The 223,647-nt window shown below is 71.2% G+C and carries 209 protein-coding genes, 1 tRNA gene, 1 pseudogene and 1 riboswitch (1 of these 212 running past the window's edge); of the genes and pseudogenes, 117 read left to right on the forward strand and 94 right to left on the reverse strand.

The window, feature by feature from the left end:
* Positions 1–13: 13 nt before the first annotated feature.
* Complete coding sequence (locus tag ACIBU0_RS17550) at positions 14–472, reverse strand: hypothetical protein (protein ID WP_398818614.1); 459 nt, start codon at positions 470–472, stop codon at positions 14–16.
* A gap of 221 nt (positions 473–693) precedes the next feature.
* Positions 694–1,782: an ABC transporter ATP-binding protein gene (locus tag ACIBU0_RS17555; protein WP_398818617.1), complete on the reverse strand. Its 1,089-nt coding sequence runs from the start codon at positions 1,780–1,782 to the stop codon at positions 694–696.
* Between the two features lie 217 nt (positions 1,783–1,999).
* Between ACIBU0_RS17555 and ACIBU0_RS17560 the strand changes: the two genes are divergently transcribed.
* The 5 genes from ACIBU0_RS17560 to ACIBU0_RS17580 all read left to right on the forward strand — a co-directional run bounded on the left by ACIBU0_RS17560 (position 2,000) and on the right by ACIBU0_RS17580 (position 4,594).
* Positions 2,000–2,074, forward strand: a tRNA-Thr gene (locus ACIBU0_RS17560).
* A gap of 221 nt (positions 2,075–2,295) precedes the next feature.
* Complete coding sequence (locus ACIBU0_RS17565) at positions 2,296–2,532, forward strand: hypothetical protein (RefSeq protein WP_398818620.1); 237 nt, start codon at positions 2,296–2,298, stop codon at positions 2,530–2,532.
* Between the two features lie 291 nt (positions 2,533–2,823).
* Entirely contained in the window at positions 2,824–3,207 is a 384-nt protein-coding gene (locus tag ACIBU0_RS17570; RefSeq protein WP_398818623.1) for a hypothetical protein, read from the forward strand.
* Positions 3,208–3,567: 360 nt separating this feature from the next.
* Positions 3,568–3,906 (forward strand): hypothetical protein, encoded by a 339-nt coding sequence (locus ACIBU0_RS17575; protein WP_398818626.1) that lies wholly within the window; start codon positions 3,568–3,570, stop codon positions 3,904–3,906.
* A gap of 334 nt (positions 3,907–4,240) precedes the next feature.
* Positions 4,241–4,594, forward strand: coding sequence for a hypothetical protein (locus tag ACIBU0_RS17580; protein ID WP_398818629.1), 354 nt, complete (start codon positions 4,241–4,243; stop codon positions 4,592–4,594).
* 129 nt (positions 4,595–4,723) lie between these two features.
* Here ACIBU0_RS17580 and ACIBU0_RS17585 read toward each other — a convergent pair whose 3' ends face one another.
* From ACIBU0_RS17585 to ACIBU0_RS17595, 3 genes are all read right to left on the reverse strand, one after another.
* Positions 4,724–5,032, reverse strand: coding sequence for a hypothetical protein (locus tag ACIBU0_RS17585; RefSeq protein WP_398818631.1), 309 nt, complete (start codon positions 5,030–5,032; stop codon positions 4,724–4,726).
* Between the two features lie 254 nt (positions 5,033–5,286).
* Positions 5,287–5,577 (reverse strand): hypothetical protein, encoded by a 291-nt coding sequence (locus tag ACIBU0_RS17590; RefSeq protein ID WP_398818633.1) that lies wholly within the window; start codon positions 5,575–5,577, stop codon positions 5,287–5,289.
* A 229-nt stretch (positions 5,578–5,806) separates the two neighbouring features.
* Entirely contained in the window at positions 5,807–6,289 is a 483-nt protein-coding gene (locus ACIBU0_RS17595; RefSeq protein WP_398818636.1) for a hypothetical protein, read from the reverse strand.
* A 469-nt stretch (positions 6,290–6,758) separates the two neighbouring features.
* Here ACIBU0_RS17595 and ACIBU0_RS17600 point away from each other — a divergent pair, with 469 nt between their 5' ends.
* From ACIBU0_RS17600 to ACIBU0_RS17625, 6 genes are all read left to right on the forward strand, one after another.
* A complete protein-coding gene (locus ACIBU0_RS17600) occupies positions 6,759–7,559 on the forward strand; it encodes a hypothetical protein (RefSeq protein ID WP_398818639.1) in 801 nt (266 codons plus the stop codon).
* Positions 7,560–7,630: 71 nt separating this feature from the next.
* Positions 7,631–7,912, forward strand: a complete 282-nt coding sequence (locus ACIBU0_RS17605; protein WP_398818641.1) for a hypothetical protein — start codon at positions 7,631–7,633, stop codon at positions 7,910–7,912.
* A 143-nt stretch (positions 7,913–8,055) separates the two neighbouring features.
* Positions 8,056–9,333, forward strand: a complete 1,278-nt coding sequence (locus tag ACIBU0_RS17610; RefSeq protein ID WP_398818644.1) for a WS/DGAT domain-containing protein — start codon at positions 8,056–8,058, stop codon at positions 9,331–9,333.
* 36 nt (positions 9,334–9,369) lie between these two features.
* Positions 9,370–9,645 carry an acyl carrier protein gene (locus ACIBU0_RS17615; protein ID WP_398818647.1) on the forward strand — a complete coding sequence of 92 codons (276 nt, stop codon included), beginning with the start codon at positions 9,370–9,372 and terminating at the stop codon, positions 9,643–9,645.
* The gene (locus ACIBU0_RS17620) at positions 9,642–10,850 is read left to right on the forward strand and encodes a beta-ketoacyl-[acyl-carrier-protein] synthase family protein (RefSeq protein ID WP_398818650.1); all 1,209 of its coding nucleotides are present in this window, start codon (positions 9,642–9,644) and stop codon (positions 10,848–10,850) included. The genes ACIBU0_RS17615 and ACIBU0_RS17620 overlap by 4 nt, the downstream gene beginning before the upstream one ends.
* A gap of 22 nt (positions 10,851–10,872) precedes the next feature.
* Positions 10,873–12,117: a wax ester/triacylglycerol synthase domain-containing protein gene (locus ACIBU0_RS17625; RefSeq protein WP_398818653.1), complete on the forward strand. Its 1,245-nt coding sequence runs from the start codon at positions 10,873–10,875 to the stop codon at positions 12,115–12,117.
* Here the strand turns inward: ACIBU0_RS17625 and ACIBU0_RS17630 are convergent.
* From ACIBU0_RS17630 to ACIBU0_RS17640, 3 genes are all read right to left on the reverse strand, one after another.
* A complete protein-coding gene (locus ACIBU0_RS17630) occupies positions 12,029–13,216 on the reverse strand; it encodes a DUF4037 domain-containing protein (RefSeq protein ID WP_398818656.1) in 1,188 nt (395 codons plus the stop codon). The genes ACIBU0_RS17625 and ACIBU0_RS17630 overlap by 89 nt on opposite strands.
* A 70-nt stretch (positions 13,217–13,286) precedes the next feature.
* A complete protein-coding gene (locus tag ACIBU0_RS17635; protein WP_398818658.1) occupies positions 13,287–13,772 on the reverse strand; it encodes a GNAT family N-acetyltransferase in 486 nt (161 codons plus the stop codon).
* A gap of 10 nt (positions 13,773–13,782) precedes the next feature.
* Positions 13,783–14,712, reverse strand: a complete 930-nt coding sequence (locus tag ACIBU0_RS17640) for an aminoglycoside phosphotransferase family protein (RefSeq protein WP_398818660.1) — start codon at positions 14,710–14,712, stop codon at positions 13,783–13,785.
* Between the two features lie 12 nt (positions 14,713–14,724).
* Between ACIBU0_RS17640 and ACIBU0_RS17645 the strand changes: the two genes are divergently transcribed.
* A complete protein-coding gene (locus ACIBU0_RS17645) occupies positions 14,725–16,131 on the forward strand; it encodes an NAD(P)/FAD-dependent oxidoreductase (RefSeq protein WP_398818662.1) in 1,407 nt (468 codons plus the stop codon).
* Between the two features lie 165 nt (positions 16,132–16,296).
* On the opposite strand, the gene ACIBU0_RS17650 is transcribed toward ACIBU0_RS17645, so the two are convergent.
* From ACIBU0_RS17650 to ACIBU0_RS17660, 3 genes are all read right to left on the reverse strand, one after another.
* Entirely contained in the window at positions 16,297–17,793 is a 1,497-nt protein-coding gene (locus ACIBU0_RS17650) for an MFS transporter (RefSeq protein WP_398818664.1), read from the reverse strand.
* 80 nt (positions 17,794–17,873) lie between these two features.
* Positions 17,874–18,854 (reverse strand): zinc-binding dehydrogenase, encoded by a 981-nt coding sequence (locus ACIBU0_RS17655; protein ID WP_398818666.1) that lies wholly within the window; start codon positions 18,852–18,854, stop codon positions 17,874–17,876.
* Positions 18,855–18,952: 98 nt separating this feature from the next.
* Positions 18,953–20,113, reverse strand: a complete 1,161-nt coding sequence (locus ACIBU0_RS17660) for an FAD-dependent oxidoreductase (RefSeq protein WP_398818669.1) — start codon at positions 20,111–20,113, stop codon at positions 18,953–18,955.
* A 161-nt stretch (positions 20,114–20,274) separates the two neighbouring features.
* Here ACIBU0_RS17660 and ACIBU0_RS17665 point away from each other — a divergent pair, with 161 nt between their 5' ends.
* Positions 20,275–20,955 (forward strand): pentapeptide repeat-containing protein, encoded by a 681-nt coding sequence (locus tag ACIBU0_RS17665; RefSeq protein WP_398818672.1) that lies wholly within the window; start codon positions 20,275–20,277, stop codon positions 20,953–20,955.
* Between the two features lie 198 nt (positions 20,956–21,153).
* On the opposite strand, the gene ACIBU0_RS17670 is transcribed toward ACIBU0_RS17665, so the two are convergent.
* The gene (locus ACIBU0_RS17670) at positions 21,154–21,654 is read right to left on the reverse strand and encodes a hypothetical protein (protein ID WP_398819630.1); all 501 of its coding nucleotides are present in this window, start codon (positions 21,652–21,654) and stop codon (positions 21,154–21,156) included.
* Between the two features lie 76 nt (positions 21,655–21,730).
* On the opposite strand from ACIBU0_RS17670, the gene ACIBU0_RS17675 reads away from it, so the two are divergent.
* Complete coding sequence (locus ACIBU0_RS17675) at positions 21,731–23,134, forward strand: M1 family metallopeptidase (protein WP_398818675.1); 1,404 nt, start codon at positions 21,731–21,733, stop codon at positions 23,132–23,134.
* A gap of 33 nt (positions 23,135–23,167) precedes the next feature.
* Here the strand turns inward: ACIBU0_RS17675 and ACIBU0_RS17680 are convergent, their stop codons facing one another.
* The 4 genes from ACIBU0_RS17680 to ACIBU0_RS17695 form a co-directional block, all read right to left on the reverse strand.
* Complete coding sequence (locus ACIBU0_RS17680; protein ID WP_398819632.1) at positions 23,168–24,718, reverse strand: M4 family metallopeptidase; 1,551 nt, start codon at positions 24,716–24,718, stop codon at positions 23,168–23,170.
* 315 nt (positions 24,719–25,033) lie between these two features.
* Positions 25,034–25,507 carry a hypothetical protein gene (locus ACIBU0_RS17685; RefSeq protein WP_398818678.1) on the reverse strand — a complete coding sequence of 158 codons (474 nt, stop codon included), beginning with the start codon at positions 25,505–25,507 and terminating at the stop codon, positions 25,034–25,036.
* A 6-nt stretch (positions 25,508–25,513) separates the two neighbouring features.
* On the reverse strand, positions 25,514–26,035 hold the full coding sequence (locus tag ACIBU0_RS17690) for a GNAT family N-acetyltransferase (RefSeq protein WP_398818680.1): 522 nt from the start codon (positions 26,033–26,035) through the stop codon (positions 25,514–25,516).
* A gap of 86 nt (positions 26,036–26,121) precedes the next feature.
* Positions 26,122–26,697, reverse strand: coding sequence for a TerD family protein (locus ACIBU0_RS17695; protein WP_360334138.1), 576 nt, complete (start codon positions 26,695–26,697; stop codon positions 26,122–26,124).
* Positions 26,698–26,867: 170 nt separating this feature from the next.
* Between ACIBU0_RS17695 and arfB the strand changes: the two genes are divergently transcribed.
* Entirely contained in the window at positions 26,868–27,305 is a 438-nt protein-coding gene (gene arfB / locus ACIBU0_RS17700) for an alternative ribosome rescue aminoacyl-tRNA hydrolase ArfB (RefSeq protein WP_398818683.1), read from the forward strand.
* 101 nt (positions 27,306–27,406) lie between these two features.
* Complete coding sequence (locus ACIBU0_RS17705) at positions 27,407–28,288, forward strand: sigma-70 family RNA polymerase sigma factor (protein ID WP_398818685.1); 882 nt, start codon at positions 27,407–27,409, stop codon at positions 28,286–28,288.
* Here ACIBU0_RS17705 and ACIBU0_RS17710 read toward each other — a convergent pair.
* Complete coding sequence (locus ACIBU0_RS17710) at positions 28,285–28,791, reverse strand: GNAT family N-acetyltransferase (protein WP_398818688.1); 507 nt, start codon at positions 28,789–28,791, stop codon at positions 28,285–28,287. The genes ACIBU0_RS17705 and ACIBU0_RS17710 overlap by 4 nt on opposite strands.
* 126 nt (positions 28,792–28,917) lie before the next feature.
* Positions 28,918–29,520 (reverse strand): flavin reductase family protein, encoded by a 603-nt coding sequence (locus tag ACIBU0_RS17715; protein ID WP_398818691.1) that lies wholly within the window; start codon positions 29,518–29,520, stop codon positions 28,918–28,920.
* 307 nt (positions 29,521–29,827) lie between these two features.
* Between ACIBU0_RS17715 and cdgB the strand changes: the two genes are divergently transcribed.
* Entirely contained in the window at positions 29,828–31,486 is a 1,659-nt protein-coding gene (gene cdgB / locus ACIBU0_RS17720; protein ID WP_398818694.1) for a diguanylate cyclase CdgB, read from the forward strand.
* 118 nt (positions 31,487–31,604) lie between these two features.
* Positions 31,605–32,570, forward strand: coding sequence for a carbohydrate-binding protein (locus ACIBU0_RS17725; protein ID WP_398818697.1), 966 nt, complete (start codon positions 31,605–31,607; stop codon positions 32,568–32,570).
* On the opposite strand, the gene ACIBU0_RS17730 is transcribed toward ACIBU0_RS17725, so the two are convergent.
* The 3 genes from ACIBU0_RS17730 to ACIBU0_RS17740 form a co-directional block, all read right to left on the reverse strand.
* Positions 32,571–33,500, reverse strand: coding sequence for a 1-phosphofructokinase family hexose kinase (locus tag ACIBU0_RS17730; RefSeq protein ID WP_398818700.1), 930 nt, complete (start codon positions 33,498–33,500; stop codon positions 32,571–32,573).
* 157 nt (positions 33,501–33,657) lie between these two features.
* Positions 33,658–34,764 (reverse strand): N-acetylglucosamine-6-phosphate deacetylase, encoded by a 1,107-nt coding sequence (gene nagA, locus ACIBU0_RS17735; RefSeq protein ID WP_398818703.1) that lies wholly within the window; start codon positions 34,762–34,764, stop codon positions 33,658–33,660.
* 104 nt (positions 34,765–34,868) lie between these two features.
* A complete protein-coding gene (locus ACIBU0_RS17740; protein WP_398818706.1) occupies positions 34,869–35,813 on the reverse strand; it encodes an ROK family protein in 945 nt (314 codons plus the stop codon).
* Between the two features lie 98 nt (positions 35,814–35,911).
* Between ACIBU0_RS17740 and ACIBU0_RS17745 the strand changes: the two genes are divergently transcribed.
* The 3 genes from ACIBU0_RS17745 (at position 35,912) to otsB (ending at position 38,566) form a co-directional block, all read left to right on the forward strand.
* Entirely contained in the window at positions 35,912–37,204 is a 1,293-nt protein-coding gene (locus ACIBU0_RS17745; protein ID WP_398818708.1) for an ABC transporter substrate-binding protein, read from the forward strand.
* A 29-nt stretch (positions 37,205–37,233) separates the two neighbouring features.
* On the forward strand, positions 37,234–37,479 hold the full coding sequence (locus ACIBU0_RS17750; RefSeq protein ID WP_398818711.1) for a DUF3263 domain-containing protein: 246 nt from the start codon (positions 37,234–37,236) through the stop codon (positions 37,477–37,479).
* A 214-nt stretch (positions 37,480–37,693) separates the two neighbouring features.
* Positions 37,694–38,566 carry a trehalose-phosphatase gene (gene otsB, locus ACIBU0_RS17755; RefSeq protein WP_398818714.1) on the forward strand — a complete coding sequence of 291 codons (873 nt, stop codon included), beginning with the start codon at positions 37,694–37,696 and terminating at the stop codon, positions 38,564–38,566.
* Here the strand turns inward: otsB and ACIBU0_RS17760 are convergent.
* Together ACIBU0_RS17760 and ACIBU0_RS17765 are read right to left on the reverse strand one after the other, a co-directional pair.
* A complete protein-coding gene (locus ACIBU0_RS17760) occupies positions 38,554–40,056 on the reverse strand; it encodes a trehalose-6-phosphate synthase (protein ID WP_398818717.1) in 1,503 nt (500 codons plus the stop codon). The two genes, otsB and ACIBU0_RS17760, sit on opposite strands and share 13 nt — an antisense overlap.
* A gap of 107 nt (positions 40,057–40,163) precedes the next feature.
* Positions 40,164–41,108 carry a glucosyl-3-phosphoglycerate synthase gene (locus ACIBU0_RS17765; RefSeq protein ID WP_398818718.1) on the reverse strand — a complete coding sequence of 315 codons (945 nt, stop codon included), beginning with the start codon at positions 41,106–41,108 and terminating at the stop codon, positions 40,164–40,166.
* A gap of 160 nt (positions 41,109–41,268) precedes the next feature.
* Positions 41,269–41,435, forward strand: a riboswitch (SAM riboswitch).
* Positions 41,436–41,453: 18 nt separating this feature from the next.
* On the opposite strand from ACIBU0_RS17765, the gene thrC reads away from it, so the two are divergent.
* From thrC to groL, 4 genes are all read left to right on the forward strand, one after another.
* A complete protein-coding gene (gene thrC, locus ACIBU0_RS17770) occupies positions 41,454–42,737 on the forward strand; it encodes a threonine synthase (protein ID WP_398818721.1) in 1,284 nt (427 codons plus the stop codon).
* Positions 42,738–42,845: 108 nt separating this feature from the next.
* Complete coding sequence (locus tag ACIBU0_RS17775) at positions 42,846–43,121, forward strand: MoaD/ThiS family protein (protein ID WP_119103018.1); 276 nt, start codon at positions 42,846–42,848, stop codon at positions 43,119–43,121.
* Between the two features lie 442 nt (positions 43,122–43,563).
* A complete protein-coding gene (locus ACIBU0_RS17780; protein ID WP_019057200.1) occupies positions 43,564–43,770 on the forward strand; it encodes a cold-shock protein in 207 nt (68 codons plus the stop codon).
* A gap of 356 nt (positions 43,771–44,126) precedes the next feature.
* On the forward strand, positions 44,127–45,749 hold the full coding sequence (groL, locus tag ACIBU0_RS17785; RefSeq protein WP_398818725.1) for a chaperonin GroEL: 1,623 nt from the start codon (positions 44,127–44,129) through the stop codon (positions 45,747–45,749).
* A 77-nt stretch (positions 45,750–45,826) separates the two neighbouring features.
* On the opposite strand, the gene ACIBU0_RS17790 is transcribed toward groL, so the two are convergent.
* Complete coding sequence (locus tag ACIBU0_RS17790; protein ID WP_398818728.1) at positions 45,827–46,498, reverse strand: class I SAM-dependent methyltransferase; 672 nt, start codon at positions 46,496–46,498, stop codon at positions 45,827–45,829.
* Positions 46,499–46,686: 188 nt separating this feature from the next.
* Here ACIBU0_RS17790 and ACIBU0_RS17795 point away from each other — a divergent pair, with 188 nt between their 5' ends.
* Together ACIBU0_RS17795 and ACIBU0_RS17800 are read left to right on the forward strand one after the other, a co-directional pair.
* The gene (locus tag ACIBU0_RS17795; RefSeq protein ID WP_398818730.1) at positions 46,687–47,814 is read left to right on the forward strand and encodes an NADH:flavin oxidoreductase; all 1,128 of its coding nucleotides are present in this window, start codon (positions 46,687–46,689) and stop codon (positions 47,812–47,814) included.
* 143 nt (positions 47,815–47,957) lie between these two features.
* Positions 47,958–49,442, forward strand: a complete 1,485-nt coding sequence (locus ACIBU0_RS17800) for an MFS transporter (protein ID WP_398818733.1) — start codon at positions 47,958–47,960, stop codon at positions 49,440–49,442.
* Between the two features lie 40 nt (positions 49,443–49,482).
* Here ACIBU0_RS17800 and ACIBU0_RS17805 read toward each other — a convergent pair whose 3' ends face one another.
* From ACIBU0_RS17805 to ACIBU0_RS17825, 5 genes are all read right to left on the reverse strand, one after another.
* Positions 49,483–50,058, reverse strand: coding sequence for a hypothetical protein (locus ACIBU0_RS17805; RefSeq protein WP_398818735.1), 576 nt, complete (start codon positions 50,056–50,058; stop codon positions 49,483–49,485).
* A gap of 29 nt (positions 50,059–50,087) precedes the next feature.
* Positions 50,088–50,648 (reverse strand): DinB family protein, encoded by a 561-nt coding sequence (locus ACIBU0_RS17810; RefSeq protein ID WP_398818738.1) that lies wholly within the window; start codon positions 50,646–50,648, stop codon positions 50,088–50,090.
* Between the two features lie 82 nt (positions 50,649–50,730).
* A complete protein-coding gene (locus ACIBU0_RS17815; protein ID WP_398818741.1) occupies positions 50,731–51,588 on the reverse strand; it encodes an aldo/keto reductase in 858 nt (285 codons plus the stop codon).
* A gap of 26 nt (positions 51,589–51,614) precedes the next feature.
* Positions 51,615–52,550: an N-acetylmuramic acid 6-phosphate etherase gene (gene murQ, locus ACIBU0_RS17820; RefSeq protein WP_398818744.1), complete on the reverse strand. Its 936-nt coding sequence runs from the start codon at positions 52,548–52,550 to the stop codon at positions 51,615–51,617.
* A 115-nt stretch (positions 52,551–52,665) separates the two neighbouring features.
* Positions 52,666–53,580, reverse strand: coding sequence for a MurR/RpiR family transcriptional regulator (locus tag ACIBU0_RS17825; protein WP_398818746.1), 915 nt, complete (start codon positions 53,578–53,580; stop codon positions 52,666–52,668).
* 55 nt (positions 53,581–53,635) lie between these two features.
* On the opposite strand from ACIBU0_RS17825, the gene ACIBU0_RS17830 reads away from it, so the two are divergent.
* Together ACIBU0_RS17830 and ACIBU0_RS17835 are read left to right on the forward strand one after the other, a co-directional pair.
* Positions 53,636–54,022 (forward strand): hypothetical protein, encoded by a 387-nt coding sequence (locus ACIBU0_RS17830; RefSeq protein WP_398818749.1) that lies wholly within the window; start codon positions 53,636–53,638, stop codon positions 54,020–54,022.
* A gap of 7 nt (positions 54,023–54,029) precedes the next feature.
* Positions 54,030–54,311: a DUF4031 domain-containing protein gene (locus tag ACIBU0_RS17835; protein WP_398818752.1), complete on the forward strand. Its 282-nt coding sequence runs from the start codon at positions 54,030–54,032 to the stop codon at positions 54,309–54,311.
* Here ACIBU0_RS17835 and ACIBU0_RS17840 read toward each other — a convergent pair.
* From ACIBU0_RS17840 to ACIBU0_RS17865, 6 genes are all read right to left on the reverse strand, one after another.
* The gene (locus ACIBU0_RS17840; protein WP_398818755.1) at positions 54,226–59,037 is read right to left on the reverse strand and encodes a caspase family protein; all 4,812 of its coding nucleotides are present in this window, start codon (positions 59,035–59,037) and stop codon (positions 54,226–54,228) included. The genes ACIBU0_RS17835 and ACIBU0_RS17840 overlap by 86 nt on opposite strands.
* A gap of 13 nt (positions 59,038–59,050) precedes the next feature.
* Positions 59,051–59,458 (reverse strand): hypothetical protein, encoded by a 408-nt coding sequence (locus ACIBU0_RS17845; RefSeq protein ID WP_398818758.1) that lies wholly within the window; start codon positions 59,456–59,458, stop codon positions 59,051–59,053.
* 191 nt (positions 59,459–59,649) lie between these two features.
* Entirely contained in the window at positions 59,650–60,123 is a 474-nt protein-coding gene (locus ACIBU0_RS17850; protein WP_398818761.1) for a carboxymuconolactone decarboxylase family protein, read from the reverse strand.
* Positions 60,124–60,208: 85 nt separating this feature from the next.
* Positions 60,209–60,646 (reverse strand): PPOX class F420-dependent oxidoreductase, encoded by a 438-nt coding sequence (locus ACIBU0_RS17855; RefSeq protein WP_398818763.1) that lies wholly within the window; start codon positions 60,644–60,646, stop codon positions 60,209–60,211.
* 189 nt (positions 60,647–60,835) lie between these two features.
* On the reverse strand, positions 60,836–61,954 hold the full coding sequence (locus ACIBU0_RS17860; protein WP_398818766.1) for a GNAT family N-acetyltransferase: 1,119 nt from the start codon (positions 61,952–61,954) through the stop codon (positions 60,836–60,838).
* A gap of 26 nt (positions 61,955–61,980) precedes the next feature.
* Complete coding sequence (locus tag ACIBU0_RS17865) at positions 61,981–62,634, reverse strand: HD domain-containing protein (protein ID WP_398818769.1); 654 nt, start codon at positions 62,632–62,634, stop codon at positions 61,981–61,983.
* A gap of 83 nt (positions 62,635–62,717) precedes the next feature.
* Between ACIBU0_RS17865 and ACIBU0_RS17870 the strand changes: the two genes are divergently transcribed.
* Positions 62,718–63,392, forward strand: a complete 675-nt coding sequence (locus ACIBU0_RS17870) for a maleylpyruvate isomerase family mycothiol-dependent enzyme (RefSeq protein WP_398818771.1) — start codon at positions 62,718–62,720, stop codon at positions 63,390–63,392.
* Positions 63,393–63,514: 122 nt separating this feature from the next.
* Positions 63,515–64,210 carry a copper homeostasis protein CutC gene (locus tag ACIBU0_RS17875; RefSeq protein ID WP_398818773.1) on the forward strand — a complete coding sequence of 232 codons (696 nt, stop codon included), beginning with the start codon at positions 63,515–63,517 and terminating at the stop codon, positions 64,208–64,210.
* A 358-nt stretch (positions 64,211–64,568) separates the two neighbouring features.
* On the opposite strand, the gene ACIBU0_RS17880 is transcribed toward ACIBU0_RS17875, so the two are convergent.
* A complete protein-coding gene (locus tag ACIBU0_RS17880) occupies positions 64,569–66,641 on the reverse strand; it encodes a HelD family protein (RefSeq protein ID WP_398818776.1) in 2,073 nt (690 codons plus the stop codon).
* Between the two features lie 271 nt (positions 66,642–66,912).
* On the opposite strand from ACIBU0_RS17880, the gene ACIBU0_RS17885 reads away from it, so the two are divergent.
* Positions 66,913–67,092 (forward strand): hypothetical protein, encoded by a 180-nt coding sequence (locus tag ACIBU0_RS17885; RefSeq protein WP_398818779.1) that lies wholly within the window; start codon positions 66,913–66,915, stop codon positions 67,090–67,092.
* 25 nt (positions 67,093–67,117) lie between these two features.
* Here ACIBU0_RS17885 and ACIBU0_RS17890 read toward each other — a convergent pair whose 3' ends face one another.
* Positions 67,118–68,761 (reverse strand): DNA repair helicase XPB, encoded by a 1,644-nt coding sequence (locus tag ACIBU0_RS17890; protein WP_398818782.1) that lies wholly within the window; start codon positions 68,759–68,761, stop codon positions 67,118–67,120.
* 199 nt (positions 68,762–68,960) lie between these two features.
* On the opposite strand from ACIBU0_RS17890, the gene ACIBU0_RS17895 reads away from it, so the two are divergent.
* Complete coding sequence (locus tag ACIBU0_RS17895) at positions 68,961–69,350, forward strand: hypothetical protein (protein ID WP_398818785.1); 390 nt, start codon at positions 68,961–68,963, stop codon at positions 69,348–69,350.
* Positions 69,351–69,461: 111 nt separating this feature from the next.
* Positions 69,462–70,697, forward strand: a complete 1,236-nt coding sequence (istB, locus tag ACIBU0_RS17900) for an IS21-like element helper ATPase IstB (protein WP_398818788.1) — start codon at positions 69,462–69,464, stop codon at positions 70,695–70,697.
* Here istB and ACIBU0_RS17905 read toward each other — a convergent pair.
* The 3 genes from ACIBU0_RS17905 to ACIBU0_RS17915 all read right to left on the reverse strand — a co-directional run bounded on the left by ACIBU0_RS17905 (position 70,666) and on the right by ACIBU0_RS17915 (position 73,799).
* Positions 70,666–70,881: a hypothetical protein gene (locus ACIBU0_RS17905; protein WP_398818791.1), complete on the reverse strand. Its 216-nt coding sequence runs from the start codon at positions 70,879–70,881 to the stop codon at positions 70,666–70,668. The two genes, istB and ACIBU0_RS17905, sit on opposite strands and share 32 nt — an antisense overlap.
* An 83-nt stretch (positions 70,882–70,964) precedes the next feature.
* A complete protein-coding gene (locus ACIBU0_RS17910; RefSeq protein WP_398818794.1) occupies positions 70,965–71,093 on the reverse strand; it encodes a hypothetical protein in 129 nt (42 codons plus the stop codon).
* Between the two features lie 174 nt (positions 71,094–71,267).
* Positions 71,268–73,799, reverse strand: coding sequence for a helicase-associated domain-containing protein (locus tag ACIBU0_RS17915; RefSeq protein WP_398818796.1), 2,532 nt, complete (start codon positions 73,797–73,799; stop codon positions 71,268–71,270).
* A gap of 195 nt (positions 73,800–73,994) precedes the next feature.
* Between ACIBU0_RS17915 and ACIBU0_RS17920 the strand changes: the two genes are divergently transcribed.
* Both ACIBU0_RS17920 and ACIBU0_RS17925 read left to right on the forward strand, forming a co-directional pair.
* A complete protein-coding gene (locus tag ACIBU0_RS17920) occupies positions 73,995–75,011 on the forward strand; it encodes a hypothetical protein (protein ID WP_398818798.1) in 1,017 nt (338 codons plus the stop codon).
* A gap of 109 nt (positions 75,012–75,120) precedes the next feature.
* Complete coding sequence (locus ACIBU0_RS17925; protein WP_398818801.1) at positions 75,121–75,747, forward strand: HAD family hydrolase; 627 nt, start codon at positions 75,121–75,123, stop codon at positions 75,745–75,747.
* Here ACIBU0_RS17925 and ACIBU0_RS17930 read toward each other — a convergent pair.
* On the reverse strand, positions 75,723–75,974 hold the full coding sequence (locus tag ACIBU0_RS17930) for a hypothetical protein (protein ID WP_398818804.1): 252 nt from the start codon (positions 75,972–75,974) through the stop codon (positions 75,723–75,725). The genes ACIBU0_RS17925 and ACIBU0_RS17930 overlap by 25 nt on opposite strands.
* 165 nt (positions 75,975–76,139) lie before the next feature.
* Here ACIBU0_RS17930 and ACIBU0_RS17935 point away from each other — a divergent pair, with 165 nt between their 5' ends.
* Positions 76,140–76,523 (forward strand): cold-shock protein, encoded by a 384-nt coding sequence (locus tag ACIBU0_RS17935; RefSeq protein ID WP_398818806.1) that lies wholly within the window; start codon positions 76,140–76,142, stop codon positions 76,521–76,523.
* 24 nt (positions 76,524–76,547) lie between these two features.
* Here the strand turns inward: ACIBU0_RS17935 and ACIBU0_RS17940 are convergent, their stop codons facing one another.
* The 4 genes from ACIBU0_RS17940 to ACIBU0_RS17955 all read right to left on the reverse strand — a co-directional run bounded on the left by ACIBU0_RS17940 (position 76,548) and on the right by ACIBU0_RS17955 (position 80,290).
* Positions 76,548–77,396, reverse strand: a complete 849-nt coding sequence (locus ACIBU0_RS17940) for a 1,4-dihydroxy-6-naphthoate synthase (protein WP_398818809.1) — start codon at positions 77,394–77,396, stop codon at positions 76,548–76,550.
* Positions 77,386–78,165: a futalosine hydrolase gene (locus ACIBU0_RS17945; RefSeq protein ID WP_398818812.1), complete on the reverse strand. Its 780-nt coding sequence runs from the start codon at positions 78,163–78,165 to the stop codon at positions 77,386–77,388. The genes ACIBU0_RS17940 and ACIBU0_RS17945 overlap by 11 nt, the downstream gene beginning before the upstream one ends.
* Before the next feature lie 26 nt (positions 78,166–78,191).
* Entirely contained in the window at positions 78,192–78,665 is a 474-nt protein-coding gene (locus ACIBU0_RS17950; RefSeq protein ID WP_398818815.1) for a DUF2771 domain-containing protein, read from the reverse strand.
* A 197-nt stretch (positions 78,666–78,862) separates the two neighbouring features.
* The gene (locus ACIBU0_RS17955; RefSeq protein ID WP_398818818.1) at positions 78,863–80,290 is read right to left on the reverse strand and encodes an MFS transporter; all 1,428 of its coding nucleotides are present in this window, start codon (positions 80,288–80,290) and stop codon (positions 78,863–78,865) included.
* 343 nt (positions 80,291–80,633) lie between these two features.
* Here ACIBU0_RS17955 and ACIBU0_RS17960 point away from each other — a divergent pair, with 343 nt between their 5' ends.
* The gene (locus ACIBU0_RS17960) at positions 80,634–81,560 is read left to right on the forward strand and encodes a DUF3027 domain-containing protein (protein ID WP_398818821.1); all 927 of its coding nucleotides are present in this window, start codon (positions 80,634–80,636) and stop codon (positions 81,558–81,560) included.
* Between the two features lie 16 nt (positions 81,561–81,576).
* Here ACIBU0_RS17960 and ACIBU0_RS17965 read toward each other — a convergent pair whose 3' ends face one another.
* The 3 genes from ACIBU0_RS17965 to ACIBU0_RS17975 all read right to left on the reverse strand — a co-directional run bounded on the left by ACIBU0_RS17965 (position 81,577) and on the right by ACIBU0_RS17975 (position 83,818).
* Complete coding sequence (locus ACIBU0_RS17965) at positions 81,577–82,206, reverse strand: Uma2 family endonuclease (protein ID WP_398818824.1); 630 nt, start codon at positions 82,204–82,206, stop codon at positions 81,577–81,579.
* A gap of 52 nt (positions 82,207–82,258) precedes the next feature.
* Complete coding sequence (locus tag ACIBU0_RS17970; RefSeq protein ID WP_398818827.1) at positions 82,259–83,122, reverse strand: helix-turn-helix domain-containing protein; 864 nt, start codon at positions 83,120–83,122, stop codon at positions 82,259–82,261.
* A gap of 210 nt (positions 83,123–83,332) precedes the next feature.
* Positions 83,333–83,818: an ATP-binding protein gene (locus tag ACIBU0_RS17975; RefSeq protein ID WP_398818830.1), complete on the reverse strand. Its 486-nt coding sequence runs from the start codon at positions 83,816–83,818 to the stop codon at positions 83,333–83,335.
* A 155-nt stretch (positions 83,819–83,973) separates the two neighbouring features.
* Between ACIBU0_RS17975 and ACIBU0_RS17980 the strand changes: the two genes are divergently transcribed.
* Positions 83,974–84,849: a helix-turn-helix domain-containing protein gene (locus tag ACIBU0_RS17980; protein WP_398818833.1), complete on the forward strand. Its 876-nt coding sequence runs from the start codon at positions 83,974–83,976 to the stop codon at positions 84,847–84,849.
* Positions 84,846–85,052 carry a DUF397 domain-containing protein gene (locus ACIBU0_RS17985; protein WP_398818836.1) on the forward strand — a complete coding sequence of 69 codons (207 nt, stop codon included), beginning with the start codon at positions 84,846–84,848 and terminating at the stop codon, positions 85,050–85,052. Before ACIBU0_RS17980 ends, ACIBU0_RS17985 begins: the two co-directional genes overlap by 4 nt.
* On the opposite strand, the gene ACIBU0_RS17990 is transcribed toward ACIBU0_RS17985, so the two are convergent.
* Entirely contained in the window at positions 85,049–85,390 is a 342-nt protein-coding gene (locus ACIBU0_RS17990; RefSeq protein WP_398818838.1) for a winged helix-turn-helix transcriptional regulator, read from the reverse strand. The two genes, ACIBU0_RS17985 and ACIBU0_RS17990, sit on opposite strands and share 4 nt — an antisense overlap.
* A gap of 96 nt (positions 85,391–85,486) precedes the next feature.
* On the opposite strand from ACIBU0_RS17990, the gene ACIBU0_RS17995 reads away from it, so the two are divergent.
* Positions 85,487–86,392: an NAD(P)-dependent oxidoreductase gene (locus tag ACIBU0_RS17995; protein ID WP_398818840.1), complete on the forward strand. Its 906-nt coding sequence runs from the start codon at positions 85,487–85,489 to the stop codon at positions 86,390–86,392.
* Here ACIBU0_RS17995 and ACIBU0_RS18000 read toward each other — a convergent pair.
* Positions 86,361–87,260: an LLM class flavin-dependent oxidoreductase gene (locus tag ACIBU0_RS18000; protein ID WP_398818843.1), complete on the reverse strand. Its 900-nt coding sequence runs from the start codon at positions 87,258–87,260 to the stop codon at positions 86,361–86,363. The two genes, ACIBU0_RS17995 and ACIBU0_RS18000, sit on opposite strands and share 32 nt — an antisense overlap.
* Before the next feature lie 15 nt (positions 87,261–87,275).
* The gene (locus ACIBU0_RS18005) at positions 87,276–88,295 is read right to left on the reverse strand and encodes an aldo/keto reductase (RefSeq protein ID WP_398818846.1); all 1,020 of its coding nucleotides are present in this window, start codon (positions 88,293–88,295) and stop codon (positions 87,276–87,278) included.
* A 137-nt stretch (positions 88,296–88,432) separates the two neighbouring features.
* On the opposite strand from ACIBU0_RS18005, the gene ACIBU0_RS18010 reads away from it, so the two are divergent.
* From ACIBU0_RS18010 to ACIBU0_RS18030, 5 genes are all read left to right on the forward strand, one after another.
* Entirely contained in the window at positions 88,433–89,023 is a 591-nt protein-coding gene (locus ACIBU0_RS18010; RefSeq protein ID WP_398818849.1) for a TetR/AcrR family transcriptional regulator, read from the forward strand.
* A gap of 163 nt (positions 89,024–89,186) precedes the next feature.
* The gene (locus tag ACIBU0_RS18015) at positions 89,187–92,339 is read left to right on the forward strand and encodes a sacsin N-terminal ATP-binding-like domain-containing protein (protein WP_398818852.1); all 3,153 of its coding nucleotides are present in this window, start codon (positions 89,187–89,189) and stop codon (positions 92,337–92,339) included.
* Positions 92,340–92,508: 169 nt separating this feature from the next.
* The gene (locus ACIBU0_RS18020) at positions 92,509–93,288 is read left to right on the forward strand and encodes a calcium-binding protein (protein ID WP_398818855.1); all 780 of its coding nucleotides are present in this window, start codon (positions 92,509–92,511) and stop codon (positions 93,286–93,288) included.
* Between the two features lie 124 nt (positions 93,289–93,412).
* Positions 93,413–94,342, forward strand: coding sequence for a hypothetical protein (locus ACIBU0_RS18025; RefSeq protein WP_398818858.1), 930 nt, complete (start codon positions 93,413–93,415; stop codon positions 94,340–94,342).
* A gap of 211 nt (positions 94,343–94,553) precedes the next feature.
* Positions 94,554–95,474 carry a hypothetical protein gene (locus ACIBU0_RS18030; protein ID WP_398818861.1) on the forward strand — a complete coding sequence of 307 codons (921 nt, stop codon included), beginning with the start codon at positions 94,554–94,556 and terminating at the stop codon, positions 95,472–95,474.
* A 121-nt stretch (positions 95,475–95,595) separates the two neighbouring features.
* Here ACIBU0_RS18030 and ACIBU0_RS18035 read toward each other — a convergent pair whose 3' ends face one another.
* Both ACIBU0_RS18035 and ACIBU0_RS18040 read right to left on the reverse strand, forming a co-directional pair.
* Complete coding sequence (locus ACIBU0_RS18035) at positions 95,596–97,992, reverse strand: cation-translocating P-type ATPase (protein WP_398818864.1); 2,397 nt, start codon at positions 97,990–97,992, stop codon at positions 95,596–95,598.
* Between the two features lie 132 nt (positions 97,993–98,124).
* Entirely contained in the window at positions 98,125–98,409 is a 285-nt protein-coding gene (locus ACIBU0_RS18040) for a DUF2530 domain-containing protein (RefSeq protein ID WP_398818867.1), read from the reverse strand.
* A 117-nt stretch (positions 98,410–98,526) separates the two neighbouring features.
* On the opposite strand from ACIBU0_RS18040, the gene ACIBU0_RS18045 reads away from it, so the two are divergent.
* Positions 98,527–99,978: an NCS2 family permease gene (locus ACIBU0_RS18045; protein WP_398818870.1), complete on the forward strand. Its 1,452-nt coding sequence runs from the start codon at positions 98,527–98,529 to the stop codon at positions 99,976–99,978.
* A gap of 18 nt (positions 99,979–99,996) precedes the next feature.
* On the opposite strand, the gene ACIBU0_RS18050 is transcribed toward ACIBU0_RS18045, so the two are convergent.
* Positions 99,997–100,179 (reverse strand): ribbon-helix-helix protein, CopG family, encoded by a 183-nt coding sequence (locus tag ACIBU0_RS18050; RefSeq protein WP_048581217.1) that lies wholly within the window; start codon positions 100,177–100,179, stop codon positions 99,997–99,999.
* Between the two features lie 119 nt (positions 100,180–100,298).
* On the opposite strand from ACIBU0_RS18050, the gene ACIBU0_RS18055 reads away from it, so the two are divergent.
* Both ACIBU0_RS18055 and ACIBU0_RS18060 read left to right on the forward strand, forming a co-directional pair.
* Entirely contained in the window at positions 100,299–100,736 is a 438-nt protein-coding gene (locus tag ACIBU0_RS18055; protein WP_398818874.1) for a MarR family winged helix-turn-helix transcriptional regulator, read from the forward strand.
* 27 nt (positions 100,737–100,763) lie between these two features.
* Complete coding sequence (locus tag ACIBU0_RS18060; protein WP_398818877.1) at positions 100,764–102,113, forward strand: MFS transporter; 1,350 nt, start codon at positions 100,764–100,766, stop codon at positions 102,111–102,113.
* 121 nt (positions 102,114–102,234) lie between these two features.
* Here the strand turns inward: ACIBU0_RS18060 and ACIBU0_RS18065 are convergent, their stop codons facing one another.
* Positions 102,235–102,753 carry a GNAT family N-acetyltransferase gene (locus tag ACIBU0_RS18065; RefSeq protein ID WP_398818880.1) on the reverse strand — a complete coding sequence of 173 codons (519 nt, stop codon included), beginning with the start codon at positions 102,751–102,753 and terminating at the stop codon, positions 102,235–102,237.
* Between the two features lie 26 nt (positions 102,754–102,779).
* On the opposite strand from ACIBU0_RS18065, the gene thpR reads away from it, so the two are divergent.
* A complete protein-coding gene (gene thpR, locus ACIBU0_RS18070) occupies positions 102,780–103,352 on the forward strand; it encodes an RNA 2',3'-cyclic phosphodiesterase (protein ID WP_398818883.1) in 573 nt (190 codons plus the stop codon).
* A gap of 175 nt (positions 103,353–103,527) precedes the next feature.
* On the opposite strand, the gene ACIBU0_RS18075 is transcribed toward thpR, so the two are convergent.
* Positions 103,528–104,520 (reverse strand): aldo/keto reductase, encoded by a 993-nt coding sequence (locus tag ACIBU0_RS18075; protein WP_398818886.1) that lies wholly within the window; start codon positions 104,518–104,520, stop codon positions 103,528–103,530.
* A 127-nt stretch (positions 104,521–104,647) separates the two neighbouring features.
* On the opposite strand from ACIBU0_RS18075, the gene ACIBU0_RS18080 reads away from it, so the two are divergent.
* Complete coding sequence (locus ACIBU0_RS18080; RefSeq protein ID WP_398818889.1) at positions 104,648–105,598, forward strand: nuclear transport factor 2 family protein; 951 nt, start codon at positions 104,648–104,650, stop codon at positions 105,596–105,598.
* A 79-nt stretch (positions 105,599–105,677) separates the two neighbouring features.
* On the opposite strand, the gene ACIBU0_RS18085 is transcribed toward ACIBU0_RS18080, so the two are convergent.
* A complete protein-coding gene (locus ACIBU0_RS18085) occupies positions 105,678–106,409 on the reverse strand; it encodes a dienelactone hydrolase family protein (protein WP_398818890.1) in 732 nt (243 codons plus the stop codon).
* Between the two features lie 240 nt (positions 106,410–106,649).
* On the opposite strand from ACIBU0_RS18085, the pseudogene ACIBU0_RS18090 reads away from it, so the two are divergent.
* Positions 106,650–107,105 (forward strand): annotated as a pseudogene (locus ACIBU0_RS18090) (DUF4111 domain-containing protein); the annotation flags it as partial.
* Here the strand turns inward: ACIBU0_RS18090 and ACIBU0_RS18095 are convergent.
* The gene (locus tag ACIBU0_RS18095) at positions 107,090–107,773 is read right to left on the reverse strand and encodes an SGNH/GDSL hydrolase family protein (protein ID WP_398818893.1); all 684 of its coding nucleotides are present in this window, start codon (positions 107,771–107,773) and stop codon (positions 107,090–107,092) included. The pseudogene ACIBU0_RS18090 and the gene ACIBU0_RS18095 overlap by 16 nt on opposite strands.
* A gap of 152 nt (positions 107,774–107,925) precedes the next feature.
* On the opposite strand from ACIBU0_RS18095, the gene ACIBU0_RS18100 reads away from it, so the two are divergent.
* The 3 genes from ACIBU0_RS18100 to ACIBU0_RS18110 all read left to right on the forward strand — a co-directional run bounded on the left by ACIBU0_RS18100 (position 107,926) and on the right by ACIBU0_RS18110 (position 110,200).
* The gene (locus ACIBU0_RS18100; RefSeq protein WP_398818895.1) at positions 107,926–108,900 is read left to right on the forward strand and encodes a WD40 repeat domain-containing protein; all 975 of its coding nucleotides are present in this window, start codon (positions 107,926–107,928) and stop codon (positions 108,898–108,900) included.
* A gap of 122 nt (positions 108,901–109,022) precedes the next feature.
* A complete protein-coding gene (locus ACIBU0_RS18105) occupies positions 109,023–109,649 on the forward strand; it encodes a hypothetical protein (protein WP_398818897.1) in 627 nt (208 codons plus the stop codon).
* Positions 109,646–110,200, forward strand: coding sequence for a hypothetical protein (locus ACIBU0_RS18110; protein ID WP_398818899.1), 555 nt, complete (start codon positions 109,646–109,648; stop codon positions 110,198–110,200). The genes ACIBU0_RS18105 and ACIBU0_RS18110 overlap by 4 nt, the downstream gene beginning before the upstream one ends.
* Positions 110,201–110,222: 22 nt before the next feature.
* Here ACIBU0_RS18110 and ACIBU0_RS18115 read toward each other — a convergent pair whose 3' ends face one another.
* Together ACIBU0_RS18115 and ACIBU0_RS18120 are read right to left on the reverse strand one after the other, a co-directional pair.
* Positions 110,223–110,645, reverse strand: a complete 423-nt coding sequence (locus ACIBU0_RS18115; protein ID WP_398818902.1) for a PPOX class F420-dependent oxidoreductase — start codon at positions 110,643–110,645, stop codon at positions 110,223–110,225.
* On the reverse strand, positions 110,642–111,505 hold the full coding sequence (locus ACIBU0_RS18120; RefSeq protein WP_398818905.1) for a TetR/AcrR family transcriptional regulator: 864 nt from the start codon (positions 111,503–111,505) through the stop codon (positions 110,642–110,644). Before ACIBU0_RS18120 ends, ACIBU0_RS18115 begins: the two co-directional genes overlap by 4 nt.
* Before the next feature lie 89 nt (positions 111,506–111,594).
* On the opposite strand from ACIBU0_RS18120, the gene ACIBU0_RS18125 reads away from it, so the two are divergent.
* The 4 genes from ACIBU0_RS18125 to ACIBU0_RS18140 all read left to right on the forward strand — a co-directional run bounded on the left by ACIBU0_RS18125 (position 111,595) and on the right by ACIBU0_RS18140 (position 116,856).
* Positions 111,595–112,578: an ATP-binding cassette domain-containing protein gene (locus tag ACIBU0_RS18125; protein WP_398818907.1), complete on the forward strand. Its 984-nt coding sequence runs from the start codon at positions 111,595–111,597 to the stop codon at positions 112,576–112,578.
* On the forward strand, positions 112,575–113,396 hold the full coding sequence (locus ACIBU0_RS18130) for an ABC transporter permease (RefSeq protein WP_398818910.1): 822 nt from the start codon (positions 112,575–112,577) through the stop codon (positions 113,394–113,396). The genes ACIBU0_RS18125 and ACIBU0_RS18130 overlap by 4 nt, the downstream gene beginning before the upstream one ends.
* 132 nt (positions 113,397–113,528) lie before the next feature.
* Complete coding sequence (locus ACIBU0_RS18135; protein WP_398818913.1) at positions 113,529–115,040, forward strand: cellulase family glycosylhydrolase; 1,512 nt, start codon at positions 113,529–113,531, stop codon at positions 115,038–115,040.
* A gap of 235 nt (positions 115,041–115,275) precedes the next feature.
* Positions 115,276–116,856 (forward strand): alpha/beta hydrolase, encoded by a 1,581-nt coding sequence (locus ACIBU0_RS18140; protein WP_398818916.1) that lies wholly within the window; start codon positions 115,276–115,278, stop codon positions 116,854–116,856.
* Positions 116,857–116,919: 63 nt separating this feature from the next.
* Here ACIBU0_RS18140 and serC read toward each other — a convergent pair whose 3' ends face one another.
* Positions 116,920–118,038 carry a phosphoserine transaminase gene (serC, locus tag ACIBU0_RS18145; protein WP_398818919.1) on the reverse strand — a complete coding sequence of 373 codons (1,119 nt, stop codon included), beginning with the start codon at positions 118,036–118,038 and terminating at the stop codon, positions 116,920–116,922.
* 63 nt (positions 118,039–118,101) lie between these two features.
* Positions 118,102–120,189 (reverse strand): transcriptional regulator, encoded by a 2,088-nt coding sequence (locus ACIBU0_RS18150; protein WP_398818922.1) that lies wholly within the window; start codon positions 120,187–120,189, stop codon positions 118,102–118,104.
* A gap of 97 nt (positions 120,190–120,286) precedes the next feature.
* Between ACIBU0_RS18150 and ACIBU0_RS18155 the strand changes: the two genes are divergently transcribed.
* The 16 genes from ACIBU0_RS18155 to ACIBU0_RS18230 all read left to right on the forward strand — a co-directional run bounded on the left by ACIBU0_RS18155 (position 120,287) and on the right by ACIBU0_RS18230 (position 142,994).
* Complete coding sequence (locus ACIBU0_RS18155; RefSeq protein WP_398818925.1) at positions 120,287–121,138, forward strand: alpha/beta fold hydrolase; 852 nt, start codon at positions 120,287–120,289, stop codon at positions 121,136–121,138.
* Positions 121,135–124,002 carry an FAD-binding and (Fe-S)-binding domain-containing protein gene (locus ACIBU0_RS18160; RefSeq protein WP_398818929.1) on the forward strand — a complete coding sequence of 956 codons (2,868 nt, stop codon included), beginning with the start codon at positions 121,135–121,137 and terminating at the stop codon, positions 124,000–124,002. Before ACIBU0_RS18155 ends, ACIBU0_RS18160 begins: the two co-directional genes overlap by 4 nt.
* Before the next feature lie 272 nt (positions 124,003–124,274).
* On the forward strand, positions 124,275–125,075 hold the full coding sequence (locus ACIBU0_RS18165) for a metallophosphoesterase family protein (RefSeq protein WP_398818932.1): 801 nt from the start codon (positions 124,275–124,277) through the stop codon (positions 125,073–125,075).
* 137 nt (positions 125,076–125,212) lie between these two features.
* Positions 125,213–126,337, forward strand: coding sequence for a lipid II:glycine glycyltransferase FemX (locus ACIBU0_RS18170; RefSeq protein WP_398819635.1), 1,125 nt, complete (start codon positions 125,213–125,215; stop codon positions 126,335–126,337).
* 114 nt (positions 126,338–126,451) lie between these two features.
* Positions 126,452–127,402, forward strand: coding sequence for an EamA family transporter (locus tag ACIBU0_RS18175; protein ID WP_398818935.1), 951 nt, complete (start codon positions 126,452–126,454; stop codon positions 127,400–127,402).
* Between the two features lie 487 nt (positions 127,403–127,889).
* Complete coding sequence (locus tag ACIBU0_RS18180) at positions 127,890–131,888, forward strand: hypothetical protein (protein ID WP_398818937.1); 3,999 nt, start codon at positions 127,890–127,892, stop codon at positions 131,886–131,888.
* Between the two features lie 114 nt (positions 131,889–132,002).
* Positions 132,003–132,134, forward strand: coding sequence for a hypothetical protein (locus ACIBU0_RS18185; protein WP_398818940.1), 132 nt, complete (start codon positions 132,003–132,005; stop codon positions 132,132–132,134).
* Between the two features lie 117 nt (positions 132,135–132,251).
* On the forward strand, positions 132,252–133,046 hold the full coding sequence (locus tag ACIBU0_RS18190) for a TIGR03084 family metal-binding protein (protein WP_398818943.1): 795 nt from the start codon (positions 132,252–132,254) through the stop codon (positions 133,044–133,046).
* A gap of 104 nt (positions 133,047–133,150) precedes the next feature.
* Complete coding sequence (locus ACIBU0_RS18195; RefSeq protein ID WP_398819637.1) at positions 133,151–134,800, forward strand: acyclic terpene utilization AtuA family protein; 1,650 nt, start codon at positions 133,151–133,153, stop codon at positions 134,798–134,800.
* On the forward strand, positions 134,797–136,395 hold the full coding sequence (locus ACIBU0_RS18200; RefSeq protein WP_398818945.1) for an acyl-CoA carboxylase subunit beta: 1,599 nt from the start codon (positions 134,797–134,799) through the stop codon (positions 136,393–136,395). Before ACIBU0_RS18195 ends, ACIBU0_RS18200 begins: the two co-directional genes overlap by 4 nt.
* Positions 136,396–136,400: 5 nt before the next feature.
* Positions 136,401–138,245 (forward strand): biotin carboxylase N-terminal domain-containing protein, encoded by a 1,845-nt coding sequence (locus ACIBU0_RS18205; RefSeq protein ID WP_398818948.1) that lies wholly within the window; start codon positions 136,401–136,403, stop codon positions 138,243–138,245.
* Complete coding sequence (locus tag ACIBU0_RS18210) at positions 138,242–139,408, forward strand: acyl-CoA dehydrogenase family protein (RefSeq protein ID WP_398818950.1); 1,167 nt, start codon at positions 138,242–138,244, stop codon at positions 139,406–139,408. The genes ACIBU0_RS18205 and ACIBU0_RS18210 overlap by 4 nt, the downstream gene beginning before the upstream one ends.
* Before the next feature lie 35 nt (positions 139,409–139,443).
* Complete coding sequence (locus ACIBU0_RS18215; RefSeq protein ID WP_398818953.1) at positions 139,444–141,036, forward strand: 4-coumarate--CoA ligase family protein; 1,593 nt, start codon at positions 139,444–139,446, stop codon at positions 141,034–141,036.
* Positions 141,033–141,767, forward strand: coding sequence for an enoyl-CoA hydratase family protein (locus tag ACIBU0_RS18220; protein WP_398818956.1), 735 nt, complete (start codon positions 141,033–141,035; stop codon positions 141,765–141,767). The genes ACIBU0_RS18215 and ACIBU0_RS18220 overlap by 4 nt, the downstream gene beginning before the upstream one ends.
* Positions 141,755–142,378: a TetR/AcrR family transcriptional regulator gene (locus ACIBU0_RS18225; RefSeq protein ID WP_398818959.1), complete on the forward strand. Its 624-nt coding sequence runs from the start codon at positions 141,755–141,757 to the stop codon at positions 142,376–142,378. The genes ACIBU0_RS18220 and ACIBU0_RS18225 overlap by 13 nt, the downstream gene beginning before the upstream one ends.
* A gap of 34 nt (positions 142,379–142,412) precedes the next feature.
* On the forward strand, positions 142,413–142,994 hold the full coding sequence (locus tag ACIBU0_RS18230) for a hypothetical protein (protein ID WP_398818962.1): 582 nt from the start codon (positions 142,413–142,415) through the stop codon (positions 142,992–142,994).
* 12 nt (positions 142,995–143,006) lie between these two features.
* Here the strand turns inward: ACIBU0_RS18230 and pdxH are convergent, their stop codons facing one another.
* On the reverse strand, positions 143,007–143,696 hold the full coding sequence (gene pdxH, locus ACIBU0_RS18235) for a pyridoxamine 5'-phosphate oxidase (RefSeq protein ID WP_398818964.1): 690 nt from the start codon (positions 143,694–143,696) through the stop codon (positions 143,007–143,009).
* Positions 143,697–144,072: 376 nt separating this feature from the next.
* Here pdxH and ACIBU0_RS18240 point away from each other — a divergent pair, with 376 nt between their 5' ends.
* From ACIBU0_RS18240 to ACIBU0_RS18260, 5 genes are all read left to right on the forward strand, one after another.
* On the forward strand, positions 144,073–145,173 hold the full coding sequence (locus ACIBU0_RS18240) for a citrate synthase 2 (RefSeq protein ID WP_398818967.1): 1,101 nt from the start codon (positions 144,073–144,075) through the stop codon (positions 145,171–145,173).
* Between the two features lie 289 nt (positions 145,174–145,462).
* Positions 145,463–146,665: a serine/threonine-protein kinase gene (locus tag ACIBU0_RS18245; protein ID WP_398818970.1), complete on the forward strand. Its 1,203-nt coding sequence runs from the start codon at positions 145,463–145,465 to the stop codon at positions 146,663–146,665.
* Between the two features lie 319 nt (positions 146,666–146,984).
* Positions 146,985–147,398, forward strand: coding sequence for a RidA family protein (locus tag ACIBU0_RS18250; RefSeq protein WP_398818973.1), 414 nt, complete (start codon positions 146,985–146,987; stop codon positions 147,396–147,398).
* Positions 147,391–147,840, forward strand: coding sequence for a GNAT family N-acetyltransferase (locus ACIBU0_RS18255; RefSeq protein ID WP_398818976.1), 450 nt, complete (start codon positions 147,391–147,393; stop codon positions 147,838–147,840). The genes ACIBU0_RS18250 and ACIBU0_RS18255 overlap by 8 nt, the downstream gene beginning before the upstream one ends.
* A gap of 135 nt (positions 147,841–147,975) precedes the next feature.
* Complete coding sequence (locus ACIBU0_RS18260) at positions 147,976–149,421, forward strand: PAS domain-containing protein (protein ID WP_398818979.1); 1,446 nt, start codon at positions 147,976–147,978, stop codon at positions 149,419–149,421.
* A 57-nt stretch (positions 149,422–149,478) separates the two neighbouring features.
* On the opposite strand, the gene ACIBU0_RS18265 is transcribed toward ACIBU0_RS18260, so the two are convergent.
* Positions 149,479–150,234, reverse strand: a complete 756-nt coding sequence (locus tag ACIBU0_RS18265; protein WP_398818982.1) for an SIS domain-containing protein — start codon at positions 150,232–150,234, stop codon at positions 149,479–149,481.
* Positions 150,235–150,507: 273 nt separating this feature from the next.
* On the opposite strand from ACIBU0_RS18265, the gene ACIBU0_RS18270 reads away from it, so the two are divergent.
* Both ACIBU0_RS18270 and ACIBU0_RS18275 read left to right on the forward strand, forming a co-directional pair.
* Positions 150,508–151,200, forward strand: a complete 693-nt coding sequence (locus ACIBU0_RS18270) for a metal-dependent transcriptional regulator (protein ID WP_004000347.1) — start codon at positions 150,508–150,510, stop codon at positions 151,198–151,200.
* 694 nt (positions 151,201–151,894) lie between these two features.
* A complete protein-coding gene (locus ACIBU0_RS18275) occupies positions 151,895–152,776 on the forward strand; it encodes an alpha/beta fold hydrolase (protein WP_398818985.1) in 882 nt (293 codons plus the stop codon).
* A gap of 106 nt (positions 152,777–152,882) precedes the next feature.
* Here ACIBU0_RS18275 and ACIBU0_RS18280 read toward each other — a convergent pair whose 3' ends face one another.
* The 3 genes from ACIBU0_RS18280 to ACIBU0_RS18290 all read right to left on the reverse strand — a co-directional run bounded on the left by ACIBU0_RS18280 (position 152,883) and on the right by ACIBU0_RS18290 (position 155,998).
* Entirely contained in the window at positions 152,883–154,475 is a 1,593-nt protein-coding gene (locus ACIBU0_RS18280) for a transporter (RefSeq protein ID WP_398818988.1), read from the reverse strand.
* Complete coding sequence (locus ACIBU0_RS18285; protein ID WP_398818991.1) at positions 154,472–155,242, reverse strand: ABC transporter ATP-binding protein; 771 nt, start codon at positions 155,240–155,242, stop codon at positions 154,472–154,474. The genes ACIBU0_RS18280 and ACIBU0_RS18285 overlap by 4 nt, the downstream gene beginning before the upstream one ends.
* A gap of 93 nt (positions 155,243–155,335) precedes the next feature.
* A complete protein-coding gene (locus ACIBU0_RS18290) occupies positions 155,336–155,998 on the reverse strand; it encodes a bifunctional DNA primase/polymerase (protein WP_398818993.1) in 663 nt (220 codons plus the stop codon).
* Between the two features lie 319 nt (positions 155,999–156,317).
* Here ACIBU0_RS18290 and ACIBU0_RS18295 point away from each other — a divergent pair, with 319 nt between their 5' ends.
* Positions 156,318–157,703, forward strand: a complete 1,386-nt coding sequence (locus ACIBU0_RS18295) for a transcriptional regulator (protein ID WP_398818996.1) — start codon at positions 156,318–156,320, stop codon at positions 157,701–157,703.
* Positions 157,704–157,903: 200 nt separating this feature from the next.
* The gene (locus ACIBU0_RS18300; protein WP_398818999.1) at positions 157,904–159,739 is read left to right on the forward strand and encodes a hypothetical protein; all 1,836 of its coding nucleotides are present in this window, start codon (positions 157,904–157,906) and stop codon (positions 159,737–159,739) included.
* Between the two features lie 14 nt (positions 159,740–159,753).
* Here the strand turns inward: ACIBU0_RS18300 and ACIBU0_RS18305 are convergent, their stop codons facing one another.
* Entirely contained in the window at positions 159,754–161,073 is a 1,320-nt protein-coding gene (locus ACIBU0_RS18305; protein WP_398819002.1) for an ABC transporter substrate-binding protein, read from the reverse strand.
* A gap of 117 nt (positions 161,074–161,190) precedes the next feature.
* On the opposite strand from ACIBU0_RS18305, the gene ACIBU0_RS18310 reads away from it, so the two are divergent.
* Positions 161,191–161,691 carry a hypothetical protein gene (locus ACIBU0_RS18310; protein ID WP_398819005.1) on the forward strand — a complete coding sequence of 167 codons (501 nt, stop codon included), beginning with the start codon at positions 161,191–161,193 and terminating at the stop codon, positions 161,689–161,691.
* 60 nt (positions 161,692–161,751) lie between these two features.
* On the forward strand, positions 161,752–162,633 hold the full coding sequence (gene purU, locus ACIBU0_RS18315) for a formyltetrahydrofolate deformylase (RefSeq protein ID WP_398819008.1): 882 nt from the start codon (positions 161,752–161,754) through the stop codon (positions 162,631–162,633).
* 165 nt (positions 162,634–162,798) lie between these two features.
* Here purU and ACIBU0_RS18320 read toward each other — a convergent pair whose 3' ends face one another.
* The gene (locus ACIBU0_RS18320) at positions 162,799–164,241 is read right to left on the reverse strand and encodes a zf-HC2 domain-containing protein (RefSeq protein WP_398819011.1); all 1,443 of its coding nucleotides are present in this window, start codon (positions 164,239–164,241) and stop codon (positions 162,799–162,801) included.
* Complete coding sequence (locus ACIBU0_RS18325) at positions 164,238–164,822, reverse strand: sigma-70 family RNA polymerase sigma factor (RefSeq protein ID WP_398819014.1); 585 nt, start codon at positions 164,820–164,822, stop codon at positions 164,238–164,240. Before ACIBU0_RS18325 ends, ACIBU0_RS18320 begins: the two co-directional genes overlap by 4 nt.
* Positions 164,823–165,222: 400 nt before the next feature.
* On the opposite strand from ACIBU0_RS18325, the gene ACIBU0_RS18330 reads away from it, so the two are divergent.
* The gene (locus ACIBU0_RS18330; RefSeq protein WP_398819016.1) at positions 165,223–165,603 is read left to right on the forward strand and encodes an STAS domain-containing protein; all 381 of its coding nucleotides are present in this window, start codon (positions 165,223–165,225) and stop codon (positions 165,601–165,603) included.
* Between the two features lie 151 nt (positions 165,604–165,754).
* Entirely contained in the window at positions 165,755–166,267 is a 513-nt protein-coding gene (locus ACIBU0_RS18335; protein WP_398819019.1) for an EF-hand domain-containing protein, read from the forward strand.
* Positions 166,268–166,287: 20 nt separating this feature from the next.
* On the opposite strand, the gene ACIBU0_RS18340 is transcribed toward ACIBU0_RS18335, so the two are convergent.
* Positions 166,288–167,796 (reverse strand): class I adenylate-forming enzyme family protein, encoded by a 1,509-nt coding sequence (locus ACIBU0_RS18340; RefSeq protein WP_398819022.1) that lies wholly within the window; start codon positions 167,794–167,796, stop codon positions 166,288–166,290.
* A 123-nt stretch (positions 167,797–167,919) separates the two neighbouring features.
* Between ACIBU0_RS18340 and ACIBU0_RS18345 the strand changes: the two genes are divergently transcribed.
* The 3 genes from ACIBU0_RS18345 to ACIBU0_RS18355 all read left to right on the forward strand — a co-directional run bounded on the left by ACIBU0_RS18345 (position 167,920) and on the right by ACIBU0_RS18355 (position 170,902).
* Positions 167,920–169,053, forward strand: a complete 1,134-nt coding sequence (locus tag ACIBU0_RS18345; protein ID WP_398819024.1) for an acyl-CoA dehydrogenase family protein — start codon at positions 167,920–167,922, stop codon at positions 169,051–169,053.
* Positions 169,054–169,056: 3 nt separating this feature from the next.
* Positions 169,057–169,932 carry an acyl-CoA dehydrogenase family protein gene (locus ACIBU0_RS18350; RefSeq protein ID WP_398819027.1) on the forward strand — a complete coding sequence of 292 codons (876 nt, stop codon included), beginning with the start codon at positions 169,057–169,059 and terminating at the stop codon, positions 169,930–169,932.
* Positions 169,933–170,425: 493 nt separating this feature from the next.
* Positions 170,426–170,902, forward strand: coding sequence for an ATP-binding protein (locus tag ACIBU0_RS18355; RefSeq protein ID WP_398819030.1), 477 nt, complete (start codon positions 170,426–170,428; stop codon positions 170,900–170,902).
* A gap of 393 nt (positions 170,903–171,295) precedes the next feature.
* Here the strand turns inward: ACIBU0_RS18355 and ACIBU0_RS18360 are convergent, their stop codons facing one another.
* Positions 171,296–172,222, reverse strand: coding sequence for a cyclase family protein (locus ACIBU0_RS18360; RefSeq protein ID WP_398819033.1), 927 nt, complete (start codon positions 172,220–172,222; stop codon positions 171,296–171,298).
* A gap of 96 nt (positions 172,223–172,318) precedes the next feature.
* On the opposite strand from ACIBU0_RS18360, the gene ACIBU0_RS18365 reads away from it, so the two are divergent.
* The 3 genes from ACIBU0_RS18365 (at position 172,319) to ACIBU0_RS18375 (ending at position 175,538) form a co-directional block, all read left to right on the forward strand.
* On the forward strand, positions 172,319–173,230 hold the full coding sequence (locus ACIBU0_RS18365) for an SDR family oxidoreductase (RefSeq protein WP_398819037.1): 912 nt from the start codon (positions 172,319–172,321) through the stop codon (positions 173,228–173,230).
* Positions 173,231–173,337: 107 nt separating this feature from the next.
* The gene (locus tag ACIBU0_RS18370; RefSeq protein ID WP_398819040.1) at positions 173,338–174,489 is read left to right on the forward strand and encodes an acyl-CoA dehydrogenase family protein; all 1,152 of its coding nucleotides are present in this window, start codon (positions 173,338–173,340) and stop codon (positions 174,487–174,489) included.
* Complete coding sequence (locus ACIBU0_RS18375) at positions 174,489–175,538, forward strand: alcohol dehydrogenase catalytic domain-containing protein (RefSeq protein ID WP_398819043.1); 1,050 nt, start codon at positions 174,489–174,491, stop codon at positions 175,536–175,538. Before ACIBU0_RS18370 ends, ACIBU0_RS18375 begins: the two co-directional genes overlap by 1 nt.
* A 36-nt stretch (positions 175,539–175,574) precedes the next feature.
* Here ACIBU0_RS18375 and ACIBU0_RS18380 read toward each other — a convergent pair whose 3' ends face one another.
* The gene (locus ACIBU0_RS18380; protein WP_398819640.1) at positions 175,575–176,621 is read right to left on the reverse strand and encodes a GlxA family transcriptional regulator; all 1,047 of its coding nucleotides are present in this window, start codon (positions 176,619–176,621) and stop codon (positions 175,575–175,577) included.
* 143 nt (positions 176,622–176,764) lie between these two features.
* On the opposite strand from ACIBU0_RS18380, the gene ACIBU0_RS18385 reads away from it, so the two are divergent.
* The gene (locus ACIBU0_RS18385; protein WP_398819046.1) at positions 176,765–178,096 is read left to right on the forward strand and encodes an MFS transporter; all 1,332 of its coding nucleotides are present in this window, start codon (positions 176,765–176,767) and stop codon (positions 178,094–178,096) included.
* Positions 178,097–178,190: 94 nt separating this feature from the next.
* Here the strand turns inward: ACIBU0_RS18385 and ACIBU0_RS18390 are convergent, their stop codons facing one another.
* The 6 genes from ACIBU0_RS18390 to ACIBU0_RS18415 form a co-directional block, all read right to left on the reverse strand.
* Positions 178,191–179,324, reverse strand: coding sequence for a TRM11 family SAM-dependent methyltransferase (locus tag ACIBU0_RS18390; protein WP_398819049.1), 1,134 nt, complete (start codon positions 179,322–179,324; stop codon positions 178,191–178,193).
* A gap of 301 nt (positions 179,325–179,625) precedes the next feature.
* The gene (locus ACIBU0_RS18395; RefSeq protein WP_398819052.1) at positions 179,626–180,231 is read right to left on the reverse strand and encodes a flavin reductase family protein; all 606 of its coding nucleotides are present in this window, start codon (positions 180,229–180,231) and stop codon (positions 179,626–179,628) included.
* 136 nt (positions 180,232–180,367) lie between these two features.
* Positions 180,368–181,192 carry an enoyl-CoA hydratase/isomerase family protein gene (locus ACIBU0_RS18400; RefSeq protein WP_398819054.1) on the reverse strand — a complete coding sequence of 275 codons (825 nt, stop codon included), beginning with the start codon at positions 181,190–181,192 and terminating at the stop codon, positions 180,368–180,370.
* 37 nt (positions 181,193–181,229) lie between these two features.
* On the reverse strand, positions 181,230–183,455 hold the full coding sequence (locus ACIBU0_RS18405; RefSeq protein WP_398819057.1) for an acetate--CoA ligase family protein: 2,226 nt from the start codon (positions 183,453–183,455) through the stop codon (positions 181,230–181,232).
* Positions 183,456–183,654: 199 nt separating this feature from the next.
* The gene (locus tag ACIBU0_RS18410) at positions 183,655–185,112 is read right to left on the reverse strand and encodes a flavin monoamine oxidase family protein (protein ID WP_398819060.1); all 1,458 of its coding nucleotides are present in this window, start codon (positions 185,110–185,112) and stop codon (positions 183,655–183,657) included.
* 224 nt (positions 185,113–185,336) lie between these two features.
* Positions 185,337–186,548 (reverse strand): flavin-containing monooxygenase, encoded by a 1,212-nt coding sequence (locus ACIBU0_RS18415; RefSeq protein WP_398819062.1) that lies wholly within the window; start codon positions 186,546–186,548, stop codon positions 185,337–185,339.
* 380 nt (positions 186,549–186,928) lie between these two features.
* Here ACIBU0_RS18415 and ACIBU0_RS18420 point away from each other — a divergent pair, with 380 nt between their 5' ends.
* The 4 genes from ACIBU0_RS18420 to ACIBU0_RS18435 are packed head-to-tail and all read left to right on the forward strand — an operon-like array spanning position 186,929 to position 190,036.
* Positions 186,929–187,357, forward strand: coding sequence for a hypothetical protein (locus tag ACIBU0_RS18420; RefSeq protein WP_398819065.1), 429 nt, complete (start codon positions 186,929–186,931; stop codon positions 187,355–187,357).
* A 59-nt stretch (positions 187,358–187,416) separates the two neighbouring features.
* Complete coding sequence (locus ACIBU0_RS18425; RefSeq protein ID WP_398819068.1) at positions 187,417–188,706, forward strand: magnesium transporter; 1,290 nt, start codon at positions 187,417–187,419, stop codon at positions 188,704–188,706.
* Complete coding sequence (locus ACIBU0_RS18430) at positions 188,703–189,290, forward strand: hypothetical protein (protein ID WP_398819071.1); 588 nt, start codon at positions 188,703–188,705, stop codon at positions 189,288–189,290. Before ACIBU0_RS18425 ends, ACIBU0_RS18430 begins: the two co-directional genes overlap by 4 nt.
* The gene (locus ACIBU0_RS18435) at positions 189,287–190,036 is read left to right on the forward strand and encodes an ATP-binding cassette domain-containing protein (RefSeq protein WP_398819074.1); all 750 of its coding nucleotides are present in this window, start codon (positions 189,287–189,289) and stop codon (positions 190,034–190,036) included. Before ACIBU0_RS18430 ends, ACIBU0_RS18435 begins: the two co-directional genes overlap by 4 nt.
* Before the next feature lie 40 nt (positions 190,037–190,076).
* Here ACIBU0_RS18435 and ACIBU0_RS18440 read toward each other — a convergent pair whose 3' ends face one another.
* Complete coding sequence (locus tag ACIBU0_RS18440) at positions 190,077–190,337, reverse strand: hypothetical protein (RefSeq protein ID WP_398819077.1); 261 nt, start codon at positions 190,335–190,337, stop codon at positions 190,077–190,079.
* A gap of 114 nt (positions 190,338–190,451) precedes the next feature.
* Between ACIBU0_RS18440 and ACIBU0_RS18445 the strand changes: the two genes are divergently transcribed.
* The 6 genes from ACIBU0_RS18445 (at position 190,452) to ACIBU0_RS18470 (ending at position 194,205) form a co-directional block, all read left to right on the forward strand.
* Complete coding sequence (locus tag ACIBU0_RS18445; RefSeq protein WP_398819080.1) at positions 190,452–190,841, forward strand: hypothetical protein; 390 nt, start codon at positions 190,452–190,454, stop codon at positions 190,839–190,841.
* Between the two features lie 125 nt (positions 190,842–190,966).
* The gene (locus ACIBU0_RS18450; protein ID WP_398819083.1) at positions 190,967–191,416 is read left to right on the forward strand and encodes a DoxX family protein; all 450 of its coding nucleotides are present in this window, start codon (positions 190,967–190,969) and stop codon (positions 191,414–191,416) included.
* Positions 191,413–191,859, forward strand: coding sequence for a Zn-ribbon domain-containing OB-fold protein (locus ACIBU0_RS18455; protein ID WP_398819086.1), 447 nt, complete (start codon positions 191,413–191,415; stop codon positions 191,857–191,859). Before ACIBU0_RS18450 ends, ACIBU0_RS18455 begins: the two co-directional genes overlap by 4 nt.
* Before the next feature lie 15 nt (positions 191,860–191,874).
* Positions 191,875–192,585, forward strand: coding sequence for an MOSC domain-containing protein (locus tag ACIBU0_RS18460; RefSeq protein WP_398819642.1), 711 nt, complete (start codon positions 191,875–191,877; stop codon positions 192,583–192,585).
* A 46-nt stretch (positions 192,586–192,631) separates the two neighbouring features.
* Positions 192,632–193,255, forward strand: a complete 624-nt coding sequence (locus ACIBU0_RS18465; protein WP_398819088.1) for a GNAT family N-acetyltransferase — start codon at positions 192,632–192,634, stop codon at positions 193,253–193,255.
* A 74-nt stretch (positions 193,256–193,329) separates the two neighbouring features.
* Entirely contained in the window at positions 193,330–194,205 is an 876-nt protein-coding gene (locus ACIBU0_RS18470) for a GNAT family N-acetyltransferase (protein WP_398819091.1), read from the forward strand.
* A gap of 141 nt (positions 194,206–194,346) precedes the next feature.
* Here ACIBU0_RS18470 and ACIBU0_RS18475 read toward each other — a convergent pair whose 3' ends face one another.
* Genes ACIBU0_RS18475 through ACIBU0_RS18485 form a run of 3 tightly spaced genes read right to left on the reverse strand, consistent with a single transcriptional unit; the run spans position 194,347 to position 196,670 of the window.
* The gene (locus ACIBU0_RS18475; RefSeq protein WP_398819094.1) at positions 194,347–195,012 is read right to left on the reverse strand and encodes a pyridoxal 5'-phosphate synthase; all 666 of its coding nucleotides are present in this window, start codon (positions 195,010–195,012) and stop codon (positions 194,347–194,349) included.
* Between the two features lie 27 nt (positions 195,013–195,039).
* The gene (locus tag ACIBU0_RS18480) at positions 195,040–195,465 is read right to left on the reverse strand and encodes a pyridoxamine 5'-phosphate oxidase family protein (protein WP_398819097.1); all 426 of its coding nucleotides are present in this window, start codon (positions 195,463–195,465) and stop codon (positions 195,040–195,042) included.
* A gap of 32 nt (positions 195,466–195,497) precedes the next feature.
* On the reverse strand, positions 195,498–196,670 hold the full coding sequence (locus ACIBU0_RS18485) for a thiolase C-terminal domain-containing protein (protein WP_398819100.1): 1,173 nt from the start codon (positions 196,668–196,670) through the stop codon (positions 195,498–195,500).
* 76 nt (positions 196,671–196,746) lie between these two features.
* Here ACIBU0_RS18485 and ACIBU0_RS18490 point away from each other — a divergent pair, with 76 nt between their 5' ends.
* Complete coding sequence (locus tag ACIBU0_RS18490) at positions 196,747–198,009, forward strand: acyl-CoA dehydrogenase family protein (protein WP_398819102.1); 1,263 nt, start codon at positions 196,747–196,749, stop codon at positions 198,007–198,009.
* A complete protein-coding gene (locus ACIBU0_RS18495; protein ID WP_398819104.1) occupies positions 198,006–198,479 on the forward strand; it encodes a nitroreductase family deazaflavin-dependent oxidoreductase in 474 nt (157 codons plus the stop codon). Before ACIBU0_RS18490 ends, ACIBU0_RS18495 begins: the two co-directional genes overlap by 4 nt.
* Here the strand turns inward: ACIBU0_RS18495 and ACIBU0_RS18500 are convergent.
* On the reverse strand, positions 198,474–199,097 hold the full coding sequence (locus ACIBU0_RS18500) for a LysE family translocator (protein WP_398819107.1): 624 nt from the start codon (positions 199,095–199,097) through the stop codon (positions 198,474–198,476). The two genes, ACIBU0_RS18495 and ACIBU0_RS18500, sit on opposite strands and share 6 nt — an antisense overlap.
* A gap of 82 nt (positions 199,098–199,179) precedes the next feature.
* Here ACIBU0_RS18500 and ACIBU0_RS18505 point away from each other — a divergent pair, with 82 nt between their 5' ends.
* Positions 199,180–199,632 (forward strand): Lrp/AsnC family transcriptional regulator, encoded by a 453-nt coding sequence (locus ACIBU0_RS18505; protein WP_398819110.1) that lies wholly within the window; start codon positions 199,180–199,182, stop codon positions 199,630–199,632.
* Between the two features lie 86 nt (positions 199,633–199,718).
* On the opposite strand, the gene ACIBU0_RS18510 is transcribed toward ACIBU0_RS18505, so the two are convergent.
* The gene (locus tag ACIBU0_RS18510; RefSeq protein ID WP_398819645.1) at positions 199,719–200,354 is read right to left on the reverse strand and encodes a TetR family transcriptional regulator; all 636 of its coding nucleotides are present in this window, start codon (positions 200,352–200,354) and stop codon (positions 199,719–199,721) included.
* A 134-nt stretch (positions 200,355–200,488) separates the two neighbouring features.
* On the opposite strand from ACIBU0_RS18510, the gene ACIBU0_RS18515 reads away from it, so the two are divergent.
* The 3 genes from ACIBU0_RS18515 to ACIBU0_RS18525 all read left to right on the forward strand — a co-directional run bounded on the left by ACIBU0_RS18515 (position 200,489) and on the right by ACIBU0_RS18525 (position 204,553).
* Positions 200,489–201,244: a VOC family protein gene (locus ACIBU0_RS18515; protein WP_398819113.1), complete on the forward strand. Its 756-nt coding sequence runs from the start codon at positions 200,489–200,491 to the stop codon at positions 201,242–201,244.
* Between the two features lie 224 nt (positions 201,245–201,468).
* A complete protein-coding gene (locus ACIBU0_RS18520) occupies positions 201,469–203,856 on the forward strand; it encodes a PQQ-binding-like beta-propeller repeat protein (protein ID WP_398819116.1) in 2,388 nt (795 codons plus the stop codon).
* Positions 203,857–204,064: 208 nt separating this feature from the next.
* Complete coding sequence (locus ACIBU0_RS18525) at positions 204,065–204,553, forward strand: hypothetical protein (RefSeq protein ID WP_398819119.1); 489 nt, start codon at positions 204,065–204,067, stop codon at positions 204,551–204,553.
* Between the two features lie 22 nt (positions 204,554–204,575).
* Here ACIBU0_RS18525 and ACIBU0_RS18530 read toward each other — a convergent pair whose 3' ends face one another.
* From ACIBU0_RS18530 to ACIBU0_RS18540, 3 genes are read right to left on the reverse strand one after another with little or no spacing between them, the layout of a single operon-like run.
* Positions 204,576–205,346, reverse strand: a complete 771-nt coding sequence (locus ACIBU0_RS18530; RefSeq protein ID WP_398819121.1) for an enoyl-CoA hydratase/isomerase family protein — start codon at positions 205,344–205,346, stop codon at positions 204,576–204,578.
* The gene (locus ACIBU0_RS18535) at positions 205,343–205,759 is read right to left on the reverse strand and encodes a Zn-ribbon domain-containing OB-fold protein (protein WP_398819124.1); all 417 of its coding nucleotides are present in this window, start codon (positions 205,757–205,759) and stop codon (positions 205,343–205,345) included. The genes ACIBU0_RS18530 and ACIBU0_RS18535 overlap by 4 nt, the downstream gene beginning before the upstream one ends.
* A gap of 5 nt (positions 205,760–205,764) precedes the next feature.
* The gene (locus tag ACIBU0_RS18540) at positions 205,765–206,910 is read right to left on the reverse strand and encodes a lipid-transfer protein (protein ID WP_398819648.1); all 1,146 of its coding nucleotides are present in this window, start codon (positions 206,908–206,910) and stop codon (positions 205,765–205,767) included.
* Positions 206,911–207,016: 106 nt separating this feature from the next.
* Between ACIBU0_RS18540 and ACIBU0_RS18545 the strand changes: the two genes are divergently transcribed.
* The gene (locus tag ACIBU0_RS18545) at positions 207,017–208,585 is read left to right on the forward strand and encodes a FadD3 family acyl-CoA ligase (RefSeq protein ID WP_398819127.1); all 1,569 of its coding nucleotides are present in this window, start codon (positions 207,017–207,019) and stop codon (positions 208,583–208,585) included.
* Between the two features lie 77 nt (positions 208,586–208,662).
* Here ACIBU0_RS18545 and ACIBU0_RS18550 read toward each other — a convergent pair whose 3' ends face one another.
* Both ACIBU0_RS18550 and ACIBU0_RS18555 read right to left on the reverse strand, forming a co-directional pair.
* On the reverse strand, positions 208,663–208,830 hold the full coding sequence (locus tag ACIBU0_RS18550) for a hypothetical protein (RefSeq protein ID WP_398819130.1): 168 nt from the start codon (positions 208,828–208,830) through the stop codon (positions 208,663–208,665).
* A 194-nt stretch (positions 208,831–209,024) separates the two neighbouring features.
* On the reverse strand, positions 209,025–211,973 hold the full coding sequence (locus ACIBU0_RS18555; RefSeq protein ID WP_398819133.1) for a BTAD domain-containing putative transcriptional regulator: 2,949 nt from the start codon (positions 211,971–211,973) through the stop codon (positions 209,025–209,027).
* Positions 211,974–212,202: 229 nt separating this feature from the next.
* On the opposite strand from ACIBU0_RS18555, the gene ACIBU0_RS18560 reads away from it, so the two are divergent.
* The 3 genes from ACIBU0_RS18560 (at position 212,203) to galE (ending at position 216,206) form a co-directional block, all read left to right on the forward strand.
* Positions 212,203–213,438 carry an amidohydrolase family protein gene (locus ACIBU0_RS18560; protein ID WP_398819136.1) on the forward strand — a complete coding sequence of 412 codons (1,236 nt, stop codon included), beginning with the start codon at positions 212,203–212,205 and terminating at the stop codon, positions 213,436–213,438.
* Positions 213,439–213,578: 140 nt separating this feature from the next.
* The gene (locus ACIBU0_RS18565) at positions 213,579–215,171 is read left to right on the forward strand and encodes a glycosyltransferase family 2 protein (protein ID WP_398819139.1); all 1,593 of its coding nucleotides are present in this window, start codon (positions 213,579–213,581) and stop codon (positions 215,169–215,171) included.
* Between the two features lie 66 nt (positions 215,172–215,237).
* Positions 215,238–216,206 carry a UDP-glucose 4-epimerase GalE gene (gene galE, locus ACIBU0_RS18570; RefSeq protein WP_398819142.1) on the forward strand — a complete coding sequence of 323 codons (969 nt, stop codon included), beginning with the start codon at positions 215,238–215,240 and terminating at the stop codon, positions 216,204–216,206.
* A gap of 58 nt (positions 216,207–216,264) precedes the next feature.
* Here galE and ACIBU0_RS18575 read toward each other — a convergent pair whose 3' ends face one another.
* Positions 216,265–217,383 carry a glycosyltransferase gene (locus ACIBU0_RS18575; protein WP_398819145.1) on the reverse strand — a complete coding sequence of 373 codons (1,119 nt, stop codon included), beginning with the start codon at positions 217,381–217,383 and terminating at the stop codon, positions 216,265–216,267.
* A complete protein-coding gene (locus tag ACIBU0_RS18580) occupies positions 217,368–220,208 on the reverse strand; it encodes a CDP-glycerol glycerophosphotransferase family protein (RefSeq protein WP_398819148.1) in 2,841 nt (946 codons plus the stop codon). The genes ACIBU0_RS18575 and ACIBU0_RS18580 overlap by 16 nt, the downstream gene beginning before the upstream one ends.
* Positions 220,209–220,458: 250 nt before the next feature.
* Between ACIBU0_RS18580 and ACIBU0_RS18585 the strand changes: the two genes are divergently transcribed.
* Positions 220,459–221,418, forward strand: coding sequence for a TIGR03619 family F420-dependent LLM class oxidoreductase (locus ACIBU0_RS18585; RefSeq protein WP_398819151.1), 960 nt, complete (start codon positions 220,459–220,461; stop codon positions 221,416–221,418).
* A gap of 98 nt (positions 221,419–221,516) precedes the next feature.
* Entirely contained in the window at positions 221,517–222,149 is a 633-nt protein-coding gene (locus ACIBU0_RS18590; RefSeq protein WP_398819154.1) for a response regulator transcription factor, read from the forward strand.
* 16 nt (positions 222,150–222,165) lie between these two features.
* Here the strand turns inward: ACIBU0_RS18590 and ACIBU0_RS18595 are convergent, their stop codons facing one another.
* A complete protein-coding gene (locus ACIBU0_RS18595) occupies positions 222,166–222,957 on the reverse strand; it encodes a hypothetical protein (protein ID WP_398819156.1) in 792 nt (263 codons plus the stop codon).
* Between the two features lie 27 nt (positions 222,958–222,984).
* Positions 222,985–223,647, reverse strand: partial view of a hypothetical protein gene (locus ACIBU0_RS18600; RefSeq protein WP_398819158.1) — the 3' portion only. It continues 81 nt past the right edge of the window; 663 of the gene's 744 nt are visible here — the last part of the coding sequence; the start codon falls outside the window, past its right edge; its stop codon occupies positions 222,985–222,987.

A 223,647-nucleotide genomic window follows, 5' to 3' on the forward strand; every position in this document is an offset into this window, starting at 1 on the left:
GTAAAAGGAGTGTTCAGCGGTGTGCGGCCGCCACGCCCGAGGCGAAGGCGGTGTCGCAGACGGGACGGGAGTACGACTGGGCCCGCGTCGGACCGTACACCCGCACCGCGGCCCGCCCGAGCGCCCGGGCGATCGAGGCGCAGTGCCGGGCCAGCGAGGGACGTTCGTGGACGGCCTGCTGGAGGTGGGTCAGGGCGGCGCCCGGGTTCCGCTCCTGCAGCTCGGTCAGCAGCTGGTCGCGCAGCACGTCCTGCGGGGCGCGCGGGGCCGCGTTCTTCGCGTCACCCGCGCTTGTGACGTCGGTCGCGGCGAGTACCGAGTCCGAGGAGTTCCCCGACCAGTTGACCCGGGTGACCGCGAGGGTCCCGGAGAGCACCAGGACGACGGGCAGGACGAGGGCGAGAGTGCGGCCGAGCTGGCGGGCGGGGCCCCGGTGGCCGCGTCGTGTCTGTGGGTTGGTGGAGTGCTTCACGCGAGTGAGGGTAGCGTTCAGTACTGATATGGCGACATTTGGTCACCGTTTCGGGGGACGAAGTGGTGCTCTTTCCCGAACGGAGCGTTGACGCACAGCCCTCGAAATGAACCGATTTGCCGGGGTATTTGTCGACACAGAAGAGGGCCCAGCAGCGGTCTGCGGGGCCCTCTTCGTCAACCTGGGTGAATTACCCGGAGTTGTACTGCCTGGGACTGCTCTCAGTCGGAGAGCCGCTCGCCCGTGGAGGTCGAGAACACGTGGGTCTCGCCGGAGCGAGGGACGATGTGCAGCGTGCTGCCCTTCTCCGGGACGTCACGGCCGCTGACGCGGACGACGAGGTCCTTGGAGTCGGCGCCGACCTTGGCGGTGCCGTAGACGTACGCGTCGGCGCCGAGCTCCTCGACGACGTTGACGGTGACCGCGAGGCCCTGGTCCGAGTCGGAGCCGGCCACGTCGAAGTGCTCGGGGCGGACACCCACGGTGACGGTCTTGTCGGGGGCGGCGGCGAGCGCGTCACGGTCCACCGGCACGACCGAGTTGCCGAACTTCACGCCGCCGTCGGTGATCGGGACCTCGACCAGGTTCATGGCCGGGGAGCCGATGAAGCCGGCGACGAAGAGGTTGGCCGGGCGGTCGTACATGTTGCGCGGGGTGTCGACCTGCTGGAGCAGACCGTCCTTGAGGACCGCCACACGGTCGCCCATCGTCATGGCCTCGACCTGGTCGTGGGTGACGTAGACGGTGGTGATGCCGAGACGGCGCTGCAGCGACGCGATCTGCGTACGGGTCGACACACGGAGCTTGGCGTCCAGGTTGGACAGCGGCTCGTCCATGAGGAAGACCTGCGGCTCACGCACGATGGCGCGGCCCATGGCGACACGCTGGCGCTGACCGCCGGAGAGGGCCTTCGGCTTGCGGTCCAGGTACTCGGTCAGGTCGAGGATCTTCGCGGCCTCTTCGACCTTCTTGCGGATCTCCGCCTTGTTGACGCCGGCGATCTTGAGCGCGAAGCCCATGTTGTCGGCGACGGTCATGTGCGGGTACAGCGCGTAGTTCTGGAACACCATGGCGATGTCCCGGTCCTTCGGCGGCAGGTGCGTGACGTCGCGGTCACCGATGCGGATGGCGCCGGCGTTGACGTCCTCGAGCCCCGCCAGCATGCGGAGCGAGGTGGACTTGCCGCAGCCGGACGGGCCGACCAGAACGAGGAACTCTCCGTCCTCGATGTGGATGTCGAGCGCGTCCACGGCGGGCTTCTCGGTGCCCGGGTAGATCCGGGTCGCCTTGTCGAACGAGACAGTGGCCATGGTGAATGGGCCCCCTTCTACCGGCAGGAACGTGCCGGACGATCCGTTGTAGGAAGGTGGTTGGTTTAGTCCACATGTGCGGACTGGCTCTGGACGCTACCTGGGGTTCGCCCGGTCTGTCAGTACCCGGAGGCATGTGAACTTCGCGGAAATTTTCGACAGGGCCCGCTCGGAACCTGGGTACACTGCACGGGCGCGTGCGTGACAGTGCGTGCAGGCCTCCTTAGCTCAGCTGGTCCAGAGCGGCTGTCTTGTAAACAGCAGGTCGTCGGTTCGAATCCGACAGGGGGCTCCGACATCCCCGGCAACCCGCCGCAGAGCCTGGCGTGACGCTTCGCACTCCGACCGTCACGTCAGGCATTTTTTATGCCCGCCTTTCGTGCGCGCCCTGTCCCATCTCCCGTTTCGGACACGGGATATGGACCGACATGGAACCTCGTCGCTACTGCTAGTGTTCGTTCAGTCACAGTAGGCAATCAGCCTCATCTATAGGTAATGAAAACCGAGGGTTCCATGCGCAAGCTTCACCAGGTCATGATCGTCGCGGCGGCGGCCGGCAGCCTGTCCGCCATCGGTGCCGGCACCGGTGTCGCCTACGACGTCAGGCCGACCTCAACCGACCTCTACCGCCCCTACCAGGAGTGCAGCCCGCAGACGGTGGCCGAGGGTGACCTCCCGATCGCCGTGCTCGGTCTCTCCGAGACCTTCGACACCACCTGCGGTCAGTTCAACAACGCGTTCACTGGCTGAGGTCGGCGGCGTAGTCGTGCGCGACGCCTTCCGCGGGCCCCTTCGGGGTCAGTCCCCGAGGGGGCCCGTTCCTGTACGGCCGCCAGGAGCGAAGGTCGGCTCCCGTGGACCGTCGCGGCGCACGACCTGAACCTCGAAGCCCAGGTCACTCCTTCCCTTCGTAAGCGAAACGGCCCCGAAGATTCCCGGACATGGCTGGATGCCGGGGCCCGTATCTCCGACATCCCGGGCCCGGCGCGGCGGTTCACCGCGCACGGCGTCCGGGCACCCCTCACAAAGGAGACGCATCACATGTTCAACGGAAAGAAGATCGCGGCCATCTCGGGGCTTCTTGGCGGCCTCGCCATGACCTGTATCGGCGTCACCCAGGCCAACGCCGCGGCGGACCCGCCCGCCTGCACGACCGACAGCCAGGGCAACACCCACTGCACCCAGCGGATCGTGGGCCAGACGCCCGAGGGTGACAACTTCATCGTCCGTCGGTCGGTGAACTGCCAGCCGACCAAGCCCGTGTCCGTGCCCGCTCCGGGACTCTTCTCCAACGGGCAGACGCGGATCGGTCCGCACATCACCTGCAGCGACCTGCCCGCGACGGGGCCGGCGGCGGACAGCAACGAGATCGACCCGGGGGCCGTCGGCAGTGCTCTGCAGCACCTGTTCGGCGGCGGCGCGTAGCCTGCTACGCCTTCCCCGTCTCTCAAGCAGCGGATGGCCGGACCGGGTTGACCTGGTCCGGCCTCCGCTGCTTTTGCGTCTTCGAGTGTCGGCAAACGGGTGACCGTCCCTCGCGGCCCGTGACTCGCCCTCGGGGAAACGTCGTTCCTTTCAAGGGAGAACGGTGGGCCCGTGAGGGTCGTGACAGCCGCTTTCCCAACTCCCTTCACGGCCATGGCGAGGCGGACGAAAGGGCTCCTTGCCATGGGTCGACACGCCACAGAGAAAGACCATAGATCCCAAATTGCTACGGATTACGTGTATATGCTCACACTAAGTAGTCAAGCCAGGGCTTCGTGCCCGGGAAGAAAGGGTCTAACTATGCGCAGGTTTCAGCGCGTTGCGGTCGTAGCTGCAGCGGTCGCAGGACTGTCCGCTTTCGGTGCCGCCGGCTCCGCGTTCGCCCACGAGAACGACGACTGGGATGCCCAGAACGTGACTGCGGTGGCCACTTCGACGGCCAACGCCGCGGGCACGTGGGGTGCTCCGTACGGTGACAAGGCGTCCGCCGCCCCGACGGCCACGCAGGCTGCTCCGGCTGCCGCGCCGGCCGCTGCTCCGGCTGCCGCGCCGGAGGCTGCTCCGGCCGCCGCTCCGGCCGCTGCGCCCGAGGCCGGTTACGGGGAGTACACCGCCGCCGCTCCTACCGCCGCTCAGTAACAAACCACCGAGAGATCGATGCGCGAGTTTCAGGGCACTGTGGACGTCGTCGTGACGGCCGCGGGGCGGATGGCTTCGCACTCCGAGCCATGGTCGGCCCCGTAGGGCGTTTCTCACGACAGGCGCATCGATATCCGTCGGACCCTCAGCACCTGCAGCCCGGACGCGCGGCAGACCCTTCGGGGTGCGCGGCCGGGCTGCATCCATTCCGTCGTCGGGCGAAATCGAGAACGCGCCGGGCGACGGGTTCCGTATATCGACGTTCTCCAAGGTTCGGGCAGGCGCCGGTCGTCGGCGCGGTCGCCCGGGCCTCGATGGCAAAGGAACGCAGCACATGATCGGTCGACAGAAGATCGCAACCGTCTCGGGACTCCTCGGGGCGCTCGCCGTGATCTACGCCGGTGCCGCGCCGGCGTACGCCGATGACGAACCCAAGGGCGCGTGCACCATCACCGCCCAGGGGGACATCGTCTGCGTCAAGAAGAGCGAGAAGGTCCGCAAGGACAAGCGCGGGTATGTCATCAAGCAGAAGCAGGACTGCCAGATCACCGAGCGGCCGCGCTTCACGTTTCCCGAGGAGAGCCTGCTGAACGGTGGGTCCACTGAGTCCGGTCCGGTCGTGGAATGCTCGAACAGGGCCAAGCTGCCCAAGGGATTCAAGGTTCCCAAGTTCAAGTTCAAGTTCTGAGGCGTGAGCGGAGAATGCCGGACCGGGGCTGACGCCCGGTCCGGCATTTCTGCTTCCCGCCGGCGGGGGCCGGCCGGGAAATGGCCGGTGCCCCGGCCGCAGGCCGGGGCACCGGGGGAAGGGTGTGGCTTACTTGCCGAAGGCGCTGTTGTTGCAGCCCATCGTCGAGCCCAGGCCGGTCTCCTGCGTGCCGGCGGCGCCCTCGCCGTTCAGCAGGTTGCCGCCCAGACCGTTGGCGATGCCGACCTGGCCGAGGACGTCGACGTTGGCGTCGTGCGACTTGCAGCTGGTGCTCTGCAGGACGCTGACGCTCGAGCCGCCGTGGCCCCGACCGTTCTTGCCCCATCCGCCCTGGTCGGCGTGAGCAGCGCCGGCGCCCAGGAGTCCTACGCTCCCGAGGGCGGCGACCAGGACGGCGGCCTTGCGGAGCTTGTGCATGTTCTTCTCCGGTGGAGTGAAGAGGATTGCGATCCGTAAGGGATCGACTTCGAACAGTTACAGAGGCTAATAGGAAATATTCGGGTTTAATCGGAGGCACGCCGAATTCGAGGAAGTCTCACCGCCTTGGCCGATTGCCGGGAAATGCCTCCCGCCGTGGCGAATCACGGCACAAAAAGGAGTCCCGGTACCTGGCTCTGGGCTCGGTACCGGGACTTTTCCCGCCGTCGGCCGGCTATGCGGCCGTCACGTGCTTAGAAGGCGCTGTTGTTGCAGCCCATCGTCGAGCCGAGGTGGGTGTCCTGGCCGCCGGCGTTGCCCTCGCCGTTGAGCGCGTTGCCCAGCAGGCCGTTGAGGATGCCGACCTGGCCGAGGACGTCGACGTTGAGGTCGTGCGACTTGCAGGAGGAGCTCTGCAGGACGCTGAACTTGCCTCCGTCCTTGCCGCCGTGGCCACCCTGGTCGGCGACGGCGGTGCCGGCGCCGAGCAGCCCGACGCTGCCGAGGGCGACGACCAGGACGGCAGCCTTGCGAAGCTTGTGCATGTCATCTCCGGTGGAGTGAGGTGGGTGCGATCTGTGAGAGATCGACTTCGTACAGTTACGGGAGAATAATAAGAAATATCCGATATGTCGTAGCGACGCGCCGGGATGTGCGCTCACGTGTCGAAAGCACCCGGAAGTCGCAGCGCGCAACGAGAAAGTGCTGGTCACAGCCGCTCGTTGAAGGCTGTGACCAGCACTGGGTTCCTGACAGGCGGCGCCGAGGTGCGCCCTAGCTGGTCGCGCGGGCGTGGGCGGCGGCGTTCGCCTGGCTGTTGGCCTGGTCGCAGTCGACGCCGCGGGCGTCTGCGGCGGCGAGGGCGGCGATCGGGACGTTCGCGTTGAGCAGGGACTGCGGGCTGCACTCCTGGGACGGACGGAACAGGTTGGCCTGGCCGAGCGGCTCGGACTGAGGGGCCGACTGGGGCGAGATCTGCGGGTTGATCTGCGGGCTCAGCTGGGGGCTGACCTGCGGGCTGACCTCGGCACCGCGCTGGGGGGCGGCCGGTCGCTGCGGTGCGGTCTGATTGCCCGAGGTCTGGACGCTGGCCTGCGAGCGGGTCCAGGTGTGGGCCTGGGCGTCCTGCTGCCCGACCGGGGGCGGAGTGGTGCCCCTGTATGCCACGGGAGCGTCGGCGACGCTGGGGCCGGCGCCGATGGCTGACAGACCACTGGCTGCTGCGACGACGAGCGCGACGTGCTGAAGCTTGCGCATGGAACCTCGGCCCTTCATTGACCTGTTCATGGAACGTATGGAAGTGCTGTGAGCCATTGCTCTGACCCTGTGGGAAACGAGGCGGGTGCGGGCCCGGTCACGTGTGCCGGGATGTGGTCACCCATTTGCCGTGGGTGTAAATCATCAACGATGAGAAGTGCGGGCCCGGTTCTTGCCATTGACGGCGTAACAAATCCGTAGAGCCGCTTATCTGATCGATGGCAATTGAGTGACGGACTTTCTCATCCCGTGACCCGGCTCGGTAATTGTCGTTGCCAGCTGGGAGAGGGCAGCGATCAGGACTTGGAGAGGGGCAATGGGATCCGCTGCCGGCTCCAGCGTGAAGTCCACATGACAGCTCAGGCATTACCCCTGTAAGGGCGCAGTACGAATATCACACTGAGCGCACGCAAGACCGCACTGAATACATACGGATTCCCTGCACAGGTAATGAAGGGCCGAGGGTTCCATGCGCAAGCTTCACAAGGCCGCGCTCGTCGTAGCGGCGGCCGGCGGACTGTCCGCCATCGGCGCCGGCGTCAGCGAGGCCGCCGAATATCCTCCCTACGGGTACGGCGCTCCGGCGCCCGCCCCCGAATACCCGGCACCTCAGTACGCGGCCCCGGCGCCGGCTCCCCAGTACGCGCCACCTCAGTACGCGGCCCCGGCGCCCGCTCCCCAGTACGCGCCGCCCCCGTATGCGGCTCCCGCGCCCGCTCCGCAGTACCCGGCGCCCTACCAGGCCGTCGCGGAGGCCCGTTCGACGGGCGTCGCGCAGACCTCCGCCCCGCGGCCGGCGCCCCAGTACGCGGCTCCGGCGCCCGCTCCGGCTCCGGCCCCGGTGTACGCGCCTCCGGCCCCGGCTCCGGCTCCGGCCCCCGCGCCCGCCCCCCAGCCGCAGAGCGGGCACGCCTCCGCCTCGGCCTCGTCGGGCGGCGTCGCGGAGGCGTCCAACGGGTCGCACGCCGCGCCGCAGTCCGCTCCCCAGCAGTCGCCCGTGTCGCAGGTCGTGCCGCAGGTCACCCCGCAGACGGCGCCGCAGGTCATGCCGCAGGTGGCCCCCCAGGTCAACGCGCCGCAGGTCTTCAACCCGGAGCCGCCGCCGCGGGTCGCGCCGCAGGTGAGCCCGCAGGTGAACCCTCAGGTGAACCCGCTCATCAACCCGCTGATCGACCCCACCCCGGCCGGTCCGCCGCAGGTTCCCGGGCTCGGCCTCGGGCAGGTCCAGGCGCCTCCGGTGGGCCAGTTGGGTCTGCCGCGGCTCGGCTGATCCCTCTGTAGTTGTCCACCGTCCCAACTCGGTCTGCTGCACAGCACATCCGCTCGACCAACGGAGAAGAAATGCGCAAGCTTCAGAAGGTCGCCCTCGTGGGCGCGGTCCTCGGCAGTGTCGGCTCCTTCGGTGTGGGCACCGCCCTCGCCCACGGTGAGGGGGGAGCCCACGACCTCGACATCACGCAGGGCATCGAGTGCCGCTCGCACGACATGAACGTCGACGTCCTCGGCAGCGTCGGCCTCATCAACGGCCTGGCGGGCAACCTGCTGAACGGCGAGGGCAACGCCGGTGGGCAGGACACCCACCTCGGTTCCGACATGGGCTGCAACAGCGCGGCGCTCAAGTAGAGCGTGCGAAGCGTTCGGTCCGACGCCCGCTCCACCACGGGGCGGGCGTCGGACTGTTGGGCGCGCCATATGCGCTGAGTGATACTCCGTAACCCTGCGTGTAGGGTGATCTCGTTGACCAGGAAGGGTGGGCGACCTGTCGCATGAGACTGTCCTGTGCCGACGAGATGCTGTTGCTCAACGGGTGCCCGGGCGTCATCGGCCTGGCGGCGGTCTTCTCCGGTGAGCGGCCCGACGTGGAGCGGGTGCGGGCGTGCGTCGCCGAGCGGTGGACCGGCCTGGAGCGGATGAACTGCGTCCTCGACCGCACGCCGGACGCCGGCGGGACGGCACGGCGGGGGCCGTTCGGGAGGCGCGGGCGCGTGCGATGGGTCGTGCCGGGGCCGTTCGATCCGGCCGTCCATGTCTCCGTCGCCGGGGAGAAGTTGGACGATCTGTGGGCGCAGAGCGTGCACCGGCCGCTCACCGGCAGCGTGCCGCCCTGGCGGCTCTTCGTGGTCCCGGACGCGTCGTACCGCGGCGGGTTCGCCCTGGCACTGGTGGCCCAGCACACGCTGCTGGACGGGCGTTCCCTGGCGACGTTGATGCGCTCGCTGACGGACGGCCCGGTGGCGGCGAGGGACTCGGCGCGGTCGGGGCCGCTCACACGTACCGGGCTGCGTGCGGCGGGCCGGGAGCTCCGGGCGATGGCGGCCGCGGGGCAGGCCCTTCCGACGCGGGCGCCGGGGGAGACGTACCCCTCGGTCGCGGTGCGCGAACTGTCCCCGCAGACGGTGCGGTCCGCCCGCCGGCAGCCCGCCGACGGCCGGGGTGCGACGCTGAACGAACTGCTGGTGGGCGCGGTGGCCGGGGCGCTGCGGGCCCAGTACGGTCCGGTGCGGCGGTGGCGGCAGCGGGAGGAGCCCGCGTACACGGCCGTACCGTGCGACCTGCGCACCCGGGCGAATCCGGGGGAACTGGGGAACACGCTCACGGTCGTGCGGGTTCCGCTGCCCGTCGACGTGGACGGGCCCGTGGCGCGGCTGCGGGCGTGCCAGGCCGCCTTGGCCTCGGTGCCCGAGCGGGCCGCCGTCCACGCAGGTGTGCTGTTTCCCGCTGCGGAAGCGGTTCGGCGGACCGGCCCGTGGGTGACCGGGCTGCTGGCCGACCGCGGTCGCCGCTCCTGCTTCGCGGCGACGGCGACCACCGCCATGAAGTGGCCCGGTGGGCCGAGCACCTTCGAGGGGCGCCGGCTGGTGCGCACCGTCGGTCTGCCGCCCCTGCAGCACCCGGGCACCGCCAGCTTCGCCCTGGCACAGGCGGGGGACACGTTCACGCTCACCGTGGTGTGCAACCTGCGCCCGGACGACGCGAGACGGCTCGCCGACGCGGTCGTCACGGAGTTCGAGGCATGGGCCCGGATGGCGACGCCGTCGGTGTGAGTCAGCCCTGACGGCACCAGGAATGGAGGCAGTTGCATGGATGTGGAACACGGCGACGTATGGGAAGCGCTGCGCCCGCTCTGCGCGCGGGTGATGTCGGTGCCGACGGAGGCGGTGGTGCCGCAGGCCCGGCTGGTCGCCGACCTGGGGGCCGACAGCCTGGACATCACCGAACTGGAAGCGGCGTCGGAGGAGTTGTTCGGCGTGTCCCTGCGGGGCACCGACAAGACCGGCGTGTCCACGGTGGGTGACGTCGCCGACCTCATCGTGAGGATGCGCGCCCACGCCGCCCACGGTCCCCTCGCCCGATGAGCCGCCGACATGCCGTCGCCGTCACCGGCCTGGGCGTGCGCTGTGCCGCCGGAGCGACTCCGCAGGCGCTGTGGGAGAGCCTCGTGCAGTGCCGTCCGGCGACCTCGCTGCACGCGTTCGACGACGAGGGCACCGTCGTATACCCGGCGTGTGCGATGACCGGCTTCGATCCGGCCGGTTACCTGGCGCCCAAGGAGGTCCGGCGGGCCGACCGGTCGGTGCAGATGGCGGTGTGCGCGGCCGTGGACGCGGTGGAGGACGCCGGAGGGCTGCACGTCGCGCCGGGCCGGCGGGCGGTGGTCACCGGCACCGGGTACGGCGGGGTGATCAGCCAGGAGAACGGCATCGGACATCCCGACGTGCTCTACGCGCCCCGGCTGATGCACAACGCGGGGGCGTACTGGATCAGCGCCAGGCTCGGTATCACCGGGCCCAGCCTGACGGTCTCCACCGCGTGTGCGTCCGGCACGCATGCGGTGGGCGAGGCGATGCAGATGATCCGGACCGGGTGCGCGGACGTGGTGGTGGCGGGCGGCCATGACAGCCCGCTGACGCCCACGACCGCGCTGGCCTTCGGGCGGGCCGGTGCGATGGTCACCGAGTGCGCGGATACCACGGCCGCGTCACGGCCGTTCGACGTGGAGCGGCGCGGGTTCGTCCTCGCCGAAGGGGCGGCGTTCCTGGTGCTGGAGCGGCTGGACCTCGCCCATGCGCGGGGCGCCCGGATCCACGCCACGCTCACCGGATACGGCCGTACCTCCGACGCCCACCACCTCACCGCACCGCATCCCGACGGCGCCGGGGCGCGGGCGTGCATGGAGCAGGCGCTCGCCGACGCCGGCACGACGGCGGACGCCGTCACGCACGTCAACGCGCACGGCACCGGCACCGAGCTGAACGACATCGCGGAAGCGCAGGCGATCAGCGACCTGTTCGGCCCGCGTGCGGTGCCCGTGACCGCGCCCAAGTCGGTCACCGGGCACGGGCTGGGGCTGGCGGGAGCACTGGAAGCGGTGATCACGGCCTGGTCGGTGCGGGAAGGGCTCGCGCCGCCGACCGCGTCCCTCACGCGGCTGGACCCCCGATGCGCACTGGACGTGGTCACCGGCGAACCGCGCAAGATCCCGAACGGCCCGGTGATCAGCAACAGTTTCGCCTTCGGCGGCCACAACGCCAGTGTCGTGTTCGATTCACCCCACGGCTGAACACCGAAGGAGGCTGCGGACCATGAGGCTGACGGCCATCGAGGAAGGGCACCTGCGCAACGGGCTGCCGGGGACGATCGGCATCGCCGGGGTGTTCGCCGGAGAGCCGTGCGATCCGGAGCAGGTGCGCTCCCGGGTCCGTGAACGATGGGGCGTACTGGATCGGATGGGCATGGTCCTGGAGCCTCCCGCCGGGCCGGCGGCGCTGTCGGGCCATCGATGGGCGGCGGCCCGGTCCTTCGATCCCGGCGCGCACGTCACCGCCACGGACCAGGACCTGGAATCCCTGCTCACCGACGGCGTCCGTCACCCGCTGCCACCCGAACGACCGCTGTGGCGGCTGTTGGTCGCGCAGCAGACCGTCGTTCTGTTCGCCCATCACGCCCTGCTGGACGGCAGATCCCTGGAGACGCTCTTCCGGCTGCTCATGGACGACGCCGCAGCGCCGCCCCCGCTCGCACCGGCTGCGACGCATGTGCTCGCGGCGGCGCAGCGGCGTCCGCCCGTGCGTCCCGCCACGCTGGCCAGGGAGCTGCGCCGCATCAGGGCCCTCGGCCGGCCCGTCCCTGCGGTCGGCCCGGGCGAACCGCGGCCGTCGGTGGCCGTGGTCGACCTCGACCCGCAGGTGATGCGGACAGCGCGCCGCCAACCCGCCGACGGACGGGGAGCCACGCTCAACGAGCTGCTGCTGAGCGCGTACGCCGGCGCCCTGCACGCCTGTTACGGCCCCCTGCACTGCTGGCCCGGGGGACCGGCCCCCTTCTACGCCACCGTGCCCGTCGACCTGCGCACCCGGCACCACGCACAGCAGCTCGGCAACGGCGTCACCGCGCTGCGCATCCCGTTGCCCGTCGACGGCGCGTCCCCGGTGGCCCGGCTGCAGATGTGCCAGGACCTGGTCGCGGCCTTCCCGCACCGTTGCCACACCCACCGCGCGATTCTTCCCACGCTGCAGGCGGTCGCCCGTTCCCAGCCGTGGCTGGCCGGGTCGATGGCCAGGAGCCTGGCGCGGCCCGAGGTCACCACGAGCCTGTGCACCGCCTTCAAGTGGCGGGACAACCCCAGCCGCTTGCACGGCCGCGCCCTGTCCCGCGTCGTTCCCCTGCCGCAGCTCTCCCCGCCGGGCACGGCGAACCTCTGCCTCGTCCACAGCGCCGACACCTACACGCTGACCGTCGTCAGCCATGCGCGTGCGGGTGACGCGGAGATGATCGGTGCTGCCGTGGCCCAGGAACTGAAGGCGGTCGCGGCGTCCGAGACGCCGTGATCAGGTCCCTGGTCAGGGCGGGGCACATCAGCACGTCCGTACTGTCGGTGAACTGGTCCACCGCCCCGATCGGCGGCAGCTCCTTGAGGGCCGGGTCGGTGATGCGGGCCGTCAGGGCCTCGGTGAAGCGGTCGGCGCGCAGCACCTGGAAGGGACGGGAGTGGTACGGGCGCGTGGCGGTGTCGACGCGGTCGGTCAGGCGGAGCTGGTTGTGCTGGTGCGCGACGATCTCGTAGGCGTGACCGAGGTGCCGCTCGCGCGTGCGCCAGTCCGTGGCGGCGAGGGCGGCCGTCAGGATCGGGGTCAGGCGGGGGGCGGCGGCGGTACGGGCGAAAGTGCTGCCGAGCCATTTGCCGTACGGCGGGTAGCGGCGGTCCATCAGCAGGCACAGCCGCATCAGGTCGCGGACCAGGCGGGCGGCGGTGACGGCGGAGCCCAGTTCGTCGCCGACCTCGCCGCAGCGGCCCACGAAGGCCTCCTCCTGTGCGACGCGCTGCCACTGGCAGGCCAGGACGTACAGCCAGACGTCGTGGGGGTACCAGCGCAGCGCGCGGCGTAACGGGGTGAGGGTGTGCAGACCGTCGTGGAAGACGGCGCCCGCGGTGACCTCGGCGAGGAGCTGGGTGGGGGTGGCGAGCCAGTCGGCCTGGGTGATGCCCTGCGCCGGGTCGAAGCCGAGGGTGTCGGTGAACCAGATGGAAGTGCCGGTCACTTCGACGCGATGGTGGACGGGGCCGTCGGTCGCGCGCATGACGCGGATGTCCCGGTCTTCTCCGGTGGGGGTGAAGTTGGTCGGGTGGCCGAGGAACGTCTTCGGCAGGTGCTCGGAGAGTACGTGTCTGATGCGGGCGGCGTGCCTTGGGACGTCGTGCCGGTGGAGGAAGAGCTGCAGGCGCGGGCCCCACTCGTGGTCGGCCGAGCGTGGGGTGTCGTAGCCGAGGACCTCGGAGCCGCTGCCGATGCGGGCGGCGGAGTGGGGGATGCCGGGGGCGGCCTCCTCCAGCAAGGGGCGTACGGCGTCGGTGTAGAAGCGGCGGGAGAGTTCGAGACCGGGGACGAAGGCGGCCGCGTCATCGGCGTGCATATGCGTGTCGCTCATGCCGGGAAGCCGTGCCCATTCGGTGAGGGGTCATGCGAACTTCGTTCACGTCGTTGCCCGTTGGGGACAGTCAGGCCGCCTGGCCGCCGCCCAGCGCCGTGAGCGCCTCGTCCGTCAGCCGGTACACCGTCCACTCGTCCTGGGGGCGGGCGCCGAGGGCCTCGTAGAAGGCGATGGAGGGCGCGTTCCAGTTCAGCACGGACCACTCCAGGCGCTGGTAGCCGCGCTCCACGCAGAGGCGGGCCAGCTCGGTGAGGAGGGCCTTGCCGTGGCCGGCACCGCGGGCGGTGGGGCGGACGTAGAGGTCCTCCAGGTAGATGCCGTGGACGCCGCGCCAGGTGGAGAAGTTCAGGAACCAGATCGCGTAGCCGACGGTCTCGCCGGTCGTGTCGTCGGCCGCGATGTGCGCGTAGGCGGCCGGGTGGTCGCCGAAGAGGGCCGTGTGGAGCTGCTCCTCGGTGGCCCTCGCCTCCTCCAAGGCCTTCTCGTACTCGGCGAGTTCGCGGATGAGGGTGTGGATGGCGGGGACATCGGCAGGCGTCGCGGTGCGAATCATGGTCGGGAGGCTAGCCGGGATGGTTCCTCAGACGCCTCGCGATTTCCAGGTGCGCGGTGAGCGGGGCGCGGTCCTCCTCGAGCTGCCACAGCGAGTTCTGGAGGACTCGGCCGAGGGTCCAGGCGCGGGCTCGGGCCCGGTCGAGGCCAAGGACCTCCGTCATGGCGTCGAAGCGCCACGTGACCTCGTCCGCGTCGAATCGGTTCCACAGCGCCGGGAAGAGGTCGAACCCCGGGTCGCCCGTGAGGGGTTTGGGGTCGATGGCGAGCCAGGGTGCCCGGTCGGAGGCGAGAACGTTCTCGAAGTGCAGGTCCCAGTGGAGCAGCCGGTCGCCGGGTTCGGCAGCCACCTCGCGCACGGCCGCCGCGCAGTCAGCGATGAGCCGGCGGGCGTCCGAGTCCGGGATGTGCTCCAGGGCCGCGGGCGTCCGGTCCAGCATGGCCGCGGCGATGTCGCCGAGCCGCCGCAGGCCCGGTGGGGCCGGGGTGGCGGTGAGGTGGGCCAGCAGCCGGGCAACCACCAGCGTGGCCTCGCGGGAGTCCGGCAGGTCGTCCAGCAGCCGGTCCGAGTCGAGCCGCTCCAGCAGCAGCGTGCCGGTGTCGTCGTCGCACCGCAGCAGCCGGACGGCCCCGTCGCCCTGCCACGCGCGCAGCGCGGCCGGCTCGCCCACGGTCTCCTCGTCGACGTCCTGGAGTTTGAGCACGACCCCTGTCCCGTCGGCTTGGAGCACGGGCAGGACCAGCGCGACTCGGCCGTACATCGTCGACCCGTCCGGCCGCAGCCGCCAGTGGTCCAGGAATCGCGCGGCCCGCTCCGCGAGCGCGGCGACGTAGGCCCGGCCCGCCTCTCCGTCGTAGCGCACGTGCTGGGCGATGAGCTCGTCCGGAATGTCGATCACCTTGGGGACCCTACGGGGCTCCCGCAATCGGCTCACGCCCATTAACGTCCTCGCATGAGCAGCTCGGTGAGCGGTGCCGTGAACGGCGGCATCTCCTTCTGGTACGCGGACGACGGCCTCCCCGAGGTGCGCGAGCCGCTCGCGGGGGACGCCTCCGCGGACGTGGTGATCGTGGGCGGCGGGTACACGGGACTGTGGACCGCGTACTACCTGAAGAAGGCGGTCCCCTTCCTCCGTATCACCGTCCTGGAACAGAAGTTCTGCGGGTACGGGGCGTCGGGGCGCAATGGCGGCTGGCTGTACAACGGCATCGCGGGGCGTGACCGGTACGCGAAGCTGCACGGTCACGACGCGGCCGTACGGCTGCAGCAGGCCATGAACGACACGGTGGACGAAGTCGTCCGGGTCGCGCGGGACGAGGACATCGACGCCGGCGTCCACAAGGGTGGCGTACTGGAAGTCGCCCGTACGCCCGCCCAGTTGGCCCGGCTGAAGGCCTTCCACGAGCACGAGCTGTCGTACGGCGAGAAGGACCGCGTGCTGTACGGCGCCCGGGAGACCGCCGAGCGGATCAAGATCGCGGACGCGGTCGGCTCGACGTGGACGCCGCACGGGGCCCGGGTCCACCCGGTGAAGCTGGTGAAGGGCCTCGCGGCGGCCGTGGAGGCGCTCGGCGTCACCATCCACGAGCTGACGCCGGTGACGGAGATCCGGCCCAAGCACGCCGTCACGCCGTACGGCACCGTGCGCGCGCCCTACGTGCTGCGCTGCACCGAGGGCTTCACCGCCGCCCTGAAGGGCCAGAAGCGGACCTGGCTGCCGATGAACTCCTCCATGATCGCCACCGAGCCGCTGACTCAGGAGCAGTGGGCGGCGGTCGGCTGGGACGGCCGCGAGACGCTCGGCGACATGGCGCATGCCTACATGTACGCCCAGCGCACCGCCGACGGGCGGATCGCGCTGGGCGGGCGCGGGGTGCCCTATCGGTTCGGGTCGCGGACCGACAACGACGGGCGGACGCAGGCGGCGACGATCGAGGCGCTGCGGGAGATCCTCGTCGGGTTCTTTCCCTCGCTGGCCGGGGTGCGCATCGAGCACGCCTGGTCCGGCGTGCTGGGCGTGCCGCGCGACTGGTGCGCCACGGTCACGCTGGACCGCTCGACAGGGCTCGGCTGGGCGGGCGGTTACGTCGGCTCGGGCGTCGCCACCGCCAACCTCGCGGCGCGGACCCTGCGGGACCTGGTGCAGCAGGACTCCGGGCAGGGCGGGCGGACCGAGCTGACCGAACTGCCGTGGGTCGGGCACAAGGTGCGCAGGTGGGAGCCGGAGCCGCTGCGCTGGCTCGGCGTGCACGGCCTGTACGCCGCCTACCGGGCGGCGGACCGGCGGGAGCGCAGCACGAACGGTGCGGAGTCGGCGCGGCTGGCACGGGTCGCCGACCGGGTGGCCGGGCGGCACTGAGGAGACAACCGGCCGGTGACCGCGACCCTCGACCTGACAAGGCCACCGCCGCGCCTCGGCAGCTGGTCGGCGACCCGGGCAAGAAGATCGACGGAGGGTGGGGGAGGGGCTCCGCGGTCCGGTGGGGCCCCTCCCCCCGTTTGCGGAGGCCGGGCGGGGGCGGGCTCAGGCCACCTTCTCCGGGACCGGCTCCTCCTGCGGCGCGCCCTGCTTCGGGGGCTTCGCCGTCACCATCAGGGCCGCGACCAGGCCGGCCAGGAGCATGATGCCGGCGGCCCACCAGATGGCGACCGTGTAGCCGTGCACCACGCCTTCCTTGGTGACCAGGGCCCGCTGGGCCGGGTCCGTGAGGTGGGCGGTGATGTAGGCGGCGCTGCTGGTGGTGGCGATGGTGTTGAGCAGGGCCGTACCGATCGAGCCGCCCACCTGCTGCGAGGTGTTGATGGTCGCGGAGGTCACGCCGGAGTCCTGCGGGGCCACGCCCGCCGTCGCCGTGGCGAACACCGGCATGAAGATCAGGCCCATGCCGAGGCCCATGAGGAGCAGGGCCGGGAGGATGTCGGACGCGTAGGAGGAGTCCACCGTCAGCTGCGTCAGGAGCACCATGCCGACCGCAGCCAGCAGGGCGCCGGGGGCCATGAGGAGGCGGGGCGCCACACGGCCGAGCAGCCGGGCGGCGATCTGGGTGGAGCCGGTGATGATCGCGGCCGTGAGGGGGAGGAAGGCGAGGCCGGTCATCACCGGCGAGTAGTCGAGGATGACCTGGAGGTAGTAGGTCATGAACAGGAACAGGCCGAACATGCCGATCACGGCCAGGGCCATGGTCAGGAAGCAGCCGGCGCGGGTGCGGTCCTTGATGATGTGCAGCGGCAGCAGGGGCATCGGCGCCCGCGTCTGCCACCACACAAAAGCCGTGAGGAGGACGGTCGCCACCGCGAAGAGGGTGAGCACCAGCGGGTCGGTCCAGCCGCGCGGCTGCGCCTCGCTGAAGCCGTAGACGAGGGCGACCAGGCCGCCGCAGCCGAGGAGCACGCCGGGCACGTCGAGGCGGGCGCCCGCGTGGCCGGGGCGGTCGTGCAGCAGGGCGAGGGCGCCGAAGACGGCGATCACGGCGATGGGCACGTTGACGTACAGGCACCAGCGCCAGTCCAGGTACTCGGTGAGCAGGCCGCCGACGATGAACCCGATCGCGCTGCCGCTGCCGGCCAGGGCGCCGTAGATGCCGAAGGCCTTGCCGCGTTCCTTGGGGTCGGTGAAGGTCGTGGTCAGCAACGACAGGGCCGACGGGGCGAGTACGGCGGCGAAGGCGCCCTGCAGGGCGCGGGCGCCGAAGAGCATGCCGGCCGTGGTGGCGGCACCGCCCAGCGCGGAGGCCGCGGCGAAGCCGACGAGGCCGATGACGAAGGTGCGTTTGCGGCCCACCAGGTCGGCGATGCGCCCGCCGAGCAGGAGCAGCCCGCCGAAGGCCAGGGTGTAGGCGGTGATCACCCACTGGCGGTTGCCGTCGGAGATGCCCAGGTCGGCCTGTGCGGACGGGAGCGCGATGTTCACGATGGTCGCGTCGAGGACGACCATGAGCTGCGCGAGGGCGATGATCACCAGGCCCCACCAGCGGCGGGGGTCGGCGTCCACGGCGGGTTCACCTGTTCGGGTGAAACTCACCTCGTCAGAAGACCACGATTCGGGAGGCGCCGCATCCGGGGAGGGGCGGGATATCCCGTGTGCGGAGTGCTTACGGCTGGTCACGGCTCCAATACCACCTTTCCGGAGGTGCCGCGGGTTTCGAGGGCCCGGTGGGCGGCCGCCGCCTCGGCGAGCGGGAAGCGCTGTACGGCCGGGGTGAGGCGGCCCGCGGCGGCCTCGGTGAGGGCGCGCAGTTCGAGGGTGCGGACGGGGTCGGGGCCACCGGTCTTCTGCAGCATCGCGGGGCCCAGGACGTTCTCGGAGACGCCGTCGACGAGGTAGGGCTCGCCGTCGTGCGGCCCGGCGCCGGACCAGCCGAAGACGAGGTGCCTGCCGCCGGGCCCGAGCAGGGCGACGGACTCACGGGCGACGTCGCCGCCGACGCCGTCGAGGACGACGGTGGCCGGCCGCCCGCCGAGGAAGGCGCGGACCTTCTCCGGCCAACCCGGGTCCCGGTAGTCCACGGCGAGATCGGCGCCGTTCTCCTGCACGCGGGCGGTCTTCTCCGGGCCTCCCGCGAGGCCGACGACGACCGCGCCGGCGTTCTTGGCGTACTGCACGAGCAGGGTGCCGATCCCGCCGGCCGCCGCCGGGATCACGGCGACCGAGTCCGGGCCGAGCTCGGCGAACTGCAGGATCCCCATGGTCGTACGGCCCGTGCCGATCATGGCGACGGCCTGGGCGAAGTCGAGGTTCGCCGGGATCTCGTGGACGCGGTCGACGTCGGTGACGGCGAGCTCGGCGTAGCCGCCCGGCGCGAAACCGAGGTGGGCGACGACGCGCTTGCCGAGCCAGAGCGCGGCGACGCCCTCGCCGAGGGACTCGACGACTCCGGCGACCTCGCGGCCGGGGACGGTGGGCAGCGTGGGCGGCCTCGGCGCCGGGCCCTGTATGCCCTCGCGCAGGGCCGTGTCGAGGAGGTGGACGCCGGCCGCTTCCACGGCTATGCGGACCTGGCCGGGGCCCGGTGCGGGGTCGTCGGTCTCTTCGTAGCTGAGGTTTTCGGCCGGGCCGAAGGTGTGCAGGCGGATGGCGTGCATAGGAGGTCCCCCATCGGATGTGCCGGTGCCGGAAGGTGTCAGGTACCCACCCGTCGCCGGGGGCGACTGATGAACGGCTGCTGACCGATGCTCCAACCTCAAGCTCGCTTGAGGTCAAGGGCGTGCCGGCCGAGGGCCAGGGACACGGCCGTGAGCGCGCTGTTGAAGGAGACCTCGGACAGCACGCCGGGGGCCGCGACCTGGTCCCCCGCCAGGTAGACGCCGTCGCCCCGGTCGACGGCCGGACGGTCGCGCCAGCTGGTGCCGGGCAGGTCGACGGCGCCGGTACGGCCGCTCGCGACGGACTCGCGCCGCCAGGTGACGCGCTCGCGCCAGCCGGGGAAGCCGAGGTCGAGGAGCTGCTCGGCACGGGCGACGCCGTCCGCCTTGGACTCGTGCGGCGCGATCGGGATCTGCCCCTGGATCAGCTGCTCACCCGCCGGTGCCAGGGAGCGGTCCTGCGCGGTGAACCGCTCCAGCCACCCCGTCTCGTCGAGATCGGAGACGATGAAGGCGTCCCCGCGCCGGGTGCGCACCGCCAGGTCGACGAGTGCCGTACGGCCGCCGGTCCAGATCAGGGAGTCGTCCCTGAGGAGGCGGCGGGCGGCGTCGAGGGAGGTGGCGACGACGACGGGCGTGTCGGTCGGCAGCTCTTCGACGCGGGACAGGGTCTCCATCCGCACGCCGAGGTTCCACGCCCGGGCCGCCATCCGGTCGATGAGGTTCGCCCAGCCGCCCCGTGGATAGTGCGCCTCCGGCGGCAGCTTGGTGGCCCGCCGCAGCCGCTCCTGCACGAACGCGGCGGAGAGCGCTCCGGGGTCGTGGTGGAACAGGGCGACGGCGGAGTAGTGGGCGGCGGCACGGGCGCCCTCCTCCCCGGCGATGCCGGTCGCCCAGGTCATGAAGTCCACGTCGACGGGCGCCTGCGGCAGGGCGGGCCGCAGCAGCTTGAGCATGGCGAAGGGCGGGGTGCGGCGCAGGACGCCCCGGTGCCGCAGCCGCAGCCGGGCCGCCTCCAGGGGCGGGATCGGCGCGAGCGGCCCGATCAGGTCGCGCTGCTTGAGCCAGGCCCAGTGCGGGCCGCCGTTGTACAGGGCGTGCGGTCCGTCGTTCGTCCGGTACGGCCCCTCGGCGGTGCGTGCCCGCCCGCCGAGGGTGTGATGGGCCTCGTACACGGTGACCTTGGCGCCCGCCTCGGCGGCCGTGATGGCGGCGGTGAGTCCGGCGAAGCCGCCGCCGATGACGGTGATGCGGTGCATGGCTGGGGGTCTCCCTTGTGCTCGGTTCGCCTTGTCTGTCTGCTCGTCTGTCTGTGACGTGTTCGTCTGTGACTACGACGGTCCGAGGCACCCCGAATGTGACATGGCCGCTGTCTGTGCAGGTCAGGGCGATTGTCAGTGGCGGGGTGCAGCATGGGGGCATGGCGAGGAGAGCGATGGGTGAGGGCGTCGTGAAGGGCGCGCGGCGGCCCGAGGTGCGGCTGCCGGTGCTGGAGCCGTATCGGGACGGGCAGTTGGAGCCGGACGGGGACTACGACAGCCTGGAGTTCCGGGAGGAGGACCTCTCCGGACAGGACGGCGCGGGTGCCCGCTTCATGGACTGCGCGTTGAAGGGCTGCACGCTGGACGAGACCGGACTTCATCACGCCCGGATCCTCGACTCGGTGCTCACCGCACTGCGGGGGGTCGGCACCGATCTCGCCGAGTCGACCCTGCGTGATGTGGAGCTGGTGGACCCCCGGCTGGGCGGAGTGCAGCTGCACGGCGCGGTCCTGGAGCGGGTGGTGATCCGAGGCGGCAAGATCGACTACCTGAACCTGCGCAAGGCCAGGCTCAGAGATGTCGTCTTCGAGGGCTGCGTCCTGGTCGAGCCGGACTTCGGGGGAGCCCGGCTGGAGAGGGTCGAGTTCGTGGACTGCGCGGTCAAGGGGGCGGATCTCACCGCGGTGACTCTGACGGACGTGGACTTGCGGAAGGCGGCCGAGCTGGACATCGCACGGGGGGTGGACCGGCTCGCGGGGGCGGTGATCAGTCCCTCGCAGCTGCTGGATCTGGCGCCGGTGCTGGCGGCGGAGATGGGGGTGCGGGTGGAGGGGGAGTAGGGCAGGGGAGGGGACGTGTATGATTGATCTTGAGCTGCTCGCCGGAACTCCCGGCGGCCGGTGCTGCGTTGGTGGTCCAAGGAAAGACGCCCCGCTTCCTGCGGGGAAATGCAGGTGCAAGGCCTGCCCGGCGCTCTGACAAGGAGCCCCTCCCGTCGCGTACGGGAGGGGCTCCTTCGTTGTCGTGGCGGACAGTCCCTAGGCCACGCGCGGGAAGCGGGCCTGCAGCGTCCAGATCGCCGGGTTCTCGCCCAGGCCCTCGTGCAGATCGATCAGGTCGGCGATCAGGTCGTGCAGGAAGTCGCGGGCCTCGCGGCGCAGTTCGGAGTGGGAGAAGGTCAGCGGGGGCTCCTCGGCGGGCATCCAGTCCGCCTCGATGTCCACCCAGCCGAAGCGGCGCTCGAAGAGCATGCGGTCCGTGGACTCGGTGAAGTCCAGCTCCGCGTGCTGGGGGCGGGAGGCGCGGGAGCCGGCCGGGTCCCGGTCCAGCTGCTCGACGATGTCGCACAGGGCCCAGGCGAAGTCGAGCACCGGCACCCATCCCCAGGCTGTGGACAACTCCCGGTCCGCCTTGGTGTCGGCGAGGTAGACGTCGCCGCAGAACAGGTCGTGGCGCAGGGCACGGACGTCCGCGCGACGGTAGTCCGTCTGCGGGGGGTCCGGGAAGCGGGTGGAGAGGGCGTAGCCGATGTCGAGCACGTAGGTGATGGTGTCACGCCTCACCTGGAGCGTATCTGCTGGTGTCGAGCCGCCCCTGGCCCCATAGGATCACCGGGTGTCCCGTTTGACGCCTGTTGCCCTGACCGTCACCTCCGCCCTGCTCGTCCTCACCGCGTGCAGCGGTGGCGTCCAGGGCACCCCCGGCGGCTCCGGCCTGCGTGACCCGTACTTCCCGAAGGCCGGCAACGGCGGCTACGACGTCACGCACTACGCCCTCGACCTCGCCTACGACCCCGAGGACCGCCACCTCGGCGGCACCGCCGAGATCACCGCGCGGGCCACCCAGGACCTCACCGCCTTCGACCTCGATCTGACGGGCATGAAGGTCGAGCAGGTCACCGTGGAGGGCGAGCGCGCCCGCTGGAGCCGCAACGGCCGGGAACTCGTCGTCCGTCCCCACGGCGACCTCGACGACGGCGAGACCTTCCGGGTCACCGTCCGCTACTCCGGCACCCCTGAGACCGTCACCGACGCCGACGGCTCGGAGGAAGGGTGGCTGCCCACCGACGACGGGGCGCTCGCGCTGGGTGAGCCCGTGGGGTCCATGGCGTGGTTCCCCGGCAATCACCACCCGTCCGACAAGGCGTCGTACGACATCACGGTCACCGTGCCCGAGGAGCTGGAGGTCGTCTCCAACGGGGAGTTGGCCAACCGGACCACCACCGACGGCCGTACGACGTTCCGCTGGCGGACCGCCGAGCCCATGGCCAGTTACGTGGCCGCCCTCGCCATCGGGGACTACGACATCAGCCGCTCCACGGTCACCAGCGAGACGGGCGGGGAGCTGCCCGTCTACACCGCTGTCGCCCCCTCCCAGGCCGACGCCGGCCGCGAAGTCCTCGCCGATCTCCCCGACATCCTGGAGTGGGCCGAGACCAACTTCGGTCCGTACCCCTTCTCCTCCACCGGCGCGATCGTCGCCCCGAAGAAGGCCGCCGGCTACGCCCTGGAGACCCAGAACCGGCCCGTCTTCCCCGGCGCCCCGGACACCACGACGCTCGTGCACGAGATCGCCCACCAGTGGTACGGCAACTCCGTCACACCGAAGAGCTGGCGGGACATGTGGCTCAACGAGGGCTTCGCGACGTACGCCGAGTGGCTGTGGGACGAGGACAACGGCGGCGACAGCGTCCAGGAGACCTTCGAGGCGATGTACGACCACGGCGAGGACGACCACGAGGGCCTGTGGGACTTCCCGCCCGCCGAGCCGACGAGCGCCGCGCGCATCTCCGACAGCCCGGTCTACCAGCGCGGCGCGATGGTCCTGCACAAGATCCGGCAGACCGTCGGCGACGGCACCTTCTACGACATCGTCCAGGGCTGGGCGGCCGCCCACCGTCACGGCACCGCGGACACCGACGACTTCACGGCGTTCGTCGAGAAGCACGCGCCGAAGAAGGACTTCAGCGGGATCTGGGCGGACTGGCTGTACGGCGACGGAAAGCCGGACCGCCCGTGACGGACGGCCCGGCAGGTCCGCAGCAGGTGCGGGTCAGTTGACGTTGACCGCCTTCCACGCCGCCGCCACCGCGTTGTACTCCGCGCTGCCGGAGCCGTACAGGTCCGCCGCGGCCTGGAGGGTGCCGGTGCGGGCGCCCGCGTAGTCGGTCGACGAGGTGAAGTACGTGCTCAGGGCCTTGAACCAGATCTGGTAGGCCTTGGTGCGGCCGATCCCGGTGACCGTCGAGCCGTCGTACGTCGGCGAGTTGTAGGAGACGCCGTTCACGGTCTTGGCGCCGCTGCCCTCGCTGAGCAGGTAGAAGAAGTGGTTGGCGACGCCCGAGGAGTAGTGGACGTTCAGCCGGCCCACGTTGCGGGACCAGTAGTCGGCCGAGCTGCCGTCCTTGCTGGGCTTGTCCATGTAGCGCAGCGGGGTGCCGTCGCCGTTGATGTCGATCTTCTCGCCGATGAGGTAGTCACCGACGTCCTGGGAGTTCGCCGCGTAGAACTCGACCGAGGTGCCGAAGATATCGGAGGTGGCCTCGTTCAGGCCGCCCGACTCACGGCTGTACTTCAGCCCGGCCGTCGCGGCGGTGAGGCCGTGGCTCATCTCGTGGCCGGCGACGTCGAGCGAGGTGAGCGGGTGGAGGTTGCTCACGCCGTCGCCGTACGTCATGCAGAAGCAGCTGTCGTTCCAGAAGGCGTTGACGTACGCGTTGCCGTAGTGGACGCGGGAGTAGGCGGCCTTGCCGTCGCCGCGGATGCCGTTGCGGCCCAGCTCGTTCTTGTAGAAGTCCCAGGTGACGGCAGCGCCGTACTGGGCGTCGACGGCGGCGGTCTGGCGGTTGCCGGCGGTGCCGTCGCCCCAGGCGTCGTCGGCGTCGTGGAAGAGGGTGCCGGTGCCGTTCGTGCCGCCGTTCAGGTCGTACGTCTTGTGGCCGCCGCGGCCGGCGTCGTTGAGGTCGTAGCCGCTGGAGGCGGTGCCGGTGGTGCCGAGCGGGACCGTGCCGCTGTACTGGCTGGTGCCGGTACCGGTGTCGATGGCCTCGTAGGAGTAGATCTTCTTGCCGGTGGCGGCGTCGGTGATGACGTGCAGCTCGCTCGGGGTGCCGTCGTGCTGCAGGCCCTTGACGACGGACTCGTAGGCGAGGACGGGCTTCGCGCCGGCCGCCCAGACGACCTTGCGAGCGGTGGCCTGCGAGGAACCGGTGCCCGCGAGCGCCGACTTCCTCGCGGTGGCGGCGGATATCGCGGCGTCCGTCGACGCCACGGCTATGCGGGCCTTCGTGGCCTTGCTGACGCCCTTGAGGGAGCCGCTCTTCGTCACGTGCGTGACCAGGTCACCGCCGAGGACGGGGAGTCCGGCGTACGTCCGCTCGTAGCGGGTGTGGACCGTGCCGTTCGCGTCCTTGACGACGTCCCGGACGACGAGCTTCTCCTGCGCGCCGAGCCGCAGCTCACGGGCGGTGGAACCGGCGGCCTCCTGGGCCGACTCGATGGCGGCGGCGCGGGCGGACGTGCTGAGGGGGAGCGCGGCGGCGCCCGACGGCGTGGGCTCGGGGGCCGCGGTCGCGGGGCCGTTCTGGAACGCGAGCACGACCATCGCTGCCGAGCCGATCAGGGCGGTGGCACGCACGGTGGCCTTGCGGGTGGAGCGGGTCGCGCTGGTGGCGCGGGACTGCTGTCTCACTCGGTCTCCTTCGGACTGGCCTCATGGGGGAGGCACAGGTGGGGCACAGAGTTGCGGCGAGCGGGAGAGAGAGTGACACCTGAAGTGGCTTGTTTGACAGGGCGCCGTCAAGACTTTACGTGTTTGTATCCGAAAGTCGTTACCTGAGAACCGGTATACGGACGGGCGAGGAGAGGTGGCGCGATCGCCCAACTCCCTTTTCGAAAAGCGCGGTTGGGGCGGGTTATGTCACACCCGGTGGCCGAGGTCGCGGCGCATCGCGGCGCGGGCCGCCCAGACGGCCTCGGCGTGCTTCAGCCGCCGCGCCTGCAACTCCGGTGAGTCGAGCGGCGGATCACCGGCGGCGAAGGCGTCCTGGAGGTCCCGCAGGGTCGCGTAGACGTTCTCAAGGACGTCCGACATCTCCTGCGGGGCGCAGATCAGTGCGGTCTCCCGGGCCTCGTCGCAGCCCGACGAGCGGAACGCCTCCCGTACCGACGTCTCGCGCGCCCCGTCGTCCTGACCGCGGCCGGCGACGGCGGCCGCGTGCATGGCCTCGTAGGCCAGCCGGTACTTCGTGAGGACGGTCACATAGATCTGTTTGCGTTCCTGGCGGGTCCGGTCGGCCATGTCGCGGCGCCACCGGGCGCGGTCCGCGAGCAGTGTCGAGCCGACGCCGACCAGGGCGCCGAGGGCCGTGGCGGCCAGGGTCGTCCAGTCCATGCCGGTTCAGGCTTCGGCGAGTGGCTTGCGCAGGACGGCGCAGGGGCGGCCGAGCCGGCGGTCCTTGCGGTGGGCGACGACCTCGTAGCCGAGGGCGGTCCAGAAGGCGAGGCCCTTGGGGTTGTTGTCGAGGACGGCGAGGCGTACGGCGCTGCGGCCCGCCGCGCGGAAACGGTCCTCGACGAGGGCGGCCACCTGCCTGCCGTACCCCTGGCGGTGGGCCGTGGCGTCCACCATCAGCAGGCCGATCCACGGGTCCGGGTCGGCCGGGTCCGGGTGACGGGCGAGCGTGATCACGATCCCGGCCAGCCGTCCGGAGCTGCGGGCGAGCAGGACCTCGACGTCCGGGTGCGTCAACTCGTCCGCCAGTGCGGCCGCCACCTGCTCGGGCCGGATGTCGTCCGGGTCCGGGAAGTCACCGCTGAGCGCGTGGAAGTCGCGGTTGGAGGCGTAGAGGGCGGTGAGTTCGGTGAGGAGCGGGGCCGGGATGTCTCGGTCGGGGGCGAGGCGGAGGGGGTCGAGGATCACGTGGGCAACTTATCGGGCCCCACAGAGCCGGAAGCCCCCGGCCACGGCGTACCGCAGCAAGGGGCTTCAGCTCAGCGCAGCGTTCGTCAGACGTTCACGCCGAAGTCCTGCGCGATGCCCACCAGGCCCGAGGCGTAGCCCTGGCCGACCGCGCGGAACTTCCACTCGGCGCCGTTGCGGTAGAGCTCGCCGAAGACCATGGCGGTCTCGGTGGCCGCGTCCTCCGACAGGTCGTAGCGGGCGATCTCGGCGCCGCCGGCCTGGTTGATGATGCGGATGTAGGCGTTGCGGACCTGGCCGAAGTTCTGCGAGCGGTTCTCCGCGTCGTAGATGGAGACCGGGAAGACGATCTTGTCGATGTCGGCCGGGAGGGCCGCCAGGTTGACGTTGATCGCCTCGTCGTCGCCGGCGCCCTCGCCCGTGCGGTTGTCGCCGGTGTGGACGATCGAGTTGTCCGGGGTCTGCTTGTTGTTGAAGAAGACGAAGTGGGCGTCCGAGTAGACCTTGCCCTGCTGGTTGACCGCGATCGCGGAGGCGTCGAGGTCGAAGTCCGTGCCGGTGGTGGTGCGGACGTCCCAGCCGAGGCCCACGGTGACGGCGGTCAGGCCCGGAGCCTCCTTGGTGAGCGAGACGTTGCCACCCTTGGACAGGCTTACAGCCATTGTTGGGAGTCCCTTCCCTCGTTGCGGTACGGCTAGAAGCTACAGCTACCCCTATGAACGCGAAGAGGGGTGCCTCAAGTTCCATGTGTCTTTACTTTCTTTGCCAAAGAGCACTCTCGCGGGACCTTCAGGGGATATTCGCGTGACGTGGACCGGACAGGACGGGGAACATGGACGGCATGTCTGGTCCTTACGTCATCCGTGGCTCCGTCTCGCTTCCCGAGGCCGAGCTCATGTGGCGTTTCTCGCGGTCGAGCGGCCCGGGCGGCCAGCACGTCAACACCACTGACTCCCAGGTCGAGCTGCGGTTCGACCTCGCCCGGACGGAGGCGCTGCCCGAGGTCTGGAAGCAGCGGGCGCTCGAGCGGCTGGCCGGAAGGCTCGTCGACGGTGTCGTCACCGTCCGCGCCTCCGAGCACCGCTCCCAGTGGCGCAACCGCGAGACCGCCGCCGTACGCCTCGCCGCGCTCCTCGCCGAGGCGACGGCGCCGCCGCCCAAGCCGCGCAGGCCCACCCGGATTCCCCGTGGGATCAACGAGCGGCGGCTGAGGGAGAAGAAGCAGCGCTCGGACACCAAGCGGGGGCGGTCGGGCCGGGACTGGGGGTAACCCCGGACCGGGTGCGACCCCGGAGGGGAGCCGGCTGTCACATCCGCGTCGCGCGGTCCGTCAAGCCACTGATGACGGACCGCGACGAGAGGCTGCGACAGATGAGCGCCGACGACACCGACTTCCTCGCCCAGCGTTTCGAGGCGCACCGCGGACACCTGCGCGCTGTCGCCCACCGCATGCTCGGCTCGACCGCCGAGGCGGAGGACGCGGTGCAGGAGGCCTGGTTCCGGGTGAGCCGCTCCGACACCACCCGGGTCGACAACCTCGGCGGCTGGCTGACGACCGTCGTCGGCCGGGTCTGCCTGGACATGCTGCGCTCGCGCAAGTCCCGCGCGGAGGAGCCCCTCGACACCGCGGCGCCCCCGTCCTCCGCTCCGGCCGCCTTCGCCTCGGCAAGCACGGCCGGCCCCGAGCAGGACGCCGTCCTCGCCGACACGGTCGGCGTCGCCCTGCTCGTCGTCCTGGACACCCTGACGCCCGCGGAGCGGCTGGCGTTCGTGCTGCACGACCTGTTCGGGGTGCCGTACGACGAGGTGGGCGCGGTGGTGGACCGTACGCCGGCCGCCGCGCGGCAACTCGCCAGCCGTGCCCGGCGACGGGTGCAGGGCGCCGAACCGCCCGAGGCCGACCGCGCCAGGCAGCGCAGGCAGCGGGAGATCGTCGACGCCTTCCTCGCCGCCGCGCGGGACGGCGACTTCGACGGGCTGCTCGACGTCCTGGACCCGGACGTCATCGCGCGCACCGAGGCCGGGGTGGCCACGGGTGCGGCGGCGGTGGCGCGCGGCGCGGCGATGTTCGGCGGGTCCTTCGCCGGTGCCGCGCGGGCCGCGCTGGTCGACGGTGCCGCGGGGTTCGTGGTCCTCGCCGGGGGGCGGGTGGAGCGGGCCCTGAAGTTTGCGTTCGTACGGGATCGGATCGCCGTGATCGACATCGTGACGGACCCCGGGCGGGTGTCCCGGCTCGACGTCAGGCCGGTCTAGCCCGCCTGGTCCTGCTCCGCCCGGTCCAGGTCCAGCACGCCCACCGTCTGGTCCCCGGACGTCTCGCCGGTGGTGCGGAAACCGAGCCCGAGGTAGAAGCCCTCAGGGCCGTCGGGTCCCGGGTGCCAGGTGACGTACAGCCGTGTGCCGCCCCGGCGGCGGATCTCCGCGGCGACGGACTCGACCGCGAACCGGCCGTATCCGCGGCCCTGTTCACCGGCGGCGATGTTCAGACGCCACAGTCCGGAGCGCCTCGGCGTGCCGTCGCCGGGCCAGTCGATGTCGAAGAAGGCCATCAGGAAGCCGACCGGGCGGTCGCCGTCGACGATCAGGCGCGGCCAGGCGACGCCGGCAGGGTGGACGTACGCCTCGGCGAGGGACTGCATGACCGGGGAAACGGCGTGTTCCTGGTCGGGGCGGACGCGTATCGCGGTGGCGGCCTCGAAATTCGAGGGGGTGATCTTTTCGAGGCGGGGCGCGAGCCCTGAAGTGGTCGACGTCACTCCGGAACGGTAAGTCGGGTGATCGGCGGTCGCCACCTAATTGCGTGCCGCTCTCGGTCGCGGGATTCACCCCAACTGCCGATACCCGCTTTGCAATTCGAGCGGTTGCGCTCTCGGTCGGGCGATTCAACCCAGGTGCCGATACCGGCCCCGGAAATACGTCAGCGGCCCCCCGTCCGCGCTCGGCAGCGAGGCCGCCAGGACGCGGCCGATGACCAGGGTGTGGTCGCCGGCCGTCACCCGCTGCTCGGTGCGGCATTCCAGGGTGGCCAGGGCGCCGCCGACCAGGGGAGCGCCGGTCTCCTTGCCGCGGACGTACGGGATGTCGGCGAACAGCAGGCGGTCGCTGACGCGGCCCTTCATGGCGAAGCGGCCGGCGATGTGGCGCTGGCTCTCGGAGAGCACCGAGACCGCCCACAGGTGCTGTTCGGCGAGGAGGTCGTCCATGCGGGAGCCCTCGCGCAGGCTGACCAGGACCAGCGGCGGGTCCAGGGACACCGACATGAACGCCGTCGCCGTCATGCCGACGTCCTCGCCGGCCGGAGCGTGCGGGTCGTCCGGGTCCAGCGGCGGCTCCAGTGCGGTCACCAGGACCACACCGGCGGCCAGCCGCGACATGGCGGCACGGAACTCGTCGTTGCTCACTCCCTCAGCATGCCCGGAGGCGCTCCGGGAGGCGGGGAGGAGGGCGGTCAGGTGCGGCGCGGGGGGAGGAAGAGTGTTCGGCACACCGGAAACGCTAATGTCAGCCCCGCGTCCCCCACATCGGGCCTGCGCACGAGAACGGACCTAGGACCGCGGACCGACTGCGTGGGAGCGCCCACAAAGCTTGCGTTCAGTAAACGCACAGGAAAAACGCAGAAACACCACTCAATTGTTCACGTTTACCTGTGACTTGAGTCACAAGGGCCATTAATTGTTGACCCTGTGTACCGAGTGGGCAGCGCGCTGTGATTCAGTGGCGGGGAACCAGCAAGGGACGTTACGCCGGAGTAGAACCCTTGATTCGCTGCGAGGTCTCGGGGGGAGGGCGAGCATGGAGACCGAGTCGGAGCCGTATGTCCGTCTTGCGACCCTGCGACAACTGCACCAGGTCATGGCTGACATGAACACGGCCCGTAGCCTGGCGGACACACTACAGACCGTCGCCGACGGCGTCGTCACCGGCCTCGGTTACGAGCTCGCGTGCGTCAACCTCGTACGCCCCGACGGCGACCTCGTCGTCGCCGCCTTCTCCGGCAACCCCGCCGCCGAGGCCCTCATCACCGGCCGCGTCGGCTCCCGCGAGTCCTGGGAGCGCCGGCTGAGCATGGGCGAGCACTGGGGCGACCTGGTGTTCATCCCGCACACCGAGGGCTGGATCCTCGACGACGACGACGTCCCGCAGTGGTACACCGACGGCCCGGCGCCCCGCTTCGAGGACGAGTGGCACCCGAGCGACAGGCTCTTCGCGCCGATGTACACGCCCGGCGTGCAGGGCGGCGCGTGCGGCGAGCTGATCGGTGTCCTGTCCGTGGACCGGCCGCGCAACGGCCGGCTGCCGGGCGCGTGGGGGCGCGAGGCGCTCCAGATGTACGCGTTCCAGGCGGCCATCGCCATCAGCAACGCACGTCTACGCGCGAATATGCAGCGGGCACTGGTCAGGCTGGAGCGCGAGCAGCAGGCGCTGCGCGCCAGCGAGGAAAGCTTCCGGCAGGCCTTCGAGTACGCCCCCTCCGGCATGGCCATCGCCGAGATGGGCGGCGACCAGCACGGCCGGATCCTGCGCACCAATGACGCCCTGTGCCGTCTCCTCGGCCGCCCCGCCTCCGCGATGCGCCGCTACTCCTTCTCGGACCTGGTGCACCCCGAGGACATCGGGACGCTGCTGCGTACGTCGGCGGAGGGCGGCCGCGCGGAGCTCCGTCTGGGCCGCCGCGACGGCACGTACGTCTGGGTGTCGCTGCGCAACAGCGTCGTCGCCGACGCCGCCGACGGCCCCCGCTTCCTGCTCACCCACGTCGAGGACATCGAGGAGCGCAAGCGCCGCGAGCTCCAGCTCGCCCACCGCGCCTCCCACGACTCCCTCACCGGCCTGCCCAACTCCGCCGAGCTGCGCGCCCGCCTCTCCGCCCGGCTGTGCAAGCGTCCCGCCCACGCGGGCGCGCTGGAGTCCACGGACGCGGCCTACGGCCATCCGGCCGTGTACGACGCCAACGGGCACGGGTTCGACTTCCGGCCGGTCGCGGCGGCGTACGAGGGCTTCGACCACCACGTCCACACGGTCGCCCCGGCCGAGGGCGAGCGCGACGACGGCACCAAGGGGCTCGCGGTCCTCTTCTGCGACCTCGACGGCTTCAAGTCGATCAACGACCGGTTCGGGCACAACGCGGGTGACGCGGTGCTCATCGAGGTGGCCAGGCGGCTGTCCCGCGGCGTGCGCGACGGCGACACCGTCGCCCGGCTCGGCGGCGACGAGTTCGTGATCCTCGCCGACGGGCTCGGCCGGGCCGACGCCCAGGACCTCGCCGTACGCCTGCGCAACGAGATCATCCAGCCGATCCGGGCCGAGGGCCGGGCGGTCCGTGTCGGGGCCAGCTTCGGCATCGGGTGGGCACACTGTGGCATGACTGCGGACGAAGTGTTGAAGTCTGCCGACGAGCGGATGTACGTAGAGAAACGATCTCGTCCCAAACAGCACAGACGCGCTGGGTAACCCCCAGGTCAGCGGGTTGATGCGATCCGAGTCACCCGTTTGGGTCCGCGGGAGCGGGTAGGCTCGCCATTCATCAGACGTATCGCATCAGCCCGCACCCGGTGAGGAGTATCCAGGGATGACGTCCGGCAACAACGGCGCCAGCACGCCCGAGGACGACGACCCGTTCGGCTACCTCTACGCCGACGGGCAGGCCAACGGAGCCCAGCCGCCGTCCGGTGGCGGGGGCTACGGCTACCCGGGCTCGGTCAACCGAGTGCGCGCGGTCGGCCAGCGCCAGTACGCCCAGCAGGCGCCCGCGCCGCAGGGCCAGGTCCCGCAGCAGCAGGGCGCGTACGGCCAGCCGAACGCCCACTACGCGGCACCGGAGACGTTCCCCGGCGGTGCCACGACGACTCCCCAGCAGCCGGCGTACAGCGGCGGCAGCGGGTCCGGTGCCGGCCGCGGCCGGGGGCCCAACACCAAGGGGCTGCTGATCGGCGCCATCGCGGTCGTCGCGGCGGTCGTCATCGGCATCAGCGTGGCCATGCTGGGCGGGGACGACGACCCGGGCGACAAGAAGAACGACGCCCGGTCGACGCCGACGCAGTCCCAGCAGAGCACCGCCCCGAGCCCGTCGAACAGCAACAGCCAGGCCGCCGAGGAGAACCTGCCGACGATCGACGCCAAGGCCCTCGCCCTCGGCGGCACCGCCGCCACCGCGTCCGACGTCAAGGGCGCCAAGGCGGACGGCGGCATCTACGTCCAGGGCTTCAACCAGGTCGGCTCCTCGGTCACCTGGACGGTCAGCGACATCCCGAAGTCCGGCAAGTACACGGTGTTCACGGGCTACAGCGTCCCCGGCAAGGACCAGAACGCCACCCTCACGGTCAACGACACCCCCGCCGACAGGCCGGTCGACCTGAAGAACTGGGCCGGCGGTCCCGAGGGCGACTACGAGAAGGGCTGGACAAAGACCTACAACTGGATCCAGCTCAACAAGGGCACGAACACGATCAAGCTCTCGTGCGAGCAGGGCAATCAGTGCGATGCCCTCATCGACCAGCTGTGGCTGGTCAAGGGCTGGTACAAGTCGAAGTCCTAGTCAGGCGGCGGTGACCTGCCCGGTCACCGCAACCCGCCCCAGCAGTTCCTCGTACCCTTCCCGGTCGAACTCCCCGGCCGCCGGTGCCAAGACGCTCGCCGCGCCGAGCGCCACCGCGCGGGCCAGCCGGTCCGGCCAGGGCAGCCGTGCCACCAACCCCGACAGCAGCCCCGCGACCGCCGCGTCGCCGGCGCCCGTCGGGTTGCCGTGGAGGCGGGTGGGCGGGGTGGCTCGCCAGCGGCCCTCGGGGGTCAGGGCGAGCAGGCCGCCCTCGCCGAGGGAGGCCACGACGGCCCGCGCACCGCGCCTGCGCGCGTCCTGCGTGGCGCGCGAGGGCTCATGGGAGCCGGTGAGCTCAGCGAGCTCGTCGGCGTTCGGCTTGATGATGTCCGGGCGGGCGGCGACGCCCCGGCGCAGTGCCTCGCCGCTGGTGTCCAGCAGGACGGGCACGTCGGCGGCCTTCGCGGACCTGACCAGACCGGCGTACGCCCCGACCGGCACCCCCGGCGGCAGGCTGCCGCACAGGGCCACCGCGGAGGCCGAGGTGAGGAGATCCTCGTAGGCCTCCTGGAAGGCGGACCACTCGGCCGGCGCGATCGTCGGGCCGGGTTCGTTGAGCTGGGTCGTGTCGCCGGTGTGGTCGTCGACCACGGCGATCGTGCGTCGGGTCGCTCCGGTCACCGGGACCAGGGCATCCACCACGCCGGGGGTCTGCGTCAGCCGCTCCTGCACGACCCGTCCTGTCGCACCGCCCGCGAAGCCCGTGACCGTCACCTCGTGACCGAGGGCCGCCAGCACCCGGGCCACGTTCAGTCCCTTGCCGCCGGGGCGTTCGGTCACCTCGGAGACCCGGTGGGACGCGTGGGGCCGCAGCTCCCGTACGCGATAGGTGATGTCGAGAGCGGTGTTCAGCGTGACCGTGAGGATCACCTGGGCCGACCTCCCCCGGAAGTTCTGAGTGCGAAGAAGTTCAGAACACGTTTGCCGTCTGTCTGCCGAACGATCCGCCCGGAGAGCTGATCATGCCAAACGGGCGGCGGCCGTCCCAGTCTCCCAGGACAACCGCCGCCCTCAACAGCGGGACACATCAGCCCAGTTGGGGCTCAACCACCCATTCGCCCCGGCGCATCACGCCCTTGAGGTCGAACTCGGCGTCCAGCAGGACCAGGTCCGCGTCCTTGCCGGGTTCCAGGGAGCCGATGCGGTCGTAGCGGCCGAGGAGGCGGGCCGGGTTGGCCGACAGGGCGGTCACCACGTCCTCGACCGGCAGCCGGTCGATCGTCACCGCCCGCTTGAAGGCGCGGTCCAGGGTGAGGGTCGACCCCGCGATCGAGCCGCCTTCGACGAGGCGGGCCACCCCGTCGGCCACCTCCACCTCCAGCGGGCCGAGCATGTAGCGGCCGTCGCCGAAGCCGGCCGCGTCCATCGCGTCCGTGATGAACGCGACCCGGCCCGCGCCCGCGTGACGGAACGCCAGCTGGAGCGCCGCCGGGTGCAGATGCGTGCCGTCGTTGATCAGCTCGACGGTCACCCGCTCGTCCTCCAGCAGGGCCGCGATCGGGCCCGGCTCACGGTGGCCGAGCGGCGGCATCGCGTTGAACAGGTGCGTCGCGACCGTCGCGCCCGCCTCGATCGCCTCCACCGTCTGCTCGTACGTCGCGTCCGTGTGCCCGATCGCCGCGATGACGCCGTGATCGGCCAGGAGGCGTACGGAGTCGATGCCGCCGGGCAGTTCGGCGGCGAGGGTGACCATCGTCGCGTGGCCGCGCGCCGCGTCGATCAGCTTGCGGACCTCCGCCGGGTCCGGGTCGCGCAGCAGTTCCTCGGAGTGCGCGCCCTTGCGGCACGGGGAGATGAACGGGCCCTCGAAGTGGATGCCCGCGATGTCGCCCTGCTCGGCGAGCTCGGAGAGGAGGCCGGCCCGCTGGGTCAGGAAGTCCATGTCGCCGGTCACCGTGGAGGCGACGAGGGTGGTGGTGCCGTGCAGGCGGTGGGTGTGGATGCCCTTGACTACGTCGTCCGGCGTGCCCGACGTGAACGAGGCTCCGCCGCCGCCGTGGTTGTGGATGTCCACGAAACCCGGTACCAGCCAATGGTCGGTGAGGTCCATGCGGTGGGCGTTCTCCGGGGCTGTGCCGGTGATCCGGGTGCCGTCGACGATCACTTGCGCGTCTTTGGCGGTTCCTGTGGGCATGACCACGTTGGCGCCGGAGAGAATCAGGGGCGCTTTGCCCGTCGCGGGGTGCGGGTTCGTCGTGGCTGGTCGCGCAGTTCCCCGCGCCCCTAGGTCCGCTGCCATCAGGGAGATACCTCCGTACGGTCGGTGTGGTCGAGGAGATCCCAGGCCAGGAGGCCGGCACCGAGGCAGCCGGCCGTGTCCCCAAGGGCCGCAGGAACGATCTCCGGCAGCTTCTGGAACGTGACCCGCCGCCGGACTGCCTCCCGCAGCGGTGTGAACAAGGTTTCCCCCGCCTCGGCAAGGCCGCCACCGATGATCAATATCCGTGGGTCCAGCAGGGTGAGCGCGGTGACCAGGCCGTCGGCTAGGGCGTCGACGGACTCCTGCCAGACCCGTACGGCGTTCGGGTCGCCGGACGCGACGGCCTTCGCGCAGTCCGTGGCGTCCGCCTCCGGGTCCCCGCAGGCGGCGGCCCACGCCTCGCTGACCGCCGCCGCGGACGCGAACCGCTCCAGACAGCCGCGCTGCCCGCAGGGGCAGGGGGCCCCGCCGGGGCGTACGACGATGTGGCCGATCTCGCCCGCGAAGCCGTGCGCCCCCGCCTCCACCCGGCCGTCGACGCCGAGCGCGCCCGCGATGCCGGTGCCGAGGGCCACGAACAGGTAGCGGTCGGCGCCCTTGCCCGCGCCGACCCGGCCTTCCGCCAGGCCTCCGGTGCGTACGTCGTGGCCGAGGGCGACGGGAGTGCCGGCAAGGCGTTCGGTGAGCAGTTCGCGCAGAGGCACGTCCCGCCAGCCCAGGTTGGCGGCATAGGCGGCGATGCCGCGCTCCGCGTCGACGATGCCGGGCACGGCGACGCCGACGGCGGACGCGGGCTCGCCGAAGCGCTGTTCGCCGTACGCGCGCAGCTCGGCGGCGAAGTCGAGGATGCCCTCGACGACCGCGTCCGGTCCGCGCTCGCGTCCGGTCGGGCGGCGGGCCTGGTGGAGCAGCTCGGTGTCCGCCCCCGCCAGGGCGGCCTTCATCCCGGTGCCGCCCACATCGAGGGCGATGACGTGTCTCACAGGGGACAGTGTGGCTTGCGCACCCGCGAGAGGTCTAGTCCACTTACGTGGTGTAGACCTTAGGGGGCAATATGTATGACGTTTCGAAAGTTTCGAACATGGGTGTGGGGCGGTTTTGCGTGCAGCGGCGTAGGCGTACGGGAACGATCGCAGGGGTGGCCGTGCTGGGCCTCACGGCGGTTCTGGGCGGGTGCGGGGTGACCGGCGGTTCGGACGAGGTGACCCTGAAGCTGGTGGCCGCCGACTACGGCGACAGCGCCGCGAACAGCTCCGAGAAGTACTGGGGCAAGCTCGTCAAGGCGTACGAGTCCGAGCACCCCGGCGTACACATCGATGTCACCGTGTACTCCTGGAACGACGTCGACGCCAAGGTCAAGGAGATGGTCGACGCCGGGAACGCGCCGGACATGGCCCAGATCGGCGCGTACGCCGACTACGCCGCGAAGGACCTCCTCTACCCGGCGGACGACCTGCTCTCCATCCCCGTCCAGGCGGACTTCCTCCTGCAGCTCGCGGAGGCGGGGCAGGTCAGCGGGGAGCAGTACGGCATTCCGTTCGCCTCCTCCACACGCCTGCTCTTCTACAACAAGAGCCTCTTCGAGAAGGCCGGCATCACCCCGCCGACCACCTGGAAGGAGCTGGCCGCCGCCGCCGCGGCGCTCAAGGCGGAGGGCGTGAAGTACCCGTACGCGCTGCCGCTCGGTCCCGAGGAGGCGCAGGCCGAGACGATGCAGTGGCTGCTCAGCGGCGGGGGCGGCTACACCGACGCCGACCTCGGCACGTACAGCATCGACTCCACGGACAATGTCGCCACCTTCAGCTGGCTCAAGGACAACCTGGTCGGCAAGCGGCTCACCGGGCCGGTGGCGCCGGGTGAGCTCAACCGGGCCGACGCGTTCTCCGCCTTCGCGGCCGGGGACGTCGGCATGCTCAACGGGCATCCCTCCCTGATGCGGATCGCGCAGCAGAAGGGCGTGAAGTTCGGCATGGTGCCGATGCCCGGGCTGCAGGGGCCCACCAAGGTGTCCATGGGTGTGGCCGACTGGATGATGGCCTTCAAGCAGAACGAGCATGCCGAGCAGGTGGGCGAGTTCCTCGACTTCGTCTACGACAAGGAGAACGTCCTGGACTTCTCCCGGGAGTACGACCTGCTTCCCGTCACGACCTCCGCGTCCGAGGTGATGACCGCGGCCAAGGAGGACGCCGACCTCAAGCCCTTCCTGGAGGAGCTGCCGGGCTCCGAGCTCTACCCGGTCGGCCGGACCTCCTGGGCTGCGGTCAGCGCGGACATCAAGAAGCGGATCGGCAGGACGGTCGCGGCCGGGGGCAGTCCGTCGGTGATCCTGGGGGAGCTGCAGTCGACGGCTACGCGGGTGGAGAGCGCCGAGTAGTGTCGGTGGCCGGGGTTACGGTTCGACTCATGGACCACGACCAGCACCCGTCCGGCCTCGCCGAGCGCGAGCGAGCCGTCCTTGCCCTGGAACGCCGGGGTTTTGCGGGGCCCGGTGCGAAGGAGCGAGCGATACGTGAGGAACTGGGGCTGGCCCCCGTCCGCTACTACCAGCTCCTGAACGCCCTGCTGGACGATCCGCGGGCGCTGGCCCACGACCCGGTGACGGTGAACCGGTTGCGGCGGGTACGGGAGGCACGACGGTCGGAGCGCTGACGACCGGCTACGGGCCGAGCATTTCCTCGCCCCCGCCGCCCCTACCCGTCCCATCCCTGGGGGCTGCGCCCCCAGACCCCCGCTTCGGCCCTGAAGGGGCCTCGTCCTCAAACGCCGGACGGGCTGGTGAGTCAGCCCCTCCGGCGTTTGAGGAGCGGGGGTCCAGGGGGCGGAGCCCCTTCGGGATGGGAATGGGGATGGATAGGGTCGGCGTATGGGCAGTCACAAGGATCTGACCGACTCGGACTCGACCGACTCCATGGACCCCCTGCCGACCCCCGCCACCCGGCCCGGCCGCGACGGACTGGCCGCCATCCTCGCGCGGCCCGCCCGGGCGCTGGTCGCGCTCGACTTCGACGGAACCCTCGCACCGATCGTGCCGGACCCCGAGCAGGCCCGGGCCCACCCCGACGCGCTGCCGGCGCTGGCCGCGCTCGCCCCGAAGGTGGCCGCCGTGGCGGTGATCACCGGGCGGCCGGCCGACGTGGCCGTACGGTACGGCGGATTCGCGGGCGTACCGGGGCTGGAGCATCTCGTCGTGCTCGGGCACTACGGCGCCGAGCGCTGGGACGCCGTCAGCGGCGAGGTCTCCGCACCCGACCCGCACCCCGGCGTCGCGGCCGTCCGCGCCGAACTGCCGGGGCTGCTCGCGAGCATCACGCAGGGCACCTGGATCGAGGACAAGGGCCATGCCGTCGCCGTGCACACGCGCCGCGCGGCCGATCCGCAGGGCACCTTCGACACCCTCCGCGCCCCGCTCACCGACCTCGCCACCCGCAACGGCCTCATCGTCGAACCGGGCCGCATGGTCCTCGAACTCCGCCCACCCGGCATGGACAAGGGCGTGGCGCTGAGCGAATACGTCCGCGAACTCGGCGCCGAGTCCGTCCTCTACGCCGGCGACGACCTCGGCGACCTCCCCGCCTACGCCGCCGTCGGCGAACTCCGCTCCGACGGCACCCCCGGCCTCCTGGTCTGCAGCGGCAGCGAGGAGGTCACCGAGCTGTCCGAGCAGGCGGATCTCGTGGTCGACGGCCCGGAGGGGGTCGTACGGCTGTTGCGGACGATCGCCGCTCACTCGGACTGATCGGGGTCCTCGTCCAGCGCGTGCAGCTGGTCCAGGAACCACTGGGCCGGCGGCAGCGCGGTCGCGGCCGCGGCCAGCCGCTTCGACCGCTCCGCCCGTTCCTCCGGCCGCATCGACAACGCCTCGTGCAGGGCCCGCGCCGTGTCCATCACGTCGTACGGGTTCACGGTGATCGCGTCCTCACCCAGCTCCGCGAAGGCCCCGGCCTCCCGCGACAGCACCAGCGCGCACCCCTGGTCGGAGACGACCGGCACCTCCTTCGCGACGAGGTTCATGCCGTCCCGGACGGGGTTCACCAGGGCCACGTCCGCCAGCCGGTACGCGGCCAGGGAGCGCGCGAAATCGTCCTTGACGTGGAGGACGACGGGTGTCCAGCCCGGCGTCCCGTACTGCGAGTTGATCTCCTCCGCCAGGCGCTGCACTTCTGCCGTGTAGTCGCGGTAGACCGCCAGGTCCTGCCGTGACGGGTACGCGAAGGCCACATGCACCACCCGCTCGCGCCACTCGGGGTGGTCGTCGAGCAGCTGCCGGTAGGCCAGCAGGCCGCGCACGATGTTCTTGGACAGCTCGGTCCGGTCCACCCGCACGATCGTCTTGCGGGCACTCCCGTCCGGCGCCTCGCCGATCTCCCGCCGCAGCGCCACCATCCGCTCCTCGACGTCCGGGCGGCGGGAGCGGTCGCGCAGGAACTCGGCGTCGGCACCCAGCCCGTGCACCCCGATCCAGGTGGTGCTCAGGGGCGGCCCGCCGGTCGGGGTGTGCTCGATGTGCTGCGGCCGGCTCGGCACGGGGGAGTACACGAAGATCCGCTCGCCATCGATCTCGTTCGCACAGGCCATGAAGCCGAACGCCCACCGCCAGGTCAGGAACCCCAGCCGGTCGGCGCCCAGCATGCCCCACACCAGTTGCGCCCGGATGTCGTCGGGCAGCATCCGGAAGTACTCCGCCGGCGCCCACGGCGTGTGCGAGAAGTGGCCGATCCGCAGGTCGGGGCGGAGTTCCCGCAGCATCCCCGGCACCAGGCACAGGTGATAGTCCTGCACCAGCACCGCCGCCCCCGGCGCCGCCTGCCCGGCCAGCGCCTCGGCGAAGGCGCGGTTGTACGTCTCGTACGACGCCCACTGGCGCCGGAACTCCGCGTCGAAGACCGGCTCCAGCGGCGTCTGGTAGAGCATGTGGTGGACGAACCAGAGGACCGAGTTGGCGATGCCGTTGTAGGCGTCGGCGTGCACGTCGGCCGGGATGTCCAGCATCAGCACGCCGTCCTCGCCGACCCCGCGCCGCACCGCCTCGCGGTCACCGTCGGACAGTGCCGAGCACACCCATAGGGCGCCGGCGTCCGGCCCGATCGCCGACAGCCCGGAGACGACTCCGCCGCCTCCTCTTCTGGAGTGCAGCGAGCCGTCGTCGCGCACTTCGTACGAGACCGGGCCTCGGTTCGACGCGACCAGCACCTTGGCAGCACCCTGCGCATCCTGCGTGGTAGCCATACGCCTCAACCTAGCCCGGCCCCGAAACGCTCAAACGTGCGGTTCCGCTCAGTGGCGGGTTCCGCATACGGCCGGATCATGACCGGAATACAGCCCGTACCGGGACGTCACGCGACCTTCCGCGTCGCGTACTCCGCGATCTCCACCATCGGCGGCCGTTCCTCCGTGTCCACGGAGTACGTGCGCGGCTCGAACCCGTCCTCGCCCCGCTCGAACTGGGTGAGGGAGGGCCGGATCAGATGCCCGCGAGCCAGTCGCAGCTGGGCCGTGCGGTAGATCGCGGCGGACATCCGGCCGAGGGCCTGCCCGTCCTGGTGGCGGTGTTTGCGGACGCCCACGTCCACCTGGGCCAGGGCGTCCAGGCCCACCAGGTGCAGGGCGTCGACCAGCATGCCCAGCTCGACGCCGTACCCGACGGGGAACGGGAGCTGTTCCAGCAGGGAGCGGCGGGCCGCGTACTCGCCGCCGAGCGGCTGCACGAAACCGGCCAGCTGCGGCCAGTGCATGTTCAGCAGCGGGCGGGCCATGAGCTCCGTCACCCGGCCGCCCTGGCCGGCCGCCCCGCCGAGCGGACGGTCGTACATGCCCTTGACCAGGTCCACGTCGGGGTCGGTGAGCAGCGGGCCGACGATGCCGGAGACGAAGTCGGAGGAGAACTCCTTCAGGTCGGCGTCGATGAAACAGACGATGTCCCCGGTCGTGGCGAGCAGGGAGCGCCACAGGACCTCGCCTTTGCCGGGCACGGCCGGGATGCGCGGGAGGATCTCGTCCCGGTGCACCACGGTCGCGCCCGCGGCGGCGGCCACCTCGGAGGTGCGGTCGGTGGACCCCGAGTCGACGACGACGATCTCGTCGACCAGCGGAACCTGCTGCATGAGGTCGTGACGGATGACCGCGACGATGTCGCCGACCGTCTCCTCCTCGTTGAGCGCGGGCAGGACGACGGAGACCGACTGACCCGTACGCTGCTTGGCGGCCAGGATCTGGTGCAGCGGGCGATCGGTCACGGACCAGGAGCGGGTGCTCAGCCAGCGCTCGACTTCTTCCAGCACAGTCTGTGGCTCCTCACTGTTCGTGATCACATCTGCTAACCGTGTGATCCATCTCGCGGTTCGGACGACTATCTCAACTGTCCTGGCCTTCGGTTACAGTCTTGAACAACGCGGATGACCATCGCATGTCCGGGGTCAACCGTTGTTAACAACCACATACAGCTCATCCAGAGGGGCAGAGGGAAACGGCCCGATGAAGCCCCGGCAACCCTCCAGTCGGCTCTCGTAGCGATCGCCGCATCACCGTCGATCGGCTCCGCGAGGCTCCCGGCTAGGGAAGGTGCCAAATCCGTCTCACGGCGAGATGCGTCGTGAGGAAGATGAGGAGAAAGGGCCTCGCCTCACATGGCTGTGCAGACTGTTGCAAGCACCACCGATTCCACCGTAGACCTCGGTCCCGCCGCGGCGCTGTCCTGCCGCGAGTGCGGTCACCGCGTCCCGCTCGGCCCGGTCTTCGCGTGCGAGGAGTGTTTCGGCCCGCTGGAGATCGCGTACGACTTCTCGGCCTACGACACCGAGGAGCTCCGCAAGCAGATCGAGGCGGGACCCGCGAACATCTGGCGTTACGCCCCCCTGCTGCCCGTCCCCGCCGACGTGGCCGACAAGCCGAACCTCAACCCCGGCTGGACCAAGCTCGTCAAGGCCGACAACCTCGCGCGCGAGCTCGGCGTCACCGGCGGTTTGTATGTGAAGGACGACTCCGGTAACCCGACGCACTCCTTCAAGGACCGGGTGGTGGCCCAGGCGCTGGAGGCGGCGCGCGCCTTCGGCTTCACGACCCTCTCGTGCTCCTCGACCGGCAACCTCGCCGGCGCGGTGGGTGCCGCGGCGGCCCGCGCCGGCTTCCGGTCCTGCGTGTTCATCCCGCACGACCTGGAGCAGGGCAAGGTCGTCATGGCCGCGGTGTACGGCGGCGAGCTCGTCGGCATCGAGGGCAACTACGACGACGTGAACCGCTTCTGCTCCGAGCTGATCGGCGACCCGGCCGGCGAGGGCTGGGGCTTCGTCAACGTCAATCTGCGGCCGTACTACGCCGAGGGCTCCAAGACCCTGGCGTACGAGATCTGCGAGCAGCTCGGCTGGCAGCTCCCCGACCAGCTGGTCGTCCCGATCGCCTCCGGCTCCCAGCTCACGAAGATCGACAAGGGTCTGCAGGAGCTGATCAAGCTCGGGCTCGTCGAGGACAAGCCGTACAAGATCTTCGGCGCGCAGGCCGAGGGCTGCTCGCCGGTGTCCACCGCCTTCAAGGCCGGCCACGACGTGGTCCGCCCGCAGAAGCCGAACACCATCGCCAAGTCGCTGGCCATCGGCAACCCGGCCGACGGGCCGTACGTCCTGGACATCGCGCGCCGTACGGGCGGGTTCGTGGAGGACGTGACGGACGAGCAGGTCGTCGACGCGATCAAGGTTCTCGCCAGGACCGAGGGCATCTTCGCGGAGACCGCCGGTGGGGTGACCGTGGGTGTGACGCGCAAGCTGATCGAGAACGGTGTGCTCGACCCGACGAAGACGACGGTTGTGCTGAACACCGGCGATGGGCTCAAGACGCTGGACGCGGTGGCCGGTACGGGGCTTACTGCGACCATTCGTCCCAACCTGGACTCGTTCCGCGAGGCCGGACTCGCATAGTCGTTCGTCTGCGGGCCGGTGGGGGCTGGTCGCGCCCACGCGGCGAAGCCACAAATTGAACACAGCCCCGCGCCCCTTAGGCCTGTTCACCTGACCGGAGGTTCCATCGTGAGCGTCAACGTCCGCATCCCCACCATCCTGCGCACCTACACGGGTGGCCAGGCCGAGGTCGCCGCCGAGGGCGCGACCCTCGCCGAGGTCATCGCCGACCTGGAGAAGAACCACACGGGTATCGCGGCCCGCGTTCTCGACGACCAGGGCAAGCTGCGTCGGTTCGTCAACGTGTACGTCAATGACGACGACGTCCGTTTCGAGCAGGGGCTGGAGACGGCGACGCCTGACGGTGCCGGTGTCTCCATCATTCCGGCCGTCGCCGGCGGCTGACCGAATGACCGATCATTACCATCGGTAACACGAGTTACTGAGAGTTCATCGAATTGCCCCCTCCGTGAGAGAAGCGGAGGGGGCAATTCTGTGTGGTTGAGCGAGGTACAGTTGGGGAACGTGCCGCCGATCCGCAGGTCGGCAGCCCTTCATTTCTGCCGTATGCCCGACAAGAAGTAGCCAAAGTGTGCGGGTTTTTTGCGGCTTTTGTTCCCTTTGCCGGGTCCGACTTGACCTGAAGTCAGGGGAATTGTCCCCACATTCCCGACCGGTCGTGCCCGGATTTCTCGTCCGATTGACCTGTTGCAGACGGCAGTTGGGCAGATACATTCAGCCGCGGTCGACGCGTTCCGGCGCACGCCCCCGACCGATGGGGGGTGAGGTCTGACCCGGATCCGCGAAGTGTGGATCTGTGCAAGGGCCAGTAATAGGGGAGTTAGGCATGGCTCAGGGCACCGTCAAGTGGTTCAACGCGGAGAAGGGGTACGGCTTCATCGCGGTCGACGGTGGTGCGGATGTTTTCGTCCACTACAGCGCGATCCAGATGGACGGCTACCGCACCCTGGAGGAAGGTCAGCGGGTCGATTTTGAGATCTCGCAGGGCCAGAAGGGGCCGCAGGCGGACATGGTCCGTCTGGCGACCAGCTGAAGCACGCGTCGACTCAACTCAGCGACGTTCTTCTTCGAAGGGCTCGCACCTCCCGGGGTGCGGGCCCTTCGCCATGCCCGGGGCCGGCGGCCGTTCGGGATCCGTTCGGGACCTGCTCCGGGCCTGTTCGCGGGAGGCTGACGACCCCGCCCGATCCCCGAGAGCCGCTTGCACTCGCAGGGGGCGAGTGCTAATCATTGCGTTAGCACTCTGAAGGTGAGAGTGACAAAGAAGGACCGGGTCGGTGAGGCCCGCAGGCCAGGTGGGGCAAGGAACCACGAGGCATGCGTGCCGTCCGTCGCGGGCGCGGGCGCGGTCCGAAGGAATCACCCCCAGTCCTGGAGGGACCACTTCACATGGCCAAGATCATCGCGTTCGACGAGGAGGCGCGGCGCGGCCTCGAGCGCGGCATGAACCAGCTCGCGGACGCCGTCAAGGTGACGCTCGGCCCCAAGGGTCGCAACGTCGTCCTCGAGAAGAAGTGGGGCGCCCCCACGATCACCAACGACGGTGTCTCCATCGCCAAGGAGATCGAGCTCGAGGACCCGTACGAGAAGATCGGCGCCGAGCTGGTCAAGGAAGTCGCCAAGAAGACGGACGACGTCGCCGGTGACGGTACGACCACCGCGACCGTTCTCGCCCAGGCCCTGGTCAAGGAGGGTCTGCGCAACGTAGCCGCCGGCGCCAACCCGATGGCCCTCAAGCGCGGCATCGAGCGTGCCGTCGAGGCCGTCTCCGCCGCCCTGCTGGAGCAGGCGAAGGACGTCGAGACCAAGGAGCAGATCGCTTCCACGGCCTCCATCTCTGCCGCCGACACCCAGATCGGCGAGCTCATCGCCGAGGCGATGGACAAGGTCGGCAAGGAAGGCGTCATCACCGTCGAGGAGTCCCAGACCTTCGGTCTGGAGCTGGAGCTCACCGAGGGTATGCGCTTCGACAAGGGCTACATCTCGGCGTACTTCGCCACCGACATGGAGCGTATGGAGGCCGTCCTCGACGACCCGTACATCCTGATCGCCAACTCCAAGATCTCCTCGGTCAAGGACCTGCTCCCGCTGCTTGAGAAGGTCATGCAGTCGGGCAAGCCGCTGCTGATCATCGCCGAGGACGTCGAGGGCGAGGCCCTGTCGACCCTGGTCGTCAACAAGATCCGCGGCACCTTCAAGTCCGTCGCCGTCAAGGCCCCGGGCTTCGGTGACCGCCGCAAGGCCATGCTCGGCGACATCGCCATCCTCACGGGCGGCGAGGTCATCTCCGAGGAGGTCGGCCTCAAGCTGGAGAACGCCACCCTCGACCTCCTGGGCAAGGCCCGCAAGGTCGTCATCACCAAGGACGAGACCACCATCGTCGACGGTGCCGGCGCCAGCGAGCAGGTCGCGGGCCGCGTGAACCAGATCCGCGCCGAGATCGAGAACAGCGACTCGGACTACGACCGCGAGAAGCTGCAGGAGCGCCTGGCGAAGCTCGCCGGCGGTGTCGCGGTCATCAAGGCCGGTGCCGCCACCGAGGTGGAGCTCAAGGAGCGCAAGCACCGCATCGAGGACGCCGTGCGCAACGCCAAGGCGGCCGTCGAGGAGGGCATCGTCGCCGGTGGTGGCGTGGCCCTGCTGCAGGCTTCCGGTGTCTTCGAGAAGCTGGAGCTGGAGGGTGACGAGGCGACCGGCGCTGCCGCCGTCAAGCTCGCTCTTGAGGCCCCGCTGAAGCAGATCGCCGTCAACGCCGGCCTCGAGGGCGGCGTCGTGGTGGAGAAGGTCCGCAACCTCACCCCGGGTCACGGCCTCAACGCCGCGACCGGCGAGTACGTCGACCTGGTCGCCGAGGGCATCATCGACCCGGCGAAGGTGACGCGTTCCGCGCTGCAGAACGCCGCGTCGATCGCCGCGCTGTTCCTCACCACCGAGGCCGTCATCGCCGACAAGCCGGAGAAGGCCGCCGCGCCCGCCGGTGGCGGTATGCCGGGCGGTGACATGGACTTCTGATCGGCCTGACGGTTGATCAACGTCCTTACCGAGGGCGGCACTTCCTGCGCGGGCAGGGGGTGCCGCCCTCGGGCGTTTCAGCAGGGGTCGTAGTACGAGCCGACGGCGGACTGGCCCGTGTAGTTCGGCCCGGCGGCGGGGTCGGCACCGAGATACCGGAACGGGAGCGTCACTTCGCGCCCGCCGTCGAGGGTGAGCCGGTGATGCCGGGCGCTGTACCGGAACCCGGCCGCGCGCAGGGCCGCGATCGCCGCCCGCCCCGCCGCCGCCCCGTCGGCCCACCGGACCGACTCCGGGTCGAAGTGCGCGGCCAGCAGTCCGCCGGGGGCGAGCCAGGAGGCGGCGCGGGCGAGGAGACCGAGCTGGTCGCCGATGTAGTGCAAACCATGCACACAGGTGATCAGGTCGTACGGCCGAGTCGGCGCCCAGGAGGAGACGGAGGCCACTACCTCCTCCACGGAGGGCGGGGCCGGGGTCGGGGCGAGCGGGCCCACCAGGTCGACGCCGGTGAGCACCGCGTCATCGGGGAGGGCCGAGGCGGCCTCGCGCAGGGCACGCCCCTCTCCGCTGCACAGGTCCAGCCAGGACGGGGCGGTGGGGCGGTCGGCCAGCCGGGCGAGGGGATCGAAGCCCAGCTCACGGGCGTAACTGTTCACTCCAGCGAGACCGCGCTCGCGGTTCATCGTGTTGTTGGCGACCACGGAGGATCGCTCCAGCTTGCTCGCGGAGACCAGCGGGGGCTTCGGCATGGGGACATTCTCGGGGCGGACGAGGTGTGCCGGGGCGTGGGGTGGCCCGGCTCACAGCCGGACGCGGCGGGACGCGGAATGTGGGGCAGCGCATAGGCAGTTGATTAAGTAGCTGCAACAATGCGTGCGCACATACCAGCCGGTTTCCAGTCGCCGGCCGACCCCGCCACTCCCGAGGAGCCCTCCACGTGACCGTCACCGAGACCTCCGCCTCCCGTGCGGCCCAGATTCTGTCCCGGCCGACCGTGATCAACGGTCTGACCGTCCCCAACCGCATCGTGATGGCGCCGATGACGCGCATGTTCTCCCCGGGTGGCGTCCCCGGCGAGGACGTGGTGTCGTACTACGCCCGCCGTGCCGCCGCGGGCGTGGGCCTGATCGTCACCGAGGGCACCTACGTCGGCCACGATTCCGCCGGGCAGAGCAGCCGGGTCCCGCGGTTCCACGGTGAGGAGCAGCTGGCGGGCTGGGCGCAGGTCGCCGAGGCGGTGCACGCGGCGGGCGGCACGATCGTGCCGCAGCTGTGGCACATCGGCATGGTCCGCAAGGAGGGCCAGTCGCCGTACCCCGAGGCCCCCGCCGTCGGCCCCTCCGGCCTCCGGATCGGCGAGGACGAGGTCACCGGCAGGGCGATGACCCAGAGCGACCTGGACGACGTCATCGCCGCCTTCGCCGACGCCGCCGCGGACGCCGAGCGCATCGGCTTCGACGGCGTCGAACTGCACGGCGCCCACGGCTACCTCATCGACCAGTTCCTGTGGGCGGGCACCAACCGCCGCACCGACGCCTACGGCGGTGACCCCGTCGCCCGTACGAAGTTCGCGGCGGAGATCGTGGCCGCCGTACGCGAGAAGGTCTCGCCGGACTTCCCCGTCATCTTCCGCTACTCGCAGTGGAAGCAGGAGGCCTACGACGCCCGCCTCGCCGAGACCCCGGAGGAGCTGGAGGCCATCCTGACCCCGCTCGCCGCGGCCGGCGTCGACGCCTTCCACGCCTCCACCCGCCGCTACTGGCTCCCGGAGTTCGACGGCTCCGACCTCAACCTGGCCGGCTGGACGAAGAAGCTCACCGGCAAGCCCACCATCACCGTCGGCTCGGTCGGCCTCGACGGCGACTTCATCGGCGCGTTCATGGGCGAGGGGTCCACGGTCAAGGGCATCGACGATCTCCTGGACCGCCTGGAGGCCGAGGAGTTCGACTTCGTCGCCGTCGGCCGCGCGCTGCTCCAGGACCCGCAGTGGGCGGCGAAGGTCCTGAGCGGCCGCTTCGAGGAGCTGGCGCCGTACGACGCGGCTTCGCTCAAGACCCTGAGCTGAACCGGGCGCTCCGCGGTCGCGCAGTTCCCTGGCGCGGCCGCGGAGCGCCGTCGCTTGCTGCTTGAGTAAGTCAATCAGCTGACTTAAAGTTGCCTCGGTCAATCGGGTGTCATTCACGCACGTATGCCGACGGAGGCCGATCCATGTCCGACGCACCGACCCGTACCGCCGAGCCGGCCGGGGGCTCCGCCCCACCGAGCTCGAACGCCGTGGTGGCGGTGCTGGCCTTCGCCGGGATCGTCGTCTCGCTGATGCAGACCCTGGTCATCCCGATCGTGCCGGAGCTGCCCCGGCTGCTCGACGCCCCGGCGTCGGACACCGCCTGGGCGGTCACGGCGACGCTGCTCGCGGCGGCCGTGGCCACGCCGGTGATGGGACGGCTCGGCGACATGTCCGGCAAGCGGCGGATGCTGCTGGTCAGCGTCGTACTGCTGGTGAGCGGCTCGGTGGTGTGCGCGCTCAGCGAGTCGCTGGTGCCGATGATCGCCGGGCGGGTGCTCCAGGGGCTGGCCTCGGGTGTGATCCCGCTCGGCATCAGCATCATGCGCGACGAACTCCCCGCCGAGCGCCTCGGCTCCGCCACCGCCCTGATGAGCGCCTCCCTCGGCATCGGCGGCGCGCTCGGTCTGCCCGCCGCCGCGCTCATCGCGGACAACTTCGACTGGCACGTGCTGTTCTGGACGTCGGCCGGAATGGGCGTCGTGGCGCTGGTGTGCGTCCTGCTGTTCGTGCCCGAGTCGACGGTGCGCACGGGCGGGCGCTTCGACCTGGTCGGCGGAGTCGGCATGGCGGCCGGTCTGGTCTGTCTGCTCCTTGCCGTTTCCAAGGGCGCCGACTGGGGCTGGGGCAGCGGGACGACGCTCGGGCTGTTCGCGGCGGCCGTGGTCGTCCTGGCGGCGTGGGGCTGGTGGGAGCTGCGGACCGAGCAGCCGCTGGTCGACCTCCGTACGACGGCCCGGTGTCAGGTGCTGGTCACCAATCTGGCCTCGATCGCGGTGGGCTTCGCGATGTTCGCGATGAGCCTGGTCATCCCGCAGATCCTCCAGCTCCCCGCGCAGACGGGCTACGGCCTCGGCAAGTCGATGCTGGTGGCCGGCCTGTGCATGGCGCCGTCGGGCCTGGTGATGATGGCGACGGCCCCGGTCTCGGCCGCCCTCTCCCGGTCCAAGGGCCCCAAGGTCACCCTCATGGTCGGTGTCCTCGTCGTGGCCGCCGGCTACAGCCTCAACATCGTCCTGATGTCCGAGGTCTGGCACTTCATCCTGGTGGCCTGCGTCATCGGCGCCGGCGTCGGCTTCGGGTACGGCTCGATGCCCGCGCTCATCATGAGCGCCGTGCCCGCGTCGGAGACGGCTGCCGCGAACAGCCTCAACACGCTGATGCGGTCCCTCGGCACGTCCACGGCGAGTGCGGTCGCGGGCGTGATCCTCGCCCAGATGACGACGAACCTCGGCGGGTACGCCCTCCCGTCCGAGAACGCCTTCAAGGTGGTCCTCGCGGTGGGCGCCGGGGCGGCGCTGCTGGCCTTCGTGGTGGCGTCGTTCATTCCGCGGCAGGGGGTGGCTGCCGCCGGGGAGCCGGTGGCGGAAGGGGCGGCTGAGCAGGTGGGGGCGACGGTGAAGTCGTAGCCCTCGGAGCGGCCGTACGGCTGGGAAGGCCGTACGGCCGCTACAGGTTCCCCATCGGCTCGATGTCGACCTTCACCGGCGTGCCCCACACGCGCAGCACCTCGTAGTCGGTGAACTCGTGCACCAGCCGGTAGGCCATCGCGGGGCGCGGGCCGCGGCGCTGGGCGGCGAGATACAGCTCGGCCTCGCGGCGGTCGCGGCGCGGGGTGCCGCAGAGCTGCCACTCCTGGCCGTTCCACAGCTCCGGCAGCCAGCGCTGCTGGGGCTGGGGGCGGTCGCCGCGGACGCCGTAGCGGGAGGGCGCGGGGTGCTCGGGGGAGCGGGGGACCGCGGGGCCGGTGCCGTTGAACTCGGAGCGGCGCGCGGCTCGGCGACGGGTCTCGCAGAGCAGGCAGAGGTCGGGGGCGGCGGGGTCGACCGGGCCGGCGGGGTGTTCCGGGCAGCGGGTGGTGCGGGTGGCGGTGCTGACGCTCTCGTCGAGGAGGTCGAGGGCGCGGCGCAGGTCCGCCTTGACCTCGTGCAGCCTGGCATCCGGGGTGTCGGCGGTGAGGGCCTCGCCGTGCTCGCCGATGAGGCGGAGGGCTCGGCCCAGAGCCGTCAGGTGGGCGTGGTTCATGGATGCCAGTCTGCCGGGTCGGCGGACGGTCAGCCCATGCTCTTGGCGCCGTCCAGGGACTCGCGGATGATGTCGGCGTGGCCGGCGTGCTGCGCGGTCTCGGCGATCATGTGCAGCAGGACCCTGCGGGCCGACCAGCGGGCGCCGGGTTCGTTCCACGGGGCCTTGGGCAGCGGGTGCGACGCGTTGAGGTCGGGCAGGGTGGTGACCAACTCGTCGGTGCGGCGGGCCACGTCGGCGTAGTCGGCCAGGACGCCTTCCAGCGTCTCGCCGGGCAGCATCCGGAACTCCTCGGCCCGCTTGGCGAAGTCGGCCTCGGTCATGGCGGTGAAGTCGGGCATGGCCGACGGGCCCTGCAGGATGAAGTCCGCCCAGTGCCGCTCCACCGACGCGACGTGCTTGACCAGGCCGCCCAGACACAGCTCGCTGACGGTGGTCCGCTGCCCGGCCTGCTCGTCGGTGAGGTCGCGGGTGGTGAAGCGCAGGAAGTGCCGCTGCTTGGCGAGCGCTTCGAGCAGGTCGGCGCGCTCGTCGGTGGCGGTGGCAGTGGCAGCGGCGGCGGTGGTGGCGGCGTTCGTGGTGTCCTGCATGGTCTCGTCCCTCCAGGGATGTCCGGGGTTCCAGGGGTTCCAGGCGTTCCGGGGATTCCCGCTCCGTCGGTCGAGACCAACGTTAGGAGCCATTGAGGTCAGATTCTGACCTCAATGACCTCAGGCGGTCGTACTGATCCCGGTCGAGGTGTACGGCATCCGCCGCGACGTTCTCCTCCAGGTGCGGGATGCTCGTCGTGCCCGGGATGGGGAGGATCACCGGGGAGTGGGCGAGGAGCCAGGCGAGGACCACCTGGGTCGGTGTGGCGTCGGCTTCCTTGGCCACGGCGGCGATCTCGGCCCTGGCTCCCGAGGTCCCCGCCGCCACGGGCCGCCACGGCAGGAACGCGATGCCCGCCGCCTCGCAGGCCTTCAGGACGGCTTCGTGCTCGCGGTCGAGGAGGTTGTAGCGGTTCTGGACGCTCGCGATGTCCACGACGGCGCGGGCTTCGGAGAGTTCGGCGACCGTGACCTCCGACAGTCCGATCCGGCCCACCTTGCCCTCGTCGCGCAGCTCGCGGAGGGCTCCGAGCTGGTCGGCGAGCGGTACGCCCGGGTCGAGGCGGTGGAGTTGGAGCAGTTCGATGCGGTCGAGGCGGAGGCGGAGCAGGGCCTCGTCGACCTGGGCGCGCAGATCGGCCGGCTCGCCCGCGTGCCGCCAGCCCTCACCGGACGAGGTGCGGCGGATGCCGGCCTTGGTGGCGATCACCAGCCCGTCCGGATACGGGTGCAGGGCCTCCGCCAGCAGATCCTCGTTCGCGCCCCAGCCGTACATGTGCGCCGTGTCGATCAGAGTGACACCCAGTTCCACGGCACGCCGGGCGACCGCGAGGCAGGCCGCGCGAGCCTCGGCGGAATCGGGCCGCAGGTGCATCGCCCCGAACCCGAGCCGTCGTACCTCCAGATCGCCGCCGATACGAAACGTCGTCGTAGCCGTCATACGGCCACGCTAACAACGGAGTTGGCTCAGCTCCCCGCTGTTTTCAGCGCCGCCCGCAGATGGCCGTCCGCCCGCGACAGCAGCCCCGTGGCGGAGGGCCCGTCCACGCCCGCCAGCAGAATCAGGATCGCCGTCTTCACCTCGCCGCCCGCCTCGGTCAGCGCCCGCTCGATGTCCGCGTCGGCCGCACCCGTGGCGAGGGCGACGATACGGCGGGAGCGGGCCCGCAGCTTGTCGTTGGAGGCGCGTACGTCGACCATCAGGTTCCCGTACGTCTTCCCGAGCCGGATCATCGTGATCGTCGACAGCATGTTGAGGACCAGCTTCTGGGCCGTGCCGGCCTTGAGGCGGGTGGAGCCGGTCAGCAGCTCCGGACCCACGACGATCTCGATGCCGTGCTCGGCCGCCGCGGCGAGGGCGCTGCCCGGGTTGCAGGACAGCCCGATCGTCAACGCACCCTGCCCGCGCGCATGCTCGACCGCACCGATCGCGTACGGCGTGCGCCCGGAGGCGGAGATGCCGACGACCGTGTCGGCCGGGGTCAGCTCCAGGGCGTCGAGGTCGGCCCGGGCCAGTTCCGCGGAGTCCTCGGCGCCCTCGACCGAGGTGACCATCGCTTCCGGGCCGCCCGCGACGAGCCCGACGACCTGGCCCGGCTCGGTGCTGAAGGTGGGCGGACACTCGGAGGCGTCGAGCACGCCCAGGCGGCCGGCGGTGCCTGCACCGGCGTAGACGAGACGCCCGCCGCGGGCCATCCGCTCCGCGATGGCGTCGATGGCGGCGGAAATCTCGGGGAGGCGCGAGGCCACGGCGGCCGGGACGGAGGCGTCCTCGCTGTTCATCAGCCGGGCGATGTCGAGGGTGGGGAGCTGATCGATCTCGGCGAGTTCGGGCCGGAACGCCTCGGTGGTCAGGCTCTCCAACTCGGCGCGGAGATCACGGGGGTTGGATGTCGAGGTCATGAGGGAGACGGCTCTTTCCAGTTTCCGGTGTGCTGACGTACCTGAACGGGCGCGGGGAACTGCGCGACAAGCCCCCCACAAGCCCGCAGATCTCCACAACGGTCGGGCCTACGGTCTATCGACGATGCCGATGTGCCAGTGCCTCGTAAGACGCGGCAAGCGCAGGCGCCGCCGTCTCATAAGTCTTCTGCGCCACCCCCACGAACAAGCAGTCCACGACCAGCAGCTGACTCGTCCGGGACGACATCGCCGCCGGCCGCAACTCGCTCTCCCGCGCGGTGGACGTGGTCAGCACATGGTCGGCGTATTGAGCGACCGCACCGTCAGGCCGCCCCGTGATCGCGACGGTGGTCGCCCCGTGCTCGAACGCCACCCGCAACGGCTCGATGACATCCCCCGTCGACCCGGAGTGGGTGATCGCGATGGCCACGTCACCGGCCCGCAGCTGAACGGCGTTGGTCACGGCGAGATGCGGGTCGCTGTGTGCATGGGCTATCAGCCCTATCCGCAGCAGCTTCTGGGTGAGGTCCTGCGCGACCAGCCCGCTCGCACCGACGCCGTACACGTCGATACGGCGAGCGGCGGCGGCAGCCGACACGGCCGCTCCCAGCTGGACCGTGTCGAGTCCGGCGGCGGTGTCGGCGAGGGTCTGCTGTTCGTCGTAGGCGAGCTTCGCGACCACGTCGGCGATCGGGTCGTCCACCGCGATGTCGGTCGTTATGGCGGGGGCGCGGCCCGACTGCTGCTGGGCGGCGAGGCCGGCGAGGGCGAGGCGCAGGTCGCGGTAGCCGGGGTAGCCGAGGAGGCGGGCGGTGCGCACGACCGTCGCCTCGCTGGTGCCGGTGAGTTCGGCGAGGCCGGTGACCGTGAGGGCCGAGCAGCCCGCCGGGTCGTTCGCGACCGCTTCGGCGACGCGCTGCATGGAGCGGGTCATCGACGGGGCGAGCGTGCGCACCTTGGCCGCGAGGGCGGCGGGGGCGGGCGCGGGTCCACGAGGGCTGCCGAAACTTTCCTTCACGTCCTGGGTCACATGTGAAAGATATTTTCGGCTCGGCGTCGCGGTCAAGAGTGCGCACAATAGGACCATGGAAGCCATCACTCCGCTGGAGCAGGCGCTGCACCGTGCCCGCGCTCTCGTGCTCGCCGACCTGGTCGCGGGCGAGGTCGCCGAGGCGGACGTCGTCTCGCTGGTCGAGGAGTCCGTCGTGCAGCGGCGCTGGTGGGTGGAGCAATGGCCGGACGGCGTCGAGTACGTGGCCGGGCTGGTCGCCCAGGACGTGCAGGACGCCCTCCTCGACCGGTACGGCCGCTGGCCGCTGTGCCCGGTGTGCAGCTCGGGTGACCCGCACGCGCTGGACATCGAGCCGGAACTGGGGCCCGATCCGCACTGGGTGTGTCACGAGGCCGGGGTGAAGGTCGCCGCGGTGGGCGGGCTCGCGTCCGCCGTCACCCGCGGCGGGCCGTCCTCATGAGGCAGGCGTGACGGTCTACATCGACCCGCCGACCTGGCCGGGGCACGGGCGGATGTGGTCGCACCTGGTGAGCGACGTGTCGTACGACGAACTGCACGCGTTCGCCGAACAGTTGGGCGTGCCGCGGCGGGCCTTCGAGCGGGACCACTACGACATCCCGTCCCATCGGTACGCCGACGCGGTGCGCGCGGGCGCCGTGGAGGTCAGCAGCCGTGAGGTGGTGCGGCTGTTGCAGGGGGCGGGGTTGCGCAGGCCGAAGGGGCGGGAGGCTCCGCCGCAGCGAGGGTGAACCACGTTTCGGCTTCGTGGCGGGTGCCCCACTCGGTGGCCCTCATGGCCACTTCGCGGAGGGACTTGCCGGCTCGCATCGCCACGACCGCCAAGGTGACCAGGGAGACGGAGCGCTCGGGGAACTTCTCGAACCTCTGGTCGGAATTCCTGAGGTTGATGAACTTGGACAGGACGGCTTCCCGAGCGCGTTCTGCGGCCCAGTCCTCGGTTTCCGGGACGACGTCGAAGCCCAGAGCCTTGAGGGAGGCGGCGACGACGCTGTGATCCTTGCCGATGTGGGCGGCGGCGGCGTGGAGAGCGCCGAGGGAGACCGGACCGGATTCTTCCGGGCTCAGCCACTGTCCGAAGTCGCGGCCGCGCGAGAGGACTTCGACGTCCTGCTTCCTGAAGTGCGCGAAGGCGGCGGGATCGAAGCGGAATCGGTAACCCAGAGACGCGAGCCGGTTGGCCGCCTCCGTCAGGGAGCTCCCGGCACGGCTCGCGACGGTCACCAAATTGCGCACAGTGACCGGGCGCCCGGTGTCGGCCAGTGCGAGGCCGATGCCGAGGAGGGTGATCTCTTCGGGCGTGGGCAGCTGATCGCCATCCGGCACTTCAGGCACCGCATATCCGAGTTCGCGCAGTCTCACGGCTACCTCATGGACGGGGCGGCCCAAGCGGCGGGCGGCGTCCACCATGTAACGCAGCGGGACCTCCCGATCCGCGCGGACCGCGGCACTGTCGATCAGGACCCGGTCGTCGTCGGTCAGCTCCGGGAGCGCTGACGCATCCGGGGGCAACAGGAACCCGAGGTGCGAGAGGAGCTCTGAGACGAAGCGAAGGGGAAGGTCCGTCTGGTAGGTGACCTCCCTCAGCTGGACCGCAGAGACGCGCACGGCTTCCCGGGGTGAGGGCGGTGTGGCGTACGACGTCCACAGCTCCTTGACGACGCTGCGCTCCTCCTTGGTCCAGTGTTCCTTGACCGGGTATTCAGCCGGGGCCGCGAAGCCCAGCTCTGCCAGCCGCCGAGCGGCCTGGGAGGTGGAGCAGGCGGCCTGCGCCGCACTGACCGAGATCTGTGCGGCCGTCAGCGTGGCCCCCGGGGACAGCCAGCCGGACAGATCGCCCAGCGGGCGCAGGAGCGGCAGGTCTTCGCACCGGGCCGCGGAGCAGCCCGACAAGGGATCGACGCGGAACCCCAGGGCCGTGAGGCGCTCCGCGATGTCGGCCGGCGCTCGTTGGACCGCCGAGCTGAGCCGGAAGACCTCGGCGGTGCTCACGGTGATCGCGGGATCCCGCCAGGGGAACATCAGGCCGAGGCTGCCCCAGCCGGTGTCCGCGAGCGGTTGCGAAGGCGCGGATCCGGTAATGAAGAACGAGGATCGCGGGCCTTTCAGCCACCCTTCGTGCCAGGTGCTCCAGCCGAGGAAACCGGTGCGGTCGGCGGCGCACAGCAGCACGAGGTCCGACGGGCGGGCGCAGAGCGAGTCCGTCTCCTCCGGCTCCGGCAGCGAGACCGGGCCGCCGAATCCGGCACGGTACAGCGTCCGCAGGCGCCAACGCAGCACCGGCAGCGGAAAGTTGGCGAGGAACGAGGCGGAAAGCGCCGGGTCGGTTTCCTTGTAGTCGCCTGTGACCAGGGGCAGCAGGTCGATGTCCGGCGGGAAGAAACCGAGGCGGTTGAAGGGGGCCGAGCAGCCGTCCGTCAGCTGCCAGGGCATATCCGTGCGCCGTATGTGCTCGGCGACGGCATCGGCGACGGGCACGGACCAGCTACTGCATTCCTCCAGCCACGACGCGGTGGGCAGTCCGCTGGCTGATGCGGTAAGACTGGGAACGGCCGCGATCACGCGTGCTTTCACGTGTTCGAGGTCAAAGGACCGCAGGGTCTTCCGGTCCACCGTCAGCTCCGGCGACTTCTCGCCACTGAGGTTGACGACGGCGCCGTAGGGCGTTGTGTCGCTTTCCGCGAACACGCCGTCCACCAGCAGGGCGCCGAGGCTCTCGACCCACCAGAGATCCGGGTCTTCGGAGTCGATGCACACGGTGTGGCCCCTGCGCGCGTACCGGTAGGGGTGGTACGTCGCGAGAGCGGTCCGCGAGAGCTCCCCCGGCCGCCACTCCAGGCTCCGCGCCCCATGAGTGGCGACTGTCCGGTAGGGCGCCACCCACAGCACCTTCCCCAGCGCCTCCACACAGGAGACCGATCTGTGTTCCTTCCCCAGGAGCAACGTGACGGTCGTACCGATGTCCTCCGGCCTGCCCTCCCCCTTGTCCTCCACCCGGAAGAAATTCCCCGGCCCCGCGATCGTCACCTGCAACAGCCGCCTCGGCCGCCCGTCCTCGCGCCCCATCCGGCAGGTCCGTACGACGATCTCGTCGGCCAGCATGAAGTAGCTCAGCACGCCGATGCCGAAGCGGGAATTGGGGTGAAGCCGCAGCTTCGGCCCCGGCAGTTCCGCCCAGGCGGCCTGCTCCTCGATGTACTCGGGAAGATCGACGAAGCGGGCGCCGCCCTGGGAGAAGACGGTGCTCAGTTCGGTGATGCCCATGCCGATGCCGTTGTCACGGCATTCGAGGTAGCGGCGGCCGTCGGGACGGACGCCCTGGGTGAAAGTGATGCGGCCCTCCCAGTCGTCCACTGGGCGGTCGGTGCGCCGCAGGTACTCCGTGCGGCGGTCCCGGTAGCGGACGGCGTCCAGCGCGTTCTGGTACAGCTCGCGGACGGCCAGCTCACTGTCGCCGTACAGCTCCTCGCCCATGAGGAGCTCCTGGACGCGGTCCTCGGCGAGCTGGAAGCGGATGCCGTCGGAGAGCTCGTCGGGAGTGTTGCCGGCGGGGCGTACGCGGCTGCCGTCGGCGTAGGGCGGGAGCCCTTCGAGCGGGTCGAGGGCGGGATCCTCGCCGCGGTTGATGTCGCGCAGCAGTACGTCGACCCGGGCCGCGTGCTCGCGCAGCGCCACCTGGACGGCGGGGTGCGTGCACACCGCGTTGAGGGAGCGGCCCAGGCCGGAGACCTGCCAGTCGGAGTGGCGGACGGTGGTCAGCAACTGGTCCAGATCGACGCTGTCGTGGATGCCGACGTGCTCGACGACGATCTCCGGCAGGTCCAGTGGATCCACGGCCATGGCCTGCGCCGCCTTGACGAGGGCTGTGACCAGGGGGGTGCGCACCACCTGCTCGACGAGGGTGCTGGCCGCGATGACCACCCGGTCCTCCCGGGGCGGCCGGAGCCCGCGTGGCGGCGGGTCGGTGGCGGACCGGCGCATGCTGAACGGGGCGGCCCGGTGCTCCCTCAACAACTCCGTCAGGCGCTCGGGCGAGAGAGCGTCGGTGACCCACTGAGGATGCGCGCCGCCGGACGTCAGGTCGCCGAGGAGCTCCTTCAGCCGCTCGGCCGAGTACAGCTCGGGCTGCTGGATCAGCCAGCGGTGGAAGAGCCACCAGCGGATCCGCTCCATGGAGGCGCGGGCGGCTTCCTTCTGCTCGGCGGAGCCGGCTGCGGCCCTCTGGTGTTCCAGAGCGGTCAGCCGCCGTTTGAGCCTGGGGAAGCCCTGCTCGAACTTGTGGAAGCGGCCGAGGTCGGGCCCGGGGGCCGTGGGATCGGCGGTGAGGACACCGACGCGCTGGGCCGCCTCCTGGGCCCAGAAGGTCTGGGCGATCAGGGGGAACAGGTAGGTGAGCGCGGACTCGGTCGGCGACAGTCGCACGCCGTCGGTGAGCCGGCTGACGAGGAAGCCGAGCCGCTTGTGGGTGCGCGCGGCCAGGTCGCCGTCGCGCCAGGGATCGCCGCTCAAGGCCCGTACCGCCGCGTCGTGCGTCTGCGCCAGCCGCTCCGCCAGGGCCCGGCAGATGTCCCGCAGGGTCTCCCGGGAAGGGCCCTCAGGGGTGCGGTGCCAGGGGTACTCGTCGACGCCGCGCACCCAGGGATGGACCTCGGTGCGCCGTTCCGCCCCGGGCAGAAACGGGAAGTCTCCGCCGTCGGCGTCCGTCTCGCAGGTCACCTTCACTTGTTGCGGGGGGCTCGGCTTGCCGTAGGCGCGGTAGTACTCGTCGACCCGCTCCTGCACCTGCACGGCGAACTCCCGCAGCCTCAAGGCATGCGGATCGGCCGTGATCACGTCGGCGACGGCACGCGAGAAGATGCTGAACGACTCGCCCGTTTGCGCCCCCATGTCGTAGCCGGGCCGCAGGGTGTCCGTCTCCCTGACGAACAGGGCGAACCGGGGTGCCGCACAGGCATGGACGTAGGCGACCTTGCGGCGCAGCGCTCCAATGATCTCGGGGGGTTTCCAGCCCCGGGTACCTGGGATCGACTTGGTGTCCGGCATCCTGCCCTCGCGGCAGGCGTCGATGAGGAAGATGACGCGCTGCGCCCGAGACCGCTCCACCTCCTTGTGCCAGCCGATCTCGATGCAGCCCTCGGTGAACGGCTCGGCGTCCGGGGCATCCTCGGGTACGAGGTAGTCCTTGCCGTCGATGTGGATCCCGTGCCCGCTCAGCACGATGACCAAGGTGTCGCCGGTCCGGGCGTCGCCCAGGAAACGGTGGACGGCGCCGCGCACGGTGTTCAGCGTGATGCCGCGTCGGTTCTCGAGAATGTCGGCTGTCTCGAAACCGCGGGCGATGAGGACTTCGCGCAGCCGCTGGAGGTCATCGCGGACGAAGGGCAGGTCTCCGAAGCTGGGGCTGTCGGAGTAGTCGCTCGCCCCGACAAGCAGCGCCCTGTGCTTGGGCTGTGCCATGGACCCCGCCCGCTCAGGCAGGCCGCTTGAACGTCAGCGTCAGGCTCCGGGAGCCCTGCATCTGGCCAGAGCCGACGAACTGGATGCCCCCGCTCGCGGTGACCTGGAAGGAGAGCTGGGCCTCGGCCAGCGGGAGCGGGCCGCCGCGGTCGGCGACGTCCTGGAAGATCCGCTGTAGCGCGTCGACGGCGTCGGCCAGGTTCTTGCGGAGCGGGCCGAGGGGTACCGCGCGCAGCACGGCGTCGCCGTCGCGGCTGAACAGACTGCCCATGGTGTCGCTGTCCTGGGCGGCGAGCGCGATGTCCTCCTCCGTCGCCATCACCCAGAACGGCAGGGTCTGTCCGTCGACCGACGCCCGGACCGTCGTGCCCTCCTTGGCGTCCTCGGCTCCCCCGACCCGGTCCAAGGCCTGCTCGCTCATGCCGTCCCCGTCTCCCTCAGCCCTGACACGCCGTCGTCGTGGCGCGGAAGGACAACTGTAGTTCCACCAGGGGGCCTTGGGATCGGCGTTGCAGGTTTGATGTGCACACTCGGGCATGCGGGCCAGGGCTCCAGGAGGCCGGAGCCGCTGCCAGTGCGGAGGGTTCCGGCCTTGAGGATCGGCGCTGTCGGCTAGGCGAACTGCCCCGGCTGGTAGTCCCCCGCCGGCTGCTGGATGATGACGTTCATCCGGTTGAAGGCGTTGATGAGGGCGATCAGCGACACCAGTGCGGCCAACTGCTCCTCGTCGTAGTGCTTGGCGGCGTTCTGCCAGACCTCGTCCGGCACCCCGCCGGCCGCGTCCGCGATGCGGGTGGCCTCCTCCGTCAGCTCCAGGGCGGCGCGCTCGGCCTCGGTGAAGCAGGTGGCCTCGCGCCAGGCCGCGACCATGTTGAGGCGCAGCCAGTCCTCGCCGGCGGCGACGGCGTCCTTGCTGTGCATGTCGGTGCAGTAGCCGCAGCCGTTGATCTGGCTGGCGCGGAGCGTCACCAGGTGTCCGACCGAGGCGGGCAGCGACGAGTCGTGGATCACCTTGGACGCCGAGACCAGGTGCTTGACGAACTTGCCGAAGGTGGGGATCTGGAAGGCGTTCAGACGGGCGCTCATGGCGAACTCCTTGGCCGTTGTCGGTGATTACACAGCTATGACGGAACGGCTCGGCGGAATGTGACACGGGCGGAAGTGACGTGAGTCACCCGCTGTCGGTGCCGTGGGAGTGCTCGGCCCGCCGCATGGGGTACCAGGTGTCGCCGGCCGGACGCGGCGGGTCCGTCAGGTTCCAGCTCCACGAGAGGGTCGGCGTGATGCGCAGGTAGTGCCCCGGGCCCACCATGCCGACGCGCTCCACGGGGCCGTCCGCGACGCCGTACACGCGGACGCCGCGGGCGATGAACGGCTCGATGGAGACCAGGTCGTCCACGACGAAGGCCACCTTGTCGCGGCCGTGCCCGACATTGCGGAACTTACGGGTACCGAGCACCTCCGGGCGCGGCCCGCCCACCCAGAAGTGGGTCCCGTCGAACTCCAGGGCCACCGGCACCACATCGGGTTGCTCGTGCGCGCAGAGGCTGGCGAGCCGGGCGAGCGGGTGGGAGGACAGGTAGACGATCTCCTCGTCGCTGAACGACACGGCGGGCTCCCTCCGGCGACACGGGCAGGCTCCGCCTCAGACTAGGTCGTGTCGGCAGAGTCCCGTCGTCCACCCGGAGGCGGGCGCGCCGGGTGGAAGCCGTCGTACTGGTTGCACGTGGGCTTTCGCCCGGCGCGGCGAGAGGGCGTGTCAGGCGTCGCGGGGCAGGCGGGACTTTGCGGACCCGGCTTAGGCCTGGGTGCCCCGCTCCCGGCGGACGTAGAGCCGGAGCGTCCGGTCCATGTCCCGCTCCTCCTGTGCCGTCCGCTCCTCCTCGACCGTCGCCCGCACGTACCCGGCGCGTGAGGCGACGTTCTGGGACGGGAGGTTGCCGGCCTCGATGGTGGCGCACAGGAGCCGTATGTCGTCCCGGGCCAGGGCCCACTCCGACAGGGCGCCCAGGGCCTCGCTCGCGTAGCCACGGCCGCGGGCACCCTCCACGAGGTCGTAGCCGACCTCGGCGCGGCCCTCCTCGTCGGGGACGCCGTGGAAGCCCATGCCGCCGACCGCGAGGCCGTCCTCCTTCCGCACGAGCACGAACAGCCCGGACTCGGGCCGGTGCACGCCCGCCTCGTACGCCTTCAGCACCATTCCCGCGGCCTCCCTCGTCCCCTCGAAGGGACCGCCCACGACCCACACGAACCCCCCGTCACCGCCCGCGCTCAGGTCGGCGGCGGCCGCGGGGGTGACGCCCTGGAGGGTGAGGCGGTCGGTGGGAAGGACGAGGTTGTTGCGCCAGCGCCACTCGGTGACCGGCGCGCGGCCGGGCAGGTCTCCGCGGCCGGTGGCCCACAGCAGGGTGCGCCAGTGGTCGGGGCCCGGCTGGACGTGCGGGAAGATCGTCGTCAGCACGAACTGAGGGAGTTCGTTGGGCGGTTCGTATACCAGCCCGAGCCCCTCGGCGATGTCGTGCGTGTGCAGCAGGACCTCGGCGACTCCCATCGCGGCGAAGCCCTCGCGGTTCGCGCTGCGGAAGGGGTACGGGTGGAAGGCGCGCACCTCGGGGGGCGTGGTGCGGAGGACGGCGGTGAGGAGGGCGCCGGTCGTCTCGATGACCTGGATGAGGCCTTCGTTGTCGGTTCCCTCGTCGAGGGTGATCTCGAAGGGGACGTACGCATTCTGCGCCCGGCCCGCCAACTGCCCCGCGTACGCGATGAGGTCACCGGCGATGTGCTCGGCCGTCTCCCGGCAGCTCCACTCCAGCCGCCCGGCCCGCACTCCGCCCCAGTCCCGGTCCACCACCGTCCGCAGCAGCGCCACGGCACCGGCGACGGCCTCGTCCACTCGTTCCCCACCCATGTGTCGCATGTGCGCAGGCTACGGGCCCGGACCGGTCAGGGCGACAGCATTTCCAGCTCGGAGGAGAGGTTGTAACGGGCCGTCGCCTCCCACTTCTCCCGCCCGTACGGGGTGCGGAACAGGCTGGGCAGGGCGAGGAGTTGGCGCAGGATCGCCGAGCGGCCCTCGCGGAAGGCGTCGTTCGGGACGAAGTGGTACTCCTCGCGGACGGCGGCCGTGTAGGCGGCGTACGCGGAGGGCGCGGCGGCGAGGATCGCGAGGTCGGCGTCGCAGAGCACCTGGCCGTCGCGGTCGTCCGGCGCCGGGTCGTGAGTGGTGGTGAGGCGGACCAGACGGGCCACCTCGGCGGTGCGCTCGGCGGGGACACCGGCCTCGGGGAGGGCGCGTTCCGCCAGCCGCGCCGAGCGCTCCTCGTTCTCCGAGCGGTCCGGGAGGTAGACCGCGTCGTGGAACCAGGCGGCGAGCCGTACGACGTCCGGGTCGTCGGCGTGTCCGGCCAGCTCGTCGATGTGGTCCAGCACCGCGGTGAGGTGGGTGAGCGTGTGGTAGCGGCGCTGCGGTTCCTGCCAGCGGGTGAGGAGGTTGTCGGCGTACGGGGCGGGGTCCGGGGCGGTGGCGGGTGAGCGGGCGGCGTTCAGGGCTCGGGCGAAGCGGGTGTGCAGGGCTTCGAGGGCGTCGGGATCGGCCATGGCGCCATTGTGGCGGGTGTGGTCCCCGCCCCGGCGTGTCGGCGTCCTCCCGGGCGCGTGCCCGGCCGCCTAGCGTGGGGGCCATGACTTCTGCTGACGTGCACGACGTACGGGATCCCGAGCTGCCGGGCCGACTGCTGGTCGTCGAGCGGGACGCGCTGGTTCCGCTGTTGCGGGCGCGGGCGGACGGCGACTTCGCGTTGCCGACCGCCGGGTGTCCGGGGTGGTCGGTGCGGGATGTGCTGGCGCACTGTTCGGCCGCGTTGATGCGGGTGGTGGAGAGCCGGTTCGAGGAGGGCGTGTTCTCGCCCGAGTCCAACGACCGGGACATCGCCGAGCGCGCCGACTGGACCAACGCGCAGGTCGTCGACGAGCTGGAACGCGGGATGACCGAGGCCGGGCCGGTGATCGCCGAGGCGGGCGGGGGCCTGGACGCGATCGCGCTCGGGGAATGGGTCCACGCGGGTGACGTCCGGGACGTGCTCGGGGAGCCGGGGGCGTACGCGGGGGCCGGGTTGCCGGACGCGCTGCGGCTGCTCGCCCGGATCACCCGGGAGCGGCGGCATCAGCCCCTGCATGCCGACCTGGACGACGTCGACGAGCCCCTGCGTCTTGGCGATCCGACAGCCCCGCGGCCACCGGCGCGGTACATCGGCGACGCCGCCACCCTCGTACGGCTGTATGCGGGGCGGCCGGTTCGGGGGGCGTCGTACGAGCTGGCGGGGGCGGAGGCGGGGGAGCTGAACATCTTCGGGTGAAGGTGATGAACATCTTCGGGTGACGGTGACCTGGGGGGCGGTGTCCTCGGTGGGCGGGGCGTAGGCTGGTGCGGATTGGACTAGACCTGTAGCCGCCGTCGAATGCCGAGGAATGGGGTCCCATGAGCGAGCGTGCAGTCCTGGAGGTGATCGCCCTCGGCGTCGAGGACGCGGTCGCCGCCCAGGCCGGGGGTGCGGACCGGCTGGAACTGGTCACCGACATGGCCGCCGACGGGCTCACCCCGTCCGTCGGGACCTTCGCCGGGATCCGTGCCGCCGTCGACATCGATCTGCGCGTGATGCTGCGGCTGGCGGACGGATTCGCGGTGGGGGACGTGGAAGAGGTCGTGCGGGCGGCGCGGGCGATGCGGGATGCCGGGGCCGAGGAGTTCGTGCTCGGGTTCCTCGACGCCGACGGCGGGGTGGACCTGCGGGCCGTCGAGCGGGTGGTGGGGGAACTGGACGGGTGCCGGTGGACCTTCCATCGCGCCGTCGACCGGGCCGCCGACCGGGATGCGCTGCGCAAGCAGCTGGACGGGATGCCGGGGCTGGACACCTATCTCACGGCCGGGTCGGCGGCGGGAGTGGACGACGGGCTCGCCACGCTGGTCCTGGAGGCGGGGAGGAGTGGGGAGCCCGGGTACGAGCAGCGGATTCTGGTCGGGGGCGGCCTGCGCCTCGACCACGTGCCGACGCTGCTCGCCGCCGGCATCGACGGCTTCCACATCGGGGGTGCGGCGCGGCCGGAGGGTTGGGACGGGCCGGTGTCGGTGGCTGCGGTGGCGGAGTGGCGAGCGGCACTGGACGACGCTCCGTAGGCGCCCGGCGTCGGGGCTGCCCGCAGCCGAGCAGGCATGACATCCACGGCTGGGCGCGCTGCAACGCCTTCAGGGGCGCGGGGAACTGTGCGACCGGCCACCGACGACCCGCAGCCGGCAACGAGCAGTCACCGCCCGGAGCCTCCCGGCCTCAGCCTCTCGGTCGGGGCGCGCTGCAACGCCTTCAGGGGCGCGGGGAACTGCGCGACCGGCCACCGACGACCCGCAGCCGGCAACGAGCAGTCACTGCCCGGAGCCTCCCGGCCTCAGCCCCCAGTCGGGGCGCGCTGCAATGCCCTCAGGGGCGCGGGGAACTGCGCGACCGGCCACCGACGACCCGCAGCCCGCCACGAGACAGTCACCACCCCCCACCCTCCCGGCCCCGGCCCAATTCACCCGGCAGCGGCGCCGCATGTACCACGATCAAGCCCGACACCGCACGGGTCAGGGCGACATACAACCGCCGCAACCCCGTCCGCTCGTCCGGCTCCCCGTCCACCACCGCCTGGGGCTCGTCGAGCACGACGTAGTCGTACTCCAGGCCCTTCGCGAGCGACGCAGGGACCAGCGTCAGGCGGGTCTCCCGGGTCGTCTCCTCACCCGGGCCCAGGTACGTGATCCCCGCCGCCGCGAGCGCCTCCGCAAGGGCCGGGACCCGGACATCCGCGACGATCAGCCCGATCGACCCCTCGTTGCGCAGCAACTCCTCGCACGCGGCGACGACTTCGGCCGTGTCCGACACGTCACGGACCTCGAAGAACCCGGGGTTCTCACGGATCGACGCCACCGGCGTCAGGCCCGGCGCGATGTGGGGCAGGAGGCGCGAGGCGTAGGTGATGACGTCCGTCGGGACGCGGAAGCCGGCCGTCAGTTCCTCGATCACCCCGTCCGGCTTGCCGAGGTGGGCCAGCGCCTCGTCCCAACTGCGCGTCGCCCAAGGGGTCGTACCCTGCGCCAGGTCACCGAGGACCGTCGCCGAACCGGTCGTGCAGCGACGGCCCACCGCCCGGTACTGCATGGGAGACAGGTCCTGCGCCTCGTCGAGGACGACATGGCCGAGCGACGGCGTGCGCGCCACGATGTCGTGCGCCTCGTCGATCAGCACCGCGTCCGCCGCGGACCACTTGGCCGACTTGACGCTGCGCGCCGGCTTCGCCCACAGGATCGCCTTCTGCTCGTCCTCGCTCAGCAGCCCCCGCGCGTGTACGGCGAGGAAGTCCGCGTCCGAGAGGAGGCGCAGCACGAGTTTCGCCGGGTCCACCGCCGGCCAGATCACCTTCACCGCGGCCTTCACCGCGCTGTTGCGGGCCACCGCGTCCTGCACCCGGTCGTCCGGCGCCTCACCCGACCGCTCCATCTGCACGAGCACGGCATGCGCGATGCGCTGCGGGAGGGCCTCGCGGGCGGCCCCGTAGCGGATGTCCCGGGCGAGCAACTCGCGGACGATCTCCTCGACTTCGTACGCCGGGACGCGCCAGCGACGGGATCCGCGTACGACGACGATCGCCTCGGTCGGCATGGTCACCTGCGAGTAGACCGCGCGCCGCAGCACCTGAGCCATCCTCGCGTCGCCCTTGATCACCGCGGCCGCCGAGTCATCGGTGCCGCGCACCTCGACGTGCGCGACCAGGTCGTCGACCGTGGCCTGGCGGACCGCCAACTCGCCCAGCGCCGGGAGCACTTGCTCGATGTAGTGCAGGAAGGACCTGTTCGGCCCGATGACCAGCGTGCCGGTGCGGGCGAGCCGCTCGCGGTGGGCGTACAGCAGATACGCCACCCGGTGCAGGCCGACGGCCGTCTTCCCGGTGCCCGGGCCTCCCTGCACGCACACGGTTCCGCCGAGCCCGGACCGTACGATCTCGTCCTGCTCCGGCTGGATCGTCGCCACGATGTCCCGCATCGGGCCCACGCGCGGGCGCTCGATCTCCTGCTGGAGCAGCTTGCTGGTCTTCGCGGCCTCCGCCGGATCGGAGAGGTGCTCGTCCTCGTACGCCGTGAGGTCGCCGCCCGTGTAACCGAAGCGGCGGCGCAGCGCGATGTCCATCGGGTCCTTCTTGGAGGCCCGGTAGAACGGCTGGGACACCGGCGCCCGCCAGTCGATGACCATCGGGTCGCCCTCGGCATCGTGCACATGCCGGCGCCCGATGTAGAAGCGCTCGCCCTCGGCGCCTTCCGCCCCCTCCGCGCCGGGAGCGTGCAGATAGTCGAGCCGCCCGAAGAACAGCGGTGTGTCGCTGAGGTCGGCCAGCGCCTTGATGCGCTGGTCGATCTGGTGGGCGAGGACTTCGGCGTTGACCCAGTTCGCGGTGACGTCGCTGATGTCGAGGGACTCGACGTCCTCGCGCATGGCACGCAGGGCGGCGCGGGACTCGGCGAGGTGGGAGCGCTCTCGGCAGAGCGGGTCGGGGGAGTCGTCGACGGACGTGGACAAGGGGGTGCCTCCGGAAGACCTGCGAGGGGGGTGACTCCTGGACGAGCCGACCGGTTTCCGTCCGGGCGGCGGCACTCCGCGTGGGGAGGCGGGCAAGAGCGGAGATTTTAGGTGAGCGGCCGAGGCGGGCGCCAACGAATATTCCGCCCCCTAGGGGATGACGCCCTCCTGTCCGGGGGTGAGCGGTCCGTCCGGAGGCGTACGCGGGCGGTAGGCAGCTTCGGTCCACAGGCCGATGCCGCCTTTACGGCCGGGAACCCATCATGGAGACATGAGCGCAGCAACCATCCACCCAGCCCCCGTGGGTCCCCACGGAGCGACCGCGCTCCAGGGGAGCCACCACCACCGCCTCGGCGAAGCCCTGCGTGCCGTCAAGGTGTTCGCACGTGCGGCCTTCGACGTGATCGTCCTCGGCGAGTACGGCGAGGAAGCGGGCGTCCGCCGCAAGTGACCGACCGGGGCACCCGCCTCGGCCGCTACCCCTCCGCGAGAACCTCGTCCGCGTCCACGATCCGGTACGCGTACCCCTGTTCCGCCAGGAACCGCTGCCGGTGTGCCGCGAAGTCCTGGTCGATCGTGTCCCGCGCGACCACCGAGTAGAAGTGGGCCTGGTGCCCGTCCGCCTTGGGTCTGAGCACCCGCCCCAGCCGCTGCGCCTCCTCCTGGCGCGAGCCGAAGGTGCCCGAGACCTGGATGGCGACCGTGGCCTCCGGCAGGTCGATGGAGAAGTTCGCGACCTTGGACACGACGAGGACGCTGATCTCGCCCTCCCGGAAGGCGTCGAAGAGCTTCTCGCGCTGCGCGTTGGAGGTCTCGCCCTTGATGACGGGGGCGTTCAGGTGCTCGCCCAGTTCGTCGAGCTGGTCGATGTACTGGCCGATGACCAGGATCTGCTGCCCGGCGAACCGGCGGACGAGGGCCTCGGTGACCTTCCGCTTGGTGTCGGTCGTCGCGCAGAAGCGGTACTTCTCCTCCTGCTCGGCGGTGGCGTACGCGAGCCGCTCGGAGTCCGTCAGATTGACCCGCACCTCCACGCAGTCCGCGGGCGCGATGTAGCCCTGCGCCTCGATCTCCTTCCAGGGAGCGTCGAAACGCTTCGGACCGATCAGCGAGAACACGTCCGACTCGCGTCCGTCCTCGCGGACCAGCGTCGCGGTCAGCCCCAGCCGCCGCCGCGCCTGAAGATCGGCCGTGAACTTGAAGACCGGCGCCGGCAGCAGGTGCACCTCGTCGTAGACGATGAGCCCCCAGTCGCGGGAGTCGAAGAGCTCCAGGTGCGGATAGACGCCCTTCCGCTTCGTCGTCAGTACCTGGTACGTCGCGATCGTGACCGGCCGGATCTCCTTGCGGGTCCCGCTGTACTCACCGATCTCGTCCTCGGTGAGCGAGGTCCGCTTCACCAGCTCGTGCTTCCACTGCCGGGCGGAGACGGTGTTGGTGACGAGGATGAGCGTGGTCGACTTCGCCTGGGCCATCGACCCGGCGCCGACCAGCGTCTTGCCCGCACCACAGGGCAGCACGACGACCCCGCTCCCGCCGTGCCAGAAGTTCTCCACCGCCTGCTTCTGGTACGGCCTGAGCGCCCACCCGTCCTCGGCCAGCTCGATCGGGTGCGCCTCGCCGTCGACGTACCCGGCGAGGTCCTCGGCCGGCCAGCCCAGCTTCAGCAGCGTCTGCTTGATCTGTCCGCGCTCGGACGGATGCACGACGACGGTGTCCGGGTCGAGACGGGCGCCGACGAGGGGGGCGATCCGCTTGGAGCGGAGCACCTCCTCCAGCACCGGGCGGTCGGTCGTGGTGAGGACCAGCCCGTGCGCCGGGTGCTTGCTCAGCGTCAACCGGCCGTACCGGTCCATCGTGTCGGCGATGTCCACCAGCAGCGCGTGCGGCACGGGGTAGCGGCTGTACGTCACCAGCGCGTCCACGACCTGCTCGGCGTCGTGCCCCGCCGCCCGCGCGTTCCACAGGCCGAGCGGTGTCACCCGGTAGGTGTGGATGTGCTCGGGCGCCCGCTCCAGCTCGGCGAACGCCGCGATCGCCCGACGGCACGCGTCGGCCTGCTCGTGATCGACTTCCAGGAGCAGGGTCTTGTCCGACTGGACGATCAGTGGTCCGTTCACGCGTGGCTGCCTTTCCGGATGCTCGGCGGGGCTCGGCGGGGGCTCGGTGGGGGCCAAACGTCCAGTGTGCCTCATCCGCGGACGATCACATCCGGCTCTGCGCGGGCCGGATTCCGGCCCTGAACCTTCTTCGCAGTCGCTCATTCGCGCTGTGTTAGCTTCACCGTGCATTGATCATCGGGACTGACATGGGGGAAACATGAGGAACCGTTTGCGCAAGACCTTCCGCACCGGGCTCGTGGCCGGGGTCGCGCTGGCGGTGACGGCGGGGTTCGCCGGCAGCGCGAGCGCAGGGACCATCGTGAAGATCAGGGTCTCGGGCGGCACGGGGACGTTCCTGGACGCGGGCGACCGGGTCGAGTGCCACGACACCAAGGCGGACGGCTACGGCGTCCGGACCTACGCGGAGTCGATGGTGCACGGCGAGGAGTGGATGCAGACCGCGTCCTGCTGGGGCGGCAAGGACGACCTGGTGCAGAGCGGCAACGCGGGCTTCGTCGAGGGCGCCAGGGTGAAGGTGAAGGTCTGCTACATCAAGCGGGGCGTCGGCGACGTGCGGTGCACGGGCTACCGGTACGCGACCGCCTAGTACTGCCGGTCACGCCGGTACTGCCGGTACTGCCGGTACCGGAGTCGTACAGGATGTCTTTTCATCCCTGAGGGTGGTGCGGTTTCACCTGAACGGCGGCGGCTGCGAAGAATGCCGACCGTGCCGACCGTCAGCCGTGATCCGTCCCCGACCACCACCACCCTCGGGTACGCCCTGTTCGCCACCCGCTGGTTGCAGGCCCCGCTCTACTTCGGCCTCGTGGCCGCGCAGGGGGTGTACGTCTACAAGTTCTTCAACGAGCTGTGGACCTTAGTCCTGCGCTGCGTGACGGGACGGGCCACCGAGACGTACGTCATGCTCGCCGTGCTCAAGCTCGTCGACGTCGTCATGATCGCCAACCTGCTGATCATGGTGATCGTCGGCGGCTACGAGACGTTCGTCTCCCGCATCGGCCTCCAGGGCCACCGCGACCAGCCCGAATGGCTCTCGCACGTGAACTCCAACGTGCTCAAGGTCAAGCTCGCCACGGCCATCGTGGGCATCTCCTCCGTCCATCTGCTCCAGATGTTCGTGGACGTCCACCACACCCCGCGCCACTCACTGCTGTGGGGCACGGTGATCCACATGGCGTTCATCGCCTCGGCGGCGATCCTGGCGTACATGTCGGGCCCGATGGCCGCACGCGCCGAGCGCGGTCACCGGCAGACGCACCGCGAGCACCCTCCCGAGGCGCCCGCCGAGGACCCCGAGGAGGTCTTCGTACCGGCCCAGGCCACCGCCCGGGAGGGCGAGACCGGCGTCGAGGAGCGGGTGCGCGCCGCCGGGTTCCCGGCCCGCAAGCTGCTGGAGGACTTCGACTGCGACCACCCCCGCTCCTTCGACCGGGAGACCGTGGCCCGGCTCGGCAAGCTGGACTTCGTCGCCGCCCGCCGCAACGTGGTCTTCGTCGGCCCGCCCGGCACCGGCAAGACGCATCTGGCCGTCGGCCTCGGCGTACGCGCCTGCCAGGCAGGACACGCGGTGCTGTTCGCGACCGCCGCCGAGTGGGCCGCCCGGCTGGCCGGCGCACAGGACGCCGGGCGGCTCGCGGAGGAACTGGCCGGACTGGACGACCATGCCGTGCTGATCGTCGACGAGGTCGGTTACACCCCCTTCGACGCGGAGACCGCCGCCCTCTTCTTCCAGTTGGTCGCGCATCGCTACGAACGGGCCGCGCTGATCGTGACCAGTGACCGTCCCCTCGGCCGCTGGGACGAGATCTTCGGCGGCCCTTCCGCACTGGCGATGGTGGACCGGCTGGCCCACCACGCCGAGGTCGTGCGGATCGACGGGGACAGCTACCGGATGCACCGCGCTACGTCACCGTGGGCAGACCGAGGTTGTTGATCAGCGGTCCTTCGATGGTGACGCCTTCGGTGATCAGGGACTCCGCCGCCGGGGCCGGGAGGGGCAGCGGCAGGGTGGTGGCGGGGGCCGCGGCGGCCCCGGGAGCGAGGGCGGTGACCAACGCGGCCGCCGAGACGAGGACGGCGACGCCGGTACGGGTGCGGACGGGACGCTTCGAACGCATGGGGACTTCAAGACCTTTCGGGTACGGAGGGCGGGCCGGCCCCGCGACGCCGGGACCGGCCCGGAAGGTGCGCTGCGGTCGCGTCAGACCTGTGGGGTTTCGATGACCAGCCCGGCGATGTCGACGCTGACGGCCGCGGCCTGTGTGGTGACGGCACCGATCATCAGGGCTGCGGCGGCCAGGACGGTGGCAAGACGGCGAGCTGTGCGCATGGGACAACTACCTCTCGTTTGCGCTCACTTGAGCGTGATCAGGACACCCGGTGGCTGCCCTGCGCCGCGCGACGCGATGCGGAAGGACCCGAAAGGTCCCTCAAGAGTTGGAAAAGCCCGGCGTGGCGTGCATGAACCGCCGGGTACGCCCGGACGAGTGAGCCGCCCCGGCCGTCAGATCTGGTCGTCCGCGAGCTCGGCGACACCGGTGATCCGGTGCAGCGGATACGTCCGCACCTCGTCCGCGGTGTGGTCGTACGCCGTCACGAACCCGCCCTCCACCCGCACGGGCGCGATGACACGCTGACTCGCCGCGCCCTCGGCGTTGACGTACCCGATCCACAGCGCCTCGCCGGTCAGGACGGCGGCCTGCATGGTGGCGAGGGTCTCCGCCGAGGTGGTGCGGGGCAGCTCACCGCCGGCCACGGGAGCCGCCGTCGCGCTCGGCTTGCGCGGGGTCGTGGAGGCGAGGTCGCCCGCGCGGATGGCGCGGATCGCGGCCGTCAGCAAGGTGGCGTCCGGCGTCGGCGGGCCGTCCGGGACCGGCTCGGGGGCCGTGCGCGGCGGCGTGCGGTGGGCGTCGGCGCGGGTGATCAGGACGTCGCCCTCGGCGGACTCGGCGGCCGGCGCGAAGCCCAGCGCGCGCAGGCCCTCCAGCAGGGCGGCCGGGTCGGCCTGGGCGGCCAGCACCGTCGGCGCGAGGCGGCGCAGGCGCAGGCCCGCGGCCCGCTTGTCGGCGAGGATCTCGTTCAGCACCGCGTCGTCGTCGCAGCGGACGTACGCCGACGCCGCGCCCACCCGCAGGTGCCCGTGCTTGCGGGCCACGTCGTCGATCAGGTACGCCAGCGGCTGCGGCACCGGCGTACGCGAGTGCTCGGCGAGAAACGCGTGCAGGTCGGAGGCGCTGCGCCCGGCGTCGAGGGCCCGGCGCACCGAGCCGGGCGTGAACCGGTACACCGTCGCACCGCCCTTCGACTCGACGTCCGCGAGCACCCCCAGCATGGCGGCGAGCGGCCGCTGCAACGGCCCCGGCGCGACGGCGGTGAGGTCGGCCTGGAGCAGGACGTGGTCGAGCGGCTCGGGGAGGAGCGGGGCGAGGAGCCGGGCGGCGGCAGCGGTGGCCGCGGCCTGCTCGGCGGGGGAGAGGGGCTCGGGAGCCGGGGTGGGGCGGTGATGCACGGGGAGCTTGTCGCCGGGACCGACGGGCTCCTCGGGAACGGGCTCCGGCGGCCGCGCCCCCAGCAGGGCCCGCCCCTGCGCCGACAGCGCCCCACGCCCGGTCACCCCGAGCAGCTCCGCCTCGTCCAGCGTCCAGCGGGCGAGGCGGCTGCGCAGGTCGTCGTCCTGCTGGGGCCCGCGCAAGGGTCGTTCCCAGCGCAGCCGGGCCAGCACCGACTCGGCGGAGGGGGACGCCCCCTCCGGCAGCCCGGCGAGCAGGGTCAGCACCCGGTGCCGTACCTCCGGCGCGGCGGAGCGGTCCAGCCCCGGGCCCAGCGCCGACAACGTACGGTCCTTCGCGTCCCGCCCGCCGACCAGGCCCGCCGTACGCGTCGCGGTCAGCCACGCCTCGGCCAGCCGTGCCCAGCGCTGGGCCGGGGGCTGCTCCAGCCACTCGTCGTAGGCGGGGGTCGCCGCGTACCGCTCGTCGGCCTCGCCGTCGGAGGCCAGCAGGCCCGCGGCGTAGGCCAGCTCCACCCAGAAGGCGGCGACGGGCTCGGGGACGTCCAGGGCCACGGCGGTGCGCTTGAGGTCGCGCACGCTGAGCCCGCCGGCCCGCAGCACGGCCGGCCCGCCCTCGTCCCAGTCCTTCAGCAGCTCCTCGACGGTCGCCAGCGCCGTGTACGCCTGCCCGGCCGCCGTCGTGTCCACAACCTGTGGACGGTGCGTCGCGGCCGGCTCGACCGGAGGCGGCAGCGGCTCGGTGGTGCGGTGCGCGCGGCCCGCGCGCAGATGCAGGGCCACCTCGCGGGGGAGGACGACCGTGCCGGGCGCGGTCGGCAGCAGCAGGCCGCGGTCCAGCAGCCAGCGCAGCCGGGGCGCCGGATCGGCGGTGACCTGGCCGTACGGCGGTCCCCAGACCAGCCGGGCCAGAACCTCCCGGGACTCCTCCGGCGCGTCGGCGAGCAGGGCCGCCATGCGCCGCCGGTCGCCGAACAAGGCGGTGAGCGAGGCCACGGCGGACACCGCGTCGTGGGTCGAGGGCAGCCCGGCCGTGGTGACGATCTCCTGGATCCGGCCCGGCGACATGCCCGCCGTCGCCTCCTGCACGGTCGGCCCGAGACCGGTCGGCGACGGATGCTGCGGCGAGGGCGCGAGCAGCTCGCGTGCCGTGCGGACGAGGCGCAGCCGGTCGTCGCCGCCCCACACCAGGGCCTGGTCGCGCAGGGTGCCCAGAGCCTGCGGCAGAGCGCCGGCCACCACGGGATCGCCCTCGTCGCCGGTCAGCAGGCCGAGCAGTTCGTCGTACGTCGCCGGGTCCGCCGCCACGGCCAGCGCCTGAGCCGTCTGCAGCGCGAAACGGTCCAGCCGCTCCAGGGCGCGCACGACGGAGGCCCGCGTGCCGGCGCGGGTCGCCAGCTGGGTGAGGTCGGTCGGCACGGGGGTGATGAGGTCGGGCCGGCTGCGCAGTAGCACGGCCAGGGAGGCGTCGTCCCGCGCGCGGAGCGCTTCCGCGAGGGAACGGGGCGGTGTAGCCGGGTCGCTCATCCGACTCACGTTACCGGGTACAAGGAGGGGGCAGGGGGTCTGCGGGCTGCTTCCCGGGCGAACGGAACGTTGCGCGGAGGGCCCTGCGGGCAGACCGGGTTCACCCGCACCCACGGCGAGGCCACGGCGTCCGTCCTGTCCTGCGCTAACGTCGTCCCACGGGGTATCCAACGCACCCACCCCGGAGGGGACTTCGTGGGGATCGAGAGCGACCAGGTCGTCTACGAGTATCTGAGCCGCGTCGGCGACGTGGCCCAGCAGCGACAGCTGCCGTCGGCCACCCGCATGCGCCTGGTGTCCGAACTGCGCGGCGAGATCGACCGGCGGCGCGCCAAGGCACCCGTCGACAGCCCCGCCGCCGTCCGCCGCATCATCGCCCGTCTCGGCACCCCGGACGAGGTCGTCACCGCAGCCGGCGGCCATGCCGCCCCCGCCCCCCAGCCCCCCGCCGCCTCCGTGCCCGTACAGCCGCAGTCACGGCCGGGCACCCAGGCCGGCGAGGCGGCCGAGGACCGCCCCAAGGGTCTGCGCCGCATCGTGCCCCGCCCCCGCCCCGCCGAGCCCGCGGCCGCTCCGGACGAGGCCCCGCCACCGCCCCACCTCGCCAGTACGGCGGACCTCGGGGGCAGTGCGACCCAGCCCGACTGGTGGCGGGTGGACAGCAGCCCCTTCGGCCCCGGCGAGGACGTCCCCGGATTCGTCGGCGGCGTCGAGATCCCGGAGATGCTCAGGCGCCCACCCGCGCAGGACGGGGCCCGCCTGCAAAAGAAGGAGCCGGCCGAGGACCCCGCCCCGGCTGCCGTCGAGAAGACCGAGGAAGCGGCACCGGACACATCCCGTCGCCGCTTCTTCCGCCGCCCGGCACTCCCCACCACCCGCTGGAGCAACCCCCTCCTCCTGCTCGCCGCCGCCCTCCTCGTCACCGGTGCGATCCTCGGCAACCTCATCGTCCTGCTCCTCGGCTGGCTCATCGCCTGGGGCTCCCGCCGCCTGTCCGACGCCGAGACGAAATGGGCGGTGGTGATCCTGCCCGGCCTCTCCCTCACGGCAGGCGTCGTCTGGCTGTGGGGCCGCACCAACGGCCGCTGGGGCGACCCCATCGCCGAGGGCCGGACGAACGCGGCCCTGGCGGAGACCTGGCCGTGGGTCGTGAAGGGGGCGGCGGTGGCGTCGGCGCTGTTCATCGTCTGGCGCTCACAGAGGCGCCCTTAGGGGCGCGGGGCTGTATCGATATGCGGCTCGGCCGCGTGGGCGCGACAACCCCCCACCCACCCGCAGTCGCCACACCACATTCACGACCGAGCTACCAGGCGTAGGCACAATGGCCCCCATGGCCTTCACCGTCGGCTTCGACCTCGACATGACCCTCATCGACTCCCGCCCCGGCATCCACGCCACCTACACGGCGCTGACCGAGCGGACAGGGACCCACATCGACGCCGACCTGGCGGTCACCCGCCTGGGGCCACCCCTGGAGGAGGAGCTGGTCAACTGGTTCCCGGCGGAGCAGGTCCCCGCCATGGCCGACCTGTACCGCGAGATGTACCCCACGATCGCCATCGCCGCGACCCCCGCGCTGCCCGGCGCCGCCGAAGCGATCACCGCCGTACGCGCCGCAGGCGGCCGCGCGATCGTCGTCACCGCCAAATACGAACCCAACGCCAAGCTGCACCTGAAGCACCTCGGCATCGACCCGGACGCCGTCATAGGCAACCTCTGGGCCGAGCAGAAGGCGGAGGCCCTGCGCGAGTACGGCGCAGCCGTGTATGTCGGCGACCACGCGGGCGACGTACGAGCCGCCCGAGCCGCCGGCACCCTGTCGGTCACCGTGGCCACCGGCCCTTACGGCACCGATGAGCTGCAGGCACTCGGCGCGGACGTGGTCCTCACGGACCTGACGCGGTTCCCGGGCTGGCTCACCGGCTACCTGGACGCGCCCCGCGCCTGACGCCTCCCCGCCGCGATCGAGCGGAGCACCCCCGCTCCGGCGACGAGGAATCCGACGCCCATGAGCATGCTCAATCCGAACATGTACGTCGGAAATGGCGTGGTACCGAGCAGGAACGGCGCCACCGTGACCAGAGTGGCCACGGCACCGATGAAGAACACGACCGCTCCGGCACGGATCAGTCGGTCACCGGGAGCGGCGGAATTCGTTTGGGTTTTGTCGCGCACCGGACCAGGGTAGTTCCCTGCGCGAGGGAACAACCGGGCGACGTCTTGTCAGGGGCCCGGGGACCATTAGCCTTGGTACCGGCGGGTCATGGTCGACCCGCTGTAGTGCTATCAAGAGCCGTTTTCAGAAGCAGTTTTCCGACGAGTACGAGGACGAGGACAGACGTGCCTACCGGCAAGGTCAAGTGGTTCAACAGCGAGAAGGGCTTCGGCTTTCTCTCCCGCGACGACGGCGGTGACGTCTTCGTCCATTCCTCGGTCCTCCCCGCCGGAGTAGACGCACTCAAGCCGGGACAGCGGGTCGAGTTCGGCGTCGTCGCCGGTCAGCGCGGTGACCAGGCCCTTTCGGTCACCCTGCTCGACCCGACCCCGTCGGTCGCGGCGGCCCAGCGCAAGAAGCCGGACGAGCTGGCGTCGATCGTCCAGGATTTGACGACTCTCCTCGAAAACATCACGCCGATGCTGGAGCGGGGCCGCTACCCCGACAAGGCCGCCGGAAAGAAGATCGCCGGTCTGCTCCGAGCGGTAGCCGACCAGTTGGACGTATAGGTCCACCAGGTCCAGTAAGTCTCGTTACGGGAAATCCAGCGCATCCGGGCCGAGGGGCGGCACCAGCCCCTCGGCCGCCGCACGTGTGAGCAACCCGCGGACCGCCGCGTAGCCGTCCACGCCGAGGTCGTGGGTGAACTCGTTGACGTACAGCCCGATGTGCTGGTCGGCGACGGCCGGGTCCATCTCCTGGGCGTGTTCCATGACGTAGGGCCGGGAGGCCTCGGGGTCGTCCCAGGCGGACTTCACGGACGTACGAATGGAGTCGGCGAGCAGCCGCAGCGTGTCCGTGCCCAGCGACCGCTTGGCGATGATCGCGCCCAGCGGGATGGGCAGCCCGGTGGTGTTCTCCCAGTGCTCGCCCATGTCGGCGAGCTTGTGCAGCCCGTAGTTCTGGTACGTGAAGCGCGCCTCGTGGATGACGAGCCCCGCGTCCACCTTCCCGTCCCGCACGGCGGGCATGATCTCGTGGAACGGCAGGACGACGATCTCGCCGACCCCGGCGGGGAGCGTGTCGGCGGCCCAGAGGCGGAACAGCAGATACGCCGTCGACTTCTCGCTCGGCACGGCGACCGTACGGCCCGTCAGGTCCAGGCCCGCCTCGCGAGTCAGCACCAGTGGGCCGCAACCCCGCCCCAGCGCACCCCCGCAGGGCAGCAGGGCGTACTCGTCGAGGACGTACGGCAGCACGGCGTACGACACCTTCAGTACGTCGAACTCGCCGCGCTCGGCCATGCCGTTGGTGATGTCGATGTCGGCGAACGTGACGTCGAGGGCGGGGGCGCCGGGGAGACGGCCGTGGGCGAGGGCGTCGAAGACGAAGGTGTCGTTCGGGCAGGGGGAGTACGCGATCTGCAACGGCTCACTGCTCATGCGGGTTCCAACTCTCCAGTACGGCCGCGAGCTTCCCGAAGCCGTCCGTCAGCGCGGCCAGCGCGTCGCCGATGCGCCAGGCGGCGCGGTCGCGGGGGCCGACGGGGTTGGAGATCGCGCGCAGCTCCAGCACGGGCGTGCCGTGCGCGGCCGCGGCCTCGGCGACGCCGAAGCCCTCCATGGCCTCGGCGAGGGCGGTGGGGTGGCGCTCGCGCAGCCGTGCGGCGCGGACGGCGGTGCCGGTCACGGCGGAGACGGTGAGGACGGCGCCGGGGCGCGCGCCGGTGGCGGCCGCGACCTCTCGTACGAGTGCTTCCGGCGGACGGTGGGTGACGGTGCCGAAGCCCAGCTCGGTGACGGGCACGAAGCCGTCGGGGGTCTCCGCCCCGAGGTCGGCGGCGGTGATCTCGTCGGCGACGACGAGCGAGCCGACCGGGGCGTCGGGGAGGAAGCCGCCGGCGATCCCGGCCGAGACGACCAGGGTGTAGGGGGCGCCGTCGAGGGCGGCGGTGGTGAGGGCCGTGGCGGTCGAGGCGGCGGCCCGGGCGGGGCCTACGCCGACTGCGAGCAGGTCGGCCACCGCTGTGGGCAGTCCGTCCGCCGGGGGACGAGGGTCCCCCGGCTCGCGCGAAGCCGAGAGGGAGGGGGGGTGGGCACGGCCTGCAGTGCCGGGCACCGACTCCGCCGACCTCAACGACAGCCGACCGTCACCGGTCCCGGCAAGCGCACGCGCCACCGCGTCCCGCTCTGCGGGGACCGCGGTGGCCACCAGGACACGTACTGCGGCAGACGTGGTCAGCTGTCCTTCTTGAGCTTGAAGGACCACAGACCCGTCACGTCCTTCTCACCGCCCTTGATCGACACCAGCGTCGAGTCGCCGCTGGCGCCGTACTGGGCGTTGAAGAACACGCTGCCCGGGATGGTGCGGTAGGTCTTCTTGCTGGAGTCGGTGAGCGGCTGGCCGTTCATGAGGATGGTCCAGCCCTCGTCCGCGATGTCCGGGTCGACGCCGAAGCGCACGGTCTCGTCGGGGTCGACCTTGATGGACTCGATGCCCTTGTCCTGCAGGCACTTCGCCAGGTCGGCGGGCTTCAGTGCGTCGCCCTCGCCACCGCAGGTCGCCTCCGAGTGGACGGAGGAGGTGCCGACGGTGACCGTGGCCAGGGGCGTCGGCTCGTCACAGGCCGACAGCAGGAGCAGTCCGGCGGAAACGGCGCCGGCGGCGGCGAGCGCGCGGCGGCGTCGCACAACGGATTGCAGCGTGGTCATGGCGGAAGGCTATCGGGCGCGGGTGGCGCTCTCTCTACGTGGGGGGCGGCGTGCCGTATGTCACGGAGGCGTCGCGGCGTACGCCACGCAGGCGTCGGGGTGTACCTCACGGAGGTGGCAGGGCCTCTGCCAAGGAGGCGGCAGGGCTTTACGGCGCGGCACCAGGGCGTACGCGGGCCATGGTGCCGCGAGGCGTGTCAGGCCACCCGCGGATGCGTGTGGCCGCCGTGCCGGGCCGAGACGATCAGGCCCTTGACGGTGGTCAGCCAGCCGACGGCGACGATCGCCGCGCCGACCAGCAGGCCGAACGGACCCCTCAGCGGCAGCACGATGCCGATCGCGCCGCCGAGCACCCACGACATCTGCAGCAGCGTCTCGGAGCGCGCGAACGCCGACGTACGGACCAGTTCCGGCACGTCCCGCTGGATCAGCGCGTCCAGCGACAGCTTGCCCAGCGCCTGCGCGAACCCGGCGACCGCCGCCAGGAACGCCACCAGGACGGCGCCGAAGAAGGCGGCGGCCGTGATCGCCACGGCCAGCACGAAGCCCACGACGGTCACGATGATGATCTCCGGCGCCCGGGACCTGAGCCACGCCCCCACGGCCGTACCGAGCGCGTTTCCGACCCCGGCCGAGACGGCCACTATGCCCAGTGACACGGCGGCGCTCTGGCCGGACATCGGGTGCTCGCGCAGCAGGAACGCGAGGAAGAAGATCAGGAAGCCGGACAGACAGCGCAGGGCGGCGTTGGCGCCGAGGGCGTGGGTGACGGCGATGCCGACCGTGCGCAGCCCGGGCCGCTTGACGGGCCGGCGGTGCGGCCCGTGCAGATGCTGCTCGTCGGCCGCCAGCAGCGCGGTGTCCTCGCCCTTGGCCGAGTCGACCTTGTGCGGGAGCGAGAAGGACAGGAACGTACCGGCGATGAAGATCACGAAGGCGCCGTAGAGCGGCCAGCGGGGCCCGATCGCCTGGAGCCCGGCGCCGATGGGCGCGGCGATGCCCGTGGCGAGCAGCCCGCCGAGCGTGACCCGTGAATTGGCCTTCACGAGGGAGAAGCGGGGTGGCAGCAGACGGGGCACCACGGCGCTTCTGACGACCCCGTACGCCTTCGAGGCGACCAGTACCCCCAGTGCGGCCGGATAGAGCTGGAGGTCGCCGCTGACGACGGCGCTGGACAGCACCAGGGCGAGAAGCGCCCGGGCGAGCATCGCGCCCGCCATCGCCGCGCGGCGGCCGTGCGGGAGACGGTCGAGGAGGGGGCCGATCACGGGGGCGAGGAGCGTGAACGGCGCCATCGTGATGCCGAGGTACAGCGCGACGCGTCCGCGGGCCTCGTCGGTGGGGACGGAGAAGAAGACGGTGGAGGCGAGCGCGACGGTGATCATCATGTCGCCGGCGCCGTTCACCCCGTGCAGTTCGATCAGCTTGCCGAGGCCGGACTCACCTGCGCCCTGCGCGTGCGTCGCCTTGCGGATGCCGCGGGCGGTGCCGGTGACCGGGAAGTGCAGGGCGCGGCCGACCGCGCGGAGGGAGCCGCCCATCCGGCCCGTTCCGCCACCTCGACTCCGGCCGCCCTTGTCGCCACCGACACCGGTGGCTCCTTGCGGCGGCCTCGCGGTTGCCACGACGCAATAGTGCCCCGAGATGGGGGTGGGTAGTGCGGTTACGGCGCGTATGGGGGGAACCTGTGGGCAACTCTCGGGTCGGCGGCACGGGTTCCGCGGGCTTCCGCCGGCCGCCGCGCACGGCGAAGTCGGCCGCCGCGCACGGTGAAAGGGCCGTCGGTGTAGGCCCAGCGCTCGCGAACAGGTAGCGTGCGTATCTCAGCCATCCCGCACAATGGATGACGTAGGTGCGCCCGAGCGCGATTCGGATGCGGACGTCGACGCGGCCCACAGGTCCGCTCCGTCCGTTCCCTCGCCCTCGAGGACCGCACCCGAGAGACGGCGTAGGAGAGAAGCGATACCTGTGAGCGCAGCGACAACGCGAAGCCGCACCCCCGACCGTCTGTGCGCCGAGGCGGTCGACCTCGCCCGCAGCGCAGCCGAGGAGGCCGCCGCCCCCGGCGTGGTGGGTGAGCACGCGGGTCTGATCTCCGAGGGCGACCGCGTTGTCACGCACTTCTTCGAGTGCAAGGAGCTCGGGTACCGCGGCTGGCGCTGGGCGGTGACGGTGGCGCGGGCGTCGCGCGCGAAGATCGTGACGCTCGACGAGGTGGTCCTCCTCCCCGGCCCCGACGCCCTCCTCGCCCCCGAGTGGGTGCCGTGGAGCGAGCGCCTGCGCCCCGGCGACATGGGTCCCGGCGACCTGCTCCCCACGGACGCCGAGGATCTCCGGCTGGAGCCCGGCTTCACGGGCGAGGACGAGCCGGTGCCGAGCTCGGCCGTCTCGCACGAGATGGCGGAGCTGGTGGAGGCGGAGGACGCGGAGGTCACGGCGGGCGCTCCCGCGAACCTCCCGGTGGCCCCCTCCCGCGGCTCGATCGCCGCGGTGGCGGAGGAACTGGGCCTGCGTCGCGCCCGGGTCCTCTCCCGCTACGGCCTCCACATCGCCGCGGACCGCTGGGAGGAGGCGTACGGCGCGAAGACCCCCATGGCCCAGGCGGCCCCGGCGTGCTGCGTCACCTGCGGCTTCCTGGCCCCCATCGGCGGCTCCCTCGGCCAGGCCTTCGGAGTCTGCGCCAACGAGTTCTCCCCGGCGGACGGCCGGGTCGTGTCCCTGACGTACGGCTGCGGCGGCCACTCCGAGGCCGCGGTCATGCCGAAGCCGCCGCGTCCGGCTCCGCCGGTGATCGACGAGACGCGCGTGGATCCGTTCCCGCTGCGTCCGGCGGCGGATTCGGGGTCGGTGCCGATGGCGGGGGACGAGGAGTCGGCGGAGTTGGGGCACTCCTAGCGTTCAGGCCGAGGGTTCAGGATGCCGGTTGCACGCCGGCTTCGTCCTCGCCCTCGGCCTTGTACCGCGGCAGATTCTCGGTCGAGATCGTCCACTCCGCGATGGTGACGTCTTCGCCGTACACGAAGTCCTTGCGGGTCGCGTAGCGGGGGCCGTGGGGGGTGGAGTGGATGTCGGTGAGGACGGCGCCGGTTCCGGTACGAGGGTCGAAGATCGCGTAGATGGGGATGCCGATCAGGGGGTAGTCGCGCATCTTGGTGACCCAGTCATTGTCGGGGTTGGAGCGGGAGACGACCTCGATGGCGGCGATGACGGTGCGGGGGTCGACAGACCCCTGGACGCTCAGGTCGGTCCACGCGATCACCATCACATCGGGGTGTCGCATGATGCCCTCAGGCTCATCCTCCACGTCGGGTGTGCCGTTGTGCGCCAGCAAGTCATCCGGCATGACCTTCTCCAGACGGCGGCTGACGTGCGCGGCCGTGACCTCATGAGGTCCTCCCGGCGACATCATGTCGTGAACGATCCCTTCCTTGGTGATCTCGAACTTTCCGGGGAGCGCGTCGTCCATTGACTGAACGACGTCCCGCATGGCGCGGTACAGGTGGTGGGCGCCCTGTTGCGCGTTGTCCGGGGCGATGGTCATGGCGCTCGCTCCTCGTCGTCTGTGCCCAGGGGCAAGGATCGTCACGTTCATGCTAGGCGGCCTCCAGGACATGGGATCGGCAGTCGCGGCAGCGGCCAGGGGCAGGTGAACGGAAGGCACGGTCACAGCCGTCGCAGGTCCGAAGGGGGTGGCGGACCACATCCGGCGGTGGTGCGGGCGCGCGGAACGGGGGTGGGGGCGGCAGCTGGGTGGTCAGGCGGTGGGCCAGGAGTGCTGCCGGACGGCACAAGGGTCCGGGTGGCAGGTCTGTGGTCAAGGCGTGGCGTACGGCGATGGGGGTGACGTCGCGTTCGAGCCAGGCGGCGACGCCGGGGGCCAGGTGGGCTGTGTCGCAGGCGGAGAGCAGCAGGCGGGGGTCGTGGCGGCGGAGGTCTGCGAGGAGGTCGGTCGCCGTATGGAGGAGGGTGGGGGCCGGGTAGGCGGGTTGCGGTACGGCGGGGAGGGGTTTGCGGGGTGCCGGAGTTCGCTTCTTCCGTGCAGGGGTCGGGACCGGGTGGTCCTGGGTGCGGCGGCGGCCGGGCTGATTGCAGGAGATCGTGCGGGTGACGATGCGGCCGGCGGGGGTGCGTTGGCGTTCGCGGCGCAGGTAGCCGTGGGTTTCCAGTTCGCGTAGCGCGGCGGAGATACGGGTCCTGCCCTCGGGGAAGCGGGCGGCGAGGGTCTTGATGTCGACGCGGGCGCCCTTGGGGAGGGACTGGATGTAGACGGCCAGTCCGATGGCGAGGCCCGACAGCTCCGGGTGCTGGGCGAGGTGGTTGCCGATCACCGTGAAACGGGTGGTGTGGCGGGTGTTGTCGTGGATGAGGCCGCCGCCCCCGGGCTCCGTGTGGGGGTGGTTTTTGCCCGCGGTACGGGACTGGGCGCGCGTGGGCGCGCTAGGGTTTTGGGTATCCATCGGGAAGGTCTCGTTCCTTGATGGTCAGGCCCTCGCACTGGGATTGCCGTCCCGGCGAGGGCCGTTGCATGTCTGCGGTTGTGTTGCGCCGAGCGTAGGGCAGGCAATAGCTCCCGAATCCAGCCGAGTTGGTGATGTTCACCCGGGCGAGTGAGTTTGTGCCGTGGGCGGGCCGGCGGGAGGGAGGGGTGGGGTTTGGTGCGGGTTCTTTCACCCTTGTGTTTCTTGGGGAAGGCCGCCCGTGGCACCGGAGCACGGTTCTCCGGGCTCCGGTGAGAGGTCGATTTCGGCCCAGACCGTCTTGCGCGGAGGCAGCCCCGGCGTGACGCCCCAGCGGTCGGCCAGGGCGTCGACGATGGCGAGGCCGCGGCCCGACTCCGCGTCGGGGGTGGGCCGTTCGGTGTGCGGAAGCCGGTCGGCGCGGGTGTCGGTGACCTCGATACGGAGCGTGTCGCCGACGACGTAGAGGAGCAGCAGGAAGTCCCGGCCGGGGATGCGGCCGTGTGTGACCGCGTTCGCCGCCAGCTCGGCGACCACGTGTGCCGCCGGGTCCAATGGCAGCCCCCAGCTGCGGAGTTGTTCGGTGGCGAGGAGGCGGGCGAGGCGGGCGCCGCGTGGGGTGGGGGACAGCTGCACGCTGAAGTTGCGGATCGGGTTGTGGAGTTGGGCCGTGGGGGCGGCGGTTTCTTGATTCACATCACTCAGCGTGGCCGCGCGTGCTTACTGTGAACAGTGACTCAGCGGGTGCGCACGGTGACTGTCCGGAGCTTGTCCGGTCGTGTCCGGGCTGTCGGGACGGATGCGCGGGTAAGGCGCTGCTGCATCGCGGTGGTACGACGGAGGGGTACGGGATGACGGTCGAGGCGGACACGGGACGGCTCAAGACGGAAGCAGATGAGCCGGGTTGGGAGGTCGATCCGGACGACGAGTGGGGTGTCGCCGTCATCGCGACCGTCGGACGGCAGCTCAAGCTGCGGCGGGAGGCGGTGGGGATGCGGGCCGCCGACTTCGGGAAGGCCGTCGGCTACGGCGAGGACATGGTCTACAAGATCGAGGGCGGGAAGCGGATTCCTCGGCAGGATTACCTGGACAGGGCCGACGAGGTGTTGGGGGCGGGTGGGCTCATCGCCGCGACGTGGGAGGACGTGAAGAAGGTCCGGTACCCCAAGAAGGTGCGTGAGCTGGGGAAGCTGGAGGAGAAGGCGGTCGAGATCGGCGTGTACGAGTGCAACAGCGTCCACGGGCTGTTGCAGACCTCTGACCACGCGAGGACCCTGTTCGAGGCAGCGCAGCCGCCGTACTCACAGGACGACGTGGAACGCATGGTCGCTGCCCGTCTGGCCCGGCAGTCGGTCTTCGACCGAGACCCGGCCCCGTCCATCCACTTCGTGCTGGAAGAGGCGGTGGTACGCCGACCCGTCGGGGGCACAATGGTGTGGCGGCAGCAGCTCGAACGTCTGCTGGAGGTGGGGCGGTTGCGTAACGTGACGTTTCAAGTCATGCCGACGAAGAGCGATGCCCACCCGGGGCTGGACGGCAAGATCGAGCTGCTGAAGTTCCCGGACGGTACGGCGGTGGGGCGCTCGGACGGCGCCTTCAACGGGCGCCCCCTCACCGATCCGAAACAGCTCCGCATCCTGGAACTGCGGTATGGCACCATCCGGGCTCAGGCTCTCCCTCCCCGAGAGTCGCTGGCCTTCATCGAGCAACTGCTGGGAGAAACATGATCCGCAAGAGCGCTGCCGGGGACGCCTCCGAACTGGTGTGGTTCAAGAGCAGCTACAGCAGCGGCACCGATGGCAACTCCTGCGTCGAGATCGCGGTAGCCCCCCGAACCATCCACGTCCGCGACTCCAAGTACTCCGACACCAGCCCCCGCCTCGCCCTCGCGCCGCAGGCCTGGGCCGCTTTCGTCACGTACGTCGTCTAGCGAGTGGCCGGCCGTTCGCGTCCCCAGGCGGCCAGTGGCTGGAGTGCTTCGTTGAGGCGTATCCCGTCCGCGGTCAGTGAGTACTCGACGCGGGGCGGGACCTCGTCGTAGGAGACGCGGTGCACGACGCCGTCCGCTTCCAGCTCACGCAGGTGCGAGGCCAGCACCTTCTCGGTGATCCCTGGAAGCAGTCGACGCAGCTCGCCGAAGCGACGGTAGGGGTGCTCGTGGAGCGCCCAGAGGATCAGCACTTTCCACTTGCCGCCGATCACCTCCATCGCGGCGTCGATCCCGCACACGTGTCCGTCTGGTGCGCCCGGCCGGTTCAGCGTCGTCATGCCCCACCCTTCCGACGTGCTCGCTCACCCCGGGGTAACCACCCACCACCAAGTGCGTACTTGATCACCTCCGGCCCCGTGACCAGCCTAATCGGTATGACACGCAACCCTGTTGAGAAAACTCCCGTCACGATGCTGGGTCTCGGCGCGATGGGCACCGCGCTGGCCCGCGCCTGGCTTGCCGCCGGCCACCCGGTCACCGTCTGGAACCGCACCCCGGCCCGCGCCGCGGCACTCTCCGCCGAGGGTGCCCGGATCGCGGACAGCGCCGCTGAGGCGGTCACGGCGAACACCCTGATCGTCGTTTGTCTGTTGGACGACGCCTCGGTCGACGAGGTGCTGGCCGGTACCGACCTGGCAGACAGGGACCTGGTCAACCTGACCACCAGCACCCCTGCCCAGGCCCGCGCCCGCGCCGAGTGGGCGCGCGAGCGCGGCGCCCGCTACCTGGATGGCGGAATCATGGCTGTCCCTCCGATGATCGGCGTTCCCGAAGCCGGCGGCTACGTCTTCTACAGCGGCTCAAGGGAGCTGTTCGAGCGACACCAGGAGACCCTGGTCGTCCCCGTCGGCACCACCTACGTCGGCGAGGACGCGGGCTTCGCGGCCCTGCACGACGTGGCCCTGCTCAGCGCCATGTACGGGATGTTCGCCGGGGCCGCGCACGCTTTCGCCCTGATCCGCAAGGAGGACATCGACCCGACGTCGTTCGCCCCGCTGTTGGCCGACTGGCTCGTCGCGATGGCGCCGGCAGTTCACCAGACCGCTGACCATCTGCGGAGCGGCGACTACACCAAGGGCGTCGTCTCCAACCTCGCCATGCAGGTGGCCGGCACGCCGACCTTCCTGCGCACCGCCGAGGAGCAGGGTGTCGACCCGCAACTGCTCAGCCCCTACTTCGAGCTGATGCGCCGCCGCCTGGCCGAGGGCAGCGGCCAGGAGGATCTGACGGGCGTTGTCGACATGCTCGTCACCACACGCCCCAGTTCTTCTGGTTCTTGATGAGCTCGTCGGCGACCCACCGAGCGACCCCGGCGGGATACGGCGCCGGCAGCCCGAGGACGATGTGGTGGAAGCCGGCGTCGAGCGCGTCGGTGATCGCGTGCCGGATGGCGGCCGGGTGGTCGTAGGAGACCGGCAGGTGGATCGAGCGGGTGATCGAGGCCGGGTCGCGGCCCGACTCGGCGCAGTAGCGGTCCAGTAGTGCGCTGCGGCGGACCGCGTCGCCGATGTCGCCGCCGGGGATGTTCCACAGGTCGGCGTGCTCGGCGGCCACGCGCAGGGTCGCGGCGGAGCGGCCGCCGATGAGGATGGGCGGATGGGGGCGCTGGACGGGTTTGGGGTTGGCGTAGGCGCCGGTGAGGTGGTGGTGGGTGCCGTGGAAGTCGAAGGGGGCGGACTCGGTCCACAGGCGCCGGATCAGGGTGCAGGCTTCGGCGAGGCTCTCCACGGCGTGCGCGGTGTCGTGGAAGGGGATGCCGTGGGCCTCGTATTCGCGTCGCGCCAGCGGGTGGCCGGGGCGTGAGCCGACCCCTATGCCGAAGTCGAGCCGGCCGCCGGAGATGACGTCCACGGTCGTGGCGATCTTGGCCAGCATCGCGGGAGGGCGGAAGCGGTTGCTGGTCACCATTACGCCGAGGCGCAGCCGTTGGGTCCGGGCGGCCAGGGCCGCGAGCAGCGTCCAGCCCTCGAAGGCCGGTCCTTCCAGGTCGCCCGCGATCGGCATGAGGTGGTCGAACAGCCAGGCGTGTTCGATCTCGGGCAGCGCGTCCGCCTCCTGCCAGACGCGCAGGACGTCGTCGTACGACACCTGCATGGGCGCGGTCATGATTCCGAAGCGGGGCGGCGCGGTGGGCGTGGTGGGTGGCATGACGGTGTCCCCAGCTCAGCGGCGCCGCAGCGACGCGTCCAGCAGCGCCGGCGGAGTGTCGAACTTCTCGTGCGCCGCGAGGTCGGTTCCGGGAGCGACGATCGCGTCGATCGCGTCGAGGACGTCCGCCGAGAGCACGGTGTCGGCGGCGGCCAGCTGCGACTGCAGGTGCTCCGGCGTACGGGGGCCGATGAGCGCGCTGGTCACGGCACGGTGTGCGGTCACGAAGCCGAGGGCGAGCTGGATCATCGTCAGGCCCGCCTCGTCGGCGACCTCCGCCAGCTGTTCGACGGCGTCGAGCTTCGCCCGGTTGTAGGGGAGGCTCATGTCGAAGCGTTCCGGCATGAACGCCGAGCGGTTCGTCGTGACGTCCCGGCCCCTGCGGACCGCGCCAGTCAGCCAGCCCGAGGCCAGCGGGCTCCACACCAGCACACCGAGCCCGTACTCCTCGGCCACGGGCAGGACGTGGGCCTCCACCCCGCGCTGGAGGATGGAGTAGTTGGGCTGTTCGGTGACATAACGGCCCAGGTGGTGCTCGCGGGCGGCCCACTGGGCCTGGACGATGCGGTGGGCGGGGAAGGTCGAGGAGCCGAAGTAGCGGATCTTTCCGGCGCGCTGAAGGTCCGTGAGGGCCGACAGGGTCTCCTCGTCGCTGGTGTTCGGGTCCCAGCGGTGCATCTGGTAGAGGTCGATGTGGTCGACGCCCAGCCGACGCAGGCTGTCGTCCAGTGCCTTGACCAGCCAGCGACGTGAACCGCCCTGGTGGTTGCGCTCCTCGCCCATCGGCATGGTCGCCTTCGTGGCCAGCACGATGTCGTCGCTACGGCCTGCGACGGCCTTGCCGACCATCTCCTCCGACTCTCCGCCGCTGTACCAGTCGGCGGTGTCGATGAGGTTGATCCCCGCCTCCAGAGCGGCGTCGACGAGGGCGGTGGCCTCGTCCTGGGTGGTGCGTCCGATCGCGCCGAAGTTCATGGCGCCGAGTGCGAGGGCACTGACCTGTACTCCGGTGCGGCCCAAGGTGCGGTACTGCATGGCCATATCTCCTCATGGTGAAACGGAACATCGTTCCGGTTTGGTGCTGCCGAACGATACGGAACGCTGTTCCGCTTTGGCAAGCGGAGTGGCGTACCGTGAGCAGCAGCGCAGCGGGACGGACAGGGAGTGGCTCGGTGGACGACAGCGACGAGGGCGCCGGGCGCGCGGCCCCGCCCAGGCGGAAGGACGCCCGGCGCAACAAGGAGACGCTGCTCGACGCGGCCGCCGCGGTCTTCGTCGCGAAGGGCGTGGACGCGCCGGTGCGCGACATCGCGGCCGAGGCCGGTGTCGGGCTGGGCACGATCTACCGTCACTTCCCGACGCGAGCGGACCTGATCATCGCCGTCTACCGGCACCAGGTCGAAGCCTGCGCCGAGGCCGGTCCGTCCCTGCTGGCCGCCGGCGAGACCCCGTACGCCGCACTGACGCGCTGGATCGACCTCTTCGTCGACTTCCTGGTCACCAAGCACGGACTTGCCGCCGTGTTCCAGTCCGGCAACGCCGACTTCGAGGCCCTCCACTCCTACTTCCTCGACCGCCTCGTGCCCGTCTGCACCGAGCTGCTGGAGGCCGCGGCCGCCTCCGGTGAGATCCGCCCCGGCATCGAGGCCTACGAGCTCATGCGCGGCGTCGGCAACCTCTGCATCGGCGCCGACAGCGACCCCCGCTACGACGCCCGCCGCCTGGTCGGACTCCTTGTCGCGGGGCTGCGCCGACCGCACTGAGGCGCCGGCACCGCTCCAGACGATGGCACGTGATCAACCGGCTCAGCTCAGGAACTCCTGACCGAGTGACGCGAGCCGCCGTGGGCCCACCAGCGCGCAGCCTGTGCTCTGTGCCCCGCTCCCCAGGCGGTACCTTCGTCGCGACGGCGATGAGGAGAGTGACGTGAGCAAGTTCGTGCGGCCCGCAGCCGAAGGCGCCGACCCCTTCGGTACGGCCCGGCTGCGTCGCGGAGTGCTGGACGCCTGGGCCACCAGCCCCGCCCGTTTCCGGGAGGACGCCAACGCCGAGGAGGACCTCGTCCTCGGCGGATACCGGGACCGGCTCGTGGTCGAGCTCGCTCAGAACGCCGCCGACGCCGCCGCCAGGGCGAACGTGCCCGGACGGCTGCGGCTCACCCTGCGCGACGGGGTCCTCGTCGCCGCCAACACCGGCGCCCCGCTGGACGCCGCCGGCGTCGAGTCGCTGTCCACCCTGCGCGCCTCGGCCAAGCGGGACACCCAGCAGGGCGCCGTGGGGCGGTTCGGTGTCGGGTTCGCCGCCGTCATCGCCGTGACGGACGAGCCTGCCGTCGTCGGGCGGCACGGCGGGGTGCGGTGGTCCCTCGCCGAGGCCCGCGAGCTGGCGACCGAGACCGCCCGCCACAGTCCCGGGCTGGGGGACGAGATCCGGCGCCGCGACGGGCACGTACCCCTCCTCCGGCTGCCGTTCGCCGCCGAGGGCACCGCCCCGGACCCGTACGACACCGCCGTCATCCTTCCCCTGCGCGACACCGCCGCCGCCGACCTCGCCGAGCGCCTGCTGCACGCCGTCGACGACGCCCTGCTCCTCGCCCTGCCGGGCCTGGAGGAGGTCGTGGTCGAGGTGGGCGAGGACGAGCCGCGCACGCTGCGCCGCAGTGTCGACGGGCCCTTCACCGTCGTAGAGGACTCGCGCAACGGCGTCACCCACTGGCGTACGACCGCCGCCCACGGCCCGCTCACGCCCGACCTCCTCGCCGACCGGCCGGTGGAGGAGCGGCTGCGGCCGCACTGGTCGCTGACCTGGGCCGTGCCCGTCAACGCCGCCGACAGCACGCCGGCCCGGCCCCGCACGGCTCCCGTGGTCCACGCGCCGACACCGAGTGACGAACCCCTCGGCGTCCCGGCCCTCCTCATCGCCTCCTTCCCCCTCGACACCACCCGCCGCCACGCCGCCCCCGGCCCGCTCACCGACTTCCTCGTGCAGCGGGCGGCCGACGCCTACGCCGACCTGCTCGCCGACTGGCGTCCGGTGAGCGAGGGCATCATCGGGCTGGTGCCCGGGCCGCTGGGGAAGGGTGAACTCGACGGGGCCCTGCGCCAGGCGATCCTGGAGCGTCTGCCCCGTACTGAGTTTCTCCCGCCCGCCCACCCGGCCTTCCTGCCGCCCGCCGTAGAGCCGCGCGAGCACGAGCCAGAGCTGCCCGAGTCGCTGCGGCCGCGCGACGCCGAGGTCGTCGAGGGCGCCGGTGCGGAGACGGTGCGGGTACTGGCCGAGGTGCTGCCCACGCTGCTCCCCGCCGGACTGGAACGGCGCGTGGAGCTGCGGACGCTGGGGGTCGCCCGCGTCCCGCTCACCGACGCGATCGACCGGCTGGCGGGACTGGAGAAGGCCCCGGGCTGGTGGCGGCGGCTCTACGACAGCCTCGCCGGGGTCGACCCCGACCGGCTGTCCGGCCTGCCCGTGCCGCTGGCCGACGGGCGGACGACGATCGGGCCCCGGCAGGTCCTGCTGCCGACCCCGGACGGCGCCCCCATCGATCCCGAGGTCCTCGCCCGCCTCGGACTCAAGGTCACCCACCCGGACGCCGCCCACCCCCTCCTGGAAAAGCTCGGCGCCCTGCCGGCCACGCCCCGCGCCGTCCTCACCACTCCCCAGGTGCGCGCCGCGGTCGCCGCGTCCCTCGACGAGGACGCCGGCCTGAGCTGGGAGGAGGACGCCCCCGACGCCGAGGAACTGGCCGACATCGTGCTCGCGCTGGTGCGGGACGCGGGGCTGGAGCCCGGTGACGAGCCGTGGCTCGGCGCCCTCGCGCTGCCCGACGAGGAGGGGGAGCTGGCGCCCGCCGGTGAGCTCGTCCTTCCCGGCAGCCCCTTCGCGCAGATCATGCGGGAGGACGAACTCGCGACCGTCGACGCCGAGCTGGCCGAGAAATGGGGAGAGCAGCCGCTCGCCGCCTGCGGCGTCCTGGCCAACTTCGCCCTCGTCCGGGCCACGGACGTCGTCCTCGACCCGGACGAACTGGAGCCGCGCGAAGGTGACTTCGCCGAGCCGGACGACGCCGGTCTGCTGGACGCGGTGGACGTGTGGTGCGAGGACATCCTCGACCGCTTCCCGGACACCCCCGTACCGCCGGTCGCCACCGAACTCATCGCCGTACGCGACCTGGACCTGGTCGACGACGACAAGTGGCCGCAGGCCCTCGCCCTGCTCGCCCAGCCGCCCCTGCGCGACGCGCTCACCCAGCAGGTGCGGATCCTGCTGCCCGACGGCACGCACGAAGTCGTACGGCCGTACACGGCCTGGTGGCTGCGGGGGCACCCGGTGCTCGACGGCCGCCGCCCCGCCGGTCTGCTCGCCTCCGGCGGCGACCCGCTCCTGCGCGGCCTGTACGACGAGGCCGACGCGACCGGCTTCGACGACGAGCAGGTGCTGCGGGCGCTCGGCGTGCGGACGTCCGTCGCCGCGCTGCTCGACGAGCCGGGCGGCGCCGCCGAGCTGCTGGACCGCCTGGCCGACCCCGACCGTGAGGTCACCGCCGCTCAACTGCACGCTCTCTATGGAGCGTTGGCCGATCTGGACCCCGAGCAGGTGACCCTGCCGGACGAGCTGCGGGCCGTGGTCGACGGGCGGGTGGAGGTCGTGGACGCGGCGGACGCGGTGGTCGTCGACTCGCCCGACCTGCTGCCGTTCACTGGCGGGGTGCCGCTGCTGCCGGTCCGTCCGTCCCGGGCCGCCGAGCTGGCCGAACTGTTCCAGGTGCGGCGGCTCAGCGAGTCCGTGACGGGTTCGGTCGACTCCGAGGGCACCGAGCACGACGTACCGGATTCGGTGCGGGTGCTGCTCGGGACGCGGACGCCCGCGTCGTACGTCGAGCACGAGGAGCTCGTGGTCGACGGCGTGGAGATCGACTGGCGCCTGACCGACGACGGGGTCCTGCACGCGGCGACCCTGGAGGGCGTCGCGGCCGGACTGGCGTGGGCGGCGGGACAGTGGCCCCGGCGGTTCGAGGTGGCGGCGCTGCTGGAGGATCCTTCGCGGACGGGGGAGCTGGCGCGGGACCGGTGGTTCGACTGATCTTGAAATTTCCCGCACAAACTTTCCAGAAGTCGTACAACCTTTCACATCCGCCGTGAATCTGATCAGGCGAGCCAACAGGCTCCCTGATCACTTGGGTCCCGCAAGGCGCCCTGAGCCGCGAGGTACTGCCGGCGCCGGGACCCCTTCTCCACGTGGGGAACAACACATGCGCATGCGTGCCACCCTCGGCGTCGTCACCGGCGCCCTGGCCCTCTCCGCTCTCGCCGTTCCGGCCGCGCAGGCCGACGAGATCCATGGCGACACGACGATCTCGAACGTCGTGGTGAACGGCGGCAAGGCGGCGGTCGTCGGCGCGACCACGACGAAGACCATCACCGTCTCCTTCACCGTGAAGGACGACTCGGGCGTCGACTGGGCGCAGGCGATCCTCTACCACGGCGCCGACATCGACAGCTCCGACACCGGCGCCGTGGCCAACAGCAGCGACGGCCGTGCCAGCTGCACCGTCGTCAACGCCACCACGTCGAACTGCAAGTCGACCTACAACCTCGACCCGGGCTACAACCTGGCCAACTTCGCGGCCGGCAGCTGGAAGGTCTGGGCGATCGCCGCGGGCAACGACGCCGACTACGTCCAGAAGGACAACGCCAAGAGCTTCCTCGTCCAGCGTCTGTCGAAGCTGACGGTCAACGCCTCGCCGGAGCCGGTCGCCAAGGGCAAGACCATCACGGTCACCGGCAAGCTGACCCGCGCCAACTGGGACCGCGGTACGTACAACGGCTACTCCACCCAGCCGGTGAAGCTGCAGTTCCGCAAGAACGGCACCAGCACCTACACCACCCTCAAGACCATCAAGACGAACTCGTACGGCGACCTGAAGACGACGGTCACCGCCTCCGCGGACGGCTACTTCCGCTACCGCTTCGAGGGCACGTCGACCACCCCGGCGGTCAGCGCCGCGGGTGACTTCGTCGACGTCCGATAACCCACGGGCCTCAAGCCGCCCGGTGCCGGTTCTCTCCGGTGCCGGGCGGTTTCCGATTCCGCCCGAACACCCATCACCCGTCCCGTGAAGACCGCCCGGGACCTCTCCTCCCCTGGGGAAGCGCATGCGCATTCGAGCCACCGTGGCCGCCCTCTCCGGCGCCCTGGCCCTCTCCGCCCTCGCCGCTCCGGCCGTTCAGGCCGCCGAGGGCACCTCGTACGGCAAGGACGACGTGCTGAAGGCCGTGCAGGCCGCGCGGCAGGCCTCCGGCGAGTCCGCCCGCAGCACCTACGCCACGCAGGACACGGGCACGCCGTACGCTCTCGACCTCTCCTTCTCCAACGTGAAGGTCAACAACGGCAAGCCGATCGTCGCCGGCATCGCCAACCAGGTGACCGTCCCCGTCACCTACACCGTCACGCACGCGGCGGACATCGACCTCGACGCCCCCGACTTCCTTCTGGACGTCGAGATCTACCGCGGCAGCTACGACGACCCGGCCAACGTGCTGTTCGGCGACGAGTGGCCGGCCTGCACCGCGACCTCGGCCACGACCGCCGACTGCAAGGGCACCATCGACGTCTATCCCGACTTCGAGCTGACCAACGCCGACGCCACCACCTGGAAGGCCGTCGGCTACGCGATCGACTTCAACGGCGAGGACCTGGACAACGACGTCAACTGGGACAACATCGGGTACGCCGAGCAGTCGGACCTGGCCACCACCAGGCTGCAGCGCTACTCCAAGCTGACGGTCAACGCCTCGCCGGAGCCGGTGAAGAAGGGCCGGACCATCACGGTCACCGGCAAGCTGTCCCGCGCCAACTGGGAGACGCACAAGTACGCGGGCTACACCAACCAGTCGGTGAAGCTGCAGTTCCGCAAGAAGGGGACCAGCACCTACACCACGGTGAAGACCATCAAGACCAACTCGACGGGCAACCTCAGCACGACCGTCACCGCATCCGTGGACGGCTACTTCCGCTACCGGTTCGAGGGCACCTCCACCACCCCGGCGGTCAGCGCCACGGGCGACTTCGTCGACGTGCAGTAGGCAGAGCAGGGCCGCGTCACGAACATCCCGGTATCCGCCGGGAGTTCGTGACGCAGCTCACGAAAAATCCGCGGCGAGGACACAACCCGCAACCCCCCGGCGCCTATCTGATCACATGGGCCAAAAGGTCCCACGATCACTCGGGCCCCGACGTGACCGCCAGTGCAGGGCACGACGACCAGCGGGGCCCCTTTCCGCATCAGGGGAACGCATGCGCAACAGAGCCACCGTGGCCGCCGTCTCCGCTCTCTCCGGCGCCCTGGCCCTCTCCGCCTTCGCCGTGCCGGCCGCGCAGGCCGACGACTCCGCCGCCTCCTACCGCGCGGACGTCGCGAAGATCCGCCAGGCCGCGCAGGCCGGGTCGGGCAGGGCCGCGGCCGTGGACGGCCAGCCGTACGCCCTGAACGTCAGCTTCTCCAACCTCAAGATCGCAAAGGCGGTCAAGGTCGGCACGACCCAGCACGTCTCCACCACGGTGACGTACACGCTGACCCACGGCGCCGACGTCGACATCAAGGCCGCCGACTTCGTCACCGACCCGATCCTCTACAAGGGCTCCTCCACCAGCCCGGACAACATGCTCTACGGCAACAAGCCGGCCAAGTGCACCGCCACCTCGGCGACCACCGCCGACTGCAAGGGCACCATCGACGTCTACCCGGGCTCGCACGAGCTGATCAACGCGGACGCCGGCGCCTGGAAGGCCGCGGCGGAGGCCACCGCCTTCAACGGCCAGGACCCGGACGGCGAGACCTTCGACATCACCAAGGTCGGCTACAAGAGCCAGGACGGCCTCGGCGGCACGCTGGTCCAGCGCGCCTCGAAGCTGACGGTCAACGCCGCGCCGGAGCCGGTGAAGAAGGGCAAGCCCATCACGATCACCGGCAAGCTCTCCCGCGCCAACTGGGAGGACAACAAGTACCACGGGTACGTCAGCCAGCCGGTGAACCTGCAGTTCCGCAAGAACGGCAGCAACACCTACACCACGGTGAAGACCCTCAGGACCAACTCGACGGGCGACCTGAAGACGACGGTCACCGCGTCCGTGGACGGCTACTTCCGCTACACCTTCGCCGGCACCACGACGACCCCGGCGGTCAACGCGGCGGGCGACTTCATCGACGTGCAGTAGGGCAGCGCCCTCAGGGGCGCGGGGCTGTGTCGGTCTGCGGCTACCGCCGCGTGTGCGCGACCAGCCACAACGGACCCGCAGTGAACCACGGCGCTCTTTCGGCCGAAGCCAAGCGCAGCGGCTACGCCGGGAAACGGCGGTCGACCCACCTCCACGTGAGCTCCAGGGCGACCGCCGCCACCGCCGAGATGCCGACGGCGATCCACGGCATCGTCATCCCGACGAGCCGCAGCGCGAAGAACTCCTGCAGCCACGGCACCACCAGTACCAGCAGGAATCCGAGGCCCATCGCGGTCACCAGGGCGAGACGCCACCACGTGTACGGGCGGGCGATGATGGCCAGGACCCACAGGGAGATCAGGAACAGCGTCAGCGTCGCGACGCTCGTCTCCGCGGGCAACGTGTCCGCGCCCGTGTAGTAGTGACGGGCGATCAGGTACGTCGCGAAGGTCGCCACCGCCGCGACCAGCCCGCCCGGGATCGCGTACCGCATGACCCGCCGGACGAAATGGGGTTTCGCGCGCTCCTTGTTGGGCGCGAGGGCCAGGAAGAAGGCGGGGACGCCGATGGTGAGGGTGGACAGGAGGGTCAGGTGGCGGGGCAGGAAGGGGTACTCCACCTGCCAGATCACCACCATCAGCGCCAGCAGCACCGAGTAGACGGTCTTGACCAGGAAGAGCGTCGCCACGCGCGTGATGTTGCCGATGACCCGCCGGCCCTCCGCCACCACCGACGGCAGCGTCGCGAAGCTGTTGTTCAGCAGCACGATCTGCGCGACGGCCCGCGTGGCCTCCGACCCCGAGCCCATCGCGACCCCGATGTCGGCGTCCTTGAGGGCGAGGACGTCGTTCACACCGTCGCCGGTCATGGCGACGGCGTGCCCGTGGGACTGCAGTGCGCCCACCATGTCCCGCTTCTGCTGCGGGGTGACCCGCCCGAACACCGTGGCCTCGTCGAGGGCCGTCGCCATGCCGTCCCGGTCGCGGGGGAGCGCGCGGGCGTCGACCGTCGTACCGGTCAGCCCGAGCTTGTTCGCGACGGCGCCGACGGACACCGCGTTGTCCCCGGAGATCACCTTCGCCCGGACGTTCTGCTCGGCGAAGTAGCGCAGGGTGTCGGCGGCGTCGGGGCGCAGCCGTTGTTCCAGGACGACGAGAGCGGTCGGCTTGGCACCCTCGGCGACGTCGGGATCGTCGAGGTCGCGGTCGGCGCGGGCGAGCAGCAGCACCCGCAGGCCCTGTTCGTTCAGCCGATCGGTTTCGGCCAGGGCCGGGTCCTCGGCGGCCAGGAGCACGTCGGGGGCGCCCAGCAGCCAGGTGCTGGACTCGCCGTTGCCCTCGCTGAAGCTGGCGCCGCTGTACTTGCGGGCGGAGGAGAAGGGCAGCGACTCGGTGCAGCGCCAGTCCTCGGCGTCCGGGTAGGCGTCGATGACGGCCTGCAGGGAGGCGTTCGGTCGGGGGTCGGACTCGCCGAGGGCGCCGAGCACCTTGCGGACGTACTCCTCGTCGCTGCCGCCCAGGGCCCGCAGCTCGGTGACGTCCATGCCGCCCTCGGTGAGGGTGCCGGTCTTGTCGAGGCAGACCGTGTCCACCCGGGCGAGGCCCTCGATGGCGGGCAGCTCCTGGACGAGGCACTGCTTGCGGCCGAGGCGGATGACGCCGATGGCGAAGGCCACGGAGGTGAGGAGGACCAGCCCCTCGGGGACCATGGGCACGATGCCGCCGACGGTCCGGGCGAGCGAGTCGTCGAGGTCCCGGTTCTTCACGAAGAGCTGGGTGACGATCAGGCCGATCGCGGCCGGGATCATCATCCAGGTGACGTACTTGAGGATGGTGGAGATGCCGGAGCGCAGCTCGGAGTGGACGAGGGTGAACCGGGAGGCCTCCTCGGCGAGCTGGGCGGCGTAGGCCTCGCGGCCGACCTTGGTGGCCTGGAAGGCGCCGCCCCCGGCGACGACGAAGCTCCCGGACAGCACCTGGTCCCCCGGCCGTTTGACGACCGGGTCGGCCTCCCCGGTGAGCAGCGACTCGTCGATCTCCAGCCCGTCGGTCTCGACGCACACCCCGTCCACGACGGCCTTGTCGCCCGGTCCGATCTCTATCAGGTCGTCCAGCACGATCTCCGACGTGCCGACGTCGGCGGCGACCCCGTCGCGCCGCACCGTGGGCCGCGCCTCACCGATCACGGCGAGCGAGTCGAGGGTCTTCTTCGCCCGCCACTCCTGGATGATCCCGATGCCGGTGTTGGCGAGGATCACGAAGCCGAACAGGCTGTCCTGGATCGGCGCGACGAACAGCATGATCAGCCAGAGCACGCCGATGATCGCGTTGAACCGGGTGAACACGTTGGCGCGGACGATGTCGGCCATCGACCGGCTGCTGCGCACCGGTACGTCGTTGACCTGCCCGCGCGCGACCCGCTCGGCCACCTCGGCCGCGGTGAGCCCGCCCGGCGCCACCGGGGCGGGGGCGGGGTGCACAGGGTTGTCCACGTCGGCGCCCGCGTCGGTATGCGTCATGCATTCGACGGTACGTGCGGATTTACGGCTTCACCCGCCGAGTGGGCGGAAGTTCCGACTTGGGGAGGACGGGGGAGCGGGGGAATGGTGCTGTGGTTGTACGCCGGGGGCCACGGAAACAGCGCCGGGAGCCTACTGGGCGGACGGCGCCTCTTCCTGTTCCGCCTCGGCCGGCGCAGCGGCCCGCTTGATGGCCGCGTCGCGCCTGCGGACGTACCAGATGCCGATGAGCCCCAGCCCGCCGCCGGCCAGGCAGGTCCACACCCACCAGGCGTGCCCGCGGTCGTCGAACCAGCCGTAGAAGGGCAGCTGTACGACGAAGAGGACGAACCAGAGGATCGTGCCGCCGGTGATGGTGGCGACCACGGGCCCCTCCAGGGGCTCCGGCGCCTCGTGCTTGGGGGTCCACTTCGCCATGCAGCACAGCTTACGAGGCGGCCGGATCTACGCGCGGAGATGGCCGATCGCGGCTTTATATGTTCATACTGAAACGGTTTATGTCTGACCACTTCTCTTCGTAGGAACCGCCAAAGCATGTCCACCTCGGCCCCCGCCAAGGTCCCCGCCCCTGAACAGCCGGGAGCCGGCCCCGCCTACGGCGCACTCGACCGCTTCTTCAAGATCTCCGAACGCGGCAGCACCCTGCCCCGCGAAATCCGCGGCGGTTTCGCCACCTTCTTCGCGATGGCCTACATCATCGTGCTGAACCCGATCATCCTCGGCAGCGCGAAGGACATGTACGGCCACCAGCTGGACAACGGCCAGCTGGTCACCGCGACGGCCCTCACGGCGGCGTTCACCACGCTGCTGATGGGCGTCATCGGCAACGTGCCGATCGCGCTCGCCGCCGGCCTGGGCGTCAACTCGGTGGTCGCCCTCCAGCTGGCGCCCCGGATGTCCTGGCCGGACGCCATGGGCATGGTGGTCCTGGCCGGCTTCGTGGTCATGCTGCTCGTCGCCACCGGCCTGCGCGAGCGCGTCATGAACGCCGTCCCCTACAGCCTGCGCAAGGCCATCTCCATCGGCATCGGCCTGTTCATCATGCTGATCGGCCTCGTCGACTCCGGCTTCGTCTCCCGCATCCCGGACGCCGCCCACACCACCGTCCCGCTCCAGCTCGGCGGCGACGGTCATCTCAACGGGTGGCCGGTCCTGGTCTTCATCCTCGGCGCGCTGCTCACCCTCGCGCTGATCGTGCGCAAGGTCTCCGGCGCGATCCTCATCTCGATCGTCGCGATGACGGTGCTCGCCGTCGTCATCGAGGCGGTCGCGAACGTGCCGTCCTGGGGCCTGACCACCCCGAAGTGGCCCGGCAACCCGTTCGAGACCCCCGACTTCGGCCTGATCGGCCAGGTCAGCCTCTTCGGCGGCTTCGACAAGGTCGGCGCGCTGACCGGCACCCTCTTCGTCTTCACGGTCCTGCTGTCCTGCTTCTTCGACGCCATGGGCACGATCATGGGCGTCAGCGACGAGGCGAAGCTGACCGACGCCCAGGGCCAGATGCCCGGCATCAACAGGGTCCTGTTCGTCGACGGCCTCGCCGTCGCGACGGGCGGCGCCGGCTCCTCGTCGGCCACGACCGCCTTCGTGGAGTCCACGGCCGGCGTCGGCGAGGGCGCGCGTACCGGATTCGCGAACGTCGTCACCGGCGCCCTCTTCGGTGTGGCGCTGTTCCTGACGCCCGTCGCCACCATGGTCCCGTCCCAGGCGGCCACCCCGGCCCTGCTGGCGGTCGGTTTCCTGATCCTGGCCAACTCGGTCAAGGAGATCGACTGGGCCGACTACACGATCGCGATCCCGGCCTTCGTCACGATGGTGATGATGCCGTTCACCTACTCGATCACCAACGGCATCGGCATGGGCTTCATCACCTTCGTGGTGCTGCGCCTGGCCGCCGGGCGTGGCCGGGAGGTGCCGGTCGCGATGTACGTCGTCGCGGCGGTGTTCACGTTCTACTACCTGATGCCGGCGCTGGGTCTCACATAGGCCGCCCAGGCAGCCGCCTCACGTGAGGCCGTAGAACTTCTCGGTCTCCTCGACGGCGGACTGGAAGCGCTCGTCGAAGTCATCGCGGATGAGCGTCCGGACGACATAGTCCTGGACGCTCATTCCTCTTTTCGCCGCATGCTCTCGGAGTCGTTCGAGCAGCTCATGGTCTATCCGCAGGCTGAGCACGCTGGTCCCCATGAACACGAGGGTTGCCGCACCCGACGGCTCGGCGTGTCACGTTCCGCCACCGAATCACCCGGATGAGTGATGTTGTACCCGGTGGTCTTTAGTCAGAGTAATGAGTTATGCTAAGGAACATGTCGGACCTTACCCATGGCGACGACGCTGCCGCCGTGAACTCTCTTCGCTCCGCCCTGATGCGACTGTCGCGTCGGCTCAAGCACCAGCGGGTCGACGAGTCGCTGAGCCCCACCGAGATGTCGGTGCTGGGCACCCTCTCCCTCTGCGGCAAGGCCACCCCCGGTGAGCTCGCCCGCAAGGAGCACGTCCAGCCGCCCTCGATGACCCGCATCGTCGCCCTGCTGGAGGCCAAGGGACTGGTCCGACTGGAGCCGCACCCGGAGGACCGGCGCCAGAAGGTCGTCACGAAGACGGAGCAGGCCGAGGCGATGCTCGAGGAGAGCCGCCGCAAGCGCAACGCCTTCCTGGCCGCCCTGGTCGAGGGCCTCGACGAGGACGAGTGGGCGAAACTGCGCGCCGCCGCCCCCGTGCTGGAGAAGCTCGCACACCTGTAAGCCACGGTCACAAGGAGGCGAACCCTTTTGAGTACGGGACCCGGAACACCTTCCGCACCCGCACCGGACGCCCACCGATCCCCATCCGCCCTCAAGCCCCGCAAGTCCTCGATGTTCAGTTCCCTGAGCGTCAGGAACTACCGCCTGTTCTTCCTCGGCCAGGTCGTCTCCAACACCGGCACCTGGATGCAGCGCATCGCCCAGGACTGGCTGGTGCTCAGCCTCACCGGCTCCGCGACCGCCGTCGGCATCACCACGGCCCTGCAGTTCCTGCCGATGCTGCTCTTCGGCCTCTACGGCGGTGTCCTCGTCGACCGCCTGCCCAAGCGCCGCACCCTTCTCGTCACACAGTCGTCGATGGCCGCCACCGGCATCGCGCTCGCCGTCCTCACCCTCACCGGACACGTCCAGGTCTGGCATGTGTACCTGGCCGCCTTCGCCGTCGGCCTCGCGACCGTCGTCGACAACCCGGCCCGTCAGTCGTTCGTCTCCGAGATGGTCGGCCCGGACCAGCTGCAGAACGCCGTCAGCCTGAACTCCGCGAACTTCCAGTCGGCCCGCCTGATCGGCCCCGCCGTGGCCGGCCTGATGATCACCGGCGTCGGTACGGGCTGGGCGTTCCTCGCCAACGGGCTGTCCTTCGTCGCGCCCATCACCGGTCTGCTGCTGATGCGGGCGCGTGAGCTGTACGTCGTCGAGCGCGCCCCGCGCGGCAAGGGGCAGCTGCGGGAGGGCCTGCGGTATGTCGCCGGGCGCCCGGAGCTGATCTGGACCATCGTCCTCGCCGGGTTCGTCAGCACCTTCGGCTTCAACTTCCCCGTCTACCTGTCCGCCTTCGCCGACGACGTCTTCCACGCGGGCGCCGGTTCCTACAGCCTCTTCAACACCCTGATGGCGGTCGGCTCCCTCGCGGGCGCGCTGCTCGCGGCCCGGCGCGGTACGGCCCGGATGCGGGTGCTGGTCGCGGGGGCGGTGGCCTTCGGCGCGATGGAGATCGTGGCCGCGCTCGCCCCCTCGCTGTGGCTGTTCGCCCTGCTCATGGCGCCCATCGGCATGTTCGGCATGACGGTGAACGTCACCGCCAACAGCAGCATCCAGATGGCCACCGACCCGGTCATGCGGGGCCGCGTGATGGCGCTGTACATGATGGTCTTCATGGGCGGCGCACCGCTGGGCGCGCCGATCGCCGGCTGGATCACGGACGCGTACGGCGTCCGGGCGGGCCTGGCGGTGGGCGGCGCGATCACGGCCGCCGCGGCGGCCGTGATCGCCCTGGTCCTGGCCCGCGTCGGCGGGCTGCGGCTGTCGGTCGGCTGGGACCACGGGCATCCGCGGGTGCGGTTCGTTCCACGTGAGCGGTTGGCTGCCGCCGTCTGAGCCGCGAAAGGGGGTGCCGCGGTCCGTCGTTGGGCGGCTGCGGACCGGTGGGGGCTGGTCGCGCAGTTCCCCGCGCCCTTGGGGGCGTTTCCGAACCGCGGCTTGCTCTGCACCGACCTGCTCAGACCCTCCTGGCCAGCACCTGCCCCGGCCAGTCGTCCTTCCCCGTGTACGTCTCGGTGCGGAGGAAGCCGTTGTTCTCGTAGTAGCGGACCAGCTTGCCGTCGTCGCCCGCGTAGCAGTCGACGCGGAGCAGGGAGATGCCCGCCCGGCGGGTCGTCTCGGCGGCGTGGGCCAGCAGGGTGCTGCCCACGCCGTGTCCCTTGAAGCGGCGGTCGGAGGCGAGCCAGTGGATGTACCGCTCGGGCTCGCCGGGCGGCGGGAGGTGGGAGAGGTAGGCGCCGGGTGCGTCGGTGAGGGTGAGGGTGCCGGCCGGCACGCCGTCGGCCTCGGCGATGAAGGCGTCGCCCGCCTCCATGTCCCGGGCGACCGACTCCGCCACCTTCGGGTTCTCCGAGAGCGGCTTGGACCCCCACTGGCCGGTGCGCCCCTGTGCGGTCAGCCACTCCACGCAGCCGTCGAGCATGCCGAGTATCACGGGGATGTCGCCGGGCCCGGCGTCTCTGATCATGATCTCCATGCCCCCATGGTGTCAGGCTTGGTCTCATGAGACTCTTCGCCGCCGTGCTGCCCCCCGAGGAAGTGGCCGACCAACTCGCCTTCGAGGTCGCGCAGTTGAAGAAGCTGCCCGGTGCGGAAGGGCTGCGCTGGACCGGCCGCCCGGGATGGCACTTCACCCTCGCCTTCTTCGGCGAGGTCGACGACGACCTGGTGCCGGACCTGTCGGCCCGCCTGGAGCGCGCCGCTCACCGCACCGCCCGCTTCCGGCTGGCCCTGCGCGGCGGCGGCCAGTTCGGGCACGGGCGTGCCCTGTGGGCGGGCGCGGAGGGGGACCTGGCGACGATGCGGCTGCTGGCGGACCGCAGTGAGGCGGCGGCGCGCAAGGCCGGGGTGCCGATGGGGGAGCACCGGCGTTACCAGGCCCACCTGACGGTGGCGAGGAGCCGGTCCGCGGTGGACGTACGGCCGTATGTCGCGGCCCTGCACGACTTCACGAGCCGTACGTGGACGGTGGACGAGCTGGTGCTGGTGCGCAGCAACCTGCCGACCTCCGGGGTGGCGGGCGAGCAGCCCCGCTATGAGGCGGTCGCCCGCCGGCCGCTCGGCGGCGCCGGTTAGGCTCGTTTCCGTGGACCCGAAGACCCGGAACCGGATCATGGCCGGTGCGCTTGTGCTGATGTTCGTCGTGGTGGCTGTCGCGGCGGCGCTCGGCAGGTAGCGCACGTGCCCGGCCGGGAACAGCGCCGCCGCATCCCGTACGCGGCGGCGCGGTCCCGGCGTCAGGCGTGGCCCGTCACCAGGCGAAGGCCTCCGGGGACGGCCCCGGCCCCGGGAAGATCTCGTCCAGCCCCGTCAGCAGCTCCTCGCTCAGCTCCAGCTCGGCCGCACGCAGCGCGGACTCCAGCTGCCCGGCCGTGCGCGGGCCGACGATCGGGCCGGTCACGCCCGGGCGGGTGAGCAGCCAGGCCAGGGCCACCTCGCCGGGCTCCAGGCCGTGCTTGTCGAGCAGGTCCTCGTACGCCTGGATCTTGGCGCGTACGGCCGGATCGTTGAGGGACTCGGCGGCCCGCCCCGAGCTGCGGCGCCCGCCCTCGACCTCCTTCTTGATGACGCCGCCGAGCAGTCCGCCGTGCAGCGGCGACCAGGGAATGACCCCGAGCCCGTAGTCCTGTGCGGCCGGTATGACCTCCATCTCGGCGCGGCGCTCGAAGAGGTTGTACAGGCACTGCTCGCTGACCAGGCCGATGGTGCCGCCGCGCCGGGCGGCGATCTCGTTGGCCTGGGCGATCTTGTATCCCGGGAAGTTGGAGGACCCGACGTACAGGATCTTGCCCTGCTGGACGAGGACGTCGATGGCCTGCCAGATCTCCTCGAAGGGGGTGGCGCGGTCGATGTGGTGGAACTGGTAGACGTCGATGTGGTCGGTCTGCAGCCGCTTGAGCGACGCGTCCACGGCGCGCCGGATGTTCACGGCCGACAGCTTGTCGTGGTTGGGCCAGGCCGCGCCGTCCGGGCCCATGTTGCCGTACACCTTGGTGGCGACGACTACCTTGTCGCGGTTGCCGGCGCTCTTCGCGAACCAGTTCCCGATGATCGTCTCGGTACGGCCCTTGTTCTCGCCCCAGCCGTACACGTTGGCGGTGTCGAAGAAGTTGATGCCCGCGTCCAGCGCCGCGTCCATGATCGCGTGACTGTCGGCCTCGTCGGTCTGCGGGCCGAAGTTCATGGTGCCGAGGACGAGCCGGCTGACCTTGAGTCCCGTGCGTCCGAGCTGCGTGTACTCCATGGGTCCGCACCGTAACTGTGTGGAGTGCGCTCTAAGCAAGGGAGCTTGACGCTAACTCTCGGTTAGTGCTTTCCTGTGGCAAGCGTGAGCTTGAACTTTCAATATCCATGCCCGGAAAGAGAGCCCCATGCCCCCCACCACGCCTGTCCGTAAGGCACTTGTCGCTGTCCTGGCGTCCTCGGCCCTGCTGGGCGCCGCCGCCGTGCCCGCCGTCGCTGCTGTACCGGCCGCCTCCGCGCCGGCCGCCTCCGCCGGGCACGCCGGCTTCGGTTACGGCGACGCCGCCCGCCTCGGCTACCAGAAGTCCGTAGCCGTCCGTGTCCTCAAGGGCGTGTTCGAGCAGGGCGACACCGGGGTCGTCGACCGTTACGTCCGCCCGGACTACATCCAGCACAACCCGCTCGCGCCGGACGGTGCCGAGACGCTGAAGAACCTGGGCGTCGCCATCCACCAGCAGTTCCCGGACGCCCGGTACGACGTCAGGCGGGTCATCTCCGAGGGCGACCTGGTGCTGGTCCACTCGAATGTGGTGCTGACGCCGGACACGCGGGGAACCGCGGTCTTCGACATCTTCCGTTTCCAGGGCGGGAGGATCGCCGAGCACTGGGATGTGGGACAGGAGGTGCCGGAGTCCTCGGCCAACGGCAACGACATGTTCTCGACGGAGAGTTGGCCGCGGACGGAGCAGCCGGGGCCGCGGTGGTCGACCGGGTTCAACAAGAAGCTGGTCACCAAGGCCTTTGAGCAGCTCCTGGTGCACAAGGACCTGTCGGCGATCGACCGGTACTGGGGACCCGAGTACCACCAGCACAACCCGAACATCACGGATGGCGTGGCGGGCGTGAAGGCGGGGCTCGGGGGGTACTTCGAGGCGTTCCCGCAGTTGACGGTCACACCGAAGCGGGTGATCGCCGAGGGCGACCTGGTGGCGGTGCACAGCCACTATGTGAACGCGCCGGGGGAGCGGGGGCAGGCGATCGTGGATCTGTTCCGGGTGCGGGGCGGGAAGATCGTGGAGCACTGGGATGTGATCCAGGACGTGCCGGCGTCGTCCGCGAACGACAACACCATGTTCTAGTGCCGGTGTTCGCTGAACGCGCCGGTCGGGTACGGACCCCGACCGGCGCGCAGCGGACTACGGCCTACGGACTGGGATCTCAGCCGAGGTGCCGGGCGAAGAATCGCACCGCGCTGTCCAGCTCGAATGCCGGGATCTCCGCATGCTTGCCGGGGTTGGCGTGCAGCGTCTTCTCGGCCGAGCCCAAGGCGTCGAACAGGGCCAGGCCCTGGGCCCGCGGCACCCGCTCGTCGTCCCATTGCACCAGGAACTCCACCGGGACAGTGATCCGCGAGGCGACCTCAGCCGATGCCAGTGCCCCGCCCAGGCCCAGTACCGCCGCGCGGACCCGGGGTTCGGCGGCGACGAACGGAACGCCGAGTCCGCAGCCGAGTGATACGCCCCAGTAGCCGACGGGGCCGGTGCCGACGTACTCGAGTTGCTGGACCGCGTCCAACACCGCCCGCCATTCCGGGACGGTCTGGCGGGCCACCATCGCCTGGAAGCCGGCGATCAGCGGAGCGAGCTCCTCTCCGGCCTCGACGCGAGCCTGGTTCTCGGTCGCGATCCGGTCGTACTCCTCGTCCTTCGGCCGGTCACCGTGGCCGGGCACATCGACCGCGACCACCGCGAAACCGCACTCGACCACGAAGCGCCGCGCGCGGACGGCGATGCCAGGGGCCTTCTTGTGGTGACCGCCGCCGTGGCCCATGAGGATCAGGGGACGAGTACCGACTGCACCTTCCGGCGTCCAGAGCACGCCGGGGATCTCGCCGAGGGTGAAGAGCTGTTCGAAGACGCCGTCGGACGACGTCGCAGAGGTGAAGCGCATAGCGTTTCAAGCCTTTCGGGGTGCCTTACGCGGGCACTCCCGAGACCATGCGGGAGAGGGAGGCCCGACCTGTGACTGCGTTGATCGGTCTCACCTCCTCGGGTCGTTTGCGGCGCACGGCGGCACTAAAGGTATCAGTGGGAAAGGGAGTTGAGGAAGATCATCCAGGTGGTGGGGGTGGACGGTCCCGTCCTCGTGGCGGCGGCGACGGCGTATGCGGTCCTCTTCGGACCGTAGTTGTGGTGGGCCGTCGACTACGAGCGGGGCTTCGTCCCCGCGCGCGAGCCCATGCCCGACCTCGCCCCTCTCCTCACCATGGCCCTGAATGGCGACGCACCACCCCTCCACGGCCCGCCGCCCGCCGACCTCCTCGACCCGGTCCCGCACGAGGACCTCCGGCGGGCCGTCGTCGCCGGTGTCCCGCAGCTCGTCGCCGAACTCGACACCGACACCCGCAACGTCCTGCTCACCCTCGCCCGCGTGTGGACCACCCTCGCCACCGGCGCCATCCGCTCGAAGGACGCCGCCGCCGACTGGGCACTGCCGCGACTACCGGCGGAGCACCGGCCCGTGCTGGCACACGCGCGTGCCGTCCACCTGGGGGAGCGGACCGAGAACTGGACCGGTCTGCGACGCGGCATCCGGCCCTGCGTCGGCTTCCTCGTCCGGGCCATCGGCGATCAGACGAGCTCGTAGGGCTCCGCGACCCCCCACGCCTGGTGCATGGCGTCCGCGAACGCCGCCGCGATCTTGTGCTCGCCGCTCGCGTTCGGGTGCGTGCCGTCGTACGTGTCGAGGTGGATGTCGTACGAGGGCGGGGGCGAGGCCAGCAGGAGGGGGGAGCGTGGCTCGTCCAGGTCCGCGACCGTCTTGGCCAGCAGTTCGTTGAAGCGGTTCACCTGTGCCGCGAAGGGCGCGTCGGATGCGGCGCGGACATTCGGGATCACCGGGAGGACGACCATCCGGACGCGCGGGTTGGCCGCGCGCGCCCCGGCCACGAAAGCCCGGGCGTTCTCCGCCGTCTGCTCCGCGTTGGTGTAGAAGCCCAGGTCGATCAGGCCCAGCGACACCAGCAGCACATCCGCCCGGCACGACCGCACCGCCTCGCCGATCAGCGGTGCCATGTGCAGCCAGCCCTCGCCCCAGCCGGCGAGATGGGCGCGGGGGAACGCCGGGTCGGGGTCGGCGTACTCGTACGACGTGGGCGCGTCCATCGCCTTGTCGTACAGCGTCTCGCGCGGGCCGACGAGGGCGAACGGGCCGCCGTACGTCTCACGCAGGTGCTGCCACATGCGGTAGCGCCACGTGTGTTCGCCGGCGCTGCCGATGGTCATGGAGTCGCCGACGGGCATGAACCTGAGCATCCGCACATGATGGACGATCGCTACCCGGCGGTAGGGGCGGGAGGGGTGTGAAGCCGGACACGCCCCCGGGAATTCACCCCCCTGGCCAGTCTTCTGCCGCGCAATCCGCACCCCGCCTCCGCATCATCGGGCCGGATGGCAGGCTTGAGGGCATGCGTCGACCGCTCGCCATCCTCGCCGGAGTCCTCCTCACCGGTGCGCTCACCCTTCCCGCGTCCGCCGCCGACGGGAACGAGGACTTCACGATCAAGGACCCGCGCATCACCGAGTCCAGCGGGCTGGCCGCCTCCCGTCAGCACCCGGGCATCTACTGGACGCACAACGACCAGGACAAGGGCGCCTACCTCTACGCCGTCGACAGCAGCACGGGCGAGACCGTGGCGACGATCACCATGACCGGGGTGGGCACCCCGCGCGATGTAGAGGCGATCTCCATGGGTCCGGACAATCAGCTGTATGTCGGCGACATAGGCGACAACGACGGCGTGAAGTGGCCCTATGTGTGGGTCTATCGACTGCCCGAGCCCACACAACTCAAGGACCAGACCATCCGTGCCACGCAGTACGTGGTGAAGTACTCCGACGGGCCCCGTGACGCGGAGTCGCTCGTCGTGCACCCCAAGACCGGGCGCGTCTACATCATCGACAAGCAGGAGGACGGCGGGCACCTGTACGAGGGCCCGGCCGAGCTCTCCCCCTCCGGGACCAACGTGTTCAAGCCCGCCGCCCCCGTCGATATGTGGGCCACCGACGCCGCCTTCTCCCCGGACGGCAAGACGCTGGCCGTACGCGGCTACTTCGGCGGGATCGCCTACGACTGGAACGGCGGCAGGCTCAAGCGGCTGGAGCGCATCAGCGTGCCCATCGGGCAGGGGGAGTCCGCCAGTTACTCGGCCGACGGGACCAAGCTGATGCTCGGCAGCGAGGGCGCCGGCAGCGCGGTGGTGGCGAAGGACGCCCCCGGGGGCGCAGGGTCCTCCGACTCGTCCTCCGGCAGCGGGAGTTCGGCCTCCTCCGGCGGTGACGGTGGCGGTGGCACCAACGGTGACATCAAGGTCGGCGCCGTCGCGGTGGTCGTGGCCTGTGTCGTCCTCTACGGGCTGCGGAAGGTGCGGCGCCGGGGCTGAGCTTGCTGGTCATGGCGTCGCAAGTGCAGTGCGCGCGCGGTGCAGTTGGCGTGCAGTTGCGGTGCACATGCCTGCAGGTGCGAACACATGTGGTCCATGGGCGCCATGTATGGTGCCGCCACATGGATCTTCCGCCCATAGCACCTGACGTCGCGCAGGTGCTCAAGCACAACCGCACGGTGTTGTACCGGCACATAGCCACGCGCCTCACGCTCGCCGCGGCCCTGTGCGCGGTGCCGTTCGTGGCGCACTCGGTAGGCTATGACGCCGCTCTGCCCGCGTTCGGCATCCCGGCCGCGTTCTTCGTACTGATCTTCCTGTTGCTCCGGCTGCGCCACGGTTCGCGGATGAAGGTGTGCGAGAAGGTGCTGCGCACCTACCCCCTGGAGTACCGCACCCGGGTGTCCAGGAAGGGTTCCCAGTGGATGTACCTCGGCACGGTGCACACCGTCCGGCTGTCGGTGCGCGGACAGCACGGCGCGCCGTCGCTGCGCGCGCTCAACGCCTCGACGGTCCGCCGCTGGCCGGAGCAGGCCGAGAAGGGCGGAGCCTGGTTCGCCGGTGACCCGGACTTCGGCGGCGTCATGGTCCTGCCGGGCAGCAACGACATGTTCTTCGTGCAGCCCGCGGACTGGCGGAAACACGAGCAGGAACGCGCCGAGGCCGGCCCGGAGCGTCGGGCGCTCGCCGAACAGGCGGGCATCTCCGGGCTGTTGGAGAAGGAACCGAACATCACGGTGGGCGGATGAAGCGCGTACTCGGCTGGGTGAGCGGTGTCCTCCTGGCCCTCGTCATGACCTTCTGGTGCGTCACCGCGACCGCCGACCTGGCGCTGTCCGCAGGGATCTACGGCACTCCCGGCACGTACAAGGTGGAGGACTGCTACGACACCGACGACAGCCGTAAGAACTCCGACTACGCCTGCCACGGCGACTTCACGCCGGACGGCGGCACCGCCGACGACGCCGTGTACGTGCGTCTCACCGACACCGGGCACGACTACCCGGACGGCAGCACCTTCGACGCGCGGCAGGGAATCGAGCCGGACACGATTCAGCGGGCCGGGTTCTGGGGCGTCGTGGGCGAACTCTGGCAGGTCGCGATCAGCATCGCCGTCCTCGCCGTCCTCGCGTACCAGGCGATCAAGCCGCACGGGGAGGCCGCCCAGCGCCGCGAGGCCCACCGCCGGGAGCCGTCGCGGCGCCAGAAGGTGGCCGACGGTTTCGGCTCCGTCGTAGTGATCGCCGGCGCCGTGGCCATCCTGAGCTGGATCGCCATGCTTGTGGAGCCGAGGCCCTAGGTGTGCTGTCCGGACGGCACACCTAGACGGAGGGCCCCGTCGTCTCCTCCATCGGCCGCACCTCGTAGTGCAGCGTCGACGTCCTCATCAGCCGGTGTGTCAGTGGCACCACCATCCCCTGCAGGACGGGGTGCTTGTGCCGCAGCAGTTTCGCCGCGTGCCGGTCCTCCGGGCTGCCGGGGTCCAGCAGCCGGGCCCGGGCGTGGATCTCCGGTCCGGTGGGGTGGCCGCGGTAGGTGGACGGGGCGATCTCGACCTCGGGGTTCCGGCGGATCCGCTTGACCTTGCCCGCTCTGCCGGGGGTGCGGAAGTACGCATGGTCGCCGTCGACGGCGATGCTCACGGCGGTGCCGACGCCCGTGCCGTCCTTGCGGTGGCTGGTGAGACGGACGGCCCACTGCTTGACGAGGGGAGCGAGCTCGGGGCTCGTAGGCGCAGTGCTCATGTCTCCATGGAGGCACCGCCGGCGCCGCCTGTCATCCCGTCCGCTGCCGACGCGTCCGGTGCCGGCCCCTCCGCCGGTGTCCCCCCGCGCCCGGCCACGAAGACCTCCAGCCCGTCCAGGATCCGCTGCAGCCCGAACTCGAAGTGGTCGAAGCCGGGACCCCAGGTGTCCTCGTCGAGGGACGCGAGGAGGGGATAGCGGCCGGACGCCATGATCTTCTCCAGCATCGGGGCCTGGACCTGCCAGAACTCCGTGTCCGTCAGGCCCGTCCGGTGCTCCGCCTCCCGCTGGTACAACTGGGTGCGCGCCGCCCCGACGACGTATCCGTCGATCATGATGACCGCCGAGACCAGCTCGGGATCGGTCAGGCCCATGGGCTTGATACGGCTGAGCACCTTCTCCATGCCGTCGAGGGCGCTCGGGCCCAGGATCGGGCGGGACTGGTTGACCTGGAGCAGCCAGGGGTGGCGCTGGTAGAGCGCGAGGGTCGCGCGTCCCAGGGCCTCCAGGGCCGAGCGCCAGGAGCCGTCGCCGAGGTCGGCGGGGTTCTCGGAGGGGCGCTGGACGCGGTCCAGCATCAGGTCGAGCAGCTCCGCCTTGCCGGGGACGTACCGGTACAGCGACATCGTGCCGGTGCCCAGCTCGGCGGCGACCCGGCGCATGGACACCGACTCCAGGCCCTCCGTGTCCGCGACACGGACGGCCGCTTCCACGATCTGGTCCAGGGTGAGGGTCGGCTTGGGGCCGCGGCTCGGGCGCCGGCCCGTGTCCCAGAGCAACTCCAGCGTGCGGACGATGTCGCCGCTGCCGCTGGTCTCCGTGCCGCCGGTACCGCTCGTGCCGCCCTTGCCGCTCGTCATGCCGTTCAGCTTAAGCCCTTCGGAAAAAAACTGAGTACGGCGTACGCGTAATCGGGTACGCTGTACTCAATTAATCGAAAGGGGGACCCATGACCGACGACGGATACGCGGTACGGGCCGAGGGCCTGGAGAAGCGCTACGGCGAGAAGCGCGCCCTCGACGGCTTCGACCTGGCCGTCCGCGAGGGGACGGTGCACGGCCTGCTCGGGCCGAACGGCGCGGGCAAGACCACGGCCGTCCGCATCCTGTCCACGCTGATCAGGCTGGACGGCGGCCGGGCGACGGTGGCCGGCCTGGACGTGGCCCGGCAGTCGCGCGAGGTGCGGGCGCGTATCGGGCTCACCGGGCAGTACGCGGCCGTGGACGAGGTGCTCACCGGCCGGCAGAACCTGGAGATGTTCGGCCGGCTCTTCCACCTGGGCGGCAAGCGGGCCAAGGTGCGTGCCACGGAACTGCTGGAGCAGTTCGATCTGACCGACGCCGCCGACCGGGGCGTCGGCAAGTACAGCGGCGGTATGCGGCGCCGCCTCGACCTCGCGGCGTCGATGATCCTCGCCCCGGCCGTCCTCTTCCTCGACGAGCCGACGACGGGGCTCGACCCCCGAAGCCGGGGTGAGGTCTGGGAATCCGTCCGGGCGTTGGTGGCCGGCGGCACGACGGTCCTGCTGACCACGCAGTACCTGGAGGAGGCCGACAAGCTGGCGTCCCGCATCACCGTCATCGACCAGGGCCGGGCCATCGCCGACGACACCCCGGACGGGCTCAAGAACCTCGTCGGCGGCGACCGTATCGAGGTCGTCGTCGCCGAACGGGCCGACATCCCGCAGGTGACGAAGGTCGTCGCCCGGGTCTCGGACGGCGAACCCGAGGCGGAAGAGGGCGAGTTGCGGGTGCACGCACCGGTGCTCGACCGGGTCGCCGCCCTGACGGAGGTCGCCCGGACGCTGCAGGACGAGGGCGTCCAGGTCGAGGACATCGGGCTGCGCAGGCCGAGCCTGGACGACGTGTTCCTGCGCCTGACCGGACACCGCACGGAAGCCACGGAGACGACACAAGCCAAGGAGGCGGCATGACCACCCTCGACCTTGCCGCGAAGAGCACGCACGGCCGTGCGTACTGGATCCTCGCCGACGTCGGGAACATCGTCCGCCGCGGCCTGACCCACTACCAGCGCCAGCCGGTCAACATCGCCTGGCAGCTGGGCTTTCCGATCCTGTCCGTCCTCCTCTACGGCTATGTCTTCGGCAGCGCGATGAAGGTGCCCGGCGGCGGGGACTACCAGGACTTCCTGATGCCGGGCATGTTCGTGATGACGATGGCGTTCGGCTTCATCAACACCGCGACGGTCGTCGTCCACGACTCGACGAAGGGCGTCATCGACCGGTTCCGCTCCATGCCGATGGCGGCGTCCGCGGTGGTGGCCGGGCGCGGCGTGACGGACCTGATCATCGCCTGTGCCGAGCTGGCGATCATGATGCTCACCGCCTTCGCGATGGGCTGGCGGCCGGACGGCGGCTTCGGCTTCCTCGCGGCCTTCGGGCTGCTGCTGTGGCTGCGCTTCGCGCTGATCTGGATCGGGGTGTGGCTGGGGCTGCTGGTCCCCAACCCGGAGGCGGCGGGCGGCCTGTTCGCCGTCGCCTTCCCGCTGACGATGATCTCCAGCATCTACGTCGCGCCGCAGCTGATGCCCGACTGGCTGGGCTGGGTGGCGGCCTGGAACCCGATCTCCTCCACCGCCGCGGCCGCCCGGGACCTGTTCGGTACGCCGGTCGGGGGCGGGGGCTCCTGGGTCGAGCGGCATGCGCTGCTGATGGCGGGCGTGTGGCCGGTGATCCTCACGGCGGTCTTCCTGCCGCTGGCGGTGCGGAGGTTCCAGAAGCTGAGCCGGTGACGCCCCGCCTCGGAGCGGCGAATTGACGCCGGGTGCTTGACGTGTCCATGTGACCTGACTTCCATGGGAGGTGCGGGGGGTGGGAGCGCTCCCATCCGTTCCGGGCCCGCGCCTCCGAGAGGAAGCAGCGACATGTTCCGCAGCTTGCGAAGAGCGCTGAGCGCCGCCGTCGCGGCGCTCGCGCTCGTCCTACCGCTGGGGCTCGGTGCGCAGACCGCACACGCGGCGGAGCCCGGCGCCGGCTACTGGCACACCAGCGGCCGGCAGATCCTGGACGCGGCCGGGCAGCCGGTCCGGATCGCCGGGATCAACTGGTTCGGCTTCGAGACCGGCAACCACGTCGTCCACGGCCTGTGGAGCCGGGACTACAAGAGCATGCTCGACCAGATGAGATCGCTGGGCTACAACACCCTCCGCCTGCCCTTCAGCGATGACATCCTCAAGCCCGGCACCCTGCCGGACAGCATCAACTTCGCCGACGGCAAGAACGCCGATCTGCAAGGGCTGACCTCGGTGCAGGTCATGGACAGGATCGTGGCGTACGCCGGCCGAATCGGCCTGAAGATCGTCCTGGACCGGCATCGTCCCGACTCGGGCGGGCAGTCGGCGCTCTGGTACACGAGCGCGGTGCCGGAATCGACGTGGATCGCCGATCTCAAGGCGCTGGCGACGCGTTACAAGGGCGACAGCACCGTCATCGGCATCGACCTGCACAACGAGCCCCACGACCCGGCCTGCTGGGGCTGCGGCGACACGGCACGCGACTGGCGGCTCGCCGCCCAGCGCGCCGGGAACGCCGTCCTGTCGGTCAACCCGGAACTGTTGATCATGGTCGAGGGCGTCCAGTCCTTCAACGGCGTCAGCGGCTGGTGGGGCGGCAATCTGATGGGCGTGGCCCAGTACCCGGTGCAGCTCGACGTGCCCAACCGGCTGGTCTACTCCGCCCATGACTACGCGACGAGCGTGGCCCAGCAACCCTGGTTCGGCGATCCGTCGTTCCCCGACAACATGCCGGGTGTCTGGGACAGGTACTGGGGCTACATCTTCAAGCAGAACATCGCGCCCGTGTGGGTCGGCGAATTCGGTACGACCCTGCAGTCGACGGTGGACCAGAAGTGGCTGGCGGCACTGGTGACGTACCTGCGGTCGACGTCGGCGTACGGCGCCGACAGCTTCCACTGGACCTTCTGGTCGTGGAACCCCAACTCCGGTGACACGGGCGGCATCCTGAAGGACGACTGGTCGACCGTGGACACCGTCAAGGACGGGTATCTGGCGAGCGTCAAGGCCCCCGGATTTCCCGGCACGGGCAGTCCTGGCGGGGGCGACCCCGGTGGGGGCACGGCCTCGTGCAGCGCCGCGTACACCGTCAGCAGCGACTGGGGCGGCGGGTTCAACGCCGAGGTGAAGGTGACCAACAGCGGCACGACCGCCCTCAAGTCCTGGAAGGTGACCTGGACCTGGAGCGGCTCGCAGAGGGTCACGTCGATGTGGAACGCGTCGTACACCCAGTCCGGCGCCACCGTCACCGCCTCGAACGCCGATCACAACGGGGCGGTCCCCGTGGGCGGTTCGGCGAGCTTGGGGTTCGGTGGCGCGCCTGGAGGAGGGGGTGTGCCGGTGGTGAGCTGTACGGCGACCTGACCGTCGTACGGGCGGAGGGCGCCCGGTGCTCGCCGAGCGCCCTCATCGGCGGGGGCGGCATGCCCGAATCGGGTCAACTGACCATTTCTGTGGATAACTTGAGAGCTTCCAATGACTCAATTCGGTCAAGTCCTGGTCGAATAAGTTCTTTCGCGGTGTGCTCTTCCGGAACGATGCGGCACACGGCCCGCGAACGCGCGGGCCTGAACCCCCCTCACCGTTGCGAGAGAATTCCATGAGAAGAAGCGCAGCCGTGCTGTGCGGCGCCACCGTCGTCGTGGCCGGGACGCTCACCGCCGTCCCCGCCAACGCCAACGCGTCGGACTCCGTGAACACCGTCCGGGCCGCCGCACAGGTCACCTGGAAGAAGTGCGCCACGGACGACTACCCGACGCTGCAGTGCGCGTCGGTGAAGGTGCCGCTCAACTACGCGAAGCCGAGCGGGAAGAAGATCACGCTGGCGCTGTCCCGTGTGCCGCACACCGGGGACAAGTACCAGGGCCCGTTGCTGGTCAACCCGGGCGGCCCCGGCGGCAGTGGCCTGACGCTGGCCGGGTTCGTCGCCTCCAGCCTGCCCAAGGAGGTCGCGGCCCAGTACGATGTCATCGGCTTCGACCCGCGCGGGGTGGGCAAGAGCAAGCCCGCCCTGGACTGCAAGCCCGGTTACTTCAACCCGGTGCGCCCGGACTCCGTGCCCAGCACGCCCGCGATCGAGAAGGCCAACCTCTCGCGCGCCAAGTCCTTCGCCAAGGCCTGCGGCACGAAGTACAAGGACGTCCTGCCGTACATCAACACCGTCAGTGCCGCGAAGGACATGGACTCGATCCGCAAGGCACTCGGCGCCAAGAAGATCAACTACTTCGGTTACTCGTACGGCACCTACCTCGGCGCGGTCTACGCCAAGCTGTACCCCGAGCGGGTGCGGCGCCTGGTGCTGGACTCGATCGTCGACCCGACGGGCGTCTGGTACGAGGACAACATCGGGCAGGACTACGCCTTCGACGCCCGCCACAAGGCGCTCATGGCGTGGATCGCCAAGTACGACTCCACCTACAAGCTGGGCACCGACCCGGCGAAGGTCGAGGCCAAGTGGTACGCGATGCGGGCGGCCCTGGCCAAGAAGCCCGCGGGCGGCAAGGTGGGCGCCTCCGAGCTGGAGGACATCTTCATACCCGGTGGCTACAACAACGGCTACTGGCCGACCCTCGCCAAGGTGTTCGCGGCGTACGTGAACGACAAGGACGAGGCCGCGGTGGTCAAGGCGTACGAGAACATCGCCGCCGTCGACGCCTCCGGAGACAACGGCTACAGCATCTACACCGCGGTGCAGTGCCGTGACGTGGCCTGGCCGCGCGACTGGAACCAGTGGCGCAAGGACAACTGGGCGGTGTACGAGAAGGCGCCGTTCATGGCCTGGAACAACGCCTGGTACAACGCGCCGTGCGCCTTCTGGCCGACGAAGTCGCTGAAGCCGGTGAACGTCGCCAACACCAAGCTGCCGCCGGTGCTGCTCTTCCAGGCGACGGACGACGCGGCCACCCCGTACCAGGGCGGTGTCACCGTCCACAAGCTGCTCAAGAACTCCAGCCTGGTGGTCGAGCAGGGCGGCGGCAACCACGGCATCTCGCTGAGCGGTAACTCCTGCCTCGACAAGTACCTGGCGACGTACCTCACCAACGGCAAGGTGCCGCACGGCAGCGGCACGGCCGACGCCGTCTGCCAGAAGCTGCCCGACCCGAAGCCGCAGACCACGGCGTCGGCGTCGCGCGCCGAGGCCGGCTCCACGCTGCACGGCATGCTCGGCTTCCGCGGCTGAGTGTGTGCAACGAGAAGGGCGCCCGGTCCGTACCGGGCGCCCTTCACTGTCGTACGGGAGTGATCAGAGCTTCTCGATCACGTAGTCGATGCACTTCGTCAGCGCCTCGATGTCCGCCGGGTCGATCGCCGGGAACATCGCCACGCGCAGCTGGTTGCGGCCGAGCTTGCGGTAGGGCTCGGTGTCGACGATGCCGTTGGCGCGCAGGACCTTGGCGACGGCGGCGGCGTCGATCTCGTCCGTGAAGTCGATCGTGCCGATGACCTGCGAGCGCTTGGCCGGGTCGGCGACGAACGGGTTGGCGTACTTGATGTCCTCGGCCCAGCCGTACAGGGTCCGGGCGGAGGTGGCCGTGCGGCGGACCGCCCAGTCCAGGCCGCCCTGGCCGTTGATCCACTCCAGCTGCTGGTTCAGCAGGAAGAGGGTGGCGAGGGCCGGGGTGTTGTACGTCTGGTTCTTGCGGGAGTTGTCGATCGCCGTCGGGAGGCTGAAGAACTCCGGGATGTGGCGGCCGGACGCGTGGATGCGCTCGGCGCGCTCGATCGCGGCCGGCGAGAAGACGCCGATCCACAGGCCGCCGTCGGAGGCGAAGGACTTCTGCGGGGCGAAGTAGTAGACGTCCGTCTCCGACACGTCCACCGGGAGGCCGCCCGCGCCGGAGGTGGCGTCCACGAGGACCAGGGCGCCCTCGTCGGCGCCTTCCACGCGCTTGATGGGCATGGCGACGCCGGTCGAGGTCTCGTTGTGCGTGAAGGCGTAGACGTCGACGCCCGCGGCGGCGGCCGGCTCCGGGTGCGTGCCCGGGTCGGTGGAGATGACGTCCGGCTCGGCGAGCCAGGGGGCGAGCTTCGCGGCCTTGGCGAACTTGGAGCTGAACTCACCGAACGTGAGGTGCTGCGACTTGTTCTCGATCAGGCCGTGCGTCGCGATGTCCCAGAAGGCCGTCGAGCCGCCGTTGCCGAGGACGACCTCGTAGCCCTCGGGAAGCTGGAACAGCTCACTGATGCCCTCGCGCACCTGGCCGACCAGGTTCTTGACCGGGGCCTGGCGGTGGGAGGTACCGAGGAGGGAGGTTCCGGTGGCGGCCAGCGCGTCCAGCGCTTCCGTCCGCACCTTGGAGGGGCCCGCGCCGAAACGTCCGTCGGCGGGCTTGATGTCAGCGGGAATCTGGATCTCAGCCACGCAGTGAGGTTAGCCGGTGGGGGAAACCTGGGCGAAACCTCGTCCGTCGGGTGAGACGGCGTTTCAGGATTTCCACTCGGCACCGATGCGCGGGTCCGGAAGATAGGCGCAGTACGTGCCCGTCCGGACCGTGCGGTCGAGGTGTTCGCCCAGCCGGGGGTGGTGCTCGCCGATGCGGGCCATGGCCCTGCGGATCGCGCGGGTCACCCCGACCCGGGCCCGCTCGGACGGGGCGGCCGCTCTCCGGTCGCGGCCGCCCAGCCCCACCGCACGGGACAGCTCCCGCACCAGGAAGTCGCGCTCCCACTCCGCCTGCGCCGCTCGCTGTGCGTCCCCGCAGGCGCGCGCCCGGTCGAGGTCGTCGTCGATCTCGCTGAGGCGCCGGCGGTACGCCTCCTTCGCGCGCGTGTCGAGCATCTCGCCCGCGTCGCCGAGCGTCGCGTACGGCAGCCCGGACCGGTCGGCGGCCCCGCCGCTCTCGGCGACGACGAGGTCCAGGACGTGGAACTCCCGTCCGGGGTGGGCCAGAAGCCGTGCGAGGTGGTGCATGCCCTTGACGTCCCGGACGCGGACGGTACGGCCCTCGAACACGACGGACCAGTAGTCGCCCTCGCGGCGGAAGACGTTGACGTCCGGGGTGGCCTGCTCGCCCGGTTGCCGGTTGCCTCCGCGGGTTCCGGCTCGTGTCTCCGGTTCCAGTACCGATTCCTGTACCGGTTCCGATTGCCCCGTGCCCTTCACCCGATCGAGCAAGGCGTGAGCGGCCTGTTCCTCCAGCGCCGCCTGCTGCTCACCGCCCCCGGCCCGCAGTGCCTCCGCGAGGCCGAGCCGGGCGAGGGCCGCCTCGTAGGGCGCCCCGACCTCGTTCCAGAGCCGCACGGCATCGGCGTACGCGCGTTTCGCCTCCGCAGTGTCGCCCTGCGCCAGCCGGACACGGCCCCGGGCCAGCGTCGCGGCGGCGATCAGCGCCCTGCTCCGGAAGCGGGCGGCGACGGCGGCGAGTTCGTCGGCGGCCGCGCGGGCCTCGTCGAGGTCCCCGGCCGCGATCTCGACCTCGACCCGTGCCTCCAGCAGCGGCGCACGCTGGAGGTCGTTGTCCGGGGGCAGCTCCTTCGACGGAACGCGCAGGGGGCGTTCCAGCGCGTCGCGGACCGAAGCGGCCGCCGCGGCCACATCGCCCCGGGCCAGGCGCACCAGGGCCAGGCCGGGCTGCGGGTCCCAGCCGGCGCGATCGGCGGCGAGGAGTGCCTGCTCCGCGCCCTCGACGTCACCTCTGCGCAGCCGGATCCGGCCGAGCTCGCTCAACGGCCAGCCCATCTCGCGTCTCAGGTAGGGGCGCAGTTCCGCGCACGCGCCGAGCGCCTCCCGCTCCGCCTCGTCGCACGCTCCGCGCAGCCGGAGGATCTCCGCGCGATGGACCCGGCACCGCCCGTGGAGGCTGCCGATCGCGTGGGTCCCGCACCAGCGCTCCATCGCGTCCGTCCACTCCTCGGCGACCTCGTACTGGGCCAGCCCCTGCAACGCGCAGACGAGCTCGCAGTAGACGACCCCCGTGGACATCACGTCGAGATCCCCCGAGACCGCCGTCGCCCCGACCTCGTCGAGCAGTGCCAGCCCTTCCCGCACCTCGCCGCCGAGGATCAGCAGCCGTGCCTCGGCGACCCGGCCGATCGCATGGGCCGCCGGGTCGCAGCGCTCACCGACCTCGATCGCGCGCCGGGCCCAGGGGAGCGCTCCGGCCAGATCGCCCGTCAGGATCCGTTCGTACGCGCGGACCGCCGCGCACCAGGCCTGCGCGGGACCCGGTTCCTGCCGCTCCAGCAGCCGGTCGGCCCGGGTCAGCCAGCCCCGCACGGGCGCCATCAGGGCGACGTCGAACAGCAGGTGCATGGCGACCCGCACCGCCGCCCCCGCCGCCGCGACCCGGTCACCGGCCCGCACACAGGCCGCGTGGGCCCGTTCCCAGGCCTCGACCGTGACATCGAGCCGGCCGGCCGCGTAGGCGACCTCCGCGAGGACGGGCAGGTCGGCCGGGCCGGTGAGACCCCCCGCGTCCGCCTCCGTCAGCAGGTCGAAGGCCGTAGGCCAGTCGCCCCGGGCCGCGGCCTCGCGGCCGCCGCGGAGGACCGATGCGCTCACGTCGTCGCTCATCACAGATCGCCGTAACCGTGGGAGTCACCGCCGTAACGGCCTTTGTCACGCCCAAAGAGGTAGGAGAGCCACGAAACCAGCCTATGGGGTGAAAGCCGTGAAGAGCGTCGACGTCAACGGTGTGCAGCTCGCATACGACGTGACGGGCGCCGGTGAGCCCGTCCTGTTCATCAGCCCGGTCGTCGCCGACGGCTTCCTGCCGCTGGTCGCGGAGCCGGTACTGGCCGACCACCACCTGCTGATCCGCTACCACAAGCGGGGCTGGGCCGGCAGCACGCACACCCCGCCCCCGGTGACCGTCGCGGACCACGCGGCGGATGCCGCGGCGCTGCTCGACCGGCTCGGGGTGCGGCGCGCCCATGTGGTGGGCCACTCCACCGGGGCCTCGGCCGCGGCTCAGCTCGCCCTCGACCACCCCGGGTGTGTGCACACGCTGACCCTTATGGAGCCGGAAGTGATGGGGCTGCCCAGCGGCAAGGCGTTCCTCGAACAGGCGCGGCCCGTTTTCGAGGCGTACGGGAACGGCGATCCTGCGGGCGCGCTCGTGATGTTCATGGAGGCGGTGAGCGGCCTGGACCGGGCGACGTGCGAGGCCCTGTTCGAGCGGCGGGTGCCGGGTGCGATCGCCCAGGCCGTCGAGGACGCCGACACCTGCTTCGGCATCGAGCTGCCCGCGCTGACCCAGTGGGAGTTCGGCGTCGAGCAGGCCGCGGCCGTCCACCGGCCGACGCTGTCCGTGCGGGGCGCCGAGACCCTGCCCTTCTTCGTGGACGTGGCCGGGTTCCTGCGCGAGTCGCTCCCCGATGTGGAGGAGACCGTGATCGACGGCGTCGGCCACCTCCTGCAGATCCAGCGTCCCGAACCCGTGGCCCGCGCGGTGGCCGGATTCCTGGACCGGCACCCGCTGGAGCCGTCACTGTCAGTGGCCGGGGGCATGCTGGACGTATGACGGATCTTGAGGCTGCGCTGCGTACCGTCGTCCGGGGTGAGGTGGGATTCGACGTCACCTCTCGGGCGTTGACGACCATGGACGCGTCCAACTACCGGCGTGTCCCGAGGGGAGTCGTCGCTCCGAGAGACGCGGACGACGTGGCAGCCGTGCTGGAGGTCTGTCGTGCGCAGGGCGTCCCCGTCGTCGCCCGCGGCGGAGGTACGTCCATCGCCGGCCAGGCCACCGGCACCGGCGTCGTGCTGGACTTCACCCGGCACATGAACCGGCTGCTCTCCCTGGACCCCGACGGCCGCACCGCCGTCGTCCAGCCCGGCCTGGTCCTCGACCGCCTCCAGGAGGCCGCCGCCCCGCACGGCCTGCGCTTCGGGCCGGACCCCTCCACCCACAGCCGCTGCACCCTCGGCGGGATGATCGGCAACAACTCCTGCGGCGCGCACTCGGTGGCGTGGGGGACGACCGCGGACAGCGTGCGCGAGCTGGACGTGATCACCGCGCGGGGGGAGCGGCTGCGGCTCGGGCAGGGGTGGGCCGGGGCGCCGGAGGGGCTGCGGGCGCTGGTCGAGGGGGAGTTGGCCCGTCTGCGGACCGGGTTCCCGCAACTGCCCCGCTGTATCTCCGGGTACGCGCTGGACGCGCTGCTGCCGGAGAAGGGCGCCGATGTGGCGCGGTCCTTCTGCGGGAGCGAGGGCACCCTGGGGATCCTCACCGAGGCGGTCGTACGGCTGGTGGAGGCGCCCCGCGCGCGTGCGCTCGCCGTGCTGGCGTACGCCGACGAGAGCGCGGCCGCGGAGGCGGCGGCCGGGCTGCTGGCGCACAGGCCGCTGACGGTGGAGGGGATGGCGGCCGACCTGGTGCCGTCGGCGGCGGCGCTGCCGCGGGGCGGTGCCTGGCTGTTCGTGGAGACGGGCGGGGAGTCGGAGGGGGAGGCACGCGCGCGTGCGGAGGCGATCGTGCGGGCCGCCGATGTCGTCGACGCGCTGGTCGTCACCGATCCGGCCGGGCAGCGGGCCCTGTGGCGCATCCGGGAGGACGCGAGCGGTACGGCGACCCGGATGCCCGACGGGACGGAGGCCTGGCCCGGCTGGGAGGACTGCGCGGTGCCGCCCGCGCGCCTCGGGGCGTACCTGCGGGACTTCCGCGCGCTGCTGGCCGCGCACGGGCTGCGCGGGACGCCGTACGGGCACTTCGGGGACGGCTGCATCCACGTCCGGATCGACTTCGACCTGCTGACGCAGGCGGGCATCGGCCGCTTCCGGCGCTTCTCGGAGGAGCTCGCCGAGGTCGTCGTGGCGCACGGGGGCTCGCTGTCCGGGGAGCACGGGGACGGGCAGGCGCGGGCCGAGCTGCTGCCGAAGATGTACGGCACGGAGATGGTCGAGCTCTTCGAGCGGGCGAAGGGGGTGTGGGACCCGGACGATCTGCTCAACCCCGGGATGCTCGTGCGCCCGGCCCCGCTCGACGCGAACCTCCGGTTCGCCGTCCTGCCCCGCACGCCGGTGGACGTGGCCTTCGGCTACCCGGCCGACGGCGGGGACTTCCCGGCGGCCGTACGGCGGTGTGTCGGCGTCGCCAAGTGCCGTACGACGTCCGTGGCCGGCTCCGCCGTCATGTGCCCGTCCTTCCGGGCCACCGGCGAGGAGGAGCACTCCACGCGCGGGCGTGCCCGGCTGCTGCACGAGATGCTGGCCGGGGAACTGGTCACCGAGGGGTGGCGGTCGACCGAGGTGCGGGACGCGCTGGACCTGTGCCTGTCCTGCAAGGGGTGCCGGTCGGACTGTCCGGTCGGGGTCGACATGGCCACGTACAAGGCGGAGTTCCTGCACCACCACTACGCCGGGCGGCGCCGCCCGGCCGCCCACTACAGCATGGGGCGGCTGCCGGAGTGGCTGCGCGCGGTGGCACGCACGCGTACGGCATCGCTGGTGAACGCCCTTGCCGCCGTACGGCCGTTGGCGTGGGCGGCGAAGCGGCTCGGCGGGATCGCGCCCGAGCGGGAGATCCCGCGCCTCGCGACGCGGACGTTCAGTCGGTGGTGGGAGCGGCGGGACAAGGCGGCCGTGGAGGGCGACCTGGTCATCCTGTGGCCGGACACCTTCACCGAGCACCTCTCGCCGTCCGTGGGACAGGCGGCGGTACGCGTGCTGGAGGCGGCCGGACTGCGGGTGGCGCTGCCGCCGACGGTGCGGCTGAAGCGGGCGCCGGGGGGTGGCGGTACGACGGTGGCGCTGGACCCGATGTCGCTCCTGCGGGGTCGGGGCCGCGTCTGCTGCGGGCTGACGTACGTCTCCACGGGGCAGCTCGACCGCGCCCGTGCGGTGCTGCGGCGCACGCTCGACCTGATGGAGCCGGTGCTGGAGACCGACGCGCCGGTCGTGGTCCTGGAGCCGAGCTGCGCCGCCGCCCTCCGCGCCGACCTGCCGGACCTGCTGCACGACGACCCGCGGGCCCGCCGCCTCGCCGACCGCGTCCTGACCTTCGCCGAGGCCCTGCAGCGCCTGGCCCCCGACTGGACCCCGCCCCGGCTGGACCGCCCGGTGGTCGGCCAGACCCACTGCCACCAGCACGCGGTCCTCGGCGACGCGGCCGACCGCCGACTGCGTCAAGCCGCTCTGCTCACAGGCGAACTGAGCGGCGGCTGCTGCGGCCTCGCGGGTAACTTCGGCTTCGAGAAAGGGCACTTCGAGGTCTCGGCGTCCTGCGCGGAGGAGCAACTGCTGCCCTCGGTGCGGGGCGCGCGGGAGGGCGCACTGGTCCTGGCGGACGGGTTCTCGTGCCGGACACAGCTGGAGCAGCTGACCGGGGTGCGGGGGCGGCATTTGGCGGAGGTGCTGGGGGAGGGGTTGGAGGGGGGTGAGGGGTGAGGGGGTGACTGGGGAAGGGCGGTGTGTGACCCGGGGGCTGGAGCGGGGCCGGGCGTGAGCGGGTCGGTCGCATGACGACACTTGTCCGGCGCCTCTGCCCTGCACCGGGGCGCTGGTGCCGCCCGCCAATCCAGGAGCGGGGTGTGGCGGGGCGTGGCGTGCGGGGCGGCCGGAGTGAGGCCAGGCATGAGCAGGCGGCAGGGGCGATGCGACGCATGAGCGGCTGGCAGGGGCGGGGCGACAAGGGTGGGCGGCAGGGAGAGGTGCGAGGCGTGAGCGGGCGGTCGGAGCAGTTGGCGCGGGGCGTGCCGGGGCGGCTGGGACGCGTGGCCGTCCTCTCCGACATCCACGGCGTCCTCCCCGCCCTGGAGGCGGTGCTCGCCGAGCCGGAGGTCGCGGCGGCCGAGCGCATCGTGCTCACGGGGGACATCACGGCGGGACCGCAGCCCGCCGAGGTGCTCGACCTGCTGCGCCGGCAGGGCGACCGCGTGCTGTGGGTCGCGGGCAACGCGGACCGGGAACTGGTCGAGTACCGCCGGGGCGAGCGGGCCGGGATCCCCGACCCGATCGCCCCGTACGCGGCGGACCGGCTCACCGATGAGCAGGTCGAGTTCCTGGCGGCCCTCCCCAAGACCCTGACCCTCGACATCCGCGGCCACGGCAAGGTCCTGTTCTGCCACGCCACCCTGCGCGACGACGAGGAGGTCGTGCTCGTCGACTCCCGCCCCGCCCGCTGGACGGAGGTCTTCGCGGACCTGGCCGACGACATCCGCACGGTGGTCTGCGGCCACACCCACATGCCGTGCGTCCGCCTCGCCCACGGCCGCCTCGTCGTCAACCCCGGCAGCGTCGGCATGCCGTACGGCCGCCCGGGCGCCCACTGGTGCCTGCTCGGGCCGGGAGCGGACCTGAGGGTCACGCCGTACGACATCCCGGCGGCCGTCGCCCGGCTCGTGACGGAGTGCGCGTATCCCGACATCGCCGAGTGGGCCGACTACTTCCTCAACGCCCGGGCGACGGACGGGGAGGTACTGGAGGTGTTCGGGCGGCGGGACGGCAGAGGGGCCTCATAGCGGCAGTGCGGGGGCGGCACAACTCCGGACCGCGCTTGCCGAGCCTGCCGTACCGGACCGGCCGCGGCCGAGATGAGGGGTGCGGGGTCTCCTCGTAGGGTGGCAGGCGAGCCGTCCAAGGAGCCCTGACCATGCCCCTGCCCCTGCGCCTGCAGCCCATCAGCCGTGACGAGCACCTGGCCTTCGTCGCGAGCCGTCCGTCCGTCAGCCATATGCAGATGCCGTCCTGGGGTGAGGTGAAGCCCGACTGGCGGGCGGAGAGCCTGGGGTGGTTCGACGGTGGTGGGCGGCTGGTCGGGGCGGGGCTGGTGCTGTACCGGCCGCTGCCGAGGATGAAGAGGTACCTCGCGTATCTGCCCGAGGGCCCGCTCATCGAGTGGCACGCGCCCGACCTCTGCGAACGCTGGCTCGACCCGATGCTCGCGTACCTCCAACGGCAGCGGGCCTTCTCGGTGAAGATGGGCCCGCCCGTCGTCGTACGCCGCTGGAACGCCGACGCGGTGAAGGCCGCCATCGCCGACCCGGACGCCCGGCGGCTGCGCGACGCGGAGCCGACCTCGTGCGAACAGGGCGCCCTCGACATCGCCGACCGGCTGCGACGCACCGGCTGGCGGCAGACCGAGCCGGGCGGCGAGGAGGGCTTCGCCGCCGGGCAGCCGCGGTACGTCTGCCAGGTGCCGTTGGCCGGGCGGTCGTCGGACGACCTCCACCGCGGCCTCAACCAGCAGTGGCGGCGCAACATCAAGAAGGCCGAGAAGGCGGGCGTCAAGGTCGAGCGGGGCGGCTACGAGGACCTGCCCGTCTTCCACGAGCTCTACGCCGAGACCGCCGAGCGCGACCGTTTCCTCCCGCGCCCCCTGGTCTACTTCCAGCGGATGTGGACCGCGCTCACCGCCGAGCACCCCGACCGCATGCGGCTCTATCTCGCCCACCACGACGGCGACACCCTCGCCGCCGCCACCATGCTCACCGTCGGCGACCATGTGTGGTACTCCTACGGCGCCTCCACCAGCCGTAAGCGCGAGGTCCAGCCGAACAACGCCCTGCAGTGGCGCATGATGACCGACGCCCATGAACTCGGCGCCTGCGTCTACGACTTCCGCGGCATCACGGACACCCTGGAGGAGTCCAACCATCTGCTGGGGCTGCTCCGGTTCAAGGTGGGCGCCGGCGGTGAGGCCGTCGAGTACCTGGGGGAGTGGGACTTCCCGCTCAACCGGCTGCTGCACAAGGCGCTGGATCTGTACATGACGCGGCGGTAGTCCACACTCCGGGACAGTGGCGTCCTGGGTTCACAGGCCTGACTCGGTCTACTACCCTGGACTCGTCAGTACAGCATGATGAACATCCCCCGAGCCGAGTCCCCTGGAACGCCCGTGAGCACCCCCGATGCCACCACCGCCGCGCCCGCGCCCTCCAGCGCCCGGGCGTCCGTTCCCGAGCCGACGGCAGGCGCCCCGCGCCGCTGGGGCTCGCTGGGTCCCGTGGGTCTGGTGCTCGCCGGAGGGGTCTCGGTGCAGTTCGGCGGTGCCCTGGCGGTGAGCCTGATGCCGAGGGCCGGGGCGCTCGGTGTGGTGGCGCTGCGGCTGCTGGTGGCGGCGGTCGTCCTGCTGCTGGTCTGCCGGCCCCGGCTGCGCGGTCACTCCCGTACCGACTGGGGCACGGTGATCGTCTTCGGCGTCACGATGGCCGCGATGAACGGCCTCTTCTACCAGTCGGTCGCGCGCATCCCCCTGGGCCCCGCGGTCACCCTGGAGGTGCTGGGCCCGCTCGCCCTCTCCGTGCTGACCTCGCGGCGCGCGATCAACGTCGTCTGGGCCGGGCTCGCCCTCGCCGGCGTCTTCCTCCTCGGCGGCGGAGGGTTCGGCGCTCTCGACCCCATAGGTGTCGCCTTTGCCCTGGGTGCCGGCGCCATGTGGGCGGCCTACATCATTTTCAGCGCCCGTACGGGCCGACGCTTCCCCCAGGCCGACGGACTCGCGCTCGCGATGGCGGTGGGGGCCGTTCTGTTCCTGCCCCTCGGGATCGCCGAATCGGGCATGAAGCTCGCCGACCCGGTGACCCTCGGGCTGGGCGCGGCCGTGGCGGTCCTCTCCTCGGTCCTCCCCTACACCCTCGAATTCCTCGCCCTGCGCCGCATGCCCGCGCCGACCTTCGCGATCCTCATGAGCCTGGAGCCGGCCGTCGCCGCGACCGCCGGCTTCCTCGTCCTCGACCAGGCCCTCACGGCCGTGCAGGCCCTGGCGATCGCCTTCGTCATAGCGGCGAGCATGGGGGCCGTGCGCACACAGGTGGGTGGCAGGCGGCCGGCCCGGCGCTCCGACTGACCCTTTGGGAACAGTCAAGTTCGCGGTGGAACAGCCCTTTTGAGAAGGAAGCTCCCCGTCGTTTTCCGTTGACGAAGCGATCTTCGAAGCGCTTCGATTGGTGACTGCGCACCGTCAATTGCCGGTGTGCAGTCCGGCATGCGCCGGACACCACTCGGCACAGGGGGCGGTTTCGTGGCGGTCCGCGCGTATCGAAGCAGTGCACAGGGTCTGATCGGTGGCCCGCGTTCCTCGCCGTCTTCGCTGTCCTCTGCCGTCGGCACGTGGGCCGCCGCCGCGATCACCCACGGTTCCTGACCGACTCCACAGCCCTCTGCACGCCGGGCGGGCTGATCGGCACCCCCTGGGCACGCACACCGCCCTGGTCGTGGCCGTCATCCCACCGACGGACCCGTCGTCCCGCCACTCCTCGTGAGCCGAGGTGCTCCGCACCGATGCGGCCGCGGAGTCCGTCTCGCCACCTGCTCTTCCGAACCTTGGAGATCCCTTGAGACGAAGAAGCCGATCCAGAAGAGGATGGGCCGCCCTGACCGCGTGTGCCGCGCTCACCGGCGGCCTTCTGCACGCCGCGGGGCCCGCGGCCGCGGCACCCGAACCGTCCGGGCCCGGACGCGCCGCCGAACAGGCCACACCGACGCCTCCGGGCCGGGTCGAGGACCCCGGCAAGAAGCTCGGCAAGGGCTGGAAGGCCTCACCCGACCGGGCCGTCACCTCCGCGGCCGACACCGACGGCCTGCACATCCTCACCGCGGACAGCGCCGACGCGTACGCCTGGAAGACCGCCGCCGTCCTCGCGGAACCGGGCATGCCGGCGGACACCTGGATCGGCAACGCATGCGTGATGGACCGCGCGCACGTCGCGGTCGCCTACGCCCCGCGCACCTTCACCAACCACCAGGACATGATGCTGGGCGGCGCCTTCACCGCCGTGGTCGACCTGGAGTCGGGGCAGGTGACGAAGCTGCCGTTCACGGCGTCCCTGGCTTACTTCGACCCGTCCTGCAACCCGGACACGCACACCGCCGCCTTCACGTCCTTCCGCGACGACAACAGCCGTATCGTCACCGTCGGCACGTCCGGTGACACCGTCGCCGAGACGGTCGCCGTCGGGCAGGTCACCTCGGCCGTCCCGGTCGCGGACGGCGCGGTGGCCGCCCGGGGCAGCCACCTGGTGCACATCGGCCGGTCGGGGAAGGTCAAGAACCTCGCCGACACGGAGAACGTGCCGTTCGACATCCGGGTGGCGGACAAGGGCCGGGTCGCCTTCCTCGACCGCGAGGACGACGACACGGCACAGGCCAAGCTGTGGCGGGGGCAGGGACACCCCTCGACGTTCGCCTCGGGCAAGCTGGGCGACCTCGCCCTGCAACAGGGCGGTACCGGGCGAGTGTTCCTGACCGGTCACCCCACCGGCACGCCGGACACCGGGGGAACCGGGGTGACCCGCCTCGACGCGCCGGCCGACGCCGATGTCTCCAGCCATGGCCGGCTCGCCGTCGACCCGGTCGTCTCGCCCGCGGTCCGCGCCGGCCTGGAGCGGATCAAGGGCGCGGGCAAGGGCTTCAAGCGATCCGAGCCGGCGCCGCAGGACGACTCCGCGCAGCCGCCGCAGGCGGGTGACAAGGAGCCGCTGACGCTGACGGCCACGGCCACGACGACCGGGGAGACGATCACCCAGTCCGTGGCCGGGCAGCAGAGCGGATCCGGCACCGACACCCTCTCGCCCGCACTCACCGGGGCCGACGGCGACGGCGGGACCGCCGGCAAGGACGGGACCGACAGCGACGGCGGGACGCACACCCAGCTGACCCGCACCGCCGTGGCCGCCGCCGTCTCCACCAACCCGGTCGACACCGACCGCTGGTGCTCCGTACCCCGCAACGACGTGAACAGCATGGCGCTCCAGCCCACGCCGAACCAGGTCGAGTGGGCCGTGGACATGGCCGTCCGCGGTGAGCTGCGGTCCGGCTGGATCACCCAGGGCGGCTGGCGCACCCAGACCGGTCTCGGCACGATCGACCCGCAGGGAACCTTCCCGCCGCCGACGCTGAAGGGCGGCGGACGCATCCCGGCCCAGGTCATGCTGGGCGTGCTCGCCCAGGAGTCGAACCTGTGGCAGGCGGAGTCGGGCGCGATCCCGGGCCAGATGGGCAACCCGCTCGCCGCCGTGGCCGGTTTCTACGGCCACAAGGGCAGCACGTCCGACGAGTACTGGAAGATCAACTGGGAGGACTCGGACTGCGGCTACGGCGTCGGCCAGGTCACCGACGGCATGCGCATGGCCGGGCACGAGAAGGACGGCGAAGTCGCCCTGGCCCCGAACGTGCAGCGGGCCGTCGCCCTCGACTACACGGTCAACATCGCCGCTTCCATGTACATCCTCGCGGACAAGTGGAACGAGATCCACACGCCGGGTCAGACCATCACCATCAACAACGACGACCCGGCCAAGCCGGAGAACTGGTTCGCGGCGCTGTGGAACTACAACCTCGGCTTCAACCCGGCCGGCCTGCCGGGCGAGCCGTGGGGCCTGGGCTGGTACAACAACCCGGCCAACCCGCTCTACCCGCCCTCCCGGCTGGCCTTCATGGACACCTCGCTCGACCCGGACGCCAACCATGACGCGGCGCACCCCCAGGACTGGCCGTACGAGGAGAAGGTGATGGGCTGGGCCGCCTGGTCCATCGACTCCGGCTACTCCTACGCCACCTCCGGGCGGCAGGACTGGCCGGGCGAGAGCGGCTTCTCCTCGGCCGGATTCCGTCCGGCCTGGTGGATCACCGAAGGCCAGCGCAGCAACGTCAAGCCGCCGCTCAGCGCGTTCTGCAACTCCACCAACGGGTGCGACTCCGCCAACCCGCCGGACTGCCCCGACGAGGACTGCTACAAGCAGTACTGGTGGCGCGGATCGAACGTGACCTGGAAGTCCAACTGCCCCAACGACTGCGGCAACGAGAACATCAAGTACCAGACGCTGCGTGCGGAGCCGGGCCGCGGCTTCCGTCTCCAGTACGGCGAGCCCGAATGCTCCGACACCGGGCTGCCGGACAGCGCCCTGGTCGTCGAGGCGATCGCCGACGGCAAGCCCACCTGGAGCGACTGCGGCGCGGTCGTCTCGAAGGGCAGCTTCGCGTTCTCCTTCTACTCCGACGCCGACAACGAGTACGAGGCCAAGGGCGATCTGCACCAGATCGGCGGCGGCTACGGGGGTCACTTCTGGTTCACGCACACCCGGGACACCGCCGCGCTCGGCGGCCCCCAGGCCCGGATGACCATCGACGGCACATGGACGCTGGGCCAGAGCCTGAACCAATGGACCCGCGTCTTCGCCCACATGCCGGACACCGGAGCCCACACCCAGCAGGCCCACTACACGATCGAAGGCGTCTCCGGCGGTCCGCGTGAGCGCTATGTCAACACCCACTACAGCGCCAAGACCTGGGTGGAACTGGGCGTCTACCGCTTCTCCGGGACGCCGCGCGTGACCCTGACGAACTACACCGAGGACGGCACCGCGGACGAGGACGTGGCGTGGGACGCCGTCGCCTTCCAGCCGCTGTCGGCCAAGCCCCAGATGGTCGTCCAGATGGGGGACTCGTACTCCTCGGGCGAGGGCGCGGGCGGCTACAGCGCCGAATCCGACCGGGACTACGGCAAGAGCACCTGGAACGCGTGCCGGCGCAGCGACAACTCCTGGGCGCGCAAGACGACACTGCCGAACCAGTCCTCCACCATCGGCGCACTGAGCGATTCCTTCGCCGGCTCGCTGGACTTCCAGAACGTCTCCTGCTCCGGTGCGCACACCTGGCAGATGATGCCCGGCCTGCCGTTCCGGGACGGCAAGGAGACCTGGGGCTTCGACGGGAACTTCCGTGAGAGGTTCCAGATCGAGTCCGGGGTCCTCAGTGCCGACACCGACCTGGTGGCGCTCACCATCGGCGGCAACGACGCGGGCTTCCCCGATGTGATGCGGATGTGCGCCACCACCGGATGCCCGGCGGAGGACGATGTCCACAGCGACATCGACGACGCCGTGTTCGGTGTGCCCAACGAAGAGCCCGGGGTCAAGGGAGTCCTGAACGAGATTCACACGGAGGCACCGAACGCCAAGATCGTCCTGCTCGGCTATCCGCGGATGTTCAACGAGAACGTGACCTTCTGTGTGAGCGGTGTCGGTGGCGCCGGCATGGTGCGGATCAACGCGTTGGCCGACTACATGGAGACCAAGCAGCAGGAGCTCGTGGCCTCGCTCAAGCAGGCGGGGCTGCCCGTCAGCTTCGAGTCCCCGGACAGTGACTTCGAGGGCAAGCGGGCCTGCGACGACAACGAGGGCATCAACAAGATCGTGACGGCCCCGGTGGGGGACGGCGACTTCCGGTGCCTCAGCACGGACTCCTGGTGCATCAGCCGTGAGAGCTACCATCCGAACGGCGTCGGCACCTCCGCCTACGCCGGGGCGTTCCGCCGCGCGGTCGGCAAACTCTAGGCGACCATGACACCAGAGCTACGGAACAGGACCGCACCCTGGGCAAAGGCCCTGGGTGCGGTCCTGCCCGCCCGTGAGATCCTCCACCGCGCGATGAAGGGGTGGTGAGCCGTCATGCCGACCGAGAACCGTGGGAAGACCGCGGGCTGGGCGAAGGGCCTCGCCTGGCTCGTCCTCATCGTGGTGCTCCCCCTGGTCGTCTGGTTCCTGCTGTCCCTCCGGAACTCGGACGCTTTACCCTGGTGAAACCGGCTGCGGCCGGTTCTCGGGAGTCGGCCGCACCCGCACAGGACGGGCACCCGGCCCGAACAAATTAATGCAAGCATGCTTGCTTGTTTCTGGTCTCGCTGCCATGCTCCCCCCATGGCCGACCCGACGCCCTTGTTCGACGACCTGCGTGCCGAGAGCGACGAACTCGACTCGCTCGTCGCTGAGTTGAGCCCGGAGGAGTGGGCACTCCCGACTCCCGCCCCCGCCTGGACCATCGCCCACCAGATCGCCCACCTCGCCTGGACCGACCACTCGGCCCTGCTGGCGGTGACCGACGTGGACGCGTTCCACGACCTGGTGGAGCAGGCGCTGAAGGCCCCGGGCTCCTTCGTCGACGAGGGAGCGGAGGAGGGGGCCCGGCTGGCGCCCGCCGAGCTGCTGGCGCGGTGGCGGGAAGGGCGTGCCGCCCTCGGCACGGCGTTGCGCGAGGCACCACAGGGCGCGCGGTTCCCCTGGTACGGCCCGCCCATGTCCGCCGCCTCCATGGCCACGGCCCGGCTCATGGAGACCTGGGCCCACGGTCTGGACATCGCCGACGCACTCGGTGTGGTGCGCACACCCACAGACCGCCTGAGGCATGTGGTGTGGATCGGGGTACGGACCCGCGACTTCGCCTTCGGCATCCACGGCCTCCCCGCCCCCCTCGACGACTTCCGCGTCGAACTCGTCTCGCCGTCCGGCGAGGTGTGGACATACGGCCCCGAAGACGCCCCGCAGCGCGTCACCGGCCCGGCACTCGACTTCTGCCTCCTGGTCACCCAGCGTGCCCACCGCTCCGACCTCGCCCTGCGCGCCGAGGGGCCGGACGCCGACCGCTGGTTCGACATCGCCCAGGTCTTCGCGGGCCCGCCCGGCGAGGGCCGCGCACCGAAGGGCACGGACCGTTGACCCCGGCCGGCCCACCCGGCCGGTCCAGCCGGACCGGCCCGCCCACCGCGCCGGTCCTGCGGATAGGCAACGCCTCCGGCTTCTACGGCGACCGTTTCGACGCCATGCGCGAGATGCTCACCGGCGGCGAACTGGACGTCCTCACCGGCGACTACCTCGCCGAGCTGACCATGCTGATCCTCGGCCGGGACCGGCTGAAGGACCCCGGCGCGGGATACGCCCGCACCTTCCTGCGGCAGTTGGAGGAGTGCCTCGGGCTCGCGCACGAGCGGGGCGTGAGGATCGTCGCCAACGCGGGCGGCCTCAACCCGGCCGGACTCGCGGACGCCGTAAGGGCGCTGGCGGACCGTCTCGCCGTACCCGTCCGGGTGGCCCACGTCGAGGGCGACGACCTCAAGGCCCGCTATCCGCACAGCCTCGCCGCACACGCCTACCTCGGCGGCTTCGGCATCGCCGCCTGTCTGCGCGAGGGCGCGGACGTCGTCGTCACCGGGCGGGTGACGGACGCGGCCCTGGTCACCGGGCCCGCCGCCGCTCACTTCGGTTGGGGGCCGGAGGAGTACGACCGGCTCGCGGGCGCCGTCGTCGCCGGACATGTGCTGGAGTGCGGGGCCCAGGCGACCGGCGGCAACTACGCGTTCTTCACGCAGGGCGACGTCCGGCGCCCCGGCTTCCCGCTCGCCGAGCTCCACGAGGACGGCACCTGCGTCATCACCAAGCACCCCGGCACCGGCGGCTTCGTCGACGTCGGCACGGTCACGGCCCAGCTGGTGTACGAGACGGCGGGCGCCCGGTACGCGGGACCGGACGTCACCGCCCGCCTGGACACCGTACGGCTCACCCAGGACGGCCCCGATCGCGTCCGCGTCGAGGGCGTGCGGGGAGAAGCCCCGCCCCCGGCCCTCAAGGTCGGTGTCAACCGCCTCGGCGGCTTCCGGGGCGAGGTCGCCTTCGTGCTCACCGGTCTCGACATCGAGGCCAAGGCCGCCCTCGTGCGCGAACAGATGACGGACGCGCTCGCCAAGTCGCCGCCCGCCGAGGTCCGTTGGGACCTCGTCCGCACCGACCGTCCGGACGCCCCGACCGAGGAGACGGCGAGCGCGTTGCTGCGGCTCGTCGTACGCGACCCGCACCAGGAGGTCGTCGGGCGGGCGCTGAGCGGGGCCGCCGTGGAGCTGGCGCTCGCCAGTTACCCCGGCTTCCATGTGCTGGCGCCACCCGGAAAGGGCTCGCCCTATGGGGTGTTCGAGGATGTGTACGTCCCCCATGGTGCCGTCGACCATGTGGCCGTCCTCCACGACGGACGCCGGGTCCCTGTGCAGCCGGCCCATGTGCCGCCGGCCCACGACACGGCCGTCCTCGACGAGGTGCCGGAGCCGATCCTTCCGGAGCCGGCCCTTCCGGAGCCGCTGCCGTCCGGGCCCACGCAACGCGCCCCCCTCGGCCTCGTCGCGGGCGCCCGCAGCGGGGACAAGGGCGGGAACGCCAACGTCGGCGTCTGGGTGCGCACGGACGACGCCTGGCGCTGGCTCGCGCACGAGCTCACCGCCGACCGGTTCCAGCAGCTGATCCCCGAAAGCCGCCGGCTCAAGGTCACCCGGCACCTCCTGCCCGGCCTCCGTGCCCTCAACTTCGTCGTCCACGGCATCCTCGGCGAGGGCGTCGCCGCCCAGCACCGCTTCGACCCGCAGGCCAAGGCCCTCGGCGAATGGCTGCGCAGCCGCCACCTCGACATCCCGGAGGTCCTCCTGTGACCGTCCTCGCCTCTTCCCTGGACACGCAGAGCCCCGATTACACGGCCAACCGCGAGGCCATGCTCGCCAAGCTCGCCGACCTCGACACCGAGCACGCCAAGGCGCTCGCGGGCGGCGGGGAGAAGTACGTCGAGCGGCACAGGAAGCGCGGCAAGCTCCTCGCCCGCGAGCGCATCGAGCTGCTCCTCGACCCGGACACGCCCTTCCTGGAACTGTCCCCGCTGGCGGCCTGGGGCAGCGACTACACGGTCGGCGCGTCCCTCGTCACCGGCATCGGGGTCGTCGAGGGCGTCGAGTGCCTGATCACCGGCAACGACCCGACCGTGCGCGGGGGAGCGAGCAACCCCTGGTCGTTGAAGAAGGCCCTGCGCGCCAACGACATCGCCCTCGCCAACCGGCTGCCCTGCATCAACCTCGTCGAGTCGGGCGGCGCCGACCTGCCGTCCCAGAAGGAGATCTTCATCCCCGGAGGCGCGATCTTCCGGGACCTGACGCGGCTGTCCGCGGCCGGGATCCCCACGATCGCGGTCGTCTTCGGCAACTCGACGGCCGGCGGGGCGTACGTCCCCGGCATGTCCGACCACGTGATCATGGTCAAGGAACGCGCCAAGGTGTTCCTCGGCGGCCCGCCCCTGGTGAAGATGGCGACCGGCGAGGAGAGCGACGACGAGTCGCTGGGCGGCGCGGAGATGCACGCGCGCGTGTCGGGCCTCGCGGACTACTTCGCGGTGGACGAACCGGACGCGCTGCGGCAGGCACGCCGCGTGGTGGCCCGCCTCAACCATCGCAAGGCGTACACGGATCCGGGGCCGGCCGAACCGCCGAAGTACTCCGCCGACGAACTCCTCGGCATCGTCCCCGGCGACCTCAAGACCCCCTTCGACCCGCGCGAGGTCATCGCCCGGATCGTCGACGCCTCCGACTTCGACGAGTTCAAACCGATGTACGGAACGAGCCTGACCACCGGCTGGGCGGCCCTGCACGGCTATCCGATCGGCGTGCTGGCGAACGCCCAAGGGGTCCTGTTCAGCGAGGAGTCGCAGAAGGCGGCCCAGTTCATCCAGCTGGCCAACCAGCGCGACATCCCCCTCCTCTTCCTGCACAACACCACCGGCTACATGGTGGGCAGCCAGTACGAGCAGGGCGGCATCATCAAGCACGGCGCGATGATGATCAACGCGGTGAGCAACAGCCGGGTGCCTCATCTCTCCGTCCTCATGGGGGCGTCGTACGGCGCCGGCCACTACGGCATGTGCGGCCGCGCCTACGACCCCCGCTTCCTGTTCGCCTGGCCCAGCGCCAAATCGGCCGTCATGGGCCCCCAGCAGCTCGCCGGCGTGCTCTCGATCGTCGCCCGGCAGTCGGCCGCGGCGAGGGGCCTGCCGTACGACGAGGAAGGCGACGCGGCCCTGCGCGCCATGGTCGAGCAGCAGATCGAGTCGGAGTCGCTGCCGATGTTCCTGTCGGGTCGGCTGTACGACGACGGCGTCATAGATCCGCGCGACACCCGCACCGTCCTCGGTATGTGCTTGTCCGCCATCCACACCGCCCCGTACGAGGGCGCGCGTGGCGGCTTCGGCGTCTTCCGGATGTGAGGCCAGTGATTACTTCCGTTCTTGTGGCGAACCGCGGCGAGATCGCCTGCCGCATCTTCCGTACCTGCCGTGAGTGGGGAATCCGGACGGTCGCCGTGTACTCGGACGCCGACGAGAACGCCCTCCACGCGCGCGTGGCCGACACGGCGGTACGGCTGCCCGGAGCGGCGCCCTCCGCGACGTATCTGGACGGCGACCTGATCGTGAAGGCGGCCGTGGCGGCCGGCGCGGACGCCGTGCACCCCGGCTACGGCTTCCTCTCCGAGAACGCCGGCTTCGCACGCGCCGTCCTCGACGCGGGGCTCGTCTGGATCGGCCCGCCCCCCGAGGCGATCGAGGCGATGGCGTCCAAGACGCGGGCCAAGGAGCTGATGGGGCTGGCACCCCTGGGCGAGGTCACCGAGGCCGACCTGCCCGTGCTGGTGAAGGCGGCCGCGGGCGGCGGAGGGCGCGGGATGCGGATCGTGCGCCGCCTGGAGGAGCTCGACGGCGCCTTGCAGAGCGCGCGAGCCGAAGCCGCGAGCGCCTTCGGGGACGGCGCGGTCTTCGTCGAGCCGTACATCGAACACGGCCGCCACGTCGAGGTGCAGATCCTCGCCGACACCCACGGCACGGTCTGGGCGCTCGGCACCCGCGACTGCTCGCTGCAGCGCCGCCACCAGAAGGTCGTCGAGGAGTCCCCGGCGCCCGGCCTCTCCGAGGAGCTCACGCACGAACTGCACACCCTGGCCGTACGCGCCGCCCGCGCCGTCGACTACGTCGGCGCCGGCACCGTCGAGTTCCTGGTGGCCGGCGACCAGGCGCACTTCCTGGAGATGAACACCCGCCTCCAGGTCGAACACCCCGTGACCGAAGCGGTCTTCGGCCTCGACCTGGTCGCGGAACAGATCCGCGTCGCCGAAGGCCATGCCCTCGCCGCCGACCCGCCACGCGCGCGTGGCCACGCGATCGAGGCCCGCCTCTACGCCGAGGACCCGGCCCGCGACTGGGCCCCGCAGACCGGAACCCTGCACCGCTTCGCCGTACCCGACGGCGTCCGGCTGGACACCGGCTTCACCGACGGCGACGAGATCGGCGTCCACTACGACCCGATGCTCGCCAAGCTCGTCGCCCACGCCCCCACGCGCGCGGCGGCCGTCCGCAAACTCGCCGGCGCCCTGGAACGGGCGACGCTCCACGGCCCGGTCACCAACCGGGACCTCCTCGTCCGCTCCCTGCGCCACGAGGAGTTCACGACCGCCCGGATGGACACCGGCTTCTACGACCGTCACCTCACGGACCTGACCGAGCCGGCCCCCGACCCCCATGCCCCCCTGGCCGCCGCCCTCGCCGACGCCCACGGCCGCTCCCGCTTCGGCGGCTGGCGCAACCTGCCGTACCAGCCGCAGATCAAGCGGTACGTCATGGCAGGCGAGGAGATCGAGGTCCGGTACCGGCACACGCGCGCGGGACTGGAGGCCGAGGGAGTACGGATCGTCCACGCCGACGCCGCGCTGGTCGTCCTCGAAGTGGACGGCGTACGAAGGAACTTCGAGGTCGCAGGGTACGGCGACGAGATCCACGTGAACGCCACGCGTCTCACGGCCCTGCCCCGCTTCCCGGACCCGACGACCCAGCACGCACCGGGTTCGCTGCTCGCGCCGATGCCGGGGACCGTCGTACGCGTCGCCGAGGGCCTGACCGCAGGAGCCGCTGTACGGGCCGGAGAGCCCCTGCTGTGGCTGGAGGCGATGAAGATGCAGCACAAGATCTCGGCGCCTGTCACAGGGACGCTGAGCGCCTTGCACGCCGTGCCCGGACAGCAGGTCGAGGTCGGCGCATTGCTGGCCGTCGTCGAGGAGGACCAATGAGCGCCGTCATCGAAACGGACGAGCACAAAGCCCTGCGCGCCGCCGTCGCCCAGCTCGGCAGACGGTACGGACGCGACTACATCACCAGGATCGTCGGCGAGGGCCGTCACCCCGAAGAACTGTGGTCCGAGGCCGCGAAGCTCGGCTACCTGGGCGTCAACCTGCCCGAGGAGCACGGAGGCGGAGGCGGCGGCATCGCGGAACTCTCCATCGTCCTGGAAGAACTGGGCGCGGCGGGCTGTCCCCTCCTCATGATGGTCGTCTCCCCGGCGATCTGCGGCACCGTCATCGCCCGCTTCGGCACCGACGCGCAGAAGCGCCAGTGGCTTCCCGCCCTCGCCGACGGCACCCGCACCATGGCCTTCGGCATCACCGAACCCGACGCCGGCTCCAACAGCCACCGCATCACGACGACGGCACGCCGCGACCCGGACACCGGCGACTGGACACTGACCGGCCGCAAAGTCTTCATCTCCGGCGTCGACATAGCGGACGCCACCCTCATAGTCGGCCGCACCGAAGACGCCCGCACCGGCCGCCTCAAGCCCTGCCTCTTCATCGTCCCGAGGGACGCCCGAGGGTTCCAACGCCGACAGATCGACATGGAACTCAACGCCGCCGAGAAGCAGTTCGAGCTGACCCTCGACGACGTACGGCTCCCCGCCCAGGCCCTGGTCGGCGACGAGGACGCGGGCCTCCTACAGCTCTTCGCCGGCCTCAACCCCGAACGCATCATGACGGCCGCCTTCGCGATCGGCATGGGACGCCACGCCCTCGCGCGTGCCGTCGAGTACGCGCGCGACCGCACCGTCTGGAACGCCCCCATCGGCGCCCACCAGGCCATCGCACACCCCCTCGCCCAGGCGCACATCGACCTCGAACTGGCCCGCCTGATGATGCAGAAGGCGGCGTACCTGTACGACGCCGGGGACGACGTCGGCGCGGGCGAGGCCGCCAACATGGCGAAGTACGCGGCCGGGGAGGCCTGCGTCAAAGCCGTCGACCAGGCCGTGCACACCCTCGGCGGAAACGGCCTCACGCGCGAGTTCGGCCTCGCCTCGCTGATAACCGCCGCGCGCGTGTCTCGTATTGCTCCGGTGAGCCGGGAGATGATTCTCAACTACGTCTCCCATCAGACCCTGGGCCTGCCCAAGTCGTACTGACCGGCACCGTGTCGTGCCGGTCGCGAGGAGGAACGATGTTCCGCAGCGCGTACGCAGACGTCCCGGCCGTGGAACTCCCCATCCACGAGGCCGTACTGGGCCGGGCGGCCGAGTTCGGCGACGCCCCCGCGCTCGTCGACGGCACGGACGGCACCACCCTCACGTACGAACAACTCGACCGCTTCCACCGGCGCATCGCCGCCGCCCTCGCCGAGGCGGGCGTGCGCAAGGGCGACGTCCTCGCCCTGCACAGCCCCAACACGGTCGCCTTCCCTACGGCGTTCTACGCCGCCACGCGCGCGGGTGCCTCCGTCACGACCGTGCACCCGCTCGCCACGCCCGAGGAGTTCGCCAAACAGCTGAAGGACTCGGCGGCCCGCTGGATCGTCACCGTCTCACCCCTGCTCCAGGCGGCACGCCGGGCCGCCGAACTCGCGGGCGGCGTGCGGGAGATCTTCGTGTGCGACAGCGCCCCCGGACACCGGTCGCTCATCGACATGCTGGCGTCCGCCGCCCCCGAACCGCAGGTCGCCATCGACCCCGTCGCCGACGTCGCGGCCCTGCCGTACTCGTCGGGCACCACCGGCATCCCCAAGGGCGTGATGCTCACCCACCGCCAGATCGCCACCAACCTCGCGCAGCTCGAACCCGCGATATCGGCCGGCCCCGGCGACCGCATCCTCGCCGTCCTGCCCTTCTTCCACATCTACGGCCTGACGGCCCTGATGAACGCACCCCTGCGGGTCGGCGCGACCGTCGTCGTCCTGCCCCGCTTCGACCTGGAGACCTTCCTCAAGGCCATCCAGAACCACCGCATCACCGGCCTGTACGTCGCCCCGCCGATCGTCCTCGCCCTCGCCAAGCACCCGCTGGTCGAGCAGTACGACCTGTCGTCCCTGAGGTACATCATCAGCGCCGCCGCACCCCTGGACGCGAATCTCGCCGCCGCCTGCTCGCGGCGCCTCGGCCTGCCGCCGGTCGGCCAGGCGTACGGCATGACGGAACTGTCCCCCGGCACCCACGTCGTCCCCCTGGACACCATGCGGGACGCGCCGCCCGGAACCGTCGGCAGGCTCATCGCGGGCACCGAGATGCGCATCGTCTCCCTCGACGACCCCGGCAAGGACCTCGGCGTCGGCGAGTCCGGCGAGATCCTCATCCGCGGCCCCCAGGTCATGAAGGGCTACCTCGGCCGCCCCGACGCCACCGCCGCGATGATCGACGCCGACGGCTGGCTGCACACCGGGGACGTGGGACACGTGGACGAGGGCGGCTGGCTGTTCGTCGTCGACCGCGTCAAGGAACTGATCAAGTACAAGGGCTTCCAGGTGGCCCCCGCCGAACTGGAGGCTCTCCTGCTCACCCACCCCGGCATCGCGGACGCGGCCGTGATCGGCGTCTACAACGACGACGGCAACGAGGTACCGCACGCGTACGTGGTCCGCCAGCCGACCGCCACCGGCCTCTCCGAGGGAGAGGTCATGATGTACGTCGCCGAACGCGTCGCCCCCTACAAGCGGATCCGCCAGGTCACCTTCATCGACGGCGTCCCCCGGGCCGCCTCCGGCAAGATCCTGCGCCGCGAACTGAGGGCACTCGACGAGAGCACCCTCAAGGAGGGCACATGACACTGATCGGCCGCACACGCGCGCGTGCCGTGGAAACCCTCACCCTGGACTCCCCGGCCAACCGCAACGCGCTCTCGGCGGCCCTGGTGGGCGAACTCAGCGACGCGCTGACGGACTGCGCCAAGGACACCGACGTACGCGCGATCGTCCTCACCCACACCGGCACCACGTTCTGCGCGGGCGCCGACCTGCGGGACCCGCCCGACCCGGACGCGCTGGTGGCCCTGCTCCGGCAGATCGTCGAGCTGCCCAAACCCGTCGTCGCCCGCGTCACCGGCCATGTACGCGCGGGCGGCCTGGGCCTGCTCGCGGCCTGCGACATCACGGCGGCGTCGCGCGAATCCACCTTCGCCTTCACCGAGGTGCACATAGGCGTCGCCCCCGCCGTCATCTCCCTCCCGCTCCTCCCGCGCACCGACCCCCGAGCCCTCGCCCGCTACTACCTCACCGGCGAACGCTTCACCGCGCCGGAAGCGGCCCGCATCGGCCTGCTGACGACGCAGGGCGAGGACGTCGACGAGACCCTCGCCCCCGTCCTGGACGGCCTGCGCCGGGCCTCTCCGCGGGCCCTGGCCGAGACGAAGGCGCTGCTCACGGCTAAGGTGCTGGAAACCTTCGACCGGGACGCGGCCGGCCTGACCGCACTCTCGGCCCGGCTGTTCTCCTCCGCCGACGCCCGCGAGGGGATGACGGCCTTCCTCGAAAGACGGGATGCGCAATGGGTGGTGTGAGCGCCGTCGGCGACCGCGTGGACCGAGCGGACCGCGTGCCCAAACAGGACCGCAGCCGTGCCACCCGGCAACGGCTCCTGGAAGCGGCCGTGGCCTGCCTCGCCGAACACGGCTGGGCGGGCTCCACGGTCTCCGTCGTCGCCGAACGCGCCGGCGTCTCCCGCGGCGCCGCCCAGCACCACTTCCCGACCCGCGAGGACCTCTTCACCGCGGCGGTCGAGTACGTCGCCGAGGAACGCTCGACGGCACTGCGGGACCTGTTCCCCGAGGGCGCGGCGGGAGACCGGCGGGCGGTGGTGTCGGCACTGGTCGACCTCTACACCGGCCCGCTGTTCCGCGCGGCCCTGCATCTGTGGGTGGCCGCGTCGAACGAAGAGCAGCTGCGCCCCCGCGTCACGGAACTGGAGGCCCGCGTGGGCCGCGAGACCCACCGCATCGCCGTGGACCTGCTGGGCGCCGACGAGTCCAGGCCCGGCGTACGGGAGACGGTCCAGGGCCTGCTGGACATGGCCCGCGGCCTGGGCCTGGCCAATCTCCTCACGGACGACACCGCCCGCCGCGATCGCGTGGTGGCGCAGTGGGCGGCGCTGCTGGAGGCGGCGCTGGGCTGAGGCCGTTGTCAGTGGCGGGACTTACTGTTCGGGCATGGGTGATCACTTCCAGACGATCGTCGACCTCCAGGCGAGCCCACAGCAGGCCCCCCGCCTCGCCGAGCGCGTGGTCGAGTGGCTGGTGGCCGAGGGAATCGTGCTCGCCGAGCGCACGGACTGCGTCCTCGGGCAGCCGCTCGGCCACCCTCCGGGCCCGAACTGGCAGCATGCCGTGGCGCCCGAGGACGCCGACTGGGACCCCTCCGACGGCCTCGCCGTGTTCACCGGGCGCACCGTCTTCCACGGCGGGCAGGGCGAGCCGGAGGCGGTGACCTGCCCGCGCTGCGGGGTCACCACCCGGCTGATCACCGACGAGTGGGAGCTGATCGACGACGCCTGGGCGCCGTTCAGCAGGGTGATCGGCACCTGGCACAAGACGGGCGAGGCCCAGGTCGACTGCCCCGCCTGCGCCGAAGCCGTCCCCCTGCCCGACTGGAAATGGGCCGACGACTACTTCGCCTTCGCCCACCTCGGGTTCGAGTTCTGGAACTGGCCCCCGTTCACCGAGAGGTTCCGCACCCGAATATCCGAGCTCCTGTACGGCCACCGTACGGCGTACGTGTGGGGCAAGCTCTGACGGGGCCACCCCTCACGGACTGAGCCGCTCCACCCGCCAGCTCCCGTCCTGCTCCGCCACATACCGCAGCCGGTCGTGCAGCCGGTTCTCCCGCCCCTGCCAGAACTCCACCGTCTGCGGCGCCACCCGGAAACCGCCCCAGTGCGGAGGCACCGGCACCTGCTCGCCCTCCGGATAGCGCGCCGCCAGCTCGGCGTAGGAGGCGTCGAGTTCGGCGCGCGACGGAATGACGGTGGACTGGGTGCTGGCCCAGGCGCCGAGCTGGGAACCGTGGGGGCGGGTGCGGAAGTACGCCGCCGTCTCGTCGCGGCCGGTGCGCCGTGCCACGCCCGTGACGATCACCTGGCGGGCCATGGGATGCCAGGGGAAGAGGAGCGAGACGTACGGGTTGTCGGCGAGGTCGCGGGCCTTGCGGGAGTCGTAGTTGGTGTAGAAGACGAAACCCTGCTCGTCGAAGTGCTTCAGCAGCACCGTACGGGAGCTGGGCCGACCCTCGGCGTCCGCGGTGGAGACGATCATCGCATTCGGCTCGAAGAGGTGGGCCTCGGCCGCGGCCTGCTTGAACCAGCGCGCGAACTGCTCCACCGGAGTGGTGGCCAGGTCCTTCTCGGCGAGGCCCTCCGCCCGGTAGTGCTTGCGCATCGCGGCAGGGTCGGGGACGGGCTCGGCGGGATCGAGGGGGACGGCGTCTCGGTCGGTCACGCGGTCATCTTGCCGTATGCGGCGGGCGCCGTCCGGCACGGTGTCCTTCGTCACTGCATGGCACTCAGTGCCGCAAGTCCTCCCCAAAGGTGGCACTCGGAGATATCGTTTCTGATGCCGTTCCGGTTGGATGACCGTCAGCCGCACGGGGCATCACAGGGTTACGCCCCGGACCGCGAGTCCGCCGAGGCTCGGAAACCTGCAAGCCCGGCGTCCGAGTCCGTGACCGTGGATCCACCGGGCGTACGTCCCGACCTCTGCCGACCGACATGTCGTCGTCCCACCCACAAGCCCCACCAACAGGCCCCGACCACGAGCCCCACCCACAAGCCCAACCACAACCCCACCCGTCGCACACATCACGAGGAGCCGCCTGATGTCCGACTTCGTACCCGGGCTCGAAGGAGTCATCGCGTTCGAGACGGAGATCGCCGAACCGGACAAGGAGGGCGGCGCCCTGCGATACCGGGGCGTCGACATCGAGGACCTGGTCGGCCACGTCTCGTTCGGCAACGTGTGGGGGCTGCTCGTCGACGGTGCCTTCCGGCCCGGTCTGCCGCCCGCCGAGCCCTTCCCGATCCCCGTGCACTCCGGCGACATCCGCGTGGACGTCCAGTCCGCGCTCGCCATGCTCGCCCCCGTCTGGGGACTGAAACCGCTCCTGGACATCGGCGAGGAGCAGGCCCGCGAGGACCTGGCCCGAGCCGCCGTCATGGCCCTCTCCTACGTGGCCCAGTCCGCGCGCGGGCAGGGTCTGCCGATGGTCCCGCAGCGCGAGATCGACAAGGCCCAGTCCGTCGTCGAGCGCTTCATGATCCGCTGGCGCGGCGAGCCCGACCCCAAGCACGTGGCCGCCGTCGACGCCTACTGGACGTCCGCCGCCGAGCACGGCATGAACGCGTCCACGTTCACCGCCCGCGTCATCGCCTCCACCGGCGCCGATGTGGCCGCCGCGCTCTCCGGCGCCGTAGGAGCGATGTCCGGCCCGCTGCACGGCGGCGCCCCCTCCCGCGTCCTGCACATGATCGAGGAGATCGAGCGCACCGGCGACGCCGAGGCGTACGTCAAGCAGACCCTCGACAAGGGCGAACGCCTCATGGGCTTCGGTCACCGCGTCTACCGCGCCGAGGACCCCCGCGCCCGCGTCCTGCGCCGCACCGCCCGGGAGCTCGGCGCTCCCCGCTTCGAGGTCGCCGAGGCCCTGGAGAAGGCGGCCCTGGAAGAGCTCCACAACCGCCGTCCCGACCGGGTCCTGGCCACCAACGTCGAATTCTGGGCGGCCATCGTCCTGGACTTCGCGGAGGTGCCGGCGCACATGTTCACCTCGATGTTCACCTGCGCCCGTACGGCGGGCTGGTCGGCGCACATCCTGGAGCAGAAGCGCACCGGCCGCCTCGTCCGCCCGTCCGCGCGCTACATCGGCCCGGGCCCGCGCGACCCGCGCGAGATCGAGGGCTACGCGGACATCGCACGCTGAGCCCGACCCGTACGGGTCCCGACTCCTCTCGTACGGGTCCGACTCCTCTCGTACGGGTCCCGACCCCTCTCGTACGGGTCCCGACCCCTCCGGGCCGGTCATCACGCGGGGCCGATCAGCGCCGCGTGATGCCGCTCGGAGAGCCGGTGACGCCGGCATACGGAACGTGACTGATCCACTTCGCCAGTATGCTGGGTCGGCTGCGGCACCCCCCACCATCTCCCGTCCCCACGCGGTGAGTTACGGCCTGCGGCGACCGATACGTCTTACGGCATGAGGATGAGAACTGGTGCTGATAGCGGGCCGCTACCGGCTGAGCGAGTCGATCGGGCGCGGGGGGATGGGGGAGGTCTGGCGGGCCCACGACGAGATGCTCGCCCGGCCGGTGGCCGTCAAGCTCCTGCTGCCCCAGGACTCCGACCCCACCGCCGCCCCCCGCTTCCGCCTGGAGGCGCAGACCGCGGCCCGGATCGACCACCCGAACGTGGTCGGCGTCCGGGACTTCGGCGAGTACGACAACCGGCTGTTCCTGGTGATGGAGCTCGTCCGGGGCGACAGCCTCGCCGGAGTGCTGTCGCGGTCCGGCGCACAGCCCGCCGAACGTGTGGCCCGTATCGCCGCCCAGGCTGCCGCGGGACTGGCCGCCGCGCACCGGCAGGGCATCGTCCACCGGGACATCAAGCCGGGCAATCTGCTCCTGGACGCCGACGGCACCCTCAAGATCGGTGACTTCGGCATCGCCCGCTTCCTCGACGACCCCGGCGCCGCGCTCACCGCCACCGGCCAGATCGTCGGCACGAGCCTCTACCTCGCCCCCGAGCGTGCCCTCGGGCAGCCGGCGGGCCCGGCCTCCGACGTCTACGCCCTGGGCTGCGTGCTCTACCAGCTGCTGACCGGCCGCCCGCCCTTCCAGGCCGACACCGCCGTCGCCATCCTGCACCAGCACCTCGACGCCGCCCCCGTGCCGCCCCGCGAGCTGGGTGTCCCCGGCCTCCCGCCCGCCTTCGAGAACTACCTGCTCGGTCTGCTCGCCAAGGACCCCGAGCACCGGCCCACCGCCCAGCAGGCCGCCGACTGGTTCGCCGACGGCGCCTGGCAGGGCCGCCCCGAGCCACTGCCCGACGCGACCTCGCCGTCCCGCCGGCCGCAGGTCGCCTCGGCGTCCGCCCCCGCTGCACAGCAGGTGGGCGAGACCAGCACCCCGACGACGTACATGCTTCCGTCCGCCCGGGGAACGGCGTCCGCCGGCCGTCGGCCGTCGGGGAGCGGGCCCCGGGCCGGGACACGACGCATCGCCGCCATGGCTGCCGCAGCGGTGCTCTTCGTGGCCGCGATGCTCCTCGGCATGCTGTGGTTCTCCCCCGACGACAGCGGGGCGGAGGGCACGAAGTCCGAGGCACCGCCGAGCCCGGGTGCCTCCGCGTCCCAGGAGCGGGACCCGCAGACGCAACGCGAGGTGCAGCAGGAGGACGACGGCGACGTGGACGATTGAGCCCTCGGGAAACGCAGACGACCCGCGAGCTCGGGTTCCTCCGCCGGGGCGGGGGAGCCGGCCGGACGTACCGGCGAGCTCGCGGGTCGGGTGACTGCTTGGGATTGGGCCGGCTGCACGCATCTGTCACGTGCTGGTCCGGCACCGCACTTGGTGGGGTGACGGGCCGCTAGCCCGCAGCCACCTCACGCGTCCGGTTTTCATACATCTGCCGAACCACCTCCCTTCTCGTGTGCCCACACACTAAGAAGCGGCTCGGCCCCGATCAACCACTTTTTTTCCTTGAACGCGTCTTCGCTGGTCACCTAGCGTTCCGTGCATGACAAATCAGGGGACCGTGCGGCAGGCGATTCTCAGTGGCTCCACCTTCGAGGAGCAGATCGGGTACGCGCGTGCCGTGGTCGACGGGGACTGGGTGCACGTGTCGGGCACGACTGGGTTCGACTACGCGACGATGACCATTTCCGAGGACGTGGTGGAGCAGGCCGAGCAGTGTCTGCGGAACGTGGGGGCCGCGTTGGCGGAGGCGGGGTGTTCGTTCGGCGATGTGGTGCGGGTGCGGTATCTGCTGCCGGACCGGGAGGACTTCGAGCCGTGCTGGCCGGTGCTGCGGCGGTACTTCGGGGAGGTGCGGCCGGCGGCGACGATGATGATGTGCGGGCTGGCCGATCCTCGGATGAAGATCGAGGTCGAGGTGTACGCCCGGCGGGGGAGCGGTGGCACCGATGTCTGAGCTGCGCATAGTGCCGGTCGACGGTGAGGCCATGCTTCAGGAGTGGCGGTACGTCCACAACGTGATCGTTCCGCCCGCGGCCATGGATCTCGGCGAGGTGCGCGAGCGCAGTGGGCGGTACCGCCTGCGGAACGCCTACGCCGGTGATGTTCTCGTGGGCTGTTCCACCGTGCGGCCGCCGGAGGGCGAGGAGGCGGTGGCGACGGTCATCGCGCGTGTGCTGCCCGAGCACCGGGGGCGCGGGTACGGCAAGGAGCTGTACGAGGACGGGCTCGCGCACGCGCGCGTGCTGGGCGCGAGGGCGATCGAGACCTGTGTGCTGGCCGTCAACGAGGAGGGGCTGCGGTTTGCCGCGGCGCGGGGGTTCGCCGAGATCGATCGGTATGTGCTGGACGGGGAGACCGATCAGTGGGTGGACCTGCGGCTGGAGCCGTCCACGTGAGTCCACGGCGGCTCGTACAACGATTCCTTCAATCTTGGGGAACACGGTGTGTGCTGTGTCACGTTCCAGTTAGATGATGGCAAGTGAGCGAACCGACGCGTCGTACGTGCGGACGCAGCTTGGCAGGGGGTCCAGGTGAGTGCTTCCCGGCGTAGTGGGACCACCGATGAGCTGGGGCCGGACGAGCCCGAGCGGGACGGTCCGCAGGGTTCGTCGGGCGGCTCGGGTGGTACGGAGGGTTCGGCGGGCGGGTCCGATCTGCTGGCCGCGCTGCTGGACGGGATGGACGCGGCTCTGTGCGCCTTCGACGCGGACGGGGTCGTGACCCATTGGAACCGTGAGGCGGAGCGGATCCTGGGGTGGAGTGCGGCGGAGGCCGTGGGGCGGCACGGGTTCGCCGGGTGGGCGGTGCGCGAGGCCGATGCCGACGAGGTCGAGGGGCGGCTGATGTCCGCCATGCAGGCTCCCGGGCGGCAGGTGCACGAGTTCGCGCTGCTGACGAAGGAGGGCGGGCGGGTTCTCGTCCGGACGCAGTCGGCGGCCGTACGGGGGCCGGACGGAAAGCCCGCCGGGGTGTACTGCGCCTTCAGCGAGGTGCATGCGCAGATCGATCTGGAGCGGTCGATCGCGCTGAGCGAGGCGCTGTTCGAGGACGCGTCGTGGGGCGTGGTGCTGGTCGACGCGGATCTGCGGCCGGCGGTGGTGAACGCGCATGCGGCGCGTGCGCTGGGTATCGGGCGTACGTCCGTGCTCGGGCGGCCGCTGGGGGAGTTGCTCGCGCAGGGCGTCGAGGAGTTGGAGAGCGCGCTCACGCATGTGCTGGCGGAGGGTGCGCCGCCCGCGCCGGCCGAGATCTGGGTGAGCGTGCGGACGCCGGAGGGGGAGCGGCGTCGGTGCTGGCGGTGCGGTTTCGTACGGCTGGCCTCGCCGCTCGCGGAGGAGCCGGTGCCGTTGGGTGTGGGCTGGCTCTTCCAGGACGTGACGGCGGCCAAGCAGGGGGAGCAGGAGGCGGCGCTGCTGCGGTTCCGGACGAATCAGCTGCATCGGGCCGCTCGGGCCGCCGCGGAGTGCGAGGACCCCGTGGAGGCGGCGACCGTCCATCTGGACTTCGCGCTGGCCGGGTTCGCCGATCACGCGCTGATCGACCGGGTCGCGGGCGGGGCGGTCGCGGATGCCGACGCGGGCGCTGCGGAGGCGGTACGGCTGGTCCGGGTCGCCGTGACGCCTTCCGGGGCGCCGGGGCCGAGTCTGCTCGGTGGGGAGGCCGGGCTGCCGGTGCGGTACGGGGAGGGGCATCCGGCGTTGCAGTGCGTGGCGCGGGCCGGGTCGGTGCGGGCCGACGCGGGGGATATGCCGGCCGATCGTGCGCGTGAGTGGGCGGTGGGGCGGCAGTGGCCCGCGGATGCGGTGCATGCGCTGTGTGCCGTGTTGCGGAGCCGGGGGCGGACGCTGGGGGTCGTCACGTTTCTGCGGGGCGCCGGGCGGAGTGCGTTCGAGCGGAGCGATGCGGTCTATGCGGAGGCCGTGGCGGTGCGGATCGCTGCGGCGTTGGACTTGGCGGGGGCGCTGGGCTCGGAGTGACGGGCGGTGCCGGTACGGGGCTCAGTACCCGTACGAGGTCCAGTACCCGTACGGGGTTCAGTGCTCGTAGAAGATCCGGTCGCCGTACCTCTCGAACACCTGGGCGTTCCAGTCGAGGCCGCCGTCCACGTTGCCGGAGCGCAGGAGCGGGGGCTCGATGCCGCGGGCGGCCAGGGAGGCGGCTGCCGTGGCCATGACCGCCTGGAGGAGGGCCGCGGTGACGACGGTGGAGGCGGAGGCGAACGGGGCCGGGATCGTGTCGAGGGTGAGTTCCGCGTCGCCGATCGCGATCTTCGAGTCGAGGACGATGTCGCAGTGGTCCCTGAGGTAGGTGCCCGAGGAATGGCGGGACTTCGTTTCCGAGGCGTAGGCCACCGATGTCACGCCGATGACCTTGATGCCGAGGGTGCGGGCGTGCATGGCCATCTCCACGGGCAGGGCGTTGCGGCCGGAGAGGGAGATGATGACGAGGGCGTCGCCGTCGCGGAGGGGGGAGCTGTCCAGGACGGCGCTCGCGAGGCCGTCGACGCGTTCCAGGGCGGAGCCGAGGGTGGCCGGCATGACGTCGACGCCCACGGCGCCGGGTACGGCGAGCAGGTTCATCAGGGCGAGGCTGCCTGCGCGGTAGACGAGGTCCTGGGCGGCGAGGGAGGAGTGACCGGCGCCGAAGGCGAAGAGGCGGCCGCCGGCGGCGACGGTGTCGGCGAGCAGGGTGCCGGCTGCCTGGATGTTCTCGGCCTCTTCGGCACGGACCCGCTGGAGCAGGCCGATCGCGGCGTCGAAGAACTGGTCGGCCGGCTTGCTGTCGCTCATGCGGGCCCTCCGGGATGGGTGTGGGGGTGGTGTGTCGCGGATCACCGTGCGGTCTGGACCACTGCGGTGTCAATACGACGTGCCTCCGGCGGGGGTGCGGGTGCACGGATGTGTGCTCGGGCCGCCTCTGTGCGTACGGGTAACCGGCTCGTTCCAACGGCGCGGCACGGTTGTCAGTGGTATCCGGCAGAATTGAGTGCAGGGCCAGCGCACGCGCCGTGGAGCTGTCTCGCTTCCGGCTGAGCTAATCGCAGAGCTAATCGAGGGGCACGTATGTCCGGACTGATCGACACCACGGAGATGTATCTCCGCACCATCCTCGAGCTGGAGGAGGAAGGTGTGGTCCCCATGCGCGCCCGGATCGCCGAGCGGCTGGACCAGAGCGGGCCGACCGTCAGTCAGACGGTGGCGCGGATGGAGCGGGACGGGCTCGTGTCCGTGGCGAGTGACCGGCATCTGGAGCTCACGGACGAGGGGCGGCGGCTGGCCACCCGTGTCATGCGCAAGCACCGGCTGGCCGAGTGTCTGCTCGTCGATGTGATCGGGCTCGAGTGGGAGCAGGTCCACGCGGAGGCGTGTCGCTGGGAGCACGTGATGAGTGAGGCCGTGGAGCGGCGCGTGCTGGAGCTGCTGCGGCATCCGACCGAGTCGCCGTACGGCAACCCCATCCCCGGCCTGGAGGAGCTCGGCGAGAAGGACGGCGCCGATCCGTTCCTCGACGAGGGCATGGTCTCGCTCGCCGACCTCGACCCGGGCGTCGAGGGCAAGACGGTCGTCGTGCGCCGGATCGGCGAGCCGATCCAGACCGACGCGCAGCTGATGTACACGCTGCGCCGGGCGGGCGTGCAGCCCGGCTCGGTGGTGAGCGTGACCGAGTCGGCGGGCGGTGTCCTGGTGGGCAGCGGTGGCGAGGCGGCCGAGCTGGAGGCGGACGTCGCCTCCCATGTGTTCGTCGCGAAGCGCTGATTCGTCGGCAGCTGTCCGTCTCGGGTTCTCCCGCGGGTAACTCCCGGTGCGGGAGCGGGAGTTGTGGCGATCTGCCGGACGCGTCGAATCCAAGATCCAGTGCGCCAAATCGCAGCGCTCCGACATTTCGCGTGCGAGGCTGTCGCGTGAGGCATATGAGCTGAGGGCTCTTGGCCGCGATCGACCGTGAGGCGATCGGGCCGGTGAGGGGGCGGGCGGATGTGCCGTGATCGTGGAGAGGGCCCCGGCGCCTGGTGGCGCCGGGGCCTGTCCTCCCCTGTGCTGACCCGGAGCCCCGAGCTCTCAGGGTCATTCCCCGCGGACCGTTTTCCCCGAGCGGCCCGCCTCCCGGTGAAGGTCTCCCCTCGGCAGTGGCGATCAATCCTTGAGGGGGGTCACTCGAATGAGGGGTGTTGGCCACAGAGACCGCTTTTTCGAATAAAGGTTCGATAGTCTGCGGGTGGCGGTGACGGGTCAGGCGGAGCGCGCGCTTCAGGTATGTGCGCATAAGATCACGTGAGACACACAGGACATGCACATCGCGTGCGAGGGCATCGACGCCGCGTGTGCCACGGACGGCGCGCGATGCTCGCGTGAGAGGCAGCAGATACGGCAGGCAGGACGCGGTTCACAGCATCGGCCGGCTCGAGCGGGAGCGAGCGGTCCGAGCGGAGCTAGGGGGGTGCCAGGACCAATGGCGCGGCGCATCGACGTGACCGGGAAGGGCGGCGTACGTCTCGCGGCCTGGGAGTTCGGCGACCCTCCCAAGACGGACCCCGCCAAAGAGCCCGACGGCCTGCCCGGCGTCCTGTTACTGCACGGCCTGATGGGCCGCGCCTCGCACTGGGCCTCCACCGCCCGCTGGCTCTCCGAACGGCACCGTGCCGTCGCACTCGACCAGCGCGGCCACGGCCGTAGCGAGAAGCCCGCGCAGGCCGCCTTCACGCGTGAGGCGTACGTCGACGACGCCGAGGCCGCCCTCGAACAGCTCGGCCTCGCCCCCGCCGTCCTCATCGGGCATGCCATGGGCGCGCTGACCGCCTGGCAGCTCGCCGCCAAGCGGCCCGACCTGGTGCGGGGCGTGATCATCTGCGACATGCGGGCCTCCGCGCTCGGCGCGGCATCGCAGCGGGAGTGGGCGGACTGGTTCAAGTCCTGGCCCGTTCCCTTCGCCACGCTTGCCGATGTGCGGAAGTGGTTCGGGGAGGACGACCCGTGGGTCGAGCGACCTAATCCTGCGCGGGGGGAGTTCTACGCCGAGGTGATGCAGGAGTACGAGGACGGGTGGCGGCCGGTGTTCGAGCCGGACCAGATGCTCGCGTCCCGGGAGACCTGGGTGTACGACGCGCACTGGGAGGAACTGGCGCAGGTGCGGTGCCCGGCGCTCGTCGTTCGTGGGCTCGACGGGGAGCTGGGGCGGGCCGAGGCGCAGGAGATGGTGCGGGTGTTGCCTCGGGGGGAGTATGCGGAGGTGGCCGATGCCGGTCACTTGGTGCATTACGACCAGCCCGAGGGCTGGCGCGCCGCTGTCGAACCGTTTCTTGAGGCGGTGCGGAGTGATGCCGGGCGCCTTTGAGCTCGGGGCTTTCTGCTCGATGGCGGCTGCGGGTGGTTCGTGGTTGATCGCGCAGTTCCCCGCGCCCCTTCAGCGGCGTTGCCGCCCACTGCGGCAGAAAGAACCGTCAGCCCTTGCTCACCGCCATGAGGATCTCCGGTAGGCGGGCCGCCGTCCGTGGCGCCGCCAGCCGCAGGCCCAGCCACGTGAGCGCCGCCCCGTACGCCCCGCCCAACGGCAGCAACAGCCGGCTCCACGCGTCCCCGTCCTCGCTGACGTTCAGCCAGATCGTGAGCGCGATGACCGGTGCGCACAGCAGGGCCGCCGAGACCATGCCGCCGAAGATCGAGATCCAGGCGAGGCCCGCCTGCCCGGGAGCGACGTTCTTGTAGCCCTCCTGGGGGATGGAGTACGGGAAGCGGGCCGACGTCCAGGCACCCGTCGCCAGCATCGCCCCGAGCAGGGCGAAGGACAGGCCCAGCGCCTCCGGCAGCCGCGGCCACTCGCCGAGCAGTGCCGTCGTCAGGACGGTCACGAGCGTGGCGTACGGCAGGGTGATCACCAGCAGGGCCAGGGCCCGGCCGCGCAGTTCGACGTAGGCGTCCCGCGGGGACGAGATCGTCATCGCGACCATCCAGAACGCGGAGGTGTCCTGGCCGAACTGGTTGTACATCTGGATGCCGAGCATCCCGGCGGCGAAGCAGGCGAAGTAGATCGAGCCGGTGCCCTGCAGGGCGTTGAACAGCGGCACGATCAGGCCGATCGCGAGCGAGGTCACCCAGGCCGCCTTGGTCTTCGGGTCGCGCCAGACATAGCGCAGACTGCGCTCCATGACGGTGCCGGTGCGGCCGTCCGGCAGAAGGCGGGCCAGTCCGGTCGAGCTCCGTTCCCGTACGGCGGCCTCGGTGGCCGCCTGGAGCGTCGAGCCGTCGGGGGAGGTCATCAGGCGCGTCAGATGGCGTGACCATACGGCGATCAGCGCCACCAACGCCCCCGCACTCAAGGCGAGTTGAAGACCACCGGTGCCGTACGACCCCTCGCTCACCGACTCCACTGCCCCGATCGCGGACGCCGGCGGCACCCACCGCAGCACATCCGCCCACGGATCGAGCCGGCCGAGCCCGGCCGAACCGAGCCGCTGTGCCCCGAAGTTCACGACCTGCGCCCCGATCGCGATGACCAGCCCGCTCAGTACGGCCAGATCGCGCCCCTTGCGGCTGGTCAGCAGCCGGATGTTGGCGGCGGCGACGGCCCGCGCCAGCGCCACGCACACCAGCAGGGCCAGGGCGACGCCGATGACACCGACCACCCAGGCCACCGCGCCGCGCGCGACCGCGATCACCGACCCCGTGAACAGGCACAGCGTGAACAGCGGGCCGATCCCCACCAGCGAGGCCGCGAGCAGGGCACGCACCAGCGGCCGGGGCCGCAGCGGCAGCATGACGAGCCGGGTCGGGTCGAGGGTCTCGTCCCCGCCCGGGAAGAACAGCGGCATCACGGCCCAGCCGAGCGCCAGCACCGCCACCAGCAGGACGACCACGGAGCTGGCGTGCGCGTTGCCGCGCAGCATGATCAGGCCGAGGAGCTGCAGCGCGGCGAAGAGGAACACCACGACGGCCGAGGCGACATAGGCGGCCCGCCGCCCCCCGGACTGCCGCAGCCCGTTCCTCAGCAGCGACAGCTTCAGCCGTACGACGACTCCTGTCACGTCCGCGCTCACCGGGCCCCGCCGCCCAGCCAGTCGAGATCGGAAACGGCGTCGCGGCCGCCCGCACCGACGAGTTCGAGGAACGCCTGCTGCAGCGAGGCCGCCTCGCCGCGCACCTCGGCGAGGGGTCCATGGGCCCGGATGCGTCCGGCGGCCATGACGGCGACCCAGTCGCACAGCGACTCGACGAGCTCCATGACATGGGACGAGAAGACGACGGTCGCGCCGGATGCGGTGTACCGCTCCAGGACACCCCGGATGGTCTGCGCGGACACGGGATCGACGCCCTCGAACGGCTCGTCCAGGAACAGCACTTCGGGATTGTGCAGCAGCGCGGCCGCCAGCCCGATCTTCTTGCGCATACCGGTCGAGTAGTCGACGACCAGCTTGTGCTGGGCCCCCGCCAGATCGAGCACATCGAGCAACTGGCCGGCCCGTTTGTCGACCTCGCCCCCGGGCAGCCCCCGCAACCGCCCCGAGTACGCGAGCAGTTCCCGCCCGGAGAGCCGCTCGAAGAGCCGCAGCCCCTCGGGCAGCACACCGATGCGCGCCTTGACCTCAACGGGGTCCCGCCACACGTCACGCCCGACGACCGAGACGGACCCCTGATCGGGCCGCAGCAGCCCGGTCACCATGGAGAGGGTGGTGGTCTTCCCGGCTCCATTGGGCCCGACCAGCCCGATGAACTTCCCCGCGGGCAACTCCAGATCAATCCCGGCAACAGCAACCTGCTGCCCGAACCGCTTCCAGAGCCCACGCACAGATACGGCCGACGTCATGCATGCCAACCTATGAGGGGGGCGGGGAACTGCGCGACAAGCCACAACGAACCCGCAGCCGCCAACGGCGCATGCGAGGCAGATCAGTAGGCGCTATCGATCCCGCCCGCAGGCATACGCAAGCGGCGAGATCAACTCCTCCGCATCCGGCAACCACCGATTGGCCGGCGTGGGCCGGCAGGCCCACTGCACAGCCCCCCGGGACCCGAACCGCGTAGGCGGCGCAGCCACATACGCCCCCTCGCCCAAGGTGACCAGATCGAGCGACGCCACCGACCACCCGAGCTTGCGTACCAGCTCCGGCACCTTCACCGAGGCCCCCGGCAACACGAAGAAGTGCATCCGCCCGTCCGGCGTCAACGTCACCGGCCCCAGCGACAACTCCATCCGCTCCATCCGGGCCAGCGCGAGGAACCCCGCGGTCTCCGGGACGGAAATCGCATCGAAGGTCCGCCCCGTCGGCAACAGGATCGACGCGTTCGGCTGCTTCTGCCACAGGCGGCGCGCGACCGTCGCGCTGCCCGTCGCCTGTGTCGCCCAGTCCGGGCGCGTGGCGTGCGCGCCGGGCGCGGGGCACGCGGTGTCGCCGCAGGAGCAGTGCTGCACGCCTTCGACGGCTTCCAGCCAGGTCCCGGGGAACACGTCCCAGTGGCGCTCCTCGGCATAGCGAACGGCGGTCTCCAGCAGCGTTTCGCCGCGCTGCTTGGGAATCTGTGCGGCTTCGGTGGCCGGGATCGTCTCTTCCACGCTCAACACAACTCCCGCACCCACCTCGGGTTACGGGGGTAGCGCGCGCGGGGGAGGAGCATTGATTCCTCATCTGGGGCGCATGGGTGCATGTGCGGGGGCGCGTGGGAGGAACCGTGGCCCGGGCTGGGTAGCCACCTGTGGGGTCGGCTTCCGCCTTTACCCCGGCAATCCTCGCAAGCCTCGCATTTTCGGTATGCCGACGGGGCATTGATCTTCACGGCCGGAACCTTGCGGTGCACAGCCAGTGCCCCGGGGCCCGGATTCGGTGGTGGAAGACACATCAACTCGGTGCGTGGGCAGGCACCGCAGCCACAGGGGGTACGCCATGGCCGCAAGGCCTCTCGTCGCGCGACAGCCGAACGAACGGCTGCAGGCGCTCATTCAGGAAGCGGGCTGCTCGAACGCCGGGCTGGCCCGCCGGGTCAACATGTGCGGCGCCGAGCACGGCCTCGATCTGCGCTACGACAAGACGTCCGTGGCCCGTTGGCTGCGCGGGCAGCAGCCGCGGGGCCGGGCGCCGGCGATCATCGCGGAGGCGCTCGGCCGCAAGCTGGGCCGTACCGTCACGATCGACGAGATCGGCATGGCCAACGGCAAGAATCTCGCGTCGGGCGTAGGCCTCCAGTTCTCGCCGACGGTACTGGGGGCCATCGAGCAGGTCTGCGAGCTGTGGCGGAGCGACGTCGGGCGCCGGGACTTCCTGTCCGGCTCGTCCGTCGCCGCGTCCGCGCTGGTCGAGCCCAGCCGCGACTGGCTGATCTCGTCGCCCGACTCACAGGTGGCGCGCTCGGCGGGGCCGCGCGTGGGGCAATCCGACGTGCAGGCCGTGCGTGCGATGACGCAGGCGCTCGTAGACCTTGATCACCAGTACGGCAGTGGGCATGTGCGGCCGGTCGTGGTGCACTACCTGAACAGTGTCGTCTCCGGGCTGCTGGCCGGGTCGTACCGGGAGGCCGTCGGGCGTGAACTCTTCGCCGCCGTCGCGCGGTTGACGGAGCTCGCCGGGTACATGGCCATCGACACCGGGCAGCCGGGGCTCGCCCAGCGGTACTACATCCAGGCGCTGCGCCTCGCGCAGGCGGCGGGGGATCGTGGATACGGCGGGTATGTGCTGGCCGCTTCCATGAGCCACCTCGCCGCGCAGCTCGGGAACCCGCGCGAGATCGCGCAGTTGGCGCGGGCGGCGCAGGAGGGGGCGCGGGGGCGCGTGACCCCGCGCGCGGAGTCGATGTTCTATGCGGCTGAGGCACGCGGGCACGCGTTGATGGGCGACGCGCGGGCCGCCCAGATGGCGTCCGGGCGGGCGGTGACCGCGCTGGAGACCGCGGATGCGGAGTCCGGGGACGACCCGGCCTGGATCGCGCACTTCGACGAGGCCTATCTCGCCGACGAGTTGGCGCACTGCCACCGCGACCTCGGCCAGGCCGAGGCGGCGGCGCGGCGGGCGGAGGAGTCACTGGCCGGGCTCCCGCAGACCAAGGCGCGGCGCCGGGCGATCGGCTATGTGCTGCTCGCCACAGCACAGGTGCAGCAGCGTGAGATCGAGCAGGCCTGCCACACCGGGCTGCAGGCCGTGGAACTCCTGGAGACCCTGCGCTCCAACCGGGGCGCCGAGTACCTGGAGGACTTCCAGCAGCGGTTGGAGCCGTACCGGGACGAGCCGGTGGTAAGGGAGTTCGGGGCGCGGCTGGACCTTCAGGCCGCGGCGTGAAACCACGGGGTGCCGGGGCGTGAACGGCAGGGAAATGAAGGCGTCGATGGGCAGGGGAGGGCGTATATAGCGGGTGGGGACCGGAGTGTTAGCGCGGTCACAGGGACGCACGTCACGTCCCGGGCTGCGTAGCACGGGGATCGGCGGAGCCGGTAGCGTGAGCCGACGATTCACAAGGTCCCCCATTGGTAGGAGTCCCGGTGACGCAGAGTGGACAGGGCGAGGAGCCCTCGGCGCGGCCCGCGCGCGAAGGCATCGTGCTGCCCTCCGACGGTGGTGAGCCGCTGCTGCCGGGCATGACGGGCGGCGACCGGCCGATGTCGGTACCGGGCACGCCGCCGGCCGCACCCCCGCCCTCGGCACCGCCCGAGGGCCAGGCATGGGGCACCCCGTGGGGACCCGACCAGAACACGGCTCCGCCGCCGGCCGCCCCGGGTCAGCCCTACGGGGCGCCGTCCGGCCAGGCTTGGGGCGGGCAGGACCAGCAGCCGTATCAGCAGCAGCCGTATCAGCAGCAGACGCCGGGCCAGTGGAGCGCGGCGCCGGACGCCGCCGGGGGCGTGCCCTCCCAGCCGGCCCAGCCGCTGCCGCCGCAGGGCGCGGCCTACGGCGAGGGCGTACAGGGTGCGCGGCCGGGCACGCCGTCGTACGGGCAGGGCGCCCCTGCCGGGTCACCGATGCCCGCGCCGCAGCCGCCGTACGGGCAGAGCGGTCCGGCTTCGGCGCCGCTGCCGCCTGCGGGCGCGGGGGCGTACGGGGCGCCCGGTGGGAGCGCTCCGCTGCCGCCCGCCGCGCACGGCACGCACCATGCGCCCCTGCCGCACGCCGGTGGCGGTGGATTCGGTGCACCGTTGCCACCGGCCGACGAAGGCGCCACTCAGTACATACCGCCGGTCGGTGCCGCCCCCGCGGCTGCCGACGAGCAGGCCACCCGCTACATACCGCCCGTCGCTCCGGCCGGCGCGTCCCCGGCGTCCCCGGCGGACGAGGGGGCAACGCAGTACATCCCGCCCGTCGGGCCGGGGGCGTTGCCGCCCGAGGTGGCCGGCGAGAGCACGCAGATCCTGGGGCGGGCCCGGCAGGGAGGCGGCGTCGGACCGATGCCGTCGGCTTCCGGGCCCGACGCGGAGGCCACCCGGTACATACCGCCCGTGACCGGTCAGCCGAGTGCCCCGCCGCACGGCGGCCCGCAGCGGCAGCCGCTCTCCGACTTCGACAGCCTCTTCCGCAGCGAGCCGGGCGGCGAGTCCCCGGCCGGGGCCACCCAGCAGCTGCCGCGCTTCCAGCAGCCCCAACCGCCGCAGCAGCGCGGCCCCGGGCCGGGCTACTTCCCGCCCGGCCCGAACGACCCGCACAGCCCCTACGGCCCGGGCGACGACGACGGTGGCCGCGGCGGCCGTACGGGCTCCAGGCTGCCGCTCATCGCCGCCGTCGGTGTCGGTATCGCCGTGCTCGGCATCGGCGCGGGCGCGCTGCTCGCCGGTGGGGGCGGGGACGACGACAAGAGCGACAAGAACCAGCCCGTCTCCGCCACGGCCCCGGCGACCGAGGGTTCCGCCTCGCCGTCCGCCGACCCGGCCGAGCAGCAGGCGGTCGCCCTGGACAAGCTGCTCGCCGACAGCGGCAACAGCCGTACCGCGGTGATCAACGCCGTGGCCGCCGTGAAGTCCTGCGGCAACCTCGCCCAGGCCGCCCAGGACCTGCGGGGCGCAGCCAAGCAGCGCACCCAGCTGGTCACCGACCTCTCCAAGCTCTCCGTCGACAAGCTTCCGAACCACACCGCGCTGACCACCGCGCTGACCAAGGCGTGGCAGGCGTCGGCGTCCGCCGACAACCACTACGCGGCGTGGGCGGACCAGGTCGCCGGCAACAAGAAGAAGCTCTGCAAGGGCGGCCAGGCCCGCGCCACCGGCCAGACCCAGGCCGGCAACCGCGACAGCGGCACCGCCAGCCAGCAGAAGAAGACCGCCGCCCAGCTGTGGAACGCGATCGCCGGGAAGTACGGCCTGACGGAGCGTCAGCCGACCCAGCTGTAGGGCGGGCCGGGCGGTCAGTTCAGGTCGGCGTTCTCCAGGGTCCTCGTCACGTCGATGAAGCCGTTGCGGGCCGCCACCAGCCGGCCGTCCCGCACGACCTGCAGCGTCACCTTGCGGTTGGCCAGGCGGGGGAAGCCGACGGAGGCCAGGACGTCCCGGAACTTCCACTGGAGGGTCGGGGTGAGCCCGCCCGTGGAGACCTTCAGGCCCCGGTCCAGCGCCTCCGCCACGGAGTCGGAGGTCACCTCCCGGTCGCCGAGCGACTCGACGACCTTCTTGAACACCGTGTACGCGATCCACGTGGTCTGCACGCCGGCGTCCGCGGGGTCGATGCGGTTGTCGCCGAAGGCCTCCTCGCTGATCACCTTCTTCATGGCGTCCCAGTGCGGATCGCTCGCCACGGGGTACCAGCCGGTGATGTACGACCCCTCGTACGGGCCCGACGCCCCGCCGTTGGCGTTGATCACGGTCTGGTCGACGCTGCCGAGGACGGTGGCCGTGCGTACATCGGTGTGGTCCTGCCGGGCGCGCCGGAAGGAGTCCATGAAGGTGGTGGTGCGGTCGCCGAGGGCGGGCACCACACAGCCCGTTCTTGCCGGGTCGGTGGCGGCGTGGCCCAGCGCCCGCTCCGACTGCCCGCTGTACTCGGTGGCGTCCTCCTCGGCCAGCTGGTCGGCCGCGGCCGGGTGCCCGCCCGCCCTGAGGCCGGAGTTGATCAGGGGCGGCAGCTCGTCGCCCGCGATGCTGTCGGGGCGGACCAGCGCGACCGGGCCGCACCTGCGGGCCAGCTCCTTGCCGAGGCCCGCCAGCAGGGTGGGCTGACCGCCGTTGACGGGGTAGGAGAGCGGGCTGGTGAACTCGGCGTTGGTGACGCCGTAGCCGCCTATGTACGGGATGCCGGCGCCCTCCAGAGAGGGCAGGAAGGTGTCGCCGAACTGGCTGTAGGAGCCGACGACCGCCACGACGTTCTCGTCGACCGCGCGCTCGGCGCACTTCGCCGCGACGACGCTGTCGTTGCGGTCGTTGCAGGTGAGGACCTTCAGCTCGCGGCCGTCGATGCCGCCGTGGGCGTTGATCCAGCGGGCGTACGCCTGGGCGAAGGCGGGCATGCCGGGTTTGTTGGTGGCCTTGGTGTCCTCCGGCGCCCAGGTCATGACGGTGATCGGGCCATCCCCGGAACCCCCCGTGGCACCGGGGATGACCCCGCATCCGACCGCGAGGGACGCACACGCCACCAGGGCTGCCGCGGCACGGGCCGTACGCGCGGAAGGCCGGACGGGCCGGTTGGTGATCGTGGGGAGGACGGTGCTGAGGATGCGTCGCCTGCCGGTCATGGCTATGCACGATTCCGCCACACTGCTAACCCGAGCGTGACCCTTGGTTATCCTTCGGTAGCGAGAAGGTGAATTACGGGGGTCGGTGAGGCTCGCGCGAGGGGGAACGTACGATCGATGACCGTGCAAGGTTCGGATAGCTCTTCCCGTCGCGGCCGTCGCTCATCCACCATGGGCGGCATGCCCGTAAACGACATGCCGTGGTGGCGCTGGCGCAGCAATGTGCGCTCGGCGCTGCACATGCTCTCCGATCCGGTGTTCCAGCGGGACGTCTGGCTGGCCGGCGTCGAGGGGTACGGCGACGTCACCGACGCCGTGTACCGCCTGGTCGAGGACACCTGGCTGGACAACTGGTCCGCCGAGAAGTACGTCGGCACCATATTCCGCGACTCGCAGGAGGGGGCCCTCGTGGACACCGCCGTCCTGCGGGTGCTGCGGATCATGCACCAGGTCGGCCCGGACGCGCCGGTCTCCGCCTACCTGGAGAACCAGGGGTGGCCGGAGGCGGTGCGGGCGGCGCGGGACGCGCATGTCCGGATGGCCATGGCCGACGGCGAGGACCCGGACGCACCGCCGCGCACGCTCGAGGTGCTGCGGATCATGACGCGGTCCGCGTAAGCGGTCCGCGTAACGGGACGCCTGTCCACCGGGGGCGTCGGATATGGGACCCTGTGCTGCATGAATGAGCAGTCCACCCGAGCCGCGGTCCCTTCCGACCAGTACGTCCTCACGCTCTCCTGCCCCGACAAGCAGGGCATCGTGCACGCCGTGTCGAGCTACCTCTTCATGACCGGCTGCAACATCGAGGACAGCCAGCAGTTCGGCGACCGCGACACGGGACTGTTCTTCATGCGCGTCCACTTCTCGGCGGAGGCGCCGGTGACGGTGGACAAGCTGCGGGCGAGCTTCGCGGCGATCGGGGACTCCTTCCAGATGGACTGGCAGATCCATCGGGCCGAGGAGAAGATGCGGGTCGTGCTGATGGTCAGCAAGTTCGGGCACTGCCTGAACGACCTGTTGTTCCGGGCCAGGATCGGCGCGCTTCCTGTGGAGATCGCCGCCGTGGTGTCCAACCACACCGACTTCGCCGAGCTCGTGGGGTCGTACGACATTCCCTTCCACCACATTCCGGTGACGAAGGACAACAAGCCGGAGGCCGAGGCCCGGCTCCTTGAGCTCGTGCGCGAGGAGAACGTGGAACTGGTCGTTCTCGCCCGGTACATGCAGGTGCTCTCCGACGACCTGTGCAAGCAGCTCAGCGGGCGGATCATCAACATCCACCACTCGTTCCTGCCGAGCTTCAAGGGTGCGAAGCCGTATCACCAGGCTCATGCCAGGGGTGTCAAGCTGATCGGTGCCACCGCTCATTACGTCACTGCCGACCTCGACGAGGGGCCGATCATCGAGCAGGAGGTCGAGCGGGTCGGGCACGACGTCACGCCGGATCAGCTGGTGGCGATCGGGCGGGATGTGGAGTGCCAGGCGCTGGCTCGGGCGGTGAAGTGGCATGCCGAGCGGAGGATTTTGCTGAACGGGCGGCGGACGGTGGTTTTCGCCTAGTAGCTCGGTTCACCTGTTGTCGGGCGACTGCGGGTTGTCTGTGGTTGATCGCGCAGTTCCCCGCGCCCCTTGGAGGTCGGTCCACTGGACGTACCTTTAGGGGCGCGGGGAACTGCGCGACCAGCCCCCACGCACCCGCAGCCGCCCGCGACGGAGAACTGCCCCCTACATCCGGCTCAAGCTCGCCGCCGCGAACAGCACATCCCTGATCGCCTCCCGGTCACCCAGCTGCCCGGCGGCAGCCTCCTGCGGCGAAACATGGCCGGCGGCCAATCGGCAGAACTCCCCACCATCCAGGGCGATATGGGCCACCTCATGCTCCGCGGAGCCCACCGCCGCCGGTGAGTCCAGCGGGATCAGCCACTCCCCACCACCAGAGCCCTCGATCTCCAGGCGCAGGCTGCGGCCGGGCTCCCCGGCAGGGACCAGGTGGCGGTAGGGACCCGGCGAAGGCGCCGCCAGGCCCGCGCGGCGGCGGGCCGCCAGGACCGTGGGGAGCATACGGGCCGCCAGGGCGACCATCTGGTGCAGGTCGCTGCCGGACGGCGGCTCGTACGGGTAGTCCACCGCCTCGGCGATGTCCTCCGCGTGCACCCAGCACTCGAAGGCGCGGTCCAGCATCGCGTCGTGCAGCGGCAGTTCGAAGTCGCCGTACGGCACGGACAGCCCGCCGGTGCCGCCGCCCGTGAAGGACACGGTGCGCACCAGGTCGTGGGTCTGCTCGCGCCAGGGCGTCCGGACGGCGCGCGTCGGCGGGTAGTGCGAGGCCCGCCAGTACGCCTCCGTGCGCGCCGACGGGGTCGGCCGGTCCGCGGTCACGTCGCCCATCGGGTCGTCCAGGCCCAGCGCGACCGCCACCAGCCCGTCGACCGTCATCAGATGCGCGATGACCCCGGCGACGGTCGTACGACGGCTCGTCGGCTCGTCCTTCTCGAACCACCGCAGCCGCACCGGCGCATGCCACTCGGCGTCGCCGAAGTCCTGCAGCAGGGCGTCGAGGCGGGCGGTCTCGGCGTCGTACGGCGTAGCCCACTCGGGCACCGGGATGCGTGGCGGGCGCCGCTCCAGGCAGCCCTCCAGGACGCGGGTGCGCAGGGAGGGGTCCAGGTCGAGGGTTTCGGAGGGGTGCAGCAGGCCGACGGCCTCGCGCAGCCGGCGCGCCTCGTCGGCGCAGAGGCCGCAGGTGCCGAGGTGCTCCTCGACGGCCGCCGTCTCCTCCGGCGAGCAGGCGGCCAGCGCCCACGCTCCGAGGAGCGACTTCAGGACCCGGTGTTCGAGGACGAGCGGGGGGCGGCGCGGTGCCGGGTCGGCGAGGTCTGCCAGGTCGAGGTCCTCCAGGTCGGGAAGGGGGCGTCCGGTGTCCTCGACGGAGGCGCGGGGCAGCGGTATGCGGGGTGGCTGGTCCGGGCCCGGCTTCGGGGCGGCGGGGTCGTGACCGTCGCCGTGACCGCTGTTCATGTCGTCGGCTCCGCGGGTGGGGCCCTCGGGGCCGTGATCGTTCTTGTCCCGGTCCTTGTCTCGGCCCTTGTCCTTGTCTCCGTCCTTGTCCCTGTCTCCCTCGGGGCCCTCGTGCTCGTCGTACACCTCGAACCGTCCCGCCTCGTTCACACCGCACCCCCGTATCCCGGCGGCGCCCCCGGGGCGGCTCCGGCGTCGTGGGCCGTGGAGAGCAGTTGCAGGCCCAGTCGGAGGCGGCGGCGGGCCTCGTCCTCGGTGACGCCGAGGTCGGCGGCGGTCTGGCGGTAGTCGCGGCGCTGGAAATAGGCCAGCTCCAGGGCGGCGCGCAGCGGGACCGGCATGGACTGGACGATGTAGTCGGCGCGGGCGGCGACCGCGGCGTGCCGCACCTTGCGCTCCAGTTCCTCGGTGGAGCCCTGCCCGGCCTGCACGAGGGCGGCGGTCTCGGTGGCGCGCAGCCGCTGCACGGCGAGGCGGCGGGTCAGTGCCGCGACCCAGGAGCGCAGCGGGCCCTGCTTGGGGTCGTAGGTGTCCGGATGCTCCCAGACGTGGGCGAAGACATCGCGGGTGAGGTGGTCGGCGGCGTGCTCGTCGCCCAGCACGGTGTGTGCGAGGCCGTGCACGAGCGAGGCGAACCGGTCGTAGAGCTCGCCGAGGGCGGCCGCCTCCCCACGCACGAGCCGCTGCTGCATCTTGCGGTCCCAGCGGGGCGGTGCGTCCTTCGTCGCCATACGGCCCCTCTCACCGGTCCGTCCTGCCCAGCCTGCGTCCTCCGTCTCCCCGAATGTAGTCGGCACGTCCGACAGCGCACGCCCCTTTGTCGCAAAGTGCGCCCCTTGAAGAGTCATGGCTGGTGACGCACCTCGCACTCGTGATAGAGGGCCTCGCATCCGACCCGCATCCGACCCGCGTCCGACCCGCATCCGACCCGCGTCCTCCCTCGCGTCCGGTCGGTTACCCGGCCGTCGCGTGATCAGACACGATCGAACAGGATCGAATGCGATTGAAACAAGCCTTTTCTGATCGCCGACCGTTTTCTGGAAGGTGTTTCAGGGAACAGCCGCTGGGCAGCCGCGCTGCAAGGAAGCGTAGGAGTCGCTTCCGTTTCGGCGAGTCCGGCGAGCGAGGGGCGTGGTGGTGACGTTGAAAGTGACCGGCGGCGAGCGCGGCGACTGGGCCGTGCTCCAGGTGTCGGGCGAGCTGGACCTGGTGACCTCGCCGGCGCTGCGCCAGCACGTCCATGACGCGGTGGCCGAGGGACGGCACAGCCTCGTCCTGGACCTCTCCGAGGTCATGTTCTGCGACTCCAGCGGCGTCGGCGTCCTCATCGCCTCGCGCCGCCTGATCCGCTCCTGCCAGGGCAGTCTGCGGCTGATACTTCCGGCGCAGGGCGCGGCGGAGGGGTCGCACGTCAACCGGGTCCTGGGGGCGCTGGGGGTGCGCCGGCTGTTCGACGTCTATCCGGACGTCGCGGCGGCGGTCGCGGAGGACGCCGGGCCGCTGTCGGCCTGACCGTCCCCGATTCCTCTGCAAGTGCCACACCGTTGTCCCAAAATTCCCCCGGTCTTGGCACAACCGCCGCTTTCTCGCGCCCGCACGGCTCCCGCCGTCGTACGCTCCGTGCGAGATACACCCCACGTGACGTAAGGCGGCCCGATAAGACATGGTCAGCAGCGAGTACGAACGCAGGATCGCCGCCCGGTTCGCCACCTTCGACCAGGACGGCAACGGCTACATCGACCGCGAGGACTTCAGTACGGCGGCCAAGGCACTGCTCGCGGAGTTCGGCGTCGCCGCCCGCTCCGACAAGGGCCAGGCGCTGTACGGCGGCGCCGAGGCGTTCTGGCAGGGCATGGCCGGGATCGCGGACCGTGACGGCGACCAGCGCATCACCCGCGAGGAGTTCGTGAACGGCGCGGTCAAGCGGCTGCGCGACAACCCGGACCGGTTCGCCGAGATCGCCCGCCCCTTCCTGCACGCCGCCCTCGACCTGGCCGACCCCGACGGCGACGGAGCCGCCACCGTCGCCGACACCGTGCGCGTGCTCGTCTGCCTCGGCGTCCAGGAGGACGTCGCCCAGGCGGCCGCCGCGGGCCTCGACCCGGACGGCGACGGCAAGGTGGCGGAGGGCGAGATCGTGACCGCGTTCGCCCGCTACTTCACCGTGCCCGAGTGACACCTGCTCCCGAGTGACCCCTATGCCGTTCCCGAGAAGCGCTCCCGGAGCTTGTACTTGAGCACCTTGCGCAGGGTCTCGTTGCGCGGAAGGGCGTCCACCACCTCCAGTTGCTCGGGCAGCTTGTGCGTCGACAGCCCTTCCCCGCGCAGGTACGACGTCAGCCCCTCCAGGGTCAGCTGCGCCGCGCCCTCCGGCTGCTCCACGACAGCGCAGACCCGTTCGCCGCGGTCCGCGTCCGGCAGCCCGATCACCGCCACGTCGCCGACCGCCGGATGCCGGTGCAGCAGGTCCTCGATCTCCTTGGCCGAGACGTTCTCGCCCTTGCGGATGATCACGTCCTTGAGGCGGCCGGTCAGCACCAGATGCCCGCTGTCCGTCAGATACCCGAGGTCACCGGTGCGCAGGAAGCCCTCCTCGTCGAAGGCCGCCGCCGTCTGTGCCGGATCCAGATAGCCCCGGCACACCGCCTCCCCGCGCAGCCGCACCTCCCCCTCCACGATCCGGATCTCCATCTGCTCCGGCGGCCGCCCCTCCGTCGTCGCCAGGTTCTCCGCGGTGTCGTCCGGCGCCCCCATGGTGATCATCGGCACCTCGGTCATGCCGTACCCGTGCGTGAGCTGCACCCCCATCTCGCGGACCACGGCGTGATAGAGCTCCGGTGGCTTCGGCGCTCCGCCGCCCGCCAGCAGCCGCAGGGACGGGACGGCCTTCCCGCCGCCCGGCTGCCTGCGCTGCTCGTTCAGGAACATCGAGTAGAAGGCCGTCGACCCGCCGGCGATCGTCACGCCGTGCCGGCGGTACCCCTCCAGCGCCTGGGGCAGCGCGAACTGCTCGAACATCACCGCGGGGAAGCCGTACAGCAGCAGCATCACCATGTAGTCCGGGCCGCCTATGTGGGCGTACGGGAAGGCGATGGACCCGATGTCGTCGGCCCTCGGGCGCAGTGCGTGCGCCAGGCAGGAGCCGCCCGCGATCAGCGAGCGGTCGGTGTGCAGGACGCCCTTGGGGTCGGACGTCGTCCCCGAGGTCCAGTAGATCCAGCGCACCGAGGTGCCCTCGGCGGGCGGTGGGGGCAGCACGGACGGATCGCCGTCGGGCAGGGTGCCGTACGCCTCGAAGATCCCCTTCGCGCCCAGTCGCCGCGCCATCTCGGTGTGGTCGAAGCCCCGCCACTCGCCCGGCACCGCGAAGAACTCCGCCTTCGACTCCCGCAGCGCGAAGCCGACTTCGCGGTCCCGGTAGAACGGGATGACCGGTGACTGGACGGCGCCCAGGCGGGCCAGCGCGAAGGACAGCAGGGCCGTCTCGATGCGGGTGGGCAGCTGCCAGGCGACGACCGTGCCGGGACGTACGCCCATGTCGTACAGGCCGGCCGCCACGCGCTCGGCACGCGCGCGTAGAGCGCCGAACGTCAGTGAGCGGTCGTCCTGGAGGAGGACGGGACGGTCGGGGGTCAGCTCGGCACGGCGTGCGACCAGTTCCCAGAGTGTGCGTGTGGAACCCAGGGCGTGTGCGGTCTCGTTCACGACAACCCCCTCGCATGCTGACGGTACGTCAGATCGTGCGGAGAGCGTAGGGCTCGGCGCCTTGCCGGTCCAGGGGTGCGGGGCTAGCCTGCCGGTAAATCTGACGAACCGTCAGGGGGTGGGATGGACCTCACGGACACGCCCGAAGAGGAGGAGTTCCGGGCGCGCTTGCGGGAGTGGCTGGGCAAGGCGCTTCCGGCGCTCCCGCCGAAGCCGTCCCCCGACGACTGGCCGGGGCGCCGCGCCTACGACCTCGGCTGGCAGCGCAGGCTGTACGACGCGGGATACGGCGATGTCCACTGGGGCTCCTCCCCGGCCGTCCGCCTCATCTTCCTGGAGGAGACCGAGAAGGCCGGCGCGCCCTATGTCGGCGCGGGCTTCGTCGGGCTGCTGCACGCGGGGCCGACCATCGCCGCCGAGGGAACCGCGGAGCAGCGGGCGCGCTGGCTGCCGCCGATCCTGCGCGGCGACGAGGTCTGGTGCCAGGGCTTCAGCGAACCGGACGCCGGCTCCGACCTCGCGGCGCTGCGCACGCGCGCGTGGCGGGACGGTGACGACTATGTGGTGAGCGGATCCAAGATCTGGACCTCCCACGCCGAAGTGGCCGACTGGTGCGAGCTGTTGGTGCGCACCGACCCCGAGGCGCCCAAGCACCGCGGCATCAGCTGGCTGGCCATGCCCATGGACGCGCCGGGCATCACCGTACGGCCGCTGAAGACCCTCGCCGGGTCGGCCGAGTTCGCCGAGGTGTTCCTGGACGAGGTGCGGGTGCCGGTCGCCCACCGGGTCGGGGACGAGAACGACGGCTGGCGCGTGACGATGGTGACCCTGTCCTTCGAGCGCGGCACGGCCTTCGTGGGCGAGGTCGTCGCCTGCCGGCGCGTGCTGCGCGAACTCGCCGCAGAGGCCCGTAGGAACGGCCGCTGGGACGACCCGGAGCTGCGGCGGCGGCTGGGCCGGCTGAACGCCGAGTTCCGGGCGCTGTGGCGGCTGACGCAGTGGAACGTGAGCGAGGCCGAGCTGACGGGCGGGGTGCCGGGGGTCGGGGGTTCGGTTTTCAAACTGAGGTATTCGCACGCCCGCCAGGAGCTCTATGACGCCGCGGCCGACGTCCTCGGGCCGGAGTCGCTGGACCTGGACCGGCCGTGGGTGCTCGACCGGCTGTCCTCGCTGTCGTACACCATCGCCGCCGGAACCTCGCAGATCCAGCGGAACATCGTGGCCGAGCGGATCCTCGGGCTGCCGAAGGGGCGGTGACCGATGCGTTTCCAACTGACCGAGGACCAGCGGGCGTTGCAACGGGGGGTGCGCGAGCTGCTGGCGCGGCGCTTCGGCCGGGAGGCGCTGCGGGCCGCCGTCGACGAGCCCGGCCGCCTGGACCGGACGCTGTGGCGGGAGCTCGGGGCGGCCGGGTTCTTCGCGCTACGGCTCCCGGAGGCGCGGGGCGGCGTCGGACTCGGGATGCCCGAGGCGGTGTTGGCCTTCGAGGAGGCGGGGCGGGCGCTGTTGCCCGGGCCCCTGGTGGCCACGCATCTCGCGGCCGGGGCGGTGCCGGGAGCGGCCTCCGGGGAGACGGTCGTGACCGCCGTCGGCAACGGGCTGGTGGAGTGGCTCACGGAGGCGGACGTCGTACGGGGGGACGCGGCGGGGGCCGTGCCGCTGCGGTCGGTCGATCCGCTGACGCCCGTGCACCGGGTTCCCGTGGCCCGCGACGTGGACCCCGTCGCCGTACTCCTCACCGCGGCCGAACAACTGGGCAGCGCCACACGCGCGTGCGAGCTGGCCGTGCAACACGCCCGGACCCGTGAGCAGTTCGGGCAGCCGATCGGCGCCTTCCAGGCGGTGAAGCACCTGTGCGCGGAGATGCTGGTCCGCACGGAAACGGCCCGCGCCGCCGTCTACGCGGCGGCCGTCACCGCCGACCGGGCCGACATCGACTCCGCCCGGCTGCTCGCCGACCAGGCGGCCCTGCAGGGCGCCCGGGACTGCCTCCAGGTGCACGGCGGCATGGGGTTCACCTGGGAGTTCGAGGTGCACCTGCATCTGAAGCGCACATGGGTGCGGACACACCGTGCGGGCACTGTCACGGAGAGTGAGGAGAGGTTGGCCGCCGGGCTTCTCGCCGAATCGACCTGAAGGCGCCTGGTCTGCTAAATCGCCGATCCCTGTCGCTCGGATGTCGCGGATTGTGGCATACCGGAATTACGGAGCGTTGATATCGGGTTGTGTCCTACGCGTGACTCGTCACGGCCTGGAGTCGGCGGTCCGCTCCGGTACCTTGTGTGAGATGCGAGTGGTTCCGAGCACGAGCCATGCCGGAGTTGCCCTTGAGGTGACTCCGGATCCGGCGGTGCGCGCCGTTTCTCGCAGGGCGAGAGGGCTTTCTGCCCCCGCCTGTTCGACTCTCCATGACAAGCGTCGCACAGTATGCCGCACGGGTACTCCTTCGCGCTGGAATATGCCCGAAGCGCTTGTTGGGGTGACTGTACGTCAACCATGCTGTCAGCTAAGGGATTCACGTTCTGTGACCCTGGCTTTGGCCATTGTTCTGGCCATGAAAAAAATGGCTAGGATCGTGGCCCTCGTGAGGCGCGGGGCTATGTGTCCGCCGGTTCGGATGGTGTGAACGGTGCAGGTGCTTCAAGTGCAGCTGGAGATCCGGCCCGACCCCGCTGAGGTGGGGCGAGCCCGGCGGTGGGCCCGCTCGCGGCTCGCCGGGTCCGGGATAGGGGTCGATGAGCCGCTCGCCGAGACGCTGATCCTGCTCGTCTCCGAGCTTGTCACCAATGCCGTGGTGCACACCGGTTGTCCGGCCGTACTGAGGCTGTCCCTGCCCGGTGTGGCCCAGGAGTGCGCCACCGTACGGCTCGAGGTGGCCGACCGCAGCGACCGGGCACCGGTGCCGCGGTGTGCCGACGGTGACGCGACGGGCGGCCGGGGCCTCGCGCTCGTCGACGGTCTCGCGGACCGCTGGGGCTGGAGCTCCGAGGGCGCCGGCAAGCGGATCTGGTGCGAGCTGGACCGCGCCGCGGAGGCGGAGGGCTCCGCTTCCGCCTACGGCAGCGGGGCGTCGGCGTACGAGGGGCTGGCGTACGAGGCGGTGTGAGGCGGTCTGGCGGGCGCACGGCTCGGCAACTCCGCCGGGTTCGGTGCACGGTTGCAGAAAGCGCTGTCTCCTCTGCTCGGGCCAGGCACTGGTGCGCCCGGGCATGCTTCTGTGCGCGCCCGCTGCAAATAGGGCTTAAGTAACAAATCCCCGGGTGGGTGTTGACGCGACGTGTCCGGTTGATCACGCTTGTGGTCAGCGATTCGCCGCGAGGGGACGACGAGGGTTTCGGTGACGGAAACCCTTGCCGAGTGTGGGTCGTGATTCGGCGTCGGTTCTCTCAGGGGCAGGGGGAGAAGGGGACCGGGGCGGGTACGCCGGAGTCGGATGGCGGCGCGGTGCCGTGCTCGGGGCGGTCACTGCCGCGCCGCCAGCCGACCTCGCTTCGGAACGTCAGAGCACGGCCACGGGTGCCACGGGAGTCCCCGTGCCGCCGACGAAGGGCTCGGGCATCGCGGACAGCAGGAATGCGTAACGGCCCTCTTGTCCACAGGCTGTGGACAACTCTTCGAGATTCCAGTTCTGGCCCTGGAGCATCCCCATCTCCACCAGGTCGAGCGCATGCACGGGCAGCCACAAATCCTCTGTCTCGGGCGGAAATATCTCAAACGTGAGGGTGTCGTTCGCCACGGCCGCCACATCGCGCGCGTGGAACCACTCGGGCGTACGGATGGACAGGCCGGGCGAGGGGTAGCCGTACGCGTGCTTGTCGCCGGCGAGGTACACCTGGATCTGCCCCGTCCGTACGAGCACGACGTCACCGGCACGCACGCGCGTGCCCGCGAGTTCCTCCGCCGCCTCCAAGTCCTCCGGGGTGACCGCGTGCCCGCCGTCGAGTCGTGTGACGCCACGCGCGCGTGCCACGTCCAGCAGGATCCCGCGCGAGACGATGTGCCGGGCTTTGTCGATGCCGCTGAACTCGGCGCCGCCGTGCGGGGTGATGGTGCCGGCGGGGCGGCCGTTGTAGAGGCGGCCCGAGTGCGAGACATGGGTGAGCGCGTCCCAGTGGGTGGCCGCCTGCAGGCCCATGGTCACGATGTCGTCGCTGCAGGCGACGGTTCCCGGGCCGAACAGCTCCTGGTTGATCTGCACCATGGCGTGCAGCGGGTTGACGCGCCCGGGGATCATCCCGGTCTGGACGCCGTCCTGGTGCAGGGGGAGGGCGAGGGGAACGCGGTGACCGGTGCGGACGCAGGCGGCCGCCTCGCGGACCACCTCCTCGGTGATCAGGTTGAGCGTGCCGATCTCGTCGTCGGAGCCCCAACGACCCCAGTTGTTCACGCGCTTGGCGATCTCGTGGAACGCGTCCGGCAGTGACATGAGTCCTCCCCGGGGCTTGTCTCCGCGTATCTGACGGGTCGTAGAATCGAGTTCGAATCTAACGGACCGTCAGAAACTGCGGGAAGGGGCCGGGGCATGGGGAACTTCTTGGCAGGCAAGGTCGTCGCCGTGACGGGTGCCGGGCGGGGGATCGGGCGGGCGGTGGCGTTGGCCGCCGCGGCCGAGGGGGCCCGGGTGGTCGTCAACGACTACGGGGTGTCCGTGGACGGCGTCTCCCCCACGAGCGAGGTCGCCGAGGGCGTGGTCAAGGAGATCGAGGCGGCGGGCGGGGAAGCGGTCGCCGTGGCGGACGACGTGTCGACGATGGCGGGCGGGCAGCGGGTCGTGGACGCGGCGCTGGCGGCCTACGGGCGGATCGACGGGGTCGTGTGCGTCGCCGGGATCCTGCGGGAGCGGATGCTGTTCAACATGACCGAGGAGGAGTGGGATCCGGTCGTCGCCACGCACCTGAAGGGGACGTTCACGGTGTTCCGGGCCGCCTCCGCGGTGATGCGGAAGCAGGGGGCGGGGGCCTTGATCGGGTTCACCAGCGGGAATCACCAGGGGTCGGTCTCGCAGGCCAATTACAGCGCGGCGAAGGGCGGGATCATCTCGCTCGTGAGGAGCGCCGCGTTGGGGCTGCACAAGTACGGGGTGACCGCGAATGCGGTGGCGCCGGTGGCCCGTACGCGGATGTCGGCGAACGTTCCGGTGGAGTTGGCGGAGATCGGGGAGCCGGAGGACGTCGCCGCGCTCGTGGTGTACCTGCTGTCCGACGGGGCGAAGGAGCAGGGCATCACCGGGCAGGTCTACACGGTCGCCGGGCCGAAGATCGCGGTGTGGGCTCAGCCACGGGAGCTGCGGGCGGCGTACGCCTCCGGCGGGTGGACGCCGGAGACGATCGCGGAGTTTTTGCCCGGGTCGGTGGGGGTGGATCCGATGCCGATGTTGGAGCGGGTGGAGGCGATGCGGAGGGCTGCCGCCGAGGGGGCGCGACCTAACGCCTGAGAGCTCGGGGGAGTCGGTTCCACGGCGGCTGCGGGTTGGTCGTGGCTGGTCGCGCAGTTCCCCGCGCCCCTGAGGTTGGAGACCTGACCGTCGCTTAGGAGGATGCCGTGGACTTTGGATTCACCGCTGAAGATGAGGCGTTTCGGGCGGAGGTCAGGGCGTGGCTCGCCGAGCACGCCGAGACCGGTCAGGATCGCCGCGTGTGGGAACGCACGCTGGGGAAGGCCGGCTGGATCGGGCTCGGCTGGCCCGAAGGCGGGTACGGCAATCGGACGGTCGGCCTCACCCAGCAGGTCGTCTGGGCCGAGGAGTACGCCCGGTCCGGAGCGACGCCGCGCTCCGGGCATATCGGGGAGAACCTACTGGCGCCTACCCTCCTTGCCCATGGGTCCGACGAGCAGAAGAACCGGTTCCTCCCGCCCATCGCGGCCGGGGAGGAGCTCTGGTGCCAGGGGTACAGCGAACCCGGTGCGGGTTCCGATCTCGCTGGGGTCCGTACGAAAGCCGAGCGCGCCTCGGACGGGACGTACCGCGTCAGCGGGCAGAAGATCTGGACCTCTCTCGCGCATGAGGCCGACTGGTGTTTCGTGCTGGCCCGGACCGAGCCGGAGTCCCGGCGGCATCACGGGCTGAGCTTTTTGCTGGTTCCCATGGATCAGCCGGGGCGTATCGACGTGCGGCCCATCCGTCAGATGACCGGCACGAGCGACTTCAACGAGGTCTTCTTCGACGGAGCGCACGCGCGCGTGGAGCACGTCGTCGGGGGTGAGGGCGCGGGATGGAAGGTGGCGATGAGTCTGCTCGGGTTCGAGCGGGGGGTCTCCACGCTCGCCCAGCAGATCGGTTTCGCGGCGGAGCTGGGCCGGGTCGTGCGGGCTGCCGTACGGTCCGGCGCCGTGGATGATCCCGTGGTGCGGGAGCGGCTCGTGCGGCAGTGGGCCGAGCTGCGGGTCATGCGGTGGAACGCCCTGCGGACGCTCGGGAGTCCGGGGAACGCGGGGGCGCCGAGTGTGGCCAAGCTGCTGTGGGGCGGCTGGCATCAGCGGCTCGGGGAGCTGGCGATGCAGGTGCGGGGCGCGGCGGCGGGGGTCGGGCCGGTGGCGTGGTCGCCCTCGGCGCCGTACGAACTCGACGAGGCGCAGCAGCTGTTCCTGTTCTCCCGGGCCGACACCATCTACGGCGGATCGGACCAGGTGCAGCGCACGATCATCGCCGAGCGGGTGCTCGGACTGCCGAGGGAACCCAAGGGGGCTGTGTGATGCGCGGCGTGGTGTTCGACGGGAAGCGGGTCGAGGTCGCCTACGACCTGGAGGTGCGGGACCCGGGGCCGGGTGAGGTACTGGTCGCGATCTCGGCGGCGGGGTTGTGCCACAGCGACCTGTCCGTGGTGGACGGGACCATACCTTTTCCGGTTCCTGTGGTGCTGGGGCATGAGGGTGCCGGGGTGGTGGAAGCGGTGGGTGTGGGGGTCACCCATGTCGTGCCGGGGGACCATGTGGCCCTGTCCACGCTCGCCAACTGCGGTACCTGTGCCGAGTGCGACCGGGGGCGGCCGACCATGTGCCGGCAGGCCATCGGACGGCCCGGGCAGCCGTTCGAGCGAGGGGGGCGGCCCGTCTTCCAGTTCGCGTCGAACTCCGCGTTCGCGGAGCGGACCGTGGTGAAGGCCGTGCAGGTGGTGCGGATCCCGAAGGACATTCCCCTGCCGTCGGCCGCGCTCATCGGGTGCGGGGTACTGACCGGGGTCGGCGCCGTGCTCAACCGGGCGAAGGTGGACCGCGGGGACAGCGTGCTCGTGATCGGGACCGGGGGGATCGGGCTCAACGTCCTTCAGGGGGCGCGGATCGCGGGCGCGCTGCGGATCGTCGCCGTCGACGCCAACCCGGCGAAGGAGGCGGTGGCACGGCAGTTCGGGGCGACCGACTTCCTGACCTCGGTGGAGGGGGTGCGGGAGCTGCTGCCCACCGGGGCGGCCCATGCCTTCGAGTGCGTGGGGCGGGTGGAGTTGATCCGGGCGGCCGTCGATCTGCTCGACCGGCACGGGCAGGCGATTCTGCTGGGGGTTCCGCCGGCCGGCGCCGAGGCGTCCTTCGTCGTGTCCTCCATGTACCTGGACAAGTCGATCCTGGGATGCCGGTACGGGTCGTCGAGGCCGCAGCGCGACATCGCGCTGTACGCCGAGCTGTACCGGGAGGGGCGGCTGCTGCTCGACGAGCTGGTGACGCAGACGTATCCGGTCGAGGAGTTCGAGCGGGCGGCGGCGGACGCGGAGGCGGGGAAGGTGGCTCGCGGGGTGCTCACCTTCTGAGGGAGCACCCTGGCGGGCACGCTCCGGTCGGGCGGCTCACGTGCCGTTGCGGAGCTGGACGGCGGCGGTGCCTCCGGCGCGGAAGGTGCGCCGATAGCTGGTGGGTGTGACGCCGAGGGCCGCCTGCAGGTGCTGCCGCATCGACTGGGCGGTGCCGAAGCCGGCGTCCCGGGCGACCTGGTCGACGGACAGGTCGGTCGACTCCAGCAGGTGCCGGGCGTGTTCCACCCGCTGCTGGGTGAGCCACTGGCCGGGGCTGACGCCGACCTCCTCGCGGAAGCGGCGCGTGAAGGTCCGTACGGACATGGCCACCTGGTCCGCCATGTCGCGCAGTTGGATCGGCTCGTGCAGGCGGCCCAGGGCCCAGGCCCGGGCCGTGGTCGTGGACGCCTGCTGGAGGCCGGGGACCGGGCGGTGGATGTACTGGGCCTGGCCGCCGTCCCGGTGGGGCGGTACGACCGTGCGGCGGGCCACGTCGTTGGCGATCGCCGTGCCGTGGTCGCGGCGGACCATGTGGAGGCACAGGTCGATCCCGGCCGCCACGCCGGCCGAGGTCAGCACGTCGCCGTCGTCGATGAACAGGACGTCCGGGTCGACCTCGATCTGCGGGAAGAGCTCCTGGAAGTGCTCGGCGTCCGCCCAGTGCGTGGTGGCCGGGCGGCCGTCGAGCCGGCCGGCGGCGGCGAGGACGTAGACGCCGGTGCAGATGGAGGCGAGCCGGGTGCCGGGGCGGATGTGGGCGAGGGCGGCGGCCAGTTCGTCGGTCAGCACGCCCTCCTCGAAGACCGGGCCGAGCTCGTACGACGCCGGGACGATGACGGTGTCGGCGGTGGCCAGGGCCTGGGGGCCGTTGCCGACGTGGATGGCGAAGTCCGCGTCGGTCTCGACCGGGCCCGGCGGCCGGATCGAGCAGGTGACGACCTCGTACAGGTGCCGCCCCTGCGCGTCCTTGGGGCGGCCGAAGATGCGGTGGGGGATGCCCAGTTCGAAGGGGAGGATGCCGTCGAGCGCGAGGACGACGACGCGGTGCGGACGGAAGGGTTCCGGCGCGGCGCAGGCGGCGCCGCCGCCGACCGTGTCCATGTCCCGGCCCTGGTGCATGGCCCGATCCGCAGACGTGCCCCGATCCGTAGACGTGTCCCGATCCATACGCATGGCCCGATCCTAGCGAATGCTGTCCCTCGGGCCACTCGTTTCGGGTCACCGCAGGCCCGAAGCTCTATGGCGTGACCCAGACGAGCGAGGCAGCAGCCACCGCAGAGGACAACCGGCCGATCAAGAAGCACCGCCCCCGGCGGAGCCGCACCGTGTCACTGCACCGGGCGTGGTTCGTCGCCGCCGTCGCCTTCGTGACGATCACCGGCGCCGCCGCCTTCCGTTCCCTGCCGGGCCTGCTCATCGACCCGCTGCACGAGGAGTTCGGCTGGTCGCGCGGCACGATCGGGGCCGCGGTCTCCATCAACCTGGCCCTGTACGGCCTCACCGCCCCCTTCGCCGCCGCTCTGATGGACCGCTTCGGCATCCGGCGGGTGGTCGCGGCCGCGTTGACCCTGATCTCGATCGGCTCGGGCCTGACGGTGTGGATGACGGCGGCCTGGCAACTGCTGCTGTGCTGGGGCCTGCTCGTGGGCCTCGGCACCGGTTCGATGGCCCTGGCCTTCGCCGCGACCGTCACCAACCGCTGGTTCACCGAGCGGCGCGGCCTGGTCACCGGCATCCTCACCGCCGCCTCGGCCTCCGGCCAGCTGATCTTCCTGCCGCTGCTGTCATGGATGATCACCAGGCTGGACGACTGGCGCCCGGCCGCCGTCACGGTCTCCCTCGCGGCCCTCGCCGTGGTCCCGCTGGTCTGGCTGCTGCTGCGCGACCATCCGGCCGACGTGGGCGTGAAGCCGTACGGCGCCACGGAGTTCGTGCCCAAGCCGGACCCGGTGCAGGGCGCCGCGCGCCGGGCGGTGAAGGTCCTCTTCTCTGCCGCCCGCACCGGCCCCTTCTGGCTGCTGGCCGGCACCTTCGCGATCTGCGGCGCCTCCACCAACGGCCTCGTCCAGACCCACTTCGTGCCCGCCGCCCACGACCACGGCATGCCCGTCACGGCCGCCGCCTCACTGCTCGCGGTCATCGGTGTGTTCGACGTCGCCGGCACGGTGTTCTCCGGCTGGCTCACCGACCGCTTCGAGCCGCGCCGGCTGCTCGCGGTGTACTACGCGCTGAGGGGTGTCTCGCTCCTCTTCCTCCCGATGCTGCTCGCCCCGAGCGTCCACCCGCCGATGATCTTCTTCATCGTCTTCTACGGCCTCGACTGGGTCGCCACCGTCCCGCCCACCGTCGCCCTGTGCCGGGAGCAGTACGGCGACGACAGCGCGATCGTCTTCGGCTGGGTCCTCGCCTCCCACCAGGTCGGCGCCGCGCTGGTGGCCGTCCTCGGCGGGGTCGCGCGGGACGTCTTCGGTACGTACGACATGGTCTGGTACGCGTCGGGGGCGCTGTGCGCGGCGGCGGCGCTGATGTCGCTGGTGATCCGGCGGCGTACGGCGCCCGTGCCCGTGGCGGCCTAGGGCCGGTCCCGAGGGCTTCCGCCCGGCACGCCGAGAGCACGCACCCGACGCCGCCCGGCCCGCCCTTCGGACGGACGACGGGACTGTGCCGGCCCTAGCGGGCCGCCGCTTCCCGGCGGGCGCGAGAGCGTCGCCCGTCGCGTTGGCGTTCGAGCCGGACCAGTAGGGGACGGCTGCCGAAGAGGCTCAGTTGCTGCACGTGGACGGGGGTCAGACCGAGTGCCAGAGCGTGGCCGAGTCCGCGTGCCTCGGGCAGCAGCAGGATCGCCCGTCCCTCGTCGGTGAGGACACGGGCGAGTTCGTGCCACCAGCGCTCCGGGTGCCCGGCGAGGCGTCCGCCCGCGTCGACCTGCGCTCCCCACGGCGGGTTGCACAGCACGCGGTCGATGCTGCGGTCGGCGACGGGGAGAGCGCCGGCGTCACCGTGCTCGACGGCGACCGGGAGCGGCCCGGCGTTCTGCCGTGCCGCCCGGCGCGCGGCCGGATCGAGATCGAACCCGAGCAGCGTGACGCCCGGCACCGTGTGGTGGGCCTCGATGAGCAGCGTCCCCGCTCCGCAGCATGGATCCAGCACCCGCTGGCCCGGACGCAGTTCGGCCGCCTGGGCCATGGCGGCGGCGACCGGAGGATGCAGCGTGCCCGGAACGGTCGCGTTCTTGTAGACGCGCCGGTGGGCCGGGCGCCCGCCCAGGCGCAGCAGCAGGGTGGCGTGGCCGCCGTCCAGCGTCAGCCGCCACCCGCTGTGGCCGGGCGGCGGCGGCTCGCCGTGCCGGCGCGTGTGGTAGGGCACACCGGCGCGCTCGGCCAGCACCCGGCCGACGGTGTCCTCGATGTCGTAGCGGTTGTACGTCCTGCGCCCGAGGAAGGACGCCGAGACCTCGATCCCGCCGAAGACGGCCGGACCGCCGCGCGTCCGGCGTTCCCGCGCCAGGCCTTCCAGATCGACCGCACGGGCCAGCTCGGCCAGGCCGGCGAGGTCGTTCTTGTGCGGGCCGATGTCGTCCTGGCGGCGGGCCAGGAGGAAGACGTCGTCGGCGGTCCGCAGCCGCGGCTCGCCGTCGCTGCTGCCGCCGTGGCCGGTCCAGGTCTCGTTCCTGGCCCAGGTCCGGAAGCCCACCTCACGGTGGCCGATCCAGTCGATGGCCGCGGAACCCGTCCGCAGAATCTCCGTGCCGAGAGCGGGCTCCAGCCCGCGTACGCACCGCGCCACCAGGCGCGCCGCCGTCACGAGACGGTCGGCGTGCCGGGACGCGGGTGTCGGACGGACATACGCCGTGTGCGCATGATGCCGTTTTCTCCCACGTCGCAGCCCGGGACGGTGGACGACCGTCCCGCATCGTCGGCGCCGGGTGGATCCGCGTCCTGCCGACGGAGCGGCTAGCGGAGGTGGAAGAAGTACGTCATGATCCAGCAGCGTATCAGCGCACCCAACGGGAGTCGCGCGCACAGTGATTGAGCGGGGTCGACCGATGGCAGGCCGCGCCGGGGCGGCCCCACCGGCCGGCGCGGACTCTTCGGCGGAGGCCGACCTAGAGGAACCGCCCCTTGTGGAACAGCAGCGGTGCCTCGTCGCCGTCGCTCGCTCCCAGGGCCTCCACCCGGCCCACCACGATCAGATGGTCGCCCCCCGTGTGCACCGCGTGGATCGTGCAGTCGATCCACGCGAGCGTGCCCGCGAGGCGCGGGGAGCCGGACACGGGAGCCGCGTCGTAGACGACACCCGCGAACTTGTCCGCGCCGCTCACCGCGAAGGCACGGCACAGCTCGCCCTGGCCGGCGCTCAGGACGTTCACGCAGAAGACGCCCGCGCGGGCGATGCGCGGCCATGTCGTCGACGTACGGCCGACCATGAAGGCGACCAGGGGCGGGTCGAGGGAGAGGGAGGAGAAGGACTGGCAGGCGAAACCGGCGGGGGAGCCGGCGCCGTCTGCGGAGGGTGCCGTGACAACGGCCACGCCCGTCGCGAAGTTCCCCAGGACACGCCGGAACTCCGCCTGCCCGACCGGCGCCCGCTCGTCCTCGCCGACGCACCGCAACTCCGGGCGCGGCAGCACTTCGACGGGCTCCCGTTCGGCAGCTGCTCCGACCGACCTGAGGTAGCGGACGGCGGCGGCCGCCATCCCTGCGTGTCCCATCACGCCATCCATTGAAGCTGACGGAGCGTCAGATCGGAAGGGGGTGGGGTGCGCGGAGTGCGGAGTGCGGGGTGGAGGTGCGGGGTGCGGGGTGCGGAAGACCCTTGCGCAGGCCGCAACCGCGGCGGCCGGTGCCTCATCGGCCCTTGTACTCGGCGCTCCTGCGCTCCACGAAACTCGCCACGCCCTCCCGGGCGTCCTCCGTGGTCATGTTGATCTCCTGCGCGGCCGCCTCCGCGGCGAAGGCGGTGGTGCGGTCGGTGTCGAGGGAGGCGTTGACGAGCTGTTTGGTCAGGGCGAGGGCGCGGGTGGGGCCGGTGGCGAGGCGTTCGGCCCACTCGCGGGCCGCCTTGGCCAACTCCCCCTCCGGCACGACCCGGTTGACCAGGCCGAGGCGCTCGGCGTCCGGCGCGGTGAGCGCGTCGCCGAAGAACATCAGCTCCTTCGCCCGCTGCGGGCCGATCAGGCGGGGGAGGAGATAGGCGCCGCCGCCGTCGGGGACGAGGCCGCGCCGGACGAACACCTCGATGAACTTCGCGGACTCGGCGGCCAGTACGAGGTCGCAGGCGAACGCCAGATGCGCGCCGAGGCCGGCCGCCGTGCCGTTCACCGCCGCGATCACCGGCTTCTCGCAGTCGAGGACGGCTGCGATCAGGCGCTGGGCGCCGAGACGGATCGTGCGGGCGACCTCGCCGGGGACCCGCTCACCGGCGGTCGCCGATCCGCCCCGCAGATCGGCCCCGGCGCAGAAACCGCGGCCCGCCCCGGTCAGCACGACGGCCCGCACACCGGGGTCGGCGGAGGCGTCGGCGAGCAGTTGGATGATCCGATCTCGCTGGTCAGGGGTGATGGCGTTGAGTGCCTCGGGCCGGTTGAGGGTGATGCGGCAGACCTGATTGTCAGTGGCCTGCTGTACCAATGAATCAACGGAACTTCCGGGCACACGGGGGGAATTGGGCATGTTCATCTCATCGTTCGTCTCATGGCCGGCGGGCATCTCAGCGGCACACCACCAGCGCGTCCAGCGCCACCGCGCCCTGCCCCCTGGGCAGCACCATCAGCGGGTTGATGTCGAGCTCCGCGAGGTCGTCCTCCAGTTCCAGGGCCATGCGCTGCACCCGCAGGACGACTTCGACGAGCGCGTCGAGATCCGCCGGCGGACGCCCCCGGACCCCGTCGAGGAGGGCCCGCCCGCGCAGTTCGGCGAGCATGTCCCGGGCCTGCTCCTCACCGAAGGGCGGCACCCGTACGGCGGTGTCGCCCAGCACCTCCACGAGCACCCCGCCGAGCCCGACCGTCACGGTCGGCCCGAACAGCTCGTCGTGCGTGGCACCGACGACCATCTCGACGCCCCGCTCGACCATCTGGCAGACGAGGACGCCGTCCAGGGAGACGTCCTCGTAGCGGGCGATGTCGGTCAGCTCCCGGTAGGCGTCGCGGACCTGGCTGGCGGAGGTCAGCCCGATCTTCACCAGGCCCAGCTCGGTCTTGTGGGCGATGCGCGCACCGGACGCCTTCATCACCACGGGGTAGCCGACCAGCCCCGCGGCCCGTACGGCCGCCGCCGCACTGGTCACCAGCTGCTCGCGCGGTACGCGGATGCCGTACGCCCGCAGCAGCTGCTTCGCCGCGTGCTCGCTCAGCTGCTGACCCGGGCGCATCAGTGGCTGCGCCTTGCGGAAGGAGGGGGACGGGGTGCGCGGCGCCCGGTCGAAGGGGGAGCGGTAGCCGGTGACGAAGCGGTGGTGGTCGAGGTAGGCGCGGACGGCGGTGATGCAGTTCGCCACCGTGCGGAAGGTGGCCACGCGCGAGGAGCCGAGCAGTACCTCGCGGTATGCCGGCTCGGTGCCGACCGGCGACCCCCACACCACGCAGACCAGCTTGTCCGTCCGCTCGGCCGCGTCCACGAGGTCCTGGACGAGCCGGTCGCTCAGCGGCGGGAAGGGGCCGGTGACGGGGCAGATCAGCACCCCGACCTCGGGGTCGTCGAGGATCGCGTCGATGATCTTCCGGCCGCGCCAGTCGCCGACGGGATGGCCGCCGTTGTCGACCGGGTTGGCCACGCTCAGGTACTCGGGTATCCACTGGTGCAGCTCGGCCTGCTTGGCCTGCGACAGCACCGGCAGCCTGAGCCCCGCCTCGGTCGCCAGGTCGGCGAAGTGCGCGCCCGTGCCGCCCGAGATCGAATAGACGGCGACGCCGTCGGCGCGCGGCGGCTTCGCGCGGGCCAGCAGGGTGGCGGTGTCCTGGAGTTCGTCCAGGCCGTCGACCCGGATCACCCCGTACTGCCGCATCGCCGCGTCCACCACCGCGTCCGCGCCGGTCAGCTTGCCGGTGTGTGAGGCGGCCGTGCGGGCGCCGGTCTCGGTGCGGCCCACCTTGACGGCGACCACCGGCACCCCGCGGCGGGCGGCGCGGTCGGCGGCGAGCAGGAAGGAGCGGCCGTCCTTCAACCCCTCGACATAGCAGGCGATGGCGCCCACCTCGGGCCGCTCGGCGAAGTAGGAGATGAAGTCGGCGGTCTCCAGGTCGGCCTCGTTGCCGGTCGGCGCCCAGTGGCTCAGGCGGATGCCGAGCTCCTGGAGAGCGAAGAGGGGGCGGCCCTGGTGGCCGGACTGGGTGATGAGCGCGATCGCGTCACCGTCGAGATCGTCCCGGAACCGCTCGAAGGCGTTGAGGTTGGTGTTCGGTCCGAGCAGCCGCATCCCGGACCGCTCGACGACCGCCGCGAGCCGCTCCTGGGCGGCCGCGCCCTCCTCGCCGGTCTCCGCGAAACCGGAGGCGAAGACGACGGCGAACTTCGCCTTGGCCTCGGCCAGTTCCTCGATCACCGGAAGAGGGTCGGCGACCAGCAGCACGGCGAGATCGACCTGTTCGGGCAGGTCGGCGACGGAAGGAGAGCAGGGGATGCCGAAGACGGACGGGCGGTTCGGGTGCACCGGATGGAGCCGGGCGCCGACCCGCTCGGACCAGGCGATCAGCTGGCGGGTGACGCCGGTGTTCGGCCGGCCCTCGGCGTCCGAGGCGCCGATCACCGCGACCGACTCCGGCCGGAAGAAACGGTCCAGATCGGGCACGTCGGAGTACAGGGGACGGCCGCTGACGTCGAGATCGTCGACCTCGGCCGGCCGGCCGTGGACGGCGGGCCCGGGCTGTTCGCCGCAGGCGATGACCCGGGCCCGGCGGGAGTCGGTGGTGAGGGTGCCGTGGGTTGATCCAAGCATCGGTCCGCCCGCTCCTGTGTGACAGCGATTAACTGACGCAGTGTCAGATTAAAGGAACTGACGCCCTGTCAGGAACGGCTGTGCACGCAAAGTTGGGGACGGTGACGCGCCGGGCGAACTCCGCGCGGGGCCGCGCCGAGTCCGCGCGGGGCCGCAGCGAGCCCGCGCCGAGTCCGCAGCGAGCCCGCGCCGGGCACGCTCACAGCACCGCCAGCACCTCCTTCGCCACCCGCTCGCCCGACCGCACCGCCCCGTCCATGAAGCCCATCCAGTAGGTGGAGGTCTCCGTCCCGGCCCAGTGGATGCCGCCGACGGGCCGGCGCAGGGCGGGGCCGTACTGGGTCAGGACGCCGGGCGCGGCGATGGAGACGGGGCCGCCGCGGGTGTAGGCCTCGTTGTTCCAGCGTTGCAGGACGAAGGAGGTGGGGGAGGCCGCTTTCGCGCCGAAGTAGGTCGTGTAGTCCTTGAGCACGGCCGCCCGGACCTCCGCCTCGCTCGCCCCGTCCAGCTTGCGTGCCTCGTCGGCCTCGATGAAGCCCATGAGGGCGCCGTAGGAGGCGTCGGGCGGCGAGTTGTCGAAGGTGGAGCTGATCACGCCGCTGTCGCTGACGACCTGGCCGTTGAAGCCGTCGGCGCGCCAGAAGGGGGTGTCGTAGATCGCGATCGCCTTGCCGACCGAGGCCATCGGCAGGCGCTGGGTGAGCTGGTCGCGGGCGGCCGGCAGGAGGGGATCGTAGGTGATGCGGGCGGCGAGGGGCGGGGGTACGGCGACGACGACCTTCCTGGCGGTGACGGTGATGCCGTCGGCCGTCACGGCGTACTTGCCGCCGGATCGGGTGATCGTGCGCACCGGGGCGTTCAGCACCACCCGGTCGCCGAGCGTGGCGGCGAGTCTGACCGGCACCAGCTGGGAGCCGCCGACGAAGCGCAGTTCCTGGGCGCCGTTCGCGGTCTCGGTGAGGCGTTCCAGGGTGCCGGGGTTGGAGGCGTTGCCGGCGGCGGCGATGTAGAAGAGGACGAAGAGGAAGGAGAGCTCGCGGGGTTCGGCGGAGAAGATCGACGTGCAGGCCACGTCGAAGAGGAACTTGGCCGACGGGACGACGGCGTTGGCGCGCAGCCAGGTCTCGAAGGTCTGCCGGTCCCATTCGTCGGCCTTGGCGGCGGTCCAGGGCGCGTCGACCGGGATCTGCTTGGCGAGGTCGTCGAGCGTGGCCTGCACGATCGCGGCGTTGGCGAGCCCGGCCGCGTCGATGGGCGGGACCGAGCCGAGGATGCCGTCGGTGGCGTAGGGGGTTTTCTTGCCGTCCTTGTAGAGGAGGTTGTTGCCGGCGTTGTAGGTGGCGAAGGTCTGCACGCCGAGCGAGTCGGCGAGGGCCTTGATGCGGTCCTGGGTGGGGCCGATGAACTCGCCGCCGCCCTCGGTGACGCCGCCGCCCGCCAGGTTCAGGCCCATCACCCGGCCGCCCACGCGGTCGCGGGCCTCCAGGACGACGACCGTCCTGCCGGCCGCCACCAGATCGCGGGCCGCGGTGAGCCCGGCCAGGCCGGCGCCGACGATCGCGACGTCCGCCTCCCGGGTGGCCGCCGCGGACGCCGTACCGGCGCTGGTCGCGGTGAGGGTCGCGGCGCCTGCAGCGGCGGCCGCGCCGCCGAGCAAGGAGCGGCGGGAGAGCCGAGCGGGGTGAGGCGTTCGGGAGGTCCGGGGGGTTCGGGGGAGCTGTCTTTCGCTTGCCACGTGCGTCCTCCGTCGGGGCGAGAGGGTGCGGAGCAGAAAAGTTGAACAGTGCTCACATTCTGGCCCCGTGCGGCAGCGCGGTACAGCTCTCCCGTCACAACTGACCCGTAAGTAACAAGAGAGATACGTAAGAGAGTTGAGGGTGTCTACGTCACCGGAAGCCGGGAGACCCGCCGTCCGCGGTCGCCTGCGACGGCCTTGGCTATCTTCTGGGCGTCGATCGCCATTTCGCGGAGATTGCCGCTGATGGGGTTGGTGAAGCCGGTGAAGTACAGGCCGGGGGCGCCGGCCGGGGTGCGGGCGCCTTGGACGACCGGCTTGCCGCGCTCGTCGAGGACGTCGAGATGGCCCACGAGGTCCTCCAGCGCACGGACGTATCCGGTGGCCGCGATGACGGCGTCCGGCGAGACGCGGGTGCCGTCGGCGAGGACCACCTTGCCGTCCTCGAAGCCGTCGACGGCGGCCACGATCTCGATGCGCCTCTTGCGCACGGCGTCGATGAGGCCGACATCGAGGACGGGGATGGCACCTTCCTTGACCCGGCTGTAGAGGCCGGTGTCCGGGCGCGGCAGTCCCTGGGCCGACAGGTCCGGCACGCTGAGCTTGGCCACGGGCCGGGCCAGCCGGTCGACCAGGCCGACCGGCAGCCGCCGTACCAGGATGCTGGTGAACTGCGCGGCCCACCCGGCGGTGGAGCGGCGCACGATGTGCGGAGCCGTCCGCACCGACAGCCGCACCCGCTCCGCCCCGCCCTCCACGAGGTCGACGGCGATCTCGGCACCGGTGTTGCCGACGCCGACGACCAGGACGTCGCGGCCGGTGTAGGGCGCCGGGTCGCGGTACTCGCCGGCGTGCAGGAGCTCGCCGCGGTAGGTGTCCCGGCCCGGCCAGTCCGGGAGGCGCGGGGTGTGGTTGTGGCCGGTGGCCACGACGACGGCGGCGCCGGTCAGTTCACGGCCGCCGGTGGCGTGCAGCAGCCAGCCGGAGCCGTCCGGCGAGGGCTCCACGCTGGAGACCTCGACGCCGGTGACGATCTCCAGATCGTGGTACTCGGCGTACTTCTCCAGGTAGCGCACCACGTCGTCCCGCGCCACCCAGCGCCCGAAGCGGCGCGGCATCGGCAGCCCGGGCAGGCCCGACAGCCGTCGGGTGGTGTGCAGATGGAGCCGGTCGTAGTGGCGTCGCCAGGAGGCGCCGACCCGGTCCGACTTCTCCAGCACGACGGCGCGCAGGCCCCGGGCGCGCAGCGCGTAGGCGACGGAGAGGCCGCCGGGGCCGCCGCCTATGACATAGACGGGACGGTCGGAGGCGGGGCGGTCCGTGGCGGGGCGGTCCGGGCGCTGGGGGGTGTCGGCCATGGTCGCGAGCGTAATCACGCAGCCGCTTGATGGGTCTCGGTCAAGACCGGAATTGGTTGCGGATCGATCACGGCTGTGGGAGGGGTGGGTGGGGTCTGTGGCGTAGGTCTCGTGGTTGTGGGGGGTGGGTGGATGTGGCGCGAGTCCGGACATGAAAGGGCATGCGGATGCTGTCCGGGGCACAGGTCCCGGCGCCCGCCGATGCGGTGTCCGGCTGCCGGGAGGTGCGGCGGCGACGCAGCTCAACAGCCGGACGGAGCAGGCGATATGCGTGTTTGATCTTGGCTGACACTCGGCGGGGGCGGTGTTACAGTCACCCAGCCTTTCGGTCTCCTGTTCGAGGGGGCCTCGACGACCGGAAGGGCAAGGAGGGGATTCCTTTGTCGGGAAGACGTCTGCGTAAGTTCGGTGTTGTCGCGGGTGCTGCCGCCGTACTCACGGTCGCCACCAGCTCGGTGGCCTGGGCCAACTGGAGCAAGTCTCCTTTCAGCCTGGTCCAGGGGACCACTTCCCAGCAGTGGGTCGACGAGGAGTACAACGAGTTCCACTTCACCGGCTGCGACCAGGCGGGAACTTCGAACAGCGTGGATGTGGCGCTGTGGCAGCAGATCGACTGGGGAAGCGACGTGAAGCACGACACGTCGACGCTCACCAACTGCTTCAAGGGCTCTGGCTACACGAGCACGGCCACCGAGTCCAACCTCCCCTACGACAGCTACTACCTCGAGATCACCAAGCTCGGTTCGGGCTGCGGGGCTTGCACGGGTGCGGCTGACAAGGTCAGCGTGGACACGACCCTGGCTGACTGATCCTGCCGGGCCGCCGCACGGCGTGCGGCGGCCCCGGTTTCTTCTCTCTTCGAGGGTTCATGCGCTTCTCCTCCGCTCTTCGCTCGCATCCGGCCGTGCTGGCCTTTCCGCTGATCGGCCTCTTCTTCGCCTTCGTCTTCCTCACCAGTACCCGGCACATCGAGAGGCTCATCGCCGTCCCGTGGCCCGCACAGGTCGCGTCGTACGCCGTGCACGCCCCGTTCCCGATGGCCGCCGCGGCGGTGGCGGGCCTGTCCGCGGTGGAGGCGACCCGGCTGCGTGCCCTCGGGACCTGGGAGTTGGGCAGTGCGCGCCCCACGTGGCGCGTCGCGGCGCAGCCCGTCCTCATCGCCGTACTCTCCCTGTCGGTCCTCACCGCGGGCGTCACGGCCGGTGGGCTGTGGGTGGTCGGAGTCCTTCCCGATGTGTATGTGCTGCACCTGATGGCGATCGTCGTCGTCCTGCTCACCGCCCACGCCGTCATCGGGTTCGTCATAGGCCGCCGGTTCCACGCTCTGTACGCCGCGCCCGCCGTGGCCGTGGCGGTGTTCCTCGGGATCAGCTTCCCGCTGGGGACCGACAGTTACTGGGCGCACCACGTCACCGGCTCCATCGCCTGGCTGGGGTTCGGTGAGGCGTACTCGCCGGCCATGACGGCAGCAGCACTCCTGCCGACGGTCTGTCTGGCCATCGCCTGTGTCGTGCTGGCGGGACCCCGGCGTCTGCGCGTCACCTCCGTCGCCGCCTCGCTCGTGATCGCCGTCGGTGGCCTGCTCGGCGCATACGGCATCACCAAGGACTGGCGCTCGATCGCCCCTGCCGCCGCGGGTTTCGCGCCCGTCACCTGCGAGGGGAAGATGCCCGAGGTCTGCCTTCCGTCAGCCGGCTCCGAGCACATCAGGGACATCCAGGCCGGACTCGCCGACATGACAGGCAAACTGCAGGCCAAGGGCATCATCATCGAAAGGCCCACCCGCATCACCGACGTCAGTGTGGCCGATGTCCGGCAGCTCGACACCAGGGGCGAACACTGGGCACTCGACCTCGTGCCCGGCACCGCGGACAAGGTGCTCCGGGAGAACATCGCCATCTCCGTCGTCGGAATTCCCTGTGCGAATCCGGACTGGAACGCTCTGCACTACAACACGCTCTGGGCCGCTCGGACGGCAGGGGTGGAGAGCGAGTACCTCGCCTGGCTGTCCCACGAGACCCAGCAGTTCGGACAAGGGCAGAGCCGAGAGCAGCTCCTGGCGGAGACGGCCCGGGTGAGCAAGCTCCCCTTGCAGCAGCAGAAGGTCTGGTACGCCGACCGGCTCCGCGACGCCTGCGCGGCAGGTCCCCGCCCATGATCTGGTGGCTGCGCCAGCGCGGCGCCCTGGGCCTGCTGCCCGGTGCCCTGGTGGCCTTCGTCCTGAGCGTCGGACTCACTCTGGACGTGGTCGTCGTGTTCCCCGCGTTCCTGGGGGACTACGCGGTGCCGACGGAGCTCAGCAACTTCCTCTGCCTCATCCCCTCCGTCGCCCTGGTCGTCTGCCTCGAACGGCGGCTTCCCGCCGTGGAACGCTCCGCCGTCCGCAGGCTCCACGCCAGGGACATCGCGCTGGTCGCGGGTTTCGCCGTGCTCGTGTCCGCGGTGGCCATGGCGATGTCCCCGCTCGGCGCGGAAGCGATGTGGACGGCCGCACGCAACAACCTGCTCTTCTGCGGACTCGCGCTGGGCGCCTGGCCGTTGCTCGGACACCGGGCGACCCTGCTTCCCGTCTTCTGGATGATTCACTCCATGTTCCTCGGCGGCCGGAGTCTCGACGACCCCTACCCCTGGGTGATCGTCACGGAGAAGGCGCACGTCGCGTACGCCGCCGCAGGCGCCGCCGCTGTCTTCCTGGCCGGAGTCGTCTCCCTCATCTGTTTCGCACCAAGGACCGACCGATGACTGTGCTGCTCGACCGTGTGACCTTCGGCTACCGCCGCTGGACCCGCCCCGTCCTGTGCGACTTCACCTATGAGGTCCCCGGGCAGGGCCTGACGATCCTGCTCGGCCCCAACGGGGCGGGAAAGTCCACCACGATGGCCCTGCTCGCCGGCACGGTCGACCCGAAGGCGGGTCGCGTTCTGTTCGGCGGCACGGAGCTCACCTCCGCCAGCCGTGAGTACCGCCGCCACGTGGCCTGGCTTCCTCAGCGCGTGCCCACCTCACGGCAGTTGAGCGCCCGCGAGTACGTGGCCTACGTCGCCTGGCTGAAGGGCGAGAGCCGCCCCGGTGCGTGGGAGCGCGCCGGAGCAGCCCTCGACCAGGTCGGCCTCGCCGAGCACGCCGGCCGGAAGACGGCAAGCCTGTCCGGCGGGCAACTGCGCCGCGTCGGCATCGCCTGCGCCCTCGCCCACGACGCGCGCGTGATCCTGCTGGACGAGCCGACGGCCGGGCTCGACCCGCACCAGCGCACGGTCTTCCGTGACGTACTGCGGGAGGTCGCCGCGAAGACCCCGGTGCTCATGTCGACGCATGACATCGCCGACCTGGCCGACGAAGCCGACACCGTCACCCTCATGAACGAGGGCAGGGTTCTCCACCACGGCGGGACGAAGAGCTTCCTGGACCACGCGCGCTCCGACGCCGCACCCGCGCGCCGGGCCGAGTCGGCGTACTCCGTCCTCATGGGGCTGGACGGCTCGCAGTGACCGCGCGGGCGCCGGCGCGGACCGCAGGGCGCACCCGCGCTCACTCGGCCGCCGACGCCCCCGTCAGATAGTCGAGGTCCGGGTCGGGCGGCCCGCAGTGCAGGATCGCGTCCACCGCCGGCCACAGCTCCCTGGGCACGGGGTAGCAGTGCAGCATCCAGGGGTCGTCGGGATCCGGCGTGATCAGTTCTCGCAGCCGGAGCAGCTGCGTGCGGCTGATGGGATGCTCCGTGACCAGGGTGTCGTCCGCCTTGCTGAAACCCTCCAGCATCCAGACGGCATCGGGCGCTTCAGAGGACATCCCGTGATCTTAGAGCGTGCGTGCCGCAGCGCTCCGGGTCCGGCTCATGTACTCGGGTGGGACTGAGTACTTGCGCTCTGGGCGGCGAGGGGGCGGGACGCGAATGCTGGGAGCATGAGTCAAGGACTACGGAATCCCGCTTCCCAGCTGTTGCCCATCGTCGTGCTCGCCGGTCTGTCGCTGGCCGGGTGGGCCGCCTGGCTGGGCTGGGACCAGCGGCGGGATGTGCATCCCGACGGCTCGACGACCGGCCCGTACGAGGCGTGGCAGGTGATCGGGCTGGTGCTGACCCTGTTGATACCGGTGATCTGGGCGGCGTCCCGGCGCCACGGCGCGGGCGCGGTGCTCGGCACGACGATCGGCCTCACCGTCGCGGCCTATTACGACTGGTCCGACGACGCCAGCGGTCTGTTCGTGGTCGGCGTGGGGATGGTCATGGCGGGAAGCCTCGCCGCGACCGCCGCCGTCTCCGCCGTGACCGGCCTCGTCAAGCGGCCGGGCTGAACGACGCCGGGCCCGGACAGGGGCGACGGCGAGGCTCGAAGTGGCGTCGGACGCCCGCACGTCGGATTCATTCCGGACGCACGGACGATTGTCAGGCCCGCCTGATCTGACGTACCGTCAGATTCATGGACGCGATCTGGCTCACAGGTGCGGAATGGCTGGCCGTGCTCCGTATGGGCCTCGGGCTGTGGTGGCTGGAGAGCTGGCGGCACAAGGACAAGAAGAGCTGGTTCGAGGGGGCCGGGATCGCCTGGGCGGCGGACGTGGCGGCCAAGCACCGCTGGAACGCCGTACGGTCCGGCTTCGAGGTCGTCGTCGCCCCGCGCCCGCGGACCATGGCGTACGTCGTCCTGTACGCGGAACTCGCCCTCGGACTCGGCCTCGTCCTCGGGTTCCTGACCCCCGTCGCGCTCGTCGGCGGGCTGCTGCTCAACGGCCTCTACTTCGGCCTGATGATCCACGACTGGGCCGAGCAGGGGCAGAACTCGATGATGGCGCTGATCTCGCTGGTCGCGCTGTTCGGGATGTCGTGGCAGCAGTGGTCGCTGGACAGCGCGCTGGGGCTGTTCCGATGAGCGGCGCGCGAGTCGGCGACGGCCGGAGTGCCGGCGCTCCGCGCTTCGACGTCCCCGAGGCCGACGCCTTCACGCGCACGTACTGGGACGCTGCGGCCGAAGGGACGCTGCTCGTCCGGGAGTGCCGAACCTGCGGACGTGTCCACCACTACCCGCGCGAGTTCTGCCCCCACTGCTGGAGCGAGGATGTGGCCTGGCGGCCCGCGAGCGGCCGCGCCACCCTCTACACCTGGTCCGTCGTCCACCGCAACGACCTGCCGCCCTTCGGGGCCCGGACGCCGTACGTCGCCGCGGTCGTCGACCTCGCGGAGGGGCCGCGGATGATGACCGAGGTCGTGGAGTGCGCGGACGCCGGGCGGCTGCGGGCCGGGATGGGCCTGGAGGTCGCCTTCCGGGACGGGGCGCCGGTGTTCCGCGTCACTGAGTTCCGAAAGGGAACTTAGAATGAGGGCGTGAGGATGAACCTGGGCACCATCGAGCGGATCTGGCGGTACCCGATCAAGTCCACGGGCGGAGAGCGGCTGGAGTCGGTCGCTGTGGACGAACGGGGTCTGCTGGGCGACCGGCTGTACGCGGTGCGGGACGGTGAGGGCAGGTTCGGCTCGGGCAAGAACACCCGCCGGTTCCGCAGGATGCCCGGCCTGCTGCGGCTGCGCTCCCGCTACCCGAAAGCGGAATCCCCGGCCGAGCCCGAACTGCTCGACCCGGACGGCACACCGGTCGCCGACGCCACCGCCTATCTGCGCCGTTACCTGCGGCGCGACGACGTCGAGGTGGCCCGCGAGGAATCCGTCCCGCACTTCGACCAGCTTCCGCTGAGCGTGCTGAGCACAGCCACCCTCGACCGGATGCGCACGGCCCTCCCGGGCATCCCGGTCGACGAGCGCCGCTTCCGCCCGAACCTCCTCATCCGTACGCCACCCGGCACCCCGCCCTTCGTGGAGGACCAGTGGCTCGGCGCCCAGGTCCGCCTCGGCCCCACCGCGTGCGTGACGTTCGTGCGCTCCAGCGAACGCTGCGTCATGGTCAACGAGGCCCAGCAGGAACTGCCGCACTCCCCCTTCGTGCTGAAGACCGTCGCCCGGCTGCACGCCATGCGCCTGGACGCGCTGGCCACCGTGACGCAGCCGGGCACCGTCCACGTCGGGGACCCGGTCGTCCTGATCTGACACCGACCGCACTCCGTCCCGCGGCAGAGCCGGTTTGATTACCCCCATGACGCACACCTCGCCGACGCCCGGCATACGACCCTCCGCCCACCCCCTCCCCGACCTGCACGGGCACGGCCTGCGCCTGCGTCCCTGGGACGTGGACTCCGAGGCCGACGTCGACGCCTGGTTCCGGGGGCGCACCGACCCGGACTTCCGGCGCTGGAACACACCGCTGAAGATCACCACGGACCTCGACAGCGCCCGTGACTCGCTGCGAGACGCGGTACGGAACGCGGCGGAGGGCACTGCGGCGGCGTACTGCGTCACCGACGCGGCGACCGGCGCGCCCCTCGGCCACACCGGCGTCAATGTCATCAACTCGCTCATGGGCTACGGGCGCGTCGGCTACTGGGTGCTCCCCGAGGCCCGCGGCCGCCGTGTCGCCACGCACGCGCTCACCCTCACCGCCCGCTGGGCCCTCACCGGGCCGGGCCTGGGCCTGCACCGCCTCGAACTCGACCACGCCCTCGGCCACGACGCCTCCTGCCGCATCGCCGAGCGGTGCGGTTTCCGGTACGAGGGGACCCTGCGGGGCGCGATGTGGGAGGCGGGGCGGCACGACGCGTACCGGGACATGCATCTGCACGCACGACTGGCGACGGACCCGGACCCGGACGTCAACCTGTAGGGGGGCTTGTATCGGCTTCGTGTCCACGGCGGAAAACGGTGCACAACCTCCGCGCGGACGCGGGATCATGGGGTATGCGCCCGGACGACTGGTACTGCACCCAGGACCTCACCGGTTTCCTGACCCACGCCGGAGGCTTCCTGCGCTCACGGCCCGACCTGCACACCGTCGCCCTGACGGTGACCGAGACGCTGCGCACGAGCGGGCTGCGCGCGTACGGCGACGAGGCGCCCGTCTTCGGTGTGCTGGAGCTGGGCGGGCAGGTGCGGGCCGCCTACTTCCGCACCCCGCCCTACCGGCTCAACGTCACCCCCCTCACCCCCGACGAGGCCGACGCGCTCGCCGCCCACCTGGTGGCCCTCGGCCACTCGGTCCCCGGTGTCATCGCCGCCCGCGAGACCGCCGAGGCCTTCGCCGCGGCCTGGCGCCGGCACGCGGGCGGCCGGGGCCTCGTCCGGCAGCGTCAACGCCTGTACCGGCTCGGCAACTTGACCGTCCCGCGGCCTCTCCCCGCGGGCCGGGCCCGACTCGTGGGCAAGGAGGACCGGGAGCAACTGATCCGCTGGTACGGCGAGTTCGTCGACGCGGTCGGCGATCACGCCGCCCGCAACGCCGCCGGCTGGGCCGACTCGCGCATCGCCTACGGGGGCGTCACCTTCTGGGAGCGCGAGGACGGCACGCCCGTCTCCATGGCCGGCGTGACCCCGGTGGTCGCCGGCCAGGTCCGGGTCGCCCCGGTCTACACCCCGGCCCAGCTGCGCGGACGCGGCTACGCGGGCGCGGTCACGGCAGCGGTCAGCCGGGCCGTGCTCACCTCCGGCGTCCGCGAGATCCTGCTCTTCACGGACCTGGCCAACCCGACGAGCAACAGCCTCTACCAGCGCATCGGGTACCGGGCGGTGGCCGACTTCGCGGCGTACGACTTCCGGGGGAGCCGGGACTTCCTGTGACCGGCGTTCCCGGTGGCCGGCGCCTGCCGGATCGTCAGCCGCAGAAGGCCCGGTCCACCAGCGCGTCCACAGCGTCGTCGAGTCCCCGGCGGGCGGAGGGCGGCTCGTCGCCGTATCGGGCCGGGGGCTGTCCCCAGGTGCTCAGGGCCAGAGCAGCTCCTTGGCCCACCCCGCCTCCGTACGGCGGTAGACGAGCCGTACGTGCCGTCGCGCGGCGTCGCCCTGGAAGAACTCCACCTCGTCGGGGCGCAGTCGGTAGAGGGTCCAGGACGGGACGGGGGCGTCCGGCTCACGCTGAGCCCGGTCCCAGGCCGCCTGCGACTCCCGCCGCATCTCCTCCACGGAGGACAGCACTTCGCTCTGGCGGCCGGTCAGCGCGGCGGCGAGAGCGCCGGTCGAGCGGGCGTGCAGGTCGGCCTGGGACTCGGCGGACGGGGCGCTCGTGACCGGGCCGCGGACGCGCACCTGACGGCCCTGCACCGCCCAGTAGAAACCGAGGGCCGCGTACGGGCGGGCGGCGAGCTGGCGTCCCTTGCGGCTGCCCACATGCGTCGCGAAGGACCAGCCGGACGCGTCGGCGCCGTGCAGCATCACCGTCCGTACGTCAGGCAGGCCCTCCTCGTCGGCGGTCGCGAGGGACATCGTGTGAGGCTCCACCTGCCCTGCCGCGACCGCCTGCGCGAACCAGGCCGCGAAGAGGGCGAGCGGGTCGGCGGGCGCGGTGGCCGGGTCGAAGTCCGGCAACTCGGTGACCGCCGGGTCCCACACCCGAAGCGACCTCAGCAGCTCATGAAGATCGGTTCCCATGCCCCGATTGTCGCGTGCGGCACCCGCTCACACCTGCCCGAGGTCCGACGACACCCACCGCTCGGGCCGCAGATGGACGACGACCTGCTCACCGTGGTTCTTCCAGGCGAAGTCGACATAGCCGTCGACCTTCTCGGCCGGGAGGTAACGGGCCGAGATCTCCCGGAGCTGTTCCAGGGTGGCGGGGGTCGTCCTGATGACCGGTCCCTCGACCGACACGTACCGGATGGTGGGTTCCAGCCGGTCGATCATCAGGGAGAAGCGGCCCGCCGCCTGGATCAGCCGGTTCTTCCGGGAGTCCAGCCCGGTCATGATCCATACGTCGCCGCCGGGCTCGTACTGGTACCAGATCGGCACGGTCAGCGGAGCGCGCCCCGCGCCCGCGTCGACCGCCAGCGCGGCGATATGGGGCTCGGACAGGAACTGTTCACGCTCTTCGCGGGTCAGGGCCATGCCTGTTTCCTCCCGATGTGGTCTGGACAGTCTCAATCCCTGCCCAATACCAACGTCCCCGACGAGCAGAACCATCCCCCGGTCGCCGAAGCCACCCCCAGCCGCGGCAACTCCCCGCCCCGCCCCCGCACCTGCCGGTCCCCGCCCTCGCCCCGCAGCTGCCGTACGGCCTCCACGACCAGGAACAGCCCCCGCATCCCGGGGTGCTGGGCGGACAGCCCGCCCCCGTCCGTGTTGACCGGCAGCTCCCCGCCCCGCACCAGCAGCCGCCCCTTCTCCACGAACGCCCCGCCCTCGCCCTTCCCGCAGAAACCGAGGTCCTCCAAGGTCACCAGCGTCATGTAGGTGAAGGCGTCGTAGATCTCCGCGAAGTCGACCTCCTCCGGCCGCACCCCGGCCCGCTCGAAGGCGAGCCGCCCGCTCACCGCCGCCGGACCCGTCGTGAAGTCGGGCCACTCGGACATCGCGGCGTGCGAGACGTGCTCCCCGGTGCCGAGCACCCACACGGGTGCCGTACGGCAGTCCCGTACGAACTCCTCGGCGGCCAGCAGCACCGCCGCCCCGCCGTCGGAGCGGATGCAGCAGTGCAGCTTGGTGAAGGGATCAGCGATCAACGGCCCGCCCAGCACGTCGTCGACCGTGATCGGGTCGCGGAACATGGCCTCGGGGTTCAGAGCCGCGTTCGCCCTCGCCTGGACCGCCACCTCCGCCAACTGCTCGATGGTCGTGCCGTGTTCGATCATGTGGCGGCGGGCGGCCATGGCGTATTTGGCGATGAGGGTGTGGCCGTACGGGACCTCGAACTGAAGCGGGCCGCGGGCGCCGAAGGAGAGATTCCCCGTGCGCCGCCCCGCCTTGATGTCCGCGCGGGCCGTCGAGCCGTAGACGAGGAGTACGGCGTTCGCGTGGCCCCTCGCGATCGCGTCCGCCGCGTGGGCCGCCATGACCTCCCAGGTGGAGCCGCCGACGGAGGTGGAGTCGACCCAGGTGGGGCGCAGACCCAGGTACTCGGCCACCTCTACGGGGGCGAGGGTGCCGAGCCCGGCGGACGCGAAGCCGTCCACCACCTCCCGGCCCAGCCCCGCGTCGGCCAGGGCACGGCGGGCAGCCTGGGCGTGCAGGGCGTACGGGGTCGCGTCGTCCACCCGACCGCAGTCGGACAGGGCCACGCCGACCACGGCGACTTTCCGGCTTCCCGGAGTCATGAGAGGCCACCTTCCCCTGGGCATATCGTTCCCGGGCTCCTAATATGACGGCCCGTCAGATCGGGAGGGAAGAGCCATGGACGCCCGCTTCACCGCCGAACAGGACGAGATCCGCCGTACCCTGCGCGAACTCCTGAACAAGCGCTGCGGCCCCCGCGAGCTGCGCGCCGCCCTCGACACCCCCGCCGGACACGACCCCGCCCTGTGGACCGCCCTCGCCGAGCAGCTCGGCCTGCCCGGGCTCGCCCTCCCCGAGGCCTACGGCGGTGTCGGCTGCTCGGCGACCGAACTCGCCCTCGCCTGCGAGGAGGTCGGGCGGGCGCTGGCCCCCTCCCCGCTCCTCGCCACCGCCGTCCTCACCGCCCCGCTGATCACCGCCCTCGGCACCGAGCCCCAGCGCGCCGCCCTGCTGCCCCGCCTCGCCTCCGGCACCCTCACCGCCGCCCTCGCCGTCCCCGGCACCGCCCTCGCCGCCGCCCTCGCCCTCACCGGCACGGGAGACGGCGACTGGGCCGGCGGCGGACGCGCCGGGGGCGTGCAGGCGCGGCGGGCGGAAGGCGGCTGGCGACTGTACGGGCAGGTCGACCAGGTCCTGGACGGCCACAGCGCGGGTCTCCTGGTGGTCGCCGCGCACGCCGGGGGGTTCGCCCGGTCGCGGACGCTGCTGTTCCTGGTGGCGGGGGACGCGGCGGGGGTCGTACGGGAACGGCAGACCGCGCTGGATGCGACGCGGCCGCAGGGACGGGTGCAACTGCGGGATGTGGAGGCGGAGTTGCTGGGGGAGGGGGACGGTGCGGATGTGCTGAGTACCCTCGCCGATGCGGGGAACGTGGTCGCCGCCGCCCTCGCCTGCGAGGCAGTGGGGGCCGCCGACCGGGCGTTGGAGGCGACCGTGGAGTACGTCGGGCAGAGGGAACAGTTCGGCCGCCCGATCGGCTCTTTCCAGGCGGTGAAACACAGGCTGGCGGATGTGTACGTGGCGGTCCAGGCAGCAAGATCGGCGGCCTATTACGCGGCCTGGGCTGCAACAGACCCAAGGGGCGCGGGGAACTGCGCGACCAGCCACAACGAACCCGCAGACGCCCGGCAACCTATCGCGGCACCCCCAGAGGCGCGCCTCGCCCTCGCCCAATCGCTGGAAGCGCTCCGCACGGCCTCCGCCGAAGGCATCCAACTCCACGGCGGCATCGGTTTCACCTGGGAACACGAGGCCCACCTGTACTTCAAGCGGGCCGCCGGCGACGAACTCCTCTTCGGCCCCGCCCATCGCCTAAGGGCACACGCCGCCGACACGGCCCGGCTCTTCGAGACGTCCGCGGAGCGGGAGGTGGCGGTGTGATCGGCGCACGCGTGGTGCAGAAGGTCTCCTCGACACGGGGCTTCGCCAAGGTCGCCCCGCATGTCATCCCCGCGCTCGACCGCGCCGTGCACCGCCTCACGCGCGGAAAGGTGCTGCTCAGCGCCCAGATGCTGCCCGGCGTGATCCTGACCTCGACCGGTGCCCGCAGCGGCCTGCCGCGCCGTACGCCGCTCGCCTGCATGCCCGAGGAGAACGGCCGCAGCTGGATCCTCATCGGCTCCAACTTCGGCCGCGCCGGCCACCCCGCCTGGACCGCGAACCTGCTGGCCCACCCGGACGCCGAGGTCAGCTGGAAGGGCCGGGACATCCCGGTCACGGCCCGGCTGCTGGAGGGGGAGGAACGGGCGGCCGTGTGGCAGGCGGCGCTGGCCTTCTGGCCGCCGTATGCGACGTATCAGGCGCGGGTGGAGCGGGAGATACGGCTCTTCAGGATCGTCCGCCGGTCATAGCGTCGCCAGACGTTGTACGAGGAGGAACGCGCCGATGCCCAGCATGGCCGCACCGGACGTGCGGGTGACCGCCCGCGCCGCCGCCGGGCGGGCGCCGAGGACCGCGCGGGCCGCGAGGCCCACCGTCAGATAGACGGCGGCGCAGCACGCCATGTGGAGCAGCCCGAGTACGGCGGTCTGGGCGGGGACCGGCAGGTGCTCGCCCTTCGTCACCAGGAACTGCGGCAGCACGGACAGGTAGAGCAGCAGGCCCTTGGGATTCAGGCCGCTGATCGTGGCGCCGCGCAGAAAGACCCGGGCCGGGCTCGTGGCCATGGCCTCCTCGGCCGCCCCCGGGGTGCCCGGCCGCCGCAGTACGCCCCACCCCAGCCAGACCAGATACGCGGCACCGGCCACCGTCAGCGCGGTCAGCAGTCCCGGCTCGCCCGCCACCAGCACCGCCAGACCCGCCGCCGCCAGCACCGTGTGCAGCGCGTACCCGCTGACCAGGCCCGCCACCGCCGTCACCGGCGAGCGGTCGCGCAGCCCGGCCGAGATCGCGTACGCCCAGTCGGCGCCCGGTACGCAGACGAGCAGCAGGTCGATGGCGAGGAAGGAGAGGAGCAGTCCGGAGTCCATGGTGGCGACATTAGGCGGGAATGGGTCGAAAGTGTTGTCGAAGTTTGCCCGTGATCGGCGCTTGTGAGGGAAGATCTGTCCCATGGACGACGTGGACAGACAGATTCTTGCCGAGCTGCAGCAGGACGGGCGGCTGACCGTGACCGAGCTGGCCGCGCGGGTGCGGCTCAGCGTCTCGCCGTGCCACCGGCGGCTGCGGGAACTGGAGCGGTCGGGCGCGATCAGCGGCTATCGCGCGGTGGTGGACCCGGGTGCCGTCGGGCTGGACTTCGAGGCGCTGGTCTTCGTCTCCATGCGGCAGGAGGACCGGGACACGGTCGCCGGGTTCGAGCGGGCCATCGCGGACATCCCCCATGTCCTGGACGCGCAACGGCTGTTCGGTGAGCCCGACTATCTGCTGCGGGTCGCCACGGCCGACCTCGCTGCCTTCCAGCGGCTGTACGACGAGCGGCTGGCGACCCTGCCGGGCGTGCAGCGGCTCACCTCGACGCTGGTGATGAAGCACGTGGTACGGGATCGTCCGCTGCCCGCATAGCACGGCAGGCGGCGGCCCACGCCGGTGAGCCGCCGCCTGCCAGACAGGACTTGCTGAACCAGGGAACTAAAGGGAACTACAGGGAACTATTTCGTCGGCTTCTTGCCCGTCACGCCCAAGTGCACCAACAGCGCCAGGTTCGGCTTGAGTTCAGCCTGTTTGACGCCCCACGTCTGGAAACCCTTCTGGTGCGAGGCCACCGCCGCGAGCATCGCGACCAGCGAGCCCGCGACCGCGGCCGGGTTGACGTCCTTGTCGACCCGGCCCTTGGACTGCAGCTGGGTGACCGCGTCGGCAAGGGAGTTGTTGACGGAGTTCAGGATCTTCATGCGGATCTTGTAGAAGCGCTTGTCGCCCTCGGACGCGCCGAGGTCGACGACCCTGAGGATCGCGTCGTTCTTGCGCCAGAACTCCAGGAATCCGTCCACGAGTTCCTGCGCGGTCTGCCAGCCGGCCTTGCCGACCCAGCTGCGGCCCTCCACGAGCTCGGTCAACCCCGCGCCCTCGGTGGCCATTTGCTCGGCGATCTCCAGGACGGCGCCCTCGACGTCCGGGAAGTACTGGTAGAAGGTCGCGGGTGAAGTGCCCGCCTTCCGGGCGACATCGATGACTTTGACGTCCCGGTAGGGGGAGGAGCTGAGCATCTCGCTGAGGCAGTCGAGCAGCTTCTGCCGGGTCGCCTGCCCACGCCGGCCGGCCACACGGCCGTCGACGGTACGCACTTGTCCTGTCATGTCGTCAGCTTACCGAGGCGTGATCGGGGCGCGATTCGGCCGACTGCAAATGGGGTGCACGGGGACCGAGAGGCTGGTGTGCCTGGTCTGCGGGTTGTGGGCGAGGCCGTTACTTTGGCGGCATGGCCGAAAACAGGGCATCCGCAGACGGAACGGGATACGGGGAGGGCGTCCCGTGCTGGGTGGACGCGCAGCTTCCCGACGTGGAGGCGGGCAAGCGCTTCTACGGGGAGCTCTTCGGATGGGATTTCGAGGACGCCTTCGACTCCACCGTGCTGGCCCGGCTGGACGGCGAGCCCGTCGCCTCGCTCTCCCGCAAGACGGACGGGCGGATGCCCACCGTGTGGACCGTGTTCTTCGCCACCCCGGACGCGGAAGCGCTGGTCCGGCGGATCCGCGAGGCCGGGGGGCAGGTCGTCACCGCGCCCGTGGAGGTGGGGGAGGGGCTGGGGAGGGTCGCGCTGGTCACCGACCCCGAGGGCGCCGTCTTCGGGCTCTGGCAGGCGGGCGAGCACCAGGGCTTCGGGCGCCGGCACGAGGTCGGCACCTTCGGCTGGGCCGAGCTGTACGCCCGGGACACCGAGGTCGCCAACGCCTTCTACGGCGGGCTCTTCCACGACGCCCTGTTCGGACCGGACGCGAAGCCGGACTTCGGGCGCGCGGCCGTGGCGGAGGTCTTCCCGGCGATGATGCCGCCCCACTTCGTCGTCCACTTCCGGGTGGCGCAGTGCGAGGCGGTCCTCGGCACGGTGAACCGGCTCGGCGGGCGGGTGCAGGTGCCGCCCTTCGAAACGTCGTACGGGACGGTCGCCGTCGTCACCGACAATCAGGGGGCGTCCTTCGCCGTCCTGGAACGCCGGGCGGCGCCGGAAGGCTGACGCCACTCCTGCCTCTGGCGTCCCACTATGCGAGCCGGCGCTTTCCGCGGGCGCCGGAGTGTGGTTTTGTCCCAAGACACCCCGTTCCGCCCTCGGGTTCGCAACCACGCCCTCGGACAGGAAGAATCGGGGTGCGTGCCGCCAAGGCGGTGCGGTGGTGAGACGCTGCACGGGGTCGCGTACATATGTGGTGACGGGGCCCGTACGGGGAGGTGGCAGGCAGAGTGGTGGATCAGCTGACGCAGCACGATCCGCGCAGGATCGGGCCGTTCGAGGTGCTCGGACGGCTGGGCGCCGGCGGCATGGGGCTGGTCTATCTCGCGCGCTCGGCGTCGGGCCGGCGCGTGGCGATCAAGACGGTCCGGACCGAGCTCGCCGAGGACCAGCTGTTCCGGGTCCGCTTCACGCGCGAGGTGGAGGCGGCCCGCGCGGTCTCCGGCTTCTACACGGCCGCGGTCGTCGACGCCGACCCGCGCGCCGCCGTGCCCTGGCTCGCCACCGCGTACGTCCCCGCCCCCTCCCTCGAGGAGATAGTGAACGAGTGCGGGCCGCTCCCGGCCCAGGCGGTGCGCTGGCTGGCGGCGGGTGTGGCGGAGGCCCTCCAGTCCATCCACGGCGCGGGGCTCGTCCACCGCGACCTGAAGCCCTCCAACGTCCTCGTCGTCGAGGACGGCCCCCGGGTGATCGACTTCGGTATCGCCTCCGGCGTCTCGAACACGCGGCTGACCATGACCAACGTCGCCGTCGGCACCCCCGCCTACATGTCCCCCGAGCAGGCGAAGGACTCCCGCAGCGTCACCGGCGCCAGCGACGTCTTCTCCCTCGGCTCGATGCTGGTGTTCGCCGCCACCGGACACCCGCCCTTCCACGGCGCCAACCCGGTCGAGACGGTCTTCATGCTGCTGCGCGAGGGCCCGGACCTCGAAGGCCTCCCGGACGAGCTGCGCCCGCTCATCGAGTCCTGTATGCAGATGGACCCGACGGCCCGCCCCAACCCCGCCGACCTCCAGGCCCAGCTGGCCCCGCACCTGTTCGGCTCCGGCTCCGACGACAGCGGTACGGCGTCGGCGTGGCTGCCCGAGCGGGCGGTGGGCCTGATCGAGACCCGGCGCGGCGGCCGCCCGGCGGCGAAGCCCTCGTCGTCCTCCGGCCGCAGCGGCGGGCGGAACGCCCCCGCCCCGGGCCCCGCCCCCGCGCCGGTCCCGCCCCCTCCCCCGCACGACCCCGTGGTCCCGGGCCCGCAGCCCGCGCCCGTCCCGGTCGGCGCCCCCGACACCGGCCCCGTCCGCCTGGCCGGCGCGGCGGTCCCCATCGGCCCCGGCCCGCGGGTCGCCGACGCCCGCGCCGCCGCCCTGCAGGCGCCCGCGCCGGAGGCCGGTCTGGTCGCCTCCTGGTCCAAGCCCCGCCCCGGCGTCAACGGCACGGATGCCGCCGTGGGCCCCGCCGTACCGGCCGCGCCGCCCGCGCCCCCGGAGACGGCGGCCGGCTGGCGGCCCTGGCGCTTCCGCATGTCGAACGACGTATGGGGCACCCCCTCCGTCGCCGACGACCTCGTCTACGTCACCTCCTTCGAGGTGCACGCCCTGGACGTGGCCACCGGCCGCCGACGCTTCAAGACGCGGGACGTGGCCTGGTCGATGGCGGTCGCGGACGGCCGTATCCACGCCTCCGACGGTCCGACGCTGTTCGCCCTGGAGAGCAGGGAGGGCGCCGACCTGTGGCGTCTGCAGACGGACGCCTGGGTGTACTCGCTCAAGGCCGAGCGGGGCACGGTCGTCACCGGCACGCGCGGCGGCGGCGTCCAGGCCTGGGAGGCCTCGAACGGGCAGAAGCTGTGGGAGATCACCGGCGCGCAGACCGACTTCGAGTCGCCGGAAGCCGGGCCGGCCCTGTACGAGGGCACGGTCTACGTCTGGCAGGACGCCCGGCTGCGCGCCCTGGACGCCCGCACCGGCGAGGAGCGCTGGTCGTACCCCATCGGCGACGCCGCCTCCTGCGGCGGGGTGCCGGTGCGGGTGGCGCAGGCGCCGGACGGGTTCGTGTACGTCTCGGCCGGGACGCGCGTCCTCGCGCTGGACGTGGCGAGCGGTCATGTCCGCTGGCACTTCGAGGCCCCGGCGGTCTTCCTGTGCCCGCCGGCCTTCGTGCCGGGTCCGGCGGTGACCGGCGGTGGCGTGTACCTCGCCGACTACCTCGGCACCGTCTACGCCCTGGACGCCACCGACGGCCGTGACCGCTGGCGCATCGCCACGGAGTCCCGCTCCTCGATCGATCCGGTGCTGGTGGCTGCCGGTCATGTCCACGTGGGCAGCGGCAAGGGGCTGTACACCCTGGACGCGGTCACCGGGACGCCGAAGTGGCGCTTCCAGGCGGGCGGCGACATCGTGGGCGCGCCGGCCGTGGCGGAGGGCCGGATCCACTTCGGTTCCACGGATCACCTGCTGTACACGCTGAAGGCCGACGACGGCCGCCTGAGGTGGAAGCTCGCGACCGGCGGCGAGATCACCGGTTCCCCGGTGGTGAAGGACGGGGTCGTGTACGCGTGCAGCAAGGACCGGTGCGTGTACGCGCTGGACGCGGAGAAGGGCACGGGGACGGCGCGCGGCGCGTAGGCGCGGGCCAGTGACGGCCGTCGTACCGGCGCACGGAAGGGTCCGGACGGCGGCCGTCCCGTTGGAACGGTCATCTTCACCGTTCTTGCACGAGACGCTACGCCGGGTAAGCGATTGCCGCCATGTGACCGCTGCTAACGTGACGTGCTCACGATCAGTACAACGGGGGTCGAACGACGTGAAGCTTCGCCATGTCCGCGCTGTGGCCGTGTCCGTCTGCGTAGTGGTCGCCCTGACCGGAGCCCGGCGCTCGCACGGTGGCGGGTGCGACGACAGCTCCGGTTCGCACAGCTCGTCGAGCAGTTCGGGCGGTTACTCGGGCGGCAGCACCCACTACGACGACGATGACGACTACTCGTCCTCTACCGGTGGCTCGGGCGGCACCGACGCGACCGCGACGGCCTCGCCCACCGAGGACGTGAAGATCACCAGCTGTGTGTACGACCCGAGCCGGGGCGTCGTCGCCCGTGTCGAGGCCACCAACACCAGCAGCATCACGACGTACACCTACGAGTTCGGCGTGACCTTCAAGGACCCCGACGGGGCGCCCCTGCGCACCAGCGCGTCCACCATCCCGTATGTCTCGCCGGGCGCCACGCAGACCCTGGACGTGGCCGCCGCGTACGTCCCGGAGACCGGCGCGAACACGAGCGGCGTCACCTGCGCCCTCGAGGACGTGACGCGGACCGCGCAGTAACGGAGAGCCTGCGAACGGGCTCTCACCGCACCCGGTGCTCGCGGCGCCGTGCCCGGAACAGGTCCGTCTGCCGCTCGACCGGCAGGTTCCCGAGCGTGATCAGGTGCGGCGCCTGTGCGAACGCCTGGGCGAGGGCGGCCTCCTTGGCCGCCCACAGTGCCCGTACCGTCCCCTGGACGCCCTCCGCCGGATACCCGGCGATGACGGCGGCGCAGTCCACCGCGGCTGCCAGCGCCCCGCCGGGCTCGGTGACCTCCGAGACCAGCCCGATCTCATGGGCCCGCCGAGCCGACAACCGCTCCGCGCTGCCCATGAGCGCCATCCGCGCGGCCTCCCCGTACGGGATGCGCAGCGCCATGAGCATGGACTCGTAGGCGCTGACCATGCCGTAGGTGGTGTGCGGGTCGAAGAAGGTGGCGGTCGGGTCGGCGACGATGAAGTCCGCCTCGCCGAGCAGGTAGAAGGCGCCGCCGCAGGCCATGCCCCGCACGGCGGCGACGACCGGTTTCCACAGGTCGTTGGCCTTGGGGCCGACGCGCAGCAGCGGATCGTCCGTCATGTACGGCGAGTTGGGCTGCGGGACGACGGCATCCCGGTCCAGCCCCGTGCAGAACGCCCGCTCTCCGGCGCCGGTGAGGACGACGGCCCGCACGGTGTCGTCGAAGCGCAACTCGCGCCAGGCGGCGACCAGTCGGTCTCTGAGGCCGAGGTCGATGGCGTTGAGCCGGTCGGGCCGGTCGAGGGTGACGACGGCGACGCCGGTGTCCTTGTTGGCCGTGACGGTAAGGCTCATGGACGCTCCAGGACCCACTGCACAAGCCCGCTGCCGCTGAAGACGGCCTGCACCTTGGCGCCGATGCGGATCCGGTCGGGGGAGAGGGAGTCGAGAGGAGCGTCCGGGCCGGTGACGAGGTTGCCGACGAGACGGATGCGGGGGGCGTCGGTGAGTTCGACGACGATGACGTTGTACGGCGCCTGCTCCGCGTAGTCGGGCAGCAGGGGCGGGTGAGGGACCACGTACGACCAGATACGGCCGTGCCCGCCGACCTGCCGCCACTCGCTCGCGAAGGACTGGCAGTGCGGGCAGCAGGGGCGGGGCGGGAAGCGGGGTTCGCCGCAGTCGGCGCAGGTCTGGACGCGGAGTTCGCCCTGGGCGGCGTACTGCCAGAAGGGGGCGCCGTCGGGGTCGGTGACGGGGGAGAGCATCCTGATCAACTCCTCAGGAGCAGCGCGGAGGTGGGGACGCCCTCGCCGGCGGTGACGAGACAGGTGGCGGCGCCCGGGACCTGGGCGGTGCTGGTGCCGCGGAGCTGTTTGACGCCCTCGTTGATGAGGTTGAACCCGTGGACGTAGGCCTCGCTGAGCCCTCCGCCCCCGGTGTTGACGGGCAGCCGCCCGCCGATCTCCAGGGCGCCACCTTCCGTGAAGGCCCCGCCCTCGCCTCTCCCGCAGAACCCGTAACCCTCCAGGGAGAGCGGTATGAGTGCCGTGAACGCGTCGTAGATCTGGGCGACGTCCACATCCTGTGGAGTGACGTCGGAGTGCTTCCACAGATGCCGGGCGGCGGTCCAGGCGGGTCCGGTGAGCGGGTCGTCGTTCCAGTAGTTGACCATGCCGTGGTGCTGGGCGGGCAGGCCCTGGGCGGCGGAGTGGACGTAGACGGGGGTGTGCCGGCAGTCCCGTGCCCGCTCCCGGCTGACGAGTACGCAGGCCAGGGCGCCGTCGGTCTCCAGGCAGTTGTCGAAGAGGCAGAGGGGTTCGCTGATCCACCGGGAGGTCATGTACATCTCGCGGGTGAGGGGGCGGTCGTACATGATCGCGGCGGGATTCTGGTTGGCCCGGTTCCGGCAGGCGAGCGCGACATTGAAGAGGTGATCCCGGGTCGCGCCGTACTCGTGCATGTAGCGGCGGGCGAGCATGGCGATCTCGTCGACCGGGCGGAGCAGGCCGTACGGCCGTGTCCACTGGGCGGGGGTGGGCAGTTGGGCGGTGGTGTTCTTCCAGGGGCGGGGCCCGCTGCCCCGCTTCCGTGACCGCCAGGCGACCCCGACCGTCGCCTGACCGGTGGCGATGGCGGCGGCGAGATGCGCGACGGTGGCACACGACCCGCCGCCCCCGTACCCCGCCTTGCTGAAGAAGGTGAGGTCACCGAACCCGACGGCCTTGGCCAGCTCCACCTCGTCCGTGTCCTCCATGGTGTAGCTGGCGAGGGCGTCGACCTCGCCCGGGGCGATCCCGGCGTCGTCGAGGGCGGCGAGGACGGCACGGCAGGCGAGGGTCTTCTCGTCCTCGTCGAGCCGTTTGGCGAAGCGGGTCTGTCCGATGCCGACGATCGCGGTGGCGTCCTTGAGGCCCATGCCGGTGGTCATGCTGCGCACACCTCCGCAAGACGAAGCGGCTGCTGACAGGGCGTCAGGCTACAGCTAATCTGACGGGTAGTCAGCTACTGGTCTGGAGGCTGTGGTGCGCGGTGACTTGGAGTGGGGCAGCATTCCGGAACTCGTCCGCGGCGCGGCCGAGCGGTACGCGGACGCCGAGGCGGTGGTGGAGGGCCGCACCAGGATCTCGTACGCCGAACTGGGCGCCCGCATCGAGCGCTCGGCCGCGGCCTGCATCGCGAACGGCGTCGCGCCGGGCGACCGGGTCGCCGTCTGGGCCCCGAACACGCTCGACTGGATCGTGGCGGCGCTGGGCGCGGTGTCGGCGGGAGCGGTGCTGGTGCCGCTGAACACCCGCTTCAAGGGCGGGGAGGCGGCGGACGTGCTGCGCCGCAGCGGGACGCGGCTGCTGTTCGTGACGGGCACGTTCCTCGGGACGTCGTACGTGGCCTCCCTGCGCCGGGCGGTCGCGGACGGGCCGGGGCTGCCGGCCCTGGAACAGGTGGTCGTACTCTCGGACGACGCTCCCGCGGACTTCCGTACCTGGAAGGACTTCCTGGCGAGCGGGGACGGCGTGGGGGAGGTCGAGGTGCGGGCGCGGTCGGCAGCCGTGTCCGGCTCCTGCCCCTCGGACATCGTCTTCACGTCCGGGACGACGGGCCGGCCGAAAGGCGCGGTGATCACCCACGCGCAGACGCTGCGTGCCTATGAGGTGTGGAGCGACCTCGCGGGCCTCCGGCAGGGCGACCGCTACCTCATCGTGAACCCCTTCTTCCACACCTTCGGCTACAAGGCCGGGGTGATCGCCTGTCTGATGCGGGGCGCGACGATGATCCCCCAGCCGGTGTTCGACGTCGACACGGCCCTGGCGAACATCGCCGCGGAACGGGTGTCGGTGCTGCCGGGCCCACCGACCCTCCATCAGTCGCTGCTCGACCACCCGGCCCGCGGCGCCCATGACCTCTCGGCGCTGCGGCTGGTGGTGACGGGCGCGGCGGTCGTGCCCCTGCGCCTGGTGGAACGCCTGCGCGGGGAACTGGGCGTGGACACGGTCCTGACGGCGTACGGCCTCTCGGAGGCCAGCGGCATCGTCACGATGTGCCGGCGCGGCGACGACCCGTCGGTGATCGCGTCGACCTCGGGCCGCGCGATACCCGGCACGGAAGTACGCGTCGAGGCGCCGGTCGGCGAACCCGGCGAGGTCCTGGTCCGCGGCTTCAACGTCATGCGCGGCTACTACGAGGACGCGGCGGCCACGGCTGAGGTGCTGTCGGAGGACGGGTGGCTGCGGACGGGCGATGTGGGGGTCCTGGACGAGGCGGGCAACCTCCGTATCACCGACCGCATCAAGGACATGTTCATCGTCGGCGGCTTCAACGCGTATCCGGCGGAGATCGAGCAGATGCTGGGCCTGCATCCGGATGTGGCGGACGTGGCGGTGATCGGCGTCCCCGACGCGCGGCTGGGGGAGGTCGGCAAGGCGTTCGTGGTGCGGCGGCCGGGGGCGGTGCTCACCGGGGACGACCTGATCGCCTGGGCGCGGCGGGAGATGGCCAACTACAAGGTGCCGAGGGCGGTGGAGTTCGTACGGGAACTGCCCCGGAACGCCGGCGGCAAGGTGGTGAAGGGGCAGTTGCGGGCCCGGCGGAGCTGACCGGTCCCCGGACATGCCTCGGCCGCGGCGGCTCCCCTCCGCGCCGCCGCGGCCGATCCCCGTGGGGTGCTGGTCCGTCAGGCCTCTTCGCTCGTGATGTGGGTGTCGAGCGGCTTCAGCGTGCCGTCGTCGGCCTTGGCGTCGGTGATGTGGGTGTCGAGCGGGTTGACCGTGCCCGCGTCGGCGTCGGTGATGTGGGTGTCGAGCGGCTTGACGGTGCCGTCGGTCTTCTTCTCATCGGCCATGCTGTTCAACTCCTGTGAGTGGGACACGAGGCCCGTCCGGCGACTCCCCCGAGGGCCGCCGGACGGGCTGATCAGGGCCGTTCACCTTAACGGTGGGCCGCAACGATGATCCGTCTGCCCCCCGACGCGACGGATCGACGGCATTCAGCGTGCCGTGAGGCGATAAACGAACGATGAACGCAGGCCGGGGCCGGCTAGGCGGCGGCCACGGGAAGGAGCAGGCCCCGCACCTCCGTGGCCTCCGGGGAGCCCAGGTCCTCGTAGATGGACAGGGCTTCACGCCAGCAGGCCTGGGCCCGGTCGAGGTGCCCGATGTCGTACAGGGCACGCCCGAGGACGGTGAGCACGTTCCCCCGCCGCCAGTCCCCGCCGATGCCGCGGAGGACGGCGAGTGACTGTTCCGCGTGAGCGGCGGCCTGGGCCGGCTTGCGCTCGCTGAGCAGTATCTCGGCGATCCGGAAGATCGCCATTCCCTCCCAGAGGCGCTGGCGGCTGTCCCGGAACACCTCCAGGGCCTCGGTCAACTGCTCGACGGCATGCGTGAGTTCCCCGGCCTGGGCGAGCGCCAGTCCCAGGGCGTAGCGGCCGTTGGCGCCGCGCAGGGTGTGGCCCAGGCGGTCGTAGACGCCGACGCCCTCTCGCGCGAGCTCGATCGCGCTGCTGGTGTGTCCCATGGCGAGGTGTGAACGGGACAGGTTGCACAGCGCGTTGGCCTCACCGGCCAGGTTGCCGTCCGACCGGAAGTTGGTGAGGGCCTCCTGCAGATGGACGGCCCCCTCGGCGTGCCGGCCGCCGTAGACCGCGATGACACCGCGATGATTCGGCACCCAGCAGTTGAGGGCCGGATCGCTGATCCGCTGTGCCAGGGCCGCGGCTTGGCTCACCTCGTCGTCGGCCTGGGCGAATCGGCCGGCCGCCAGATGGGCGTCGGTCAAGGTCGTCCGCGCCCGGCCTTCGGCCTGGACGTCGCCCGCTGCCCGAGCGGCGTCGCGGGCCGCCGTAGCCGCCGCTTCGTAGTCACGGGCGGCGGCGCCGGACTCGGCCAGGTCCTTCGCCGCCCAGAGCAGGTCGACGGCCCTTCGCGGGTCGCCGCTGCGCACGGACTGGCTCGCGCAGGCCAGCAGGCAGTTCGCCTCGGAGTACAGCCAGTCCTGGGCCTCATGGCGGTTGTCGAAGCGCAGGCCGGGGAACTCCCCGTGCTCCAGGTGATCCACCAGCCGGTCCCCCGGCCGCTCGATCGCATAGACCGCCGCCGCCGTCGCCAGATAGAAGTCCAGCAACCGCGACATCGCCGCTTCCCGCTCGTTCGGCGGCCACTCGTCCCGTTCCGCGCACGCCCGCGCGTAGAGCCGCACCAGATCGTGGTACCGGTACCGTCCGGGCGCCGCCGACTCCAGGAGGGAGGTGTCGACGAGGGACTCCAGCAGGTCCTCCGTCTCCTCGGCCGGCAGATCCAGCACCGCCGCGGCCGCCGCCAGCGAGATGTCCGGCCCGTCGGCGAGCCCCAGCAGCCGGAACGCCCGTGCCTGGGCGGGCTCCAGGGCGCCGTAGCCCAGCTCGAAGGTCGCCTTCACGGCGAGGTCGCCGGCCTGGAGCTCGTCCAGCCGGCGGCGTTCGTCCGCGAGCTTGGCGGCCAGCACCGAGACCGTCCAGGTGCGGCGTGCCGCCAGGCGGGACGCGGCGATGCGGATCGCCAGCGGCAGGAAGCCGCAGGCCGCGACCACGTCCAGCGCGGCCTCCCGCTCGGAGGCCACCCGCTCCTCGCCCACGATCTTCGTGAAGAGCTGCAGCGCCTCGTCCGGCGACATCACGTCCAGATCGACCAGATGGGCCCCTGCCAGGTCCACCATCCGCACCCGGGACGTCACCAGGGCCGCGCAGCCCTCCGTGCCCGGCAGCAGCGGCCGCACCTGGGCGGCGTCCTTCGCGTTGTCCAGCAGCACCAGGACCCGGCGGCCGTCCAGCACCGAGCGGTACAGCGCCGCCCGCTCCTCCAGCGAGTCCGGGATCGCCGAGTCCGCCGTCCCCAGGGCCCGCAGGAAGGAGCCCAGGACCGTCTCCGGTTCCGCCGCCCGCGGGCCCGCGCCCTGGAGGTCGACGTACAGCTGGCCGTCCGGGAACGCCGAACGCGCCTGGTGTGCCACGTGCACCGCCAGCGTCGTCTTGCCGACGCCCCCGATGCCCGCCAGCGCCGACACCGCCATCACCCGGCCCTCCGCCGAGGCGAGGACCTCGCCGAGCTCGGAGACGAAGGCGGAGCGGCCCGTGAAGTCGGGGACGGTCGCGGGAAGCTGGGCCGGGCGCACCGGGGTCACCGCCGGCCCGGTCACCGGCGCCGAGGGCTCCGCGAGGCCGGGGTCCGCCTGCAGGATCCGCTGCTGGAGCTCCTTGAGGCCGGGACGCGGGTCGACGCCCAGTTCGTCGGCGAGCAGGCGCCGCGTGTCCGCGTACACCGCCAGCGCCTCCGCCTGACGGCCGCTGCGGTACAGGGCGAGCATCAGCAGCTCCCGCAGCCGCTCGCGCAGCGGGTGCGCCGCGGTCAGCGCCGTCAGCTCCGACACCGCCTCCGCGTGGCAGCCCTGCTCCAGGTCCATGTCGAGGCGGGACTCCAGCAGTTGCAGCCGCCACTCCTCCAGGCGGACCCGCTGTGCCTCCGCGTACGGCCCGGGCACCCCGGCCAGCACCTCGCCGTCCCACAGCGCCAGCGCCCGCCCCAGCACTTCCCGCGCATGGGACAGATCCCCGGCGCCCCGGGCCTTCTCCGCCTGGGCCGCCAGCTCCTGCGCCACGCCCAGGTCCAGCGCGCCCTCGGCCAGCCCGCGCACCGCGTAGCCGCCCGACTCGCTCACCAGGACCCCGGCGTCCAGCGCCTTGCGCAGCCGGGAGGCGTACGTCCGTACCGCCGCCAGCGCCTGCGACGGCGGCTCCTCGCCCCACAGGGCGTCGATCAGCTCCGCCGCGGTCGCCGTACGGCCCTCGCGCAGCAGCAGGGCGGCCAGGAGCGCGCGTTGCTGGGGGGAGCCGGTGGGGAGCTGCTCGTCGTCGCGCCAGGCGCGTACCGGACCGAGCACGCTGAACCGCAGCATCGCCGGCTCCTCGGAGCCGGGACGCCGCTGCTCGGGCACACGTGGTGCACCGTCCATCGGGGTCCCCCTAGGCATCCTCAACAACTACGTCAGTTTGCCTTGTTCATGGCGGATGCGTCAGCCGGGCGAGACACCGATCACAGGCAGGGCACACCCGTACGTGCGGGATTCCACAAGGTCCCCACAAGATCTCCGTACACGACCGATCAGAACCGACCACCTCGCCCTCGTACCGCACCTCACCGCATAGCTGACGGTCCGTCAGATCGGCGCTACCGTGAACGCCATGGACGACACCGAGACGACGTTTCCCCTGATCATCTCCGTCGACGACCACACCGTGGAACCGCCCACCGTGTGGCAGGACCGGCTGCCGAAGAAGTACCTCGACACCGGCCCGCGCACCGTCCGCGCCCCGCTGAAGGAAATGACCTTCCTGGGCGGCCGGTTCAAGCCGGTCATGGGCCGGCCCGGCGACGACGGCCCCCTCGGCGACTGGTGGGTCTACGAGGACCTGCACCGGCCCCTCACCCGGCTCGACACGGCCGTCGGCTGCAGCAGGGACGAGATCAAGCTGGAGATCATCACCTATGAGCAGATGCGCCCGGGCTCGTACGACGTCCCCGCCCGGCTCGCCGACATGGACGTCAACCACGTCCAGTCCGCCCTCTGCTTCCCGACCTTCCCCCGCTTCTGCGGCCAGACCTTCACCGAGGCCGAGGACCACGAGCTGGGCCTGCTGTGCGTCCGGGCCTACAACGACTGGATGGTGGAGGAGTGGTGCGGGCCGGCGGCCCAGGGCCGGCTCATCCCGCTCACCCTCATCCCCCTCTGGGACGCAGAGCTCGCGGCCGCCGAGGTCCGGCGCAACGCCGCCCGCGGCGTGCGTGCCGTCGCCTTCTCCGAGATACCCCCGCACCTCGGGCTCCCCTCCGTCCACACCGACGCCTGGGACCCCTTCCTCGCCGCCTGCGACGAGACCGGCACGGTGGTCGCCATGCACATCGGCTCGTCGAGCCGCATGCCCTCCACCTCCGCCGACGCCCCGCCCGCCGTCGGCTCCACCATCACCTTCGCGAACTGCTGCTTCTCGATGGTCGACTGGCTGATGAGCGGCAAGTTCGAACGCTTCCCCAACCTCAAGATCATGTACGCCGAAGGCCAGATCGGCTGGATCCCGTACATCCTCGAACGCGCCGACGTGGTGTGGGAGGAGAACCGCGGCTGGGGCGGGGTCGCCGACAAGGTGCACCGGCCGCCGTCCGAGCTGTTCGCCGACCACGTCTACGGCTGCTTCTTCGACGACGCCTTCGGGCTGAAGAACCTGGACGCGATCGGCCTGCACAACGTCCTGTACGAGACCGACTACCCCCACTCCGACTCCACCTGGCCGAAGTCCCGCGAGGTCGGCGAGGCGCAGATGGGCCACCTGGACGCCGAGGTCGTCGAGCGGATCGTCCGGGGCAACGCGATCGAGCTGCTGGGGCTCACCCCGGACGGCCGGTGGGAGGGGGTGCGCTGATTCCCCTGCCATAAGTCAAAAGTGCAAGCAAAACCCGTTCGAGCGGAACCCCGACCCCATGCACACCCTCTTTCCCTCCGAGGTGCGAAGTAACTCGTACCTGAACATTACGCACATACTCACCATGGGGTCGGGCAGTCATGGCTCTCCAGCACGCGCAGGTCACCGTCGTCGTCATCGGCTACGACGACGCCGCCCACGTGGCCGACGCGGTGCGTTCCGCGCTCGCACAGGGACCGGCCGTCCGCGAGGTGATCGCGGTCGACGACTGCTCGGCGGACGGCAGCGCGGAACTGCTGGAAGGACTGGCCGCAGGCGAACCGCGCCTGAAGGTGATCCGCCGCCCCGTCAACAGCGGCGGCTGTGGCACCCCGCGCAACGACGGCCTGAACGCCGCGGTCTCGCCCTATGTGATGTTCCTGGACAGCGACGACGTGCTGCCGCCGGGCGCCGTCGACGCGTTGCTGGACGCGGCCGTACAGCACGACGCGCCGGTCGCGGCCGGGCTGTGCCTGCGCAAGGAGCTGCCGTCCGGTCGGGAGACGCCCTGGCGGCACGAGCTGTACACCAGCCGCACGCTGATCACCCACCCCACCCAGCGGGTGCACCTGGTCGAGGACACGCTCTCGGTCAACAAGCTCTACCGCACCGACTTCCTGCGCGCGCACGGCATCCGCTTCCCCGAGGGCCGCTTCCCCTACGAGGACTTCGTCTTCACCGCGCGCGTGCTGGCCGCCGGTCCGCGCATCGCCCTCGTCCCGGAGCCCGTGTACATCTGGCACGTGCGCCGGTCGGCGGCCCGGCTGTCCATCTCCCTCGACCGCTCGAACATCGCCAACTGGCAGGCCCGGATCAACGCCGACCAGCTGTCGTACGACATCCTGCTGGGCGCGGGCGAGAAGCGGCTGGCGCGGGCGACGCGGGCGCGCTTCCTCGACCACTCGCTGCGGATGTACGCGCGCGAGCTCGACCTGCGCAGTGCCGAATACCGGCGCCAGTGGTGGAATCTCACGCGCGCCTACCTGGCCACCTTCGACGAGGGCGACTTCGCGTCGGCGCCCGCGCCCGGCCGCGTCGTCGCCCGGGTGGTCCTCGCCTCCGGGGAGCCGTGCGACCTGGGCCGGCTCAAGGAACTCGCGGCCCGCCCGGCCCGGCTGAACCCGCCGTACCCGCGTGCGCAGGACGGCTCCCCGATCTGGTCGGCGGAGCTGCCCGAGGTCGAGCTGGACCATCTGCTGGTCCGCCCCGTGCACCTGCTGCCCGCCGCCGTCGACGCCGAACTGCGGCCACGCGCGCGTGGGACGGTGCTCCGGCTGCGCCTGCACGAGCTGTACGGGCGCATGGCGCAGGCCGGACCGGAGGCCGTCGAGGCGGAGTTCCGGGAGCGGGACGACGGGCGTGTGGGATGCGCCGCCACGGCGCCCCTCACCGCCGATCCGGACTCCGGCACCTGGACGACCGAGTTCCCGCTGGACCTGGCGGCGCTGGGCCGCGGCACCTGGGACCTCGAGCTGCGGCTGTGCTTCGCGGACGGCTCCCACCGGGACGTCACCGCCCACGCCGTCGCGGGCGCCGGGCTGCTGGGCCGGCGCGCCCTGCCGAGCCTGCGCCACGCCGTGCTGCTGGTGCAGCCGTACGCGACCCACTCGGGGGCGCTGGCGGTGCGGCTCGCGCCCGGTCTGAGCGGCGTGACCGATGTCGTACGCCGTCGCCTCAAGCGCCTCTTCCGCTGACATACCGCTTCCCTGACATACCGCTTCGCCGATACGTGACCCATTCCTTCGAAGGGACCGCTGTTCATGACCTGGCTGATCACCGGTGGCGCCGGCTACATCGGGGCGCACGTCGTGCGTGCGCTCGTCGAGGCGGGCGAACGAGCCGTCGTCTACGACGACCTCTCCACGGGGTTCGCCGAGCGGGTGCCCGAGGGCGTGCCGCTGGTCGTCGGCTCCACGCTGGACGGTGAGCTGCTCGGGCGCGTCCTGCGGGAGCAGGGCGTCACCGGCGTCGTCCACCTCGCGGCGAAGAAGCAGGTCGGCGAGTCCGTCGAACTGCCACTGCACTACTACCGGGAGAACGTCGAGGGCCTGCGCACCCTGCTGTCCGCGGTCACCGGGGCCGGGGTGGCGTCGTTCGTGTTCTCCTCGTCGGCGGCCGTCTACGGCATGCAGGATGTCGATCTCGTCACCGAGGAGACGCCGTGCGGGCCGATGAGCCCGTACGGCGAGACGAAGCTGGCCGGCGAGTGGCTGGTACGGGCCACGGGCCGGGCCACCGGTCTGTCGACGGCCTCGCTCCGCTATTTCAACGTGGCCGGGGCGGCCACTCCCGAACTGGCCGACACCGGCGTCTTCAACCTCGTCCCGATGGTGTTCGAGAAGCTCACCGAGGGCGCCCCGCCGAGGATCTTCGGCGCCGACTACCCGACCCCCGACGGGACCTGCGTGCGCGACTACATCCACGTCGTCGACCTGGCGGAGGCCCATGTGGCGGCCGCGCGGCGGCTGCGCGAGGCACCGGGCACGGACCTCACCCTCAACATCGGGCGCGGGGAGGGCGTCTCGGTGCGCGAGATGATCGACCGGATCAACGCGCTCACCGGCCACGCCCTGCCCCCCGAGGTCGTGGACCGGCGGCCGGGCGACCCCGCCAGGGTCGTCGCCTCGGCTGGCCGCGCCGCGGCGGAGCTGGGCTGGAAGGCGCGGTACGGGGTGGACGACATGATCGCGTCGGCCTGGGCGGGCTGGACCCGGAACCACTCCGCCTGAAACGCCAGAAAGGGGGGTGGGGCCGAGGCCCCACCCCCCTTTCTGCCTCTCCGCGCTGCTACCTCTCCAGGAAGTCGAACAGCGCTTCCCAGCGCCCCGCGATCTCGTCCGCCCCGTACCTGCGGATGTTCTCCCTGGCCGCGTCGCCCATCCGGTCCCGCAGCCCCGCGTCCGACATCAGCAGGTCCAGCTTGCGGGCGAGTTCGCCGGTGTTGCCGGGCCTGGCGAGGAGGCCGTCCTCCCCGTCGCGGATGATCTCGTGGACGCCGGGGGCGCAGTCGAAGGCGGCGCAGGGGACGCCCATGGCCATGGCCTCCATGAGCGCGAGCGGGAAACCCTCACCCCTGGACGACAGCGCGAACACCGACCCGCCCCGCAGGGCGCCCGGCACATCGCTCGTGCGTCCCATCCAGGTGACCGAGTCGTCGAGGCCCAGGGCGGTGCACTGCTTCCTGAGGATCTCCTCGTCCTCCCCGGAGCCGTAGATCTTCAGCACCCAGCCGGGGTGCCGCGGGGCCACCTCGGACCAGGTGTCGAGGAGCATGTCGACGCCCTTCTCGTCGCTGAGCCGGCCGATGCTGATGACGGCCTTCTCACTGCGCGGCGAGGGCACCTCCGGCAGCCAGGGCACGGAGTTCGGCAGGAACGAGGCGTTGTTGAGGCCCGCGCCGATCCACAGGTCGGCGTCCTCGCGGGTGAGGACGAGCATGCGGTCGACGTCCCGGTAGTGCTTGAGGACCCGGCGGAAGCGCGAGGACCGCTTCGAGGTCTCGAAGGACTCGTGGCTCATCCCGATGACGGTGAGTCCGCCGGTGTCGGCGAGGTTCACCCACTCCATCGCCCACACCTGGGTCACGATGACGACAGCGCCCGGGCGCGCGGCCCGGAACAGGTTCGTCAGCACGCCGGCCTTCTCCCGCATGCTCGCGTCCCGCGCCCGGCCGGGCGCCGGCGGCTGGCCGGCGTACAACCGGGTCGTGGGGTAGGGGAGTTCGCCGAGGTCGTGCGGGTCCTCGGGGGTGGTGATGCCGATGACGTGGACGCGGTGGCCGCGCTCGGTGAGGAGCCGGGCCATCTGGTGGGACCAGCTGGTCACTCCGCCCAGTTCGTCGACGCTGTTGGAGACGAGGAAGACGTCCCGCCTCGTCGTGCCGTCCTCCACTACGCCTTCCTCCACTCGCTGAAGAACTCCTCGACGATGCTCTGTGCGGCCGTGCCCTTGTCGTACTCGCCGAAGTCGGCCACGAACCTCTCCCGCGCCGCCGCGTACTTGACCGACTGCTCCTCCAGCGGCGACGCCGCCAGTACGGAGTACAGCTCCTCCTCCGTGCGCACGACCGGGCCCGGTGCCCGTTCCAGCAGGTCGAAGTAGGTGCCGCGGCCTTCGTGCACGTACTCCTCGTAGTCGTGCGGGAAGAAGAGCATCGGCCGGTCCAGCAGGGCGTAGTCGAACATCACCGACGAGTAGTCCGTGATCAGGGCGTCGGCGAGCGCGAGGAGCGGGGTCACGTCGTGGTGGTCCGACACGTCGATGACGCGGCCCCGTACGGACGGCGGGAGCACGACGTGGTTGAGGTAGTGCGCGCGGACGAGGAGGACGTACCGGTCGCCGAACTCCTCCGCGAAGCGCTCCACGTCGAAGGGCAGCGCGAAACGGCGCCCGCCCTGGTGACGGAAGGTGGGCGCGTACAGCAGCACCTTCTTCCCGGCCGGGATGCCCAACTCGTCGGCCAGCGGGGGTCGTTCGGCCGCCTCGCGGGCCCGCGCGAGCTCGTCGTTGCGCGGGTAGCCCACCCGCAGCAGCGTCTTCTCCCGCAGCCGGAAGGCCTTGGCCAGGGTGCGGACGTCGTGCTCCGAGCGGATCAGGAAGTGGTCGAAACGGTCCAGGGCGCGCTGCTGCTCCGCCTGTTCGGGGCGGGACTTGAGCTTCCAGCCGGCCTCGTCGAAGCCCATCCGCTTGAGCGCGGAGCCGTGCCAGGTCTGGATGTACGTCGTCCCGGGGCGCTTGGTCAGCTTCAGCGGGTAGCTCTGGTTGTCGATCCAGAACTCGGCGCGGGCCAGCGCCCTGAGGTAGGGCAGTGACCAGCGGCGCACCAGGGTGGCGTCGGCGGGGAAGCCCTTCGGGCTGCCCGTGTACGACCACACCGCCTCGAAGTCGAGCCCCTGGCGGCGCATCTCCTCATAGATCGCCCGGGGACTGTCGCTGTACTGCCGGCCGAGGTGGCTCTCGAAGACCACCAGCCGCTTGTGCACCGGCATCCGCAGGAAGACGTCGTGGTAGAGGCGGAGCTTGGTCTCTCCGGAGGTGGCCTTCGCGCGCAGTGCCTTCGCCTTGCGGTACCCGGTCTTGGCGAGGCGGCCGGGGGTGCCCTGCAGGCCGCGCACGACGAGGTCGTGCCCCTTCTTGCCGGGGACGAGACGGAAGGCGAGGTGGCCGCGGCTGGATATCTCCGGCTCGATCCGGTCGGCGACCAGCCGGGTGAGGCGGGGGCGCACCGGCACCTCGCCCGTCACCAGACCGGGCCGGGTGGCGGTGAGGCGCGTCGTCGTGCGCTCGCCGTCGACGTCCAGGTGGAGCCGTACGTCCCAGACGGCGTCCACGATGCCGAGCGGGCGCAGGCCCTTCGCCAGGTCCGCCGAGGCCTCCCAGGACACGTAGGGGCCCTCGTGCCGGAGCGTCGCCACGGGGAAGCGGAAGGTCTGGAAGCGCAGCCCCTTGCGGCGGGCGGAGAACTCCAGCTCGGCGGTGAGCCGGGCGCCGGCCGGGATGACTCCGAGGGGGTTGGTGACCCGGCCCGCGAGCCGGACGACACCGCCCTTGCCCGGCTGCTCCCCCTGCCCGTACCCGGTGAGCTCGTTGCGCGGGAACAGCTTCCCGACCGGCCGGGTGTGATAGCCGAGCTCGGTGACGTCCAGGATCCGCCGCGCGAAGGGATCGTCGTCGATGTGCTCGGCGCACCAGTAGATGCGCCCGTCGCGCTCGGTGAGCGGGGCGGAGACCTTGTCGCGGTTGGTGAGCGTGTCCACGGCGGGCAGCAGGTTGTCCCAGTCGCTCATCCGCAGCAGATACGCGCAGACCGCGTGGATCGGCTCGACCTCGTCGTACGCGGCCGGGTCGATCGACGCGAGATAGGCGCGGGCGAGCGCGGCGAACTCCTGGCGGTAGGCGGCGTCGCGGAAGGGCAGGTCACGCAGGTGCAGCACCAGGTCGTGCTTGAGGAACTTGACGTCCTTGCGGAACTTCAGCTCCTCCAGGCCCCGGTCGGCGAGCAGCCGGTCGACCCGGCGGTGCATCTCCATGCGGTGCGCGAAATTGGCGATCTCGGCCCGCCGGTTGCTGATCGACTTGGCACCGGCCGCCTTCTCGACCACGTTCCAGTCGTAGACCCGGTTCGGTATGAGCGTGATCCGGCGGGCCGCCGTGTACGCCTGGGCGGAGAAGAGCAGGTCCTCGTAGTGGATGCCGACGGGAAACTCCAGGCCGCCGTCGACCAGGAACTGACGGCGGTAGCACTTGTTGGTCGACAGGGTGTCGAAGACCAGCAGGTCGGGCAGCTCGGCGATGGAGTCGAGGGTGCGGGTACGGGCGTACAGCCACGGGTACCACTTGACCTCCTTGCGGTGCCGCGAGTCCACGTGGACGCGGACGCACATGCCGGAGACGAGGTCCGCGCCGGTGGTTTCGGCCGCGTCCAGGAAGTTGCGGCAGGCGTCGCGCTCCAGGACGTCGTCGCTGTCGAGGAAGAGGACGTACTCCCCGCGTGCCTCCTGGATGCCGCGGTTGCGGGGCGCCCCGCAACCGCCGCTGTTCTCGGCCAGCCGGTACGCGCGTACGCGGCCCGGGTGCTCGGCGGCGAGCCGGCAGGCCGCCTCGTACGAGCCGTCCGTGCTGTGGTCGTCGACGATCACGACCTCGACGCCCCGCAGAGTCTGCTCGAGTACCGAGCGCACGGCTGTGGGCAGCCTGGCCTCGTCGTTGTAGACGATGACGACGACGGACATGGCGGGTCGCTGATCCCCGTCCACTTTCACCCCATTCATCACTTCCTCCACCCTCTGGGGCGATCGCTCGCCAGAGAGTCACTTGGGTAGATGTCCAGAGGATCGATCGGGTTGCTTCCGCGGCCCCGGAGCCCCCTGCCGGCACGGAGAACGAGACATCCGTCACCATCCGTCTTGTCTGACGACCCGTCAGCTACGACGATGTCATGCGCGTCACTCCACCCTCCGGACCGCCAGTGAAGGGGGCGCCATGCCCGCCCTGCCACCGCAAGCGCGACGACTCGCCTACGGCATCCAGCTTCCCGTCCAGTCCCAGAGCACCCTCTACGCCGAGCCATGGGAGGCCGCCGCCGGCCCGGAGGACCTGGTGGCGATCGCCCGCGCCGCCGACCGCGCCGGCTTCGCCTACCTGGCGAGCTGCGACCACGTCGCCATCCCGCGCCGCCTCGCGTCCGCGATGAGCACGGTCTGGTACGACCCCGTCGCCACCCTCGCCTTCCTCGCGGCGGCCACCGGGCGGATACGGCTGCTCAGCCACGTCGCCGTCGTGGGGCTGCGGCATCCGCTCCTCACGGCCAAGCAGTACGCCACCCTCGATCACCTCAGCGGCGGCCGCCTGGTCCTCGGGGTCGGGGCCGGGCATGTGCGGGAGGAGTTCGAGGTGCTCGGCGTCGACTTCGAGCGGCGCGGGCCCGTGCTGGACGAGACGGTCGACGCCCTGCGGGCGGCCCTCGGGCCACAGGAGTTCCCCGAGCACCACGGCAAGCTCTACGACTTCGAGGGCCTCGGCCAGCGGCCCCGGCCCGCTCAGGAGCGTGTCCCCGTCTGGGTCGGCGGGTCGTCCCCGGCCGCCGTGCGCAGGGCGGCGCTCAAGGGGGACGGGTGGCTGCCGCAGGGGGATCCGCGGGACCGGCTGCCCGCGCAGATCGCGCGGATACGGCGGCTCCGGGAGGAACAGGGCCTGGAAGGGCCGTTCACCGTCGGTGCCATCGCCGAGCCGCTGTACGTCGGGACGCCCGGCTGGGCCGTCGGGCGCCGGACGATCAGCGGGCCGCCGGACGCGATCGCCGAGTCCCTGCGCGCCTACCGGGCCATGGGGGTGGACCAGATCCAGGTGCGGTTCCGCAGCCGGAGCCGCGGCGAACTCGTGGGCCAGATCGAGGAGTTCGGGGAGGAGGTCGCGCCGTTGCTGGCCGACGCCGTGCGGTAACCGCATTCCTTGAAAGCTTGAACATGTCCACGCCGGGCGCCGTATGTACGAACGTACGGACGTACCGATGTACGGCTTCGGCGGAAGGACACCATCACGTGCACTCTTCCCGGAAACTCTCCGTCGCCCTCGCCTGCGCCGAGGGTGCCTGGCCGCACCCCGGCTGGCCGGCCCCGGACGACCCGTATGTCGAGCGGGCGCTGCACCTGCGCCCGCCGTACACCGTTCCCGAGGACGTGGACGTCGTCGTCCTGCGCTGTGACGACCCGTCGGAGCCCCTGCGGGAGCTGAGCGCCATCGGCGTCCCCGTGATCGTCGTCAGTCCGCGCCGGGACACCGCCACGGTGCTGGAGGTGTTCCGCGGCGGGGCGGGCTATCTGATCGAGGGCGACTACTGCACCTGCATGCTCTCCTCGGCCGTCGTCGGGGCCACCGTGGGCCACACCTACCTCTCCCCGGCGGCCTGCGCGGCCCTGAGCGAGGGAGCCCGGCGGGCGTCCACCGGGGACGCGGCGACGGAGCGGCTGCGCGGCATGCTCTCGCCGCGGGAGCGCCAGATCATGGAGCTGCTGTCGACCGGGCTCGGGGCGCAGGAGATCGGCCTGCGATTACGGCTGAGCGAGAAGACGGTCCGCAACAACCTCAGCAACATCTACGCCAAGCTCGACGCGCGCGGCAGCACGGACGCGGTCCTGAGGTGGCTGGGAGCCGCGTCCGTGCTTCGCATCTGAGAACTTCCGCGGCGTTCTACGACGCCGGGATCTCGGCGAGCGGTATTTCGACGTCGGTGACGTTCTCGCCGCCCTCACCGAATCCGGGTTCCGACCTGAGGGCGCGTGTGGAGTTCCGCAGCCCCGCGGCCTCCGGCGTTCCGCACTTCACGTTGCGCAGCCAGAGGCGGCCGTCGGGAGTGCCGTTCTTCAGGATCTGCGGATAGAAGACATGCATGCTCGTGGCGCCCTCGCTCGGCGCGAAGAACACCTTCTGGCCGTCCTGTGCCTCCTTGTACGTGGCCCGCAGGAAGCCGCTCACGTCGGTGCGTTTGGCGGACCACATGAAGAAGGCGATGCTGTCCGCCTGCACGGTGTCCGTCCTGCTGAACGCCAGGGTGGTCGTCTTGTCGTCGCGCGTGATGTTGACTTCCGAGGTGCTGAACTTCACGCCGATCTCGAAGACGGAATTGCCGAGCTTCGTGCCGGCTTCCGCGGTGAATCCGTCCTCCAGCTGGATGGTCCTGGTGACGGACGCGCTCACATTGAAGGTCTTCGAGGCGGTGGCCGTCGACGCGCAGTTGTCGGTCACGGCGGAGACGCGCTGATTGGGCCCGAGATTGTCCCTCTTGAACTGGACGTCGACGAACTCGCAGTTCTCCAGCTTGTCCGAGTCCGCCGAGCAGTCGGCGGTGACCTCGGAGGGGGTGGCGGCGCCCGCCGGGTTCATCAGCGGTACGGCGACCGCGACGGCGACCAGCGGGGACAGGGCAAGGGTGATGCGCTTCTTCTTGCTGCGGTGGCTTCTGGTGCGGGCAGTGCGTGTCATGGGGGGTTCTCCTGTGTGTGGGGGGGCTCAGCAGTCGGTCAGTACGGCCTTGGAGGTGCCGTCCACGACACCGGGCGCACCCGCCGCTCCGGGGAGGATCACGGGGCCCTCGACGGCCTCCGGCGCCACGAAGTTCTGCTCGGGTGTGGCATTGGTGACGGTGGTCGCCTCGCGGGCGTCGATCCGGACCCGCCATTCGCCGGTCATGCGCTGCATCTTCGGCGTGAACTCCATGTGGAGCACCTTGCCGACCGGCACTTCCCGCTGTTCCGTGTCACCGGCGGTCGCCGACCTGACGGTCATGTCGAGGGTGCCCTTGTGCTTGACCCAGGATCCGCTCAGCGCTCCGAAGAGCCCTCCGCCGCCGCCCTGTTGGGTGGAGGTGTACTTGCCCTGTCCCTGGGCCGCCGTCGCCGACCAGGTGACCGACACCTTCGCCGGTTCGGTGGCGTTCGGTTCGCAGTTCGGGAAGTCGATGGAGGCCTTTTCGGTCGGCCCGTCGAAGGTCTCGAAATTCGTCTCGACGAAATCACAGTTGTCGGACGCGAAACTCGGCCCGGCGATCGGATGGCCGCCGAAGTCGAAGATCGACTGCTGCTTTCCGTTGAGTACCTTGGCCCGCTGGCACATCGTCATGATCTGCTCGGGCGTCTTCTCGTCGGCGGCGTTCGCCGACGGCAGCAGTACGGT

It is taken from the genome of Streptomyces sp. NPDC049627, from assembly GCF_044465645.1.
In the GTDB taxonomy this organism is placed as follows: Bacteria; Actinomycetota; Actinomycetes; order Streptomycetales; family Streptomycetaceae; genus Streptomyces.

What these genes read in the sequence shown, in the direction of transcription:
- ACIBU0_RS17610 (WP_398818644.1), top strand. Translation starts at nt 8,056, where the DNA reads ATGAGACTGTCCTGTGCCGACGAGATGCTGTTGCTCAACGGGTGCCCG.
- ACIBU0_RS17750 (WP_398818711.1), top strand. Translation starts at nt 37,234, where the DNA reads ATGGACCACGACCAGCACCCGTCCGGCCTCGCCGAGCGCGAGCGAGCC.
- ACIBU0_RS18025 (WP_398818858.1), top strand. Translation starts at nt 93,413, where the DNA reads ATGCGCATTCGAGCCACCGTGGCCGCCCTCTCCGGCGCCCTGGCCCTC.
- ACIBU0_RS17800 (WP_398818733.1), top strand. Translation starts at nt 47,958, where the DNA reads ATGTCCGACGCACCGACCCGTACCGCCGAGCCGGCCGGGGGCTCCGCC.
- otsB (WP_398818714.1), top strand. Translation starts at nt 37,694, where the DNA reads ATGGGCAGTCACAAGGATCTGACCGACTCGGACTCGACCGACTCCATG.
- ACIBU0_RS17790 (WP_398818728.1), bottom strand. Translation starts at nt 46,498, where the DNA reads ATGCCGAAGCCCCCGCTGGTCTCCGCGAGCAAGCTGGAGCGATCCTCC.
- ACIBU0_RS17915 (WP_398818796.1), bottom strand. Translation starts at nt 73,799, where the DNA reads ATGAGCGACCCGGCTACACCGCCCCGTTCCCTCGCGGAAGCGCTCCGC.
- ACIBU0_RS18540 (WP_398819648.1), bottom strand. Translation starts at nt 206,910, where the DNA reads ATGGGCCTCAAGGACGCCACCGCGATCGTCGGCATCGGACAGACCCGC.
- ACIBU0_RS18095 (WP_398818893.1), bottom strand. Translation starts at nt 107,773, where the DNA reads ATGCTCAGGTTCATGCCCGTCGGCGACTCCATGACCATCGGCAGCGCC.
- purU (WP_398819008.1), top strand. Translation starts at nt 161,752, where the DNA reads ATGAATGAGCAGTCCACCCGAGCCGCGGTCCCTTCCGACCAGTACGTC.
- ACIBU0_RS18285 (WP_398818991.1), bottom strand. Translation starts at nt 155,242, where the DNA reads ATGACGTCGGCCGTATCTGTGCGTGGGCTCTGGAAGCGGTTCGGGCAG.
- ACIBU0_RS18210 (WP_398818950.1), top strand. Translation starts at nt 138,242, where the DNA reads ATGAGCGCCGTCATCGAAACGGACGAGCACAAAGCCCTGCGCGCCGCC.
- ACIBU0_RS17860 (WP_398818766.1), bottom strand. Translation starts at nt 61,954, where the DNA reads ATGCGACACATGGGTGGGGAACGAGTGGACGAGGCCGTCGCCGGTGCC.
- thpR (WP_398818883.1), top strand. Translation starts at nt 102,780, where the DNA reads ATGAGACTCTTCGCCGCCGTGCTGCCCCCCGAGGAAGTGGCCGACCAA.
- ACIBU0_RS18270 (WP_004000347.1), top strand. Translation starts at nt 150,508, where the DNA reads ATGTCCGGACTGATCGACACCACGGAGATGTATCTCCGCACCATCCTC.
- ACIBU0_RS17910 (WP_398818794.1), bottom strand. Translation starts at nt 71,093, where the DNA reads ATGCGCACAGCTCGCCGTCTTGCCACCGTCCTGGCCGCCGCAGCCCTG.
- ACIBU0_RS17635 (WP_398818658.1), bottom strand. Translation starts at nt 13,772, where the DNA reads ATGATTCGCACCGCGACGCCTGCCGATGTCCCCGCCATCCACACCCTC.
- ACIBU0_RS18150 (WP_398818922.1), bottom strand. Translation starts at nt 120,189, where the DNA reads ATGAGCGACGACGTGAGCGCATCGGTCCTCCGCGGCGGCCGCGAGGCC.
- ACIBU0_RS18125 (WP_398818907.1), top strand. Translation starts at nt 111,595, where the DNA reads ATGACCGACGACGGATACGCGGTACGGGCCGAGGGCCTGGAGAAGCGC.
- ACIBU0_RS17965 (WP_398818824.1), bottom strand. Translation starts at nt 82,206, where the DNA reads ATGACCATCGCCCCGGACAACGCGCAACAGGGCGCCCACCACCTGTAC.
- ACIBU0_RS18470 (WP_398819091.1), top strand. Translation starts at nt 193,330, where the DNA reads ATGCGCCCGGACGACTGGTACTGCACCCAGGACCTCACCGGTTTCCTG.
- ACIBU0_RS18535 (WP_398819124.1), bottom strand. Translation starts at nt 205,759, where the DNA reads ATGCTCTCCCCCGTCACCGACCCCGACGGCGCCCCCTTCTGGCAGTAC.
- ACIBU0_RS17640 (WP_398818660.1), bottom strand. Translation starts at nt 14,712, where the DNA reads ATGGGCGTGAGCCGATTGCGGGAGCCCCGTAGGGTCCCCAAGGTGATC.
- ACIBU0_RS18485 (WP_398819100.1), bottom strand. Translation starts at nt 196,670, where the DNA reads ATGACTCCGGGAAGCCGGAAAGTCGCCGTGGTCGGCGTGGCCCTGTCC.
- ACIBU0_RS18110 (WP_398818899.1), top strand. Translation starts at nt 109,646, where the DNA reads ATGAAGCGCGTACTCGGCTGGGTGAGCGGTGTCCTCCTGGCCCTCGTC.
- ACIBU0_RS18115 (WP_398818902.1), bottom strand. Translation starts at nt 110,645, where the DNA reads ATGAGCACTGCGCCTACGAGCCCCGAGCTCGCTCCCCTCGTCAAGCAG.
- ACIBU0_RS18140 (WP_398818916.1), top strand. Translation starts at nt 115,276, where the DNA reads ATGAGAAGAAGCGCAGCCGTGCTGTGCGGCGCCACCGTCGTCGTGGCC.
- ACIBU0_RS18065 (WP_398818880.1), bottom strand. Translation starts at nt 102,753, where the DNA reads ATGGAGATCATGATCAGAGACGCCGGGCCCGGCGACATCCCCGTGATA.
- ACIBU0_RS18195 (WP_398819637.1), top strand. Translation starts at nt 133,151, where the DNA reads ATGCGCGAGATGCTCACCGGCGGCGAACTGGACGTCCTCACCGGCGAC.
- ACIBU0_RS17810 (WP_398818738.1), bottom strand. Translation starts at nt 50,648, where the DNA reads ATGCAGGACACCACGAACGCCGCCACCACCGCCGCCGCTGCCACTGCC.
- ACIBU0_RS17555 (WP_398818617.1), bottom strand. Translation starts at nt 1,782, where the DNA reads ATGGCCACTGTCTCGTTCGACAAGGCGACCCGGATCTACCCGGGCACC.
- ACIBU0_RS18505 (WP_398819110.1), top strand. Translation starts at nt 199,180, where the DNA reads ATGGACGACGTGGACAGACAGATTCTTGCCGAGCTGCAGCAGGACGGG.
- ACIBU0_RS18515 (WP_398819113.1), top strand. Translation starts at nt 200,489, where the DNA reads ATGGCCGAAAACAGGGCATCCGCAGACGGAACGGGATACGGGGAGGGC.
- ACIBU0_RS18445 (WP_398819080.1), top strand. Translation starts at nt 190,452, where the DNA reads ATGAGTCAAGGACTACGGAATCCCGCTTCCCAGCTGTTGCCCATCGTC.
- ACIBU0_RS18265 (WP_398818982.1), bottom strand. Translation starts at nt 150,234, where the DNA reads ATGAGCGACAGCAAGCCGGCCGACCAGTTCTTCGACGCCGCGATCGGC.
- ACIBU0_RS18380 (WP_398819640.1), bottom strand. Translation starts at nt 176,621, where the DNA reads ATGGACACGGTCGGCGGCGGCGCCGCCTGCGCCGCGCCGGAACCCTTC.
- ACIBU0_RS18310 (WP_398819005.1), top strand. Translation starts at nt 161,191, where the DNA reads ATGACCGTGCAAGGTTCGGATAGCTCTTCCCGTCGCGGCCGTCGCTCA.
- ACIBU0_RS17980 (WP_398818833.1), top strand. Translation starts at nt 83,974, where the DNA reads ATGACGGTCGAGGCGGACACGGGACGGCTCAAGACGGAAGCAGATGAG.
- galE (WP_398819142.1), top strand. Translation starts at nt 215,238, where the DNA reads ATGACCTGGCTGATCACCGGTGGCGCCGGCTACATCGGGGCGCACGTC.
- ACIBU0_RS18160 (WP_398818929.1), top strand. Translation starts at nt 121,135, where the DNA reads ATGACGGATCTTGAGGCTGCGCTGCGTACCGTCGTCCGGGGTGAGGTG.
- ACIBU0_RS18455 (WP_398819086.1), top strand. Translation starts at nt 191,413, where the DNA reads ATGAGCGGCGCGCGAGTCGGCGACGGCCGGAGTGCCGGCGCTCCGCGC.
- ACIBU0_RS17570 (WP_398818623.1), top strand. Translation starts at nt 2,824, where the DNA reads ATGTTCAACGGAAAGAAGATCGCGGCCATCTCGGGGCTTCTTGGCGGC.
- ACIBU0_RS17615 (WP_398818647.1), top strand. Translation starts at nt 9,370, where the DNA reads ATGGATGTGGAACACGGCGACGTATGGGAAGCGCTGCGCCCGCTCTGC.
- ACIBU0_RS17870 (WP_398818771.1), top strand. Translation starts at nt 62,718, where the DNA reads ATGACTTCTGCTGACGTGCACGACGTACGGGATCCCGAGCTGCCGGGC.
- ACIBU0_RS17685 (WP_398818678.1), bottom strand. Translation starts at nt 25,507, where the DNA reads ATGGACTGGACGACCCTGGCCGCCACGGCCCTCGGCGCCCTGGTCGGC.
- ACIBU0_RS18250 (WP_398818973.1), top strand. Translation starts at nt 146,985, where the DNA reads ATGACAAATCAGGGGACCGTGCGGCAGGCGATTCTCAGTGGCTCCACC.
- ACIBU0_RS17565 (WP_398818620.1), top strand. Translation starts at nt 2,296, where the DNA reads ATGCGCAAGCTTCACCAGGTCATGATCGTCGCGGCGGCGGCCGGCAGC.
- ACIBU0_RS18365 (WP_398819037.1), top strand. Translation starts at nt 172,319, where the DNA reads ATGGGGAACTTCTTGGCAGGCAAGGTCGTCGCCGTGACGGGTGCCGGG.
- ACIBU0_RS18035 (WP_398818864.1), bottom strand. Translation starts at nt 97,992, where the DNA reads ATGACGCATACCGACGCGGGCGCCGACGTGGACAACCCTGTGCACCCC.
- ACIBU0_RS18325 (WP_398819014.1), bottom strand. Translation starts at nt 164,822, where the DNA reads ATGGCGACGAAGGACGCACCGCCCCGCTGGGACCGCAAGATGCAGCAG.
- ACIBU0_RS18075 (WP_398818886.1), bottom strand. Translation starts at nt 104,520, where the DNA reads ATGGAGTACACGCAGCTCGGACGCACGGGACTCAAGGTCAGCCGGCTC.
- ACIBU0_RS17605 (WP_398818641.1), top strand. Translation starts at nt 7,631, where the DNA reads ATGCGCAAGCTTCAGAAGGTCGCCCTCGTGGGCGCGGTCCTCGGCAGT.
- ACIBU0_RS17990 (WP_398818838.1), bottom strand. Translation starts at nt 85,390, where the DNA reads ATGACGACGCTGAACCGGCCGGGCGCACCAGACGGACACGTGTGCGGG.
- ACIBU0_RS18345 (WP_398819024.1), top strand. Translation starts at nt 167,920, where the DNA reads ATGGACCTCACGGACACGCCCGAAGAGGAGGAGTTCCGGGCGCGCTTG.
- ACIBU0_RS18335 (WP_398819019.1), top strand. Translation starts at nt 165,755, where the DNA reads ATGGTCAGCAGCGAGTACGAACGCAGGATCGCCGCCCGGTTCGCCACC.
- ACIBU0_RS17895 (WP_398818785.1), top strand. Translation starts at nt 68,961, where the DNA reads ATGAGGAACCGTTTGCGCAAGACCTTCCGCACCGGGCTCGTGGCCGGG.
- groL (WP_398818725.1), top strand. Translation starts at nt 44,127, where the DNA reads ATGGCCAAGATCATCGCGTTCGACGAGGAGGCGCGGCGCGGCCTCGAG.
- ACIBU0_RS18375 (WP_398819043.1), top strand. Translation starts at nt 174,489, where the DNA reads ATGCGCGGCGTGGTGTTCGACGGGAAGCGGGTCGAGGTCGCCTACGAC.
- ACIBU0_RS18240 (WP_398818967.1), top strand. Translation starts at nt 144,073, where the DNA reads ATGTCCGACTTCGTACCCGGGCTCGAAGGAGTCATCGCGTTCGAGACG.
- ACIBU0_RS18305 (WP_398819002.1), bottom strand. Translation starts at nt 161,073, where the DNA reads ATGACCGGCAGGCGACGCATCCTCAGCACCGTCCTCCCCACGATCACC.
- ACIBU0_RS18295 (WP_398818996.1), top strand. Translation starts at nt 156,318, where the DNA reads ATGGCCGCAAGGCCTCTCGTCGCGCGACAGCCGAACGAACGGCTGCAG.
- ACIBU0_RS17885 (WP_398818779.1), top strand. Translation starts at nt 66,913, where the DNA reads ATGAGCGCAGCAACCATCCACCCAGCCCCCGTGGGTCCCCACGGAGCG.
- ACIBU0_RS17695 (WP_360334138.1), bottom strand. Translation starts at nt 26,697, where the DNA reads ATGGCTGTAAGCCTGTCCAAGGGTGGCAACGTCTCGCTCACCAAGGAG.
- ACIBU0_RS17625 (WP_398818653.1), top strand. Translation starts at nt 10,873, where the DNA reads ATGAGGCTGACGGCCATCGAGGAAGGGCACCTGCGCAACGGGCTGCCG.
- ACIBU0_RS17760 (WP_398818717.1), bottom strand. Translation starts at nt 40,056, where the DNA reads ATGGCTACCACGCAGGATGCGCAGGGTGCTGCCAAGGTGCTGGTCGCG.
- ACIBU0_RS17850 (WP_398818761.1), bottom strand. Translation starts at nt 60,123, where the DNA reads ATGAGCGCCCGTCTGAACGCCTTCCAGATCCCCACCTTCGGCAAGTTC.
- ACIBU0_RS17600 (WP_398818639.1), top strand. Translation starts at nt 6,759, where the DNA reads ATGCGCAAGCTTCACAAGGCCGCGCTCGTCGTAGCGGCGGCCGGCGGA.
- ACIBU0_RS18000 (WP_398818843.1), bottom strand. Translation starts at nt 87,260, where the DNA reads ATGCCACCCACCACGCCCACCGCGCCGCCCCGCTTCGGAATCATGACC.
- nagA (WP_398818703.1), bottom strand. Translation starts at nt 34,764, where the DNA reads ATGCCCACAGGAACCGCCAAAGACGCGCAAGTGATCGTCGACGGCACC.
- ACIBU0_RS17875 (WP_398818773.1), top strand. Translation starts at nt 63,515, where the DNA reads ATGAGCGAGCGTGCAGTCCTGGAGGTGATCGCCCTCGGCGTCGAGGAC.
- ACIBU0_RS17630 (WP_398818656.1), bottom strand. Translation starts at nt 13,216, where the DNA reads ATGAGCGACACGCATATGCACGCCGATGACGCGGCCGCCTTCGTCCCC.
- ACIBU0_RS18190 (WP_398818943.1), top strand. Translation starts at nt 132,252, where the DNA reads ATGGCCGACCCGACGCCCTTGTTCGACGACCTGCGTGCCGAGAGCGAC.
- ACIBU0_RS18480 (WP_398819097.1), bottom strand. Translation starts at nt 195,465, where the DNA reads ATGGCCCTGACCCGCGAAGAGCGTGAACAGTTCCTGTCCGAGCCCCAT.
- ACIBU0_RS18500 (WP_398819107.1), bottom strand. Translation starts at nt 199,097, where the DNA reads ATGGACTCCGGACTGCTCCTCTCCTTCCTCGCCATCGACCTGCTGCTC.
- ACIBU0_RS18350 (WP_398819027.1), top strand. Translation starts at nt 169,057, where the DNA reads ATGCGTTTCCAACTGACCGAGGACCAGCGGGCGTTGCAACGGGGGGTG.
- ACIBU0_RS17940 (WP_398818809.1), bottom strand. Translation starts at nt 77,396, where the DNA reads ATGAGCAGTGAGCCGTTGCAGATCGCGTACTCCCCCTGCCCGAACGAC.
- ACIBU0_RS17905 (WP_398818791.1), bottom strand. Translation starts at nt 70,881, where the DNA reads ATGCGTTCGAAGCGTCCCGTCCGCACCCGTACCGGCGTCGCCGTCCTC.
- ACIBU0_RS18415 (WP_398819062.1), bottom strand. Translation starts at nt 186,548, where the DNA reads ATGGCCGACACCCCCCAGCGCCCGGACCGCCCCGCCACGGACCGCCCC.
- ACIBU0_RS17665 (WP_398818672.1), top strand. Translation starts at nt 20,275, where the DNA reads ATGGCGAGGAGAGCGATGGGTGAGGGCGTCGTGAAGGGCGCGCGGCGG.
- ACIBU0_RS17620 (WP_398818650.1), top strand. Translation starts at nt 9,642, where the DNA reads ATGAGCCGCCGACATGCCGTCGCCGTCACCGGCCTGGGCGTGCGCTGT.
- ACIBU0_RS18400 (WP_398819054.1), bottom strand. Translation starts at nt 181,192, where the DNA reads ATGCCCAATTCCCCCCGTGTGCCCGGAAGTTCCGTTGATTCATTGGTA.
- ACIBU0_RS18595 (WP_398819156.1), bottom strand. Translation starts at nt 222,957, where the DNA reads ATGACACGCACTGCCCGCACCAGAAGCCACCGCAGCAAGAAGAAGCGC.
- ACIBU0_RS18130 (WP_398818910.1), top strand. Translation starts at nt 112,575, where the DNA reads ATGACCACCCTCGACCTTGCCGCGAAGAGCACGCACGGCCGTGCGTAC.
- ACIBU0_RS18550 (WP_398819130.1), bottom strand. Translation starts at nt 208,830, where the DNA reads ATGGCCGATGAGAAGAAGACCGACGGCACCGTCAAGCCGCTCGACACC.
- ACIBU0_RS18220 (WP_398818956.1), top strand. Translation starts at nt 141,033, where the DNA reads ATGACACTGATCGGCCGCACACGCGCGCGTGCCGTGGAAACCCTCACC.
- ACIBU0_RS18225 (WP_398818959.1), top strand. Translation starts at nt 141,755, where the DNA reads ATGGGTGGTGTGAGCGCCGTCGGCGACCGCGTGGACCGAGCGGACCGC.
- ACIBU0_RS17845 (WP_398818758.1), bottom strand. Translation starts at nt 59,458, where the DNA reads ATGAGCGAGCAGGCCTTGGACCGGGTCGGGGGAGCCGAGGACGCCAAG.
- ACIBU0_RS17925 (WP_398818801.1), top strand. Translation starts at nt 75,121, where the DNA reads ATGGCCCCCATGGCCTTCACCGTCGGCTTCGACCTCGACATGACCCTC.
- ACIBU0_RS17840 (WP_398818755.1), bottom strand. Translation starts at nt 59,037, where the DNA reads ATGGCACAGCCCAAGCACAGGGCGCTGCTTGTCGGGGCGAGCGACTAC.
- ACIBU0_RS18050 (WP_048581217.1), bottom strand. Translation starts at nt 100,179, where the DNA reads ATGGGGACCAGCGTGCTCAGCCTGCGGATAGACCATGAGCTGCTCGAA.
- ACIBU0_RS17595 (WP_398818636.1), bottom strand. Translation starts at nt 6,289, where the DNA reads ATGCGCAAGCTTCAGCACGTCGCGCTCGTCGTCGCAGCAGCCAGTGGT.
- ACIBU0_RS18530 (WP_398819121.1), bottom strand. Translation starts at nt 205,346, where the DNA reads ATGAGCCTTACCGTCACGGCCAACAAGGACACCGGCGTCGCCGTCGTC.
- ACIBU0_RS17590 (WP_398818633.1), bottom strand. Translation starts at nt 5,577, where the DNA reads ATGCACAAGCTTCGCAAGGCTGCCGTCCTGGTCGTCGCCCTCGGCAGC.
- ACIBU0_RS17575 (WP_398818626.1), top strand. Translation starts at nt 3,568, where the DNA reads ATGCGCAGGTTTCAGCGCGTTGCGGTCGTAGCTGCAGCGGTCGCAGGA.
- ACIBU0_RS18230 (WP_398818962.1), top strand. Translation starts at nt 142,413, where the DNA reads ATGGGTGATCACTTCCAGACGATCGTCGACCTCCAGGCGAGCCCACAG.
- ACIBU0_RS18450 (WP_398819083.1), top strand. Translation starts at nt 190,967, where the DNA reads ATGGACGCGATCTGGCTCACAGGTGCGGAATGGCTGGCCGTGCTCCGT.
- ACIBU0_RS18275 (WP_398818985.1), top strand. Translation starts at nt 151,895, where the DNA reads ATGGCGCGGCGCATCGACGTGACCGGGAAGGGCGGCGTACGTCTCGCG.
- ACIBU0_RS18460 (WP_398819642.1), top strand. Translation starts at nt 191,875, where the DNA reads ATGAACCTGGGCACCATCGAGCGGATCTGGCGGTACCCGATCAAGTCC.
- ACIBU0_RS18005 (WP_398818846.1), bottom strand. Translation starts at nt 88,295, where the DNA reads ATGCAGTACCGCACCTTGGGCCGCACCGGAGTACAGGTCAGTGCCCTC.
- ACIBU0_RS17780 (WP_019057200.1), top strand. Translation starts at nt 43,564, where the DNA reads ATGGCTCAGGGCACCGTCAAGTGGTTCAACGCGGAGAAGGGGTACGGC.
- ACIBU0_RS18100 (WP_398818895.1), top strand. Translation starts at nt 107,926, where the DNA reads ATGCGTCGACCGCTCGCCATCCTCGCCGGAGTCCTCCTCACCGGTGCG.
- ACIBU0_RS17645 (WP_398818662.1), top strand. Translation starts at nt 14,725, where the DNA reads ATGAGCAGCTCGGTGAGCGGTGCCGTGAACGGCGGCATCTCCTTCTGG.
- ACIBU0_RS18560 (WP_398819136.1), top strand. Translation starts at nt 212,203, where the DNA reads ATGGACGACACCGAGACGACGTTTCCCCTGATCATCTCCGTCGACGAC.
- ACIBU0_RS17580 (WP_398818629.1), top strand. Translation starts at nt 4,241, where the DNA reads ATGATCGGTCGACAGAAGATCGCAACCGTCTCGGGACTCCTCGGGGCG.
- ACIBU0_RS18360 (WP_398819033.1), bottom strand. Translation starts at nt 172,222, where the DNA reads ATGTCACTGCCGGACGCGTTCCACGAGATCGCCAAGCGCGTGAACAAC.
- ACIBU0_RS18030 (WP_398818861.1), top strand. Translation starts at nt 94,554, where the DNA reads ATGCGCAACAGAGCCACCGTGGCCGCCGTCTCCGCTCTCTCCGGCGCC.
- ACIBU0_RS18055 (WP_398818874.1), top strand. Translation starts at nt 100,299, where the DNA reads ATGTCGGACCTTACCCATGGCGACGACGCTGCCGCCGTGAACTCTCTT.
- ACIBU0_RS18215 (WP_398818953.1), top strand. Translation starts at nt 139,444, where the DNA reads ATGTTCCGCAGCGCGTACGCAGACGTCCCGGCCGTGGAACTCCCCATC.
- ACIBU0_RS18120 (WP_398818905.1), bottom strand. Translation starts at nt 111,505, where the DNA reads ATGACGAGCGGCAAGGGCGGCACGAGCGGTACCGGCGGCACGGAGACC.
- arfB (WP_398818683.1), top strand. Translation starts at nt 26,868, where the DNA reads ATGGACGGCATGTCTGGTCCTTACGTCATCCGTGGCTCCGTCTCGCTT.
- ACIBU0_RS18580 (WP_398819148.1), bottom strand. Translation starts at nt 220,208, where the DNA reads ATGTCCGTCGTCGTCATCGTCTACAACGACGAGGCCAGGCTGCCCACA.
- ACIBU0_RS18395 (WP_398819052.1), bottom strand. Translation starts at nt 180,231, where the DNA reads ATGGGACACGCAGGGATGGCGGCCGCCGCCGTCCGCTACCTCAGGTCG.
- ACIBU0_RS17680 (WP_398819632.1), bottom strand. Translation starts at nt 24,718, where the DNA reads ATGGTCGTGCTCGCGTTCCAGAACGGCCCCGCGACCGCGGCCCCCGAG.
- ACIBU0_RS17815 (WP_398818741.1), bottom strand. Translation starts at nt 51,588, where the DNA reads ATGACGGCTACGACGACGTTTCGTATCGGCGGCGATCTGGAGGTACGA.
- ACIBU0_RS18475 (WP_398819094.1), bottom strand. Translation starts at nt 195,012, where the DNA reads ATGGGAACCGATCTTCATGAGCTGCTGAGGTCGCTTCGGGTGTGGGAC.
- ACIBU0_RS18020 (WP_398818855.1), top strand. Translation starts at nt 92,509, where the DNA reads ATGCGCATGCGTGCCACCCTCGGCGTCGTCACCGGCGCCCTGGCCCTC.
- ACIBU0_RS18080 (WP_398818889.1), top strand. Translation starts at nt 104,648, where the DNA reads ATGCCCCCCACCACGCCTGTCCGTAAGGCACTTGTCGCTGTCCTGGCG.
- ACIBU0_RS18045 (WP_398818870.1), top strand. Translation starts at nt 98,527, where the DNA reads ATGTCCACCTCGGCCCCCGCCAAGGTCCCCGCCCCTGAACAGCCGGGA.
- ACIBU0_RS17805 (WP_398818735.1), bottom strand. Translation starts at nt 50,058, where the DNA reads ATGAACCACGCCCACCTGACGGCTCTGGGCCGAGCCCTCCGCCTCATC.
- ACIBU0_RS18185 (WP_398818940.1), top strand. Translation starts at nt 132,003, where the DNA reads ATGCCGACCGAGAACCGTGGGAAGACCGCGGGCTGGGCGAAGGGCCTC.
- ACIBU0_RS17745 (WP_398818708.1), top strand. Translation starts at nt 35,912, where the DNA reads ATGGGTGTGGGGCGGTTTTGCGTGCAGCGGCGTAGGCGTACGGGAACG.
- ACIBU0_RS17585 (WP_398818631.1), bottom strand. Translation starts at nt 5,032, where the DNA reads ATGCACAAGCTCCGCAAGGCCGCCGTCCTGGTCGCCGCCCTCGGGAGC.
- ACIBU0_RS18135 (WP_398818913.1), top strand. Translation starts at nt 113,529, where the DNA reads ATGTTCCGCAGCTTGCGAAGAGCGCTGAGCGCCGCCGTCGCGGCGCTC.
- ACIBU0_RS18105 (WP_398818897.1), top strand. Translation starts at nt 109,023, where the DNA reads ATGGATCTTCCGCCCATAGCACCTGACGTCGCGCAGGTGCTCAAGCAC.
- ACIBU0_RS18465 (WP_398819088.1), top strand. Translation starts at nt 192,632, where the DNA reads ATGACGCACACCTCGCCGACGCCCGGCATACGACCCTCCGCCCACCCC.
- ACIBU0_RS18490 (WP_398819102.1), top strand. Translation starts at nt 196,747, where the DNA reads ATGGACGCCCGCTTCACCGCCGAACAGGACGAGATCCGCCGTACCCTG.
- ACIBU0_RS17830 (WP_398818749.1), top strand. Translation starts at nt 53,636, where the DNA reads ATGGAAGCCATCACTCCGCTGGAGCAGGCGCTGCACCGTGCCCGCGCT.
- ACIBU0_RS17725 (WP_398818697.1), top strand. Translation starts at nt 31,605, where the DNA reads ATGACGTCCGGCAACAACGGCGCCAGCACGCCCGAGGACGACGACCCG.
- cdgB (WP_398818694.1), top strand. Translation starts at nt 29,828, where the DNA reads ATGGAGACCGAGTCGGAGCCGTATGTCCGTCTTGCGACCCTGCGACAA.
- ACIBU0_RS18435 (WP_398819074.1), top strand. Translation starts at nt 189,287, where the DNA reads ATGACTGTGCTGCTCGACCGTGTGACCTTCGGCTACCGCCGCTGGACC.
- ACIBU0_RS18425 (WP_398819068.1), top strand. Translation starts at nt 187,417, where the DNA reads ATGCGCTTCTCCTCCGCTCTTCGCTCGCATCCGGCCGTGCTGGCCTTT.
- ACIBU0_RS18440 (WP_398819077.1), bottom strand. Translation starts at nt 190,337, where the DNA reads ATGTCCTCTGAAGCGCCCGATGCCGTCTGGATGCTGGAGGGTTTCAGC.
- ACIBU0_RS17655 (WP_398818666.1), bottom strand. Translation starts at nt 18,854, where the DNA reads ATGCACGCCATCCGCCTGCACACCTTCGGCCCGGCCGAAAACCTCAGC.
- ACIBU0_RS17995 (WP_398818840.1), top strand. Translation starts at nt 85,487, where the DNA reads ATGACACGCAACCCTGTTGAGAAAACTCCCGTCACGATGCTGGGTCTC.
- ACIBU0_RS18565 (WP_398819139.1), top strand. Translation starts at nt 213,579, where the DNA reads ATGGCTCTCCAGCACGCGCAGGTCACCGTCGTCGTCATCGGCTACGAC.
- ACIBU0_RS18555 (WP_398819133.1), bottom strand. Translation starts at nt 211,973, where the DNA reads ATGGACGGTGCACCACGTGTGCCCGAGCAGCGGCGTCCCGGCTCCGAG.
- thrC (WP_398818721.1), top strand. Translation starts at nt 41,454, where the DNA reads ATGGCTGTGCAGACTGTTGCAAGCACCACCGATTCCACCGTAGACCTC.
- ACIBU0_RS18085 (WP_398818890.1), bottom strand. Translation starts at nt 106,409, where the DNA reads ATGCGCTTCACCTCTGCGACGTCGTCCGACGGCGTCTTCGAACAGCTC.
- ACIBU0_RS18255 (WP_398818976.1), top strand. Translation starts at nt 147,391, where the DNA reads ATGTCTGAGCTGCGCATAGTGCCGGTCGACGGTGAGGCCATGCTTCAG.
- ACIBU0_RS17985 (WP_398818836.1), top strand. Translation starts at nt 84,846, where the DNA reads ATGATCCGCAAGAGCGCTGCCGGGGACGCCTCCGAACTGGTGTGGTTC.
- ACIBU0_RS18430 (WP_398819071.1), top strand. Translation starts at nt 188,703, where the DNA reads ATGATCTGGTGGCTGCGCCAGCGCGGCGCCCTGGGCCTGCTGCCCGGT.
- ACIBU0_RS17865 (WP_398818769.1), bottom strand. Translation starts at nt 62,634, where the DNA reads ATGGCCGATCCCGACGCCCTCGAAGCCCTGCACACCCGCTTCGCCCGA.
- ACIBU0_RS18585 (WP_398819151.1), top strand. Translation starts at nt 220,459, where the DNA reads ATGCCCGCCCTGCCACCGCAAGCGCGACGACTCGCCTACGGCATCCAG.
- ACIBU0_RS17660 (WP_398818669.1), bottom strand. Translation starts at nt 20,113, where the DNA reads ATGCACCGCATCACCGTCATCGGCGGCGGCTTCGCCGGACTCACCGCC.
- istB (WP_398818788.1), top strand. Translation starts at nt 69,462, where the DNA reads ATGCCGACCGTGCCGACCGTCAGCCGTGATCCGTCCCCGACCACCACC.
- ACIBU0_RS17970 (WP_398818827.1), bottom strand. Translation starts at nt 83,122, where the DNA reads ATGGATACCCAAAACCCTAGCGCGCCCACGCGCGCCCAGTCCCGTACC.
- ACIBU0_RS17705 (WP_398818685.1), top strand. Translation starts at nt 27,407, where the DNA reads ATGAGCGCCGACGACACCGACTTCCTCGCCCAGCGTTTCGAGGCGCAC.
- ACIBU0_RS18040 (WP_398818867.1), bottom strand. Translation starts at nt 98,409, where the DNA reads ATGGCGAAGTGGACCCCCAAGCACGAGGCGCCGGAGCCCCTGGAGGGG.
- ACIBU0_RS18405 (WP_398819057.1), bottom strand. Translation starts at nt 183,455, where the DNA reads ATGCTTGGATCAACCCACGGCACCCTCACCACCGACTCCCGCCGGGCC.
- ACIBU0_RS17950 (WP_398818815.1), bottom strand. Translation starts at nt 78,665, where the DNA reads ATGACCACGCTGCAATCCGTTGTGCGACGCCGCCGCGCGCTCGCCGCC.
- murQ (WP_398818744.1), bottom strand. Translation starts at nt 52,550, where the DNA reads ATGACCTCGACATCCAACCCCCGTGATCTCCGCGCCGAGTTGGAGAGC.